This window comes from Sphingomonas paeninsulae (assembly GCF_003660165.1).
Classification (GTDB): domain Bacteria; phylum Pseudomonadota; class Alphaproteobacteria; order Sphingomonadales; family Sphingomonadaceae; genus Sphingomonas_O; species Sphingomonas_O paeninsulae.
Map to the genome: position 1 here is coordinate 2311274 of NZ_CP032829.1, position 230686 is coordinate 2541959.

Annotated in this window: 213 protein-coding genes, 6 tRNA genes and 14 pseudogenes; 113 read left to right on the top strand and 120 right to left on the bottom strand. The window is 58.6% G+C overall.

Annotated elements, in window-relative coordinates; all coding sequences use genetic code 11:
• The first annotated feature begins 370 nt into the window (after nt 1-370).
• The 7 genes and pseudogenes from D3Y57_RS16770 to D3Y57_RS16805 all read left to right on the top strand — a co-directional run bounded on the left by D3Y57_RS16770 (nt 371) and on the right by D3Y57_RS16805 (nt 6829).
• Nucleotides 371-1053 (top strand): annotated as a pseudogene (locus D3Y57_RS16770) (recombinase family protein).
• A 764-nt stretch (nt 1054-1817) separates the two neighbouring features.
• Nucleotides 1818-2054: a hypothetical protein gene (locus D3Y57_RS16775; RefSeq protein WP_162987171.1), complete on the top strand. Its 237-nt coding sequence runs from the start codon at nt 1818-1820 to the stop codon at nt 2052-2054.
• A 228-nt stretch (nt 2055-2282) separates the two neighbouring features.
• A complete protein-coding gene (locus D3Y57_RS16780; protein ID WP_121154435.1) occupies nt 2283-4334 on the top strand; it encodes a hypothetical protein in 2052 nt (683 codons plus the stop codon).
• 45 nt (nt 4335-4379) lie between these two features.
• Nucleotides 4380-4688, top strand: a complete 309-nt coding sequence (locus D3Y57_RS16785) for a helix-turn-helix domain-containing protein (protein WP_162987172.1) — start codon at nt 4380-4382, stop codon at nt 4686-4688.
• 132 nt (nt 4689-4820) lie between these two features.
• On the top strand, nt 4821-5141 hold the full coding sequence (locus D3Y57_RS16790) for a hypothetical protein (RefSeq protein ID WP_121154439.1): 321 nt from the start codon (nt 4821-4823) through the stop codon (nt 5139-5141).
• Nucleotides 5142-5188: 47 nt separating this feature from the next.
• Nucleotides 5189-5704 (top strand): hypothetical protein, encoded by a 516-nt coding sequence (locus D3Y57_RS16795; protein ID WP_162987173.1) that lies wholly within the window; start codon nt 5189-5191, stop codon nt 5702-5704.
• A 549-nt stretch (nt 5705-6253) separates the two neighbouring features.
• The gene (locus D3Y57_RS16805) at nt 6254-6829 is read left to right on the top strand and encodes a hypothetical protein (protein WP_121154445.1); all 576 of its coding nucleotides are present in this window, start codon (nt 6254-6256) and stop codon (nt 6827-6829) included.
• Between the two features lie 864 nt (nt 6830-7693).
• Here the strand turns inward: D3Y57_RS16805 and D3Y57_RS16815 are convergent.
• The 6 genes from D3Y57_RS16815 to D3Y57_RS16835 all read right to left on the bottom strand — a co-directional run bounded on the left by D3Y57_RS16815 (nt 7694) and on the right by D3Y57_RS16835 (nt 11594).
• Nucleotides 7694-8650 carry a site-specific integrase gene (locus tag D3Y57_RS16815; protein ID WP_121154449.1) on the bottom strand — a complete coding sequence of 319 codons (957 nt, stop codon included), beginning with the start codon at nt 8648-8650 and terminating at the stop codon, nt 7694-7696.
• Complete coding sequence (locus D3Y57_RS16820) at nt 8650-9216, bottom strand: DUF6538 domain-containing protein (protein ID WP_162987174.1); 567 nt, start codon at nt 9214-9216, stop codon at nt 8650-8652. The genes D3Y57_RS16815 and D3Y57_RS16820 overlap by 1 nt, the downstream gene beginning before the upstream one ends.
• 91 nt (nt 9217-9307) lie before the next feature.
• Nucleotides 9308-9383: transfer RNA gene (locus D3Y57_RS16825), tRNA-Thr, on the bottom strand.
• 27 nt (nt 9384-9410) lie between these two features.
• Complete coding sequence (locus D3Y57_RS21430) at nt 9411-9857, bottom strand: hypothetical protein (RefSeq protein ID WP_347400396.1); 447 nt, start codon at nt 9855-9857, stop codon at nt 9411-9413.
• Nucleotides 9818-10276: a hypothetical protein gene (locus D3Y57_RS21435; protein ID WP_347400397.1), complete on the bottom strand. Its 459-nt coding sequence runs from the start codon at nt 10274-10276 to the stop codon at nt 9818-9820. The genes D3Y57_RS21430 and D3Y57_RS21435 overlap by 40 nt, the downstream gene beginning before the upstream one ends.
• A gap of 4 nt (nt 10277-10280) precedes the next feature.
• Nucleotides 10281-11594 (bottom strand): replication-associated recombination protein A, encoded by a 1314-nt coding sequence (locus D3Y57_RS16835; RefSeq protein WP_121154453.1) that lies wholly within the window; start codon nt 11592-11594, stop codon nt 10281-10283.
• 166 nt (nt 11595-11760) lie between these two features.
• On the opposite strand from D3Y57_RS16835, the gene D3Y57_RS16840 reads away from it, so the two are divergent.
• A complete protein-coding gene (locus tag D3Y57_RS16840; RefSeq protein ID WP_121156096.1) occupies nt 11761-12288 on the top strand; it encodes a PadR family transcriptional regulator in 528 nt (175 codons plus the stop codon).
• Nucleotides 12288-12611: a DUF2218 domain-containing protein gene (locus D3Y57_RS16845; protein WP_121156098.1), complete on the top strand. Its 324-nt coding sequence runs from the start codon at nt 12288-12290 to the stop codon at nt 12609-12611. The genes D3Y57_RS16840 and D3Y57_RS16845 overlap by 1 nt, the downstream gene beginning before the upstream one ends.
• Before the next feature lie 139 nt (nt 12612-12750).
• Here D3Y57_RS16845 and D3Y57_RS16850 read toward each other — a convergent pair whose 3' ends face one another.
• The 22 genes and pseudogenes from D3Y57_RS16850 to D3Y57_RS16950 form a co-directional block, all read right to left on the bottom strand.
• Nucleotides 12751-13932: a glycosyltransferase family 4 protein gene (locus D3Y57_RS16850; protein ID WP_121154455.1), complete on the bottom strand. Its 1182-nt coding sequence runs from the start codon at nt 13930-13932 to the stop codon at nt 12751-12753.
• A 51-nt stretch (nt 13933-13983) separates the two neighbouring features.
• On the bottom strand, nt 13984-14676 hold the full coding sequence (locus tag D3Y57_RS16855) for an endonuclease/exonuclease/phosphatase family protein (protein ID WP_121154456.1): 693 nt from the start codon (nt 14674-14676) through the stop codon (nt 13984-13986).
• Nucleotides 14677-14724: 48 nt separating this feature from the next.
• Nucleotides 14725-15501, bottom strand: a complete 777-nt coding sequence (locus tag D3Y57_RS16860; RefSeq protein WP_121156100.1) for a sulfite exporter TauE/SafE family protein — start codon at nt 15499-15501, stop codon at nt 14725-14727.
• A gap of 178 nt (nt 15502-15679) precedes the next feature.
• Complete coding sequence (gene rpoC, locus D3Y57_RS16865) at nt 15680-19945, bottom strand: DNA-directed RNA polymerase subunit beta' (RefSeq protein ID WP_121154458.1); 4266 nt, start codon at nt 19943-19945, stop codon at nt 15680-15682.
• A gap of 102 nt (nt 19946-20047) precedes the next feature.
• Entirely contained in the window at nt 20048-21385 is a 1338-nt protein-coding gene (locus D3Y57_RS21665; RefSeq protein ID WP_430739011.1) for a DNA-directed RNA polymerase subunit beta, read from the bottom strand.
• Nucleotides 21274-24198, bottom strand: coding sequence for a DNA-directed RNA polymerase subunit beta (gene rpoB / locus D3Y57_RS16870; protein WP_430739012.1), 2925 nt, complete (start codon nt 24196-24198; stop codon nt 21274-21276). Before rpoB ends, D3Y57_RS21665 begins: the two co-directional genes overlap by 112 nt.
• A 494-nt stretch (nt 24199-24692) precedes the next feature.
• The gene (locus D3Y57_RS16875; protein ID WP_121154460.1) at nt 24693-25376 is read right to left on the bottom strand and encodes a 5'-methylthioadenosine/S-adenosylhomocysteine nucleosidase; all 684 of its coding nucleotides are present in this window, start codon (nt 25374-25376) and stop codon (nt 24693-24695) included.
• A complete protein-coding gene (gene yfiB, locus D3Y57_RS16880; protein ID WP_239025904.1) occupies nt 25376-25876 on the bottom strand; it encodes an outer membrane lipoprotein YfiB in 501 nt (166 codons plus the stop codon). Before yfiB ends, D3Y57_RS16875 begins: the two co-directional genes overlap by 1 nt.
• Nucleotides 25873-26580: a GGDEF domain-containing protein gene (locus D3Y57_RS16885; protein WP_121154464.1), complete on the bottom strand. Its 708-nt coding sequence runs from the start codon at nt 26578-26580 to the stop codon at nt 25873-25875. The genes yfiB and D3Y57_RS16885 overlap by 4 nt, the downstream gene beginning before the upstream one ends.
• 59 nt (nt 26581-26639) lie before the next feature.
• The gene (locus tag D3Y57_RS16890; protein WP_162987175.1) at nt 26640-27068 is read right to left on the bottom strand and encodes a CHASE sensor domain-containing protein; all 429 of its coding nucleotides are present in this window, start codon (nt 27066-27068) and stop codon (nt 26640-26642) included.
• 26 nt (nt 27069-27094) lie between these two features.
• On the bottom strand, nt 27095-27655 hold the full coding sequence (gene yfiR, locus D3Y57_RS16895) for a regulatory sequestration protein YfiR (protein ID WP_121154468.1): 561 nt from the start codon (nt 27653-27655) through the stop codon (nt 27095-27097).
• Between the two features lie 155 nt (nt 27656-27810).
• Nucleotides 27811-28182, bottom strand: coding sequence for a 50S ribosomal protein L7/L12 (rplL, locus tag D3Y57_RS16900; RefSeq protein WP_121154470.1), 372 nt, complete (start codon nt 28180-28182; stop codon nt 27811-27813).
• Between the two features lie 46 nt (nt 28183-28228).
• Nucleotides 28229-28744: a 50S ribosomal protein L10 gene (rplJ, locus tag D3Y57_RS16905; RefSeq protein WP_121154472.1), complete on the bottom strand. Its 516-nt coding sequence runs from the start codon at nt 28742-28744 to the stop codon at nt 28229-28231.
• 420 nt (nt 28745-29164) lie between these two features.
• On the bottom strand, nt 29165-31537 hold the full coding sequence (locus D3Y57_RS16910) for a TonB-dependent receptor (RefSeq protein WP_239025905.1): 2373 nt from the start codon (nt 31535-31537) through the stop codon (nt 29165-29167).
• Nucleotides 31538-31649: 112 nt separating this feature from the next.
• Complete coding sequence (locus D3Y57_RS16915; protein ID WP_121154476.1) at nt 31650-32036, bottom strand: winged helix-turn-helix domain-containing protein; 387 nt, start codon at nt 32034-32036, stop codon at nt 31650-31652.
• A 125-nt stretch (nt 32037-32161) separates the two neighbouring features.
• The gene (gene rplA, locus D3Y57_RS16920; RefSeq protein WP_121154478.1) at nt 32162-32854 is read right to left on the bottom strand and encodes a 50S ribosomal protein L1; all 693 of its coding nucleotides are present in this window, start codon (nt 32852-32854) and stop codon (nt 32162-32164) included.
• 4 nt (nt 32855-32858) lie between these two features.
• Nucleotides 32859-33290, bottom strand: a complete 432-nt coding sequence (gene rplK / locus D3Y57_RS16925; RefSeq protein ID WP_121154480.1) for a 50S ribosomal protein L11 — start codon at nt 33288-33290, stop codon at nt 32859-32861.
• Nucleotides 33291-33372: 82 nt separating this feature from the next.
• The gene (gene nusG, locus D3Y57_RS16930; RefSeq protein WP_121154482.1) at nt 33373-33909 is read right to left on the bottom strand and encodes a transcription termination/antitermination protein NusG; all 537 of its coding nucleotides are present in this window, start codon (nt 33907-33909) and stop codon (nt 33373-33375) included.
• Nucleotides 33910-33918: 9 nt separating this feature from the next.
• Complete coding sequence (gene secE / locus D3Y57_RS16935; RefSeq protein WP_121154484.1) at nt 33919-34116, bottom strand: preprotein translocase subunit SecE; 198 nt, start codon at nt 34114-34116, stop codon at nt 33919-33921.
• A 172-nt stretch (nt 34117-34288) separates the two neighbouring features.
• Nucleotides 34289-34364, bottom strand: a tRNA-Trp gene (locus D3Y57_RS16940).
• Between the two features lie 92 nt (nt 34365-34456).
• Entirely contained in the window at nt 34457-36802 is a 2346-nt protein-coding gene (locus tag D3Y57_RS16945) for a putative bifunctional diguanylate cyclase/phosphodiesterase (RefSeq protein ID WP_121154486.1), read from the bottom strand.
• Nucleotides 36803-36904: 102 nt separating this feature from the next.
• Nucleotides 36905-38634, bottom strand: a pseudogene (locus D3Y57_RS16950) (fatty acyl-AMP ligase).
• Nucleotides 38635-38794: 160 nt separating this feature from the next.
• Here D3Y57_RS16950 and D3Y57_RS16955 point away from each other — a divergent pair.
• The 5 genes and pseudogenes from D3Y57_RS16955 to D3Y57_RS21440 all read left to right on the top strand — a co-directional run.
• The gene (locus D3Y57_RS16955) at nt 38795-39397 is read left to right on the top strand and encodes a regulatory protein RecX (RefSeq protein WP_239025906.1); all 603 of its coding nucleotides are present in this window, start codon (nt 38795-38797) and stop codon (nt 39395-39397) included.
• The gene (locus tag D3Y57_RS16960) at nt 39384-39959 is read left to right on the top strand and encodes a cold shock domain-containing protein (protein WP_121154488.1); all 576 of its coding nucleotides are present in this window, start codon (nt 39384-39386) and stop codon (nt 39957-39959) included. Before D3Y57_RS16955 ends, D3Y57_RS16960 begins: the two co-directional genes overlap by 14 nt.
• On the top strand, nt 39959-40420 hold the full coding sequence (locus tag D3Y57_RS16965; RefSeq protein WP_121154490.1) for a DUF192 domain-containing protein: 462 nt from the start codon (nt 39959-39961) through the stop codon (nt 40418-40420). Before D3Y57_RS16960 ends, D3Y57_RS16965 begins: the two co-directional genes overlap by 1 nt.
• A 39-nt stretch (nt 40421-40459) precedes the next feature.
• A complete protein-coding gene (locus D3Y57_RS16970) occupies nt 40460-40855 on the top strand; it encodes an NADH:ubiquinone oxidoreductase subunit NDUFA12 (protein WP_121154492.1) in 396 nt (131 codons plus the stop codon).
• Nucleotides 40856-41109: 254 nt separating this feature from the next.
• Nucleotides 41110-41277 (top strand): annotated as a pseudogene (locus tag D3Y57_RS21440) (DUF2155 domain-containing protein); the annotation flags it as partial.
• Nucleotides 41278-41312: 35 nt separating this feature from the next.
• Here the strand turns inward: D3Y57_RS21440 and aat are convergent.
• From aat to aroQ, 6 genes are read right to left on the bottom strand one after another with little or no spacing between them, the layout of a single operon-like run.
• Nucleotides 41313-42041 carry a leucyl/phenylalanyl-tRNA--protein transferase gene (gene aat / locus D3Y57_RS16980; RefSeq protein WP_162987242.1) on the bottom strand — a complete coding sequence of 243 codons (729 nt, stop codon included), beginning with the start codon at nt 42039-42041 and terminating at the stop codon, nt 41313-41315.
• A gap of 8 nt (nt 42042-42049) precedes the next feature.
• Nucleotides 42050-42790, bottom strand: a complete 741-nt coding sequence (locus D3Y57_RS16985) for a ParA family protein (RefSeq protein WP_121154496.1) — start codon at nt 42788-42790, stop codon at nt 42050-42052.
• Between the two features lie 38 nt (nt 42791-42828).
• Nucleotides 42829-43173, bottom strand: a complete 345-nt coding sequence (arsC, locus tag D3Y57_RS16990; protein ID WP_121154498.1) for an arsenate reductase (glutaredoxin) — start codon at nt 43171-43173, stop codon at nt 42829-42831.
• Nucleotides 43170-44537: an acetyl-CoA carboxylase biotin carboxylase subunit gene (accC, locus tag D3Y57_RS16995; RefSeq protein ID WP_121154500.1), complete on the bottom strand. Its 1368-nt coding sequence runs from the start codon at nt 44535-44537 to the stop codon at nt 43170-43172. Before accC ends, arsC begins: the two co-directional genes overlap by 4 nt.
• Nucleotides 44537-45001, bottom strand: coding sequence for an acetyl-CoA carboxylase biotin carboxyl carrier protein (gene accB / locus D3Y57_RS17000; RefSeq protein WP_205590079.1), 465 nt, complete (start codon nt 44999-45001; stop codon nt 44537-44539). Before accB ends, accC begins: the two co-directional genes overlap by 1 nt.
• A gap of 30 nt (nt 45002-45031) precedes the next feature.
• Entirely contained in the window at nt 45032-45463 is a 432-nt protein-coding gene (aroQ, locus tag D3Y57_RS17005; RefSeq protein WP_121156104.1) for a type II 3-dehydroquinate dehydratase, read from the bottom strand.
• Nucleotides 45464-45552: 89 nt separating this feature from the next.
• On the opposite strand from aroQ, the gene thiS reads away from it, so the two are divergent.
• Complete coding sequence (thiS, locus tag D3Y57_RS17010) at nt 45553-46560, top strand: sulfur carrier protein ThiS (protein WP_121154502.1); 1008 nt, start codon at nt 45553-45555, stop codon at nt 46558-46560.
• A gap of 66 nt (nt 46561-46626) precedes the next feature.
• Nucleotides 46627-46809 carry a CsbD family protein gene (locus D3Y57_RS17015; protein ID WP_121154504.1) on the top strand — a complete coding sequence of 61 codons (183 nt, stop codon included), beginning with the start codon at nt 46627-46629 and terminating at the stop codon, nt 46807-46809.
• A 58-nt stretch (nt 46810-46867) separates the two neighbouring features.
• On the opposite strand, the gene D3Y57_RS17020 is transcribed toward D3Y57_RS17015, so the two are convergent.
• Entirely contained in the window at nt 46868-48520 is a 1653-nt protein-coding gene (locus tag D3Y57_RS17020; RefSeq protein ID WP_239025907.1) for a thiamine pyrophosphate-binding protein, read from the bottom strand.
• Nucleotides 48521-48658: 138 nt separating this feature from the next.
• Here D3Y57_RS17020 and D3Y57_RS17025 point away from each other — a divergent pair, with 138 nt between their 5' ends.
• From D3Y57_RS17025 to D3Y57_RS17095, 15 genes are all read left to right on the top strand, one after another.
• Nucleotides 48659-49366 carry a CoA transferase subunit A gene (locus tag D3Y57_RS17025; protein ID WP_121156106.1) on the top strand — a complete coding sequence of 236 codons (708 nt, stop codon included), beginning with the start codon at nt 48659-48661 and terminating at the stop codon, nt 49364-49366.
• Nucleotides 49366-50001 (top strand): 3-oxoacid CoA-transferase subunit B, encoded by a 636-nt coding sequence (locus tag D3Y57_RS17030; RefSeq protein WP_121154508.1) that lies wholly within the window; start codon nt 49366-49368, stop codon nt 49999-50001. The genes D3Y57_RS17025 and D3Y57_RS17030 overlap by 1 nt, the downstream gene beginning before the upstream one ends.
• A gap of 20 nt (nt 50002-50021) precedes the next feature.
• Entirely contained in the window at nt 50022-50885 is an 864-nt protein-coding gene (locus D3Y57_RS17035; protein WP_121156108.1) for an alpha/beta hydrolase, read from the top strand.
• A gap of 63 nt (nt 50886-50948) precedes the next feature.
• Nucleotides 50949-51677, top strand: a complete 729-nt coding sequence (locus D3Y57_RS17040; protein ID WP_121154510.1) for a hypothetical protein — start codon at nt 50949-50951, stop codon at nt 51675-51677.
• 56 nt (nt 51678-51733) lie between these two features.
• A complete protein-coding gene (gene leuC / locus D3Y57_RS17045) occupies nt 51734-53176 on the top strand; it encodes a 3-isopropylmalate dehydratase large subunit (protein ID WP_121154512.1) in 1443 nt (480 codons plus the stop codon).
• Nucleotides 53173-54009 carry an N-acyl homoserine lactonase family protein gene (locus D3Y57_RS17050; protein ID WP_121154514.1) on the top strand — a complete coding sequence of 279 codons (837 nt, stop codon included), beginning with the start codon at nt 53173-53175 and terminating at the stop codon, nt 54007-54009. The genes leuC and D3Y57_RS17050 overlap by 4 nt, the downstream gene beginning before the upstream one ends.
• Nucleotides 54009-54599, top strand: coding sequence for a 3-isopropylmalate dehydratase small subunit (leuD, locus tag D3Y57_RS17055; protein WP_121154516.1), 591 nt, complete (start codon nt 54009-54011; stop codon nt 54597-54599). Before D3Y57_RS17050 ends, leuD begins: the two co-directional genes overlap by 1 nt.
• A 2-nt stretch (nt 54600-54601) precedes the next feature.
• Entirely contained in the window at nt 54602-55603 is a 1002-nt protein-coding gene (locus tag D3Y57_RS17060; RefSeq protein ID WP_205590157.1) for an NADPH:quinone oxidoreductase family protein, read from the top strand.
• A 63-nt stretch (nt 55604-55666) separates the two neighbouring features.
• The gene (locus D3Y57_RS17065) at nt 55667-55990 is read left to right on the top strand and encodes a DUF1476 domain-containing protein (protein WP_121154518.1); all 324 of its coding nucleotides are present in this window, start codon (nt 55667-55669) and stop codon (nt 55988-55990) included.
• A complete protein-coding gene (locus D3Y57_RS17070) occupies nt 55990-56223 on the top strand; it encodes a BolA/IbaG family iron-sulfur metabolism protein (RefSeq protein WP_121154520.1) in 234 nt (77 codons plus the stop codon). Before D3Y57_RS17065 ends, D3Y57_RS17070 begins: the two co-directional genes overlap by 1 nt.
• Before the next feature lie 10 nt (nt 56224-56233).
• Nucleotides 56234-56557 carry a Grx4 family monothiol glutaredoxin gene (grxD, locus tag D3Y57_RS17075; RefSeq protein WP_121154522.1) on the top strand — a complete coding sequence of 108 codons (324 nt, stop codon included), beginning with the start codon at nt 56234-56236 and terminating at the stop codon, nt 56555-56557.
• Between the two features lie 303 nt (nt 56558-56860).
• The gene (locus D3Y57_RS17080; RefSeq protein ID WP_239025908.1) at nt 56861-57733 is read left to right on the top strand and encodes an MBL fold metallo-hydrolase; all 873 of its coding nucleotides are present in this window, start codon (nt 56861-56863) and stop codon (nt 57731-57733) included.
• The gene (locus tag D3Y57_RS17085; protein ID WP_121154524.1) at nt 57726-58406 is read left to right on the top strand and encodes a DUF4230 domain-containing protein; all 681 of its coding nucleotides are present in this window, start codon (nt 57726-57728) and stop codon (nt 58404-58406) included. The genes D3Y57_RS17080 and D3Y57_RS17085 overlap by 8 nt, the downstream gene beginning before the upstream one ends.
• A gap of 61 nt (nt 58407-58467) precedes the next feature.
• Nucleotides 58468-59454 (top strand): quinolinate synthase NadA, encoded by a 987-nt coding sequence (gene nadA, locus D3Y57_RS17090; RefSeq protein ID WP_121154526.1) that lies wholly within the window; start codon nt 58468-58470, stop codon nt 59452-59454.
• Between the two features lie 138 nt (nt 59455-59592).
• A complete protein-coding gene (locus tag D3Y57_RS17095) occupies nt 59593-59913 on the top strand; it encodes a hypothetical protein (RefSeq protein WP_121156114.1) in 321 nt (106 codons plus the stop codon).
• 1 nt (nt 59914) lies between these two features.
• Here the strand turns inward: D3Y57_RS17095 and D3Y57_RS17100 are convergent, their stop codons facing one another.
• Nucleotides 59915-60655, bottom strand: a complete 741-nt coding sequence (locus D3Y57_RS17100; RefSeq protein WP_121154528.1) for an energy transducer TonB — start codon at nt 60653-60655, stop codon at nt 59915-59917.
• 58 nt (nt 60656-60713) lie between these two features.
• Between D3Y57_RS17100 and nadC the strand changes: the two genes are divergently transcribed.
• The gene (gene nadC / locus D3Y57_RS17105; RefSeq protein WP_121154530.1) at nt 60714-61568 is read left to right on the top strand and encodes a carboxylating nicotinate-nucleotide diphosphorylase; all 855 of its coding nucleotides are present in this window, start codon (nt 60714-60716) and stop codon (nt 61566-61568) included.
• 46 nt (nt 61569-61614) lie between these two features.
• Nucleotides 61615-62265, top strand: a complete 651-nt coding sequence (locus D3Y57_RS17110) for a ribonuclease T2 family protein (protein ID WP_239025909.1) — start codon at nt 61615-61617, stop codon at nt 62263-62265.
• Nucleotides 62266-62267: 2 nt separating this feature from the next.
• Here the strand turns inward: D3Y57_RS17110 and D3Y57_RS17115 are convergent, their stop codons facing one another.
• The 10 genes and pseudogenes from D3Y57_RS17115 to aroA form a co-directional block, all read right to left on the bottom strand.
• Complete coding sequence (locus tag D3Y57_RS17115) at nt 62268-62693, bottom strand: DUF4112 domain-containing protein (protein WP_239025910.1); 426 nt, start codon at nt 62691-62693, stop codon at nt 62268-62270.
• 63 nt (nt 62694-62756) lie between these two features.
• Entirely contained in the window at nt 62757-64235 is a 1479-nt protein-coding gene (locus tag D3Y57_RS17120; protein WP_121154534.1) for an ABC transporter substrate-binding protein, read from the bottom strand.
• 288 nt (nt 64236-64523) lie between these two features.
• Nucleotides 64524-65018, bottom strand: a complete 495-nt coding sequence (locus D3Y57_RS17130; protein WP_121154538.1) for a hypothetical protein — start codon at nt 65016-65018, stop codon at nt 64524-64526.
• A gap of 77 nt (nt 65019-65095) precedes the next feature.
• Complete coding sequence (locus D3Y57_RS17135; RefSeq protein WP_121154540.1) at nt 65096-66103, bottom strand: hypothetical protein; 1008 nt, start codon at nt 66101-66103, stop codon at nt 65096-65098.
• A gap of 420 nt (nt 66104-66523) precedes the next feature.
• Nucleotides 66524-66610 (bottom strand) — tRNA-Leu (locus tag D3Y57_RS17140).
• Between the two features lie 180 nt (nt 66611-66790).
• Nucleotides 66791-67069, bottom strand: coding sequence for an integration host factor subunit beta (locus D3Y57_RS17145; RefSeq protein ID WP_121156118.1), 279 nt, complete (start codon nt 67067-67069; stop codon nt 66791-66793).
• A 127-nt stretch (nt 67070-67196) separates the two neighbouring features.
• A complete protein-coding gene (gene rpsA / locus D3Y57_RS17150; protein ID WP_121154542.1) occupies nt 67197-68906 on the bottom strand; it encodes a 30S ribosomal protein S1 in 1710 nt (569 codons plus the stop codon).
• A 170-nt stretch (nt 68907-69076) separates the two neighbouring features.
• Nucleotides 69077-69700: a (d)CMP kinase gene (gene cmk, locus D3Y57_RS17155; RefSeq protein WP_121154544.1), complete on the bottom strand. Its 624-nt coding sequence runs from the start codon at nt 69698-69700 to the stop codon at nt 69077-69079.
• Complete coding sequence (locus D3Y57_RS17160) at nt 69697-69948, bottom strand: CBU_0592 family membrane protein (RefSeq protein ID WP_121154546.1); 252 nt, start codon at nt 69946-69948, stop codon at nt 69697-69699. Before D3Y57_RS17160 ends, cmk begins: the two co-directional genes overlap by 4 nt.
• Nucleotides 69945-71260: pseudogene (gene aroA / locus D3Y57_RS17165) on the bottom strand (3-phosphoshikimate 1-carboxyvinyltransferase). Before aroA ends, D3Y57_RS17160 begins: the two are co-directional and overlap by 4 nt.
• A gap of 97 nt (nt 71261-71357) precedes the next feature.
• Between aroA and D3Y57_RS17170 the strand changes: the two are divergent.
• The 4 genes from D3Y57_RS17170 (at nt 71358) to D3Y57_RS21670 (ending at nt 72889) form a co-directional block, all read left to right on the top strand.
• Entirely contained in the window at nt 71358-71678 is a 321-nt protein-coding gene (locus tag D3Y57_RS17170; RefSeq protein WP_121154548.1) for an FYDLN acid domain-containing protein, read from the top strand.
• 59 nt (nt 71679-71737) lie between these two features.
• Nucleotides 71738-71813 (top strand) — tRNA-Ala (locus D3Y57_RS17175).
• A 187-nt stretch (nt 71814-72000) separates the two neighbouring features.
• Nucleotides 72001-72348 carry a hypothetical protein gene (locus D3Y57_RS20260; RefSeq protein ID WP_162987176.1) on the top strand — a complete coding sequence of 116 codons (348 nt, stop codon included), beginning with the start codon at nt 72001-72003 and terminating at the stop codon, nt 72346-72348.
• A gap of 430 nt (nt 72349-72778) precedes the next feature.
• On the top strand, nt 72779-72889 hold the full coding sequence (locus D3Y57_RS21670; protein WP_430739049.1) for an SEC-C metal-binding domain-containing protein: 111 nt from the start codon (nt 72779-72781) through the stop codon (nt 72887-72889).
• A gap of 105 nt (nt 72890-72994) precedes the next feature.
• Here the strand turns inward: D3Y57_RS21670 and D3Y57_RS17185 are convergent, their stop codons facing one another.
• Entirely contained in the window at nt 72995-73261 is a 267-nt protein-coding gene (locus tag D3Y57_RS17185; RefSeq protein ID WP_121154552.1) for a recombinase-like helix-turn-helix domain-containing protein, read from the bottom strand.
• A 3-nt stretch (nt 73262-73264) separates the two neighbouring features.
• Complete coding sequence (locus tag D3Y57_RS17190) at nt 73265-73537, bottom strand: hypothetical protein (protein ID WP_121154554.1); 273 nt, start codon at nt 73535-73537, stop codon at nt 73265-73267.
• Nucleotides 73538-73822: 285 nt separating this feature from the next.
• On the opposite strand from D3Y57_RS17190, the gene D3Y57_RS17195 reads away from it, so the two are divergent.
• Nucleotides 73823-74434 (top strand): alpha/beta fold hydrolase, encoded by a 612-nt coding sequence (locus D3Y57_RS17195; RefSeq protein ID WP_121154556.1) that lies wholly within the window; start codon nt 73823-73825, stop codon nt 74432-74434.
• Here the strand turns inward: D3Y57_RS17195 and D3Y57_RS17200 are convergent.
• The 6 genes and pseudogenes from D3Y57_RS17200 to D3Y57_RS17225 all read right to left on the bottom strand — a co-directional run bounded on the left by D3Y57_RS17200 (nt 74369) and on the right by D3Y57_RS17225 (nt 79946).
• Nucleotides 74369-75352 (bottom strand): diacylglycerol/lipid kinase family protein, encoded by a 984-nt coding sequence (locus D3Y57_RS17200; RefSeq protein WP_121154558.1) that lies wholly within the window; start codon nt 75350-75352, stop codon nt 74369-74371. The genes D3Y57_RS17195 and D3Y57_RS17200 overlap by 66 nt on opposite strands.
• A gap of 117 nt (nt 75353-75469) precedes the next feature.
• On the bottom strand, nt 75470-76282 hold the full coding sequence (locus D3Y57_RS17205) for a metallophosphoesterase family protein (protein WP_121154560.1): 813 nt from the start codon (nt 76280-76282) through the stop codon (nt 75470-75472).
• Between the two features lie 179 nt (nt 76283-76461).
• On the bottom strand, nt 76462-76995 hold the full coding sequence (locus D3Y57_RS17210) for a PEPxxWA-CTERM sorting domain-containing protein (RefSeq protein WP_121154562.1): 534 nt from the start codon (nt 76993-76995) through the stop codon (nt 76462-76464).
• Nucleotides 76996-77159: 164 nt separating this feature from the next.
• On the bottom strand, nt 77160-77834 hold the full coding sequence (locus D3Y57_RS17215) for a spermine/spermidine synthase domain-containing protein (RefSeq protein WP_121154564.1): 675 nt from the start codon (nt 77832-77834) through the stop codon (nt 77160-77162).
• A gap of 61 nt (nt 77835-77895) precedes the next feature.
• Nucleotides 77896-78348: a c-type cytochrome gene (locus tag D3Y57_RS17220; protein ID WP_239025911.1), complete on the bottom strand. Its 453-nt coding sequence runs from the start codon at nt 78346-78348 to the stop codon at nt 77896-77898.
• A 330-nt stretch (nt 78349-78678) separates the two neighbouring features.
• Nucleotides 78679-79946, bottom strand: a pseudogene (locus D3Y57_RS17225) (MFS transporter).
• 84 nt (nt 79947-80030) lie between these two features.
• On the opposite strand from D3Y57_RS17225, the gene pgsA reads away from it, so the two are divergent.
• Genes pgsA through D3Y57_RS17240 form a run of 3 tightly spaced genes read left to right on the top strand, consistent with a single transcriptional unit; the run spans nt 80031 to nt 81276 of the window.
• On the top strand, nt 80031-80582 hold the full coding sequence (gene pgsA / locus D3Y57_RS17230) for a CDP-diacylglycerol--glycerol-3-phosphate 3-phosphatidyltransferase (protein ID WP_121156120.1): 552 nt from the start codon (nt 80031-80033) through the stop codon (nt 80580-80582).
• 2 nt (nt 80583-80584) lie between these two features.
• On the top strand, nt 80585-80839 hold the full coding sequence (locus tag D3Y57_RS17235; protein ID WP_162987177.1) for a MoaD/ThiS family protein: 255 nt from the start codon (nt 80585-80587) through the stop codon (nt 80837-80839).
• On the top strand, nt 80836-81276 hold the full coding sequence (locus D3Y57_RS17240) for a molybdenum cofactor biosynthesis protein MoaE (RefSeq protein WP_121154570.1): 441 nt from the start codon (nt 80836-80838) through the stop codon (nt 81274-81276). Before D3Y57_RS17235 ends, D3Y57_RS17240 begins: the two co-directional genes overlap by 4 nt.
• On the opposite strand, the gene D3Y57_RS17245 is transcribed toward D3Y57_RS17240, so the two are convergent.
• Nucleotides 81273-82040 carry a sulfite exporter TauE/SafE family protein gene (locus D3Y57_RS17245; protein ID WP_121156122.1) on the bottom strand — a complete coding sequence of 256 codons (768 nt, stop codon included), beginning with the start codon at nt 82038-82040 and terminating at the stop codon, nt 81273-81275. The genes D3Y57_RS17240 and D3Y57_RS17245 overlap by 4 nt on opposite strands.
• Nucleotides 82041-82164: 124 nt before the next feature.
• Here D3Y57_RS17245 and epsC point away from each other — a divergent pair, with 124 nt between their 5' ends.
• Together epsC and D3Y57_RS17255 are read left to right on the top strand one after the other, a co-directional pair.
• Complete coding sequence (epsC, locus tag D3Y57_RS17250) at nt 82165-82848, top strand: serine O-acetyltransferase EpsC (RefSeq protein ID WP_121154572.1); 684 nt, start codon at nt 82165-82167, stop codon at nt 82846-82848.
• Nucleotides 82848-83183 carry a DUF2794 domain-containing protein gene (locus D3Y57_RS17255; protein WP_121154574.1) on the top strand — a complete coding sequence of 112 codons (336 nt, stop codon included), beginning with the start codon at nt 82848-82850 and terminating at the stop codon, nt 83181-83183. Before epsC ends, D3Y57_RS17255 begins: the two co-directional genes overlap by 1 nt.
• Here D3Y57_RS17255 and D3Y57_RS17260 read toward each other — a convergent pair.
• The 5 genes from D3Y57_RS17260 to D3Y57_RS17280 all read right to left on the bottom strand — a co-directional run bounded on the left by D3Y57_RS17260 (nt 83173) and on the right by D3Y57_RS17280 (nt 87620).
• A complete protein-coding gene (locus D3Y57_RS17260) occupies nt 83173-84237 on the bottom strand; it encodes a hypothetical protein (protein ID WP_121154576.1) in 1065 nt (354 codons plus the stop codon). The genes D3Y57_RS17255 and D3Y57_RS17260 overlap by 11 nt on opposite strands.
• 145 nt (nt 84238-84382) lie before the next feature.
• Complete coding sequence (locus tag D3Y57_RS20265; RefSeq protein WP_162987178.1) at nt 84383-84691, bottom strand: hypothetical protein; 309 nt, start codon at nt 84689-84691, stop codon at nt 84383-84385.
• 192 nt (nt 84692-84883) lie between these two features.
• Complete coding sequence (gene phoB / locus D3Y57_RS17270; protein WP_121154580.1) at nt 84884-85582, bottom strand: phosphate regulon transcriptional regulator PhoB; 699 nt, start codon at nt 85580-85582, stop codon at nt 84884-84886.
• Nucleotides 85582-86274, bottom strand: coding sequence for a phosphate signaling complex protein PhoU (gene phoU / locus D3Y57_RS17275; RefSeq protein ID WP_121154582.1), 693 nt, complete (start codon nt 86272-86274; stop codon nt 85582-85584). Before phoU ends, phoB begins: the two co-directional genes overlap by 1 nt.
• Before the next feature lie 113 nt (nt 86275-86387).
• The gene (locus D3Y57_RS17280; RefSeq protein ID WP_121154584.1) at nt 86388-87620 is read right to left on the bottom strand and encodes a sensor histidine kinase; all 1233 of its coding nucleotides are present in this window, start codon (nt 87618-87620) and stop codon (nt 86388-86390) included.
• Nucleotides 87621-87743: 123 nt separating this feature from the next.
• On the opposite strand from D3Y57_RS17280, the gene D3Y57_RS17285 reads away from it, so the two are divergent.
• The 4 genes from D3Y57_RS17285 to D3Y57_RS17300 are packed head-to-tail and all read left to right on the top strand — an operon-like array spanning nt 87744 to nt 90246.
• Nucleotides 87744-88130, top strand: coding sequence for a hypothetical protein (locus D3Y57_RS17285; RefSeq protein WP_121154586.1), 387 nt, complete (start codon nt 87744-87746; stop codon nt 88128-88130).
• 9 nt (nt 88131-88139) lie between these two features.
• A complete protein-coding gene (locus D3Y57_RS17290; RefSeq protein WP_121154588.1) occupies nt 88140-88400 on the top strand; it encodes an HPr-rel-A system PqqD family peptide chaperone in 261 nt (86 codons plus the stop codon).
• A complete protein-coding gene (locus D3Y57_RS17295) occupies nt 88397-89251 on the top strand; it encodes an HprK-related kinase A (protein WP_121154590.1) in 855 nt (284 codons plus the stop codon). The genes D3Y57_RS17290 and D3Y57_RS17295 overlap by 4 nt, the downstream gene beginning before the upstream one ends.
• Nucleotides 89248-90246, top strand: coding sequence for a nucleotidyltransferase domain-containing protein (locus D3Y57_RS17300; protein ID WP_121154592.1), 999 nt, complete (start codon nt 89248-89250; stop codon nt 90244-90246). The genes D3Y57_RS17295 and D3Y57_RS17300 overlap by 4 nt, the downstream gene beginning before the upstream one ends.
• Here D3Y57_RS17300 and D3Y57_RS17305 read toward each other — a convergent pair whose 3' ends face one another.
• Both D3Y57_RS17305 and D3Y57_RS17310 read right to left on the bottom strand, forming a co-directional pair.
• Nucleotides 90247-90606, bottom strand: a complete 360-nt coding sequence (locus D3Y57_RS17305; protein ID WP_121154594.1) for a VanZ family protein — start codon at nt 90604-90606, stop codon at nt 90247-90249.
• On the bottom strand, nt 90603-91277 hold the full coding sequence (locus tag D3Y57_RS17310; RefSeq protein WP_121154596.1) for an HAD-IA family hydrolase: 675 nt from the start codon (nt 91275-91277) through the stop codon (nt 90603-90605). Before D3Y57_RS17310 ends, D3Y57_RS17305 begins: the two co-directional genes overlap by 4 nt.
• Before the next feature lie 78 nt (nt 91278-91355).
• On the opposite strand from D3Y57_RS17310, the gene glmU reads away from it, so the two are divergent.
• The 5 genes and pseudogenes from glmU to phaR all read left to right on the top strand — a co-directional run bounded on the left by glmU (nt 91356) and on the right by phaR (nt 98031).
• On the top strand, nt 91356-92705 hold the full coding sequence (glmU, locus tag D3Y57_RS17315) for a bifunctional UDP-N-acetylglucosamine diphosphorylase/glucosamine-1-phosphate N-acetyltransferase GlmU (RefSeq protein WP_121156125.1): 1350 nt from the start codon (nt 91356-91358) through the stop codon (nt 92703-92705).
• A gap of 1 nt (nt 92706) precedes the next feature.
• Nucleotides 92707-94530 carry a glutamine--fructose-6-phosphate transaminase (isomerizing) gene (glmS, locus tag D3Y57_RS17320; RefSeq protein WP_121154598.1) on the top strand — a complete coding sequence of 608 codons (1824 nt, stop codon included), beginning with the start codon at nt 92707-92709 and terminating at the stop codon, nt 94528-94530.
• A 69-nt stretch (nt 94531-94599) separates the two neighbouring features.
• Nucleotides 94600-96201 (top strand): MFS transporter, encoded by a 1602-nt coding sequence (locus D3Y57_RS17325; RefSeq protein ID WP_239025912.1) that lies wholly within the window; start codon nt 94600-94602, stop codon nt 96199-96201.
• Between the two features lie 28 nt (nt 96202-96229).
• A pseudogene (locus tag D3Y57_RS17330) lies at nt 96230-97266 on the top strand (alanine racemase).
• 186 nt (nt 97267-97452) lie between these two features.
• Nucleotides 97453-98031, top strand: coding sequence for a polyhydroxyalkanoate synthesis repressor PhaR (phaR, locus tag D3Y57_RS17335; protein ID WP_121154602.1), 579 nt, complete (start codon nt 97453-97455; stop codon nt 98029-98031).
• A 17-nt stretch (nt 98032-98048) separates the two neighbouring features.
• Here the strand turns inward: phaR and D3Y57_RS17340 are convergent, their stop codons facing one another.
• From D3Y57_RS17340 to D3Y57_RS17370, 7 genes are all read right to left on the bottom strand, one after another.
• Nucleotides 98049-98858, bottom strand: coding sequence for a class I SAM-dependent methyltransferase (locus tag D3Y57_RS17340; protein ID WP_121154604.1), 810 nt, complete (start codon nt 98856-98858; stop codon nt 98049-98051).
• Nucleotides 98859-98920: 62 nt separating this feature from the next.
• Nucleotides 98921-100423, bottom strand: a complete 1503-nt coding sequence (locus tag D3Y57_RS17345; protein ID WP_121154606.1) for a TadA family conjugal transfer-associated ATPase — start codon at nt 100421-100423, stop codon at nt 98921-98923.
• A gap of 252 nt (nt 100424-100675) precedes the next feature.
• Complete coding sequence (locus D3Y57_RS17350) at nt 100676-100942, bottom strand: ATP synthase F1 subunit epsilon (RefSeq protein WP_121154608.1); 267 nt, start codon at nt 100940-100942, stop codon at nt 100676-100678.
• Nucleotides 100943-100944: 2 nt separating this feature from the next.
• Nucleotides 100945-102369, bottom strand: coding sequence for a F0F1 ATP synthase subunit beta (gene atpD, locus D3Y57_RS17355; RefSeq protein WP_121156127.1), 1425 nt, complete (start codon nt 102367-102369; stop codon nt 100945-100947).
• A 130-nt stretch (nt 102370-102499) separates the two neighbouring features.
• On the bottom strand, nt 102500-103381 hold the full coding sequence (locus tag D3Y57_RS17360) for a F0F1 ATP synthase subunit gamma (RefSeq protein WP_121154610.1): 882 nt from the start codon (nt 103379-103381) through the stop codon (nt 102500-102502).
• Complete coding sequence (gene atpA, locus D3Y57_RS17365) at nt 103382-104911, bottom strand: F0F1 ATP synthase subunit alpha (RefSeq protein ID WP_121154612.1); 1530 nt, start codon at nt 104909-104911, stop codon at nt 103382-103384.
• Nucleotides 104912-104919: 8 nt separating this feature from the next.
• On the bottom strand, nt 104920-105474 hold the full coding sequence (locus D3Y57_RS17370; RefSeq protein ID WP_121154614.1) for a F0F1 ATP synthase subunit delta: 555 nt from the start codon (nt 105472-105474) through the stop codon (nt 104920-104922).
• Between the two features lie 143 nt (nt 105475-105617).
• Here D3Y57_RS17370 and D3Y57_RS17375 point away from each other — a divergent pair, with 143 nt between their 5' ends.
• Nucleotides 105618-106286: a dienelactone hydrolase family protein gene (locus tag D3Y57_RS17375; RefSeq protein WP_121154616.1), complete on the top strand. Its 669-nt coding sequence runs from the start codon at nt 105618-105620 to the stop codon at nt 106284-106286.
• A gap of 70 nt (nt 106287-106356) precedes the next feature.
• On the top strand, nt 106357-107385 hold the full coding sequence (gene ada, locus D3Y57_RS17380) for a bifunctional DNA-binding transcriptional regulator/O6-methylguanine-DNA methyltransferase Ada (protein ID WP_121154618.1): 1029 nt from the start codon (nt 106357-106359) through the stop codon (nt 107383-107385).
• On the opposite strand, the gene D3Y57_RS17385 is transcribed toward ada, so the two are convergent.
• From D3Y57_RS17385 to D3Y57_RS17395, 3 genes and pseudogenes are all read right to left on the bottom strand, one after another.
• A complete protein-coding gene (locus D3Y57_RS17385) occupies nt 107375-108892 on the bottom strand; it encodes a S1C family serine protease (protein WP_162987179.1) in 1518 nt (505 codons plus the stop codon). The two genes, ada and D3Y57_RS17385, sit on opposite strands and share 11 nt — an antisense overlap.
• A 13-nt stretch (nt 108893-108905) precedes the next feature.
• Nucleotides 108906-111073: pseudogene (locus tag D3Y57_RS17390) on the bottom strand (primosomal protein N').
• A 104-nt stretch (nt 111074-111177) separates the two neighbouring features.
• The gene (locus D3Y57_RS17395; protein ID WP_121154622.1) at nt 111178-111519 is read right to left on the bottom strand and encodes a hypothetical protein; all 342 of its coding nucleotides are present in this window, start codon (nt 111517-111519) and stop codon (nt 111178-111180) included.
• A 153-nt stretch (nt 111520-111672) separates the two neighbouring features.
• Between D3Y57_RS17395 and fsa the strand changes: the two genes are divergently transcribed.
• The 7 genes from fsa to phhA all read left to right on the top strand — a co-directional run bounded on the left by fsa (nt 111673) and on the right by phhA (nt 118956).
• Entirely contained in the window at nt 111673-112326 is a 654-nt protein-coding gene (gene fsa / locus D3Y57_RS17400) for a fructose-6-phosphate aldolase (protein ID WP_121154624.1), read from the top strand.
• 27 nt (nt 112327-112353) lie between these two features.
• Nucleotides 112354-113205 (top strand): tyrosine recombinase XerC, encoded by an 852-nt coding sequence (locus D3Y57_RS17405; protein ID WP_121154626.1) that lies wholly within the window; start codon nt 112354-112356, stop codon nt 113203-113205.
• A 127-nt stretch (nt 113206-113332) separates the two neighbouring features.
• Nucleotides 113333-113539: a ParD-like family protein gene (locus D3Y57_RS17410; RefSeq protein ID WP_121154628.1), complete on the top strand. Its 207-nt coding sequence runs from the start codon at nt 113333-113335 to the stop codon at nt 113537-113539.
• Nucleotide 113540: 1 nt separating this feature from the next.
• A complete protein-coding gene (map, locus tag D3Y57_RS17415) occupies nt 113541-114320 on the top strand; it encodes a type I methionyl aminopeptidase (RefSeq protein ID WP_121154631.1) in 780 nt (259 codons plus the stop codon).
• Between the two features lie 94 nt (nt 114321-114414).
• Nucleotides 114415-116061, top strand: coding sequence for a DNA repair protein RecN (recN, locus tag D3Y57_RS17420; protein ID WP_121154633.1), 1647 nt, complete (start codon nt 114415-114417; stop codon nt 116059-116061).
• 26 nt (nt 116062-116087) lie between these two features.
• Entirely contained in the window at nt 116088-118085 is a 1998-nt protein-coding gene (ligA, locus tag D3Y57_RS17425; RefSeq protein WP_121156129.1) for an NAD-dependent DNA ligase LigA, read from the top strand.
• A gap of 16 nt (nt 118086-118101) precedes the next feature.
• Complete coding sequence (gene phhA, locus D3Y57_RS17430) at nt 118102-118956, top strand: phenylalanine 4-monooxygenase (RefSeq protein WP_121156131.1); 855 nt, start codon at nt 118102-118104, stop codon at nt 118954-118956.
• Here the strand turns inward: phhA and D3Y57_RS17435 are convergent.
• Genes D3Y57_RS17435 through D3Y57_RS17445 form a run of 3 tightly spaced genes read right to left on the bottom strand, consistent with a single transcriptional unit; the run spans nt 118934 to nt 121897 of the window.
• Nucleotides 118934-119818: a 50S ribosomal protein L11 methyltransferase gene (locus D3Y57_RS17435; protein WP_121154635.1), complete on the bottom strand. Its 885-nt coding sequence runs from the start codon at nt 119816-119818 to the stop codon at nt 118934-118936. The two genes, phhA and D3Y57_RS17435, sit on opposite strands and share 23 nt — an antisense overlap.
• Nucleotides 119808-120497 carry an SDR family NAD(P)-dependent oxidoreductase gene (locus D3Y57_RS17440; RefSeq protein WP_121154637.1) on the bottom strand — a complete coding sequence of 230 codons (690 nt, stop codon included), beginning with the start codon at nt 120495-120497 and terminating at the stop codon, nt 119808-119810. The genes D3Y57_RS17435 and D3Y57_RS17440 overlap by 11 nt, the downstream gene beginning before the upstream one ends.
• Before the next feature lie 47 nt (nt 120498-120544).
• Entirely contained in the window at nt 120545-121897 is a 1353-nt protein-coding gene (locus D3Y57_RS17445) for a methyl-accepting chemotaxis protein (protein ID WP_121154639.1), read from the bottom strand.
• 136 nt (nt 121898-122033) lie between these two features.
• On the opposite strand from D3Y57_RS17445, the gene sdhC reads away from it, so the two are divergent.
• The 16 genes from sdhC (at nt 122034) to D3Y57_RS17525 (ending at nt 138511) form a co-directional block, all read left to right on the top strand.
• Nucleotides 122034-122429, top strand: a complete 396-nt coding sequence (gene sdhC, locus D3Y57_RS17450; protein WP_121156132.1) for a succinate dehydrogenase, cytochrome b556 subunit — start codon at nt 122034-122036, stop codon at nt 122427-122429.
• Nucleotides 122429-122815 (top strand): succinate dehydrogenase, hydrophobic membrane anchor protein, encoded by a 387-nt coding sequence (gene sdhD, locus D3Y57_RS17455; protein ID WP_121154641.1) that lies wholly within the window; start codon nt 122429-122431, stop codon nt 122813-122815. Before sdhC ends, sdhD begins: the two co-directional genes overlap by 1 nt.
• On the top strand, nt 122815-124602 hold the full coding sequence (sdhA, locus tag D3Y57_RS17460) for a succinate dehydrogenase flavoprotein subunit (protein WP_121154643.1): 1788 nt from the start codon (nt 122815-122817) through the stop codon (nt 124600-124602). The genes sdhD and sdhA overlap by 1 nt, the downstream gene beginning before the upstream one ends.
• Before the next feature lie 49 nt (nt 124603-124651).
• A complete protein-coding gene (locus D3Y57_RS17465) occupies nt 124652-125401 on the top strand; it encodes a glycosyltransferase family protein (RefSeq protein WP_121156134.1) in 750 nt (249 codons plus the stop codon).
• Nucleotides 125398-125790, top strand: a complete 393-nt coding sequence (locus tag D3Y57_RS17470) for a hypothetical protein (RefSeq protein WP_121154645.1) — start codon at nt 125398-125400, stop codon at nt 125788-125790. Before D3Y57_RS17465 ends, D3Y57_RS17470 begins: the two co-directional genes overlap by 4 nt.
• Nucleotides 125787-126548 carry a hypothetical protein gene (locus D3Y57_RS17475; protein WP_121154647.1) on the top strand — a complete coding sequence of 254 codons (762 nt, stop codon included), beginning with the start codon at nt 125787-125789 and terminating at the stop codon, nt 126546-126548. The genes D3Y57_RS17470 and D3Y57_RS17475 overlap by 4 nt, the downstream gene beginning before the upstream one ends.
• Nucleotides 126542-127912, top strand: coding sequence for a lipopolysaccharide biosynthesis protein (locus tag D3Y57_RS17480; protein WP_121154649.1), 1371 nt, complete (start codon nt 126542-126544; stop codon nt 127910-127912). Before D3Y57_RS17475 ends, D3Y57_RS17480 begins: the two co-directional genes overlap by 7 nt.
• Complete coding sequence (locus tag D3Y57_RS17485; protein ID WP_121154652.1) at nt 127905-128690, top strand: succinate dehydrogenase iron-sulfur subunit; 786 nt, start codon at nt 127905-127907, stop codon at nt 128688-128690. The genes D3Y57_RS17480 and D3Y57_RS17485 overlap by 8 nt, the downstream gene beginning before the upstream one ends.
• Before the next feature lie 7 nt (nt 128691-128697).
• Nucleotides 128698-129162, top strand: coding sequence for a PaaI family thioesterase (locus D3Y57_RS17490; protein ID WP_239025913.1), 465 nt, complete (start codon nt 128698-128700; stop codon nt 129160-129162).
• Nucleotides 129159-130268 (top strand): cell division protein ZapE, encoded by a 1110-nt coding sequence (zapE, locus tag D3Y57_RS17495; RefSeq protein WP_121154654.1) that lies wholly within the window; start codon nt 129159-129161, stop codon nt 130266-130268. Before D3Y57_RS17490 ends, zapE begins: the two co-directional genes overlap by 4 nt.
• A 136-nt stretch (nt 130269-130404) precedes the next feature.
• Complete coding sequence (mdh, locus tag D3Y57_RS17500; protein WP_121154656.1) at nt 130405-131367, top strand: malate dehydrogenase; 963 nt, start codon at nt 130405-130407, stop codon at nt 131365-131367.
• Between the two features lie 9 nt (nt 131368-131376).
• Nucleotides 131377-132261, top strand: a complete 885-nt coding sequence (sucD, locus tag D3Y57_RS17505) for a succinate--CoA ligase subunit alpha (RefSeq protein ID WP_121154658.1) — start codon at nt 131377-131379, stop codon at nt 132259-132261.
• 56 nt (nt 132262-132317) lie between these two features.
• Nucleotides 132318-135125: a 2-oxoglutarate dehydrogenase E1 component gene (locus D3Y57_RS17510; protein ID WP_121154660.1), complete on the top strand. Its 2808-nt coding sequence runs from the start codon at nt 132318-132320 to the stop codon at nt 135123-135125.
• Nucleotides 135126-135127: 2 nt separating this feature from the next.
• A complete protein-coding gene (gene odhB / locus D3Y57_RS17515) occupies nt 135128-136348 on the top strand; it encodes a 2-oxoglutarate dehydrogenase complex dihydrolipoyllysine-residue succinyltransferase (protein ID WP_121154662.1) in 1221 nt (406 codons plus the stop codon).
• Between the two features lie 138 nt (nt 136349-136486).
• The gene (lpdA, locus tag D3Y57_RS17520; protein WP_121154664.1) at nt 136487-137881 is read left to right on the top strand and encodes a dihydrolipoyl dehydrogenase; all 1395 of its coding nucleotides are present in this window, start codon (nt 136487-136489) and stop codon (nt 137879-137881) included.
• Nucleotides 137882-137884: 3 nt separating this feature from the next.
• Complete coding sequence (locus tag D3Y57_RS17525; protein ID WP_121154666.1) at nt 137885-138511, top strand: trimeric intracellular cation channel family protein; 627 nt, start codon at nt 137885-137887, stop codon at nt 138509-138511.
• Here D3Y57_RS17525 and D3Y57_RS17530 read toward each other — a convergent pair.
• The 4 genes from D3Y57_RS17530 to D3Y57_RS17545 form a co-directional block, all read right to left on the bottom strand.
• A complete protein-coding gene (locus tag D3Y57_RS17530; protein ID WP_121154668.1) occupies nt 138508-139065 on the bottom strand; it encodes a GNAT family N-acetyltransferase in 558 nt (185 codons plus the stop codon). The genes D3Y57_RS17525 and D3Y57_RS17530 overlap by 4 nt on opposite strands.
• On the bottom strand, nt 139062-140915 hold the full coding sequence (gene sppA, locus D3Y57_RS17535; RefSeq protein WP_121154670.1) for a signal peptide peptidase SppA: 1854 nt from the start codon (nt 140913-140915) through the stop codon (nt 139062-139064). The genes D3Y57_RS17530 and sppA overlap by 4 nt, the downstream gene beginning before the upstream one ends.
• Nucleotides 140916-140996: 81 nt before the next feature.
• Nucleotides 140997-142595, bottom strand: coding sequence for a ShlB/FhaC/HecB family hemolysin secretion/activation protein (locus tag D3Y57_RS17540; RefSeq protein WP_121154672.1), 1599 nt, complete (start codon nt 142593-142595; stop codon nt 140997-140999).
• A gap of 110 nt (nt 142596-142705) precedes the next feature.
• Nucleotides 142706-144025: a hypothetical protein gene (locus D3Y57_RS17545; protein WP_162987180.1), complete on the bottom strand. Its 1320-nt coding sequence runs from the start codon at nt 144023-144025 to the stop codon at nt 142706-142708.
• A 425-nt stretch (nt 144026-144450) separates the two neighbouring features.
• Here D3Y57_RS17545 and groES point away from each other — a divergent pair, with 425 nt between their 5' ends.
• Complete coding sequence (gene groES, locus D3Y57_RS17550; RefSeq protein WP_121154676.1) at nt 144451-144738, top strand: co-chaperone GroES; 288 nt, start codon at nt 144451-144453, stop codon at nt 144736-144738.
• A 49-nt stretch (nt 144739-144787) separates the two neighbouring features.
• Entirely contained in the window at nt 144788-146434 is a 1647-nt protein-coding gene (gene groL, locus D3Y57_RS17555) for a chaperonin GroEL (RefSeq protein ID WP_121154678.1), read from the top strand.
• Between the two features lie 191 nt (nt 146435-146625).
• On the opposite strand, the gene D3Y57_RS17560 is transcribed toward groL, so the two are convergent.
• Together D3Y57_RS17560 and D3Y57_RS17565 are read right to left on the bottom strand one after the other, a co-directional pair.
• Nucleotides 146626-146880, bottom strand: coding sequence for a hypothetical protein (locus D3Y57_RS17560; RefSeq protein ID WP_121154680.1), 255 nt, complete (start codon nt 146878-146880; stop codon nt 146626-146628).
• A 36-nt stretch (nt 146881-146916) separates the two neighbouring features.
• Nucleotides 146917-147225 (bottom strand): hypothetical protein, encoded by a 309-nt coding sequence (locus D3Y57_RS17565; RefSeq protein ID WP_121154682.1) that lies wholly within the window; start codon nt 147223-147225, stop codon nt 146917-146919.
• Between the two features lie 161 nt (nt 147226-147386).
• Between D3Y57_RS17565 and D3Y57_RS17570 the strand changes: the two genes are divergently transcribed.
• From D3Y57_RS17570 to D3Y57_RS17590, 5 genes are all read left to right on the top strand, one after another.
• A complete protein-coding gene (locus tag D3Y57_RS17570) occupies nt 147387-148337 on the top strand; it encodes an ArsR/SmtB family transcription factor (RefSeq protein WP_121154684.1) in 951 nt (316 codons plus the stop codon).
• A complete protein-coding gene (gene metF / locus D3Y57_RS17575) occupies nt 148334-149275 on the top strand; it encodes a methylenetetrahydrofolate reductase (protein ID WP_121154686.1) in 942 nt (313 codons plus the stop codon). Before D3Y57_RS17570 ends, metF begins: the two co-directional genes overlap by 4 nt.
• Nucleotides 149272-150318 carry a homocysteine S-methyltransferase family protein gene (locus D3Y57_RS17580; protein WP_121154688.1) on the top strand — a complete coding sequence of 349 codons (1047 nt, stop codon included), beginning with the start codon at nt 149272-149274 and terminating at the stop codon, nt 150316-150318. Before metF ends, D3Y57_RS17580 begins: the two co-directional genes overlap by 4 nt.
• A gap of 170 nt (nt 150319-150488) precedes the next feature.
• Nucleotides 150489-153086: a methionine synthase gene (metH, locus tag D3Y57_RS17585; RefSeq protein WP_121154690.1), complete on the top strand. Its 2598-nt coding sequence runs from the start codon at nt 150489-150491 to the stop codon at nt 153084-153086.
• The gene (locus D3Y57_RS17590) at nt 153087-154103 is read left to right on the top strand and encodes a polysaccharide lyase domain-containing protein (RefSeq protein WP_239025914.1); all 1017 of its coding nucleotides are present in this window, start codon (nt 153087-153089) and stop codon (nt 154101-154103) included.
• Here the strand turns inward: D3Y57_RS17590 and D3Y57_RS17595 are convergent.
• Complete coding sequence (locus D3Y57_RS17595; RefSeq protein ID WP_121154692.1) at nt 154100-155758, bottom strand: alkaline phosphatase family protein; 1659 nt, start codon at nt 155756-155758, stop codon at nt 154100-154102. The two genes, D3Y57_RS17590 and D3Y57_RS17595, sit on opposite strands and share 4 nt — an antisense overlap.
• 62 nt (nt 155759-155820) lie before the next feature.
• Here D3Y57_RS17595 and D3Y57_RS17600 point away from each other — a divergent pair, with 62 nt between their 5' ends.
• Nucleotides 155821-157848 (top strand): protein-disulfide reductase DsbD family protein, encoded by a 2028-nt coding sequence (locus D3Y57_RS17600; RefSeq protein WP_121154694.1) that lies wholly within the window; start codon nt 155821-155823, stop codon nt 157846-157848.
• Here D3Y57_RS17600 and D3Y57_RS17605 read toward each other — a convergent pair.
• Nucleotides 157838-159532: an amidohydrolase gene (locus D3Y57_RS17605; protein ID WP_121154696.1), complete on the bottom strand. Its 1695-nt coding sequence runs from the start codon at nt 159530-159532 to the stop codon at nt 157838-157840. The genes D3Y57_RS17600 and D3Y57_RS17605 overlap by 11 nt on opposite strands.
• 118 nt (nt 159533-159650) lie before the next feature.
• Between D3Y57_RS17605 and D3Y57_RS17610 the strand changes: the two genes are divergently transcribed.
• Nucleotides 159651-160700 carry a sensor histidine kinase gene (locus D3Y57_RS17610; protein WP_239025915.1) on the top strand — a complete coding sequence of 350 codons (1050 nt, stop codon included), beginning with the start codon at nt 159651-159653 and terminating at the stop codon, nt 160698-160700.
• Nucleotides 160701-160702: 2 nt separating this feature from the next.
• Here D3Y57_RS17610 and D3Y57_RS17615 read toward each other — a convergent pair whose 3' ends face one another.
• A complete protein-coding gene (locus D3Y57_RS17615; RefSeq protein ID WP_347400398.1) occupies nt 160703-161155 on the bottom strand; it encodes a response regulator in 453 nt (150 codons plus the stop codon).
• A gap of 50 nt (nt 161156-161205) precedes the next feature.
• On the bottom strand, nt 161206-162111 hold the full coding sequence (locus D3Y57_RS17620) for an NAD(P)-dependent oxidoreductase (RefSeq protein WP_121154700.1): 906 nt from the start codon (nt 162109-162111) through the stop codon (nt 161206-161208).
• 23 nt (nt 162112-162134) lie between these two features.
• Here D3Y57_RS17620 and D3Y57_RS17625 point away from each other — a divergent pair.
• Together D3Y57_RS17625 and D3Y57_RS17630 are read left to right on the top strand one after the other, a co-directional pair.
• A pseudogene (locus D3Y57_RS17625) lies at nt 162135-163375 on the top strand (threonine ammonia-lyase).
• A gap of 72 nt (nt 163376-163447) precedes the next feature.
• The gene (locus D3Y57_RS17630) at nt 163448-164245 is read left to right on the top strand and encodes an arginyltransferase (RefSeq protein ID WP_121156142.1); all 798 of its coding nucleotides are present in this window, start codon (nt 163448-163450) and stop codon (nt 164243-164245) included.
• Nucleotides 164246-164287: 42 nt separating this feature from the next.
• On the opposite strand, the gene hspQ is transcribed toward D3Y57_RS17630, so the two are convergent.
• On the bottom strand, nt 164288-164656 hold the full coding sequence (gene hspQ / locus D3Y57_RS17635; RefSeq protein ID WP_121154702.1) for a heat shock protein HspQ: 369 nt from the start codon (nt 164654-164656) through the stop codon (nt 164288-164290).
• Nucleotides 164657-164828: 172 nt separating this feature from the next.
• Here hspQ and D3Y57_RS17640 point away from each other — a divergent pair.
• From D3Y57_RS17640 to D3Y57_RS17655, 4 genes are all read left to right on the top strand, one after another.
• Nucleotides 164829-164918 (top strand) — tRNA-Ser (locus D3Y57_RS17640).
• Nucleotides 164919-165084: 166 nt separating this feature from the next.
• Nucleotides 165085-166392: a tyrosine-type recombinase/integrase gene (locus D3Y57_RS17645; RefSeq protein ID WP_121154704.1), complete on the top strand. Its 1308-nt coding sequence runs from the start codon at nt 165085-165087 to the stop codon at nt 166390-166392.
• Nucleotides 166393-166542: 150 nt separating this feature from the next.
• The gene (locus D3Y57_RS17650) at nt 166543-166794 is read left to right on the top strand and encodes a helix-turn-helix domain-containing protein (protein WP_121156144.1); all 252 of its coding nucleotides are present in this window, start codon (nt 166543-166545) and stop codon (nt 166792-166794) included.
• Nucleotides 166794-168101 (top strand): type II toxin-antitoxin system HipA family toxin, encoded by a 1308-nt coding sequence (locus D3Y57_RS17655; RefSeq protein ID WP_121154706.1) that lies wholly within the window; start codon nt 166794-166796, stop codon nt 168099-168101. The genes D3Y57_RS17650 and D3Y57_RS17655 overlap by 1 nt, the downstream gene beginning before the upstream one ends.
• Nucleotides 168102-168199: 98 nt before the next feature.
• Here D3Y57_RS17655 and D3Y57_RS17660 read toward each other — a convergent pair whose 3' ends face one another.
• Nucleotides 168200-168586, bottom strand: coding sequence for a hypothetical protein (locus D3Y57_RS17660; protein WP_121154708.1), 387 nt, complete (start codon nt 168584-168586; stop codon nt 168200-168202).
• A 456-nt stretch (nt 168587-169042) separates the two neighbouring features.
• Here D3Y57_RS17660 and D3Y57_RS21675 point away from each other — a divergent pair, with 456 nt between their 5' ends.
• On the top strand, nt 169043-169417 hold the full coding sequence (locus D3Y57_RS21675; protein ID WP_121154710.1) for a lysozyme inhibitor LprI family protein: 375 nt from the start codon (nt 169043-169045) through the stop codon (nt 169415-169417).
• 672 nt (nt 169418-170089) lie between these two features.
• Here D3Y57_RS21675 and D3Y57_RS17670 read toward each other — a convergent pair.
• Nucleotides 170090-170896: a transcriptional regulator domain-containing protein gene (locus D3Y57_RS17670; protein ID WP_121154712.1), complete on the bottom strand. Its 807-nt coding sequence runs from the start codon at nt 170894-170896 to the stop codon at nt 170090-170092.
• A gap of 240 nt (nt 170897-171136) precedes the next feature.
• Here D3Y57_RS17670 and D3Y57_RS20270 point away from each other — a divergent pair, with 240 nt between their 5' ends.
• The gene (locus D3Y57_RS20270; RefSeq protein WP_162987183.1) at nt 171137-171919 is read left to right on the top strand and encodes a helix-turn-helix transcriptional regulator; all 783 of its coding nucleotides are present in this window, start codon (nt 171137-171139) and stop codon (nt 171917-171919) included.
• A 70-nt stretch (nt 171920-171989) separates the two neighbouring features.
• Complete coding sequence (locus D3Y57_RS17685; RefSeq protein WP_121156148.1) at nt 171990-172601, top strand: acyl-homoserine-lactone synthase; 612 nt, start codon at nt 171990-171992, stop codon at nt 172599-172601.
• Between the two features lie 75 nt (nt 172602-172676).
• On the opposite strand, the gene D3Y57_RS17690 is transcribed toward D3Y57_RS17685, so the two are convergent.
• From D3Y57_RS17690 to D3Y57_RS17705, 4 genes are all read right to left on the bottom strand, one after another.
• Nucleotides 172677-173570, bottom strand: coding sequence for an STN domain-containing protein (locus tag D3Y57_RS17690; protein WP_121154716.1), 894 nt, complete (start codon nt 173568-173570; stop codon nt 172677-172679).
• Nucleotides 173571-173662: 92 nt separating this feature from the next.
• Nucleotides 173663-174616 carry a FecR family protein gene (locus tag D3Y57_RS17695; protein ID WP_121154719.1) on the bottom strand — a complete coding sequence of 318 codons (954 nt, stop codon included), beginning with the start codon at nt 174614-174616 and terminating at the stop codon, nt 173663-173665.
• On the bottom strand, nt 174616-175239 hold the full coding sequence (locus D3Y57_RS17700; RefSeq protein WP_239025917.1) for an RNA polymerase sigma factor: 624 nt from the start codon (nt 175237-175239) through the stop codon (nt 174616-174618). Before D3Y57_RS17700 ends, D3Y57_RS17695 begins: the two co-directional genes overlap by 1 nt.
• A gap of 270 nt (nt 175240-175509) precedes the next feature.
• On the bottom strand, nt 175510-175971 hold the full coding sequence (locus tag D3Y57_RS17705) for a hypothetical protein (RefSeq protein WP_121154721.1): 462 nt from the start codon (nt 175969-175971) through the stop codon (nt 175510-175512).
• Between the two features lie 774 nt (nt 175972-176745).
• On the opposite strand from D3Y57_RS17705, the pseudogene D3Y57_RS21015 reads away from it, so the two are divergent.
• Nucleotides 176746-177159, top strand: a pseudogene (locus D3Y57_RS21015) (ArdC-like ssDNA-binding domain-containing protein); the annotation flags it as partial.
• A gap of 52 nt (nt 177160-177211) precedes the next feature.
• Here D3Y57_RS21015 and D3Y57_RS21020 read toward each other — a convergent pair.
• From D3Y57_RS21020 to D3Y57_RS17760, 8 genes and pseudogenes are all read right to left on the bottom strand, one after another.
• Nucleotides 177212-178009, bottom strand: coding sequence for a hypothetical protein (locus tag D3Y57_RS21020; protein WP_162987184.1), 798 nt, complete (start codon nt 178007-178009; stop codon nt 177212-177214).
• 119 nt (nt 178010-178128) lie between these two features.
• Nucleotides 178129-178686 (bottom strand): PRC-barrel domain-containing protein, encoded by a 558-nt coding sequence (locus D3Y57_RS17720; protein WP_121154725.1) that lies wholly within the window; start codon nt 178684-178686, stop codon nt 178129-178131.
• 524 nt (nt 178687-179210) lie between these two features.
• Nucleotides 179211-179831: a general stress protein gene (locus D3Y57_RS17725; RefSeq protein WP_121154727.1), complete on the bottom strand. Its 621-nt coding sequence runs from the start codon at nt 179829-179831 to the stop codon at nt 179211-179213.
• A 23-nt stretch (nt 179832-179854) separates the two neighbouring features.
• Nucleotides 179855-180160, bottom strand: coding sequence for a hypothetical protein (locus D3Y57_RS17730; RefSeq protein ID WP_121154729.1), 306 nt, complete (start codon nt 180158-180160; stop codon nt 179855-179857).
• A gap of 578 nt (nt 180161-180738) precedes the next feature.
• On the bottom strand, nt 180739-181275 hold the full coding sequence (locus D3Y57_RS21215; RefSeq protein WP_121154733.1) for a carbohydrate porin: 537 nt from the start codon (nt 181273-181275) through the stop codon (nt 180739-180741).
• A gap of 20 nt (nt 181276-181295) precedes the next feature.
• Nucleotides 181296-181970, bottom strand: a pseudogene (locus D3Y57_RS21220) (carbohydrate porin); the annotation flags it as partial.
• Nucleotides 181971-182005: 35 nt separating this feature from the next.
• The gene (locus D3Y57_RS17750) at nt 182006-183013 is read right to left on the bottom strand and encodes a magnesium transporter CorA family protein (RefSeq protein ID WP_121154737.1); all 1008 of its coding nucleotides are present in this window, start codon (nt 183011-183013) and stop codon (nt 182006-182008) included.
• A 602-nt stretch (nt 183014-183615) separates the two neighbouring features.
• A complete protein-coding gene (locus tag D3Y57_RS17760) occupies nt 183616-183804 on the bottom strand; it encodes a hypothetical protein (protein WP_121154739.1) in 189 nt (62 codons plus the stop codon).
• A gap of 305 nt (nt 183805-184109) precedes the next feature.
• Between D3Y57_RS17760 and D3Y57_RS17765 the strand changes: the two genes are divergently transcribed.
• The 8 genes and pseudogenes from D3Y57_RS17765 to D3Y57_RS17805 all read left to right on the top strand — a co-directional run bounded on the left by D3Y57_RS17765 (nt 184110) and on the right by D3Y57_RS17805 (nt 191689).
• Nucleotides 184110-184538, top strand: a complete 429-nt coding sequence (locus D3Y57_RS17765) for a hypothetical protein (protein ID WP_162987186.1) — start codon at nt 184110-184112, stop codon at nt 184536-184538.
• A 38-nt stretch (nt 184539-184576) separates the two neighbouring features.
• Nucleotides 184577-186756: pseudogene (locus D3Y57_RS17770) on the top strand (catalase).
• Between the two features lie 80 nt (nt 186757-186836).
• Nucleotides 186837-187975: pseudogene (locus D3Y57_RS17775) on the top strand (DUF2252 family protein).
• A 7-nt stretch (nt 187976-187982) separates the two neighbouring features.
• The gene (locus D3Y57_RS17785) at nt 187983-189416 is read left to right on the top strand and encodes a phospholipase D-like domain-containing protein (protein WP_239025918.1); all 1434 of its coding nucleotides are present in this window, start codon (nt 187983-187985) and stop codon (nt 189414-189416) included.
• Between the two features lie 133 nt (nt 189417-189549).
• Complete coding sequence (gene gntA, locus D3Y57_RS17790; RefSeq protein WP_121154747.1) at nt 189550-190272, top strand: guanitoxin biosynthesis heme-dependent pre-guanitoxin N-hydroxylase GntA; 723 nt, start codon at nt 189550-189552, stop codon at nt 190270-190272.
• Nucleotides 190262-190852: a DUF1989 domain-containing protein gene (locus D3Y57_RS17795; RefSeq protein WP_121154749.1), complete on the top strand. Its 591-nt coding sequence runs from the start codon at nt 190262-190264 to the stop codon at nt 190850-190852. The genes gntA and D3Y57_RS17795 overlap by 11 nt, the downstream gene beginning before the upstream one ends.
• A gap of 88 nt (nt 190853-190940) precedes the next feature.
• Entirely contained in the window at nt 190941-191159 is a 219-nt protein-coding gene (locus tag D3Y57_RS17800) for a hypothetical protein (RefSeq protein WP_121154751.1), read from the top strand.
• Between the two features lie 20 nt (nt 191160-191179).
• Entirely contained in the window at nt 191180-191689 is a 510-nt protein-coding gene (locus tag D3Y57_RS17805; RefSeq protein ID WP_121154753.1) for an ankyrin repeat domain-containing protein, read from the top strand.
• 742 nt (nt 191690-192431) lie between these two features.
• On the opposite strand, the gene D3Y57_RS17815 is transcribed toward D3Y57_RS17805, so the two are convergent.
• Complete coding sequence (locus D3Y57_RS17815; protein WP_121154755.1) at nt 192432-193172, bottom strand: Crp/Fnr family transcriptional regulator; 741 nt, start codon at nt 193170-193172, stop codon at nt 192432-192434.
• Between the two features lie 112 nt (nt 193173-193284).
• Here D3Y57_RS17815 and D3Y57_RS17820 point away from each other — a divergent pair.
• Nucleotides 193285-194513 (top strand): IS3 family transposase gene (locus D3Y57_RS17820; RefSeq protein WP_205590142.1). Its coding sequence is split into 2 segments (ribosomal slippage): nt 193285-193617 and nt 193620-194513, totalling 1227 coding nucleotides; the frame shifts between segments, so codons are not numbered across the junction.
• A gap of 132 nt (nt 194514-194645) precedes the next feature.
• On the opposite strand, the gene D3Y57_RS17825 is transcribed toward D3Y57_RS17820, so the two are convergent.
• The 5 genes from D3Y57_RS17825 to D3Y57_RS17850 all read right to left on the bottom strand — a co-directional run bounded on the left by D3Y57_RS17825 (nt 194646) and on the right by D3Y57_RS17850 (nt 199172).
• On the bottom strand, nt 194646-195035 hold the full coding sequence (locus D3Y57_RS17825; RefSeq protein ID WP_121154757.1) for a response regulator: 390 nt from the start codon (nt 195033-195035) through the stop codon (nt 194646-194648).
• A gap of 987 nt (nt 195036-196022) precedes the next feature.
• Nucleotides 196023-196532, bottom strand: coding sequence for a hemerythrin domain-containing protein (locus tag D3Y57_RS17835; RefSeq protein WP_121154762.1), 510 nt, complete (start codon nt 196530-196532; stop codon nt 196023-196025).
• Nucleotides 196533-196698: 166 nt separating this feature from the next.
• Nucleotides 196699-196929, bottom strand: coding sequence for a hypothetical protein (locus D3Y57_RS17840; RefSeq protein ID WP_121154764.1), 231 nt, complete (start codon nt 196927-196929; stop codon nt 196699-196701).
• Nucleotides 196930-197142: 213 nt separating this feature from the next.
• Nucleotides 197143-198510: a sensor histidine kinase gene (locus D3Y57_RS17845; protein WP_239025919.1), complete on the bottom strand. Its 1368-nt coding sequence runs from the start codon at nt 198508-198510 to the stop codon at nt 197143-197145.
• Nucleotides 198510-199172: a response regulator gene (locus tag D3Y57_RS17850; protein ID WP_121154769.1), complete on the bottom strand. Its 663-nt coding sequence runs from the start codon at nt 199170-199172 to the stop codon at nt 198510-198512. Before D3Y57_RS17850 ends, D3Y57_RS17845 begins: the two co-directional genes overlap by 1 nt.
• Nucleotides 199173-199298: 126 nt before the next feature.
• Between D3Y57_RS17850 and D3Y57_RS17855 the strand changes: the two genes are divergently transcribed.
• On the top strand, nt 199299-199847 hold the full coding sequence (locus D3Y57_RS17855; protein WP_162987188.1) for a hypothetical protein: 549 nt from the start codon (nt 199299-199301) through the stop codon (nt 199845-199847).
• Nucleotides 199848-200164: 317 nt separating this feature from the next.
• Here D3Y57_RS17855 and D3Y57_RS17860 read toward each other — a convergent pair whose 3' ends face one another.
• Together D3Y57_RS17860 and D3Y57_RS17865 are read right to left on the bottom strand one after the other, a co-directional pair.
• Nucleotides 200165-201388, bottom strand: coding sequence for a tyrosine-type recombinase/integrase (locus D3Y57_RS17860; RefSeq protein ID WP_121154773.1), 1224 nt, complete (start codon nt 201386-201388; stop codon nt 200165-200167).
• 164 nt (nt 201389-201552) lie between these two features.
• Nucleotides 201553-201627, bottom strand: a tRNA-Glu gene (locus D3Y57_RS17865).
• Between the two features lie 260 nt (nt 201628-201887).
• On the opposite strand from D3Y57_RS17865, the gene D3Y57_RS17870 reads away from it, so the two are divergent.
• Entirely contained in the window at nt 201888-205205 is a 3318-nt protein-coding gene (locus D3Y57_RS17870) for a trifunctional glycoside hydrolase family 18/polysaccharide deacetylase/glycosyltransferase family 2 protein (protein WP_121156156.1), read from the top strand.
• On the opposite strand, the gene D3Y57_RS20280 is transcribed toward D3Y57_RS17870, so the two are convergent.
• Entirely contained in the window at nt 205195-205683 is a 489-nt protein-coding gene (locus D3Y57_RS20280) for a hypothetical protein (RefSeq protein ID WP_162987189.1), read from the bottom strand. The genes D3Y57_RS17870 and D3Y57_RS20280 overlap by 11 nt on opposite strands.
• Nucleotides 205684-206837: 1154 nt before the next feature.
• Here D3Y57_RS20280 and D3Y57_RS17880 point away from each other — a divergent pair.
• On the top strand, nt 206838-207578 hold the full coding sequence (locus D3Y57_RS17880) for a PAS domain-containing protein (protein WP_162987190.1): 741 nt from the start codon (nt 206838-206840) through the stop codon (nt 207576-207578).
• Between the two features lie 88 nt (nt 207579-207666).
• Nucleotides 207667-208554, top strand: a pseudogene (locus tag D3Y57_RS17885) (IS630 family transposase).
• A 40-nt stretch (nt 208555-208594) separates the two neighbouring features.
• Here the strand turns inward: D3Y57_RS17885 and D3Y57_RS17890 are convergent.
• Complete coding sequence (locus tag D3Y57_RS17890) at nt 208595-209968, bottom strand: class II 3-deoxy-7-phosphoheptulonate synthase (RefSeq protein WP_121154779.1); 1374 nt, start codon at nt 209966-209968, stop codon at nt 208595-208597.
• Nucleotides 209969-210011: 43 nt separating this feature from the next.
• Nucleotides 210012-210941, bottom strand: coding sequence for a tetratricopeptide repeat protein (locus D3Y57_RS17895; RefSeq protein WP_121154782.1), 930 nt, complete (start codon nt 210939-210941; stop codon nt 210012-210014).
• A 158-nt stretch (nt 210942-211099) separates the two neighbouring features.
• Here D3Y57_RS17895 and D3Y57_RS17900 point away from each other — a divergent pair, with 158 nt between their 5' ends.
• The 4 genes from D3Y57_RS17900 (at nt 211100) to D3Y57_RS17915 (ending at nt 217310) form a co-directional block, all read left to right on the top strand.
• Nucleotides 211100-213634 carry a cyclic nucleotide-binding domain-containing protein gene (locus D3Y57_RS17900; protein ID WP_121154784.1) on the top strand — a complete coding sequence of 845 codons (2535 nt, stop codon included), beginning with the start codon at nt 211100-211102 and terminating at the stop codon, nt 213632-213634.
• On the top strand, nt 213634-214509 hold the full coding sequence (locus D3Y57_RS17905) for a hypothetical protein (RefSeq protein ID WP_121154787.1): 876 nt from the start codon (nt 213634-213636) through the stop codon (nt 214507-214509). Before D3Y57_RS17900 ends, D3Y57_RS17905 begins: the two co-directional genes overlap by 1 nt.
• A gap of 10 nt (nt 214510-214519) precedes the next feature.
• Nucleotides 214520-216343, top strand: a complete 1824-nt coding sequence (locus D3Y57_RS17910) for a cytochrome c3 family protein (RefSeq protein WP_121154789.1) — start codon at nt 214520-214522, stop codon at nt 216341-216343.
• Nucleotides 216344-216455: 112 nt separating this feature from the next.
• Nucleotides 216456-217310, top strand: a complete 855-nt coding sequence (locus D3Y57_RS17915) for a phosphodiesterase (RefSeq protein ID WP_121156158.1) — start codon at nt 216456-216458, stop codon at nt 217308-217310.
• Between the two features lie 437 nt (nt 217311-217747).
• Here the strand turns inward: D3Y57_RS17915 and D3Y57_RS21680 are convergent, their stop codons facing one another.
• From D3Y57_RS21680 to D3Y57_RS17950, 9 genes and pseudogenes are all read right to left on the bottom strand, one after another.
• Nucleotides 217748-217900 (bottom strand): glutathione S-transferase N-terminal domain-containing protein, encoded by a 153-nt coding sequence (locus D3Y57_RS21680; RefSeq protein ID WP_430739050.1) that lies wholly within the window; start codon nt 217898-217900, stop codon nt 217748-217750.
• A gap of 154 nt (nt 217901-218054) precedes the next feature.
• On the bottom strand, nt 218055-222023 hold the full coding sequence (locus D3Y57_RS17925; protein WP_121154791.1) for a hypothetical protein: 3969 nt from the start codon (nt 222021-222023) through the stop codon (nt 218055-218057).
• A pseudogene (locus D3Y57_RS17930) lies at nt 222023-223965 on the bottom strand (hypothetical protein). Before D3Y57_RS17930 ends, D3Y57_RS17925 begins: the two are co-directional and overlap by 1 nt.
• Nucleotides 223966-224026: 61 nt before the next feature.
• Nucleotides 224027-225970, bottom strand: coding sequence for a heme-binding protein (locus D3Y57_RS17935; protein WP_121154794.1), 1944 nt, complete (start codon nt 225968-225970; stop codon nt 224027-224029).
• Entirely contained in the window at nt 225967-226425 is a 459-nt protein-coding gene (locus tag D3Y57_RS21445; RefSeq protein WP_347400399.1) for a hypothetical protein, read from the bottom strand. Before D3Y57_RS21445 ends, D3Y57_RS17935 begins: the two co-directional genes overlap by 4 nt.
• A complete protein-coding gene (locus tag D3Y57_RS21450; RefSeq protein WP_347400400.1) occupies nt 226422-226985 on the bottom strand; it encodes a hypothetical protein in 564 nt (187 codons plus the stop codon). Before D3Y57_RS21450 ends, D3Y57_RS21445 begins: the two co-directional genes overlap by 4 nt.
• The gene (locus D3Y57_RS21455) at nt 226955-227368 is read right to left on the bottom strand and encodes a hypothetical protein (protein ID WP_347400401.1); all 414 of its coding nucleotides are present in this window, start codon (nt 227366-227368) and stop codon (nt 226955-226957) included. Before D3Y57_RS21455 ends, D3Y57_RS21450 begins: the two co-directional genes overlap by 31 nt.
• 164 nt (nt 227369-227532) lie before the next feature.
• The gene (locus D3Y57_RS17945; protein WP_121154796.1) at nt 227533-228966 is read right to left on the bottom strand and encodes an aldehyde dehydrogenase family protein; all 1434 of its coding nucleotides are present in this window, start codon (nt 228964-228966) and stop codon (nt 227533-227535) included.
• 29 nt (nt 228967-228995) lie between these two features.
• On the bottom strand, nt 228996-230642 hold the full coding sequence (locus tag D3Y57_RS17950) for an acetolactate synthase large subunit (RefSeq protein WP_121154799.1): 1647 nt from the start codon (nt 230640-230642) through the stop codon (nt 228996-228998).
• Nucleotides 230643-230686: the final 44 nt, after the last annotated feature.

A 230686-nucleotide genomic window follows, 5' to 3' on the forward strand; every position in this document is an offset into this window, starting at 1 on the left:
TAGGTTTTCGCTGACGAACGCCGGGTCCGTTAAGTCTCGGAGCGGCTGGACAATGGCGTTTTGCTTACGACCTGAAAATGATAGAGATATGCGAGACGGCAACTCCGACAAATCCTGAGCGCCATTTACTCCGTAGAGGGGTGACCTGACCCCTTTGCCGGAAACGGAGGACTACCCCGCCCGTTGGCAATGGCTCGTAACTTGTAAGTTCCGCGCTATAGATCATAACATAGGTTGACAGCCTATTTTGGCCAGCTTATGAGCCGGGTTATCGCCAACCCCTAACTTGTGAGCCGCCATCATGTCCCATCGTATTGCCTACCTCCGCGTGTCCACCGGGGACCAAAGCATTGAAGCTCAGCGCAGCACCATGGGCGGGGAGTTCGATAAGACCTATGAGGACATCGGGGTTAGCGGCCTCATCATGGCAGCGGACCGCCCGGGCTTCGCTAAGCTATTGGAGCAGGTCCGCAGGGGGATACCGTTTGCGTCTATGCAGTGGACCGGCTGGGCCGTGACGCGCTTGATGTGCAGTCCACGGTTCGCCGGTTGATCGATGCTGGGGTAACAGTGGACATCCATGGCCTTGGCCTCATTGGCCGGGGGGCGGGGGAGATTGTCTTAGCGGTACTCGCTCAGGTCGCAGACATGGAACGCCGTAACATTGCCCAACGGACGGGCGATGGCAGGGCAAAGGCGCGTAGCTCATTGGCTGAGACAGGCAAGACGCATAGGGGCAAGGAAAGCCTTGGCCGTCCTAAGACTAATGACGGGGCAGCGGTCGCCGCATGGCGTGGTGAGCAAGGGGCCAGCATTAAAGACACCGCTGCCCACTTCAAGATTTCCCCAGCCAGTGTGAAGCGTTACTGTGCAGAGGCAGTTGAGAAACAAAAACAGCAGGCGGTGAGCGACAAAAAGCAGGCGAGTTTCGAGACATTTATGGTGCGTGACGAGCAACAGACACAGGCAGCTGAACAGTATTTGGCTCGACAGAGGGCTAAGTTTGAGTTTGCTCTGGAAGGGGGAGAGAAGCCCCCTCAGCTACTTCCCTAATAGCGCAGGTGGCTCATTAGATACGTTATGAGCCACCCAACACTCAGATTGGAATACTATTCAGCATTTTCAGTAGCTTACGTGCTATTTCACTTTGATACCGTAAACCCATAGGAACCATTTGTTCTATCGGTGCACACTACGACCGGCCAATGGCCTATATCAGCAGGGCTAGGCCCACATACACTCACAGGGTGCGCAAGCATCCATGATCCTCAGACGGCGCAAGCCAGAGGGACGTATCCCGCAAGGGGTATCGGGGATCACCGGACAAACTCTCACCCAGACTTCTCAACGACTAATCATCATGAGGTACAGGACGAGTGCGGCTACTAACTCATATCTATTTGAGGAGGGACCCGGACATCCTCTACCCACCTTCTAACCATACTATCATCATGATATAGTAGTATAGGATAGAGTAGATTATAACCTTGGTATAACAGGGGTATCCCCATTGTATCACAATTAAACAATTATCTCTCATTCGATTGGTTCAGCATGGCGTGGCCCTATGGCTTCCGCAAGATGCTGCCTGTTTGTGAACGGCGCATAAGCAATTAGCTCTTTACCGTGCTGAGCCATTCTAACGAGAGAAAAGATTATACTCGATGTATGACACTAAACCCTATCAGTGGGATGGGTATAGTATATCTTATAGTAGTAATGATCCTTATTTAATTACAGACAAATGATAATTGTTGCTTGACCGCAACAATTGGTATCGGCCATGGCTGCACTTCCACCAACGGAAGGCAAACACCATGACCCTTACACTTCGTCAGTCGGTTACTAACTACTTGGCCGTTTCAATGATCTCTGGGGATGCCTTCGGCAAAGCTGCGGTCAATGACCGTATGCTGTACACGGACCTGTGCAATGGCCGGGTTTTACGCTCCGCACTTCACGACCGCGTATTGCAGTACATGACCGACAACGAGCCAGCCGCCCCAGTCGTAAATCTATTTGCCAATGATGGCCCAATCTCTCAACTCAATTAGGAGCCGCATGGCTACCGGATACGATAACCGACAAGTTACACGGCAATCCTTTGCCTTTAATCCTACGGCCCCGTCGCAGAGCGCAACGCAAGCGACGGGTAGCCACAGGGGAGCCGAGATAGTCGGTGGGCAGTCCGAAGGGCGGGCCATTACCGCTGGCATGGAAAGCAACCCCGGGACCTAGCGACCGGGCTAGGCCAGTATTTCGGTCAGCTTGTCGAACCCTACGTGCAGCGTAAGCAGCAAGAGAAGTTCTTTGAGGGCTACACCAAGGCCCAGAGCGGCATTGCCCTTACCGAGATAAGCCACCCAGACAGCGTGACCTCCAAAGTGTTTGGTCCAAGCGGCTTCGCTCAGGGCGCTCAGTTCTACACGGCTCAAGCCGCTGTCAGTACGTGGCAGTCCACCCAGCTTACGGACATGGACACCTTGAAGCGGATGAACCCGCAGGAACTAGCGGCCCATGTCGCCAGCAGTTCGGGTAAGGCCATGACCGGGGACCCCTTCGCAGACCAACAGATACAAAAGGGCTTGCTGGAAGCATCCGCCCCATTGCTCAACACCATCGCCAAAGAGCGGTATGGATGGCAGCAGCAGGAAGCGGTGGACGCCCAGCATACGGCTGTCATGTCCGGGGGAGCCACCCTCCAAACCATTGCGGCCTCACAGGCGCGATTGGAAAGCGGAGGGACCGATGATGGCGTAGCCGCCTCTCAAGCGATGGCGTCCTTTAGCGGTATGCTTGGCCAGCCTCACGGCATGGACGATACGAATTATCACAAGTTCCTTGTCGGCACCGCCCGCGATCTAATGCAGTCCGGTAACGGCTATGCGATTGAGGTTATGCGGCGAAGCCCTGCCTATTCCCGGCTAAACCCGGATGAGGTGGACAAGCTGGACGAACAATATTTGAAGTTCGGCAATCGGGCTAATGGCCTTGCGGCTTCTACCCCAGCGTTTGTTGAGCGGCTGATCCGCCATGACATGCGGGTCCATGGTGGTGACGCCGTAGAGGGCAGCTTTACCAGCCCCTTGGAGGCAGCGGCGGACCTTGCGGCCATCAATGGGGACATCAAACGCAGCACGGGCTTTAATGTGGATGTCTTTGACGCCAAGGATGAACGTTCGGCTGGCATGACCGTCACTGACATGGCCATAGCCGCTTGGAACAAGAAGCGGGACCGGGCTTGGGAACAGGCTAACCGGGATGAGGAGCGCGCATACAAGCGCAATGAGGCGGACCGCGAGGAACACGCCAAGGCGCTAGTTGCGGTTACTGCATGGACAGCGGGCAACCCCGTCCAAGCCGTTATGGCTGGGGTGAACAAGGACTTGATCGAGGCTCAGGCCAATAACGATTGGGTCGGCGGGAACCTCACCAACATAGTGCGGACCTTCCAAGGCGGGTACGTCTCGGATGCGGTCAAGAACGCTGCCCGGGCAGGGGTCGAAGCCTCAGCCGGGGAACAGTACAGCAAAGACTTTGAACGGGTTTATCAGCAATGGCATGGCCTTTACGCTGCCAAACCCGCCGCCGCTCTTGCTTACTATGGCTCCTATCACGCGGTCATGCAGAAATATGACAGCTTAGTCCGTCAGCATACCGACCCCATTGTTGCGTTCTCCAAAACCTTTGGGGACGCTGCCCAGTATGGCACCGCTGATGTATCCCCAGAGCGGCGCAAGGAGGTGGTATCCAGCATGTCCGCTGTGCTTAGTTCCCAGCGCGGGTACTTCTTTGATGTGGGCGGGGTGGCGAACCTAGGCACCCTTGGCGAAAGCATCGTCAAGCGCGTGGCCCTAAGCCATGTTGCCACAGCCGGTAACAATTCCGGGCAGACGACTGAAACCCTGATGAAAGAGGCCGTTGGCGCTGCCAAGGCATCCGGGGAATACGAACGCTATGGGCAGTTTGCTTGGACCAATAAGGCTGGCACCGCTCCGCTTGGGCAGATGCTTGGCCTACAGGACCGGGACGCCGCAGCGGTGTTCACCAAGGTGTATAACGAGCATCTTGCCCAGCTTGGCATTGCTGCCAACACGGACCCCCAGACGCTCCTGCGCTACGACAACAATGGCCACCCGGCCATGGTCGCGGTCGTTGAAGGCAGGCGGGGCATCGAGCGCATGGCCATAACCTATGAACAACTGGCGACAGCGGCTCACGATTATGTGTCCAAGCGCACCGGCAGGCCATCGGACAGGGCGGACCCCAAGACCGCCAAATACCTCCGCAGCCATCCCCTAGACCGGGCTGTCTATAATTTACTCAACGACTAATCAACGGGGCAGCGATCGGGCTGCCCCTGCCTTAAGGATATGACCATGGCTTACGCGCTGACCGTGAAAACACTCGCTGAGAAGTGGGGATGCAGCATGTCATTCGTCTATTCGGAAATCGACAAGGGAAGGCTTACAGTGATGCGCCTTGGTCCCAAGCTAATCCGCATCCGTCCCGATGATGTCGAAGCCTACGAGGCGGCAGCATTGGTGACAGCCGACATTTTCCCGGAGCCGTTAGCCACCCCCCACACCATCGCGGGGAATGAGCGGGTACTGCAATGCCTGAAAGACATGCGGACCACGGCAAGGCTTTTACGCGCCGTTCGGGGAACTACGCCCAGCCCCACATAACCACGGGGGACATCTATATCCTTCATTGGAACGATATGACCTTGGCGACCCACGGGGCTGCCGGGATGAAACCCCTGTATTCCACAACCCGTCCGCGAGCTATTCGCGCGTGGCCCAGCCATAGGAAATGTCTTGGCGATCTACGAAATTGACGATGAAGTTTTGAACAGCGAAGCTGCCGCTGGATATTTTGAACGTGCGGACAAGCGGGCTCTCATGGGCCTCCGGGCAACATGCGAAATCCTGGGCCTTCCGCTCCCCGATTATGCCCTACGCAGGAAGCCCGGGCGGACCCCCGCTGGGGATGTCATGCGCGCATATGCGGTGGACCATCCTGTTCCCCGCCCCCTGACGCTGGCACCCCGCAAGGAGGACGCCATTCCAGAACGGATTGCAGCCGTTCGCGCCGCCAATGCTGCACGCCTCAACCGCGCCGCCACCCTCTCCGTTTAATTCCCCTTCCCCGTCTGAGCATCCCGCTCAGCTTACTAGGATCACTAATGAACACAGTTACCGCCTCCCCCGTCCGTGTGGCCCTTATGGCCGACGTGGCTGGGTTGAGGGCTTCCCGTGCTATTGCCGTCGATGATACCGCTACCTTCGCCCGTCTATCGGGTGCAGCCAAGGAAACCCTCCGGCTTGCCTCCGCTATAAGCTCCGCTCAGGATGCTTTGACGGCCTACGCCATTGCGGAAGCGCGGGCGGACTTGGACAAGCTCTTTAGTAAGTTTGGGGATATTACCGTCACGGTTACGACCCCAGCGGGTGAGCAACCTAACGCCATCCAATCCCGCTACACCATCGTCTATGATGCACGGGCCTACCACGCGAATACTCGCCAATCGGACTTTGCTAAACGTACGGTCAACGGCTTCGGGGCGCTGGACAGGGAGGCCATGGCTTACCTCGTCACACGCAAGCCCGAGGCTATCCCCTCCATCATCATGGACCTTGCCCCGGAAACCCGGAAGCAGCTTTTGATCGGTACTTTGCGGCAATGCGCCGGGGGCACCTAACAGGGCCGGTGGCAGCCTAATGACTGCCACCATTCACACCCTCAAGAGCCTCCGCCGCAACGCCCCACAGCAAGACTTGCACACTGAGGCGCTACGGCTCCCCGTCGCTCCACCATATAAGTTCCAGACGCCTTACAACCCGGCTGCCTATCCCAGTGATGCCCTAACGGCTTTGCGGGTACAGGCTGGGTCATTGGCGGATGCGGCGGTTGAGGAGGCCAAGTGGTCTGCAATCGGGCTTTGGCTGTCTTGCATTCCGGCCCCATCTCAACTGACAAACCCGTTAGAGGTAGCTCAGGCCACATACCGCTTTTGCCGGGAAGCGCGGCGCATGGCTGCCAATTGGCCGTCACTGTCAGGCCGTCCCTATTCATCCCTGTTGCACGGTTATTCGGCGGCCACGGTAGAGGCAGCTTGGGATGTCTGTGCTGAGACGTTGAAAGATTGGGAACGGTCCCGCAGCCCCCGGTTTGCTGGGGCTATCCGCCGCGTATCCAACTATCTCCGGTCCGTGTTTCCCACTAAGTCCGTATTGGCGGCGGTCCGGGTATGACCGCCTTGACCCATCGCCAGCGGGTGAAAATCAATGCTGCCCTCGCGATCATCCACGGCAATGGCCATGATGCCAGCGGGGTATCCAGACAGGCTAAAGCCTCCGCAGTTAACGGCGTGAGTTTGCAACAGGGATATGAGGCTGCGCTAAACAGCTTCATCCAAAGCAATCCGGCAATGGGCAATGAGATTGTCCGCACCATCGCGGTAATCGGTGCCAGCGACGATGCCACGGTTAACAGCTACCATCATGCCCTGACGGAATATAACGCTACGGGTAGCATTGTAGCAATGTCGGCGATGCTCCCCACAATGGCCCGTGATAGCGTGGCCCTCGCCATTCGAAATGGTGAAATCACGCAAGAGGATGTCGCAAACGGTGGCTTGGAAACCGCGCTGGGCTTCGCGCCCTCGGATGCCATGACCGCTGCCGCGATGACCCCGGCTGCGGCCCCCGCTCAGGCCGCTCAGGCTGCCCCCAGAGTCCGCAAGCGGCCCCGGTGGCACCTGCCCCCCGAATTGCCGGGCAGGCGTCCCCTGCCAACAATTACAACAAGACCGGGGAGGCGCTGAAATCATGGATTGGCCTTCCGCTGGCATACGTCGTCGCTCAGGAAGCCGCTGACCTCTGAAGTTGCACTGCTATTGCTGTTCTTGCTGTAGTGGCAATTTTTACAAACCACGGTCCGGGGCTGCACTATTGCAACAGACGGCCGCACTTGATGACCTTTTCAAACATACCTATCTAGTATCGGTCTAAAAGGTGCTTACTAAAACGGATAATTGCCCATGCATGTCGAAGGTGTTTCCATATATGACACGGAACATGTAGCCGGGCTATCCCCGGAATGTTCATTGGTCCTTGGGAACAGGCTCAACATGTAAGGGCCGCGTTCGCAATCGTTACTCCCGATGGCTCAACTCCCATAAACGTGCGGGTTAGTCGTACTACGGTCTTCAATCATGGGGGCGATGGTTTGCGAATTGTTGATACGGGGCACAACATCGACGTAAGTAGTTTTCATGCTATTGGTAATGCAGGGGATGGGATTGTAGTGGACAAACCCGCAGTGATGGAACGGTCAAGTGGGCCAAACCGCAAGGAGCGACGCACTGCCTTGGCCAAAGCCCGTAAAAATAAAGGATAATTGGGTGGTTGTACGGATTAACAATTCCGATACGTCTCACAACGGACGCGATGGCGTTAATGTTGACCTATCATCCGATACTGAAATTAATAATCATCATTCTTACGGCAACGGGCGGGACGGCATACACTTACATGAGGGTAAGAACCAGCTACCAAAAGGTAGACGGCGCTCGGGATGGGTTCCAGAGATTTTGTCTGGTCTTTTCGTTCAAGCAGTTGGGGGCGTGCTTGCTGTTCTCATTGTTGGTTATCTAGTCGCCAAACACTATTGGCCTATATAGTTTCTCTTAAAAACCTTGCCTGCCCTCAGTCCCGTCAACAGCAAAGCAGGGCATCTTGTCGATTGCCTCGGCCATGGCCTTGATAGGTACGCTGCCGTAGGTCTGCCCGACAGATTTAGGGGCATGACCTGTGATTGCGTCCGATGTCCGTTCTAGCATGTTGGATGCAATTGCCTGTGTCTTGAACAGATGCCGCCAGCCATGATTAGGTTTCACGGCGCGGTCGGTAATGCCGACCTCAGTACGGACCCAAGTGGCCAGCCTCTCTCCTACCTTTTTGAAGTGCCGGTTATCGGTGGACTGTACCCGCTGGCGGGCGGGATCATAAAATAACGGCCCGTCCTTTTCAGCTATCGCAAGAAACCCCTGCTTGATCAAGTGAGGGTGAATAGGCACGATCCTAGCGTTTCCATCCTTAACCGTCCCAGCCTCCGGAGTTATTCTTATGGCCCAAATACCGTCTATCTGTGTCACGTCTTGCCCGCGAAGCTGGCTCATTTCACCTACTCGGGCACCCGTGTAGGCGCACAACCAAGGTATCCAGCGCCGGGCTAATTTGTTCTGTTCGCTCAGCCGGGTAGCCGATGGCAGTAGGCTGGCTGTCAAAATAGCCTTGGCCTCCGCTGCCGTGAAATCCGAGTTTCTAAGATTAGGCTTTCTCGGGACGCGAACTACAACGGAGTTGGCCACGTTGTTGGGTATCAATCGTTCTTCTTTTGCCCAGCGCAGGATCGAGCTAAGTATGCCGATACGCTTCTTGACCGTCTGGGGGTCACGAAGTCTGCCCCTGTTGGTCGTCTCAGCAGCTAGAGCGTTCCGCCAATCCCGGACATTATCCTCAGTCACGCGGGCCGCGTCGTCATGGCCCAGGAATGTCTTGAAATCTTTCACGCTGGCGTGGCCTTCCGTCGCAACAACGGCCTTCAAACCCTGAGCTTTTGCGTAGGCATCATAGATTGCCATCAAGGATACGGCCTTGACGGCTGGGCTTTGGGGTCGGGGGCTGTGGGAGCATCGCTGGCAGCGTTCTTCCACAATTCCGCTGTCTCTGCCCGCAAAACTCTGAGCGCGTCCTCCACGAGTCGCCTAGAGTAGATTTCGTCGTCCCGTATGAACTTCATAGCCCGAAGCTCCGGGGACATTTGCTCGGTGGAGCCCGATAGCCGTCCTTCTAGAAACGCGATCATTGGCTCCAATTTTTCGCGCTTGTCCTCACGGCGGGAGTTGTCCGCATCCAGTTGGGCAATCCCGTTTAGCTCCCGCTCAGTGATCCAATCCGCTGGATTGCTGATGCGGGGAGCGGGGGCGGGGGCGTGAACGATCGACCGCGCCTCGGCAAAGACGCGATCTGTTTCGATCGTATGGGCCGGGATTAACCGCTTGGCTGTCTCGCGGTCCTTGGTTTTCAGAGATATTTTGAACTCCGACCTTGGGTTGCCATTGGCCGTAAGCAACTTGCCCCGAATATCATCAGGCACGGAGCGGCGGAAATAGTAGGTTGCGCCGACTTGATCTAGATAGGTGCACATGGTCATTCCCCTGTTACGATTGTAACAGTCACCCGTCAAAAAAGCCCTGTTTTCTGGGAGTTTCCGCCCTTTGTAGAGGGTTAGGAAGCTATGGTGCCGGCTGCAAGGTTCGAACTCGCGACCCCCTGATTACAAATCAGGTGCTCTACCAACTGAGCTAAGCCGGCGCACGACGTGCGTTGGCCTCCTTTGCGTCAGCGGACGCCGAACGTCCACCCCTCGGTTGCTGCAACCGCATTTAAACCTGGTGGATTCCACAATTTCGGGTCTTCTGCGACGGCTCGGAGCCATGCGGAGGTCAGAATCGCGTCAGTTGCGTGGTCTGTATAGCGTGTAAGCGGCTCGTGTGGTTCGCTTCCGATGTTGATCAATGCCGAATCGAGCGAAGCCGCATCGCGCATTTTCGTGCGCCCTTTCGGCAGGCCAGCGGCAATCGCGGCCACGCTGGTATAAATCTCCGCTATGACCGATCCAGTTGCAGGAACAGGGTCGAAGGGCCAGATGGGGAAGCGGGTGCCCAGCCTGTGGAGCATTCGCATCCCGGTCAGGCTGGACTTCCCAACCTGCGCGGCTCCCACCAGATTGAAGTTGCTATAGGGGTTCAGTCCCTGTTCGCGTTGTGCGATTTCAGCCTTGCGCAACCGTCCGGACGTTCCTGAAAACAGATCACCGGTTCGTCCCCGTGAGGACGAAAATGCCGTGATGCCTCTGTATGATCAACGAAGGTTGATGCACCCAGATTGCCATCACTGGCCGCAATCCGATCGACCATTGCCCAAAGCGAACGTGCGTCGGGTGGACTTTCGTCCCAGCCCGGAAAATAGGCGCCGCAGTCTGCAAACGCGAACGCTGCGCTCAGGTCCAGGCCGACGAGAGTGTTGCCCGGCAATTCGTTTATCAGCCAATCTAGGACGTCTTCGCGCGACCAGATATGGGCCGGACGCAGCAGGACAGGGGCTGTGATGCCGTTCGAACAAATTGCGGCGGCAATGCCAGGCTGCCGTGCCCCAACTGCTCCCGACCAGTCGATCGCTACGTAATGCGCAAACCGAGGCTTCAATCTCTCATTGCTCACGCTCACTTCGCAGCCGGTCCCAATGGGCTATCCGTTCGGCGATCTTGGCCTCGAAACCGCGCGGGGAGGGGGTGTAATATTCCTGCGCGCTCAATCCGTCGGGCCAATAGTTCGCGCCTGAAAAGCCATCCACCGTATCCGGGTCGTACGCATAGCCTTTGCCATAACCCAACGTCTTCATCAGTTTTGTCGGCGCATTGACGATATTCATCGGCGGCATCAGCGACCCGGTATCCTTCGCACTTCGCCACGCCGCTTTCTGTGCTTGATATGCCGCATTCGATTTCGGCGCGGTTGCCAGATAGAGACAAGCCTGCACGATCGCCAGCTCACCCTCGGGCGAGCCTAGAAAGTCATAAGCATCCTTTGCAGCAAGACACTGGATCAGTGCTTGTGGATCGGCCAGTCCAACGTCCTCGCTGGCAAAGCGCACAAGGCGGCGCAGGACGTAAAGCGGTTCTTCGCCAGCCACCAGCATCCGCGCAAGATAGTAAAGCGCGGCTTGTGGATCGGACCCGCGCAACGATTTATGTAATGCCGAAATCAGGTTGTAATGCCCCTCGCGATCCTTGTCATAGATCGGCATCCGGCGGTGGAGCAGAGCCGAAAGTGCTGCCGGATCGAGTGGGTCGGCAATGTTCACCGAAAACAATGTTTCCGCCTGATTGAGCAGAAACCGCCCGTCGCCATCGGCGCTCGCGATCAATGCTGTGCGCGCGTCGGTAGTCAGGGGAATGGCGCGGTCCTCGACCTGTTCCGCCCGCCTTAGCAATTCCTCCAGCGCGGCAGCATCAAGCCGGTGCAGTACCAGCACCTGTGCGCGGCTGAGCAAAGCGGCGTTTAGCTCGAAGCTGGGGTTCTCGGTCGTAGCACCGACCAATGTAATTGTGCCGTCCTCGACGTAGGGCAGGAAACCGTCCTGTTGCGCGCGATTGAACCGGTGGATCTCGTCAACGAACAGCAACGTGCGCTGCCCAAGTCTTGCGGCATCCTTCGCGCCAGCAAAGACGCGTTTCAGGTCTGCAACGCCTGAAAAGACGGCAGAAATACTTTCGAACCGCAATCCGACCGCATCGGCTAACAGCCGCGCGATCGTCGTTTTGCCAGTGCCCGGCGGCCCCCACAGAATCATCGATGCCAGCTTGCCGGCGGTAACCATCCTGCCAATCGCGCCATCGGGGCCGGTCAGATGATCCTGCCCAACGACTTCGCCGAGGTTCGTCGGGCGCAACCGGTCTGCAAGGGGGCCGCCGCCTGTGTCTGCGTCTTTGGTCGGAATCTCGGATGCGAACAGGTCAGTCATCGCCCCAAGATAGGGTGTCTACGAAAAAATCCCACTGGCCTCTTGCAACAATCAAGATATATCTTAGATATGGTTTGTGATTACAGAAAAGGAATCAAAATTGTTTCACATACATAAAGAGCGCGGCCATCATGGCGCGCATGGACGTTTTGCCATTTGGGGCCACATGGGCCGCGGCGGTCCAGATCGCGGCTTCGGGCGCGGTTTTGGTGGTGGCGAAAGAGGCGGTGGTCGTCGTCGCGTATTCGATTCAGGTGAGCTTCGGCTTGTCCTGCTCAAACTGATTGAAGAACAGCCCCGCCACGGTTACGACCTCATCCGTGAAATTGAGGATCGTACCGGCGGTGCCTATGCACCGAGCCCCGGTGTCATCTACCCGACGCTGACATTGCTCGACGATATGGGTCTGATTGCACAGGCAACCAGCGAAGGTGCGAAAAAGCAGTTTGCGATTACCGAAGTCGGTGCCGCCGAACTGCTGGCAAAAGCCGATGAAGTCAAAGCGCTGTTCCAGCGTCTTGCCGAACTTGGAGCGATGCGGGAAAAAACCGATGGCGCTACGATCCGGCGCGCAATGGGCAATTTGCGGATGGTGCTCGGTAATCGACTTTCGGCTGATGACGTGACGACCGACACATTGCATGATGTCGCGGCGCTGCTCGATGAAGTCGCGCAAAAGATCGAGCGTCTATGATGACAACCTCCAGCACGGCGCAGGTGCCGACCGCCAGTGGTAGCCGTTATCTGCAACAGCTCTGCAAACATTGGGCGCACAATCTGGAGGTCGATTTCACGCCGGAAGCAGGCACAGTCAAATTCCCGCGGGATGCGCGGGGAGCCGACTGGCCTGCCGACGGTCTGGTGACGATGATCGCACATCCCAATACATTGGAATGCCGGATCGATGCGAGTTCAGACGATCAGCTTGAAGGTCTGAAGGGGGCTTTGTCCCGCCATCTGGATCGCTTTGCCTTTCGTGAAGCGCCTCTGACGTTCGACTGGATCGACGCCGTTTGAAGAGACTAACGAAAATTGAACGAACTTATCTTTCCGAGCAGGCGGAAATCCAGAGCCGCCCGTGCCGGACACTGCATCTGTGGAGTCCGGTCACCACGGCGGAGCGAAAGCGGCAACAATCCCGCGCGACTCCTGCCTATTAAGGCACTGGACTACGGCGCGGGGGGCCACCGCCCCCCTGTCGCTGCCGCACGATCCGCAAATATGTGCTGGCAAGCGCACCGTTTATCGCATCCCAGCTATACCGATCTGCCGCTTTGGCACCGGCTTGACCGGCGGCGGCACGCTGGTGCGGGTCGGTGATGTAATTCTCCAGCGCGTCGGCAAAGCCTGATATCGCGCCGGGCCTCACGAGCCTACCGGTTAAACCTTCGCTTACCAGGCTCTCGCTGCCCGTCGCGATGGCGGCGACGACGGGCAAGCCGCACGCCATCGCCTCTAGCGTCACGTTGCCGAAAGTCTCAGTCACGCTTGGGTTGAACAGCATATCCATCGAAGCGACGGCGCGGCCCAGATCCGGCCCCGCCTGAAACCCGGCGAACACAGCATTTGGCAATCGTCGTTCGAACCATTCGCGCGCTGGCCCCTCACCGACGACAAGAATACGGTGGCGTACGCCGCGCCGCTCCAGTTCGTCGATCGTGTCAGCGAACACGTCGAGCCCCTTTTCCATGACAAGCCGTCCGACAAAGCCGATTGCCACGTCGCTGTCGGCGAGGCCAAGCCCCCGCCGCCATTCCATGCTGCGTTTTTCGGGCGCGAAAATCTCCCGATCAACACCGCGTGACCAGATGCCGACGTCATAGTTCATCCGTTGTTCGCGAAGCAGTTGCGCCATAGAATCCGAGGGCGCGACAATCGCGTCGCAGCGCCGGTAGAAACGTCGCAGCAATGCGGTGACGGTCGGTTCCAGAAATGCCAGTCCGTAATAGCGCGGGTAGGTCTCGAACCGGGTATGCACCGAAGCAATAACCGGCAGCTTGTTGCGTCGCGCGAAGGACACTGCGCTGTGGCCCAGAATTTCGGGTGCCGATACGTGGATCAGGTTCGGTTTGAACCGATGCAGATCGCGTCTGGCCTGCGGCGACAGCATCAACGGTATTCGATATTCCGCACGACCGGGTATGGGCAGGGCAGGGATGCCCACCAGATCACCAGTCGCTGGAAAAGCCGGGTTTTCGACCACCGGCGCATAAACGCGAACCTCCGCGCCCCGTTTCAGCAAATATCCGACAAGCCTGTTCAGCGCCTGGTTGGCCCCGTCCCGGACGTAATTATAATTGCCGCTAAACAATGCGATCCGAAGTTCTGAAACGTCCATGGTCGCCCGATACAATGCTGCACGCCGAAAAGCCAAATCGGTTTGTGTGCGCTAGGCGGTTTCGACCCGCGCCCAGATCGGCAGGTGATCACTGGCATGGCGCGCACGGACGCTATGATGCACGCCGCAACCTGAGAAATGCAGCGATGGATCGGCCATAATCCTGTCGAGCCGGGCCACCGGACGTTGCGCGTGAAAGCTCTTGCCCGTTGGCGCGAACCGATAATGCCGCCCGAAGTCATGCAAGCACCCACTTTCGCGTCGCCATTCGTTCAGGTCACCCATCAGGATCGTCGGCAGAGGATGACGTTCGTCCAGTGCGGCAACGATCGCGCGGGCCTGTTTGCGCCGCCACAGGCCCGACAGGTCAAGGTGCATGGTTACCACCCGTAACCGGATGCCATTTATACGAATCTCGGCCAAGACCGCCCCTCGGGGTTCCAGCGTGGGCAGGTCGATCCGCGCGTGTGTCAGGATTTCGGTCCCCTTGCGGACCAGAATGGCGTTACCGTGCCAGCCGATGCTGTCGGGCCGCGCTCCCACCGGAACCGCCACATAGTCGCTATAGTCGGCGATCATCTGGATAGGCAGGGCCGAAACGCGGTCGCCGAACCGTCGGTCGGCTTCCTGTAAACCCACGATATCGGCGTCGATCTCTGTCAGCACATCAAGGATGCGCTCGGGCCGACGTAACCGGTCCAGACCAACGCTTTTGTGAATATTATAACTCGCAACCTTGATCATCGGGGCTTGCTTAGACGAACCTCCGCGCCGGTAAATGCCCGACATGTCTCAAGTGAGTAATTTTACGCCAACGATGAGCAGCACTAACGCCAGAACCGGTCGCAAGACCCAGTCGGGAGCACGGCTGCCCAGCATGCTACCCAGAATTACTCCGGGGATAGATCCGATGAGAAGCGAACCAAGCAAGCTGAAATTGACCGACCCTATATACCAGTGACCAAGGCCCGCGATCAGCGTGAGCGGAACAGCGTGAGCGATGTCGCTGCCCGCGATCCGATTGATCGGCGCGGTCGGATAGAGAATGAGCAGCGCGGTTACCCCAAGCGCACCCGCGCCGACTGACGATATCGAAACCAGCACGCCCAGTGCGACCCCGAGAAGGACGGTCCATCGCATGGTATCGCGATTCGATATGCCCTCGAGCCGCGGTCCGGCCCACGCCAGAATGCGTGGGCGGAACAGGATGGCAAACGCCGTCGCTACCAATGCAGCGCCCAGAACAGCAGTTATCACGCCCGCGGTTTTTGGCCCCGGTGTCCCTTCATAGGCGAGGACCAGCAAGGTGAGGATGGTGGCAGGGACGCTGCCTGAGGCCAGTCGCCTGACGATCTGCCAGTCGACAGTGCCACGCCTGCCGTGAACCACCGTGCCGACTGTTTTGGTCACCGAAGCATAAAGCAAATCGGTGCCAACGGCGGTCGCCGGGTGGAAATTGAATAGCAGCACCAGCAACGGTGTCATTAGCGACCCGCCACCGACACCGGTCAGCCCGACGAGAATTCCGACAAAGAAGCCCGCGAGCGAATAGAACGGATTATAGTCCAGTGTGCCGTCCTTCCGATTGCGCGCCCTGATTAACAGCCGATGCGAGAAGAGGAAACAAGTGTTGCTTTGGGCGAGCAAAGGCAAACCGCGCTGGTAAAACAAAACCCCCTTCTCCGAGTAGGAGAAGGGGGTTTGTTAGTGTCTAAACTTGAACCCGGTTTACGAGTTCAGCCGAACCTTACGAGTTCAGATAATCACCGGCGTCAGCATCGGTGCCTGTGCCTGAGGTAACGACCTCAGCCAAAGCATCGCTACCCGTGTCAGCCTGGACCGGCTGACGAAGTTCGGCAGCGTGTTCTTCCGCGGCCGTTTTCGGTGCGATAAGCGAAGCCTGCCAGTCGCGCTGCTGCACGCGCAGTGCGGCATCACGACTGGTCGCAGCGATCCGCATACGGTTCATACCCGCACCAGTACCCGCCGGGATCAGACGACCCACGATGACGTTTTCCTTCAGGCCGGTCAGCGTGTCCTTCTTACCCTGAACCGAAGCTTCAGTCAGAACGCGCGTCGTTTCCTGGAACGATGCCGCCGAGATGAAGCTGCGTGTCTGCAGCGACGCCTTGGTGATGCCGAGCAGGATAGGCTTACCCTGAGCGGTTGGAGCGCCAGCAGGAAGCTTCTCGTTGATTTCGTCCATTTCGGTGCGATCGACCTGCTCACCAACCAACAGGGTGGTGTCGCCGGAGAACGTGATTTCAACCTTCTGCAACATCTGACGAACAATCGTTTCGATGTGCTTATCGTTGATCTTCACACCCTGAAGTCGATAAACTTCCTGGATTTCGGCAACCAGATATTCTGCCAGTGGCTCGATGCCGAGCACTTCCAGAATGTCATGCGGATCGGGTGAACCGCCGATAAGGTTGTCGCCGCGCTTGACGTAATCGCCTTCCTGAACGTCGATAACCTTCGACTTCGGGATCAGATAGTCGACGACCTCGCCGCCATCCTCCGGCTGAATGCCGATCTTGCGCTTGGCCTTGTAATCCTTGCCGAAAACGACACGGCCACTGACCTTTGCGATGATCGCATTTTCCTTTGGCTTACGCGCTTCGAACAACTCGGCAACACGCGGCAGACCACCGGTGATGTCGCGCGTCTTGGCAGCTTCGCGGCTGACACGGGCGAGAACGTCACCACCGAATACAGTGGCTCCATCATCGACCGAAAGGGTCGCACCGATCGCCAGCATGTAGCGTGCAGCATCGGCAGCATCTTCACCGAGCAGGGTCAGGCGCGGGCGCAGATCCTCCTTGGTGCGGCCCTGACGATATTCCGTCACGACCTTGTTGGTGATGCCGGTTGCTTCATCGACCTGCTCGACCATCGTCTGACCTTCGATCAGATCCTGATACTTCACGATACCGCCAGTTTCCGTAATCACCGGCATGGTGAAGGGATCCCATTCGACCAGACGATCGCCCTGCTTCACCTGGGCACCGTCATCGAACAACAGGTACGCACCATAAGGAATACGGTGGACAGCGCGCTCGCGGCCCTCAGAATCCACGATGGCGATTTCACCTTGACGCGAGAGCGAAACGCGACGTCCGGCCTTGTCCTTGATGATCCGCAGGTCGCGGTATTCAAAGCTGCCGTCCGACAGTGCATCGACGCTGGACTGCTCATTCAACTGAGCAGCACCACCGATGTGGAAAGTACGCATCGTCAGCTGTGTGCCAGGCTCACCGATCGACTGTGCAGCGATAACGCCGACAGCTTCACCGATGTTGACCGGCGTACCGCGAGCCAGATCGCGACCGTAGCAAGCGCCACAGACGCCACCCTTTGACTCGCAGATCAGTGGCGAACGGATCTTGACCGCCTGCGTACCGATGGCCTCGATCGTCAGGATCATCGGCTCGTCGAGCAACGTGCCCGACAAGATCGCGACTTCGTTGGTCTTGATATCGATGATATCTTCGGCCGTGGTGCGACCGAGAATACGCTCGCCCAGCGACGCGATAACCGAACCGCCCTGAACGATCGCCTTCATTTCAAGCGCGCGTTCCGTACCGCAATCCAGTTCGACGATAACGCAATCCTGCGACACATCGACCAGACGACGAGTCAGGTAACCCGAGTTCGCCGTCTTCAACGCCGTATCCGCAAGACCCTTACGGGCGCCGTGGGTGGAGTTGAAATACTCGAGGACGGTCAGACCTTCCTTAAAGTTCGAGATGATCGGCGTTTCGATGATCTCGCCCGATGGTTTGGCCATCAGGCCACGCATACCGGCAAGCTGCTTGATCTGCGCCTGCGAACCACGAGCACCTGAATGCGCCATCATGTAGATGGAGTTGATCGGAAGTTCGCGACCGTCTTCACCGATTTTCACAGCGCGGATTTCGGCCATCATGGCGTTCGCCACCTGGTCGCCGCAACGGCTCCACGCATCGATCACCTTGTTGTACTTTTCCTGCTGCGTGATCAGACCGTCCTGATACTGCTGCTCGAAATCCTTCACGATGCCGCGCGTCTCATCGACCGTGGCGATCTTCGATTCAGGGATGATCATATCGTCCTTACCGAACGAAATGCCTGCCTGGAACGCGTGACGGAAGCCCAGCGACATGATCGCGTCGGCAAACAGCACAGTCTCTTTCTGGCCCGCATGGCGATAGACGATATCGATGACGTCGCCGATTTCCTTCTTGGTCAGCAAACGGTTGACGACGTCGAAGGGAACCTTGTGGTTCTTCGGCAGCGTCTCACCCAGCAACATACGGCCTGGTGTGGTCTCGTACCGCTTGAGGTAGATTTTGCCATCTTCGTCAGTCTGCGGAACGCGGCTGATCACCTTGGTGTGCAACGTCACGGCCTTGGCGTGCAACGCGGCATGAACCTCTGGCATATCACCGAGCATCATGCCCTGGCCGGGCTCGTTTTCCTTGAGCATCGACAGATAATACAGGCCGAGGACCATATCCTGCGAAGGAACGATGATCGGCTTGCCGTTTGCTGGCGACAGGATGTTGTTCGTGGACATCATCAGGACGCGTGCCTCGAGCTGGGCTTCCAGCGAGAGGGGAACGTGAACGGCCATCTGATCGCCATCGAAATCGGCGTTGAAAGCGGAGCAAACCAGCGGGTGAAGCTGGATAGCCTTACCTTCGATCAGGACCGGTTCGAACGCCTGAATGCCAAGACGGTGAAGCGTTGGTGCACGGTTCAGCATCACGGGATGTTCGCGGATGACTTCATCCAGAATGTCCCAGACTTCCTTGCGCTCTTTCTCGACCCATTTCTTGGCCTGCTTCAGAGTCATCGAAAGACCCTTGGCATCAAGACGTGCGTAGATGAACGGCTTGAACAGTTCGAGCGCCATCTTCTTTGGCAGACCGCACTGATGAAGCTTTAATTCAGGACCGGTTACGATGACCGAACGACCCGAATAATCGACGCGCTTACCGAGAAGGTTCTGACGGAAGCGACCCTGCTTACCCTTCAGCATGTCGGACAGCGACTTCAGAGGACGCTTGTTGGCACCCGTGATGGTGCGACCACGACGTCCGTTATCGAACAGCGCATCGACCGATTCCTGCAACATCCGCTTTTCATTGCGGACGATGATGTCAGGCGCACGCAGCTCCATCAGGCGCTTCAGACGGTTGTTACGGTTGATAACGCGACGATACAGATCGTTCAGATCGGACGTCGCGAAACGGCCGCCGTCGAGCGGCACCAGCGGGCGCAGTTCGGGCGGAATGACCGGCACGACTTCAAGGATCATCCATTCAGGACGGTTGCCTGAATCGATGAAGCTCTCGACGACCTTCAGACGCTTGATGATTTTCTTGGGCTTCAGTTCCGACTTGGTGACGGCCAGCTCGTCGAGCAGATCCTTGCGTTCACCGACGAGGTCGAGTTCCTCGAGCATACGACGCACGGCTTCGGCACCGATACCGGCACTGAACGCATCTTCGCCATATTGGTCCTGCGCTTCGAGAAGCTCGTCCTCGGTCAGCAGAGAGAACTTCTCGAGTGGAGTCAGGCCTGGTTCGATAACGATATACGCTTCGAAATACAGAACGCGCTCAAGCTGCTTCAGCTGCATATCGAGCAACAGGCCGATGCGCGAAGGCAGCGACTTCAGGAACCAGATGTGCGCGACAGGTGCCGCCAGTTCAATATGGCCCATCCGCTCGCGGCGAACCTTCGAAACCGTAACTTCGACACCGCACTTTTCGCAGACGATGCCCTTGTACTTCATGCGCTTGTACTTGCCACACAGGCACTCGTAATCCTTGATTGGACCAAAGATACGCGCACAGAACAGACCGTCGCGCTCTGGCTTGAACGTGCGGTAGTTGATGGTTTCCGGCTTCTTGATCTCACCAAACGACCACGAACGAATGCGTTCGGGTGAAGCGATACCGATCTGAATCTGGTCGAATGTTTCCGGCTTGGCGACCGGATTGGCGAAATTGGTCAGTTCGTTCATGGGTACGGACCCTTCCTTGAATTTCTTGCCCTCTCTCGCAGCGGCGAAAGAGGCGATACTCAGGCTCCCTCCCACACTGGGGAGGAAGCCTGAGTGGAGACGTTACTTGGCAGCGATGGCTGTCATATCGTCCTCGGGGAGAACGTCGGCGCTGTTCAGCTCCACATTCAGACCCAGTGAACGCATTTCCTTGACCAGCACGTTGAAGCTTTCGGGAATGCCGGCCTCGAACGTGTCGTCACCCTTGACGATCGCCTCGTAAACCTTGGTGCGGCCGACAACGTCATCGGACTTCACTGTCAGCATTTCCTGCAACGTGTAGGCGGCACCGTAAGCCTGAAGCGCCCAGACTTCCATTTCACCGAAGCGCTGTCCACCGAACTGCGCTTTACCACCCAGCGGCTGCTGAGTGACGAGCGAGTACGGCCCAATCGAACGTGCGTGGATCTTGTCATCCACCAGATGGTGCAGCTTGAGCATATAGATATACCCAACCGTGACCTTGCGATCGAACATGTCGCCGGTACGTCCGTCGAACAGTTCGGACTGACCCGACGTATCGAGACCCGCCAGCGTCAGCATATCGGAAACGTCAGCTTCACGTGCACCATCGAACACCGGCGTCGCCATCGGCACACCGTTCTTCAACAGACCCGCCATCTCGACGATTTCGTCATCCGTCCGCTCACTGATTTCGGCATGATATTTCGCACCGTAAACAGTCTTCAGTCGTTCGCGAACCGCGTCTGGAGCCTTGCCCGCCTTTGGATCGGGATTGGCTTCACGCCATGCTTCCAGTTCCTCGGTGATCTGACGACCAAGACCGCGTGCGGCCCAGCCAAGATGCGTTTCGAAGATTTGTCCGACGTTCATGCGCGAAGGCACGCCGAGCGGGTTCAGCACGATATCGACCTGCGTTCCGTCGGCGAGGAAAGGCATATCCTCGTTCGGAAGAATGCGGCTGATAACGCCCTTGTTACCGTGACGTCCGGCCATTTTGTCGCCCGGCTGCAGCTTACGCTTCACCGCCACGAACACCTTGACCATCTTCAGAACGCCTGGTGGCAGTTCATCACCACGCTCCAGCTTCTCGACGCGATCTTCGTACTTCGCGTTGATGAGGCCGACAGCGTCGTCATACTGACCCTTGACCGCTTCCAGATCGATCTGGCGCGCGTCATCTTCGACGGCGAACTTCCACCAGTCATACTTTTCGACAGTCTCAAGCAGGGCAGCATCGATTTCGATACCCTTCTTGACGCCCTTTGGTGCAGCAGTCGCGGTCTGGCCGAGCAGCATTTCGCGCAGACGCGACCAGCTTGCCCGGTTCAGGATCGTGCGCTCATCGTCACGATCCTTGCCCAAACGATCTTTTTCCTCTGCCTGAATGGCGCGGGTACGATCGTCGATGTCGATGCCGTGACGGTTGAACACGCGCACTTCGACCACCGTACCGGCAACACCGGGGGCAGGCGGAGCGACGTATCGCGCACGTCCGAAGCCTTCTCACCAAAGATCGCGCGGAGGAGCTTTTCCTCTGGCGTCATTGGCGATTCACCCTTGGGAGTGATCTTACCGGCAAGGATATCGCCCGGCTCGACTTCGGCACCGATGTACACGATGCCCGCTTCGTCGAGGTTGCGAAGTGCTTCCTCTCCGACGTTCGGAATATCACGAGTGATATCCTCTGGCCCAAGCTTGGTATCGCGCGCCATCACTTCGAATTCTTCGATGTGGATCGACGTGAAAATGTCGTCCTTCACGATGCGCTCGGAGATCAGGATCGAATCTTCGTAATTATAACCATTCCACGGCATGAACGCGACGAGCACGTTGCGGCCCAGAGCCAGTTCACCGAGTTCGGTCGATGGACCATCGGCAATGATCTGACCCTTGTCGATCGCGTCGCCTACTTTCACCAGCGGACGCTGGTTGATGCAGGTGTTCTGGTTCGAACGCTGGAATTTCTGCAACGTATAGATGTCGACGCCCGAATGGCCGCTGTCGATCTCGCCGGTTGCCCGGATGACGATGCGGGTAGCATCAACCTGATCGACCACGCCCTGACGCTTGGCACCGATGGCGGCACCGGAATCACGCGCAACGGTTTCTTCCATGCCGGTACCGACGAATGGAGCTTCTGCCCGTACCAGTGGTACGGCCTGACGCTGCATGTTCGATCCCATGAGTGCACGGTTGGCGTCATCGTTTTCCAGGAATGGAATGAGCGATGCTGCGACCGAAACAAGCTGCTTGGGGCTGACGTCCATCAGGGTGATGATGTCGCGCGGCGCCATCAGGAATTCACCTGCCTGGCGTGACGAAACGATGTCCTCAACAAAGCCCTTGTTACCATCGAGCTCGGCGTTTGCCTGCGCGATGGTGTGCTTCACTTCTTCCATCGCCGACAGATACACAACGTCATCGGTGACTTTGTGATCTACAACCTTGCGGTACGGCGTTTCGATAAACCCGTACTTGTTTACGCGGCTGAACGAAGCGAGCGAGTTGATCAGTCCGATGTTTGGACCTTCCGGCGTCTCGATCGGGCAGATACGACCATAATGCGTCGGGTGAACGTCGCGGACTTCGAAACCGGCGCGCTCGCGGGTCAGACCGCCTGGTCCGAGTGCCGAAACGCGACGCTTGTGCGTCACTTCGGACAGCGGATTGGTCTGATCCATGAACTGCGAAAGCTGTGACGAACCGAAGAATTCACGCACGGCAGCAACCGCTGGCTTCGCGTTGATCAGGTCGTTCGGCATCACCGTCGACACATCGACCGACGACATACGCTCCTTAACGGCGCGCTCCATGCGGAGCAGACCGACGCGATACTGGTTTTCCAGCAATTCGCCGACCGAACGGACACGACGGTTACCGAGGTTATCGATATCGTCGATGTCGCCCTTGCCGTCCTTCAGGCCAACCAGCGTCTTCACGACGGCGAGGATGTCCTCGATCCGCAAAGTCGTGTGATCGTCCGGAGCATCGAGCTCAAGGCGCATATTCAGTTTCACGCGACCGACGGCGCTGAGGTCGTAGCGGTCGGGATCGAAGAACAGGCCAGAGAACAGCGATTCAGCCGTCTCGCGCGTTGGCGGTTCACCAGGACGCATGACGCGGTAAATGTCGCTGAGGGCGTGGTCGCGATCTTCGGCCTTGTCGGCTTTCAGAGTGTTCCGCATCCACGGACCGGTGTTGACGTGATCGATGTCGAGCGTGTCGATCTGATCAATGCCTGCCTTGTCGAGCAGTTCGAGGTTCTCGGCCGACACTTCGTCGCCAGCTTCGATGTAGATTTCGCCGGTCGCTTCGTTGATCAGGTCGATCGCCGAATAACGTCCGAAGATTTCTTCCGTCGGGATCAGCAACGCTTCAAGGCCATCCTTGGCAGCCTTGGTCGCGGCGCGTGGCGAGACCTTCTGGCCGGCCGGGAAAACGACTTCGCCGGTCTTGCCGTCGATAACGTCGAACGTCGGCTTCTGCCCACGCCAGTTTTCCGAAACGTAGGGGACTTTCCAGCCACCATCGCCACGAACGTAAGTGACCGTGTTGTAGAATTCGGCGAGGATTTCTTCCGAAGTCAGGCCAAGCGCGAACAACAGCGCCGTAACCGGCAGCTTGCGCTTGCGATCGATACGAACGTTGACGATGTCCTTGGCGTCAAATTCGAAATCTAACCACGAACCGCGATATGGAATCACGCGGGCAGCAAACAGATACTTGCCCGACGAATGCGTCTTGCCGCGATCGTGATCGAACAGGACGCCCGGCGAACGGTGCATCTGGCTGACGATAACGCGCTCGGTGCCGTTGATGACGAACGTACCATTCTGCGTCATCAGGGGCATGTCGCCCATGTAAACGTCCTGCTCCTTGATATCGAGCACCGAACGGGTATCGGTATCGGTGTCAACTTCGAACACGATCAGGCGCAGCGTAACGCGCATCGGCGCGGCATAGGTAATCCCGCGCTGGCGGCATTCTTCGGTGTCGTATTTAGGATCTTCGAGTTCGTAATGAACGAAGTCCAGTTCGGCCGTTCCAGCGAAATCGCGGATCGGGAAAACGCTGCGAAGCGTCTTTTCAAGGCCGGAAACATAACCCGTGGCAGGGTCGGAACGCAGGAACTGTTCGTACGATTCGCGCTGTACTTCGATCAGATTCGGCATCTGAACCACTTCGTGGATGTTGCCGAAAACCTTGCGAATGCGCTTCTTCGTCGCCGAAGTACCGAGTTGCGTCGCCATAAATTATAACGTCCTTGCTTCAGGGGTCTGACGACCCCCACGAAAAAAAGTGCGTGTTTCCAAAGGGAAACCGCACGCTTGAGCGTTGAAACCTTGACCATACCCCCAATTCGTCGCGGCACCTACGCAAAGCACCGTGTCCCGAGGGTGGGAAGGACGACCGCCATCACGCACGGATGCGTGGGTGGAAGCCGGGAATGTCGTGTGAGACTGCATATAGGGGGTAGGGGTAGAGAAGGGAAGGGGATTTTGTTTGGGGGAGCAGATCATGATGACATGAATTGAAACGGCTTCGCTGAGCCTGTCGAAGGGTTGTTCTGCTTTTGTCTGCGAGAAGAAGAGCGCCCTTCGACGGACTCAGCGAAGCGGTTCTTTTTTATCTTCGCAATCGCCATTTTTCGGAATCGAAGAAATGAGGAAGAACGGCAGTCTCTGCCGCGTCCAAGTTCGACGTTGATACGGAGCGTGAGCGAATAAGGCCGCTTGATCCATTTCTAGTTCAATAGCCCTATAGCCCGCTCCAACGCCGCCGCAGCGAGTCCCGCCGCCTTCGCCAAATTAGCATTAAAATCGCCCGCGCTCTCTCCATTCGCGTCATCGGTCGTCGCCTTGATCGCCGCCCACGGCAATCCAAGCTGCCCCGCCGCTTGAGCCACTGCTCCGGTTTCCATATCGACCAGATCGCCAGCAAGCCGGTCGCGAAGACCTGCACTATGGTCAGGACATTCGACAAACGCATCGCCACTCACGATCCGCGCGCTTGGCAACCTGGCATCGGGCAGCGGCTCAGCCGAGAAATGCACAACCTCAGCGGGACCGATCGGCCAGCTTCCCGCCGTATAATGCACGAATCCACCTGGTCGCTGCGCCCCGTAGTCGCCGTGAACCGCTTCGGTAATCACGAAACACTCGCCCGCAATCCCGCTGAGTTTCCCTGCCGTCCCAACCACCAGCAGCAGATCGACCCCATAACGCAGCGCCAGCATGGTCGCGGCGACCGCGGCATTGACCTTACCGATACCCGAACACACCACCACTATCTCGCGTGCACCCAGCGTCAGCCGCTCGATCGATAACTCGCCGACCCGCTCAACAGCATAGCTCCGGCCAGCGACAAAAGCCTCTGCCTCCGCCGCGACTCCCGCGATGATCCCGATCTTCGGAAAACGCAGCGTCATCAGTCCTGCGGGCCGACGATGATGACCACGCGGCGGTTCTCGCGGCGGCCCGTCGCGGTTGCGTTGCTTTCTACCGGAGCCTGTGTGCCCAGCCCGACGACGCTCAGGTCTTCAGATCGTATCCCGCCCGCTATCAGGGCGTCGGCAACGACGTGAGCACGCTTGCTCGACAGGGTAAGATTATAGGCAGCGTTACCAGTCGAATCCGCGTGACCCTCTGCGCTCAGCTTCAAAAGTCCGACCGATTTCAACGCGCTCGCGATGTTGGCGATGGCACTTTGTTCTTTTGGGCCGATATTGCTGTCGCTACTGCCGAACAACAATTTGTCCGATACGCTCAATTCCCAGCCGCGCGTGGTTTCCTCAAACCCCTGTGCGCGCAACGTCGCAACCTGTTGCTGTGTCCAGGGCGAGGTTGGCCGCTGAATCGTCTGGCAACCTGCCAACAAAAGGGCTGCACCCAATGTGACCCAGAATAATGGAAAGCGTCGCCGCATCATAATACCCCTTCTGCTGACGGGTCGCGGGCCCGCCTTGAATGTTTTTCCCGGTACATCGCCTTGTCCGCTTTGCGGAGCAATTCGGCGGCGCTTGTCCCGTCGACGGGAAACACTGCCGCGCCGCAACTCACGCCCAGTAACAACTCGTCGCCCGTCGGCAGTGTTATCGGATTCAACAACTGGACGTGCAGGGCATCCATGAAATAGTCCGCACTGCCCATGTCGCTTGGCGCGCCCAACAGCACGGCGAATTCGTCGCCCCCAAGTCGGCCCGCCGCATCACCGGAACGCAGGCAGGCTTTCAACGAAACGGCCAGTGTTTGCAGCACGACGTCGCCCGCCGCATGGCCATGTCCATCATTGATCGCCTTGAACTGGTCGGCATCCAGATACAGCACGGCAAAACTCTGATCGTGGGCCGCGGCGTCATTTGCCATCGCGGTTAATCGCCGTTCGAACGATGCACGATTCAACAGGTTCGTCAGCGCATCATGTTCCGCAATGTGAGTCAGAGATTCATTTTCGAACCGCAAATGCGTCTGCCTCTGCTCCAGTTCGTCCAGCAGCGCATTGAAATCGCCGCTAAGCGAAGCAACTTCCGCAATCGAAGCGGTCGGAGCGCGCAGCGACATTTCACGGTTTGACCGGACCGCGTGCGCGACCGATGCAATACCGCCCAATTGTTTGATAATCAGCTTTTGCACGCGCCGGGTCAGGAAAAACGTCCCCAATCCCGTGACTAACAGGCAGGCCAGTGAACTTATCAGCCCGCGATCAGATATCTGCCGATCACACTCGCATCGCCTGTGACCCGGACGGAGCCAATCCGCTGGCCCTCGCGCATGATCGTTTCGGTCCTTGTCCCAGGTACGATCTGGGCCTGTATCCACGGGGCCACCATCCAGCTTTGGTCGCGCGGAGAGGAGACGCTGACGAAATTCCGAAGGCTGCTGTCCTCGACGACGATCAAGCCCACACCCGGCGTCGCCGCCAGCGGTTGCAATGCCTCTTGAGCCGCTGCCGCATCGTTAAAGACCAGAGCGGGGGCAACGCTATAGCTCGCGGTTTTTGCGATCAGCGAAAGATTCTCTCCGGCAAATGCGGTCATCGTCGCAAAACCGACAAGCAGGACGCTGAGCCCCGCCATGCCGACTGCAAACAACGTGACGCGAAGGTGAACCCGAGTCAGCATTTTTTGCAGGGTGTTCGCGCGCGGCCTCATTCCGACACGATCGGCTGAGGGTTTGTCAAAGAGGCTTTGTGCCGTGAGAGTCGTAGAACACGTGGATCGACACGAACCAGACTCCGGCTGATTGCGTCGATATTGATGTTGAACGAAATCGTTTCCGCCGCATAGCGAAGGCAGAACATCGCACCCATCCGGCAAGCGGGATCGGCATCGGTGATCGACAGGATTGCGCGACCTCGCACTGTCGAAAAAATTTGCGCCTGCGCGGGTGGCGATACGCGCGTGAGGTAGATTACGTTGCAATCGGCCGGAATGATTCCCGCGGCAACGCGATGAACCTCGACCGTCGATCCGGTATGCTGTTCAAGCTGGGGCAGGGCGTCGCTCATCGGGGATGTACCCATGATACAGAGCGTCGTTTTCGGCAGGGCGTCGGGCCAGCGGGCATAGCTGATGATGCCCGATACGATTTTCGCTGTGGTCCGCGCGCGTTCGGCGGGACTTCCTGAAACCGGAGTTCCGATCGGAATGGTTGAACCGCCATCCGCAGCGAGCGCCAGACTCAGCATTAAAACCGGAATCATTGGCATTTATATCGCCTGTGAAATCGCCGGTCGGTCCAGGCGCCCAAAAAAGCCATTTTACGGCGCAGACCGCCAGGTGCAAGCGTCGCTCTGGCTCCGAAATGAAAAGGGCGGCGGTCCATTTCCGAACCGCCGCCCAATTCGCGTTAGTGAGCCGAAGCTTACTTCAGTTCAACCGTACCGCCGGCTGCTTCGATCTGAGCCTTCAGCTTGGTTGCTTCTTCCTTGTTGACGCCTTCCTTGATGGCCTTTGGAGCCGACTCAACGAGCGTCTTCGCTTCGGTCAGGCCAAGACCTGTGATCGCGCGAACTTCCTTAATGACGTTGATCTTCTTGCCACCGTCGCCGGTCAGGATCACGTCGAATTCGGTCTGCTCTTCAACAGCAGGACCGGCAGCCGCAGCTGGACCAGCAGCAGCAACAGGAGCAGCAGCCGAAACGCCCCATTTCTCTTCAAGCAGCTTCGAAAGTTCAGCAGCTTCGATAACGGTCAGAGCCGACAGGTCGTCGACGATTTTGTTCAGATCAGCCATGTTATATTCCTTCGTGAATTAAATGTAGTTAAGCAAAACCAAAGACTTAAGCGGCTTCCTTCTCGGCATATGCCGAGATGACGCGGGCAAGCTGCCCGGCCGGTGCCTGAATGATCTGGACGATCTTGGTCGCAGGTGCCTGAATAAGGCCCACGATCTTGCCGCGCAGTGCATCCAGTGAAGGCAGACTTGCGAGTGCCTTTACGCCATCGATGTCGAGAACAGTTGCGCCCATCGCGCCGCCAACGATTTCGAACTTGTCGTTCGTCTTCGCGAATTCCACTGCAACCTTGGCGGCTGCAACGGGGTCGGTCGATGTGGCGAATGCCGTCGGGCCGGTCAGCAGATCGCTGAGCGACGCATAAGGCGTTCCCTCGATCGCAAGTTTGGCGAGCTTGTTCTTCGTGACTTTGTAGCTGGCCCCGGCTTCACGCATCTTCGTCCGCAGATCGGTCGACTGGCCGACTGTCATCCCGAGATTCCGGGTGACGACGACCACGCCCATCGTGGCGAGGCTTGCGTTCAGTTCGGCGACCAGATCCTGTTTTTCAGCACGATCCATGCTAGTCTCCTGCGTTTCAACTCCGCCAACGTGACGAAGCTGTGGTGAGCCGCAAAAGGTCTGGGATGGCCCATGAAGGGCGTCCGGGCCTGTTGCGGCCCGTCCTATGGGGTCTGGTTACCCGCCTGCTTGGTCGAAACCAGCAGGATGAAACTGTTCCCCGTCTCGGTAGGAAATTAAGTCGGGGCAAACCCCCAACACCCACTGTCTCGGACGGACGCCTGTGAGCGAACTCACAAGCGAAGACCGGTGCCCATAGCGGGATTGAGCCGGAGGTCAAGGTGGGGTCGTAGCTGCCCTCCGAAAAACCCGCTTCCCTGAGCTTGTCGAAGGGCTGCCCTTCTCACTTGCTCAAGGGTCAGCAGGACAACCCTTCGACAAGCTCAGGGAAGCGGAGTGTGGTTGGGTTCAGCGGCGACTCTACTGCCGCGCCCGGAACGTCACTCCGATCGAACGCGGATCGCTCGGCGTCCCCAAAATCAATCCCGAATTGCCCGCCTGTATCGTCAAATTCTGGATATAGTTCGAATTGAACAGATTGCGCGCGAAGACGGCAACTTCCCACCCCTTATCCGACCGGTAGCCGATGCTGGCGTTGGTCACATTATAGCCCTTGATCCAGGTGTATCTGGAATCACTGGGGTCGCCATAATAGCCGCTCCTGAAGTTTGAATCGACGTGCAGGACAAAGCTCCGCGACGCCGAAACCGGCAGCGCATAAACCCCGCCAATGGTTGCAACGACGCGCGACAGGCCGGACAGCCGCTGACCCGTCAGGCTGCACGCGGTCGTGGCTGCCGTCTGTAACTCGAGCGGGCAGGGGCCAGCCGGATAATTCGCATACTTCCCATCGGCATAGGCAACCGAAGCCCGCAACGACAGGTCGCGCGTAATCAGCGCCGTCGCATCGCCTTCGACGCCTTTGACCGTAACCTTTGGAATATTGGACAGATATCCGCGCAAAGCGGCAGTCTGAGTGGGGCCGGTATCTACGATGGTGGCCTGAAAATCACGAACCTCGGTGTAGAAACCCGCCATGTTCAGGATCAGTCGCTGGCCGAACAGTCGAGACTTCAGGCCGACTTCATAGGTCGTGTTTTTTTCAGGCGCGACGACGGCTCTCGATAATGCCGGATTGTTCAGCGCATCCAGCGGCAGACCCGACATATTGATGCCGCCTGATTTGAATCCGCGCGCATAGCTTGCATATCCCATGATGTTGTCGGTCGCCTGCCATGACAGATTGGCCCTGCCCGACACATTATCCTCACTGTTGCGCGCGGAATATGTTTGTGGACGCAGGATCGATAGCTTTGCCGCCAGCAGGGCAGCGTTGGTCGTTGCCAGTCCGCCGAAAACGAAGGTCGAATAATCGCCTTCCTTCTTCTCATAAGTATAGCGCAAGCCCCCGGTCGCCGTCAGACGTGGGGTGATATGATAGTTCAACTCGCCAAAAGCCGCGTAACTGTTGGTCAGGAAGCGGGTGCGCCCATCGGTGCCAAATCCATCGAGCAGATTGGCCGGGACCGGCGTGTTGTTGGCACCTGTGGTCGGCCCGATCAGCCAATATGCTGCTGCCGGTCCGTAAATGCTGATCGGTTCGCCGGTGATCTTCTGGTTGAAATAATATAATCCGGCTACATAGGTCAGCGGGTGATCGCCGTTCGACGCGATCCGTAATTCCTGGCTATACTGGTCCTGTCGCGACGGAATATGCTGGGTGATCTGGATCGGAATTCCCGTGTAATCGCGGTCGTTGGCCGCATCCCAGTTCCAGAACCGCCACGCGCTGACCGACGTGATGGTTGCCTGTCCGATGTTCCAGTCAGCAATTGCCGAAACGCCGCCCTCGCTGGTCCGCACCCCCAGCGCTGCGTCGATGTCCGTCACCCGATCATAGGGGTTCGTGCTCGGCGGCGTGTAGTTATAGTGCGCGGCCAACGCAGCATATTGACGCGCTGCGGGGCGCAAACTCTGCCCGACGCGCAGATAGACCTGGGTGCAGCATTCGCTGCTGAAATTGGTGAGATCGGCGGTCAGGCGCAGCTTGAACGTCGCCGATGGAACGATGAGCAACTGTCCCCTTATCGCCTGATTGCTGAGCGTGTTCTGATCGCTGCCTGTACGAACATTGTCGATAACGCCATCGCGGCGGGTACTTAAACCCGACAGACGAAATGCCACGACATCCCCGAATAATGGTCCTGATACCGAAGCCTTTGCCTGCACGAGGTTTTTGCTGCCGATGGACACCTCCTCATTCGCTTCGGGCGTAAAACTTGGCAGTCGTGTCGAAATGCTGATCGCACCCGCAGTTGTATTCTTGCCGAACAACGTCCCTTGTGGACCCCGTAAAACCTCGATCTGTTCGATGTCGCTGAAATCGAAGGCCGCTGTGGCCGGACGCGCATGATAGACCTGATCGACGTAGAACCCGACTCCCGGCTCCAGCCCGTCATTCGATTGGCTGACCGCGACGACATTGCTGCCAAGCCCTCGGATCGTGAACGCAGTATTGCGTGGGTTGGCCGAACTATAACTGACCGTGGGGACCAACTGGCTCAACTGCTGCGTGTTTACGGTGTAGGATCGGTCGAGCAGCGCTCCACTGACCACCGAAAGCGCAATCGGGACCGACTGCGCATCCTCGATACGGCGGCGAGCGGTGACTGTGATGGCATTCAGGTCCGAAGCGGACTCGGAGCCGTCTTCCGGAGCAGCAAAGGCTGGAAATACGGCCGCAGTGGAAATGACGAGAGCGGCCGCCATGGACGGCAGAGTGAAACGACGCATGAAAACCCCTTTTCGCGCGGGCTATCGTATCTGCCCGACTCTATATCGCATCGTATATAGAGATCGTCCGCGTCAGGGATAGCGGTTCATCCAATCACAAAAACCTTTGTTCTCAGATGTCTCCAGTCGCTTTTGCGGCCAGCGGTTCATTTCTGACCAATTCCGCGAGCACTCGGTAGCACTCACCATCCAGCGACCGCGCGCTCTGTTCCTCCAACTGACGATAAGCGGCCAGCACAGTCCGCCCCGTCTCGGTCAATCGAGCACCCCGCTGTCGCCCGCCACCTGTCAGCGTCTCAACCAGCCTGTCGGTAAAACACCGGTTCATCTCATCCACCAGAATCCACGTCCGCCGGTAACTCATTCCCAAGGTGCGCCCCGCCGCTGAGATAGACCCATCCCGTTCGATCGCATCCAGCAGGTCCGCCTTGCCCGGCCCCAAGGCAAACGCTTCGCCGCACACCAGTTGGAGCTTTAGTTTCAAGGGGCCGACGCGCATCTATTTCGCCTGTTCTCGTAGAGCAATTAGATCACCGTACACGGTCAGAACCGTAGTCGTCCGCTCAAAAGAAAAGGGCCGGGGATTGCGCCCCGACCCTTAATTTTTTTGTAAGTCGCTTTGGCTTAGGCTGTGACTTCCGCCACATCGACCTTGATGCCGGGGCCCATCGTCGAGCTGAGGGCAACCTTCTGGAGGTACTTGCCCTTGGCACCCGATGGCTTCGCCTTCGTCACTGCATCGAGCAGCGCATCGAAATTCTTGCGCAGGTCGGCAGCGGTGAAACTGGCCTTGCCGATGCCCGAATGGATGATGCCGGCCTTCTCGACGCGATACTCAACCTGTCCGCCCTTGGCAGCCTTAACGGCTTCACCGACGTTCATCGTCACGGTGCCGAGCTTCGGGTTAGGCATCATGCCCTTTGGCCCGAGGATCTTACCAAGGCGACCGACGAGGCCCATCATGTCCGGCGTTGCAATGCAGCGGTCGAAATCAACCTTTCCGCCCTGAACGATTTCCAGTAGGTCTTCGGCACCGACAACGTCAGCGCCAGCAGCAGTTGCTTCATCAGCCTTCGCACCGCGTGCGAACACGCCGACGCGGACGGTCTTGCCCGTGCCGCTTGGCAGAGTGACAACGCCGCGAACCATCTGGTCTGCGTGACGCGGATCAACGCCGAGTGCGAGTGCAACTTCGATCGTTTCGTCGAACTTCGAAGTCGCGTTCGACTTTGCGAGAGCGATTGCTTCGTCGATGCCGTGCAGTTTCTCACGATCAACAGCAGCGAACGTCTTTGCTTTCTTGGTCAGCTTTGCCATGTTTTTAGCCCTCCACCACTTCGAGGCCCATTGCGCGGGCGGAGCCTTCGATGATCCGCGTGGCGGCTTCGATGTCGTTGGCGTTCAAATCTTTCATCTTGGTCTGTGCGATCTCGGTCAGCTTCGAACGAGCGATCGACCCGGCGCTGATCTTGCCCGGCTCTTTCGAACCCGACTTCAGATTGGCAGCCTTCTTGATCAAGTAGCTTGCAGGAGCAGTCTTTGTTGCGAACGAAAAGCTGCGATCTGCATAGACGGTGATCACGGTCGGGATCGGCATGCCTTTTTCGACATCGCCGGTCGACGCGTTGAACGCCTTGCAGAATTCCATGATGTTAACGCCACGCTGTCCGAGCGCAGGCCCGATTGGCGGCGATGGATTTGCAGCGCCCGCGGGCACCTGCAATTTGATATATCCGGTAATCTTTTTAGCCACTTGGTCACCCTTTCTCAGGTTTAGCGGTTCATGCGGCGGCCTGAATGGTCGCCTCCCGCATCGATATAGAAAATATTGCTACCTACTTGCTGCGCTCGACTTGCTCGAACTCCAGTTCGACCGGGGTAGCCCGGCCAAATATCGAAACCGAAACCTTGACGCGGCTGCGGTCGAAATCCAGTTCCTCGACGATGCCGTTGAAGCTCGCGAAGGGACCATCCAGAACCTTAACCGAGTCGCCGATTTCGTAATCGACCTTGATCTTGGTTTTCGGTGCGGCGGCCGCTTCTTCACGAGTGTTCAGAATGCGCGCGGCCTCGGCTTCAGAAATCGGCTGGGGCTTACCCATCGCCCCAAGGAAACCGGTGACCTTCGGCGTGTTCTTCACGAGGTGATAAACATCGTCGTTCATGCTGAGCTTTGCCAGCACATAGCCGGGGAAGAATTTCTTCTCCGACTGGATCTTCTTGCCACGACGGACTTCGGTCACGGTTTCGGTCGGAACCTCGACGGATTCGACCAGAGCCTCCAGGCCGAGGCGCGTCGCGTCGGCCATGATCGCGTCGCGAACTTTGTTCTCAAAGCCCGAATAGGCGTGGATGATATACCAGCGCGACATTCTAATCCTTTAGTCCAGGAGCTTCAGCAGTTGCTGGACGATCGCGGAGAATGCGCTGTCCAGCCCCAGGAAGAAAAGGCCAAGCACCGTGGTCATGATCACGACCATAAGTGTCGTCATCATCGTTTCGCGCGTGGTCGGCCATACGACTTTCGCCGTTTCTGCCCGAACCTGCCGGATGAATTCACCTGGTGAAACGCGTGCCACGTTGTCTAGCCTTCAAAAAACTCAAATCACGTCACCGGACAGCAACCCGGTCCCGGCTGCCCGGTTGGGGAGAGTCGCCGATGATTGCGAAGCAGCGCGCTTAGCGCCACCGAAACATTCTTGCAACCTTAGCGGCCAAGAAGAGCGCCTGAAACGCTAATAGCAAGCGAACTGGCAGGAGTGAGGGGATTCGAACCCATGACCCTCGGTTTTGGAGACCGATGCTCTACCAACTGAGCTACACTCCTGTACGCTCGGAGGGGCGCCTTTAGCCTTAGCGACGCGCGGGTGCAATCCTGTTAGAGGTCCAATCTGTTAGAAGCTCGGCCGGGTCAAAAGATCAGGCAACCGCGCGGTCGACGTCGAACAGTCGTCGCGCTTCGGGAGCAGGCATGGGCCGTCCGAATAAATAACCCTGGATCTTGCGGCAGCCAAGTTTGCGGACGGTTGCGAGTTCCTGTTCTGTTTCAACGCCCTCGGCAGTGGTTGCCATTCCAAGACTGTCGGCCATCGCGACGACTGCGCGGATGATCGCCAGCGCCTCAGGCGCATTTTTCGAGGCACCCTGAACAAAGCTGCGATCGATCTTGATCGTGTTGAACTTGGTCTTCGAAAGATAGCCAAGCGAAGAATAACCGGTCCCAAAATCGTCGAGCGCAAGCCGAACGCCAAGGGCCAGCAACTGATCGAGCACCGCCACGGCTCCAGTACCTTCGCGCATAAACACGCTTTCGGTCACTTCCAGCTCGAGGCGGTGTGCATGCAGGCGACTGTGCGAAAGTGCGGAGATTACCGACGTCACAAACCCTGGATGGCCAAGTTGTTCAGCCGACACGTTGACCGCGACCCGGATATGGTCGGGCCAGCGCATCGCTTCCTGGCAGGCAGTGCGCAACACCCACTCGCCGATCGGCCCGATCAGGCGCGCGTCCTCAGCAACCGGCACGAAGCGCGCCGGACTGACATTGCCAAGTTCAGGGTTATTCCAGCGCAGCAAGGCTTCAAAACTTTCGATCGTGCCCCCTTCGGCGCTGACGACCGGCTGATAATGGACGGTAAATTCATTGCGCTCGAGCGCTTTGCGCAGCGCAATTTCGAGCACGCGCCGTTCTTCGGCATGAACATGGAGTTGCGGTTCATAAGTATTGTGCGAGCCGCCGCCCTGATCCTTCGAACGATAAAGCGCGAGATCGGCCGAGCGGATCAGCATTTCGACGGTGCGCCCATCACGCGGGCCAACTGCGGTGCCGACGCTCGCCCCGATATACAGGGTGTGCTGGTCAACCTCATAGGGCTTGGACAGCGTTTCGATGATTTCACGCGCGATGCGGTTGAGCCGTGCGGGGTCGCTGGCGTCGCGCACGACGACACCGAATTCGTCGCCACCCAGTCGTCCGCACAATTCCTTTTCGGTCATCATACCACGGAGCCGTTCGGCTACGCGGGTTAGCAAGCGGTCGCCGATCGGATGGCCCAGCGTATCGTTGATCGCCTTAAAGCGGTCGAGATCGATCATCATGAAGGCACATTTACTGCGCCAGCGATCAGCCTCCGACATTGCCTCACCCAGCGCTTCGGTAACCTGCAATCGGTTGGGGAGGCCCGTCAGCGTGTCAAAACGCGCCATATGGTTGATCTTGTCGGCAGAGCGGCGCTGCGCGGTTACGTCGGACCCAACGCCCCGGAACCCGAGGAACGATCCGCGCTCGTCGAAACGCGGTGAAGCTGATAGTTCCCACCAGTGAATTTCGCCTCCGATAGTAACGGGCAGGATGAGATCGGAAAAACTTTCCCGCATCTTCAGCCGCTCTGCTAGTTCACGCAGGCCTGCCGAAAAATTACCGGCCTCCCATGCCGCACCAGCAAGAATCTGGAGCAAGGGCTTGGTGTCCAGCATCTCGGTATCCATACCGAGCGCGAATGCAAATCGCGGCGAAACATGGGTGAGACATTTCGATGCGTCGGTTTGCCACATCCAGTCGCCGCCCGAATCATCGAACTCGCGCAGCAACAGGCTGACGACTTCATTCTTCTCGGCAAGCGCCAGTCCAGCAGAGGCATGAATGATAAACGTCCGGCCAGCGCTGAGGCAGGCAAGTGTCATTAATGTACCGAATACTGCCGCGACATACGCAACCCACGTCAGGCCGATGCTCCACATTCCGAGCGCAAGACAGGTCGTCATCACAACGATGTAAAAGCCGGTCGCAAGCGGCAGGACCGACAGCCCGAATGCGGTGGCGGCAACCAGAGTCGTACAGACTGCCCACATCAGCAACAGGTCGGCAGGACTGCAATATCGGCTGAATAGCAGCGGTGCCGCACCCCAACTGACCGCGACAAGGGTCGACCATAAGGTCTCGCGATGAAGTTCGCTCTGGGTGGCGGTCTGCACCTGCCATTTACGATTGCGAAGCTGACCATGCGCCATCAACAGCGCGACGGTGCTACACAGCCCACCCCATCCATAAAGGAGGAGGGAAGGCGCATGTCCACGGAACATCCCGATCAGAACCGCAATTCCTAACAGGCTGATCGCGAGTCGCAACGGCGCCAGTCGCCGCGTAACGTTGACCTGAGCGGCGCGCACGCGGCCCCAATCAAATTCGTTCGGCTCAGTAAGGCCGAGGACGGTACGCCAGTCGGGAACGACGGGCGCGGTGGACGAGGGGTTGGTTCTGCTCACGCCTCATTGATAGCGCTGACTCGTTAGCGTTCAGTAACCATCGCGTTCATAAATGGGGGCTAGGCGAAAAATAAACCATGTATTGCAGGATGATCGAGAAGCTTAAGCGGCAAGAGCGTAGGGTTGGATTTCGCCCGAAAGGTACAGATTGCGCGCTTTTGCCCGGCTCAATTTTCCCGAGCTGGTGCGGGGCAGCGTACGTGGTGGCACCAATTCGATAACGCAGTTCATACCTGTAATCGAACGCACTTTTTCCCGAATGGCATCACGCAAACGGGTGCGTTCCGCATCGTCGGTCGTGCGACACTGAACCAAAACGGCAGGGGTTTCCTCGCCGCCGGGGTAGTGATGGCGAACGCGGCGATGTCACCGGACTTGAAGCCGGGCAATTGTTCGACCGCCCATTCAATGTCCTGCGGCCAATGATTCTTGCCGTTGATGATGATCATGTCCTTGGCGCGGCCGACAATATAGACATAGCCGTCAGACAAATATCCCATGTCGCCGGTGTCGAGCCAGCCATCATGCATACACGCCGCAGTTGAGACGTCGTCACGGTAATAGCCAGTCATGATGGATGGGCCGCTTGCCCATAGTTTGCCGATGGCGCGCTCGGGCAGGACGATGCCGTCTTCCTCACGGATTTCAACCTTCATGTCGCGCACGGGCTTGCCGCAATTGACGATGGCGCGAAAACGCTGCGGGCGCCCCTTGTCCTCGTCATGTCCCGAAAGTTCGGTTTCCTCGACCAGTTCGACCACAATCCCTTCGCCCGGCGGCATGATCGACACGGCCAGCGTTGCTTCGGCCAAACCATAGCTTGGCAGGAAGGCACTTGCCTGAAACCCGGCGTCGGCGAAGGCATCGACGAATGCCTGCATTACATCGGGGCGAATCATGTCAGCACCGTTGCCGGCAACCCGCCAGCGTGACAGGTCGAACCGGTCCGAAGCCTTGGTTTGTGACGACATCCGCCGCGAACAAATATCATAGCCGAACGTGGGCGAGTAACTGAGTGTTGTGCCCGGATTGCGACTGATAAGGTCGAGCCATGCCAGTGGGCGGCGGGCAAAATCCTCTGTCTTCAGATAATCGGCTGAAACCTGATTGGCGACCGGCGACAGCAGGCAACCGACGAGTCCCATGTCGTGATACCATGGCAGCCACGACACGCAGCGGTCTTCTGGCTGAAGATTCATCCCATGCGCATGAGCCGCAAGATTGTTGAGCAACGCGGCGTGCGTGACTGCGACGCCATGCGGAAAGCGCGTCGATCCGCTCGAATATTGGAGGTACGCAATGTCCTGAGTGTTGGCCACGGGAAGATCGACCGCAGGTGCAGGGCGGGCGGAGAAGCTTTCCCAGTCCAGCGCGGTTGTTTTCGCCAGTTTAGCTGCGTCTGCGGCCATCGAACCCAGTTCGACGGGGTGAAACAGCAATAGCGGATCGGAGCTTTTTATTTGCACCGCAAGTTGATCGACATAGGCATCCCGCCCGCCGAAGGAAGTCGGCAATGGCAACGGGATGGGCCATGCGCCCGCATAGACGCAGCCGAAAAACAGCGCGGCAAAGTCGCGGCCTGTCTCGGCGATCAGGGCTACGCGATCACCCGGGGCTACACCCTGAGCGATCAGGCGATAAGCCATAGCCAGCGCATCTTCGCGTAGGTCTGAATAAGGATAGGGATGCGCAAGCTTGCCGCGCGGATCGTGGAAATTCAGACCTCGCTGACCCTGCGCCGCGTAATCGAGCGCCTCGCCCAGCGTCGCAAAATCAGAGAATCGGCGCGGTTGCTCATCGCTCGAGGCGGTTGGCGCCAGTGCGTCCGGCAATGTCTTGTCTTCAGCGGCGTCAAGCACCCGATTACTCCGTGTTCGATCCGTACGCCATAATCATCGGCGGCAGATTCATCTTCGTTTAACGCAAACCCTGCGTTCTAAATCCGTCCTGACTGTGGCACAAACGTGGCGCATGAAGCCGCACAAGCGTTCTGTGACCCGATCGCCGCTCGATGCCGAGGCATTGAACCGCTTCGCCCTGGCCTATGTCGGGCGCTATGCGACGACGCGCGCAAAGCTGGCAACCTATCTTTCGCGCAAAATTCGCGAGCGTGGCTGGTCAGGTGACGAGTCGCCGCCGATCGAGGCGGTCGTGGCGCGATTTGTCGAAGCTGGATACGTCGATGACGCCGTTTTTGCAGCGGCGCGAAGCGGTACGCTGACCCGGCGGGGCTTCGGATCGCGACGTATCGGACAGGCGCTTTCAGCCGATGGGATCGACCGCGACCTTGCGGCATCGTTCGACCATGATGAACAAGCCGCCTTTGTTGCGGCTGAAACTTTTGCCAGACGCCGCAGAATCGGGCCCTTCTCCCAAGTTGTCGCCGACGACGCAGCCCGTCGCAAGGCGCTGTCTGCAATGGTGCGGGAGGGCATGGCTTTGCCCTCGCGCGGCGTTTTGTCGATGCGTTGCCCGGCGAAATCCCGGATCGGGAAGATCGTTGAACCTCAACAACATATTCTGGTCGAATTAGGCTACATCCGTGTTACGATGTCCGCCGCAACCCCGGGGGCTGAGGTGCATGAGTGCTTTTGAGAGAGACAGTGCCGGTGATTTTGCGGCACTGAACGACGACGATGTAACAGGTGCACCATCAGGTGATCGCTTTCAGGGCGTCGTTAAATGGTTTGATGCCACGCGCGGGTTCGGTTTTGTTGAGACCGGTGTCGGCGATATTCTCGTCCACTTTTCGCTATTGCGCGACCACGGTCGCCGCATGCTGCCAGAGGGGGCTGGCGTCGTTTGCCTTGCAGTATCAGGAGTGCGTGGCCTTCAGGCGACGCGGATTCTTGAAATAGATTTGTCGACGGCCATTGGTCCCGATGCCGATCTGCTGGCGGCGAGTCGGCTGCAGCGACCCGACCCTCATGCTCTGATCGAGATGGCGGGCGATTTCGAACCCGTTGTCGTCAAATGGTTTAATCGACTGAAAGGCTATGGTTTCGTCGTGCGGCCGGGCCAGCCAGGGGACATTTTCATTCATATGGAAACGTTGCGCAGGGCTGGGCTTGTCGAGGTTGAACCCGATCAGCCCTTGCGCGTTCGTATCGCGACGGGTGACAAGGGGCCGTTGGCAGTCGAAGTGGAACCGGTTTGATGCGTGGTAAAGTTTTATTCGCAACCCTGATCGCACTCGCGGTTTCAACTGGCGGCGATGCTCGAACGGCAACAACGCGAGTCGCAAAAGTTGCGATAATCCCGCTGGTAATAAAGTCGGCACATGGCATGAATCGGTTTAAAGTCGAGGTCGCCCACACGTCGGAGGAACAAGAGCGCGGCCTAATGTTTCGCCCACATATTGCTCCCGATGGTGGAATGATCTTTCCGATGAACCCAGCGCGTATGGCCAGCTTCTGGATGAAAAACACGGTATCGTCGCTCGATATCGTGTTTATCAGGCCTGACCGGACGATCGCGCGGATTGCTGCAAACGCCGTTCCCTATTCGCTCGAGCCTATCGATTCGGGCGAGCCTGTGTCGGCGGTCCTCGAAATCGCGGGCGGGAGAGCGGCTGAATTGGGTATTTCCGCAAACGATAAGGTGAGTTGGGCTCACTAGCCGTTGCGCCCGCGCGCTCTCGCGCCTAATCGGCAAATCATGGGCATTCTCGGCAAGATATTCACCTGGTGGGATGGCGCGACCATCGGCACGTCGATCGCGCTAAGGAGCGCAAAGCGCGTTGGCGAGGATGGCCTCGGCAATATTTATTACACGGGTAAAGCGCTTCCCGACGGTCGTTTGCGCCGTTCGGTGATCTATGTCGGGGCGAACGACGCCAGCAGGGTGCCGCCCGAATGGCACGCCTGGCTTCATCACAGCATTGATGATTTGCCCGACGACAGCTTACCGCCGGTTCGCCGCTGGGAAAAAGAGGGGAAGGCCAATCTGACCGGAACCGCCGATGCTTATCGCCCAGCCGGAGCGCTCGAAAAGGGCGGTAAACGTGCAGCAGCAACGGGCGATTACGAAGCATGGAGCCCCGACGCGGCATGAATCGCTGGGCGGTCGGCGGAATTCTTGCGGTTGTCGGTCTCGCGGCGGCTGCGCCTGCGATTCAGAATGTTGTCGAGGGACCAACAAGTGGCCCTCCGATCGCTGCTGACAATCTGAGTGTTCAGGCTCCGCTGGTCCCTCACGTGGCCCCCAAGCCGTCTCCCGCTGAAATTCGCGCCGCAACACCGATGGCGGAACGAGTCGCGACGATCGGCATATTGAACAAGCGGAACGGCCTGTCCCGCGATCTGAAGATGCGCCCCGGCGATGCCGTCCACATCGGCGACGCTGTTGTGCGCCTGAAAGCGTGCGACCAGACGGAGCCTTGGGAAAAAGACCAGCTTACCGGCGCATTCGTCCAGTTGATCGTTCACGGTGCCGACGACAAATGGCGCAAAGTTTTCTCGGGCTGGCTTTTCAAAGAATCGCCGTCGCTGAACGTCGTCCAGCATCCGATCTACGATGTGTGGGTCAAGGCCTGTACGATGCGCCATCCCGACGTTGGTCCGAATACGGTGGTGCTTTCGGGTGAAGGCGCGGGCGAGGGTGGAAAATCGAAAGCGCGGAAATCCGCACCTGCCGACAAGCCTGCTGAGGAACCAGATCCAGTCCCTCCGATCGCAGCGCCCAGTAACGCCATATAAGCGTCGCGGCTAATCTCCACTGCGCCAAGCGAGTGGAGATGGTCAGTCATGAACTGGCAGTCGAGCAGCCTGAACCCGCCGATTTTCAATCGTGCGACAAGATGCGCTAGCGCGACCTTTGAGGCATCGGTCGCGCGACTGACCATCGATTCGCCAAAGAATGCATTGCCGAGCGATATCCCGTACAGACCGCCGACAAGTTTACCATCTAACCATGTTTCGATCGAATGTGCGTGTCCCGCCGTGTGCAATTCGTCCACGGCATGGGCTATTTGGTGGTTGATCCATGTCTCGGGTCGGTTGCCTACGGACTCCGCACAGAGTTCGACAATCTCCCCAAATGCCTGATTGGCCGTCGTTTTGAAGCGTTCCGACAGCAACGTCTTCTTCAGTGACCGCGAGAGATGAAATCCGTCGAGCGGCAGCACCGCCCGCTCCTTCGGCTCAACCCAATAGACCGACGGCGCATCGGCACTGTCGGCCATCGGAAACACGCCAACCGAATAGGCACGCAAAAGTAGTTGTGGATCGAGCGGCGGAATCCGCTTTGTCACCGGTCCTTTACACGCGCCAGTTTGCGCTCGATGCCCGTCCATAACGACGCAAATGCCTCACCTGCGGGCGAACGCGCGGCATAGCTTCCGATGGGCGCGCGGTGAACGGTCATCTGCTCGACGGCGCTTGCCATTGGGATCACCGGCCAGTCGGGATTGTCCTCGATTGCCTCGCGGTGAAGCGCGCGCCTGCGGTCGACCATCGAAAATACCGGAAGGATTGGCGCATGGCCGCCGTTCTCACGGTCCAGATAGGCAATTACGTCGTCCAGCGCGCGGCGCGAGAGAGGAGAGGGGATGACCGGCACGAGGATCAAATCAGCTGCGCGCATTACCTGCTCGCTGGTTTCGGTCAGGCCCGGCGGGCAGTCGAGGATGATGCGGTCATAGGTTTTCTCGAGTCCCTCCAGCAGTTTGGCGAGCCGCTTTCGCTTGCCGAGGGAAAAGAAGAAATGATCCAGACTGCGTAGCGATGTATCGGCGGGCAACAAATCGAGCCGCTCGATCGCCGTTGGCGAAATCAGCGCGGCCGGCGCCAGATCCTTTGCAAAGACAGCTTGAGCGGCATCCTTGCCGCGACTGTCGCCGCCAAGCAGCCAACTGGAGGCCGCCTGTGGGTCGAGATCCCAGAGCAATGTCCTGCGTGACGATTGAGTGGCGGACGACCAGGCCAGATTGACTGACATCGTGGTTTTGCCCACTCCGCCTTTCAGACTGTAAATCGCAATTGTCGCCATCCGCACATCCTAGCGCGCGGACAGCGGTTTAGCGAGTGCTAGAGAATTTCCTGCACCAGATCCTGTGGACGGCACAGGCGCACACCCTTACTGGTTTCGACCAGTGGACGTTCGATCAGGGCCGGGTTAGCCGCCATCGCATCCAGGATCGTGTCATCATCGGCATCGAGCAAGCCTAGCTCTTCGGCATTGGTCCCACGAACCCGAAGCCCCTGGCGCGGTGTGATACTGGCTCGAGCATAAAGCCCGGCCAACCGTTCGCGCGAAGGCGGCGTTTTCAGATATTCAATGACCTCGACTTCAACACCTGTAGTTTCTTGCAGGATCGCCAGTGTCTTGCGTGATGTCCCACACGCAGGATTGTGAAAAATCGTCGCCTTCACTTGATGCTTTCAGTCGCTGCGTCGGTCGCCAGCCATTCCTCGAGCCATTTGATCGAATAATCGCCGTTCTGGATGTCACGTTGTTGCAAAAGCGCCTGATGCAGCGGAATCGTGGTTTTCACACCCTCGATCACCGTCTCCTCCAGCGCACGCCGCAGCCGCATGATACAGCCTTCGCGGGTGCGGCCATAGACGATCAGCTTGGCGATCATGCTGTCATAATAAGGCGGTATTTTATAGCCAGCATACAGTCCACTATCCATACGGACGTGCATTCCGCCCGCCGCGTGATAGGCCTTTACCAGCCCTGGCGACGGCGCAAATGTGCGTGGGTCTTCGGCGTTGATCCGGCACTCGATTGCATGACCCGAAAACACGATTTCGTCCTGCGTGACCGACAGCGGTAGGCCCTCGGCAATACGGATCTGTTCGCGCACAAGGTCGACGCCCGTGATCATCTCGGTCACGGGATGCTCGACCTGAAGGCGGGTGTTCATTTCGATGAAATAGAACTCACCGTCTTCCCACAGAAACTCGATCGTTCCCGCGCCGCGATAGCCCATGTCGGCCATTGCTTTCGACACGATACCACCCATGCGCATCCGTTCGGCCGTCGTGATGACGGGCGAGGGAGCTTCCTCAAGCACTTTCTGGTGGCGGCGCTGCAACGAACAATCGCGCTCGCCAAGGTGGATTGCGTTGCCTTTGCCATCGCCGAACACCTGAAATTCGATGTGGCGCGGATTGCCGAGGTATTTCTCGATATAGACCGTGGCGTCGCCGAACGCTGCTTTGGCTTCGGTGCCCGCTTGGCTCATTAGCGTTTCGAGGTCTTCCTCGCGCGTGACGACTTTCATGCCGCGACCACCGCCGCCGCTCGCCGCTTTGACGATGACCGGATAGCCGATTTCAGCCGCAATCTTTCGCGCTTCTACCGGGTCAGAAACTGCGCCGTCGGACCCCGGAACCAGCGGCATACCAAGAGCGCCAGCGGTTCGTTTGGCTTCAACCTTGTCGCCCATCGTCCGGATATGTTCAGGCTTCGGCCCAACGAAGATAATGCCGTGTTCTTCGACAATATCGGCAAAGCGCGCGTTTTCGCTGAGGAAGCCATAGCCCGGATGGATCGCGTCCGCGCCCGAAATTTCTGCGGCAGAGATGATCGCGGGAACGTTCAGATAGCTGTCGGTTGCCGATGGCGGTCCGATGCAGATCGCCTCATCAGCAAGCCGTACGTGCATCGCATCGCTGTCTGCGGTGGAGTGCACCGCAACCGTCTTGATGCCCATTTCATGGCAAGCACGGTGGATACGCAGCGCAATTTCGCCCCGGTTTGCGATCAGCAGTTTTTCGATTGCCGCCATTATTCGATAACAATCAGGGGTTGGTCATATTCGACAGGCTGGCCGTTCTGGACGCAGACGCGCGATACCTTGCCGGATTTCGTCGCCAGAATCGGGTTCATCACCTTCATAGCTTCGATGATGACAAGCGTCTGGCCTTCGCTGACGGTGTCGCCAACGCCGGCAAATGGTTTTGCACCGGGTTCGGACGACAGGTAAACTGTGCCGACCATTGGTGATTTGATCGCATTGGCATTGTCAGAGGCCCCGGGAGCCTCGGCAACCGCTGGAACCGCCAAAGGCGCAACGGCGGTTGCCGCAGCAGCAGGAGCCGCCTGCGCTGCAACAGTAACCGTGCGGGCAACACGAATGCGCCGTTCGCCATCCTGAACTTCGATTTCAGTAAGCTTGTTTTCATCGAGCAGCTCGGCGAGCTGACGGACTAGCGCGGCGTCGACCTGCATCGCGCTGGATTTATCGGTCATGAGACCCCCTGTTGATTTTCCTGCCAAATGTCAGAGCTTGGCCGCCGCGTCCAGCGCCAGCAGATAAGAATGCGCACCAAACCCGGCAATACTACCCTTTGCGGCCATACCGACAAAGCTCTTATGGCGAAATGTTTCCCTCGTATGCGGATTCGAAAGATGCACCTCGATTACCGGTACTGTTATCGCCTTGATCGCATCGTACAACGCCACCGACGTATGCGTGAGCGCGCCTGCGTTCAGCAACACAGCCTTCGCATTCGTTGCTGCGGCTTCGTGCAGCCAGTCCACCAGATGCCCTTCGTGGCTCGACTGGCGAAAATCAATTTCCAAACCCAGCCCGCGAGCCCGCTTGTCGAGCATACCGGCAATGTCATCGAGCGTGTCTGAACCGTAAATCTCCGGCTCTCGCGTGCCGAGCATATTCAGATTTGGGCCGTTCAGAACGAATATCGTCGGCAAGGTATCGGACCTCGTTTGGTCGCTGGCGGTTGTCGCGAGCGAGAGCACCCCCCTATATGCGTGTCATCCAACACACGCAAAGGCAGGCAATGACCGCAGACGGCACGATCAGTATCCGCGTCAATGGTGAACACCGCAGGGTTTTTTCTGACATTAGTTTTGCAGACCTCGCGAACGAACTTGGCCTCGATCCATTGCGGGTCGCGGTGGAGCGCAATCTGGAAATCGTGCCGCGTTCGACGCTGGCTGATGTGAAGGTCGAGGATGGTGACGAAATCGAGATCGTGCACTTCGTTGGCGGTGGCGATCATGATGCACCTGGCGACTTGGCCGATAGCTGGACGGTCGCGGGGCGAACCTTCAATTCGCGACTGATCATCGGCACCGGCAAATATAAGGACTACGCGCAAAACGCTGCTGCCGTCGCTGCTTCGGGTGCGGAGATCGTGACCGTGGCGGTGCGGCGGGTGAATATTTCGGACCGCAATGCGCCGATGCTGACCGACTTTATCGACCCGAAAAAGATTACCTACCTGCCCAACACCGCAGGCTGCTTCACGGCCGACGACGCCATCCGCACGCTGCGGCTGGCGCGCGAGGCTGGCGGTTGGGATCTGGTGAAGCTTGAAGTTCTGGGTGAGGCCAAGACCCTTTATCCCGACATGATCGAAACGCTGCGCGCGACGGAGGTTCTTGTGAAGGAGGGCTTTCTGCCGATGGTTTATTGTTCCGACGATCCGATCATGGCGAAGCGGTTAGAGGAGGCGGGTGCTGTCGCGATTATGCCTTTGGGTGCGCCGATTGGGTCGGGACTGGGGTTGCAGAATCAGGTGATGATCCGGTTGATCGTTGAGGGTGCGAATGTGCCGGTGCTGGTCGATGCCGGTGTAGGAACGGCGTCCGATGCGGCGGTCGCGATGGAACTGGGTTGCGATGGCGTCTTGATGAACACCGCGATTGCCGAGGCTAAAAATCCGGCGATGATGGCTGCGGCTATGAAGGCTGCCACGCAGGCGGGACGAATGGCCTATCTTGCCGGGCGGATGGGCAAGCGGCGTTATGCGGACCCGTCGTCGCCACTCGCAGGACTTATTTAGGGAACCCGATCGGAGGACCATCGTTATAATTCTGGAGCATCTAATTACTTCAGAAGGAGAATTTTGATGGGTGAATTTACAGATAAGGTCAAAGGCCACGCCAACGAAATCGCTGGTAAAGCCAAGCGCGCCATTGGCGAAGCAACCGATAATGAGAAGCTGGTAGCGGAAGGCGATGCGCAGGAAGCCAAGGGCGATCTGCAAAAAGGCATCGGTGCCGTGAAGGGTGCGTTCAACGACAAGATCTAAGCTGCTTGTTGCTTGAGCGATTGGGCCGCCTCGGGGAACCGGGGCGGCCCATTTCGTTTTAGCGATTTCGCAAAGCCGTAATCGTCGTTCCCGCCGAAATCCGTTCGACATCGGTTTTCAAATGTAACAGCCGAACTCCGGTCTGGGACAGTGCGCGATCGAGTGCGGGAGCAAAGTCGGCTGTTGCTTCTACAGTTTCGGCCCAGCCACCATAAGCGCGTGCCAGTGCCGCAAAATCGGGGTTTTTTAGCGACGTTCCGCTCAATCTGGTTGGATATTCGCGCTCCTGGTGCATCCTAATGGTGCCGTAAGCACCGTTATCGATGACTAACACGAGCATATCGCAGCCATATTGCACGGCTGTCGCCAATTCCTGACCGTTCATCATGAAATCGCCATCGCCCGCCAAGGCAACAACCTTGCGTGTCGGATGTCGCAAACCTGCGGCGACGGCTGCGGGCACGCCGTATCCCATTGCCCCAGCGGTAGGTGCCAACTGACAGCTTGGTCCGGCATAGTGCCAATATCGGTGCCACCAGCTCGAAAAATTACCGGCTCCGTTGCAGATGAAGGTGTCGGTCGGCAGGCGTTCGCGCATCGCGGCGACGCACTGGCCGAGGTCGAGCGGCGTATCGAACGACAAGGGAGTCGCCCAGGCCAACCATTCGGCATGAGCATCCGTCCCGTCGATGAATTCCAGTATATCCTGTTCCCACAAAGCCGCCCCTTCCGAAAATTCACGCATATCGGCGCAAATGCTGAGATCGGTTCGGTAAACCCGCCCCAGTTCATTAGGGTCAGGGTGGACATGGACCAGTATTTGCCCCGGATGGTCGGGCGTAATCAACGTGTAGCCATCGGTTGTCGCTTCACCGAGTCTCGCGCCCACGGCAATCACCAGATCGGCCGCCTTTACGCGCTCGACCAGCTTGGGATTTGGCCCATAGCCCAGGTTCCCCGCATAGACCGGGCAGTCATTGGCAATCGCATCCTGCCGCCTGAAAGCCGTCGCCACCGGAAGTCCAATGCTCGCCGCAAATTCAGCAAAATAATGTGCTGAGGCAGCGTCCCACCCGGCACCGCCGACGATCGCGATCGGGTCGCAGGCGTCTTTGAGCAATGCCATCAATGCGCCCATCGCTTCTGAACACACTGGCTGAACGACCGGCAAAACGCGTGGACGATCCACCGCTTCGATAACATCGCGCAACATATCCTCGGGCAGAGCTAGCACCACCGGCCCCGGACGTCCTGACATCGCCACGGCATAGGCCCGCGCAATATATTCGGGAATGCGCGCCGCGTCGTCGATTCGGCTGGCCCATTTGCACAGCGGCGCGAACATCGCGGTGAAATCGACTTCCTGAAACCCCTCCCGATCGCGGTCGCCGCGTGCAACGTCGCCGATAAACAGGATCATCGGCTGCGAATCCTGCATCGCGACATGAACGCCGATGCTGGCATTGGTCGCACCGGGACCGCGTGTCACGAAGGCGACGCCGGGTCGCCCGGTCATTGTTCCGTCGGCGCAGGCCATGAATCCGACGCCCCCTTCCTGACGACAGATCACGGTCTGAATTTCGGGAGTGTCATGAAGGGCATCGAGTACCGCGAGAAACGATTCTCCGGGTACGGTGAATATGCGATCGCAACCTTGCAACAGCAACTGATCGACCAGAATGCGTCCACCTGTACGTAAAGATTGGCTCACAAAAACTCCGTGTTTCATGACTGCGTGACAGGCTGCACTTCTCTCACGGCCGATGCAATGACGACAAGCCGGTCCGTCCAGCATTGCCCCATGAAATTACAGCGTTTAAGCGCGGTTCAACTGGAGGATCGGCATAATATGAAGAAGCTTTATCCCGACGCGAAATCAGCGCTCGAAGGTTTGCTGCACGACGGTATGATGATCTGTTGCGGCGGTTTCGGCCTCTCTGGAATGCCCGAACGCCTGATCGATGCGCTTGAGGCCTCGGGGGTCAAGGATCTGACCATTGCTGCGAACAATGCGGGCGTCGATGGCGTGGGCCTCGGCAAGCTGTTGCGCTCGCGTCAGGTAAAGAAAATGATCTCCTCCTATGTGGGTGAGAACAAGGAATTCGAACGCCAGTATCTGAGCGGCGAACTCGAAGTGGAATTCTGCCCGCAGGGTACGTTGGCTGAGCGTTGCCGGGCAGGGGGCGCTGGCATCCCCGGTTTCTACACCAAGACCGGCGTCGGCACGCTGGTGGCGGAGGGCAAGGAAGTGAAGAATTTTGACGGCGAGGATTATATCCTCGAACGCGGGATCGTCGCGGATCTGTCGATCATCAAGGGCTGGAAAGCCGATGAAGCGGGTAATCTCATCTTTCGCAAGACCGCCCGCAATTTCAACCAGCCAATGGCAACTGCCAGCCACAACACGGTTGCCGAAGTCGAAGAGATCGTGCCGGTCGGGAGCCTCGACCCCGATAGCATCCATGTCCCCGGCATTTATATTAAACGCCTGATCTGTGGCGCGCCTTATGAAAAGCGGATCGAGTTCCGAACCGTCCGCGAAAGGGAGTCCGCATAATGGCATGGACCCGCGATGAGATGGCCGCGCGCGCGGCTCGTGAACTAAAGGACGGTTATTACGTCAATCTCGGCATCGGTATTCCGACGTTGGTTGCGAACCATATTCCGGCGGGCGTCGAAGTGACGCTCCAGTCCGAAAACGGGATGCTCGGTATCGGGCCGTTTCCCTATGACGAGGACGTCGATGCCGATTTGATCAATGCGGGCAAGCAAACGATCAGCGAACTGCCGTCATCGTCCTACTTCAGCTCGTCGGACAGCTTTGCCATGATCCGTGGCGGGCATATCGACCTGACAGTGCTGGGCGCGATGGAAGTTGCCGAGAATGGCGACATCGCCAACTGGATGATTCCCGGCAAGATGATCAAGGGCATGGGCGGCGCGATGGATCTGGTCGCGGGCGTCAAGAAAATCATCGTCGTCATGGAGCACAACGCCAAGGACGGCAGTGCGAAGTTCATTCCGGCGTGCACCCTGCCGCTGACCGGCAAGAATGTCGTCGACATGATAATCACCGACCTCGCCGTGTTCGCGAGGCTCGATCATGACAGCCCATTCAAATTGATTGAGATGGCGCCGGGCGTGACTGCTGACGAGATCGACGCAAAAACCACGGCCCAGTTCGTTCGGTGAAACTGCCCCGGTTGGTCGTCATGGCGGTCGCTTCCCTGCTGTCCGCCTGTTCGCCTCCAGGTATGCTGAATGCCCTTGACCGCGGTTATGGGTCTTCGGGAGCAGGGCGCGTTGCGTCGGCGGTTGCTTTTGGGACGCACGGGCAAACTCTCGACGTCTGGCGTCCTGTCGATAACGTAACCACGCTGCGTCCGGTGGTGATCTTTTGGTATGGCGGCGGCTGGGTTAATGGCACGCGTCAGGACTATGGTTTTGCGGCGCGTGCTTTTGCTTCCAAGGGGTTCGTGGTCGTCGTTCCCGACTATCGCAAAGTTCCAGACATACATTTTCCGGCCATGCTTCAGGATGGAGCGGAGGCAGTCCGCTGGACGCGTGACAATGTTGCCAAATTCGGTGGTGATCCTGCCCGAATCGCATTCGCGGGACATTCGGCGGGTGCCTATACGGTTGCGATGCTGACGCTCGATAGGCGCTGGTTGAAAGCGGAAGGCGTTGATCCACGCATCGTGAAAGCGGCGGTCGGCCTTTGCGGTCCCTATGACTTTTACCCTTTCACGGGCCGGGCGATCGAGGCGATGAGCCTGTGGCCGCGTCCGATGGAGACTCAGCCGATCAATTTCGTGCGTCCCGATGCGCCACCCATGTTGTTGGTGACGGCCACCAAAGACACTCAGGTTCGCCCACGTAACGCAATCAACCTGGCGGCTGCTTTGAAAAAAGTCGGCGCTCCGGTGGTCCTTCGTGATTACCAGGGACTCACGCACGAGCAAGTCGTGATGGCACTTTCGCGTCCGTTTCGCGGAAAGGGACCGGTGCTGGCCGATAGCGTTGCATTCATTCAGGGGGCGCTCTCTCGGTCGGTATCGCCAGAGCCTGCAAAATAAGTTATACTTCGCCGACTGGTTAACAGGCCAGCAGGTCGCATCATTTCTTTCCGGAGAGTATTGATGGCGACTGTTCTCGTTTCCCGACCGCTTACCGCAGAACGATGGTTCTACCTTGGCATGGCCGGGACGATATTGATCGTGGTCTTTGCCGGCTTCGCGCCCAGTTTTTATCTTCGTGGTGTGATCGCACCGCGCATTGAAATGCATCCGATGACCCCCCTGGTGATCGCGCACGGGCTGCTGTTCACGAGCTGGGTGCTATTATTTGCCACGCAGGTCGGCCTTATTTCGGCCGATCGTCGCGATTTGCATCGGATCCTTGGCAAGGCTGGCTTTGTTCTCGTCATATTGATGCCGATCGTCGGTGCACTTGCCGCGCTGAATGGCGTTGCGCGTCATGCGGGACCGCCGCAATTTGCGCCGCTTGCGTGGCTCGCAGTCCCGCTGCTGGATGTGCCGGTGTTTACCACGCTGATCGCGGCCGCTCTTTATCATCGCCGCTCGGCGCAGAAGCATAAACGATTGATGCTCATTGCGACGATCGGGATGCTGATGCCGGCGATGGGCAGACTGTTATTGCCCATTCCGTTTCCCGCAGTGATTGCGGCGACGTATGGCATCATGCTCGGCGCGCTCATCGTCTGGGATATCAAGTCACAGGGGAAGATTCACGTGGCAACGCGCTGGGGTGGATCGTTTCTGATCGCATCATGGATATTCCGGCTGTCGATCATGCAAACCGCCACCTGGCTCGCTTTCGCGGGTTGGGCGCAGAGCTTTGTCGTCTGACGGGCATAGTGTGTGGTCATCTAGCAAAACGCAGAACTCCACGCTAACGGAACGGCATGGCCAGCAGACCCCGCACGCTTTACGAAAAAATCTGGGACGATCACGTTGTCGAACGTCGTCCCGATGGCACTTGCCTGATCTATATCGACCGCCACCTTGTGCATGAGGTGACGAGTCCGCAGGCATTCGAGGGGCTCCGACTTGCCGGGCGACCGGTGCGTCGCCCCGACCTGACACTGGCGGTGCCCGACCATAATCTGCCGACGACGCCGCGCGTTGGGGCGGACGGCAAACGGTTGCCGATCGCCGATCCTGAAAGCGCGCTGCAACTCGCCACGCTTGAGGCCAATGTGGCCGAATTCGGTGTTCCCTATATCGACGCGGTTGCCGCGGCTCAGGGCATTGTTCACGTCGTCGGTCCCGAACAGGGCTTTACGCTGCCGGGCACCACGCTTGTCTGCGGGGACAGCCATACGGCTGCTCACGGGGCGCTGGGGGCGTTGGCATTCGGTATCGGTACCAGCGAAGTCGAACACGTCCTCGCGACGCAAACGCTGCAACTGTCACCGTCGAAAACGATGGAAGTGCGCGTCGATGGCACGCTGGGCTTTGGCATTAGCGCCAAGGATGTCGTGCTGGCGATCATCGGCAAGATCGGCGCTGCTGGCGGCACCGGCTATGTCATTGAATTTACGGGTTCGGTCATTCGTGATCTGAGCATCGAAGGTCGCCTGACCGTTAGTAACATGGCGATAGAAGGCGGCGCGCGTTCGGGCCTGATCGCACCCGATGAAAAGACATATGCCTATTTAAAGGGCCGTCCGATGGCGCCGCAGGGGGCCGATTGGGATGCTGCGCTTGCCTATTGGAAGACGCTGCCGACCGATGCGGGCGCGACTTACGACCGGACGATCATCCTCGATGCAGCGGACATCGTGCCGAATGTGACATGGGGCACCAGTCCCGAAGACGTCGTGGCGATCAACGGCATCGTTCCCGACCCGATGAGCTTTGCTGATCCGGGCAAGCAGGAGGCCGCCGCGAAATCGCTGGCCTATATGGGGCTGACCGCCGGGATGCCGATGTCCGACGTCACGGTGCAGAACATCTTTATCGGCAGTTGCACGAACAGCCGGATCGAAGACTTGCGCGCCGCCGCCGCCGTGCTGAAGGGCCATCACAAGGCCGACAGCGTAAAATGGGCGATCGTCGTGCCGGGGTCTGGGCTGGTGAAGCGTCAGGCCGAGGACGAGGGGCTGGACAAAATCTTTATCGATGCTGGCATGGAATGGCGGGAACCGGGTTGTTCGGCCTGTCTCGGGATGAACCCGGACAAGGTTCCGCCGGGCGAACGCTGCGCATCGACCAGCAACCGTAACTTCGTTGGCCGACAGGGACCGGGCGCGCGTACGCATCTGGTGTCACCGGCAATGGCGGCTGCGGCTGCGATAACGGGGCGTCTGACCGATGTTCGCGATTTGATGGAGAGTGCAGTTTGACGCGTTTTGCAAAACTGATCGCGGTCGCCGCCGGGTTGCTTTCCGCAACGTCGGCGATTGCTGCTCCTGCCACCGCCGACAAGCTGTGGCGGCTCGATTGCGGGACGGTGCATGTGAATGTGCTGAACGCGTTTTCCGACACGCAATCCTATCCGGGGCAGGCGCGTGATCTCGCCGCGAGTTGCTATCTGATCAAGCATGGCGCGACTTATATGCTGTGGGATACTGGCCTGCCGCTTGCCATGAAAGGCGCGCCGGACGACAGGACGAAGCCAATGAGCCCGACGCTGCGCCTGTCCATTACCGAACAACTGGCGACGATCGGCGTGAAGCCTGAGCAAGTGACGATGGTCGGTATTAGCCATTATCATTTCGATCACACTGGTCAGGCTGCGGACTTCGCGAAGGCAAAGCTGTTTATTGGGCAAGGCGATTATGACGCGCTGAAACAGGGCGGTAGTGGTGCCGATGCCAGGCCGCTGGCACCGTGGTTCGGTGGCGGGTCACCGATCGAGGGCGTTTCGGGCGACAAGGATTTGTTCGGTGACGGTAGCGTTACGATGATCGACCTGCCGGGGCATACGCCGGGCCATCACGGGCTGCTCATCAACCTTGCCAAAACCGGGCCGGTTTTGCTGTCGGGCGACGTCGCGCATTTCCATGAAAATCTCGACAGCAATGGCGTGCCGGGCTTCAATACGAGCCGCGCCGAATCGCTGGCATCGATGGACCGATTCCGCAAACTTGCTGCCTCGCTGAAGGCAATTCCGGTAATCCAGCACGATTCACGCGACATCGCAAAGCTGCCCGCCTTTCCAGCGGCAGCCGACTGATGGAATCCGTCACGACAATCGACGGCCTCGCCTATCCGTTCGGCCGGAAGAACGTAGACACCGACGTCATTATCCCGGCGAAGTGGCTAAAGACAGTCACTCGTTCCGGCCTTGGCAAAGGTGCATTCGAAACTGTCCGTGCCGAAACGGGCAATGTGTTCGACGATCCCGAATATGCCGGGGCACCGATCATCATCGCTGGTGATAATTTCGGTTGCGGATCGAGCCGCGAGCACGCCGCATGGGCGTTGAACGATATGGGCGTGAAAGCGGTTATAGCACCGTCCTTCTCCGACATTTTCTCAGGCAATGCTTATAAGAACGGCATCCTGGCGGTCGTCCTGCCCCAAGCTGCAATCGACCGCCTGATGGAGGTCGCAAAAACCGACCCGATCCATATCGATCTGGAAGCGCAGTCGGTTACGACGCGATTTCAGGATCGCTTCGTATTCAAGATTGATTCGTTTCGGAAGCAATGTTTGCTCAATGGCACCGATGAGATCGGATTGACTCTGGTATCGTCGGGAAAAATCGCGAAATATGAGGATATTGCGGACGGCGTCAGGCCGTGGCTGCGCCGAAAGGGTTAAACGTGAAAGCCTTGTTGTCGTTGAGTGCCGGTGGTCCCGAAACTCTGGTGATGAGCGAGGTTCCCGAACCTGTTGCCGGTCCCGGCGAACTGCTGGTGGCGGTAAAGGCCTGCGCGATAAATTATCCCGATGTGCTGATTATCGAAGACAAGTATCAGATAAAACCGGAGCGCCCATTTGCCCCCGGCACTGAAATTGGTGGCGTGGTTGAGGCGGTGGGCGAGGGCGTCACGGGCTATGCCATCGGCGACCGTGTAATCTCGGTTACCGGTCATGGTGGTCTTGTCGAAAAAATCGCCATCGCTGCAACGTCCGCCTATAAATTGCCCAAGGAACGCAGCTTCGAAGAAGGCGCGGCCTTCATGCTGACCTATGCGACATCGATACATGCACTGGTCGACCGCGGCAGGTTGAAAGAGGGGGAAACCCTCCTCGTTCTCGGTGCTGCGGGCGGGGTAGGACTGGCCGCCGTCGAACTGGGCCGCGCGTTCGGTGCCCGCGTGATCGCCGCCGTTTCGAGCGAAGAAAAAGCCGCTGCTGCCCGAAAAGCCGGTGCGCATGACGCGATCATTTATGGCCGCGGGCCGTTCGACAAGGATCAGTCGAAAGCGCTCGCTGAACAGTTCAAGGCCGTTATCGGCAAAGACGGCGCGGATGTTATCTATGACGCGGTGGGCGGCGATTATTGTGAGCCTGCCCTCCGCTCGATCGCATGGGAAGGACGCTATCTGGTCATCGGCTTTCCTGCGGGCATCCCGCGACTGCCGCTGAATCTGACACTCCTGAAAAGTTGCGACGTTTGCGGAGTTTTCTGGGGAGCGTTTGCAAAACGTAATCCGGCCGCTCATGACGCCCATATGACGCGCCTTTTCCGGCTTTGGGCGGCGGGTGAGATTGCTCCGGTCGTGAGTGCGGTCCTGCCGTTCGAACAGGGTGGAGAGGCCATTGCCCGTATGGCGCGGCGCGAAGCGATCGGAAAACTGGTCGTTAAGGTAGCGGACTGACATTGCACCTGCGCGTCGCTCTGCCTATCTCTGCCTTCACACTGAACTGCGACGAGGGCCGCCATGACAACATTCGACGATCGCGAACGCGCGTTTGAAACTAAATTCGCACGCGATGAGGACATGGCATTCCGCATAACCGCCCGCCGCAATCGCCTCCTCGGCGTATGGGCTGCCGAATTGATGAATCTTACCCCCGAAGAAACAGGCTCTTATGCGACAAGCGTCGTCCAGGCTGATTTTGAAGAATCAGGGGACGAAGATGTCGTGCGCAAACTGCTCGGAGATATGCTGGCAGCGGGCGTTGAGATTGACGATGCGAGCATCCGTGAGGCTTTGACGAGCAAAACTATCGAAGCGCGTCGCCAACTGATGACGGCCGAATAATGCCGATGGCAGCCGCTGATATCGAATCGATGATCGTTGCAGCGATTCCCGATGCTGCGGTAGAAATTACCGATCTGGCGGGTGACGGCGACCATTATGCGGCGCGGGTCATCTCGGCCAGTTTCGTGGGAATGCCACGCATCAAGCAGCATCAGGCGGTTTATTCCGCGCTGGGTGGGCGTATGGGCGGCGTCCTTCACGCACTTCAACTGACCACAGCAATTCCCGAATGAGGAAATCATAATGACCGACGACAGCCAGGCACGCATCGCCCAACTTGTAAAAGAAAACGAAGTCCTGCTCTTTATGAAGGGCACTCCATTGTTCCCGCAGTGCGGATTTTCGAGCAAAGCTATCTCGATCCTCGATCATCTCGGCGTTGATTATGGCACCGTGGATGTGTTGCAGGATCAGGGCATTCGTCAGGGCATCAAACAGTTCAGCGATTGGCCGACCATCCCCCAACTGTATGTGAAGGGTGAATTCGTCGGCGGTAGCGATATTATGATGGAAATGTACGAAGCGGGCGAGTTGCACACTTTGTTTGCAAAGGGCGCTGCTGCCTGAGCGGAGCTTTCCGACTTAAGCAGCTATTTGGTTGGAAAGGCCGGGTCTGATTTGAAGGTCCGGGTGAGGACGGGCCGGTTCGCGAGACTAGTGTAGCGAAACCGACCCGTCACTCATTTCGGTGGGGGACACCACCTATAGGGACACAAACCTATATGCAGCGTCCGTGCCAGTTTTAAGAAAGCACGCAAGCCCGCCCCATACGATAGCTAACAGAAATTAACCTTGGTGCGATGTGTCAAGAAATCCGACACATTCGAGGGGTAAACGTCAAGGATTGCGAACCTGCGCCGCAGTCGCCACATGATGTTCATGGAAATTCAGGCCACCGACATCGCACAAACCCTTAGCACTTTGGTCCGTCGCGTTCTTGCGGCGAATCCATCGCCATTTACGTACACGGGTACTCAGACTTACGTCGTCGGTACCGGCGACGTGGCGATCATCGATCCCGGCCCGGCAGATCCAGACCATATCGCGGGTATTCTGGCGGCGACCGCAGGGCAGCGGATAACGGCGATCGTCTGTACGCATACTCATCGGGACCACAGCCCCGGTGCCAAGCCGCTGGCTGAAGCGTCGGGGGCTCCGATCATCGGGTGCGCCCCATTGATGCTGGAGGACAGCGGCCCCCGCGCCGATGCGTCTTTCGATCCGAACTATGTCCCCGATCGTGTGCTGTCCGATGGTGAACGGCTGTCAGGCGTTGGCTGGACGCTCGAAGCGGTTGCGACGCCCGGCCATACCTCCAATCATCTTTGCTATGCCCTGATCGAAGAAGGTGCGCTGTTCACCGGCGATCACATTATGGGATGGTCTACCACCGTCGTGTCGCCCCCAGACGGCGACATGGCCGATTATATGGCGAGCCTCGACAAGCTCATCGCCCGAACCGACGCCATTTATTACCCTGCACACGGCGAACCAGTTACGAACCCCCAGCGCTTTGCCCGCAGCCTTGCTGGGCATCGCAAGCAGCGGGAAGGCCAGATCCTTCGCCTCGTCCGGGACGGGGTTGGCGTGATCGAGGACATGGTCCCGCGTATGTATTCGGGGATCGACAAGCAGTTGTATCCGGCAGCGGGAAGGTCGGTGCTTGCGCACCTGATCGATCTTGAAAACCGGGGCAAGGCAGTGCGTGATGGCGTCGCATGGCGAGTAGAAGCCATTGCCTAAGCCTCTGGTTTTCATTGTTATCCTCGCTGTTTTGGCCTTTGGCGGATACGTCGGTTACGAAAAATATGTCGAGCGTTATACTGTTGAGCGCGACGACACGCTTGTCCTGTCCAAAGTAGTCACTGCGACATTTGCAAAGGGTAGTTCGCTGAAAGTGGGCACATTGTCCGGGACGGTTCAGGCCGCCGCGACGGATGTGCGCGGCTTTGGCCTGCTTAATTCGGATCAGGTCATCAAGGCGCCGTATTCGGTCGATTATTTTGTCGATCTGTCGCGCCTTTCACTTCAGAATTACATCTGGAACCCGAAGTCCCGTACGCTGTCGATCCGTGTGCCTGAGGTAACTGTCGCTCCCGCAAACGTCGATGAATCGAAAATGATGGTGCGTCGCCGGGGTCTGTTCATCACTTCGGCCGCGTTCGATGCGATGAGCCGGATTTCCTCTACTCAGGCCGTCAAAGTCGCGCAGGCTGCTGCTTCCAACCCTGAAAATCTGGGCAAAGCCCGCGACAATGCTCGCGTTGCTCTTGCGGCGCTCCTCCGTGCGCCCCTGAACGCCGCGGGAATTGCCGATGTTAACATCGTCGTTCACTTTCCGACCGATGGCGATCGCTCCAACCAGCGCTGGGACGAAAGCCGATCGCTCGCTCGGGTGCTGGAAGATGCACGATGAGGCTTTCCGAACCTCGCACGACCGACTAAATCGACCCCCTGACCACAGGATCGCACCGTCAATGAACGCAATTACCGGAACTCTCGCTGGCCTCGACCTTCGTGCCGAGATCGATCGTCTGCGCAAGGAGAAGAACGCCGTTATTCTGGCGCACTATTACCAGCGCCCAGAGTTACAGGATCTTGCCGATTTCGTTGGCGACAGCCTCGACCTAAGCCGAAAGGCGCAGGCGACCGATGCCGACGTCATTGCATTTTGCGGCGTGCGTTTCATGGCCGAAACCGCGAAAATCCTGTCGCCGGACAAGATCGTTGTCTTGCCCGATATGGACGCCGGTTGCAGTCTGGAGGATTCCTGCCCGCCCGCTGCCTTCGCTGCCTTTCGCGCGGCGCATCCCGATCACATCGCGCTAACGTACATCAACTGCTCGGCTGAAGTGAAAGGGCTGTCGGACATTATCGTCACCAGTTCGTCCGCCGAAAAAATCCTGTCGCAGATACCGAAGGATCAGAAGATCATCTTCGGCCCCGACAAGCATTTGGGCGGCTATCTCGCGCGCAAAACGGGTCGTGAAATGCTGCTCTGGCCCGGCGTGTGTATCGTGCATGAGGCATTCAGCGAAACCGAATTGCTGAAATTGAAGGCCCAACACCCCGCTGCGCCGATCGCCGCTCACCCGGAATGTCCGGCGCATATTGTCGAACATGCGGACTATGTGGGATCGACCAGTGGTATATTGGATTACGCCAAGTCCATGCCCGGCGACACGCTGATCGTCGCGACCGAGCCGCATATCATGCACCAGATGGAACTGGCGCTGCCGCATAAGCACTTCATCGGTGCGCCGGGAGCTGACGGGAACTGCAACTGCAATATCTGTCCTTATATGGCGCTCAACACGATGGAGAAACTCTACATCGCGCTCCGCGATCTGGAACCACGCATCGAGATGGAAGAAGGGTTACGGCTGCGCGCCAAAAAGTCGCTGGATCGGATGCTGGACATGGCTGGCGGGACGGTGGGGCAAGGTGATCTCGGGCGGCCATAGCATCCCGAGCGTATACTTGACGACGATCACCCATTGCGGAAGATTGGGGAAGCGATAAGCTGAGAATGTCCGCCGGATGCAACTTTCGGGTTGTTCCGGACGTTCCGTCACCGTCATATGTTGGCTCAGGGATTTAATATGCGCAAAATCATTCTCACACTCGCCGCTCTCGCCGTATCGGTGCCTGCCGCGGTTGTTATGCCAATTGGCCCCGGCGCAAACGTCGCAGAAGCAAGTTCCAAGACTTATCGCGGTCGTGATGGCCGCTATTACAAGCGCACCAAGCGCTGCCGTCATTCGAGTGGCACGACCGGCCTTGTCGCTGGTGGCGTCGGCGGTGCGGTTTTGGGCAACGCAGTCGGCGGCGGCTTGCTGGGTACGATTGCTGGCGCCGGTGCTGGTGCTCTCGGTGGACGTGCAATCGACCGCACGATGACTGCAAAGAAGCGCTGCCGTTAATTTATCTGTCTCCATTGCTGGGTTGTTCGTCTCTTCGAACGGCCCAGCTATGATTCTCCACAATAGTAGACTCAACCGGATGGCCGCGCGCGTCGCGTGACGGGGAATAGCGGAAACGCTCTTCGATCAATCGGCAGGTCGTTCGATCCAGTTCCAGACTTCCCGATGAATGTGTGACCGAGCAACTGGTCACGCGGCCTTTTGTCGTAACGGTATATTCAACGGAAACCGTGCCTCCCACGCCTGCTTCAACGGCGTCGCGCGGAAAATCCGAATCCTTGATACGTCCGCTGCGATGTTCGGGAGGGGTGTCGCCACCGTCGCCGTTGCCGTCGCCATTTCCATTGCCCCCGCCGCCAGTGCCTGATCCTGCGATGGAGGATGCTCCCTGTGAGCTTGCTGCTCCGACACCGGGCGTTTTGGCTACCGCAATCGGCGGCGGTATGACGCGCAACACAGGGGGCGGCGCAACGATCTCGGTCGGGGTGGCGCGCAGTGCGGGTGCACCCGACGCGCCGTTCTTGTGCGAATGCTTGGGCGGAGGTGGTTTTTTTCTCGGCGCAACAGGCGTTTCCGGCATGATATTGAAGACGTTGAGTTCTCGCACCGCGCGTTCAGACGGACGATACCCAAAGCCTGCTAGCAGCGCATAACCAAGAAGCGCGGTGATCGCCCCTGAACCAATCGCGGCAACAATGCGCGGCTTTAGGTGTGTATCGTTCGATCGTTGCAGTGCCAGCATGATAATACAGCGCTTAGCGGGATTGCGAGTTCCCCGGTTCGCACGCTAAGCCGCGCTCATGCAATCAAAAGCCCTGCAACTGGACCGTTTCGACCTTGACGCTTTCGTCGCTGCCGTTCTGGCCGAGGATTTAGGCGATCATGGCGACATCACCGCTGCCGCCGTCATACCCGTCGATGCGCGGTTTTCAGGGGTCATGGACAGCCGCGACGCGATTACCGTGGCGGGATTGCCGCTTGCCGAAGCATTCTTCCGCTCGCTCGATCCCGACGTCGAAATCGAGATATTGGTGGGAGAGGGGACGCAAGTCTCCGCTGGCACCGAACTCATGCGATTATCGGGCAACGCCCGCGCGTTGCTGACCGCCGAACGCTCTGCGCTGAACACCATCCAACACCTGTCGGGTATCGCAACTATGACGCGCACCTATGTCGATGCGATCGCGGGAACGGGGTGCATCTTGCTGGACACTCGGAAAACTATTCCCGGCCTGCGCGTGCTGGAGAAATATGCGACGCGCATGGGCGGTGCAACCAATCACCGGATGCGTCTGGACGATGCCGCGATGATTAAGGACAATCACGTTGCCGTTGCCGGGTCGGTTGGAGAAGCCACCCGGCGCGCCGTCGCAGTGGGTATCTCGCGTGTGATCGTGGAGGTCGATCGCATCGATCAGATTGCTGAAGCGCTCGAAGCCGGTGCAACCCACCTGCTGCTCGACAATATGGACCCCGCAACGCTGCGTGAGGCCGTTAAACTCATCGCTGGCCGTGTGCTCACTGAAGCATCGGGCGGCGTTCGACTCGACACGATCCGCGCGATTGCGGAAACAGGAGTAACCTATGTTTCGGTTGGACGGCTCACGCAAAGTGCACCTGCGGCGGATATCGGCCTGGACTTCGTGCTGGCTTAGTATCGCCCTCCCGGCGTTCGCTCACGCGCAGGCGATCAGCTGTGCCGTGCCCGCAAACGTGCCGCGTCCACACGCCGATACGCCCGACATCCGCAATCCACGTCGCGTCCTGCCGATTGCCAGCTATACGCTCGCGCTCAGCTGGTCGCCGCAGTTCTGCAAGGAAAGCGGCGCGCGTGACTCTTCGGCAATGCAGTGCGGGGGTGCTGGAGCGGGCGGTAACCGCTTCGGCTTCACGCTACATGGTCTGTGGCCCGATGGTTCTGGCAAGGAATGGCCGCAATATTGCAGCGCCGTTCCGATCCTGTCGGAAACAACCATCCGCGCCAATCTGTGCGCCACGCCTTCCGCCCAGTTGCTACAGCACGAATACGCCAAGCACGGCAGTTGTGTGACTGGCAGCCCGGACGATTATTTTAGGCGGTCGACACGGCTTTACGCTGCCATTCGCTATCCCGACATGGATCGGCTTTCCCGCCAGCGAAAGCTGACAGTCGCTTCGTTTACGACCGCATTCGCGCGTGCCAACCGTGGCCTAAACGTTGGGGCAGTCCGCGTAACGACCACCAGGGAAGGCTGGCTCGACGAAATCTGGCTCTGCCTCGACACCGGCTTTCGTTATGAACGATGCACGCAGGGCGGTGGTGCCCGTCCGGGTACTCCACTCAGGATATGGCGTGGATCCTCGGCGCGATAATATTAGCCATCGATGATTGCGGTGCCGGGATGATGCCGGTCGAGGTGCTTCTTGATGATTTTCAGGTTGCGCGTATTCGATCGGAAGAAAAAGTCCGGCACCGCCCCGATAAACGGGATTGCGCCTAACAAGGCGTTCAGGCCGACGTTGCCGGCCATTCGGACGTAAGCGTTCTTTGGCATCCCCAGGTTGCGGGCTTCCCACACCATGTACGCGCCCATAGCCGCTCCTACGATGTCGCCGCCGACGGGGATGAGGTCGAGGATGAAGTCCAGCCCGAACCGCTGTTTGGTGCCGGGAACCACGAACAACCCCTCCAGCAATCGTTCCATCGCCTCGATCCGTTTGCGGACGGAGGCAGGGTCGCTGCCACCGACGCCGATCTTGCGGCTCAGGGTTTCAAAATCGGGCATTTTCGCATTGACCATATTCGTCTCCAGACGACACATATGGGGAGAGAACGCACCGATACCAAACAACACAGGTAATGGTTAGTTCCGCTGCAGTCGGAGTTCGGCGAGCGGATGGACGGCAAAGCTGTTTTCGTGAAAGCCGGTTAGTGCAAAATCGACCAGAGACCAGCGCACGGGCCATGCCAGCGGGATATATGCCGCGCCTTCGGCCGCCGCTGCGTCCGCGGTCGCGATCTCAATCGACCGGTGGACAAGATCGGGAGCGATGCGCGATGCCTTCAGCGCCGCGTCCGCCGTCGCGGCACATGGCAGCCCCGCCCCGCATCCCGTCCGCGTCAGGTACCAGTTCGCGCTGGCATTAGGAGCAACCTCGTCGATCAGCCGCAAATCGGCATTGGAGGCATCATGGTCAACGCGAACCGCGTCGAGCCCGACTGCGCGCCAGTCCGCGGTGATCCGAGCGAACAGTATTTTCATGCCCGGCCCCTTTGGCAGAGCAATGCGCAGAGGTGCGGGCGTGCCATGAGTCGCAACCCACGCCGTAATCCGGCGACGAGCCTCTGCTTGCCGATCAGTCAGCGCCGCCGCGCTCCAGCTCGGCGAAACGGGGGGCTGTGCACTGTCCAGTTGCGCGGGCAACAGCCGATCAATCGCCCGCCAGCGCGCAATGCCGAAACCTGCCACCAGCGTGTCTCGGTCGATCGCCATCGAGAGTGCCGCCCGCATACCGGCATCCTGCATCATGGCGATCTCTGGCACGACCGCCAGTCCAAACAGCCCTTCTGCGGGATCGAACCGTATCATGCCGGAACGAAGCTGTGCTGCCTGTGCGATCGGCCAGTCTCCCAGTGTTCCACCGGTCACGAACCCGCCTCGCTGCGCCATGAACCGGGCAACCGCGATCCCGGCCCGTTCGCCGCGCATTACGACCTTGGCGATCGGGGGCGGTGTTACCACGTCGGTTTCCGGATCGTTGTCATCCTTCACCGAGTGCAGGATAATCGCATCGTGTTCGTTGTCGGCCATCACCCACGGTCCGGTTCCTGAACCGCGATTACGGATCGCGAGTTCGGGTTGTGCCAGCAGTTCCAGCAGGTTCGGTCGTGGAGCCTTCAGCCTGATTTCGACGACGTGGTCGGTCATCCCGACCACAGTATCAATGGCGGCCAGCAGCGGCTTCAGGGCATTGTGACTTCCGGGCGCGATCGCGCGGTTCAGGCTGGCCGCGACCTCGCTCCCGGTCACCTCTCCGCCGTTGGCCCAGCGCAGTCGCCGCAAACGAAAGATGGCGCTCAGCCCATCTTTGGTGAAGGTCCAGCTTTCGGCCAGAGCTGGCTCAACCTGACCATTGGCATCGAAAGCGACCAGTCCCTGACGGGTGGTACGGATCAGTTCGGCATCCGGACCGGTCAATAATGTCCGATCGGGGTCGGCGATGCGGGGTGCGGTGCCGATAACGCTGGCAACCAGCACATCGTCAGCCCCGCGCCGCCCACATCCATTGAGCGTCAGGCAGGCAATCAGGAGGGCGGCGTGAATCGTGCGTTTGGCGATCATGACGAAAGACTATCAGAACGAGCCGACGTCCGTAACTCAAAGCGTGCTGAGATTGCCGGGCTGATCGGATCAACGCCCGCTGACAGTTTGCCGGACGGGGCAACGCGTGATGCCGAAAAAAGCCTAGATCAATTTGGTGCGGACGGCGGGACTTAAGATTGCCCTAAAAACTTTGAAAAACTGCCAATTTTGGCATCTCGTTTCGTCTCCGATACCGTCAACGATACCGTCAGGTGTCGTTTTACGTAACTGGGAATGCAAAACTGATTTTTGAGTGAGAATTAACTATCAATGCGGTTCTCGCCCCTCGTTATCTTCGAGGTTAGTAATTTTCCCGAAGTCGGGATGATTTGAAAAAGAAGTTCTCACTTCAAGTGATACCGGTGCGCGATCCGTCGTTGCTCGTCGCGCTTCGGCAACGGCAATTTTGTGACGCACCTCCAAAGTGCGCCGTAGCACTGCAGGGATCTGTCCAGTTCTAAGTGCTATTAATACGATCACGGCCACTACGACGGCTTGGCCTAATCGCGGCAAAATTGTGACCGTTAGAAGCGGTATCTTGGACAAAAATGGTGGCGGTGCCGTTGCTAACATTACGAGAGCGACCACGGCGATACCCACACTTCCAAAAATTAATAGGAGGGCGTCCATAGCTGCCCCGATCTCACGCTCGAGGTCATCGACGGCGCTGACTGAACGCCCACTCGCAGTCATGCTGCCGATCAAAAGTGAAATAGTCGGAAGAATGCTGGCAGATACGAGACCCAAAAACGTTACCAGCATTCGCCCAGACTCGCCTAAAATCACCCCCGGCGAGAGCGCTGCTCCACAGGCCAGTCCGGCGGTCAAAAGCGCCTTCTCTATCCTCCGAAGTTGCAATCGATTTTCCCGTTAACTGCCCATTCTTTCAGCGCGTTCACAATCTGTTCCATAGCATCTGCGGGATCAAGAAGCGAGCCGATACTTGCGATGGTTCGTTGGGTAGACAGTTTCACGATTCCGCCCTTTTCACTTCCATCGCCGCGCATACCGATATCTGCCGGGTCGATGTTTCGAAGCGCCTCGTTGATGGTAGCACGCGAAATCGGCTTTTTCTTGTGTTTTGCCTTGATTACTACGCGGAAGAAACCTTCAATCCACCCGTCGTTTGGCACTTCGGCACGAAGGCTTTTTATTGCTTCGACACCCCAGCCGAGTGTGCGGAGTACGTCGAAGACTGTGGAGCCTTCTTCGCGTTCCTGCGCTGCTTCTCGCTCGACAATTCGGCTTGCTCGTTCTGTAGGGTCGTGTGGCTCATTGCCACGATTGGGTACGGCTGAAACAGTCAGTTCCGAAGACTCGGAAAGCTCTTTTCCATCTCCCGTCAAAAAACGACTATTGAGAATTATAGCCTTTCCCTGATCAAGCTCCCCTGCGTTCTGTAATAGCGACGTCAGGTAACGCTCCAGCGTTCTACCTCGTACTTGCTGTCCCTCGATCATTCCGACGTGATTGCCGATGACCGCAAAGTACAGGGCGCCTTTGAGAACTCGAGCTTTGTCGCCGATATTTAGATTGTGAAGAACAAATTCTGCTGTATCGTCCTCGAGCGATTGCATCACCGCTTGGACATCAGAGCCCTCTTGGAGATGAATCACTTGTCCTGCAAAGACAGGTCCATCCCAAGAATCAGGATTCGATAGTTTATTTAGGATCACAAAACTTTGATCCTGATCGAGATCTAGAATACGCAATTTGGCGTTTTCCCCAACAACCACGCCTTCACGTTTCCTGCGAAGGATATCGACGATCATCGATTTGAGATCAAATCCTTCCCAAAGATCTTCTGTCTTTAAGTGTCGATATTGAATTGTGTATTTCTTCGACATTTAGCCCCCCTAATGTGTGGTGTACCATGCATGGCCTTAAAGGAATGTCGAGAGCATTTCGTGACGGTCGCAATACCTTGGTAAAATGACGGTCTTTGGTGCGGCCTGTCCTTTTAGTAATTCGCTTCAAATGATGAGTGCCGCAACAGGCAAAACAACCAAATTTGTCCACTTAATATGAGTGGTGCGCAGCTTGGGACACGAACCCAAACTCCACTCAAATCGTTGGCACGAAAAATTATCTAACGATTCAAATTGCTTGACCGGATAGGGTAATTTCCTCCGGTGACGGTATCGAGATGTCTTATCTGATCGATACCGTCATAAAATACCGTCAATGGTCAGCGGCACTGCTTTTGGAGGTTTTTAAGCTGTTGATATTAGTTGGTTTATTTTTTCGTATTTCCGTAAAACTGTAACTGGTGCGGACGGCGGGACTTGAACCCGCACTTCCATAAGGAAAGCAGATTTTAAGTCTGCTGCGTCTACCGATTTCGCCACGTCCGCACAGGCGGGAAAATAGCTGCCCGCGTGGGCGGACAAAAGGGGCGGACTAGCCCCGCGTCAAGCCCTGTTTGAAATGTATTTGCTATAGGGAGCAGCGGCGACAGATTGGCGAACGATATCGCCAGCCTAATGTCGGCCGATGGAAAGCGTCAGAAGAACGAAAGCGACCGAATAAAATACTCAGACGTTCAAACGTGCGCGCATTTCTTTACCGGGTTTGAAATATGGTACGCTCTTGGCGGCGATATCGACCGCATCGCCCGTTCGTGGATTGCGACCGACACGTTCGGTGCGTGCGCGACTGGAGAAGGCTCCGAAGCCGCGGAGTTCGACACGGCCGCCTTTGGCAAGCTGCGCGGAAATCTCATCGAAAAAACATGAGACAATCTTCTCGACATCGCGCGCGGCGAGGTCGGGATGCTCTGTCGTCAACAGTTCAACGAGTTCAGAACGGATCACGACACTATCTCCATGCATCGCCGAAAGTGGCGACTTGATTTACATCAATAGCATCGGGAAACCGTTTTCTCAACCAGTTCCCGGACGTTAATTTCGCCTACGAAATCAACGTCCGGGATTGATAGTCTTACTTCTTGTCTTCGCGAGCCTTCAAAGCTTCGCCAAGGATGTCGCCCAGCGATGCACCCGAATCGGATGAACCGTACTGCGCAACAGCCTGCTTCTCTTCAGCCATCTGCATGGCTTTGACCGAGAAGTTTGGCTTTTTCGAACGGTCGAACCCGATGATCATCGCATCGAACTTCTGGCCGGCCTGGAAACGCTCTGGACGCTGCTCGTCGCGATCGCGACCAAGGTCGGTACGCTTGATGAAGCCAGTGACGCCATCGTCGCCGGCCTGCACTTCGAGTCCGCCATCGCGAACTTCGAGGACAGTCACGGTGATGACCGCATTCTTGGCCAGACCCGAAGCAGCAGCGGTGCTGCCAACAGCAGGAGCGCCCTTTTCGAGCTGCTTCATGCCGAGCGAGATACGCTCCTTTTCAGCATCAATGTCGAGCACGATGGCCGAAACCGTCTCACCCTTGCGATGCAGGTTGAGCGCGTCTTCGCCCGAAATGCCCCATGCGATGTCGGACATGTGGACCATGCCGTCGACGTCGCCATCCAGGCCGATGAACAGGCCGAATTCGGTGGCATTCTTGACTTCGCCTTCGACGGTCGAACCAACTGGATGGTCGGCAGCGAATGCTTCCCAAGGGTTCGAGATCGCCTGCTTGAGGCCAAGCGAAACGCGACGCTTTTCGCTGTCGACTTCGAGGACGACAACATCGACTTCCTGTGAGGTTGATACGATCTTGCCGGGATGGACGTTCTTCTTGGTCCAGCTCATTTCCGAAACATGGACGAGGCCTTCGATGCCAGCTTCCAGTTCGACGAATGCGCCATATTCGGTGATGTTCGTCACGCGTCCGGTCAGCTTGGCGCCGATCGGATACTTGGCTTCTGCACCTTCCCATGGATCGCTCTCGAGCTGCTTCATGCCGAGCGAGATACGCTGCGTGTCCTTGTTGATCCGAACGATCTGGACTTTCACCGTGTCACCGATGTTGATCATTTCCGAAGGATGCTGGACGCGCTTGTAGCTCATGTCGGTCACGTGAAGCAGGCCGTCGATGCCGCCAAGGTCAACGAACGCACCGTAATCGGTGATGTTCTTGACGACGCCGTCGATGATCTGGCCCTCGGCCAACGTCGAGATGAGACCGGTGCGGGCTTCGGCACGGGTTTCTTCGAGGATGGCACGACGCGAAACGACGATGTTGCCGCGCTTGCGATCCATTTTCAGGATCTGGAAAGGCTGTGGAATGTCCATCAGCGGGGTGACATCGCGCACCGGGCGGATGTCGACCTGGCTGCCGGGCAGGAAGGCGACGGCACCGCTCAGGTCGACAGTGAAGCCGCCCTTGACGCGACCGAAGATAACACCCTCGACGCGAGCCGACTTGGTGAATTCCTGTTCCAGCGTGTCCCATGCCGCTTCACGACGGGCACGGTCACGTGACAGCATCGCTTCGCCGTACATGTTCTCGACGCGGTCGACATAGACTTCGACGATATCGCCGACATTCAATTCTGCTTTTTGACCGGGAGCGGCAAATTCGCTCAACCGGACGCGGCCTTCGGACTTCAATCCGACGTCGATGACGGCCATGTCATTTTCAATTCCGGTAACGGTGCCCTTGACCACTTTACCTTCGAAGCCGCCATCGGCACCGAGTGTTTCTTCAAGAAGGGCCGCGAAATCGTCGCGGGTAGGATGTGCCATAGTGGCCATAAATGTGGTATTCCTAAGGTAGTAATTTCCGGCCAGCCGGTTGGATCCGGCGGTCTTTGACCAGAGGTGCCGCACAGGCCGAACGCCTTATGCCGCATCCGCTTTGGCGATGTTGGTGGGAGCGGGGGCAATGAATAGTGCGAGGGCCGGGGATAACCGGGGTACGCGCGCTAAGGTTTGACCTGAGCTTCCACCAGGGAAATCGCCTGACGAACGGCGTCGCCTATAGTCAGATTCGTCGTGTCGAGCAAGTCGGCGTCGGGTGCCTGTATCAGGGGAGCGACAGACCGTCCCGAATCGCGCGCGTCGCGTGCTTCGATGTCGTGAAGAACATGATCCAGCATCACATGGACGCCGCGTTTGGTAAGCTCGGCAAAACGTCGTTCAGCGCGAACGGCGGGGGAGGCGGTGACGAACAGCTTGGCGTCGGCTTCGGGGGCGATGACAGTCCCGATATCGCGTCCATCAAGCACCGCGCCGCCGGGTTGGCGGGCAAAGGCGCGCTGGCGTTCGAGCAGGGCTGCGCGGACGTCTTTATGGGCAGATACTGCGGAGGCGGCTCGAGAGGCGGCTTCGCTGCGGATCTCAGGGTCATCAAGCATCGCCGTGCTGAAATCGCAGGCCTTTACGGCATCGGCGTGATTTTCAGGGTTTCCGCCATGCCGCAGCACCGCAATGCCGACCGCCCGATAAAGCAAGCCGGTGTCAAGGTGCGGCAAGCCATAATGCTCTGCAAGCGCGCGCCCGATTGTGCCTTTGCCCGAAGCCGCTGGTCCATCGACTGCGATAATCATGTTTTACGCCGAACGCGGATGGCATTGATTAAGCCGACCAGCGCAATGCACGCCCACGATATTTCGAGAAACGCCGCAGCGAAATTGGGGTGCACCCAAAGCGAATATAGCAACAGGGCCGCGCCCGTCAGATTGAGCGCGTTGAACAAAACCTTGTCCATGTTCTTTGCCGCATTCGCATACATGAAGGCGACAATGAAAATCAGGCTGCCACAGACGCCGATGATGTCTGCGCCGTCGAGTTTCATGACGCCGCCAATCCGGCAAGCATTGTTTCAAAGCCCGGAAAGCTTGTCGCGACCGGTTCGATATCGTCGATAGTGACGGGCCTGATCGACACCAGCCCTGCGACGGCCATGCTCATCGCGATCCGATGATCGAGTCGCGCCGCAACCGTCGCGTCTCCGTTCAGCATTTCGCCACCTGTGCCGTCGATGATCAGGCCATCGGGAAGCTCTTCAACCCGAGCGCCAATCGCCGTAAGCGCCTGAGCCATAACAGTAATCCGATCCGATTCTTTGACGCGCAACTCTTCTAACCCGCGCATTATCGTTCGTCCGTTCGCCAGTGCGGCGGCCACAAAGAGTATCGGATATTCGTCAATCATGCTCGGCGCATCTTCGGGCGGAACCTCGATCCCGCGCAATGACGAATGCGTGACGATCAGATCCTCAACGATCTCGCCCCGACATTTCGCCGGTTTTCCGAAAGGATGTCCGCGCCCATCGCCCGCAATACTCTAACCAACCCGTTCCGCGTCGAATTCATGCCGACATTGCGAATCGCGACTGTCGATTCCGGCACCAGCAACGCCGCGACGATGAAAAACGCTGCGGAAGACGGGTCACCCGGTACCGTCAGCTTTTGCGGTTTGAGCTCCGCCTCGCCCCTAAGTGAAATAGTGCGGACGCCGTCGCTGTCCGTCTCGACAGTCAGGTCTGCCCCAAAGCCGATCAGCATTCGCTCGCTGTGATTACGCGTCGGCACTGGCTCGATCACCCGCGTTATTCCCGGCGTGTTGAGACCTGCCAGCAAAACCGCTGACTTCACCTGAGCTGAAGCAACCGGCAGTCGATATTCGATAGGAACCGCAGGGCATATTCCCCGCACCATCAGCGGCAGCCGCCCGCCCGGACTCGCGGTGATGTCCGCTCCTAATGTAGATAGAGGTTCGATTACGCGCCCCATCGGCCGCTTGCTGAGCGAGGCGTCGCCGGTGAACGTCACGGTGATCGGGTGACTGGCGACCAATCCCATCAGCAAGCGCGTCGAAGTGCCGGAATTGCCCATCTCGAGCGCCGTCTCGGGCTGGAGCAAGCCACCGACGCCGACGCCATAAACGTGCCAGCGCTCGCCACGCTTTTCGATATGCGCACCCATCGCTCGCATCGCAGCGGCGGTGGCCAGCACATCCTCGCCCTCCAGCAATCCTTCGATCACCGATTCGCCCACGGCCAATGCAGAAAACATCAGTGCGCGATGCGATATCGATTTATCGCCGGGAACCGTGATTGCCCCGGTCAGCGGGCCACTCAGCGAAAAACTACGGGGTGTCGGCATGCCCGTGGCTTTGACAGTGCGGTTTCGCTATGGCAAGGGCGACGCCGTCTTGCGGAACACCCGCGAATATCATTTTTTCCGGAGCTAATCGAAGCCCATGGTTAAGCCTGAATGGGGCACGAAGCGCACTTGCCCAAAGTGTGGCACGCGCTTTTACGATCTCACCAAAGAAGACCCGGTTACGTGCATCAGCTGCGCTAACGAATGGGTGCCTGAATCGATTCTGAAATCGAAACAGCCTTTGCCATTCGACGCGATCAAGAAGGATGGTGACTCCAAGGACGATTCGGACCTTGGCGACAGCGATCTGGACCTCGACGTCGATGAGGATGCTGAGAAGTCGCCTGATGACGAAGTTGATCTTGGCGGTGACGACGATCTCGGTGTCGATACCGGCAAAGGCGAAGTCGACGTTTAAATAATACCAGACTTGTCTTGCATAGACGCGCGGCCTGTCATATGCCGCGCGTCCCTGATGGGGCCTTAGCTCAGCTGGGAGAGCGCTACACTGGCAGTGTAGAGGTCAGCGGTTCGATCCCGCTAGGCTCCACCAATATACCCGTCGAAACTGGCGGTTTGCGTCGTTTATTAGAAACGGTCGTGCCCGGTTCCCACAATCGTTCCCTCATCAGCTAAGCGCCTGGTATCGATTGGCGGCGGACGTGGGCGGGCGCTAATCGATCAGATGCGGGCCAAATAAAAGTTATGATTTGTTGGGTCGTGGGCCGCTATGGGGGCGCATGACGATCATTCTCATTGGCATGAACGATCAGTACGCCGTGCAGGTTTCTGATCGCCGGACATCTTTTGACCAGCAAATCCATGCTGAAGAATATGCGAAAAGTTTCTCGTTGGTTTTACCGGGCTTCAGGCTGATGCTTGGCTTCACTGGAATTGCGCATATCGGGAGTTCACCGACTCACGACTATTTGATGACGAAGTTGTGCGAGATTGGTCGAACTGAACACCAGCCCATGCCTTTGATTGAACGCGTGGCTAGCTCACTGAGCCACAGGTTCACGACATTTGGACATGAAGCGTTTGCCTCCGGCAAATCGTCGGCTCACGATTACCGTTGTTGGGTATAATCACAGCAACGATCCGCCAAGCGGCATTTCCGCTCAGATTTTAAATACGCGGTCCGAAACCGGTCAGTTTGAGACTATCTTCCAAAATGCAGGAAGCCCGATCTTACCGCCCTCGTCTGGAGAATCGGGGGCGTGGATGGGTGGATTTGGCAATGGCGCGGCTCTCGATCACAGCTATATCGAAAACGTCCGGACTGCCTTGAGGAAACGTGCGCCTGCGTCTGCAGTTGCTGGGAGGTTCGAAAAGTTAATTCGCCGCATGTCTGATGACCCACGTAGTGGCGTCACAATTGGAAAGCAGCTTGATCATATTTGGATTTACGCTGATCCATCTCGACCGATTCAGAGGAGCAGGTCTAGTAACGTCATCAGACCTGAGCAAACAATGCCCGGAAACGTATTTATTGGTCCGGGCGGGCAGGTTACGGGCATGAGGGGCTTAACCATCGCGTCAGATGGACCGATACCCCAAGTGCATCGCAACCAGCCCTGTCCATGTGGCTCGGGGAAGAAATACCGCGAATGTCATCGACAGCCTTGAACCGTCGGTCTCCTACCCGACACTCTTTATTTTGCGCTATTATAGATTGAATGCGCGCTAGACCCACGCTCCCGCCGCCGCCCGATGCATATCGACTTCGCTGCGCTAGGTTGTCAGGCGCAGCAACAGGTTTCGGACGGACGAAGGGTGCCAACGGGCGTTGCTTGGCGTAAGGATGCCCTGCGCGTTCAATGCGTCCGCAAGCTTGGGCAGCGTCGTGATACCCTCCGCGCGCAGTCGGGCGATGACGGGCCGCAACCGGCTTGTATGGGTGTCCGCCCTTGCCTTCAAAGCCGCGATGCCCGCCTCTGATCCCTTACCCGCGCGACGGAGTGAATCGGCCCCATTCGGATTGCTAGGCCGCTTGCCCATCGCTCACCCCACGTCCTTACGCATTGCATCGATCATCGTCCGCCAAACGCTAGCCGCGTCATCTTGATGTGCCAACTCTGAATGCTCAGGGTTATAGGCGTGGAAAATCTCCCCGCCCGCTTCCTTCATGTTGTCGCTGGGCTCGTGCAGCGCAGTGATCATGGCGGCGACCTTCGGCACATAGGTTTGCCAAATCGGCGCGCCTTCATGCTCTGAATCCTCATTGATACCCTTAAGGGCGCAAAGTGCGCGTGCTGCGCGTTCGAACGGTCTCATGCCGCCATCGTCGTCTGAGTGAGAAAGCGGGTCAAGCGCCGCACAAAATAACGGCTCTCTACGTTATGTCGCACCTGTTCACGTGACTCCAGGTTGGTAGAGTGGCCCAACAAATTCGCGCAACGCGGCGTGAAGTTCTGCCCAAGGGTGCGTGTCTCGGAAGCGTCCGCACATGCAGGAAGGTTGTCAAAGCGGCGGGAGGTTGTCGAGCGCCTTAGTTACGCGCACGCGGGCGATCTCGAGCGTTTCAGCCATCATGACCAACAGCCGTGAAAGAGCGATACTATTTCGCAGTATTTTGCAAGTCAGGGTTTTGCTGTGCTGCAACCGGAGTTTCGCGGATCATCGGGTTATGGAGACGCTTGGTTTCAACGGAACGGGTTTCAATCGTGGCGGATCGCAATTGGCGACGTAAATGATGCGGGGCGCTGGCTGGTCAAGCAGGGTATTGCCGATCCTGCCCGGCTTGCAGTCGTCGGCTGGTCATATGGCGGTTATGCGGCCTTGCAGTCTGCAGTGATAGCGCCCGATCTTTTTAAAGCAGTCGTGGCAATTGCGCCAGTCACTGATTTAGCAATGTTGAAACGTGAAGCGGCTGGTTGGACGGACCAGAATCTTTTGCAGGAGTTCATTGGATCGGGCGCTAACATTATTGCTGGATCACCGGCACCAAACGCTGAGAAGATCAAAGTGCCAGTATTGCTGATCCACGGCACAATGGATGCCAACGTTGAATATTCAGAGTCGGTATTCATGGCGTCTCGGCTGAGGGCGGCTGGCGGTAAAGTCGATTTGATTATCTTTAAAGGACTTGATCACCAGCTTGAAGACTCAGATGCCCGGGCCACACTTTTGACTGCCAGCGTCGGCTTCATTTCGGCCACTTGGAAAAAATGATTGGGAAAGCCTATTTAATTGCGCATTTCTCAGGGGCACCACCACATCGATAGCTCGTGCAGCGATGCTCACGGTTACGGGTGTGCGAGCCAGTAATTCTCCGTCGATCGAGATGTGGTGATGAGGCCGGGTATCCAGCTTTAACGATTTGCCTCGGAAGTCCTGTGTGTGGGCGTCACGCGACCGTAGTTTGAAGAACTTTGCGTACCAGTCCAACGCCAGTCTGGCGCGGTTGCGGCCTGTGACCGCCTGAATGACGATGTCGCCGCTATCGACGTCGGTGTTCTCAGTAAGCTCGACGCCCCCATGAAATCGTCCATTGAAGATGCGGACTTCGGTTGCCCACATCCGATATTCCTGCGTGCCGTCGTCGATTATCAGGCGGAAAGGCCGGAAGCTGAGAAAACACCACACGGCCCAGATCAGATAACCTAGTCGGCCGAGATATTTTTTTAGACTATGGGGAACGCTCTCACCGATCATCGGTGATAGGCCAAGGGCGGCTGCGTTGACGAAATAGTCGTTGTCGATCAGGCCGAGGTCGATCCGTCGACGCTGTCCTGTCGCGATCGCCTTTATGGCTCCATCGAGATCCAGCGGCAGCCCAAGCGTGCGGGCAAAGCTGTTGGCGGTGCCCAAAGGCAGGACGGCAAATACGCAGTCCTTTCCGACAAGATCATCGACAGTGCCCGACAGCGACCCGTCTCCACCGCCCACGATGACCATCGGCGCGCCGTCACGCACGGCCTGACGCACGACGTCGGTCAGTTTTTCAGGATCATGAACTGCATGGGCGGCGAGCAGGGTTACACCGGCGGCTTGCAGTTTTTCCTTTGCCTGTTCGAACAGCGCCTCGCCCCTTCGAGAATGGGCGTTGACGATCAAAACAGCTTCGCGCGGCACAGATTTTATTATCATGCTGATACAACTCACCAACGACCGGCCGTGTCCGGTGCGACAAACCGCTAAGCTGGATCAGTCCTGAAGGACACCTTTGATAGCCACAGATCGAACTTCCGGCGGTTTTACTGTCGGCTAACCGTCGCTGCCCAACCGATAGCGTCTTTCGTTACCATCGACGAAGCTTGCTCCGTCCCATGGAACGACTTTCAGTGTCAGCTCATTCGGGCGGTCGATTTGCAGGCAGTTGAAACTCTGCGGTTCGTCGTTCCGAAGCCGAACCGATGTGGCCGTTCCCGCCTGAACCACGAGGATGGGACCAGTCTTTTCGACCATTTTTCCGGGCGCTTCGGCATAAGTCTGGTGAAAATGCCCGGCCAGGGCAACGTGTACACCCGCTTCGCTGGCTCCCTTCACTGCGTCTTCATGCCGTCCGACCGCCTCGCTCAACTCGCCGCCTTTGCCAATTGGCATGGAAAACAACGGATGATGCGTAACGAGAATTCGCATCTTGTTTGCCGACACCGCGCCGAAGCGCTCATGTATCATTGCAATCTGGTCGTGGTTTATCCGGCCGTCGCGGATGGTCAGTGAACGGGCGGTATTGATCCCCAGAACGGCAACACGATCGTTCTCAAACCAGGGGCACAGATCATTGTCGATATATTTTTTATACCGGTCGAGCGGGGCCACGAAACGGCTGACCACGTCATAAAGCGGGATATCGTGGTTGCCGGGTATCGCCAGCACCTTCAGCCCCGCCGCCTTCAGCCGATTGAGATAGGCGGATGCCGCCCGAAATTCGGTGACTCGTGCACGCTGCGTGAAGTCGCCGCTGATAATCACAAGATCGGGCCGATGCTTTTGCAGCCACGCTTCGGTCGCCGCTACGATCTTGTCGTCATGCGCGCCAAAATGAATGTCGGAAAGATGGGCAATGCACGTCACTTGCAGGCCGCGCCTAAGATGATCCGTGGTGACAGGTCCATGACATCAGAACCCGTCTGTCCTTTGTAAGTTGCAGCGATAAAGGCCGAAAACATGAAAATGATCGTGTATGTTGCCGACTAAAAATAGCCACCAGCATTGAAGCTGGCGGCCATTCATTGTGCGCCCGGTTTGAGAGATCAGGCGTAGGAAACGCTTGTCGTCCGACGACGATAGCGCAATCCGGCACCCGCCATGCCGAAACCGAGGATCATCATTGCCCAGATGCCGGGTTCCGGTGCGGCGCTGACCAGCGATGAAATCGTCAGAACGCTGTTACCGGAAACAAGGCCGGAAAGATTGAACGTGCCGGTCGAGAAAACAGGGTTTTCCGGAGTTCCTGAAAACAGGTTCGGACCAACCAACTGAGTAAAGCCAAGCGTGGCGCTGTTCACGTTAAGCGTGGCAACAATCCCGGTGCCAAAACTAATCGATGCAACGCCGGGAGTGCCGCCGAAGGTTCCGGCGACATTGGCGAAGCTGATCTGATCGCCGAAATCATTTCCACCGAGGATGACCGAACTGAACGACGTCGGGGTGGGGTTGGAATCGAGAACAAACGACGCATCTCTCGAACCTGTCAGCGTGAATGACAGCGGGACGGCAGCAGCGGGTAAGGCCGCCGCCGTTGCCGCCATAGCCACACCAGCCAAGGCAATGTTTCTCATTTTCATGTCGTTACTCCAATGAAACGAACGCCTTACGGGATGTTCGACGCGCGCGTGGAGTTACGCGCCGTGGTTAACAATGGTTGCCGCTCGCTAACCAGATTTTGGGTTCATCCCAAATCGGGACACATTCTACGGTGCCGATTTCGTGCGGATAATGATCCTGAAGCTTAGTTTTTGCTGGCAAACCAGATAACGTGTCGTGGTCCAGCACCATTGCTCCGCGCTCGCACGATAACCTCGTCAGTTTTGAATCCTGATTGACCAAGCCGTCGTGAAAATGCTGCGTCGGACGCTGCCGACCAAATCGCCAGCACACCGTCGGCTTTCAGCGCGCGTTTCGATGCCGCCAGTCCGGCCATTGAATAAAGCCGGTCGTTTTCGTTGCGGGTCAGACCATCGGGGCCGTTGTCGACGTCGAGTAGGATTGCGTCATAAGCCGCCGGTTCGGCAGCGATTACTGCTGCGACATCATCGAAAACGATTTCCACCCTTGGATCGTCGAGGCAACCTGCCATCATTTCAGCCATCGGCCCCCGCGCCCAGTCGATGATCTCTGGAACCAGCTCGGCCATCGTGATCTGTGCGTCGGCATCCAGCACCGCCAGTGCAGCGCGCAGCGTGAAGCCCATGCCATAGCCACCGATCAGCAGCCGTAATTTCTTGCGCGCTCCGAGCCGTTCACACGTCATGACGGCCAGCGCTTCTTCGGACCCACTCATCCGGCTGCTCATCAATTCATTGCGGTCGAGAACGATCATGTAATCGCGGCCGCGTCGGAATAGGCGCAACTCCTCTCCTCCGCCGGGGACTTTGGCGCTTCCAAGCAGTTCGCGAGGCGTCATGTCAGGCTGCTCCGAAGTGAGGGCGCCGGAAAGAGCGCCGACGCGCTGTGCCAGCTTCTAATCAATTTGCTTTCAGATAAGCGATAATGTCTGCGCGTTTTTGTGGATCGCTAATGCCTGCGAAACCCATTGTGGTTCCGGGGATGACACGACGCGGCGATTCAAGAAATTCGAACAGCTTTGCTTCGCTCCACACGATACCGCTCGCCTTGTTTGCCGGCGAATAACGAAATCCTTCGACGCTCCCGGCCTTTCGTCCAACGACGGCGTGGAGCGACGGTCCCATCCGATTTACCCCGGCGTCTATGACATGACAGGCTTTGCACTGGGCGAAGGACGCTGCGCCAGCGCCGGGATCGCCCTTGAAATCGGCAAATTTCGCACCGCTCAGCGTGTCCACTGCATTTGCTGCAGGTGTGTCGCTCGAGACATTGGCCTCGCTTGTGGAGTTTTGCGAGCAGGCGGTGAGCAGGCCAGCGGCGATTAGACATTTCAGGGTAGTTTGCCGGTGCATCGCGTCCTCCATTTTCATCCTGAAGGGTCATACAGCGATAGGCGCGCCCTGCAATCGTCCCGACTTCGGACAGTATGAACTTGGCCTCGAATGTCTGTGGTAATTGTGGTTAGCAAAGCGTTAACCTTCGTCCATGTCCCATACTTCAGCCATTACCGAACGGCCAAGGAGGCATCCTTTTCGCGCCAAGCTACCGGTTTATCGGCCGCCAAAGGCTGTGCCGGTTCCCATGAGCGACTGGCAGTTATTCGTGATGACTTTTATCGCGGGCTTTATGGCCTTTTACGGCTTTCTGTCCTGATCGGTGTCAGTTGCCAGCCTTAACCCGCTTCAGTCGCAGGCAAGGTGAAGCTTCCATGCTAACCATGCCGAAAGCACGCACATTGCGGCGGTAAGCAAAAATTGATCGACCGCCGAAACACCAAGCGCGCTTAGTCCGACCGATAGCGCAGACCCAATGACCATCGCGCCTGAGTTAACGAGATTGTTCGCGGCGACGGTCCGCGCTGTTTCGCTTTTCGGTACGGTCGTCGTCAGGAATGCATAGAGAGGAACCACGAACATTCCGCCTGCAATGGCAATGCCGAGCAGGCAGGCGATCAGCGCTGGTGCACCGGGATGCTCGGCAAAACCGATGAGCGAGTGCATCGGTGCGCTGCTCCCTTCTTCCCAGTTTTTGGCGACGAAATGAAAGGCGAGCACGAACAGCCCCATTACGATCACCGAGCCGGGTGCATAACGGGCGGAAACTTCGCTTTTCAACAGGCGATTGATGACGATCGATCCGATTGCGATCCCGACCGAGAATATTGCCAGAAACAGGCTCGCCACGCTTTTGTCGGCATTCAGCACGTTTTTAACCAACGGCGGAAACTGAATGAACAGAACAGCGCCGATCGCCCAGAAAAAGCTTATGGCAACGATTGCAAGGAACAGCCGGCGGATATGCAGCGTGCCATATACGAGCCGATAGGAGGCGCGAAAGATGTTGTAATCAATGGGGTCGGGTGTTCCGACCGGCGGGGCAGGGGGACTTCGCGCCCTGCGAACCAGCCAAGGATCGCGACGATCACGACACCCGCTGCGGCGGTGTGTGCGCCGATCAATCCGGCGACGATCGTGCCCGCCAGCACCGCGACATAAGTGCCTGCTTCGACAAGTCCGGTGCCGCCGAGAACTTCGTCAGCCTGCAAATGTTGCGGCATCAAGGCATATTTTATCGGCCCGAAGAAGGTCGAATGGATTCCCATCGCAAATAGGGCGACGAGCATCACGGGGATATTGGCGAGGAACAGGCCGGTCGCGCCGACCAGCATGATCCCGATTTCGGCGGACTTAATGATGCGGATCAGCTTTGCCTTGTCATTGGCATCGGCAAGCTGACCTGCGAGCGCCGACAACAGGAAAAACGGAATGATAAAGATCGCCGTCGCCAGCGCGCTGAACTGTTCCTCCTGCTTTGGATCGGAGAAAACATTGTAAACGACGAACAGGACCATGGCCGTTTTGAAAAGATTGTCGTTGAACGCACCCAGTGCCTGAGTAACGAACAACGGCAAAAATCGACGACGTCCCAGGAGGTGGACGGTATTCTGGATCAAGGGTAATCGGCCCGCCGTTTCTGTTGATTGGCCATTACCCAGCTTTGCGCGCCGCGCCAAACGCTATAACAGATGAATGCTATGTTGACGCTCCCGAACCTTTTGACCCTGTCGCGAATCGTGACGCTGCCGCTGCTCGTGTGGCTGCTTTGGTTTCCACATTGGCAATTGGGTTATGCGCTCGGTTTCGCGCTCTACTGCCTGATGGGCATCACCGATTATTTCGACGGCTATCTGGCGCGCGCGCAGGGGGCGGTGTCCAAACTGGGCCAGTTCCTCGACCCGATTGCTGATAAGATCATGATCGCATCGGTGATCCTCATTCTGGTCGGCACCGGCGATATCGCAGGTTGGCACAAGATTGCCGCGTTGGTGATTCTGTTGAGAGAGATTGCGGTTTCGGGCCTGCGTGAATTTCTTGCCGAGGTTCGGGTATCGGTGCCGGTGTCGCAACTGGCGAAGTGGAAAACGACGCTGCAACTGGTTTCACTTGGCGCGCTGATCCTTGCAGGTGCGTTGCCGCTGATGTTGTGGATCAAGACGCTGGGTCTTGTTTCGTTATGGGCGGCGGCGGTCCTGACGGTCATTACCGGCTGGGATTATCTGCGGGTCGGCATCCGGCACATGGATTGACCGTGGCGAAGGTGCTTTATTTCGCGCGGTTCCGGGAGGCCATCGGCATAGGCGAAGAGGAAATCGACCTTTTGCCGAGCGACACCAGCCTTGCGGCTCTTTGCGAAAGACTGTGCGAACGGGGCGGTGGCTATGCGGTTGCCTTCGACGATATGACCAAGGTGCGCGGTGCGATCGATCTGGAGATGGCTGCGCTGGATTCGCCACTGGGTTCGGCACAGGAAATCGCGTTTTTCCCACCGGTAACGGGCGGATGATCCATGTTCGCATCGAAACCGAAGCATTCGATGCCGGGGCCGAACTCGATAAGCTGAGCGGGTTGGGGATTGGGGCGATCGCGAGTTTTATCGGGGTTGTCCGGGCTGATGGTGGGCTAACTTCGCTAACGCTGGATCATTATCCGGTAATGACGGAACGGGCGCTGCATCGGCTTGCCGAACAGGCGACCGAGCGCTGGGATTTGTCGGCAGCCACAATCATCCATCGCGTCGGAACGATGGCGCCGGGCGAACGCATCGTGTTCGTTGGAACATCCGCAATGCACAGAGCGGCGGCTTTGGACGGCTGCGCGTTCCTGATCGACGCTCTGAAGACCCGCGCACCATTCTGGAAGCGAGAGAGTTTTGGAGACGGGCGCAGCAATTGGGTCGAAGCAAAACAGTCCGACGATCAAGCCACCGCGCGCTGGGACTAAACCAGCGCCCGGTACAGGCTGAACAGGCTTGTCGCGATCAGCACCACGCCGACCATACGTAGCAGCAGCATCGTCGGAAACCGTTTCGCGAGCAGCGCGCCCAGTGGCGCAGCCGCGACGCCGCCGATCAGCAACCCCATCGTCGCCACGGTGAACGCTTCGAAGCCGAGCCCGATGATGAAAGTTATCGACACGGTGACGGTCAGGAAGAATTCGGCGGTGTTGACCGTTCCAATGGTCCGTCGCGGTTCGGTGCCCTGTATCAACAGGTTCGATGTGACGACCGGACCCCATCCGCCTCCGCCAGCCGCGTCCAGAAAACCACCGATCAGTCCCAAAGGTGCAATGAATCGCGGCTTTTTGCGCTGGGTGGGGATGCCGAACGACCGCGCGAACAGCATTATGCCGATGATCGACAGATAGGCCATGACAAATGGCCGCGTGATCGACGCGTCCAAATGCACCAGTATGTAAGCACCCCCAATACCGCCAATGACGCCGGGAATGACAAGCCGGCTGAACAACGACCAGTCGATATTACGGTGGAAAGCATGGCTCAACCCCGACGCCGCTGTGGTGAACATCTCGACCAGATGCACTCCGGCAGACGCGCGTGCCGGTGCCAGCCCCAGAACGCTGACGAGCAATGTGTTCGAAATCACCCCGAAAGCCATGCCCAGTGCACCGTCGATAAGTTGCGCTGCAAAGCCGACTGCGATGAAAGGCAACAGAGCCTCGAGATAGGCGGGCGTGATAAAGTCCATCCGATTGCTGTGGAATGAAGCGCCAACGCGAACAAGCGGTATTTTGGTAATCACCACCGAAGCAATTGTTGTAACGCGCGCCGCAGTTCCTAAATGACGGTCTGAGCAGCAAAGGGGCCTCAGGATGGTCGACAAACTCGTTAGCTATCTGGAGTCGATAAAATCACGCGATCCCGCGGCGCGTTCGCGCTGGGAAGTGCTTCTTTATCCCGGCGTATGGGCCGTCGGATTCCACCGGGTTGCCCACTGGCTTTTCCGTGGAGAGTTGTATTTCGCTGCACGGGTGGTGAACCATCTCGGGCGGCTGTTCACAGCGATCGATATTCATCCCGGCGCGAAAATCGGACGCAATCTGTTTATCGACCACGGCTTTACCGTAATCGGTGAAACGACGGAGATCGGTGATAATGTCACGATCTATCAGTGTGTTACGCTGGGCGGCACGAACCCGGCCAACGGTATTCCCGGCAAGCGCCACCCAACGATTTCCGACAATGTCATCATCGGATCGGGCGCGCAGGTTCTGGGACCGATCAACGTGGGCGTCCGTGCGCGGATCGGAGCGAATTCGGTCGTTACCAAAGACGTAGCAGAGGGTGCGACGATGGTCGGCATCCCGGCGCGCGCGACACTGGTCGAGGCTGGCGAGTATCAAAAGGGCTTTATGCCTTATGGGACGCCTTGCAGCGAGCGGTTCGATCCTGCGACCCAGCAGCTCGAAATATTAAAGTGCGAGGTTGAGGCGTTGCGCACGAAACTCGCGACCCTCATCGAAGGGTCGGAGAGCGATCGGCGTAACCGCGCTTAATGGGAACGGTCGGTCCCTTTCCACATAGCCCTTTGCAGGTCGGCTTCGAACGGGCCGAATTGTCGCGCATTCTCGACCTTTACGGGCGGATGGTCGCCGCGGGCCATTGGCGCGACTATGCTATGGATCTTGGCCGCGACGCTGCCATATTTTCCGCATTCCGCCGCACCGCCGAAAACCCCGAGTTCCGCATCGAAAAACGCCCGGCCTTACGCAACCGACAGGGTCAGTGGACGCTTTTCGGTCAGGGGGGCGTGGTCTTGCGCCGGGGTCATGAACTCGGCCCCGTACTCGCGCCGGTCGAACGGCGGCTGATGAAGCTGGTCAGCGAATAACCGGGCTGACGACCGGCATCCGGTCGCGCAAAGTTTCGGGCAGTAACGGTAGAACCTGCCTGCGCATCGTCTGCCAGAATGCGGAAAGCATGAGCAGGCTCGACCCGATAACAATGATAGCCAGCGCAAAACTGACGCCCGATGATCCGATTTTCGACACCAGAAATATCGCAGCCGCCAACACATATGCGAGGGCAGACACCAGGATCGCGCGCCGGTCGACGATGAGCGCCACGACCGCCAGCGCCGCGTAAATCACGATGGCGATAACTGCGAGCAGCGCGGCATTGCCGCCTGTCATGCCGAGGTTTATGCCCATCAGGACAAAGATCGGATGCACGATCATAGGAGAGGCAGCGAGATGGAGCCAGAAGGCGACATCAGTTTTGCGTGTCTTGCGTTCGCGATCGGCCATGTCCCAGCTCATTGCATAAGCGAAGATCGCCAGCCCACCGGCAAGGACGAGGATCAGCATCCATTGGCCGATATTCGGATAAGCTGCGGCGGCAATTAGCGTGAACGCCAGCCGCGCGATAGCCGCTACTCCGGCGGCGACCGCGATCGGCACCATGAACCGCCGCCAGTGAAGCCAGCTTGCCCCAACGACAAGTGCAGCGGCGACTGATTGCGCGATCAGGAAACTGCGTGAAGACGATGCAAATAAGCCCCAGTCATTGATCCCCAGCGAAGTCAGGATCGCAAACATCCCGAACGCATATATTCCGCCTACGAATGCCAGAAAAAATATGATGCTTGGGAAAGCCATTCGCCGTTGCCGGGTGAAAAACTCCGCCATGCCCCACGCCGCACCCGCCACGGCCAAACCCGCGAGCGGACGCGATATCGACGCACCGAGCCAGCCCGCGCCAACGAGCACGAGAATACCCGCAATGGCGACGAAAATATCGTTGAAGCTGGTGATCAGGCGGAATTGCTCTTCGTCTGCCGTCGGCGTCTGACGCATTCCCGAAACATGCGCTCTCAACGCGTCTGCGGCTTCTTTAGAAAGCGTGCCAGCAGTGACCGCGGATTCCAGTTCGTTCTCGCTATACAAAAGACGGCTCCTACGGTTCGACCGGATTATGCCGCATGATAGTTACCAAACTCAACCCTGTCGGGTTGCTTCGCTGGATGGCTTCAGAAGCACGAATGGCGCCGGCCTTTCGACCAAGCGCCACTCTGAAATTTAAATCGCCTGTTTATTTGTGGCGACGATGATGAGCTGGCTTTCCGCCCTTCGTATCGGATTCGCGAGCCGAACTCTGGGTACATCCATCGGTCACTGTCCGCGAACAGCGTGGATAGCTGGCCTGTGGCGCAGGAGCGGCTGGCGCAGCCATAGGGGCCATTGTGGCGCCCTGTGGTGGTGCGGCGGGCGGGGGTGCCATCGTAGAGTCTGGTTCGGCCGGTGCGCTCATCGTCCCTGCGTCGGCCGGGGGCGGAGGTGCCATCTGAGCTACGGCTGCACTTCCCATCATCAAGGCGGCTACAAATACTAGGCTTTTCATGGGTATTCTCCATTCGATCCCTTGCGACGCGAAAGAGATCGCGCCGCTTCACGGCCAAGCTGCAAAAACGAAGGCCACGGCAATCAAATGTTTCAGATCGAAAAACGTTGCATGGCAGCGAAACGATCTTGCCCCCTCGACCTTGCCCCCCGACCTTGCCCCCGACCTTGAAAGCCGTCATCTGGACAAGGGTTAGAGCCGCCCCTCCGAATCAAGAGCATAGCCTGCCGAACGGACCGTCCTGATGATGTCGGGCCGCCCCCCATCGTTGATCGCTTTGCGAAGGCGACGGATATGCACGTCGACCGTCCGTGGCTCGATATCGCTGTCGTGGCCCCATACCGAATCGAGCAATCGTTCGCGAGAGAATACCCAGCCTGGATGCTCGAGGAAGTGTTTGAGCAGGCGAAATTCGGTCGGCCCTAAGGGAACCATCGAACCCGAACGCTTCACCTTATGGCCGACCGTGTCCATTTCGATATCGGCATAGATCAGTGCCTCGCCAGCCAGTCCGGGGCGCACGCGGCGCAGAACCGCACCAACGCGCGCGACCAGTTCACGCGGCGAGAATGGTTTGGTTACATAATCGTCCGCGCCGGTTTCCAGCCCGCGAACCCGGTCTTCCTCCTCGCCGCGTGCCGTCAGCATGATGATCGGCACATTGGCGGTTTCGGTCATACGACGCAGGCGACGACAGACTTCCAGTCCAGAGATCCCCTCCACCATCCAGTCGAGCAGCACGATGTCGGGCGGCGTTTCCTGTGCCAGCAGCAATGCTTCCTCACCGTCGGGTGTCTGCACCACATCGAAATCTTCGCGTTTGAAATGATAGACGAGCAACTCGGCCAGAGCGGCATCGTCTTCGACCAATAACATTTTGGCGCGGCCCATTATTCGGTCCCATAGGCTGGTTCGCCGCGCTCACGCTCGGCCATGTAATTCCCTGTCGCGGCGAAATAGACCATCTCCGCGACATTGGTCGCATGGTCGCCGATCCGTTCGATATTCTTTGCGACGAACAACAGGTGTGCGGCGCTGGTGATCGTGGGCGGATTTTCCATCATGTAAGTGACGAGCGTGCGGAAAATCGAGTTGTAGAAATCATCGACCTCACGATCGCGCTCACAAACCCGCAATGCTGCTTCGGCATCGCGCGCAGCAAATGCATCGAGGACGTCATGGACCATTCCACTGGCGATACTCGCCATCGCGGGCAGGACCGATACAGCCTCGATCTTGCGATGTTCCTTCAACGTGTTGACGCGCTTGGCGATGTTCTTGGCATAATCGCCGATGCGTTCGATCACGCCAGCGATCTTCAGGGCTGCAACGACCTCGCGCAGATCGTCGGCCATCGGAGCACGCAACCCGATGATGCGAACCGCAAGTTTTTCGACCTGTGTTTCCAGCAGGTCGATCTTGGCATCGTCCGCGACGACCGTCGCCGCCAGCTTGGTATCGCCGCGAACGAGTGCCGCCATCGCTTTTTCGATTGCGGCCTCGGCCCGGCCACCCATCTCTGAAATGAGTCCGCGAAGCTCGCCGATTTCCAGGTCGAAAGCCTTGATCGTGTGTTCAGCCAATTACGCCATCCCTCAACATTGCCGTTCCGCGAGCCTTTGGTCGTAATGTCTTCACATTACCGCCATCTCCGCTTCCAGTCGCATCGATAGCACCGCTTCAGTCAACTAATGTTTCAGTTTTGTGATGGTTTTGTGACAGTCGACGATGGCGCAGGCGGCAGTAATATCGACACTGTTGTTCCGACGCCCATTTTGCTGACGATTTCCAGTCGGCCGCGATGGCGCTCGACAATGTGCTTTACGATCGCAAGACCCAACCCGGTTCCACCCAGAGATCGGCTGCGCCCTGAATCCACGCGATAAAACCGCTCCGTCAGGCGCGGCAGATGTTCGGGTAATATGCCCTCACCCTGATCCGTGACCGATAGCCGGATCAACGGACCCTCATGCGTGAGCGAAAGTGTGACGGGCGCGCGACCATATTTGTACGCATTGCCGATTAAATTGTGCAGAACCTGACTTATTTGTGCCCGATCAGCGGAAATATCGGGAATATCGTCATCGAGTTTTAGGATAAGATCGGCACGCCGCGCACCGGCTTCGTCACGCAGTTCGCCGGCAACTTCCTCGATCAGTGTGGGCAACTCAACGGCTGTCTCAGGAAGCTGATACTTTTCCGCCTCAATGCGACTGAGCGAAATCAGATCGTCGATAAGGCGCTGCATCCGCCGCGCTTCCTTGAACATGACCCCCAGAAAACGCCCTCGCACTTCGGCGTCGCTGCCTGCTTTCTCGTCGTCCAGCGTTTCGATGAAGCCGAGGATGGCCGCAAGCGGTGTGCGCAATTCATGGCTGGCATTGGCGACGAAATCGACCCGCGCACGTTCAGCGGCATGGCTTGTCGTGCGGTCGATCAAATGGATAACCCGCTCTACCGAACCGGCGCCCAAGCCGGCTGTCGCCACGCGCATTTGCACGCGCTGGTCACGGCCACCCAGACCAACGAGTTCGACCGACCCATCGGGCGCGTCGGGGGCCAGCCTTTCGGCGGCGGCGGGATGGCGGATCGCCACACGCAGGTCTTCATCGACGATATGGGCACCAAGCAATGTTCGGGCTGCTGCATTCGCAATCCGCACGCGACCGTCGGTGGCGACCAGCACAGGTTCGCCGATCGCTTCGACCAGACGCGCTTCGGCATCGTGGATGGTTTCCGGCTCCAGCCGCGAAATGTTCATGGGAGCGATTTCGGCGCGGCCGATCGTCAGGATCAAAAGCGTTCCGACTCCGGCAAGGACCGCTGTGACAAATGCGGAAAGGTTCGGCCCGGCAAGCTGAACACCCAGCGCGATCGCGGCCGTGACGATCAGGGCAATGACGATGCGGGTTGTGCTCACAGAATTCATGGACCCCCTAATAGTCGGCGATTGCTACAGTCGTAAGGAACATTACGCAGCCGCGTTAACTATCGACCGTCGCCAGACCAAAGTTTTCTGTTTATAACAAAATATCGGGGTAAGGATCAGGCGATGGACAACACAGATCAAAGGGCAGCAACGCGACGGGCGGTCTTGCGGCTCGGTGCGGTCGGCGCAACTGCGATCGTGACCATTCGGCCAGCTCTTGCGCAAAGTGCGGCGTCGGTCCTCAACTGCGAAATTCCCGTACCCGATTCCGCCGGACGCGGGAAATATGTTGCAGCCGATGGCTCTTTGGTTCGCGCGGGAACGGCGGGTTCGTTCGCGCCTCCCGCTCGTCCGTTGAAGGGGGAAGATGTAAAGGCGGCCTTGGGCGGACGGTCGCTGCCGGGCGTCGATCCGCAAGCGAGCCGCGCCTACACCAATTATATCCGGCGGCTTCAACATGGGCAAAGCGGCTTTACTTGCTACGCCTCGCTCCAGATGCCGGGTCGTTGACGCCCATCGATGCGCTATCGCGCCGATCCGTCAGCCCTGTTGCGGGTCGTTGCACTCGATAGCCTGACCGCAATTTACCACCGCCGATCGGGGCAAACTCACCTTGTCGCAGAGCCGGTGCCAGAGATTCTGGCTGTATTGGGCAGCGGCGATGCCGACCTCTCCAAACTCATTAAGCGACTGGAGTTGGATGATATTCCCGACATTCGCTCTGCTCTCATCGAGCGGCTGGACGAGATGATCGCCATCGGTCTCGTATCGGTATCATGAGGCACAGTTTCGATGTGCAGGTCGGACCGATCGGATTCCGCATTGGCTCCGCATGGAGTCAACCCATTGAAACAATGGAGTTTCTGTACGCGGGATACCCAAGAGCGCCAGTCCCCGACTACACTGTGCGCCTCGAACCGCCCCGACCATGGCGTCGGTTGATCCGACCATCGGTTTCCATTCAGGGCGATCACGTCCTCCCCGAAGCAGCACCGTTGCCGCTGGCTCAGGCGCTGCTCGCCGCCGAGATGGGCATGAATCTGCAAGTCGCTCTCGGGGAGCGGCGGTTCCTGCTACTCCATGCGGCCTGCGTCGAACGCGACGGTCGTGCGCTTATCCTCACTGGTGAATCCGGCTCGGGAAAGTCCACGATGTCAGCGCTCCTCGGTGCCAGCGGCTGGCGCTTCATGGGGGACGAGTTCGTCCTGATCGAGCCGGCAACAGGGCTGGCCCATCCATTCCCACGACCGGTCAGCCTGAAGAACGAAAGCATAGCGGCGCTCACCGCGATCTTGCCCGACGTGCGTTTCGGCCCCCTTTTGCGCGGAACACCGAAGGGCGACGTCCGCCATTTGCGTCCCGATCTCGCGGCGATCGCAAATATGGCCGCCACCGCAATACCGGCACTCATCCTGTTCCCCTGTTTTGGCCCGCCGCGCGAAATACGGGAGGTCGCGGCGAGCGAGGCGTTTGTCCGACTGACGCAGGCGTCGACCAATTATGTTGCGCTGGGCGAAAGCGGGTTCACCGCGCTGACCCGGCTGGTCACGACTTTGCCGGCTCGCGCGATCGACTATCCTGATACTGCGACCGGTATTGCCCAGATCGAAGAACTTTGGAGCGGGTTGTGAAGGGCGTAGCCCTGCTGGTCGCCGCCCTCGCCAAGCCTGAAACCGTGCTGGCTCTCGACGCGCCGGGCTGGACTGACTTGCTGTCGATTGCAAAGGCCGAGCGGCTGGCCGGAAGCCTTGCCCATGGGCTCGACGGTCTCGTGATGCCGGACGCCGCGCGCAGGGTTTTGACCGCAGCGCGCGCCAACGCCGAAACGGGGAGAACTCATGCGCTGTGGGAGGCTGAGATGGCCCGCACGGCGCTTGCCAAGCTGGGTGTGCCCATTGTGTTGCTGAAAGGCGCGGCGTTCGTTGCTGCCGGCCTGGACGCCGGGCAGGGCAGGTTGATCGGCGATCTCGATATACTGGTGCCGCGCGAACAACTGGATGGTGTGGAGGCTGCGCTCCTGTCGGCGGGTTGGGAGTGGGTTAAGGCTGACCCGTATGACGACGACTATTACCGGCGCTGGATGCACGAATTGCCGCCGCTGATCCACCGTGACCGCGACCGGATGATCGACGTTCATCACACAATCCTGCCGTTGACGTCGCGGCCAAAACCCGACGCAGCTGCGATGATTGCCGACAGTGTTGCGCTGGAAAATGGGTTAAGGATATTGGCTCCCGAGGATATGGTGGTTCACGCAGCTGCTCATCTGTTTGCCGATGGGGATCTGGCAGGTGGCCTCCGCAATCTGTGGGATATCGACCGGCTGGTCCGGGAGTTCGAGGGTGATGGTTTTCATGATCGCCTGTTGGCGCGGGCAAACCTGCATGGGCTTAAACCGGAAACAGAACGCGCGCTCCGACTAAGCGCAAAACTGTTCGAAACGCCGATTCCACCAGAACTCTCACGCTTGGCCGACCGGCTCTACCTCAACCGGTTGATGGCGCGGGATGGATGGGGCCGTGAGACCCGCCCGCTTCTAAGGCTGGCATTTTATATCCGGTCCCACTGGCTCAGGATGCCGCCGATGATGCTCGCGAAACACCTTTGGACGAAGTGGCGAAAGTGATCAGATCAGTGTGGGCCGTCGCTGCCAGCGCACAAGCGCAACGATCGTTAGAACGACGATGATTGAGCCAGTGTCCGCGAGCCAGTCGAAAATGTCGCAGTCACGGTGAAGCGCGGGAATCGACTGCGCGACTTCGATCAGAGCGCCAAGGAACGACAGCCGTTCAGCAATTCGGGTCAGCCGAGCCTTCGGATAGGCAATCGCGGCCAGAAAGGAGATCACGGCAAATGCCAGCATGTGTTCGAATTTGTCACCGAACTGGTCGAGGTAAATCTTGGGCGGCTTCGGCAGTGTCGCCATCACCACGGCGAACGTAATCGCAATCCACAAAACGATGCGTTCGAACATAGCTTTGCTCATGAACCGATCCTCACCAGGGTCGGGATCAACTCGTCATAGTGGTCGATCACCGCGTCGGCATCGAGTTCGCCGACCGGCTGCATCAGAAAACCAAAGCTGCACGCGACATTGGCGACGCCCGCGTTCTTTGCGGCCATGATGTCGAAGGTCGAGTCGCCGATAAACGCGGTGCGCCCGCCTCCACATCGAGCGATCATTTCGATGATGGGATCGGCGGCTGGCTTGGCACGACCCGGCCCCATCGTATCGCCGCCGATCACAGTCACAAACCGGTCAAGCAAGCCGAGTTCGGACAGAAGTTTCACCGCGAAACGCTCCAATTTGTTGGTCACGATCGCGACCTTCACGCCCAGACCGTCGAGTGTATCAAGCGCCGCCATCGCTCCCGGAAACGGTTCGCTATGTGCAGAAATATTGGCTTCGTAATAGGTCAGCAGCAGGTGAAAGAGGCGCTCAAGTTCATCGGGCTCGCATCCTCCGGTCGCCGCCATGCCCTGCTGAAGCATGTGTTTGGCACCGCCGCCGATCATCGGTTTGACCTGCTCGACCGTGAGCAACGGACGGCCAGCATCTGCCAGCGCATGATTGACCGCCGCCGTCAGATCCATCGAAGTATCGAGAAATGTGCCGTCGAGATCGAAGCCGACGATTGCGAATGGAAATTCGTTCATGCGCCGCCCATGCCCCGAGCATACTGGAACTGGCAAGGGTCGCGCGGTAAGGCGAGTTTTCTGACCGCGGGAGTGTTCATGTCTGAAATCGCTGTGATCGTGCTCGCCGCCGGGCAGGGCACCCGAATGAAATCCGATCTGCATAAGGTTTTGCACCCGATCGCGGGGCGGCCGATGCTGCTGCATCTGCTGGCCAGCGCCGCGGCTCTCGCCCCTGCGCGGACGGTCATTGTGGCGGGCGCGCGGCGCGAACAGATCGAAGCCGCCGTCGCTGGCACCGATGTTCGCGTGGCGATACAGGCCGAGCAGCTTGGGACCGGTCATGCGGTTTTACAGACGGCAAGCGCACTCGACGGGTTCAGCGGCGATATCCTGATCCTTTACGGCGATGTCCCTCTCGTAACGACGGCCACGATGCAGGCTATGTTGGACCGCTTGCGTGAAGGGGATCATCCGGTTGCGGTCGTGCTGGGTTTTCGCCCACCAAACGCTGGTGTCTATGGTCGCATTGTCAGCGATGACGGGCGGACGATCCGCAAGATGGTCGAATATAAGGATGCCAGCGACGACGAACGCGCGCTGAACTTGTGCAACTCGGGGCTGATGGCAGTACGCTCCGATGACTTGTTCGCGTTGCTCGCGCGTGTTGGAAGCGACAATGCGGCCGGTGAATATTACCTTCCCGATATCGTCATGTTGGCGCGGGGCGACGGCGGCATCAGTGCCGTGATCGAAACCGCTGCCGAGGAAGTCGCCGGGGTCAACAGTCGCGCTGAACTGGCGGTTGTAGAGGCTGACTGGCAGAGCAAGCGGCGCACGGCAGCAATGGCAGGCGGCGCGACCCTGATCGCACCTGAGACCGTTTGGTTTGCCTGGGACACAGCGATTGGCCGTGACGTGGTCATCGAACCGAACGTCGTGTTCGGTCCCGGCGTCAATGTGGCGGATGGCGTCACCATCCGGGCATTTTGCCATATTGAGGGCGCAACCATTGCTTCGGGAGCAGAAGTCGGCCCCTACGCGCGTCTTCGTCCAGGTGCTGTGCTCGGCGAAAAGTCGAAGATCGGCAATTTCGTCGAGGTCAAGAAATCGACGCTCGGCAGGGGCGCAAAGGTCAATCACCTTAGCTATATCGGGGATGCGGAGATCGGCGCAGGCGCGAATATCGGCGCGGGCACGATCACCTGCAATTATGATGGGTTCTTCAAGAGCAAAACCGTGATCGGCGCCGGCGCATTCATCGGGTCGAATTCGGCTCTGGTTGCGCCCGTAACGATCGGGGCAGGTGCTATCGTGGGGGCCGGTTCGGTAATTACCCGCGATGTCGCCGACGACGCGCTTGCTTTGGCACGTGGCGTGCAGGACACAAAGCCCGGTTGGGCGGCGAAATTTCGAGCCGTAATGACAGCGAAAAAGGCAGCCAAATAATATGTGCGGAATTATCGGAATTGTCGGAAGTGCGCCGGTTGCGGATCGCCTTGTCGCCGGACTGCGCCGGATGGAATATCGTGGTTATGATTCGGCGGGCATTTGTACCGTTGATCACGGCGCACTGATCCGGCGCCGCGCCCCCGGCAAACTCGACAATCTGGTTCGTGTGCTTGCCGAAGATCCGGCACCGGGACTGACCGGCATTGCCCATACTCGCTGGGCCACGCATGGCGCGCCAACTGCCAATAACGCTCATCCGCACGCCACGGACGAGGTTGCGCTGGTTCACAACGGCATCATCGAAAACTTCAAGGCGCTGCGTGAAGCTCTGACGGCGCGCGGTCGCGTATTTCAGAGTGAAACCGACAGCGAAGTTGTTGCCCATCTGGTCAGCGAAGGCGTCGAAGCGGGCCTGTCTCCGCAGGATGCGGTGAAAGCTGCACTTCCCCAATTGCGCGGCGCATTTGCGCTCGCCATCGCGTTTCGCCAGCACCCGGATATGTTGATCGGCGCGCGCCTCGGTTCGCCGCTGGTCGTGGGCTATGGTGACGGTGAAACTTACCTCGGTTCGGATGCGCTCGCACTGGCACCATTGACGCAGCGTATTTCTTACCTGGAGGAGGGCGATTGGGTCGTCGTCACTCGCGACGGTGCCGAAGTGTTCGACAAGGATAATCTGCCCGTAAAGCGTGCCATCACGATTTCCGGGGCAAGCTCACTGTCGATCGACAAGGGCAATTATCGCCACTTCATGTTGAAGGAAATCTACGAACAGCCGATTGTCGTCGCTCAGACATTGCGTTCGTACCTGCGCCCGCTTGAGGAACAGGTCGCATTGCCGCAGATGGATTTCGATCTTTCCGCGATCGAACGCGTTGTCATCGTCGCGTGCGGCACGGCATCCTATGTGGGAATGATCGGCAAATACTGGATCGAATCGATGGCTCGTCTGCCGGTGGAAGTCGATGTCGCATCCGAGTTTCGGTATCGCGATCCCGTCCTGACCGGAAAAGTTCTGGGCGTAGTCGTTTCGCAGTCGGGTGAAACCGCCGATACCCTGGCGGCGCTGCGTCATATGAAGGCGAGCGGTGTGACGACTGCCGGTATTATCAACGTGCCAACTTCGTCGATGGCGCGCGAAGTCGATCTCTTGTTACCAACCCATGCCGGTCCTGAAATCGGTGTGGCATCGACCAAGGCATTCACCTGCCAGCTTGCCGTGATGGCGGCGCTGGCGGTCAATCTGGCGCGTGCGAAGGGCAAGCTGTCCGCCAGTGAAGAGCGCGACATTGTGCATAACCTGACGGAAGCGCCCGCCGCGATCAATGCTGCGCTGATGCGGGACGAGGCGATTCAGGGCATGGCACATGTCATCGCTGCCGCCCGCGATGTTCTGTATCTGGGACGTGGGCCTGAGTTTCCGATGGCGCTCGAAGGCGCTCTAAAGCTTAAGGAAATCAGCTACATCCATGCCGAGGGTTACGCGTCGGGCGAGATGAAGCACGGCCCGATCGCGCTGATCGACGATCAGGTTCCGCTGATCGTTCTGGCACCTGCCGGGCCGCTGTTCGAAAAGACCGTCTCCAACATGCACGAGGCGATGGCGCGCGGGGCAAAGGTTGTGCTGATTTCGGATGCCGAGGGTCTTGCAGAGGCAGGAGACGATGCGATGGCGACGATCGAAATGCCAAAGGTTCATCCGTTGATCGCACCGCTGGTCTATGCTGTGCCAGTCCAATTGCTCGCTTATCACGTCGCCGTTCTGAAGGGCACCGACGTCGATCAGCCGCGGAATCTGGCAAAGTCCGTTACTGTCGAGTGACTTAAGTCCTGCTTGCTCCAGCGCGCGCACCCTCTATGAATGCCTGCAAAATATAGGGGGAGAGCGGCATTGGCCGGAACGCATACCGTTGAAGTCCAGACCATCGATATCAAGCGAGATCGGCTGGTCATCCTTGCGTCCTCGCTCGGCACGGTCTTCGAATGGTATGATTTTTTCGTTTACGGTACGCTCGCCGGGCTAATCGGAAAGCTGTTCTTTCCCGGAGCATCGCCCAGCGCGGGTTTTCTGCTGGCGCTGGCGACGTTCGGTGCCGGGTTCGGCGTCCGGCCGATCGGGGCCGTCGTTTTTGGCGTGTTGGGCGACCGGCTCGGTCGGAAATACACGTTCCTGATCACGATTACATTGATGGGTCTTGCGACCGGCGCGATCGGTTTTCTGCCGACCTATGCTCAGGCGGGGATCATCGCGCCGGTGTTATTGGTCGGAATGCGCCTGTTGCAGGGGCTGGCGCTCGGTGGTGAATATGGCGGCGCGGCGGTCTATGTCGCGGAACATGCGCCCGCGCATCGCCGCGGTTTTTACACGAGCTTCATTCAGGCCAGCGTGATCGGTGGTTTCCTGCTGAGCCTTGCCGTCGTTCTGGCGTCCGGCGCGTTCGTTGACCCTGCTCAATGGGAAGCATGGGGCTGGCGCATCCCATTCCTGTTCTCATTCCTGCTGCTCGCCGTATCATTGTGGATTCGGCTTAAGTTGAAGGAAAGCCCGGTTTTTGCGGCGATGAAAGCCGCAGGCACAACCGCAAAAAACCCATTGCGCGAAGCGTTCGACAGCAGTGCCAAGGTCCGTCGCGTACTCGCCGTGATGATCGGCGTCGCAGCCGGCCTGACCGTGGTCTGGTACACGGCCCAGTTTCAAGCGCTGTATTTCCTGCAAAATGCCTTGCGGATGGACGATACTGCGGCGCGCATCGTAATCGGTATCGCCGCTTGTTTCAGCCTTGTCTGGTTTGTGCTGTTCGGATGGCTGTCGGATAAAATCGGACGCAAGAAGATCATCCTGACCGGTTATGCGCTGACCGTCGTCCTGATGTTCCCACTGTTTCACTGGATGGCAAATCTCGCTAATCCCGGCTTGAGCGCAGCAATGGAACGGTCGCCCGTCGTCGTGACCGGAAGTGATTGTAGTTACGACCCATTTGCTACCAAAGGACAAGCAACGGCTTGCGGCAAATTGCTCGATGCGCTGTCCAAAAAGGGCGTTGCCTACACAAAGGTGGAAGGTGCACGAGGGGCAGCACCCGATGTCACTATTGGTGGCACGCGGGTCGATGTTTCCGATCCAGTGCTTCTCGACGCTGCGCTGAAGGCGAAGGGCTATCCACTCGACAAAACGGTGCCGCCGTTTCGCAAGGCTGCGCTGTTGGTGCTGGTCGTCACCATCATCGGGTTCCTGTCGGGCATGACCTATGGCCCAGTCGCGGCCTATCTGGTGGAACTGTTCCCTGCGCGCACACGCTACACGTCGCTGTCGATTCCCTATCACATAGGAACGGGATATTTTGGGGGGTTCTTACCGTTTATCAGCCAATATATGGTTGCGCGATCGGGCGATCCTTTTGCCGGCGTCTGGTACACCGTCATCGTCGTGGCGCTCGCTTTTGTCATTCTTGCGTTCGGATTGCCTGAAACTTCGGGGAAAGAACTGGACTGAACGGCCGCAAACTATATCGCGTGCGTCGATGACTGCTGCTCCTTCTTCTCCGTTACGCCTGTCGCTCGATGGTGCCGCTCTTGTCGCGAACTGGCGCTGGCTCGCCGAACGGAGCGGCGCAGCGGCGTGCGGCGCTGCGATCAAAGCTGACGGTTATGGGCTGGGCGCGCGGGGCGTTTTCGATCGACTGAGCAATGCTGGGTGTTGCGATTTTTTCGTCGCGACCTGGGCGGAGGCAGCTGCGCTGGGCTCGTTCGCTGACGGTATTGCCCTGTCGGTACTTCATGGCGTTCGATTGGAGGACATGGCGGTTGCGATCGATAGCCGGGCACATCCTGTTCTGAACACACGGGATCAGGTACTACGGTGGCGTTCCACCGGATTGCCTTGCGATGTGATGATCGACACCGGGATGAACCGCCTTGGCCTGTCGGAATGCGATGTGGCAGATGGTTTGCTCGACGGACTGCTGATCGAAACGCTGATGAGCCACTTCGCCTGCGCCGATGAGGACTCGGCGATGAACGGTCAACAGCTGGCGAGCTTTGTCGCGCTGACTGGCAAAACTTCGGCGAAGCGAATGAGCATTGCCAATTCCGCCGGCATTCTTGTCGGTAAATCTGCCAACTTCGACCTGACACGACCGGGGCTGGCAATCTACGGCGGTATCCCTCGTGCCGAAGCCGAAGGGCATATTGCTCAGGTTGTTTACCTTCAGGTGCAGATCATTCAACGTCGGCTGGTGCGTGCAGGTGAGCCGGTCGGTTATGGCGCAACATTCATTGCGGAAAAAGACACTGAAATCGCGATCCTGAACTTGGGTTATGCAGACGGTTATCTGCGCAGTTTCGCCCTCGGGGGGCGGCCGGGCAGGGGCGTTTCCCCGTCGCGGGAAGAGTGTCGATGGACCTGATCGCGATCTGCGTCGATGCAGAACGGGCTTTGGGCGAAGGCGATTGGGTAACGATCGACTATAATTTGCCAAGTGCAAGCGTAATCTCAGGCCTGTCGCAATATGAACTCCTGACGGGTCTCGGTAAGCGATTTGACCGCATCTGGTTGTAAGTTGCGGAAATTAATATGTGTTCATCGGCTTCAGAGTGGTCCGAACCGACTGCAGTGCAGCGACAGACATAGTTTCAGTGACCCTTGGCAATGTTGCGAAATGCTGCGCGTCAAACGCCGTCCTGTTGTTGCAGTGCGTCATCATAAGATGCTAGGCTTAGGCGATTTTATAATGGGGATCGCGCGATGGCTAAAAAACCGGAATTGAATGCCGATGGCGAGCCTGCTGCGGTTATCATCAAGAAATATGCTAACCGTCGTCTCTATAATACCGAAAGCTCAAGCTATATCACTTTGGAGCACCTCGCCAAGCTGACTCGTGAAGGTCGCGAATTCAAGGTTCTCGATGCCAAGAGTGACGAGGACATTACCCACAGTGTTCTGACCCAGATCATTATGGATGAAGAAAGCCGGGGCGAGACGATGCTGCCGTCCAGTTTTCTCCGCCAGCTTATTTCGATGTACGGTGATTCGATGCAGTCGATGGTGCCGCAATATCTAGAAGCATCGATGGTGGCATTCCGGCGTAACCAAACGCAATTCCATGATGCACTGAAAGGCGCTTTTACGGCTGGACCGTTTGCCGAGTTGACCAAGCGCAACATGGCAATGTTCGAAGCTGCCGCGAGTGCTTTCAAGCCAGGATCGGAAAGCGCCGAAACTCCATCCGCATCCGAGCCGACGGCTGATCCGTCCAAGGACGACGAGATTGCGGCACTGAAAGCACAACTTGCTAGCCTTCAGGCAAAAGCTGCCAAGGGCTGATCGCTAGAGAACGCTGATTATTTGCGCGGTTTGATAAAGCGCAGTGTCATCCGATCGCTTTCGCCGATCGCTGCAAAGCGCGCACGATCAGCATCGCCCTCGGCAAAGCTCGGCGGCAACGTCCACACACCTTTTGGATAGTCGTGCGTGTCGCGGGGATTGGCATTGATCTCGCTTGCTCCAGCGAACTGAAACCCTGCCTTTGCTGCCAGTGCCCGTACGGTGGATACTTTCAGGTAACCGCTTGCAGCCTCGCGCGCGATGTCCATGTTTTCGGGGAGTCGGTGATCCTCAACCCCAAGTATCCCGCCGGGTTTCAGCATGGTAAAAATCTCCTGAAATGCAGTTTCTGCTGCACCGGGTTTGCCCATCCAATTATGGATGTTGCGAAACGTCAGTACCGCATCGACTGAGTTAGGGGCGATTTTCGGCTCAGTTGGTGTCGACGGAAAACGCGCACGGATGACTTTTCCATATGTCGCTAGATCGGTAGCGAGCTTCTTTGCGATCATGTCGTCATATTTTCCGGCAGGCGAAGCGACTGTCAGCCTGCCGCCCCCCGCGTTTACATAGGGCGTCAGAATTTCGGTGTACCAACCTCCGAACGGCCACAACTCGACAATCTTGTCACCGGGTTTGATGCCAAAGAAAGCCAGTGTTTCCGCCGGATGGCGATACTGATCGCGGGCCTCGTTAGCCGGCGTCCGTGTCGGCGCTGCGACAGCCGCGTCGATCGCTGCACGGCTCGTGAGATCGGGTTTGGCTTGTGTAGCGACGGGCAGGGCAACGACGGCGAACGCGGAAATCGCGAACAAATAGGGGCGCATGGACTGTCCTCAGCTGATTAGGGCTGTGGTTAGTCTGGTCTTGAAGGGCCGGTAGCGCAACCTTAGAGGCACGCCTCCAAATATGGCTGGTCGAAGCCGTATTGTTTGGCCTTTTCCAGCGTGTAGGGACGCAGACCCATAGCACGGTACTCGCCAATGATCTTACCGTCGGCGTCCTCGTCAAGATATTCGAATTTGAATAATTGCTGGGTGACGATCACCGGGCCTTCCATGCCGATCACTTCGGTTACGTCGGTAACGCGGCGCGAACCGTCGCGGAGACGTTTGACTTGAATGATGAGGTCGACCGAATCGGCGATCTGGCGCGAAATAGCTTCCTTGGGCATTTTGATGTCGCCCATCATGACCATGTTTTCCATACGGGCGATGGCTTCGCGCGGGGAGTTGCTGTGCAGCGTACACATCGAACCATCATGGCCGGTGTTCATGGCCGCGAGCATGTCGAAACATTCCTGACCACGAATTTCGCCGAGGATGATGCGATCCGGGCGCATACGCAGGGCGTTGATGACAAGGTCGCGAATGGTAATCGCGCCCTGACCCTCAAGGTTGGCGGGGCGGGTTTCGAGTGGCAGCCAATGTGGCTGTTGCAGGCGAAGTTCGGCCGCGTCCTCAATCGTCAGAACGCGCTCGCCGGGGTCGATCATTTTCGACAATGCGTTGAGCATCGTCGTCTTACCCGAACCTGTACCGCCGGAAATCACGATGTTGAAGCGACAGGCACCCGCAATTTTTAGCGCGGTTGCCATTTTATCCGACATTGATCCGCCCTTTGCCATCATGTCCAGAGTGATAGGCTTTGCGGAAAACTTACGAATCGAAATCGCGGTACCGCGTAGGGACAGCGGCGGCACGATGACGTTGACGCGTGATCCATCGGCAAGACGGGCATCGGCGAGAGGCGTTGTTTGATCGACGCGGCGGCCGACCGAGTTACAAATCCGCTGTGCGATTTGGAATAGATGTTCCTCGTCGCGGAACTGGATTGGGGCAATCATCAGCTTGCCCTTCTTTTCGATGTAGGTCTGATCGGGGCCGTTCACCATGATGTCGGTGATCAGCGGATCGTTGAGCAATTCTTCCAAAGGCCCAAGTCCGAGTAACTCATCGACCAGTACCTTTTCCAGGGCGAATTGTTCGCGGCGGTTGAGGGTGTATTTCAGTTCGGCGAGAACTTCTCCGATGATAGGGCGGAATTCCTCGGCCAGCTCTTCTTTGTTGAGTGTGGCAGCCGCTTCGGGATCGATGCGTTCGAGGAGGCGCGGGAGTACCTGTTCCTTGATCTTGTGAACGCTGGCTTCGAATCCTTCGGCCTTTGGCACCACTTCGGCGTCGTTGGTCTGGCGATCATTGAGACGCGACATCGCGTCGGCGTTGCGATCGTTCGAACGCGGTTTGGGTTCTTCGGGTGCGGTTTCGATGGGCGGAAATTGCGCGCCGCCCTCTGGGCCGCTGGAGCCTTGCATGGGGCGTGCGACTCCGAACGCTGGGCGATTGCCACCCGTTGTACCGGTTATCCCACCACGTCGTCCGAAAGCGCTCATATAATACCCTGAACCAGTCGAGTGCATGCCAATGAAGGCATGATCAATAAGGGTGAATAGGGCGGAAACCTTTTAGATTGGCTTAATATGCGAGAGAGGGGGCCGCATCGGAGATGGGAACAATGGCAGAATCAAAACCGCTTCCCCGAGTCTGTCGAAGATCGGCCTGCCTTTCCGTGTGACGGAAGCAGGGCAGTCCTTCGACAGCCTCGGGGAAGCGGTAATAACGTCGGCATTTCGCCGGGATAGGTTTTAGGCGAGCAGCGTCGCGTGTTCGGCGAGGACGGTAAGCCCGGCATCGCTCACTTCGGCGAAACCGCCAGCAACGGTGATCCGCTGGCTGATGGTCGTGGGGTTTGAATAAATCCGAATCTCGCCATCGCGGATCGTGGTCATCACCGGCGCATGGCCGTGGAGGATGCCCATATCGCCTTCGCTCCCCGGAATAACGATCATGTGTGCGTCCGCACTCAGGACCGCGCGTTCCGGGGTTACCAGTTCGAAGTGGATGTCAGCCATTTTTAGGCTTCTTCCGCCAGCTTTTTAGCCTTGGCAACGGCTTCGTCAATGCCGCCGACCATGTAGAACGCTGCTTCCGGAAGGTGATCATATTCGCCTTCGACGACGGCCTTGAATGATTTGACCGTGTCTTCGACCTGCACGAACTTGCCACTGATGCCGGTGAAGACTTCGGCGACGTGGAAAGGCTGGCTGAGGAACTTCTGGATCTTGCGCGCGCGGCTGACGGTCAGGCGATCGTCTTCCGAAAGCTCGTCCATGCCGAGAATGGCGATGATGTCCTGCAGCGACTTATACTTCTGCAGGGTTTCCTGAACGGCGCGGGCGGTGTCGTAATGCTCCTGACCGACAACGGCAGGTGTCAGAACGCGCGATGTCGAATCGAGCGGATCGACTGCTGGATAGATGCCCAGCTCCGAAATCGCGCGGTTCAGCGTGGTCGTCGCATCAAGATGCGCGAACGATGTTGCAGGGGCTGGATCGGTGAGATCGTCGGCGGGAACGTAGATCGCCTGAACCGACGTAATCGAACCCTTGTTGGTCGACGTGATGCGCTCCTGAAGGGCGCCCATGTCGGTCGACAGCGTTGGCTGATAACCCACGGCCGAAGGGATACGACCCAGAAGTGCGGACACTTCCGAACCGGCCTGCGTGAAGCGGAAGATGTTGTCGACGAAGAACAGGACGTCCTGTCCTTCCTGATCGCGGAAATATTCAGCGATGGTCAGACCTGACAGAGCGACGCGGGCACGTGCTCCTGGTGGCTCGTTCATCTGGCCGAACACCAGCGCAACCTTCGAACCTTCTGGCGTTGGATTGCCATCGGCATCCTTGGCAATAACGCCCGCGTCGAGGAACTCGTGATAAAGATCGTTACCCTCGCGGGTACGCTCACCCACACCGGCGAACACGGACACGCCGCCGTGGCCCTTTGCGATGTTGTTGATCAGTTCCTGGATGAGAACCGTCTTGCCGACGCCTGCGCCGCCAAACAGGCCGATCTTACCGCCGCGCGCATATGGAGCGAGGAGATCGATGACCTTGATGCCGGTGACGAGAATGCTGCTCTCCGTCGACTGATCGACGAACAGGGGGGCAAGTGCGTGAATTGGTGCGGTTTGCGTTGCGCCGATGGGGCCACGCTCATCGATTGGTTCACCGATGACGTTCATGATGCGACCGAGGGTCATTGGACCGACGGGCATACGGATCTGCGAGCCAGTGTCGGTGACGCGCTGACCACGGGTCAAACCTTCGGTTGCTTCCATCGCGATGGTGCGGACCGTGTTCTCACCGAGATGTTGCGCGACTTCGAGAACGACGCGGACGCCGTTGTTGTCGGTTTCGAGCGCCGAGAGAATGGCAGGAAGCTGATCTTCGAACGTTACGTCGACGACGGCACCGATGATCTGCGAGATGCGGCCGATGTTATTCGAAGTCTGAACCGGTGCCGATACAGTCGCGTCGGCCGCGGGGTTTTGGCCGCGCGCGGCTTGGCGGGCTTTTTGGTCGTGGGGGCTGCGGTTGCCATCTTTAAGTCCTTGCCTTCGGTTCGGTTTAGAGCGCTTCAGCGCCAGCAATAATCTCAATAAGTTCAGTCGTGATCGCGGCTTGACGTGTGCGGTTATACAGCACGGTCAAACGGTTGATCATGTCGCCAGCGTTGCGCGTCGCATTGTCCATTGCGGTCATGCGGCTGCCCTGTTCGGAGGCGGCATTTTCAAGCAGCGCACGGAAAATCTGGATCGCGATGTTGCGCGGCAGAAGTTCGGCGAGCAGACCTTCTTCGTCGGGTTCGTATTCGACCGCAGCAGCGCCAACTGGAGCGACAGCTTCGGTCGATGCAGCGAGCGGCACCGGAATGATCTGGATACCTGTCGGGAACTGCACGAGTGCCGACTGGAACTTTGCAAAGAACAGATGTGCGACATCGAATTCGCCGGCTTCGTAGCGGGCAATCAGATCTTCTGCGACGACCTGTGCATCGGAAAAAGCCACATATTTAATGTGACCCATTTCCTGATCGTGCGCGATCTGGGTGGGCAGGAAGCGCTTTAAGACGCGACCCTTTTTACCGGCTAGATAGTAGCGCACGGTCTTGCCCGTAGCTTCCAGCTCTTCGCCCTTCTTGCGCGCCGCACGAACGATGTTCGTGTTGAACGCGCCAGCGAGGCCCCGCTCCGACGTTGCGACGACGATCAGGTGAACCTGATCCTTGCCGGTGCCCGCGAGCAATTTTGGCGACGATGCGCTGACCGTTACCTTCGACGCCAGCGAAGCCATCACGGCTTCGAGGCGCTCGGCATACGGACGACCGGCAACCGCTGCTTCCTGCGCGCGGCGCAGTTTGGCAGCGGCGACCATCTTCATCGCCTTGGTGATCTTCTGGGTCGATTTGACCGAGCCGATCCGCATTTTTAGGGCTTTAAGGCTGGCCATTTATGCAAACGTCTTTGCGAACGCATCGAGAGCAGCCTTCAGACCGTTCTTCGCATCGTCGCCAAGATCCTTGGTGTCGCGGATCGTTTTCAACACGCCAGCATGGTTGGCGCGCAGGTCGGCGATCATGGCTTCTTCGAAACGGGTCACGGCGTTAACCGGAATGTTGTCGAGATAGCCGTTAACGCCAGCGAAGATAGACGCGGTCTGCTCTTCGAATGGCATTGGCGCGAACTGTTTTTGCTTCAATAGTTCGGTCAAACGCGCACCGCGATTGAGCAGCTTCTGAGTCGAAGCATCGAGATCAGAACCAAACTGAGCGAATGCCGCCATTTCGCGATACTGCGCCAGTTCCAGCTTAATCGACCCGGAAACCTTTTTCATCGCCTTGGTCTGCGCCGCAGAACCAACGCGCGAAACCGACAGACCCACGTTGATCGCGGGACGGATGCCCTGGAAGAATAGATCGGTTTCAAGGAAGATCTGACCGTCGGTGATCGAAATCACGTTGGTCGGGATGTAGGCAGAAACGTCGCCAGCCTGAGTTTCGATGATCGGCAATGCGGTCAGCGAACCGTTGCCATTGGCATCGTTCAGCTTTGCAGCGCGCTCAAGCAAACGGCTGTGGAGATAGAACACGTCGCCGGGATAAGCTTCGCGGCCCGGAGGACGACGCAGCAGGAGCGACATCTGACGGTAAGCGACGGCCTGCTTAGAAAGATCGTCATAAACGATCAGTGCGTGCATCCCGTTGTCGCGGAAATATTCGCCCATCGCGCAGCCGGTGTAGGGTGCGAGGAACTGAAGCGGGGCTGGTTCCGAAGCGGTTGCGGCAACAACGATGGTATATTCCATCGCGCCGTTTTCTTCGAGAGCGCGGACGATCTGGGCGACCGTCGAACGCTTCTGACCGATGGCAACATAGATGCAGAACAGCTTCTGCGAATCGTCGGTGCCCTTATGACCTTCCTTTTGGTTGATGAAGGTGTCGATCGCGACGGCGGTTTTGCCGGTCTGACGATCGCCGATGATCAGTTCGCGCTGGCCGCGGCCAACGGGAACGAGCGCATCCAGAGCCTTGAGGCCGGTCTGCACTGGCTCATGCACCGACTTACGCGGGATGATGCCGGGTGCTTTCACTTCAACGCGGCTGCGCTTTTCGAAAACGATTGGCCCCTTGCCGTCGATCGGGTTGCCGAGGCCATCGACGACGCGGCCGAGAAGACCCTTGCCGACAGGAACGTCAACGATCGTGCCGGTGCGCTTTACAACGTCACCCTCTTTGATCTCGGCATCGGAGCCGAAAATCACGACGCCGACGTTATCAGCTTCGAGGTTGAGGGCCATGCCCTGCACGCCATTGGCAAAGGCGACCATTTCACCGGCCTGGACGTTATCGAGACCGTGAATACGGGCGATACCATCGCCGACGGAAAGAACCTGACCGGTTTCGGAAACTTCGGCTTCGGTGCCAAAGGACGAAATCTGGTCCTTGATTACGCGGGAGATTTCAGCGGCGCGGATATCCATTGTCGTAGTCAGCCTTTCATCGCGTGCGCGAGAGTGTTCAGTCGTGTGCGGATCGAACCGTCGATCATCTGGCTACCGATCTTTACGATCAGGCCTCCAAGAATCGCCGGGTCGGTTTTAAGATTTACAGCCACGTCGCGGCCGATGCGGGCCTTCAACTTGGCTTTCAGCGCGGTGACCTGCTTTGCATCCAGCGGGTGAGCGGTTGTCACGTCAGCGGTGGCTTCGCCGCGGAAGTTGGCCGCCAGTTCGCGGAATGCCGTGATGACCGATGCTGCCTTGTTAAGGCGGCGATTGGTCGCAAGGACACCCAGAAAGTTGGTCGTCAACGGATCGAGCCGAAGCTCTCCGGCAACAGCCTTGATCGCCGCTGTCGCGCCCTGACGGGACACAAGCGGGCTGGAAACGAGACGTCGCAGGTCGTCTGACTGGGCGAGGGCCGAATCGAGCGTCGTCAGGCTGGCTTCAACCGCCTCGATGCTCTTTCCCTCGCGCGCGAGTCCGAACAGTGCGCTGGCATAGCGCCCTGCGAGGCTAGCTTGAATGGCGCCGGAATTCTCCACGCGTGACAGTCCCCTGAGTAATATTTAAGTCGACTGGATTGGGCGGCAAAGCTCCCGATAGCCGACGGCGCGCGCCTAGCATCGCTATTGCTGCGACGCAAGGTGGGAGGCTAAGGTTTGGCGAAACCAAAAGAGTATAGACGATGCCTTTCGAGAAAATGACCATGTCCGACGGCGCGGAAATAGAAGTGTATCGGGCAACTCCCGCTGGCGAGCGGCGTGGCGGCCTTGTTCTGATTCAGGAGATTTTCGGGGTCACTGAACATATTCAGGAACTGTGTGACGGATATGCGGCGGACGGTTACGAAGTGCTGGCTCCCGCACTCTACGACCGCGAGCATCCGGGCTTTCGCGCGAGCTATGATGGGCCGGGATTGGAGCGGGCGATAGAACTAGCGCGCAAACTGCATCCATTCGAGCTTTCGATGGAGGATACCAAGACCTGCGTCGATGCGCTGAAAGCAAAGGGACCGGTTTTTATCACGGGATATTGTTACGGCGGCTCGGTGGCGTTTCTGGCAGCGTGTCGGATCGAGGGAATCGCAGCGTCATCGGGATATTATGGTAGCCTGATTAAGAACTACCCGACCGAACATCCCAGATGCCCGACGATATTACACTTCGGACGATTCGATACCGGCATCCCGATTACCGATGTCGATGCGGTCGAGGAAGCGCAGCCCGATGTGACGGTTTATGTGTACGAGGCGGGGCACGGGTTCAATTCGGACCGCCGCAAGGATTATCATGACCAGAGTGCGGTTTTGGCGCGGGAAAGGACGTTGGCGCTGTTCAGACAGAATGGCGGGTGATGTTTGCGCGATGATGTTTGACCGCAAGCAACGGGATGCGGCGAATGGACTGTCGTCGTATCGTTGAGCCATGAACAATATCGACACGGATAAAGCGTGGGCTGCTTTCCTGGCGCGGGACCGTTTGTTTGACGGACAGTTCGTCGGCGCGGTCAAAACGACAGGCATTTATTGTAAGCCAAGTTGCGCCGCACGGCATCCACTCAGACAGAATATGGCGTTCTATGCTGATGGAGCAGCAGCGCGGGCTGCAGGATTTCGAGCTTGCCTGCGGTGTCGGCCCGACGAGATCGGACGCGACCGGGAAGCCGTGGCGAAGGCGCTCGCGATTATCGAGGCTGCAGAGGAAATTGTAGGGCTGGAAGCGTTGGCGTTCGCGGTTGGCTATGCTCCGCACCATTTTCACCGGCTGTTCAAGCGAGATACCGGGGTTACACCTGCCGCTTATGCGCGCGGTTTGCGGGCGAAACGCGCCGAGATTGCACTGGAAGGAGATGGGTCCGTGACTGAAGCGCTGTATGATGCGGGGTATCAGAGTCCAAGCCGCTTTTACGCCGCGGCTCCTGACCGGCTCGGTATGACGCCGTCGGCCTGGAAAAGGGGCGGTGCGGGTGTGGTGATTCGTTATGCCATTGTGGAAACCACGCTGGGATCGATGATGTTGGCCGCGACCGACCGGGGGATTTGCCGCCTCTCGTTCGATGAGGATGAAACAGAGTTGCGTCTTCGGTTTCCTAACGCGACCATCGAGGCTGGCGGAGAGGCGATGGCCGAACTGGTGGACGGGGCAGTCGCTGCGGTTGCCGACCCGGCGCATTTGCCCGATTTGCCGCTCGATATTGCGGGGACGGTGTTCCAGCAGGCGGTGTGGCGCGAACTGGCGCGGATTCCTGCGGGCCAGACGCTGAGCTATGCTGCGCTCGCGGCGAAGGCTGGCAATCCGAAAGCAGTGCGCGCAGCGGGGACGGCTTGCGGGGCCAATCAGGTTTCCGTGTTGATACCCTGCCACCGGGCGTTGCGGACAGATGGGACGCTGGGCGGATATGCCTATGGACTGGAGCGGAAGATCGAACTGCTGAAGCGCGAGGCTAAGGCTTAGGGCCAGCTCGGCAATCGAACACGAGCCGCTCGTTTGGCGTCGTGGGCAGCGTCTGGCGGATGGCGGTCTGCATATCGCTGACCGATTGGCGCGCTGCCGGGTCGGTTTCGCAGCCGTTTGCCGGATAGCGTGCGCGGATCGCTCGGGCGGCGTCCATCGCGTCGGCGGCCATCAAATAGCGTTCGACGATGTAGCGGCGTTTCGCTGGGTCGAACGTTTGCACAGTTATCGTCGGTTCGGTGTTCGGCACGAATGCCCGGCTCCACGTTCCGGCATTCGCACCATATTGAGTCTTGCCATTGACGCAGCCGTTATCCTGCCAGTCAAGCGGAACGTCATCGGTTTTTGAAACGGTTACGCGGCTGCGATCGGGGACCAGTGTGCAGATGTTTTGGCCGGCTGCGCTGACGGCGGTGTCGGCGACCTTTATGACGACGGGGTGATTGGTGGCGTAGCGGTCCTCGACGTCGCTGAACTTTGGTCTGCCGAGAAAGACGATGACCGAGGCGAGGATGAGCGCGACGCCGATAATGGCGGCGATGATCGCCAGCCTGTTATGCTTTTCCATTTGGCTGACCCCGGCACCGGCAAGCGCGAGTGCGCCGAACACGAGCAGGACCGCCGCGATTGCCATTCCGTTTTCGCGCTCTCCGGAAATCTGATCGCGGATGGTCAGTTTTTCCTGAGCGGCCTTGGCTGCGTCGGCGGCACCGCGCCGCGCTTCGAGGGCGGCGGCATCTTCGTCGGATTTTGTAAGGGCGGCATCGCGGGCTCCGGCTTCGCTTTCCGAAAGGCAGGGAGTGGCGACGAGTGCTGCCGCAACGCCTGCTTTTTGTAGGAAAGGCGCGAGTTCGCGGACGGATATTGCGAAGGCGAATGTCGAATCGATGCCTTCGCTTAGCGAGAGGAAACTGTTGATACCGACCACGCGACCGCAGGCGTCGACCAGAGGGCCACCGGAGTTGCCGCGTCCGATTGCCGCATCATGGAGTACGGTATCGAACCGTGCATTCGACCGGCGTCCGGCGACGTGGCCGAGTGATTTTACCGGAGATTGCGGTGTAACGACGGTATCCATGCTGCCCGCCAGCGCGCGATCGACGCCATAAGGATAGCCGATCGCGGCAACTGAAGCGCCGTCGGGCATAATGCCCGAATAAAGCGTCGCCGGTGGGATGCGACCAGTGCCGATATCGACGACAGCCAGGTCGAGGTCGGCGCGATAGGCGACCACCTTTCCTTCGTAACGGCGAGTGCCTTCGGATGGGACGATGCCGACGAAACCGTCGCCCTTTACGGCGCTTTCGACAACATGGGCGTTGGTGAGGATCTGGTTGGGCGTGACGGCGACGCCGCTGCCCATGCCGACTTCGCTGCCCTCTTCACCGCCGGAAACGACCACGACGCGGACCACGCTGCGTGAAACCGCGTCGATGTCGCGATTGTCCTGCGCCAGCGCGGGGATGGCGACGCACAGCAACAGCAATCCGAACCACCGACGAATCATGAAAACCACCCCATCAAACGAAACTATATGGATCGACATCGACCGCAACCCGAACGCCGCGCGGCCATTCGAGCGCGCCGAGCCATGCACGGATAACGTCCTGCACGTCCAGAGCGCGACGGGCGTGGACCAATAAACGCATCCTGTGACGCCCGCGCAGCATGGCGAGCGGAGCGGGGGCAGGGCCATAAACCTCCATACCGTCCACCGATGGTGCAGTTTTGGCGATGTTTTGGGCGGTTTTGGTAGCTTCACGCAGGTCTTCGGACGAAACGATGATGGCGGCCATGCGCCCGAATGGCGGCGCGTTGGCTTCGCGGCGGGAGGCAGTTTCCGCTGCGTAAAAGGCATTCGCATCACCCGACACCAGAGCGCGGATGACGGGGGCGTTGGGTTCGTGAGTCTGGACGAAGACGCGGCCCGGTTTGGTGCCACGGCCCGCGCGGCCAGAGACTTGTGAAATCTGCTGAAAGCTGCGTTCGGCGGCGCGCAGGTCGCCACCCTGAAGGCCAAGGTCGGCGTCGATCACGCCAACGAGGGTAAGGTTGGGGAAGTGATAGCCCTTTGTCACGAGTTGCGTGCCGATAACGATGTCGATTTCGCCGGCTTCCATGCGCCCCACAAACTCGGCGGCTTTTGCCGGGGACCAGAGCGTGTCGGAGGTAACGATGGCGCGGCGAGCCTGTGGGAAAAGTTCGGCGACTTCATCGGCGATGCGTTCCACGCCGGGGCCGACCGCGACGAGCGAATCCTCGGCCTTACATTCGGGGCATAGCTTTGGCGGGACCATGATATGACCGCAATGATGGCACTGGAGCCGCCGGACGAGGCGATGTTCGACCATCCATGCCGTGCAGTTCGGGCACTGGAAGCGGTGGCCGCAGGTTCGGCAAAGGGTGAGCGGCGCATAGCCACGGCGATTGAGGAACAGCAGCGACTGTTCGCCGCGTTCCAGCACTTCGGTCATCGCCTTTACCAACGTGGGCGCGATCCAGCGGCCACGCAAGGGAGGGTCTTTCAGCAGGTCGATCTCTATGATCTCCGGCATCTGGGCCGCGCCGTAGCGACCGGGGAGTTTCAGTTCGCGATAATGGCCGAGCGCGACCTGTGCCTGAGTCTCGATGGCGGGGGTGGCGGTGGCGAGAATGACGGGGCACCCCTCAAACCGCGCGCGCATCACAGCGACGTCGCGCGCGTGATAATGGACGCCTTCTTCCTGTTTGAAGCTGGTTTCATGAGCTTCATCGACGACGATCAACGCGAGGTCGGGATAGGGGAGGAACAGTGCGGATCGCGCGCCGACGGTGACTTTGGCTTCACCGCTGGCGATTGCGCGCCATGCCCGACGGCGTTGTGATTGGCGCAGGCCGGAATGCCATGCGACGGGCTGATGACCGAAGCGGCCTTCGAATCGGCGGAGGAAGGGTTCGGTGAGCGCGATTTCCGGAAGCAGGACGAGTGACTGGCGGCCAGAACGGAGGGCGGCGACGATGGCTTCGAAATAGACCTCAGTTTTGCCCGAACCGGTGACGCCGTCTAGCAGAATCGGGGCAAATTCGCGGGCTTCGGTGGCCGTTACCAGATCGTCGGCTGCTGCGGTTTGTTCGGCTGAAAGCTCAGGAGGCGCGAAGTCTGGATCGGGAAGCGGGTAGGCGTCGTCAATGCTGACTTCGACGGCTTCGATCGCTCCGATTTTGACGAGGCCACGGATAACGGCGTCCGACACATCGCCGATCATCGCGAGTTCGCGGACCAACCCCTGTCGTTCACCGATGCGTTCCAATGCTTGCGCGCGTTGGGGCGTGAGGCGGTCGGGGATGTTGCCGGTTGCGCGATATTCGATGACAGAGCGGCGATCGTCGAGGGCGGATGCGCTTGCCAATGCCATCTTTAGAACGGCAGCGGGCGGGGCGAGATAATAGCTCGCCGTCCATTCGATCAGGCGCATCAGAGGCGCGGACAGCGGGGGCAGATCGTACACCGATACAAGATTGCGCAGGCGGTTGTCGCCGACCTCTGCGTCCGAGGGCATCCGATCGGGTTCCCAGACGACCCCGGCCAGTTGGCGTGGCCCGAGGGGGCGAGGACGATGCTGCCGGGAACGACCTCCATCCCGCGCGGGACACGGTAATCGAGTGGCCCGAGCGCAGAGTTCAGCAGGAGGACGCGGGCGCGGGACATTGGTCCCCCTTAGACGTATTTCGGGGAACGGCGGAACCGCTCCCCGACATTTGGGTCATTATTATGTCGCCGCTTCCCACTGGAGAGCAGAGATGAAGTCAGCCCTAGAGGTGGATGCCGTTGCGACCGCGCACATTGTTGCGCTTGTCATGGTTGATGTTCCGATTGGCGTTTGCCTGCATCCGATGGATACGCGCCTTTTCGGATTTGGTGAGACGGCCGCCATGACGGGCGCGGGATCGTGATTCTTCGCGGGCGATGCGATGCTGCTGGGCAGTCAGGCGATCGCGCTCGGCGCGGCTGAGTTTGCCCGAACGCTTGCCGGCGTCGATACGACGCTCCTGATTGACCTGGCGGACATTAACCGGGGTGATTGCGGCATAGGCGACTGCCACGTCACCAATCGCAACGCCTGTCAGTGCGAGCGCGATAAGAAATTTCTTCATTGAGTACGTCCTTGATTAATACAGCCCTGTGAGCAGCGTTTCGATAACGCACGACGACCAAATAGGCTGCGCGCCGTAACGATATGGCGATTCCATCTGTCGCCGCGCGCTGGATTTTGGCATGGGTCATCGGAACCGAAGGACAGTTGAACCATGAAATTTTTTGCCGATACCGCCGACACCAAAGACATTGCCGAACTCTTTGCGATGGGTTTGCTTGATGGCGTCACAACCAATCCGTCACTGATTGCGAAATCAGGCCGTAAGTTCGTCGAAGTCGTGAAGGAAATCTGCGGGATCGTCGATGGTCCGGTTTCCGCCGAAGTTGTTGCAACCGACCATGCGGATATGATGCGCGAAGCCGAAGTCCTTCGCAAAATTGCCGATAACGTCTGCATCAAGGTGCCGTTGACGATCGACGGGCTGAAGACCTGCAAGGCGCTGAGCAATGACGGTACGATGGTCAATGTGACGTTGTGCTTTTCGGCGAACCAGGCGTTGCTGGCGGCAAAGGCCGGAGCGAGCTTTATTTCGCCGTTCGTCGGGCGGCTGGACGACATCGGTTATGACGGCATGGAACTGATCAGCGACGTTCGTCTGATCTATGACAATTATGCGTTTTCGACCGAAATTCTCGTCGCCAGCGTTCGCCATCCGGTTCATGTTCTGAAAGCCGCACGCATCGGTGCCGATGTGATGACCGCGCCGCCTGCCGTTATCAAGGCGCTGTTCAATCATCCGCTGACCGACAAGGGTCTGGCCGGGTTCGCTGCCGATTGGGCCAAGACCGGACAATCTATCGTTTGATGGCTGGCGTCTGATGGCGATAGTCTGATGAATGCGGTGCTGGCTTATGCCGAGCACCTGTCGCGCGACCGTCGCCGGTCGCCGCACACCGTCCGCGCCTATGTCTCGACCGCCGAACGGCTGGTCGAGCATCTGGGCGCGGCACGGGTGCCGACTTCGGCGGAACTGCGTGCCTATCTGGCGGAGCGGCGGGTCGATGGCATCGGCAACGCGAGCGCCGCGCGAGAACTGTCGGCGATCCGCAATTTCCTGACGTTTGTGGGCGGCGAGGGAGCCGCTCCCAAGCTGAAAGGGCCGCGTGTCAAAAAGGGCGTGCCGCGTCCGATCTCGCCCGATGAAGTCGTGGCTTTGGCCGAGGATGTGGCCGAACAGTCTGTCGAAGCATGGATTTCGGCGCGCGATTGGGCGGTGCTGATGCTGCTATATGGCGCGGGGCTGCGGATCGGTGAGGCGGTCGGTTTGACGGGGGCGGTGTTGCCGCTGGGCGCTGTGCTGACCGTGACGGGTAAGCGCGACAAGACGCGGATGGTGCCGTTGATTGCGCCGGTGCGTGATGCCGTTGAGGCTTATGCGACGCTTAGCCCGTGGCCGATTTCAAAGGATGAGCCGCTGTTCCGGGGCGCGCGGGGCGGCCCATTGAAGCCCGAGATTATCAGGCGTGCGGTGCAGGGTGCGCGCGGGCGGCTGGGGCTGGCTTCTCGGACGACGCCCCACGCTTTGCGACATAGTTTTGCCACGCATCTGCTGGGACGTGGGGCGGATTTACGATCGTTGCAGGCGTTGCTCGGGCACGCGAGCCTGTCATCGACGCAAATATATACTTCGGTCGATGCGGCGCATTTGCTGGACGTTTACCGGAATGCGCATCCGCATGGGTGAAGGGACGTTTCGATCGGCCGGGCACGTGGAGATCGAGCGGGGTCGCGCATTTCTCCCAACATTCGATTGACCAAAGAGTATGCGAATCATATATGGTTCGTATGTTCATTAGCTCTAGTAGATATTCATGGGCATCGTAAAAATCGACGATGACCTGCATGAGGAAGCCCGCCGGGCCAGTACGGTGATGTGCCGATCCATCAATGCACAGGCCGAATTCTGGATGAAGATCGGTATGATGGCGGAAGCCAATCCGACCCTGTCCTTCAACGATATCGTTAAGATGCAGTTGGCGACGGCGCATGTGCGTGTGGCAGAGGTAGCGTTCGCCTGACATGGTAAAGACCTCAGACGAACTGGCGCTCATGCGCGTTTCAGGCAAGCTGCTGGCGTCCGTTTTCGAGATGCTGGACGGGCAGGACTTTGCCGGCATGTCGACATTACAGGTCAACGATCTGGTCGACCGCTTCATCACCGTGGACCTTGCCGCCCGTCCGGCGAGCAAGGGGCAATATGGCTTTAAATATGTCCTGAACTGTTCGATCAATCATGTCGTTTGCCACGGTGTGCCTCACGACCGGGAGATCATCCGTGACGGCGATATCATCAACCTCGACATCACGCTCGAAAAGAACGGCTTCATCGCGGATTCAAGCAAGACCTATATGGTCGGCAATGCCCCGCCTGCCGCAAAGCGACTCGTGCGGGTCGCGCAGGAGGCGATGTGGAAAGGTATAAAACAGGTGCGGCCCGGAGCGCATCTGGGGGACATCGGCTTTGCGATCGAACGGCACGCCAAAAGTAACGGCTATTCGGTCGTTCGGGAATATTGCGGGCATGGCATTGGTCGCGAAATGCACGAGGAACCGCAGGTGCTGAATTTCGGTCGGCCGGGAACGGGCTTGAAGCTGCGCGAAGGCATGGTCTTCACCATCGAGCCGATGGTGAATCAGGGCACTCGCAAGGTCTCGACCGAGAGCGATGGATGGACGGTCGTGACCAACGACCGAAAGCTTTCCGCCCAATTTGAGCATACCGTCGCGGTCACGAGCGATGGCGTCGATGTCCTGACTCTGCGCCGCGATGAGAAGCCGATGCTGGAACGCAGAGTGTGATGATCGGTTGTCGCTCTTGATGCGATAACCGACTTTAACGGACGCATAAACAACAGGGCTTCGCTCACCAACCAAATCCCGGTAACAGGGCAACGTGCTCCTCTCCCTATCCATCCGCGACGTTGTCCTAATCGAGGCTCTGGACCTCGAATTCCGGCCCGGCCTCGTCGTCATCACCGGCGAAACCGGCGCGGGGAAATCGATCCTGCTCGACGCGCTTGGCCTTGCGCTTGGTGATCGCGCAGCCAGTGGCCTCGTCCGTCAGGGTGCAGCACAGGCGAGCGTCGCCGCGACCTTTGAACATGATGTTGAGGCCGCTAAAATACTGATAGATAACGATATATTATGCGATGCCAGCGAGCCGCTGATCGTTCGCCGCACGTTGAAATGGGACGGAAAAAGCCGTGCCTTCGTTAACGATCAGCCGGTGTCGGGCGCTTTGCTTCGCGAATTCGGGTCCAGACTGGTTGAAATCCACGGCCAGCATGATGATCGCGGGCTGCTTGCGCCGACCGGCCACCGCGCCTTGCTCGACATTTTCGGACGGATCGACCTCGGTCAGATCGGCCAGTCCTTTGCCGCGATGCGTGCCGCCGATATCGCGCTGGAAACCGCGAAGACCGCATTGGACGACGCCACGCGCGACCGTGACTGGCTGACGCACACCGTTGCCGAACTCGATGAATTTGCCCCCGAGGAGGGTGAGGAAGAGGAACTCGCCGACCGCCGCGCCAATATGCAGCGCGGCGAACGCCTGTCGGGCGAACTCGAAGATATCATGGCACTGGTCGAAGGGGCCGATGGCGCACTTCCCAAATTGCGCGCCGCCGCCCGCGCACTCGACCGCGTCGCCCGTGAACATACGACGCTGGCCGAAGCACTGGCCGCCATCGACCGCGCCATTATCGAAGGCGCGGTTGCCGATGAACAGTTGCAGCGCGCCGCCAGCCTCCACGTCTTCGACCCGGCCCAGCTCGAAGCCGATGAAACCCGTCTGTTCGATCTGCGCGCGCTGGCCCGCAAACACCGCGTGACGCCTGACGCTCTTGCCACCTTTGCAACGGAGTTACGCGCCAAACTTAACGCAATCGAAGAGGGCGGGGCTGGGATTGACCGTCTGATCGCGCAGGCCGCCGCCGCCCGCACCGCTTATCGCGCCGCCGCCGATGTTTTGACCAAGGCCCGTACCGCCGCTGCGCTTCGGCTCGACAAGGCGGTGGCGAACGAGCTTGCGCCGCTGAAGCTCGACGCCGCGCGTTTCCGCACCGCCGTCGCCCCCGGCAACGACAGTGAACAGGGGGCGGATCGTGTGGAATTTGAAATCTCGACCAACCCCGGCGCGCCATTTGCGCCCCTGACAAAGATTGCCAGCGGCGGCGAATTGTCGCGTTTCATCCTCGCGCTAAAGGTCGCGCTTGCCGAAGAAGGCGGGGCGGGAACGATGATCTTCGACGAAATCGACCGGGGTGTCGGCGGTGCGGTCGCTTCGGCCATCGGCGAACGTTTGGCGCGACTGGCCGATACGCGACAGGTGTTGGTCGTTACGCACAGTCCACAGGTTGCCGCGCGCGGTGGTGAACATCTGCTGATCGCCAAGAACAGCGACGGGTTAGTGACGCGCACTAACCTGCGCACGCTCGATGCCGAAGCGCGACAGGAGGAAATCGCACGGATGTTGTCGGGAAATCATGTCACCGAAGAAGCCCGCGCGCAGGCCGCCCGACTGGTGGAGGCTGCGTGACCGACGCCGAAGCCGCCAACGAACTGATGCGCCTCGCCCGCCAGATCGCTCATCATTCGCGCGCCTATCACACCGACGACGCGCCAGAGATCAGCGATGCCGAATATGATGCGCTGATTTGCCGCAATACCGATCTGGAAACCCAATTTCCGCACCTCGTCCGTGCCGACACGCCATCCAAAATCGTGGGGGCTGCGCCATCGGCTCATTTGTCCAAAGTCACCCACGCAAAGCCCATGCTGTCGCTCGACAATGCCTTCACCGACGAAGACGTTGCCGAATTCATCGCCCGCGTCCGACGCTTTCTCAGCTTGTCGGAAGGGACGCCCGTCAGCGTCACCGCAGAACCCAAAATCGACGGATTAAGCTGCTCGTTACGCTATGAAAACGGCGTTTTGGTGCAAGCGGCGACCCGTGGCGACGGGATTACGGGCGAAAACGTGACCGCGAATGTGGCGACGATTTCCGACATTCCGCAGAATTTGCCCGCAGGCGTGCCCGAGGTTTTTGAAGTGCGCGGCGAAGTCTATATGGCGAAGGCGGATTTTATCGAGCTGAATGAACGGCTTGCGGGGGAGCGCGTGTTCGCCAACCCACGCAATGCCGCCGCGGGATCGCTGCGCCAGAAAGACCCCGAAGTCACCCGCGCTCGCCCGCTGAAGTTTCTGGCTTACGGCTGGGGAGACACGTCCGCGCTGCCGGGTGTCACTCAACACGCTGTAATGATGGCAATAAAATCATGGGGCTTTCCCGTTAGCCCCGATCTGATCCTTGCTGCCAGTGTGCAGGAAATGCTTGCCCAGTTCCGCAAGATCGAAAGTTTTCGCGCCGACCTCCCCTTCGACATCGATGGCGTCGTCTATAAAATCGATCGTCTGGATTGGCAGGCGCGATTGGGTTTTGTCGCCAAGGCTCCTCGTTGGGCCATCGCCCATAAATTCCCGGCAGAGCGCGCCCAGACCACTTTGCTCGCCATCGATATTCAGGTCGGGCGGACTGGCAAACTCACGCCGGTAGCGCGCCTTGAACCCGTCACCGTCGGCGGCGTCGTCGTGACAAATGCGACCCTCCACAACGCCGACGAAATCGGCCGCCTCGGCGTCCGCCCCGGCGACCGTGTCACCGTCCAGCGGGCGGGCGATGTCATTCCACAAATTCTCGAAAACCTGACGCCCGAAGCCGTCCGCCCCGACTATGTATTCCCCTCTGTCTGTCCCCAGTGCCAGTCCGACGCGGTGCGTGAGGATGACGAGGTCGATATTCGCTGCACCGGTGGTCTGATCTGCCCGGCCCAGCGAATCGAGCGACTGAAACATTTCGTCTCACGCGGCGCGCTCGACATCGACGGGCTGGGTGAAAAAACGATCATTGAGTTCTTCGCTGACGACCTGATCCACAGTCCTGCCGACATTTTTCGCCTGAAATCACACCGTCAGGCGATTCTGACGCGGGCTGGGTGGAAGGAAACATCGGTTGCCAACCTCATCAACGCAATCGAAGCGCGCCGCACCCCCGATCCCGCGCGCTTTCTGTTCGGCCTCGGCATCAGGCACGTCGGCGTCGTCACCGCAAAGGATCTGGTGCGAGCGTTTGGAACCGTCGAACGCGTTGCCGAAGTCGCCCAGCACGCTGATGCGCTCACCGAACTCAGCGCAATCGAAGGTATCGGCCCTGTCGTCGCACAGGCGCTGGTCGATTTCTTTCACGAAGAACACAATCGTGAAGCATGGGCCGACCTGCTCAGCGAAGTCAGTCCGCTCGCCTATGTTTCCAACGTCCGCGAATCAGCTCTGACCGGCAAGACGATTGTATTCACTGGATCGCTCGAAACCCTGTCCCGCGACGAAGCCAAGGCGCAGGCCGAGGCGCTGGGAGCGAAAACGGCAGGCTCTGTTTCGGCGAAAACCGACCTGGTCGTGGCCGGACCGGGTGCTGGATCGAAGCTGAAAAAGGCGGCCGACCTGAACATCGAAGTGATCGACGAAGCTGCGTGGGCGTCGATTGTTGCGGCGGCTGCTGTCTGATCATATCTGTAAGATCATGACGGAAACCCCGACCAACGACTTCACTATCCCGCAGAACTGGAGCCGATATACGGCGGCAGAACATGCAGTATGGGACACGCTTTTTGCGCGGCAGGTGGCGATGTTGCCGAGCCGGGCTTCCGATGCTTTTTTGCGGGGGGTGGACGTTCTGCGGCTGTCGAAGCCGGGCATTCCCGATTTCGTGGAACTGTCCGAACGCTTAATGGCGGCGACTGGATGGCGCCTCGTTGCCGTGCCGGGTCTTGTTCCTGATGCGGTGTTTTTCGACCATCTTGCCAATCGGACGTTCGTTGCGGGAAATTTTATCAGGCGGGCGGATCAGCTCGATTACCTTGAGGAACCCGATGTTTTTCACGATGTCTTCGGTCATGTACCGATGCTCGCCGATCCGGTTTTTGCCGATTATATGGCGGCCTATGGTCGTGGCGGACAGCGGGCCGGGTCGCTCGGTGCCCTGAAACGGCTGGCGCGGCTTTACTGGTACACGGTCGAGTTCGGGTTGATCGAGGAAGCGGGAGCTTTGCGGATTTATGGTTCCGGGATCGTTTCAAGCCGTGGCGAATCCATTTTCGCGCTTGATGATCCAAGTCCCAACCGGATCGGCTTCGATCTGAAACGAGTGATGCAGACGGAATATCGGATCGACGATTATCAGCAGAGCTACTTCGTCATCCCGAGCTTCGATGAACTATTACGGCTGACCGTCGAAACCGATTTCGCGCCGCTTTATGCCGCGCTTGAAGGGGAGGCTGATCTGACGCCTGCCGACCTGACCGCGAACGATCGGATCATCACGCGGGGAACACAGGCTTACGCGACGGGCAAGCTCAGCGTCGCGCTACCATCCTGAGTACCGGCCACTCGCCGCCGCTAGCCTCCGCTAGCCGCATCCCCTGGCGGCGATAAGCGCGCGCGACTGCCGCTGCCTGCGTGTCGAGCAATCCGGCCAGCACAAGCGTGCCGCGCTGGGCCACGCTCGCGGCAATCCACGGTGCCATGTCGATTAGCGGCTGAGCCAGAATGTTCGCGATCACCAGATCATAGGGCGCACGGGCGACGAGATCACGGTGAGACAGGCCGTCAGCAACGACCAGATGCAATCGCCCGACACCGTTCAGCACGGCATTTTCGCGAACTACCGCAATCGATACGGGGTCGATGTCGGATGCTGTAGCCTGTGCCAGCGGCCAGAGTTTCATTGCGGCAAAGGCTAGCAATCCGGTCCCGGTGCCGAGGTCGAGGACATTGCGATAGACTGCACCACGCCGCTTCATCGCGTCGAGCATGGACAGGCAACCTGACGTGGTCGCGTGCTGGCCGGTGCCGAACGCCAGTCCTGCCGGGATTACGAAGTCGATCTTTCCACGGCGGGCAGGGTGGTCGGGTGTGCGGACATAAAAGCGCCCGGCCTCCAATGGTTCGAAACCCGACTGGCTAAGAGTGACCCAATCCTCGGTCGGCAGCGGATGGGCGCGGGGTTCCTTTGCTCGGGCGCTAGGCACGAGAGCGGCTACCCGGCGCAGCACATCGCGCGATGGCTTGCCCTCGAAATAGGCATCGATCTGCCAGTCGTCGGGGCGGGCGGGGTCCGGCTCTGTCGCAACGATTACCGGCGCCGGGTCCAGATCGGCAAGCTCGGGAATATCATCGGCAAATTGCTCGGCCTCTGCACGATTGCAGTTCAGCGTCATCTTCCAGCTTTCAGCGGACATAGCTGGCTCCATTTATGTCGAGGATCGCGCCGGTCATCGATGGCGGCGCAGTGAGGGCGGCAAAGGCGACAACCTCTGCAACTTCAGCAGGGTCGGCAACGCGACCGAGGGGAATGTCGGCGAGCAGTTTATCGCCGCCCCGACTGGACAGGTAATCATCTGCCATGCCGGTCATGGTGAAGCCCGGACAAATGGCGAAGGCAAGAATGTTCCGGGCAGCGTAGCCCCGTGCGATTGTCTTTGTCATGGCGACCATGCCCGCTTTCGATGCTGCATAATGCCAATGGTCAGGGCTGTCCCCGCGATATGCCGCACGACTGGCGACATTGACGATGCGGCCACCCTTGTTGGTCAGAAAATGCTGGACGGCAAACCGACAGAGTTCGGCGCTGGCAGTCAGATTGACTTGCATGGTTCTGTTCCACGACGCGGACCACTCCGCATCGGGCAGGTCGATCGGTGAGGCTTCAAAAACGCCCGCATTGTTGATGAGAACATCGATCCGGCCATCGAGTCGTTCGATCGCGTTGGCCCAGATATTCGCTGGGGTCATTGGGTCTGCCAGATCACCATCTGCGCTGCCTGTCCCAACGAATGTCACGTCTTCTGTACCGAGTCGTGCGGCGATGGCGGCACCGATGCCGCGTGTCGCGCCCGTGAGGAGAATATGAACGGTCATGCGCCCACATATCGCAAAAACGACAGGGGACCAGTGGCGGACTCGTCCTAAGCGACCATCTTCACATAGTCGCCTGCCGCATTCTGAAGTGAAGCGAGTTTGGCGTTCACCGTGTCGAACCCGACTTCCAGCGCGTCGATTTCTGTCGCGACGGTTACGGTGTCGGCTCGGATCGCTGCGATCGTCGTGGACATGGTGTCGGCTGCCAGCGCCGTTTCATCGACAGCGGCGGTGATCATCGTGACGGTCTGCGCCTGAACTTCCATTGCCTGACGAATGCGGACGGCGGATGCCTGAACTTCGGTCACGGTTTCGCGAATCGAGCTGTTGGTGGCGACGGTGGACTGGGTTGCCGACTGGATGGCGGAAATCTTGGCGGCAATATCGTCGGTGGCACGCGCGGTCTGGTTTGCGAGGTTCTTGACCTCTTGAGCGACCACCGCGAACCCGCGTCCGGCATCGCCCGCGCGGGCGGCTTCGATCGTGGCGTTGAGCGCGAGCAGGTTGGTCTGTCCGGCCACATCGCGAATCAGACCGAGGATCGATTCGATTGACTTGGCGGTTTCAGAGAGCGCTTCGGATACTTTAACGGCCTCGCCGGCCTGAGCCGAAGCGCGGGTTGCGACTTCGGCGGCGATTTCCACCTCGTTACGCGCATCCTCGATCGCGCGAATCAGGCCGGCTGCCGTGTGAGCAGCATCGCGCATCGCAACGGCGGACTGTTCGGCGGCTGCGGCAACTTCGGACGCCTTACCCAGCATACCACGCGTTGCGCAGGACGCGCCCGAAGCCTGAGCGCGGAGATGGGTGCCGAGGTCTGAGGTTTCCGCAACGCCCGCCGCGATCCGCGTGTGGAACAGATCGGCACGGGCACCATTGTCTTCATCTACCTGACGCGCTTTCAAAAGGCTGATGGCAGTCGATATGATATCTGCCTCGATTGCCGAAACCCGAACGATCGCTCTCGCTCCGGCACGCATCGCGTCAAGGTTATCCGCCGACGTCTCGCAGAGGATCTCCAGTGCCTTTTCGTGTGACATCTCGAACGACGAAAGGATCAGGCTTATGTCTTTTCCGGCCAGAAAAGCGCGTTTTGCATGGTTGCAGGCGACATCTGCCCACGCCTGTTCGGTGGGATGATTGTATTTGAGAAAGGTATAACGCCGACCCTCTTCAAGGTTTACCGGCGATTGTGTCGATCGTGACGTTCGATTTTCGTGATAGTGATTCCAATAGGCCAGCGCGATTTCATCGATGTGATGTTCGATCGCCTTCGACAGAATGGCACAATCGGTTGCAAGTCTGCCGTCGCGATCGAAATGTTTCAGGCGTTCTGTGATCGGGATAATGTCGCTGTTCAGAGCTTCGACATTGGTGCTTGATGTGCGCGCATTGGTCATGAACCATGTTTTATGGTGGCAATGGTAAACGGACAGTTAGTTTTATCCTGTGTTGCGCATCCTGTTGCATCGCAATTTGTATGGTTTATGGACACCGCAGCACCGCACCGGAGCCAACACCACACCGGGGAAGTTTATGAGCCGCAATACAGCGCGACCTTTGTCGCCGCATCTGTCGATCTGGAAATGGGGACCGCATATGACGGTCTCGATCCTGACGCGCGTCACGGGCGTTGGTCTTGCGACCGTCGGGGTGACCGGGTTTGTTTGGTGGCTGGCCGCGCTGGCCAGCGGACCTGAGGCTTATGCGAGCTTCATGAACTGCGCTAAATCACCGCTGATGCTGATTTTCCCGATCGGTTTGAGCCTGGCATTCTTTTTCCATATGTTGGCGGGACTTCGCCATTTTGTGATGGATACGGGGTCGGGTTTCGAACTGAAGACAAACCGCAACTCGTCGATCGCAGTGATGGTCGGCGCAGTCGTGCTGACTCTTTTGATGTGGGCTTATATCTTGTTGGGAACACGCTGATGGGACAGGGCACCGAACTCGGCCGGGTCCGCGGTCTTGGCTCTGCAAAACATGGCGCGGGTCATTGGTGGCTCCAGCGCCTGACCGCATTCGGCAACCTTGTGCTGATCCTGTGGCTGATCATATCGCTGCTGCGCCTGCCGAACCTTGACTATGCGACTGTGCATAGCTGGCTACAGTCGCCACTGGCGGCCGTGCCAATGGCTTTCATTGCGATCAACACCTTCTGGCATTTCCGCCTTGGGTTGCAGGTCGTGATCGAAGATTACCAGCACGACGCGAGCCGCATTGTCGCAATGGCGCTGCTCCACCTCTGGACATTTGGAAGCGCGGGCCTCGCGCTGTTTTCCATCCTTAAAATCGCACTTTCCGGGACGCCGAACTGATGGCCGAAGCCTATAAGATCATTGACCATAGCTATGATGCCGTGGTTGTCGGAGCCGGCGGATCGGGCCTGCGCGCGACTATGGGTTGCGCCGAAGCCGGTCTTCGCACCGCTTGCATCACCAAAGTTTTCCCGACGCGCAGCCACACGGTTGCGGCGCAGGGTGGCATCGCGGCCAGCCTTGGCAACATGGGGCCGGATCACTGGACCTGGCATATGTACGATACCGTAAAGGGGTCGGACTGGCTGGGCGATCAGGATGCGATCGAGTATCTCGTGCGTGAAGCGCCGCAGGCGGTTTATGAACTGGAGCACGCTGGCGTGCCATTCAGCCGCACGAGCGAAGGCAAAATCTATCAGCGTCCGTTCGGCGGCATGATGCAGAACATGGGGGAGGGGCCACCGGCTCAGCGCACCTGCGCGGCCGCGGATCGCACCGGTCACGCCATGTTGCACGCTTTGTATCAGCAGAGCCTGAAGTATGATGCAGACTTCTACATTGAATATTTCGCGCTCGATCTGATCATGGAGAACGGTGCGTGCCGAGGTGTCATCGCCATGTGCATGGAGGATGGTAGCATCCACCGTTTCCGTTCGCATAGTGTCGTGCTGGCGACCGGTGGTTATGGCAAATGCTGGTTCTCGGCAACGAGCGCGCACACTTGCACTGGCGACGGCGGCGGCATGGTCCTGCGCGCAGGGCTTCCGATGCAGGACATGGAGTTTGTCCAGTTTCACCCGACCGGCATCTATGGCGCGGGTGTGTTGATCACCGAAGGTGCTCGCGGCGAGGGTGGTTATCTGACTAATTCCGAGGGCGAGCGTTTCATGGAACGCTATGCACCGTCGGCCAAGGATCTGGCGTCGCGCGACGTGGTTTCACGTTCGATGGCAGCCGAAATACGCGAAGGTCGTGGCGTCGGTCCTCATAAGGATCACATCTACCTTCATCTCGATCATATCGCTCCAGAAGTCCTGGCGGAGCGGCTGCCCGGCATCACCGAGACGGGCAAGATTTTCGCAAACGTCGACCTAACGCGCCAGCCTTTGCCTGTTACGCCGACAGTGCATTACAATATGGGTGGTATCCCCTGTAACTATCACGGCGAAGTCGTTACGTTGAAGGATGGCAATCCCGATTCCGTCGTGCCTGGCCTGTTCGCAATCGGCGAAGCGGCCTGCGTTTCGGTTCACGGTGCCAACCGCCTCGGGTCGAACAGCCTGATCGATCTGGTCGTGTTTGGCCGCGCAACTGGCCACCGCATCGCCGAGATCGTCAAGCCCGATACCAAGCATGCTCCGCTGCCCAAGGGTTCGGAAGAAATGGCTCTCGGCCGTGTCGACAAGTTCCGCAACGCGAATGGCGGTTCATCGACTGCTGAAATCCGTCTGGATATGCAGCGCACGATGCAAAAGCACGCCGCCGTGTTCCGCGACACAGAGTTGCTGGATGAGGGCAAGATCCTGATCGATAAGGTCGCCGCACGCATCGACGATGTTCGCGTCACCGACCGCTCGATGATCTGGAACACAGATCTGATCGAGACGCTTGAGCTCGACAATATGCTGCCACAGGCGGTGGTGACGATGCACGGCGCAAGTAATCGCCACGAGTCACGCGGCGCACACATGCATGAGACTTATCCCGACCGGAACGATGCCGAATGGATGAAACACACGCTGATGTGGACGCAGGGCAAAGGCGTGAAGATCGATTACCGTCCGGTGCATGATTATACGCTGACCGACGATATCGACTATATCAAACCGAAGGCGCGCGTTTATTGATTTCGGCCTGGCGGCTTAAAGCGCCGTGCGGCGAAGGTCCGGGGGCAGTTTGACTATCGGTATAACGGCAGTCGTGCTTGCCGGTGAGCGCCCCGGTGGCGACGCGCTGGCAACGTCGTTCGGCGTTGCGGCCAAGGCGATGATCCCCGTCAGCGGCGTGCCGATGGTTGCGCGCGTGGTTGTTGCGTTAGAGAGTCATTCTGACATCGCCCGGGTTGTCGTCGTCGGCGGCGATGTGCTGGCTTCGGTATGGGCGGGTGCTGAGCTGGCGGGTCGGACGATTGCAGAAACTGTCAGTGTGCTCGTTGATCGTGGGCAGTTTCCCTTGTTGATAACAACGGCGGACCACGCGCTGCTGGATGCCGCGATGATAGAAAGTTTTATCGTCGGAGCCCGCGGGCACGATCTTGCCGTGGGTGTGGTCGAACAGAAGGTTTTGCTCACCGCTTATCCGATGAGCAAACGGACCTGGCTGCGATTTCGGGGCGGTGCATATTCGGGAGCCAATCTGTTCTGGATCGGCAGCGCGAAGGTCGCGCCGGTGCTCGAAATTTGGGCGGCGATCGAGCAGCGGCGTAAACGGGGGCGGGCATTGTTGTCGGCGTTCGGGCCGATTGTCCTCCTCGGAACGGCGCTGCGATTGCTGACGATACAGGGTGCGCTGGCGCGGATCGGCAAGCGGTTCGGACTGTCGGCGGCGGCGGTTGTTATGCCTCAGGCAGAGGCTTGTATCGACGTGGACAATGTGGCGGACCATAAGTTGGTCGAGGCGATATTGGCGGCGCGGGACGTTTTGTGAGAATTGGTTTTCTGTTCAATCATGATGCCGCGCATCAGGTTGCGCATAGTATCGGAATCATGATTGCCTACGCCAAGTGCAATCCGGGACATACGGTAATTGCGCTGGTTTCTCCTGCGCTGCTGAGTATTGTACGGAAACGGACAAATAGTGCTCGGGTCGAGTTGGTGACTTTTGGAGCTGGCCCTGTTGCTCGCGCAATGGGGCCGATTTTCGACCGGATTGCGCCGTTTTCACGGAGGGCGGCTCTGTCGGCCAATCTGGAGTTGATTGCCGGCCTGGACGCTCTGGTCGCGACCGAGCGGACGTGTTTATGGGCAAAACGCAAGCTGGGCGCGCGCGCTCCGGCGTTTATCTATATCCCGCACGGTGCGGGGGATCGGGGGTGACGTATCACCCGGATCTGGCGCAGTTCGATCTGTTGCTGGTGCCCGGTAGGAAATGGGTCGAGGCCGCGTCGAGGGAGCATCTTGTTCACGCGGGCAACGCGATCGAGATAATTGGCTATCCAAAATTCGACTTTTTGGCGGAAAATTCCCCGTCGCGGTCGGTTTTTGCCAATAAAAAGCCAGTTTTTGTCTATAATCCACACTTCGATCCGAATTTATCGTCATGGTATGATTTCGGGCCGAAGCTCATCGACTGGTTTGCGGGTCACCCCGAATTCAACCTGATTGTCGCGCCGCACGTCATGCTGTTTCGGAAAAAATTCCACTGGTCGCTGGAGTATCGAACCGGACGGTTCCGCCCGGAAATCCCCTCATCAGCCAGCGCGTCGAACATCCTTGTTGATGTCGACAGCCCGCGCTTGTTCGATATGAGCTATATGCGTGCTTCCGATGCCTATATCGGCGATGCGAGCAGCCAGATTTACGAATTTATGAACAACCCGCGCCCCGCATTTTTCATTGATGCCCGTCACACGGCATGGTCGGGCGACCCACGCTATCATCACTGGCAAGCGGGGCCAGTCGCTACGTCCCTTAACGAACTGACTGCGCGATTGCCCGATTATCAGGCGGTGGGCGCAGAGTTCGCACCTGCCCAGCGCGCGCTGTTTGCCGAGACGTTCGACCCGTCGCCGATCCCGGCCAGCGAGCGCGGTGCGGCGGCGATTGCGGCCTTTATGGCGCAGCGCCGATGCTGAAGCAGGTCGTCCAGAACATGGGATTGCTGCTGGGAGGGAAAGCCGTCGCGGGCCTCATCAGCCTGATTTATCTTGTCATCGTCACTCGCACGCTGGGGCCGCATGATTATGGCGTGCTGGTGCTGGTCAACGGCTATGTCGTGGCGGTCGGCGGGGTTATCGCATTTTCCGGCTGGCATACGGTCGTGCGCTATGGTGCGCAGGCGTTGGCCGACGGGGATCATGCGCGGCTGACCCGGCTGGTCCGATTCATGGCGTTGGTCGAAATCGCCTGCGCGTTACTGGCGATGGGGGTGGCCGTTGCGGGTGTTCCCTATGCAGCCGCGCGGTTCGGATGGTCGCCCGAAATTATCCCGATCGCGCGCTGGTACGCGCTGGCGGTCCTGTCGAATGTCGTCACGACACCTTATGGCGTGCTGCAATTGGCGGGACGGTTCGACCGGCTGGGCGTTCAGGCCACTCTTTCCCCGATAATTCGTCTGGTCGGCACGTTGATCGTCTGGCTGTCGGGTGGCGGGCTGACCGGGTTTCTGATCGTCTGGCTCGCGGGGTCGGTGTGCGAGGGATTGTCGGTGTGGGTTCTTGCCGCGCCGATATTCCGGACGATGCTTGGTCGCACAAAGGTTCCGGCGGGAATCGATGGCGTAAAGAATGAGAATGCCGGGATTATCCGATTCCTTGTAACCACGAATGCCGATCTGACGCTCCGCGACCTTGCTCCCAAACTGGTGCCGCTCGTTATCGGAGCGACATTGGGCGCAGCGGCGGCGGGAATATATTCGCTGGCGCAGCGTGCGGCGGTCGTGTTGCAACAGCCCGCGACGCAATTGGCGCAGGCTTCTTTCCCGATTATCGCGCGCCTGATTGCAGCGGGCGATCGTGTCGAAGCGAAGCGGCTGACGTGGCGAACGTCGGGTCTGGCGCTGGCCGCCGCGGCGCCGTTTGTGGTGGTTTTCGCCTTTTTCGCAAAACAAATCCTCGAACTGTTGGGCGGTAAAGGATTTGAATCCGGGGCTTTTCTACTGGTCCTGCTCGCCATCGGGCGCGGCGCGCAACTCGGTTCCGTGCCATTTTCCTCTGCGTTGATCGCATTGGGACGCACCGGCCAGTCGATCATGGTCAATATTATTGCGAATATCGGCCTGTTGCCGCTGCTTGTGCTGTTGCTTTACCGTTACAATATAAATGGTGCGGGCTGGCATGGACTGGTTTTAGGTCTGACGATGCTGATTGTGCTTGCACTCGTTTTCCGGGCTGGCAAAGACGATCCGCACTCGGTAGTGCCAGCGACATTATCCGAAACCGACCCGAAAACCGACATGGTCGCCATATCTGCAACGCGACAGGGAACCCTTGATGGCTGAATTTGCTCTCCCCAAGAACAGTAAGATTAAAGCCAAGGGTAAGGCGCATAAGGCGGCTGCCGGTGCGAAGAACATCAAGAATTTCAAAATCTATCGCTACGATCCCGATAGCGGTGAAAATCCGCGCTATGACAATTTTGAGGTCGATCTCGATACTTGCGGGCCGATGGTCCTCGACGCACTGATCAAGATGAAGGGCGAGCAGGATTCGTCGCTCACCTTCCGTCGGTCGTGCCGTGAGGGGATTTGCGGTTCGTGTTCGATGAATATCGACGGCACGAACACGCTGGCCTGTACTAAGGCGATCGAGGATGTGAAGGGCGAAGTGCGGATTACGCCATTGCCGCACATGGACGTCATCAAGGATCTGGTCCCCGATTTCACGCATTTCTATGCACAATATGCGTCGATCGAGCCGTGGCTGAAAACCAAGACGCCGACGCCATCGGGTGTCGAGCGCCTGCAATCTCCCGAAGATCGTTCGAAGCTGGACGGCCTGTATGAGTGCATTCTGTGCGCATGTTGTTCGACGGCATGCCCAAGTTATTGGTGGAACAGCGACAAGTTCCTGGGGCCGGCGATTCTGTTACAGGCTTATCGCTGGCTGGCCGACAGCCGTGACGAGATGACGGGTGAGCGACTGGACGAGCTGGAAGATCCCTTCCGCCTGTATCGCTGCCACACGATCATGAACTGTTCGAATGTCTGCCCCAAGGGGTTGAGCCCGGCGAAGGCAATTGCCGAGGTCAAGAAAATGGTGGTCGAACGCGCTGTCTGATCCAGTCGTGCCAGATGATGTGACTGATCCGTCGCCGTTTATCCACGTTCCCGATCCAGCCAATCCCGGCTGGATGACGTGGGATCTTGCCGACCAATGCCGGTTCAATGCGTTGTTGGGCAAGATGATTGTTCAGCGCGATGGCGACATTGCGCGGGCGCGGATTTTTCCCGAACGTATCCACACGAATTTGCTCGATGGCGTTCACGGCGGGGTAACTCTGGCGTTTGCCGACATCGCATTGTTCGTTGGTGCGGCGTTGCTGGTTCAGGCCGATTCGGCTGGCGGCGTAACGCTGGACCTGTCGATGCAGTTTATCGGAGCGGGCAAAGCCGGTGAACCACTGGACGCCGATGTCGAACTGCTTCGCGAAACGGGGCGGCTGGTGTTTCTGCGCGGCCTCATTTTTCAGGACCACGGAAAAGTCGCCGCTTTTTCAGGTACGCTGTGCAAAGCCACCATTAGAAAATGAATGTTGCCGATCGCTATGCCGAATTGGTCGCAGCGGGTGAGCTTCGTCCCGATCAGACGCAGGCCGATGCGGCTCAACGGCTTCACCAGTTGCAGATCGAACTGGAAGCAGTAGCCCCACGGGGCAGTAAATTCTGGCGATTGGGCAAAGCCAAGTCGTCGGTACCCAAGGGTATTTACCTGTGGGGCGGGGTTGGGCGCGGCAAGTCGATGCTGATGGACCTGTTTTACGACAGCCTGAAAATCAACCGAAAGCGCCGCGTTCATTTTCATGAGTTCATGATCGAGGTTCATGCACGGCTGAGGGTTGAGCGCGAGAAAGAAGCGGGCGATCCGATAGCGCCTGTGGTTGCGGCCCTGGCCGATGAGGCGCGGTGTCTGGCTTTCGACGAAATGGTCGTCAACAATTCGGCCGACGCGATGATTATGTCGCGGCTGTTTACCGGGCTGATCGAAACGGGCGTCACGATTGTGACCACGTCGAACCGCGCGCCGTCCGATCTGTACAAGGACGGCCTGAACCGTGAGCATTTCCTGCCGTTCATCGCGCTGATCGAACGACGGCTGGACGTATTGCCTCTGAACGGCCCTACCGATTACCGGATGGAACGTCTGGCGGGTGTGAAGACGTGGCATGTGCCCAACGGGCCGGTGGCGACGGCGGCGGTCCGGCAGGCTTTTTTCCAGCTAACCGATTTTGCGCCCGAAGATGCGCTGCATGTGCCGAGCGCAGAACTGGAGCTGGGGGGCGGGCGAATGCTGCACGTTCCCAAGAGTTTGAAGGGCGTTGCTGTATTTTCGTTCAAGCGCCTGTGTGGCGAGGCACGCGGGGCTTCGGATTATCTGGCGGTGGCGCGGCATTATCATAGCGTCATTGTTGTCGGCATTCCAAAGCTGGGGCCGGAAAACCGCAATGAGGCTGCGCGGTTCGTGACGCTGATCGATTCGCTGTACGAGCATAAGGTGAAATTGATCGCCACTGCGGATGCCACGCCCGACGCGCTTTATACCAAGGGCGATGGGCGGTTCGAATTCGATCGCACCGTCAGCAGGCTGATGGAAATGCAGTCGGCGGCGTATCTTGCCGAGGGGCATGGCCCCGCCTGAGCGGCCAATGTCGCTATTGCGAACCGTTAGCAAAGATAATCTGCGCGCTAGGGAAATCCACGGTTGCGGCGGCGCGTCAAGGCGCGTAACCGCGACCCCAATTTCCGGATAAGTAACAGGGAAGGCTTTGGCCCAGATGGCACGCAAGAAAATCGCACTGATCGGCGCAGGGAATATTGGCGGCACGCTCGCGCATCTCGCCGCTTCGAAGGAATTGGGCGATATCGTCCTGTTCGACGTCGCAGAGGGTATTCCGCAGGGCAAGGCGCTCGATCTGGCGCAATGCGCGCCGGTCGAAGGGTTCGATGTCAACCTTAAGGGCAGCAACGACTACGCCGACATTGCTGGCGCAGACGTCATCATCGTCACCGCCGGAGTCGCGCGCAAGCCCGGCATGAGCCGTGACGACCTGCTCGGCATCAACCTGAAGGTCATGAAGGCCGTGGGTGAGGGCATCGCCGCCAACGCGCCAAATGCTTTCGTGATCTGCATCACCAACCCGCTCGACGCGATGGTCTGGGCGTTGCGTGAATTTTCCAAGCTGCCGCACCACATGGTCGTTGGCATGGCTGGCGTGCTCGATTCGGCGCGCTTCCGTCACTTCCTCGCCGATGAGTTCAAGGTCAGCGTTCAGGACGTTACCGCGTTCGTGCTGGGCGGACATGGCGACACGATGGTGCCGGTGGTCGAATATTCGACGGTTGCGGGCATCCCCATTCCCGATCTGATCGAAATGGGCTGGTCCACCAAGGAGCGCATCGACGCCATCGTCGCACGCACCCGTGCCGGTGGCGGCGAGATCGTCGGCCTGCTCAAGACCGGTTCGGCTTTCTATGCTCCGGCGACGAGCGGCATCGAAATGGCCGAAGCCTATCTGAAGGACAAGAAGCGCGTTCTGCCAGCAGCTGTGCACCTGTCGGGCCAGTATGGCGTCGATGGCCTGTATGTCGGCGTCCCCTGCGTTATCGGCGCGGGTGGTGTCGAAAAGGTCGTAGAGATCAAGCTGAACGCCGAAGCCCAAGCAAATTTCACCGTGTCGGTCGATGCGGTCAAGGAACTGTTGGTTGCCTGTAAGGCAATCGACGGTTCGCTGAATTAAAGGACTGATATGAGCATTCTGATCGACAAGAATACCAAGGTTATCACGCAGGGGATGACGGGTAACACCGGCACATTCCATACCGAACAGGCGCTGGTTTATGGCACGCAGATGGTCGGTGGCGTAACGCCGGGTAAAGGTGGCACGACGCATATCGGCCTGCCGAACTTCAACACCGTGCACGAAGCGGTTGCGGCCACGGGTGCGACGGCTTCGGTTGTGTACGTTCCACCTCCGTTCGCTGCGGATTCGATCCTCGAGGCGATCGACGCCGAAGTGCCGCTGATCGTTTGCATCACAGAGGGCATTCCGGTGCTCGACATGGTCAAGGTAAAGCGTGCGCTTTCGGGTTCGAAATCGCGGCTGATCGGGCCGAACTGCCCCGGCGTGCTGACCCCGAACCAGTGCAAGATCGGCATCATGCCCGGCTCGATCTTTTCCGCAGGAACGGTCGGCGTTGTGAGCCGTTCAGGTACCCTTACCTATGAAGCGGTGTTCCAGACGACGAACGAAGGCCTTGGCCAGACGACTGCCGTGGGTATCGGCGGCGATCCGGTGAATGGCACGAACTTCATCGACATGCTGGAATTGTTCTTGGCCGACGACGCGACCCAGTCGATCATCATGATCGGCGAAATCGGTGGTTCGGCCGAAGAAGACGCAGCGCAGTTCCTGATCGACGAAGCCAAGCGCGGTCGTAAAAAGCCGATGGTTGGGTTCATTGCCGGACTGACCGCGCCTCCGGGACGCCGGATGGGCCATGCAGGTGCCATCGTGTCGGGCGGCAAGGGCGGCGCGGAAGACAAGATCGCTGCCATGGAAGCAGCCGGGATTCGCGTTTCGCCGTCACCGTCGGAACTTGGTGTCACGTTGAAGGCATTGCTGAACGGGTAATCGTTGGCCGCGCCACTTGATGGTGGTCGGGGCCGGATGGATTCGAGGAAGCAGATATGGGTATCGAGAACGAAATGTTCACTGCCGAACACGAAGCCGGTCCCAGTTGGGCGCGGCCGAACTGGCCGCCGCTGGAAAGCGATGACCTGACGGCGGCGCTCGACCCGACGCAGATGGCGGTCATGGTCAGGGCTGCGGCGAAAAAGGCCGGTGCGCCACTTGATGAGTCGGCGGTAGCGCGAGCCGCCTCCGACGCGATCAAGGCAATGGTGATGATCCGGACGTTCCGGGTTCGCGGGCATCTGGCCGCGAACCTCGATCCGCTCGGCCTGGCACCGCGCCCTGTGCGGGAAGACCTGACACCCGAATATCATGGCTTTGCGGCTGCGGATCTCGACCGGCCGATCTGGCTCGACGGGGTGCTGGGGCTGCAAAAGGCGACCCCGAACGAAATCCTCGCGATCTTGCGCGCAAATTACTGCGGCAAGGTCGGCCTTGAATATATGCACATCACGGACGTGGAGGAGCGCGAGTTCCTGCAGGATCGGATGGAGGGTAAAGACAAGGCAATCACCTTCAGCCCCGAAGGCAAAACCGCGATCCTCGCCAAGGTGATCGAGGCTGAGCAGTGGGAAAAGTTCCTCGGCAAGAAATACGTCGGCACGAAGCGTTTCGGGCTCGACGGCGGCGAAGCGATGATCCCCGCGCTTGAAAGCGTGATCAAGTACGGCGGCCAGTTCGGTGTACGTGAGATTGTGATCGGCATGGCCCATCGCGGTCGCCTCAATGTTCTTTCGAACGTGATGGGCAAGCCGTACAAGGTTATCTTCCACGAATTTTCGGGCGGCTCGGCCAACCCCGATGATGTGGGCGGTTCGGGTGATGTGAAATATCACCTTGGCACCAGCACCGATCGCGAATTCGACGGCATCAAGGTTCATATGAGTCTTGTCCCCAATCCATCGCATCTTGAGGCCGCCGACCCGGTCGTGCTTGGCAAGACGCGTGCGATTCAGACCGATCGTGACGATCTGGAAGACCATATCGAGGTGTTGCCTGTGCTGTTGCACGGCGACGCCGCATTTGCCGGACAAGGCGTGATCTGGGAATGCCTCGGCTTTTCGGGCGTGCGTGGTTACAATACCGGTGGCTGTGTCCACTTCATCATTAACAACCAGATCGGCTTTACGACCAGCCCGCAATTCGCGCGGTCGTCACCCTATCCGTCGGACGTCGCAAAGGGCGTTCAGGCACCGATCTTTCATGTCAACGGCGATGATCCCGAAGCAGTGACTTTTGCCTGCAAAATGGCGATTGAATTCCGCCAGCGTTTTCATCGCGATATCGTGATCGACATGTGGTGCTATCGCCGCTTTGGTCACAATGAAGGTGACGAGCCGGGATTTACCCAGCCGCTGATGTACAAAACGATCAAGACCCATCCTCCGGTCAGCGAAGTGTTCGGCGCACGGTTGCAGGAAGAAGGCGTGATCGACGCGAACTGGATTCCCGACCATATCGCGACGTTTACCGAAATGCTGGAAGGCGAATTTGCCAGCGCGGCGGATTATAAAGCCAATCAGGCCGACTGGTTCGGCGGTCGCTGGGCCGGGCTGCACAAGCCGACTGATTCCGAAACCGCACGCCGTAATGTCGAGACTGGGATCGAGAAGAAACTGCTGGAGGGCCTTGGTCGCACGCTGACCACGGTTCCGGCCGATTTGACAATTCACCCGACACTAAACCGCATTCTGGATGCAAAGCGGGCGATGTTCACCAGCGGCGCTGGATTCGACTGGGCAACTGGCGAGGCATTGGCTTTCGGGTCGATCCTGTCGGAAGGCTATGGCGTTCGTTTGTCGGGTCAGGATTCGGGGCGCGGCACGTTCAGCCAACGTCACTCGGTCTGGGTCGATCAGACCGACGAGCATAAATACGTGCCGCTGTGGAATGTCCCGCATGGTCGTTTCGAAGTGCTGGATTCCACGCTGAGTGAATTCGGCGTGCTTGGGTTCGAATATGGTTATGCCAGCGCAGACCCGAAAACTCTGGTTCTTTGGGAAGCGCAGTTTGGCGATTTCGCCAATGGTGCGCAGGTCATCATCGACCAGTTTATTGCGAGCGGCGAGGCCAAATGGCTTCGTGCGAACGGTCTGGTCATGCTGTTACCGCATGGTTTCGAAGGACAGGGGCCGGAACATAGTTCGGCGCGTCTGGAGCGTTTCCTTCAGCTTTGTGCCGACGACAACATCCAGGTCGCTAACTGCACGACGCCCGCCAACTATTTTCACATTTTGCGTCGTCAGATGCACCGGCCGTTCCGTAAACCGCTGATCATCATGACGCCGAAGTCGCTGCTCCGTCACAAGAGCGCGGTTTCGAAGGCAGAGGATTTCCTGGGCAGCAGCCACTTCAGGCGGATTTTGTCCGATCCGAAAGCGCCCGTGGATGCTGATGTAAAGCGGGCAGTTCTGTGCACTGGCAAAGTTGCTTACGATCTGTTCGACGCGCGCGATGCGGCGGGCGATGCCAACACAGCGATTATCCGGATCGAACAGATTTATCCGTTCCCGGGTGAGGCTCTGGCGGCTCGACTGAAGCGCATGACCAACCTCGAAGAAGTAGTCTGGGCGCAGGAAGAACCAAAGAACAACGGTGCGTGGTTCTTTGTCGAACCCTATATCGAGGAAGCGCTGACGGCAGCGGATATCGGTATTGCACGGCCGCGTTATGCCGGGCGCAAATCTTCGGCTTCGCCAGCAACCGGCCTCGCCAAGCGTCACGTTGCAGAGCAGGCGGCGCTCGTCGCCGACGCGCTCGGCCATAGTGTGCGCGATGAAATCAGACGTCAGCGGAAAGGCTGAAAATGTCCACCGAAGTTACTGTCCCCGTCCTCGGGGAATCGATTACCGAAGCGACACTTGGTGAATGGCTGAAAAAGCCCGGCGATGCGGTGAAAGCCGATGAGCCGATCGCGAGCCTGGAAACCGACAAGGTGTCGATCGAAGTCCCGTCACCTGTTGCCGGCGTAATGGGGCAGCAGGTCGTGAAGGTCGGTGACACGGTCAATGTCGGTGCGGTGATTGCATCGATCGAAGCTGGGGGTGCGGTGAGTGCTCCAACTTCTGCAGCAGTTTCCGCGACTGCTGGTCAGCAGGCTCCTGCGGCCGAAAGGACTGGCGATGGCTTGTCGCCAACGCTGTCCCCTTCGGTGCGGCGTCTGGTGCTTGAAAAAGGCGTCGATCCTTCGACTATCAAGGGGTCCGGCAAGGATGGCCGCCTGACACGAGACGATGTTCTCGGCGCTCCCGCAGCGGCTCCGAAGTCAGAGCCATCCCCCGCTGCTGCGTCTGTAACAGCGGCTGCTCCGATTGCTGTGACTGGCGAGCGTGGCGAAGAGCGCGTGCGGATTACGCGCCTGCGTCAGACTGTCGCGCGACGCCTGAAGGAAGCGCAGAATACTGCGGCTTTGCTGACCACGTTCAACGATGTCGATATGACGGCAGTCATTGAAGCGCGGACAAAATATAAAGACCTGTTCGAGAAAAAACATGGCGTCCGTTTGGGCTTCATGGGCTTTTTCGTGAAGGCGGCGTGTCAGGCGTTGCGGGATATTCCCAACGTCAATGCGCAGATCGATGGCGACGAAATCGTCTATCACGACTATGCCGACATTTCGGTTGCGGTCAGCGCGCCCAATGGTCTTGTCGTTCCGGTGATCCGCGACGCGCAAGAAATGTCGGTCGCTCAGATCGAAAAGACCATCGGTGATTTCGGTGCCCGCGCAAAAGCTGGCACGTTGACGATGGACGACATGAAGGGCGGCACGTTCACGATTTCGAACGGTGGCGTATTCGGTTCGCTGATGTCGACGCCGATCATCAATCCGCCGCAGTCGGCGGTGCTGGGGCTTCACCGGATCGAGGATCGCGCGGTTGTCCGCGACGGTCAGGTCGTGGTGCGCCCGATGATGTATCTTGCACTCAGCTACGATCACCGATTGATCGACGGGCGTGAGGCGGTGACTTTCCTCGTCGCACTGAAGAATGCGATCGAAGATCCAACGCGATTGCTGATCGACCTTTAGGGCGCGATGAGTTCGAGTTAATACCGCTTCCTGAGCCTGTCGAAGAGTTGCCCTTCAGTTTCAAGTCAAGTTAGGACCACCCTTCGACAGGCTCAGGAAGCGTGAGTTTTAGGTCTTTACGTCCCAAGGAGCCGGTAAATGGCTGACTATGATTATGACGTCCTCGTTATCGGATCGGGTCCGGGCGGCTATGTTGCTGCGATCCGTGCGGCGCAACTTGGTCTGAAGACCGCCTGTGCCGAAGGTCGTGAAACTCTGGGCGGGACGTGTCTCAACGTCGGCTGTATCCCTTCGAAAGCGCTGTTGCATTCGTCGGAAATTTTCGAGGAAGCGTATTCGGGTGCGCTCGCCAAGTTCGGCATTAACATCACGGGTGCGACGCTCGACTTGAACCAGATGCACGCTGAAAAGGCGCTTGCGGTCAAGGAGTTGACCGGCGGCATCGCGTTTCTGTTCAAGAAGAATAAGGTTGATTGGTTGAAGGGCAATGCCACTTTCACCGGGACCGATACGGTTGAGGTTGCCGGTAAGGCTCACCGTGCGAAAAACATCATCATTGCGACCGGGTCTTCGGTAACGCCATTGCCGGGTGTGGCGGTCGATCAGGAAATCGTCGTGGATTCGACGGGTGCGTTGGCGCTGGCGAAGGTGCCTGAGCACATGGTCGTCATTGGCGGCGGCGTGATCGGGCTGGAGCTTGGTTCGGTCTGGCGGCGTCTTGGTGCGCAGGTGACGGTTGTCGAGTTCGTCGATCAGATTTTGCCGGGCTTCGATGGCGAGGTCCGCAAGGAGTCGGCCAAGCTGTTCAAGAAACAGGGCTTCGACATTCGCACTTCTACCAAGGTGACTGGCGTTACGGTTGCCGATGGGAAGGCGACTGTGACCATCGAACCGGCGGCGGGTGGCGCTTCTGAAACGATTGTTGCCGATGCTGTTCTGGTGTCGATTGGGCGTCGTCCGAACACCGATGGGCTTGGGCTGGATAAGGCGGGCTTGGCGGTCAATGCGCGCGGGCAGATCGAGACTGGGCATCGATTCGAGACTTCGGTGCCGGGCATCTGGGCTATCGGTGACGTTATTCCGGGGCCAATGCTGGCGCACAAAGCCGAGGATGAAGGCATTGCGTGTGCCGAGAATATCGCAGGGCTGACCGGCATCGTGAATCACGATGTGATCCCGAGCGTGGTTTATACGATGCCCGAGATCGCGGGCGTTGGGCTGACCGAGGAAGCGGCAGCCGCAAGAGGCGAGATCAAGGTCGGCAAGTTCCCGATGATGGCAAACAGTCGGGCCAAGACGAACCGCGACACCGACGGGTTTGTGAAGGTCATTGCGGATGCGAAGTCGGACCGCGTGCTGGGCGTGTGGATCGTTGCGAGCCTTGCCGGAACGATGATTGCGGAAGCCGTGCTGGGGATGGAATTCGGCGCCACGTCGGAAGATATTGCCTATACTTGCCACGCGCATCCGACTCATTCCGAAGCTTTGAAAGAGGCAGCGATGGCGGTGCAGGGCAAACCGATCCATATGTAATCGATGCCGAGTGAAATCACTGCCGAACTTACGCCCCTGATCGGATGGCTGGACCTGTTCGGTCTTGGTGTGTTTGCGATGTCGGGTGCGCTGGCGGCGGCGCGGGCGCGGCAGACTTTGGTGACGTTTGCGTTCTTTGCGCTGGTGACCGGAGTCGGTGGCGGGACCGTGCGTGATTTGTTGATCGGCGCGCCGGTTTTCTGGGTGCATAACTGGCGTGTGGCGGCGGTCTGCATGGGGGCGGCGCTGTTGATATGGTCGACTCCGCACTGGTTCTGGCGTGGTCGTGCGATCGACTGGTTCGATGCGGTTGGGCTGGCGGTCTATGCGGTGTTCGGTGCTGCCAAGTCGATCGGGCTCGGCGTTCCCGCGCTGCCCGCAATCATGATGGGCGTGATTACCGCGTGCGTCGGCGGGATTATCCGCGACGTGCTGGCTGGTGAGCCGTCGATCCTGTTGCGCCCGGAGCTTTATGTGACCGCAGCGGCGCTGGCGGCAGGATCGTTCGTGGGGCTGGTGCTGTTGGGCGTGCCACTGTTCGTGGCAGCCGTGATCGGTGCGCTGGCGGGATTTACGTTACGCGCACTGGCGATCGTGCGCGGCCTGTCGATTCCCGCCTATCGGGGTTAGCCGCGCACGACTCCTACTGCGCTGAACAAAACGGGTTCATCCGGCGGAGTGTTGGGTTCGGTTAGCGAACGTTGCCACAGGCCGACGTCGATCCACTGACCGTTCTTGAAAGTGATCTCGCGATAAACACCGGCGCGGCGGAAACCGATTGTCTCGTGAAGCTGGATGAGTTTGTCGTTCGGCATTGTAAGGGTGCTGATTGCCTGCGTGAAGTTCTGCTGTGTCAGCGTGGCGAGCAATGACTGGTACAGATTGCGGCGCAGGCTCTGGCTTTCCAGCTCGCCACTCACGTAACAGGCGGTTTCCACGGCAAATCGGTATGCCGAACCAGCGCGGAAGGGTTTGGCAAAGGCATAGCCTAACACCAACCCGCTCTCGTCATCCACGCCCACGATCCACGGGTACAGATCGCCGGCTTCCGTAATGCGGTCGCGCATTTCTTCGGATTTTGGCGGGCTGGATTCGAACGAAACGGCATTCGTAACGACATAGGGTGCGTAGATTGCAACTATGGCAGCGGCGTCGTCAGGTGTGGCGGCGCGAAGGGTTATCATGTGGTTATCCAGGTCATAATAAGGTCGATGAGACGGGGTTGCGAAGCCGGAGCGGCGACGGTCGGGCATTCGAGACAGCGCACCTGAATCGTCGCGCCGGTCGCCAGCGCGCGCGCGTCGGTGATCGCGCCTGTCAGCGCCGCCATCCGTTGACGCGCCATCGTGGAAAGCAGGTCGGTCGGCTGGCTAGTGTCGTCGTCGTTGCCGCGATACGCCTGAGCAAGTGTTTCGGTGAAGGTCAGTGGCTTTTCGAGCCAGATCGCATGAGCGGCCGCCGGATCAAGTTTGGCACGACGTGCGGCTTCGGCAATGGCATCGTCGATGCCGCCGAACGCATCGATCAGGTTGATCTGGCGCGCAGTTCCGCCGTCCCATACGCGACCCTGTGCGATTTCGTTGACGCGGGCAGGGGGCAGGTGCCGCGCCGCGCTGACCAGCGTGATAAACCGGCCGTAGGTGCTTTCGATACTGCGCTGGATAATCGTGTCGAAGGCGGGGTTCGTGCCACCGAGTATGTCGGGCTGGCCGGTCAGGGGCGTGGTTTTGACGCCGTCGGTGGTCAGGCCGACCTTGGCAAGCACACCCTCAAATGTTGGGATAATGCCGAATACGCCGATCGAGCCGGTGATTGTCATGGGCTCGGCGAACACTTTGTCGGCGATCGTCGTGACCCAGTAACCACCGGAAGCGGCAACATTGCCCATTGAAACGATAATCGGAATGCCGCGCGCCTTTGCAGGGATCAATGCCGAGCGGATGCGATCGGAGGCGAGTGCCGAGCCACCAGGCGAATCAACGCGCAGGACGATCGCCTTGAACCGGTCGGCGGCCAGCGCCTGATCGATCAGTTTTGCAATTGTGTCGCCACCGGCACTTCCCGCACTGGCATCGCCATCGACGATGTTACCGGCGACGGTTACCACCGCGATGCTGCCATCGCCGGTTTTTTGAGGATTGGCGGCGATCCATGCGGGTAGATCGACGCGCGCAAAGTTCATGTTCTTTTTGCCGGTGCCGACGATGGCGGCAACGGCGCGCGTAAAGCTGGCCCGGTCACCGAGCTTGTCGACGATGCCAGCCGCCAGTGCCGATTGGGCAAGGTCGCCGCTTGTCGTTGCGGCTACGGGATCGGCGACATAGGCGGCAATCTTTGCAGTTGGCCGTGCGCGCTGGACATTTGTGGTCCAGCCTTCCCAAAGGATTTTCAGCAGAGCTTCGTTTTCGGCCTTCGCTTCCGGCGACTGGTCGGTCCGGGTATAGGGTTCGACGAACGATTTATATTTGCCGACACGATAAACGTGTGCGTTGACGCCGAGCTTGTCGATCAGTCCTTTGTAGTAAATCCGCGATCCGCCCGGACCTGCGAAAAGCGCCAGTCCCATAGGATCGAGCCAGATCTGCGAAGCATGGGCCGCGAGCAGGTAACTGCTATCCTGATATCCGGTCGCGAATGCCAGCACGGGCTTTTTGGCAGCGCGAACCTTATCAAGCGCCTCACCGACGTCGGTCAGCGCAACTTGCCCGCCTCCTGTAAATCCATCGAGGTCGAGGACAACGGCCTTTATCCGATCATCGGTAGCAGCAGTGTCGATAGCGTGAACTAGATCGCGAAGCCGAAACTCGCGCGGCCCGGCAGCGGCCCCGATCAAGCTGGACGGACTGACGCTCTGGGGTTGTTCGACAATGCTGCCCTTAAGCTGGAGGAGCAGCGCGCCGCTCCCGACGCTTGCCACATTTGGACGCACTGAGAGTGCCGCGTAAATTAGCCCAAAAAATAAGAGCATGAACAACAGCACGAGCGCATCTTTCACGCCCACCAGCAATTTCCACGCGCCGCGTACCAGTGTCATCGCAAAATGCTCTCGCTGTTTCGCGTTTGCGCTAGCGACTGGCCTACACCCTGTAAATGCGCGCCGACAAAGAACCGCTTACTATATCGCCAGTTTCCATTCGACCGACACACGCCAGTTATCAGTCAATCCAGGATAGGGACGTGAAATGGACTTTGCCCCCTCTAGCCCGATTTCGGCCTTTGTGGTGTACCTCAACCGCGTCCCAACGCCCGCCGAAGCCAGCCCATAGGAAGCACCCGTATAAGGACCGCGATCGAGTATCGAAACGCGTGCGCCGTCGGTGAAAACATAAAGCTCTGTGTTCTCAAGCTTCTTCGCGATCTTTGGCAGGACGGCCAGTTCGACCGAACCCGCAATACCCCGGTCGGCGCTCAGGATACCGGCATCGAATGCGCGGCCAAAGTCTGCCCCGCCAACGGCAAAGCGTTCGGCTGCAGGAAGGCGGTCGCTCGTGTATTGGCCGCTTGCCCAGACGCGCGCGATCACGACCTTGCCGATTTTCTGTCCGATGGCGGCTGCTAGGTTGGCTTTAGTGAAAACACGGTCGGCGAAGGGGGCATCGACGTGTGACCCTAAAATCCCGAGACCCCGACTGATCGTTCCCGAAAATTCGATCGAGCGTTTTTCACTTCGCTGCGAACCGCTGGCGCTAATCCGTGCGGCACGAGTCCGTTCGGATGCTATCAGGCTGCCGAATGCCGCGTTGTCGCTGTTGATACCGTCGATGCCTGCCGAAAGGAAGAGGTCGCGTTTATAGCCCCGGATCAGCGGATAGCTGACCGTAACCCCCGCCGTCTTTGCGGAACCTTCGATCGGAATCGAGCGTGGGCGCGTCTTCAGATAGCCTAAGTTGGCGGAGACGGTGACGCCCTCATAACCGACAGGGATCTGATATCCGGCCCCGGCATAAAGGAAATCGCGGAAGTTTGAGGAGGCTGCTCCGCTCAGGCTGAATTGGTCGCCGTCGGTCAACGCTTCGAAAAGCTTTGCGCTACCCTCAAACTGTCCCTGACCCAGCAACTGCGTGCCGCGATTGCTATAGCCGAAGTCGAACTTCGTGCGCTTTTGATGCGGCGTGATCGTCAGCGAGATCGCGCCGGTGTCGCCTGTTGATAATGCAGACAAGTCGTATGTCAGTCCCGGCAAGTCGCGCATCAATGAAATTTGACGTTCGAAGTACGTGCGTGACAGGGGACGTATCCCGATCAGGTTTTCGGTCATGCGCCGAACGCGGGGATGGGCTCGTTTTTTCGGATCGACGATCGCTGTTGCCGCGACATAACCCTCTATAACATCGACATGTACCTGACCTTCGGCAAAGTCCTGTGCGCCGATCGCAACCGTATAGAGCGCGATATCGCTTTTGGCATAGGCCGCTGAAAGCGCCGCTGCGAGGGCAGTCAGCGTCGGTTTGTCGGCGGGACGGCCAAGGAATGGCTTTGCAGCATCGGCAACGCGCGCCGGCACTTTTTCGCCGCGAAAACTGATGCCCCGGATCGCAGTGGTCGGGCTGGTGGCGGTGACGACCACACCGCCGCGCTGAGGATTTGATTTCTGGTCAGGCAGATCGGGCTGAACCGCCCGGTCGATCCGGCCGCGATCGATGATGAGTGGCGTCGTAGAGGCGCTGACGCCGGGAGCCGCCGCGGCGGCCCACAGGATGAATACGAACGACATTATTGTCCCCCTGGGTTGTCCCCTGGATTTTGATTTTTCGAACTAAAGGCATCGGGTTAAAGGCGTCGGGTCGTGAACGGGCGGGCCGGATTTACCGGCCCGCCGCTTCATCAATGACCTGTAAGGCCGCCCAACAATCCGTGGACGACCCCGGTTGCAGTATTCGCGACGCCGCCCACTGTGCCGGTGACGCCGTTCAATGTGCTTCCCAGCGGATTGGTGGCTGCGACTCCGCCGCCTGCGCCGCCGGTCAATCCTCCGGTCAGGCCTGCGACCGTACCACCAAGACCACCGGTCACGCCCGCGACGGTGCCACCGAGACCACCGGTCGCCGTGCCGCCGGTCAATCCTCCGGTGAGGCCCGCGACTGTACCACCAAGACCACCGGTCACGCCCGCGACCACGCCACCAACACCGCCGGTCGCCGTACCGCCGGTCAATCCTCCGGTGAGGCCCGCGACTGTACCACCAAGGCCACTGGTCACGCCCGCGACCACGCCACCAACACCGCCGGTCGCCGTACCGCCGGTCAATCCTCCGGTGAGGCCCGCGACTGTACCACCAAGGCCACTGGTCACGCCCGCGACCACGCCGCCAACACCGCCGGTCGCTGCGCCGCCGGTCAATGCGCCGGTCAGCCCCTTGACCGTGCCACCAAGGCCACCAGTCAGGCCAGCGACCGCGCCACCCACACCGCCGGTCGCTGTGCCGCCGGTCAATCCTCCGGTCAGGCCCGCGAGCGTGCTACCAAGGACTCCAGCGCCCGGTTTGGTAATGTCGAGGATTGCCAGGTGATTGCCGGAAAGAGCACCTGCCGTCACGAGTTGTCCGGTTATTGGCGTCTTTGACAGCAAGTTCACGCCGATCAGAGACTGTCCATCGGATACGCCAATCAACTGATTGTTGGCGATGCCGAGCGATACCAGTTGGCCAAGGCTATTGGTGGCTCCACCGGCAAGAATGGTCTGGCCGTTGCCGATATCCACAAGCGTCTGGCCCGTTTTGGTCAGGACGCGCGTGACGATGCCGGTAACGGGCGTTGTGACGGGAACGATGTCGTTGACGGTTTGCACCACCGGATTGCTCGCGGCAGTGGTACCGAGAACGACATTACCTGCCAGGACCAGCACCTGGCCGACGACACCCAGTGACGAGCCGGTCTGCGTTCCGCCGCTCGAAGAGCCGCCAGAAGTTCCACCACTCGAAGTGCCACCGGAAGTTCCGCCTGAAGTGCCGCCGCTTGAGGTTCCACCTGACGTGCCGCCGCTGCTCGAAGTACCACCGGAGGTTCCACCTGACGTGCCACCGCTGCTCGAAGTGCCACCGGAAGTTCCACCACTCGAAGTGCCGCCCGAAGAGCCGCCATCACCCCCAGGCGGGGGGGCTGTTCGCCAACACTGGCGACGCGGTAAGAACTGCTTCCCGAACAAGCGACCAGAATCGAGCAGGATGTCAGAATGACTCCGAGAACGGCGATTTTGTATTTGCGATTGTTGTGCATGTTCAATCTCCTAAATTAGAACTTTTGGCAAAATTTAATTGCTGAGGTCTAATTAAGTCACAGTTTCCTTCATATATCCATTAACAGTTTGGTTAATATTATATTTATCGGATTTGTTAATTATAGAACTGAAATCTATTAGTGAATCTTAGTGGAGATGTGTAATTTGTGTATTATGTGTATTAATAGTTTTACTTCAAAATTTAATAATCTGTGAATAGGCCCGTGGGCGGTATCCGGAGCCTTGACGATGCCAATCCGCATACACATATGTGCGCTGCTGGCACTCGATCTCGTTGAGTGCTAACGCAAAGGTTCACGCTCCTGATTGGAGCCAAGACAAGGGTGACATCCATGAACTTTCGACCCCTGCACGATCGCGTGCTCGTTCGCCGCATCGAAGCCGAAGCAAAGACAGCTGGCGGGATTATCATTCCGGAAACAGCCAAGGAAAAGCCACAGGAAGGCGAAGTCGTCTCCGCTGGTTCGGGCACGAAGGCTGAAGACGGCACGGTTACGCCGCTGGACGTTAAGGCCGGCGACAAGATCCTGTTCGGCAAGTGGTCGGGCACAGAGGTCAAGCTGAACGGCGAAGACCTGCTCATCATGAAAGAAAGCGACATTCTCGGGATCGTTGGCTGAACGCCACTGATTTCGAAGACCGTCTGACAATTCTGAAGGAACAATAATCATGGCAGCTAAAGACGTAAAATTCGGCCGCGACGCTCGTGAGCGCATTCTGCGCGGCGTTGACATCCTTGCCGATGCCGTAAAAGTCACGCTGGGGCCAAAGGGCCGCAACGTCGTGATCGACAAGAGCTTCGGCGCTCCCCGTATCACCAAGGACGGCGTTACCGTCGCCAAGGAAATCGAACTTAAGGACAAGTTCGAGAACATGGGCGCGCAGATGATCCGCGAAGTCGCTTCGAAGACGAACGACCTTGCAGGCGACGGCACGACCACTGCCACCGTTCTTGCTCAGTCGATCGTTCGCGAAGGCATGAAGTCGGTTGCAGCCGGCATGAACCCAATGGACTTGAAGCGCGGCATCGACATTGCTGTCACCGCCGTCGTTGAAGACCTGAAAAAGCGTTCGGTTCCTGTTAAGGGCACCAAGGAAATCGCTCAGGTCGGTATCATTTCGGCAAACGGCGACACCGTCGTTGGCGAAAAGATTGCCGAAGCGATGGAAAAGGTCGGCAAGGAAGGCGTCATCACTGTCGAAGAGGCCAAGGGTCTCGATTTCGAACTCGATGTCGTCGAAGGTATGCAGTTCGATCGCGGCTATCTGTCGCCTTACTTCATCACCAACCCAGAGAAGATGTCGGTCGAACTGAACGACCCTTACATCCTCATCCATGAAAAGAAGCTGTCGAACCTGCAGGCGATGCTCCCAATTCTGGAAGCTGTCGTTCAGTCGGGCCGTCCGCTCCTGATCATCGCTGAAGACATTGAGGGTGAGGCTCTGGCTACGCTCGTCGTGAACAAGCTTCGCGGTGGCCTGAAGGTTGCAGCCGTCAAGGCTCCAGGCTTTGGCGATCGTCGCAAGGCAATGCTGGAAGACATCGCGATCCTGACGAAGGGCGAGATGATTTCCGAAGACCTCGGCATCAAGCTTGAAACCGTCACGATTGAAATGCTCGGCCAGGCCAAGCGCGTCACGATCGACAAGGACAACACCATCATCGTCGATGGTGCCGGTGACGAAGCAGCGATTAAGGGCCGCGTCGAAGCGATCCGCCAGCAGATCGAGAACACCACCAGCGATTATGACAAGGAAAAGCTCCAGGAGCGTCTTGCCAAGCTTGCTGGCGGCGTTGCGGTCATCAAGGTCGGTGGTGCTTCGGAAGTCGAAGTCAAGGAGCGCAAGGATCGCGTCGACGACGCTCTCCACGCTACCCGCGCTGCTGTCGAAGAAGGCATCGTCCCCGGTGGCGGTACTGCGCTGCTTTACGCAACGCACGCCCTCGCTGGAATGAAGGGTGCCAATGACGATCAGACTCGCGGTATCGACATCATCCGCAAGGCCCTGCAGGCTCCCCTTCGCCAGATCGCCCAGAATTCGGGTTGGGACGGCGCCGTGGTTGCAGGCAAGCTGATGGAAAGCAACGACGTCACGCTGGGCTTCAATGCTCAGACCGAGGTTTACGAAAACCTGGTTGCTGCCGGCGTTATCGATCCTACTAAGGTTGTCCGTGCAGCGTTGCAGGATGCTGCATCGGTTGCCGGTCTGCTGATCACGACCGAAGCTGCTGTTTCGGAACTGCCAGACGACAAGCCAGCTATGGGCGGAATGCCAGGCGGCGGCATGGGCGGAATGGGCGGCATGGATTTCTGATTTCGGACCCGGGCCAGCGATGCTGGCCCGGATACGAAATCAGAACGGACGGCGGGGCGGCAACGTCTTCGTTGGCCGATCCAGACCGACGACGAGTGCGGGCTTTTGCCCGCACTGTTCAAGCTACAAGATGGGTCGGGGGGAAACCTCCGGCCTTTTCTTTGTGGAGTTGGTGGTGGGGATTTCCGACCTTAAGGTTTTGAAATACTCTCATTTCTAACCATCGGCGCGACTGCGTTTTTGTCCAGCATTGTCGCCGCATCGTTCAGTGCCTGTGCTTCGCTTCGCGTGACACCGCCGACGGTGTTGCCATTAGGCGATCCGCACCCGGAGAGGGCGATCAAGGCGAGCAGGGCAAGTGTACGCATCGCGTCATAGTGCCGCGCAGGACGTTTTTGCGCCAGACAGAAAAAAGGGCCGCCCCGCTCCCCGGGACGACCCTCCATTCATTTGACTTCAAATCATTTGGTAAGGTGAGACCCTTACTTCTTGATCGTGTTACCTGCGTCGACCATCGCGTTGCCGGCAGCAGCGCGCATTTTGTCAGCAGCCGAACCAGCCTTGTCGGCAGCGGCCTGTGCAGTGTTCTGAGCATTGTCGAGCGTCGATGCCGCCGAAGCCATTGCATTATTGGTCGCTGTGTCGACGGTGTTCACCGCAGCAGCAGCAGTCGCATTCGCGTCGGCAGCCAATGAGTTGGCAGCTTCGGCAGTGTCATTCTTAGCTTTGTGGCTGCAGGCAGCAACGCTGACGGCGGCAGCGAGGACGGCGACGAGTGTAAATTTCTTCATGGGATACTCCCCTAGTTATTATGAAACCTGCCGGTACGACAGCCCCCGTTGCGGTGCCGTTCCGGAGGCGCTGAATTATCCCTGTGATTCGGGCTTGGCAAGACGGGTCAGTCACCTGCTTTCGATTGACCACATATAAAGAATTCTTTATATGACTTTTCATGATCGAAGTTATCGACATTTTCCGTGCGCTTGCGGACCCGACCCGATTGCGGATCATTGCCTTGTTGAGAACGATGGAACTGTCGGTTGGGGAGATGGCGCAAGTGCTGGAGCAAAGCCAGCCTCGTGTATCACGTCATGTTCGAATTCTTTGCGATGCAGGACTGGCGACGCGACGGCGCGAGGGGAGCTGGGTTTTCCTTGCCCCCGCACCGTCGGCACTCGCGGTGCCGCTGTTCGGGTTGCTGGATGTGGCGACGGCTGGGCAGGGCGATCATCAACAGCGCGCTGATGTGGCTCGTCTGGCAGCGGTTCGCGCCGATCGGACAGCGGCGGCCTCGCGATATTTCGCACAGCACGCCGATCATTGGGACGCGATCCGTTCGCTTCATGTGGCGGAGAGCGCAGTGGAGGCGCGGATGCATGCCGTGCTGGGTGACAATATCGGCAGGCTTGTGGATATCGGCACTGGCACTGGACGGATGATTGAGCTGTTTGGCAGTAAAGCGGCGCATACCGTCGGCATTGATCGCAGCCCCGAGATGTTGCGACTTGCCCGTTCCAAGCTGAGTGAAAGCGGTGCCGAAAAATGGGAGCTGCGCCAGGGCGATCTGACTGCGCTCCCGCTCGAGGACAGTAGCGCGGACACTGTTATCCTGCATCAGGTATTGCATTATATTCCCACACCCGAAGCTGCTCTGGCAGAGGTTGGCCGTCTGCTCGCGCCGGGTGGACGGCTGTTGATTGTCGACTTCGCAAGCCATGACCGCGAGGAGTTGCGCGTGCAGGATGCCCATGCGCGCCTTGGGTTTTCGGACCGACAAATGGGTTTGTGGTTTGTGGCGGCGGGCCTGTCGCTCGACCGGACGGAAACGCTGGATGGCGGCGAACTAACGGTGAAACTCTGGCTGGCGACACGACCCGCCTTGATGAAAGCGATTGCGGCATGACCCTTACTCTGAACCAACTCGAGGAAGCGCGCCGCGCGCTCGATGCGCCGCTGTTTGCTGACCTTGCGGGCGATGCGAATGTGTCTTTCGAGTTTTTCCCGCCAAAGACCGAAAAGATGAACGAGACGCTGTGGGAAGCTGTACGTTCGCTCGAGCCGCTGGCCCCACGTTTCGTGTCGGTGACTTATGGCGCGGGCGGATCGACGCGCGAACGGACGCACGCCACCGTCGCGCGCATCGTCCGTGAAACCAGCGTTCCGGCAGCCGCGCACTTGACCTGTGTGGATGCGAGTCGCGATGAAATCGACGAAGTTGCCCGCGAGTATTGGGCGGCTGGCGTTCGCCATATCGTTGCCCTGCGCGGCGATCCCTCGGTGGCGGGTTCGGCTTTTGTTGCCCACCCGCAAGGGTATGCGAGTGCTGCCGATCTTGTGACAGGTTTGAAGAAAATCGCACCCTTTGAAATTTCGGTTGCAGCCTATCCCGAAACCCACCCCGAGGCGATCAGCAGCGCATCCGATCTCGACAATCTGAAGCGCAAGATCGACGCAGGGGCCGACCGTGCGATTACGCAATTCTTTTTCTCGCCCGAAGCGTTCTTTCGCTTTCGCGACCGCGCGCGGGCGGTGGGTATTACGGCTGACATCGTTCCCGGTATTTTGCCAGTTTCCAGCGTTGCACAGACCCGCAAGATCGCTGGCGTGTGCGGGACCGCCATCCCGCCGTGGATGGATCGGCTGTTCGAAGGACTGGATGCACACCCCGGCGCGCGCCAGTTGGTGGCAGCGACCGTTGCCGCTGAACTATGCCGCAAGCTTTACGCCGGCGGGGTACGCGACTTTCATTTCTACACATTGAACCGTGCCGAGCTGAGCTATGCGATCTGTCATCTGCTCGGCATCCGGCCCCACAAGCAAGCTCAGGAGCAAGCGGCATGACTGCGCGCGAGGAATTATTAGCAGCAGCGGCCAAGCGCATCCTCATCACGGATGGCGCGTTCGGGACGGAAATCCAGAATTACCGACTGGACGAGGCTGCGTATCGTGGCTCGCTTGACCTGACGAAGGATCAGAAGGGCAATAACGACATATTGGCGCTCAGCCGCCCACAGGTCATCGATGCGATCACGCGCGATTATCTGAACGCGGGATCGGACATCGTTTCGACCAACACGTTCAGCGCGAACCTGATCAGTCAGGCCGATTATGGTGCCGAACATCTGGTGCGCGATATTAACCTTGCTTCTGCAAGTATCGCCCGGAAAGCTGCCGATGATTTTCAGGCACGTGATGGGCGCAGGCGGTTTGTCGCGGGTGCTATCGGGCCGACGAACAAGACATTGTCGCTGTCGCCTGACGTCAACGATCCGGGCTTTCGCGAGATTAGCTTCGACTATTTGAAGGACGTTTACCGCGAACAGATCGACGCGCTGCTGGATGGTGGTGTGGACTTCATCCTGATCGAAACGATTTTCGACACGCTGAACGCCAAGGCCGGAATCATGGCGGTGATCGAAGCGGGCATCGCGCGCGGGGTCGATGTGCCGTTGATGGTGTCGATGACGCTGACCGATTTGTCGGGGCGTAACTTGTCGGGCCACACGGTCGAAGCATTTTGGCACGCGGTTCGTCATGCCAAGCCGGTGACGATCGGGCTGAACTGTTCGTTCGGCGCGCAGCAATTGCGGCCTCATGTGAAGTCGCTGAGCGCCATCGCCGATACGCTGATCATGGTCTATCCGAATGCCGGACTGCCCAATGATTTGGGGCAGTATGACGAACTGCCCGAACAGACCGCTGCGCTGGTGCGCGAATGGGCTGATGCGGGGCAGGTCAATATTCTCGGCGGATGCTGCGGATCGACACCGGCGCATATTGCGGCGATGGCAAAGACGGTGCGTGGGCTTCCGGGGCGTGCACTGCCGGTGCCGCCAGTGGTTACGCGACTGGCCGGGCTGGAGCCGATGATTTTGGCGGCTTGAAAATAAGAAACCCGCTTCCCTGAGCCTGTCGAAAAGTTGTCCTGCTTCAACCTTGAAGGACACCCTTCGACAGGCTCAGGGAAGCGGGTTTTACTGAAACCTCACTCTGAACTATTTTACCTCCCTCTCCCGACCCTCTTCCCGTTTTGGGGAGAGGGGGAAAAGAAAACATGACGCAAACCACCTCGGCCTCCTCCACTTTCGTCAACATTGGCGAACGCACCAACGTCACCGGTTCGGCGGCGTTCAAAAAGATGATTATGGCGGGCGATTACGCCAAGGCCGTGGAAGTCGCGCGCCAGCAGGTCGAGAATGGCGCGCAGGTCATCGATATCAACATGGACGAAGGGCTGCTCGATTCCGAGTTCGCCATGACGACGTTCCTTAAACTTATCTCCGCCGAACCCGATATCGCGCGGGTGCCGTTCATGGTCGACAGTTCGAAATGGTCGGTGATCGAGGCCGGACTGAAGTGCGTTTCGGGTAAGCCCATCGTCAATTCAATCAGCATGAAAGAGGGCGAGGAACAGTTCCTGATCCATGCGCGCAAGGTCATGGCTTACGGCGCCGCCGTCGTCGTCATGGCTTTCGACGAAGTGGGGCAGGCCGACACACAGGCGCGCAAGGTCGAGATTTGCGGGCGGGCGTATGACCTGCTGATCGGCATCGGCTTCCCGCCCGAGGACATCATCTTCGATCCCAACATCTTCGCCATCGCGACGGGGATCGAGGAGCATAACAATTACGCGGTCGACTTCATCGAGGCCTGTAAGGAAATCCGCGTCCGTTGTCCGCACGCCCATATCTCTGGCGGGCTGTCGAACCTGAGCTTTTCGTTCCGTGGCAACGAACCCGTGCGTCGCGCGATGCACAGTATCTTTTTATATTATGCGATTCCCGCCGGGCTCGACATGGCGATCGTCAACGCGGGGCAACTCGACGTTTACGACACGATCGACCCTGAATTGCGCGATGCCTGTGAAGACGTGATCCTGAACCGTCGTGAGGACGGAACCGAGCGGCTGGTCGAACTGGCCGAGAAGTATCGCGGCACTGACGCGGTCGCCGAAAAGGCGGCCGAGGAATGGCGCGGCTGGCCGGTGACCAAGCGGCTGGAGCACGCGTTGGTCAAGGGCATCGACATGTATGTCGTCGATGATACGGAGGAATGCCGTCAGGCGTTCGCGCGGCCGATCGAGGTTATCGAAGGGCCGTTGATGGACGGCATGAACGTCGTCGGCGACCTGTTCGGCAGCGGCAAGATGTTCCTGCCCCAGGTCGTGAAATCGGCGCGTGTGATGAAGAAGGCGGTTGCGCATCTGATCCCGTTTATCGAGGCGGCGAAGGAGCCTGGCACGCGTGCCAAGGGGCGGATCATCATGGCGACGGTCAAGGGCGATGTGCACGATATCGGCAAGAATATCGTCGGCGTTGTGCTTCAGTGTAACGGGTATGAAGTCATCGACCTTGGCGTGATGGTGCCGTGGACGAAGATATTGGAAGCGGCGAATGAGAACGATGCCGACATGATTGGCCTGTCGGGGCTGATCACGCCGTCGCTGGATGAGATGGTCACGATGGCCGAAGAGATGCAGCGCGCGGGCTTCACCATGCCGCTGCTGATCGGTGGCGCGACGACTTCGAAAGTTCACACCGCGATCCGTATTGCGCCTGCTTATGACGGGCCGGTGATCCATGTCCTCGATGCGAGCCGGGCGGTTGGTGTGGCTTCGACCTTGTTGTCGGATACCCAGCGCGATCCGTTCGTGGCGCAGACGCGGGCCGATTATGATGCTGTGCGGATTGCGCGTGAAGGCAAAGGGCAAAATGCCTTACTGCCGATTGCCGACGCGCGCGCCAATGCGTTTCCGGCCGATTTCAGCAGCCCGGTGCCAGCGCCGTTGCAGCCGGGGGTTCATTCGTTTCAGGATTGGCCGCTGGAGGATCTGCGTGAGATCATCGACTGGACGCCGTTTTTTCGCGCGTGGGAACTGGCCGGGAATTATCCGGCGATCCTGACCGATGAGGTTGTTGGCGAGAGTGCGACGGCGCTGTTTGCCGATGCACAGGCGATGCTCGACCAGATCATTTCAGAGAAATGGCTGACGGCGAAGGGTGTTGCGGGACTATGGCAATGTCGCCGTGATGGCGATGATGTTGTAATCGACAATGGACCGCGCATTCCGTTCCTGCGCCAGCAAATTGCAAAACGTGAGGGGCGTCCGAACATGTGTCTGTCGGACTTCGTGAATCCGGACGGCGACTGGATTGGTGGGTTCGCGGTGACAGCCGGACACGGAATTGAGCCGCATTTGGCTCGATTTAAGGCAAATCACGACGATTATAGCGACATTTTGCTCAAAGCTTTGGCGGATCGGCTGGCCGAAGCGTTCGCCGAGCGACTGCATCAGCATGTTCGCACGACGTTGTGGGGCTATGCACCGGGCGAGCAGCTTACCAACGAAGCACTGATCAAGGAACAGTATCGCGGTATCCGTCCTGCTCCGGGTTATCCGGCGTGTCCTGACCACAGCGGCAAGCCCGTGCTGTTCGAATTGCTCAATGCGACCAATGCGACCGGGATTACGATGACGGAATCGTTCGCGATGATGCCGACGGCGGCGGTTTCGGGTTATTATTTCGCGCACCCCGACAGTCAGTATTTCGGCGTGGCGCGGATCGGTGAGGACCAGTTGGCGGATTATACGGTGCGGCGCGGAGTCGATGCCGATGTTGCGCGGCGCTGGTTGCGTCCCAATCTGGATTGATTGGCGACGACTTTCGGCCTGTCCTACACCGGCGATTTCTGGCAGCCCGCTTTTCGAAACGGAGCAAGAAATCCTATGGTCGATCGCTTGAAATTCGCGAACCTGATGTTGCTGGCAGTCATCGCGCTGGCGGCTCCCGCAGCGGCGGCGGGAACGGGGCCGTTTTCAACCAGCAATGGGCGGACGTTCTTTCGGCTGGATGATGCGGTGAAGGGGCTGGGCGGCAGCGGCGGCACTATCGTCGTCGCACCCGGGACTTACCACGAATGCGCGGTTTTCGACGGTGGTGCGCTGAACATCCGGGCCGAAACACCGGGCAGCGCGATCTTCGATGGTACGGCGTGCGAGGGCAAAGCGGCGCTCGTCCTGCGCGGACTGAGCGCGGAAATCGATGGTCTGGTGTTTCAGAACATCCGCGTCCCCGATCAGAACGGATCGGGCATTCGCCTGGAAAAAGGCGACCTTCACGTCACGCGCACGACGTTTCGCAATTCCGAACAGGGCATATTGAGCGCCGACGATGCGGGTGGATCGATCGTGATCGACCATTCGACGTTTTCGGGACTGGGCGGTTGCCCCGATGGGCGGTGTTCGCATTCGATTTATATCGGTGACTATGGATCGCTCACCGTCAGCCGTGTGCGTTTCGAGCGGGGCACGGGCGGGCATTACGTCAAAAGCCGGGCGGCACGGGTCAGCGTCACGGACTCCAGCTTTGACGATTCGAACGGCAAGGCGACGAACTATATGATCGACTTGCCCGAAGGCGCGGTCGGCACCATTGCCCGCAACATTTTCGTGCAGGGCAAGGACAAGGAAAATCATTCGGCCTTCATTGCGGTCGCAGCCGAACATCGCAGCCATCCGTCGGCTGGCCTGAGCATCGAAGGCAATGACGCGTCGCAAGCGCCGGCCGTGACGTGGCCCAGCGTGTTCGTGGCCGACTGGAGCCACGAACCGCTGAAACTGGGTGCGAACAAGCTGTCGTCGCGCATCAAACCGTTCGAGACGCGTTAAGGGCAGTTGGTTCCGCTCGCGCTGAGGTTGATACACTGCCCATCGACCATAGGCGTCGGAACCTTGGCGAGAGCAGCGAGGGTTGGCGCGATATCGACGGTTTCGACGGGGGTTGCGCGTGTTTCGGCAGTTGCGCCCGGCCACCAGAACAGGATCGGCACTTGTCGGTCATGGTCCCACGGCGAGCCATGTCCGGCCACTGTATCGCCGGGACCGCGCGGGATGCCGAAGCTGGTTCGTGCAGCATAGGCCACCGCAATATCGCCTGACCGATCGGGGTCGTAGCTTTCATGATAACGCTGGACCATCGTGAGTTTATCCGGCGTGGTGTGGGGTGGAACGGTGGCGGCCTCGACCTCCTTGCGGGTAAATACCTCGCGCACTTCGGGTTGTTGTTTTAGCCAGGCGATGGTCGCGTCGCTGACTTTGGCACGAAGCGCGGCATCCGGGCCGACGTTGATATAAAGTTGCTGGGCATCGTTGCCGACGATCGGTTCATAGGCGATGCCAAGTTGTGCTGCGATTGCCTTGTTCAGGCGGCCGACCAATGCACTATCGTCGATGCGGGTTGCGGCCGGGTCATGTTCAACTTCGCGTTCGGCGGCATCGGTTGCGCCGTGATCGGCGGTCAGGACCACGACGAACGGAACTCCGGTGTGTTGCAAGCCGTCGAGCAATCGGCCGATGGATGCGTCGAGTGCGGCCTGCTGGACGCACATTTCCGCGCCGCCATTGCCATAGCGATGTCCGACGTAATCGGTCGCGGACAGACTAATTGCGAGAACGTCGGTTGCTGGGCCGCGCCCCAGATTATGCCGCGCGATCAAATCCCGCGCGAAATCAACCACAGTTGAGTCGAATAACGGAGAGGCGCGGAGGTTTTCCTGAAAGTCGGTGGTTGTCAGGAAGTCTGGACTTTCCTCGACGTGTGACGCGATTTCGGGCGGGACTTTTCCTGACAGATCGATGTTGCCGAAGCGGTGAGGTTTCTGGAGTGCTGTGCATTGTGAAGAAGCAACGGGCCACAAGGGCGGGGGCGTCTTTTTCCAGTTTTCGAACAGTGCTTTGTCGAATGCTCGCACGGGTTCGGTGGTTGCAGGCGTTGCGGGGCCTGCAAATTCGGATGTCGTGAAGCCGGTGCCATCGACCCACCAATAAACGCCATCTGGGTGTTTGCCGCCCATCGTGATTGCCGCGCGGTCCTTGCCCGATACTGCATAGGATCGCGAACCCGGCTGCGCTGCTTTCACCCAGTCGCCGAACGTTGTGACGCGCATATTCTGTGGGCCGCGTGCGTTGGCATCGGATGATCCGGGTGCCAGAACGCAATAGACATTCGATCCGGTCTTCACATCGAACCAGCTATTGGCGACGATGCCTGTTCCAGAGGGGTGACGACCGGTCAGGATGGTCGAATGGCCGGGGCAGGTTTCGGTCGCAGCATGGCTTTGATAACCGACGGGGAACGCGACGCCGCTGGATATGGTTTTCAGGCCGTGGACGTAAGTTGGGCGGTAACGCTGGAACAGTTCGGACGAGAATTGATCGACCGAGATTGCGACGATCAGCTTTGGCTTAACCGGAGGGGCAGATTGGGCTTGCGCTGTCGATGTTACAAGCGTCAGTGCAAGCGCGCCAAACAAGTACCGGGCCAAAGCGTCTCTCCGTATGAAATTATGAGTCGTCAGCGTATTGCCGCGCGTCCATGGAGTCCCGCATGAAGGCTATATATTTCTGGCTCGTGACATTGGTGGCGATTGCGTTGGTTCCGCAGGCTGTGGCCCAACCGACGCATATTCAGCCCCGCCTTGTTTCAGAGGTCATGGAACCGGTGGCGGGATCGACGATTACGATCGCGGTCGAGATGCGGACCGACAAGGGCTGGCACGGGTATTGGAAGAATCCCGGTGAAGCGGGCCTTGCGCCGCGCTTTGCGTGGGATTTGCCGAAGGGGGCCAGCGTTGGCGCTCCCGCGTTTCCGGTACCCCACGCGCTGACTATTGCTGGTCTGACGAACTATGTGTTCGAGGCTGACCATGCGCTGTTGTTTCCACTGAAAATTCCGGCTGGGATCGCGGCAGGCACGATTTTGCCGATACGGGTGAAAGCTGATTGGCTGGCATGTACCGATCAGGTTTGTGTTCCCGAACGTGGCGAGTTTTCTCTCGATCTGCAGGTCGGAGCCGGGGCGGTGACGAACGGCCCGCAATTCGACGGCTGGCGGGCAAAGCTGCCGACGCCACTTGGTTCTGTAGTCACATTCGCGCGACGTGGAGATCGGGTGCGCCTTGCCATTCCTTATCCCGCGACTGCGGACGTTGCGGACGCGCATTTCTTTCCGAACGACAATGGTGTGATTGTCGATGCTGCGCCGCAGTTGTTCAGCCGGTCGGGTGAAGTCCTGATCGCCAGCCTTTCGGCGACCAAGGGTGGGATGGGCATTCCGGCTGGCGTCTTGTCGATCGGTGGACGCGGGTTTGAGATTGTGCCGCAGGCAGGCGCAGTTCCGGCGGATGGAACGCCGCTGAACGAACAGGGGGGGAATGGGTCGTTGACGACGATCCTGCTGTCCATCGGTGGAGCTTTGCTCGGCGGACTGATCCTGAACATTATGCCGTGTGTATTTCCGATCCTGAGTTTGAAGGCGCTGTCGCTTGCCAAGGCGGGTGGGGATGCCAATCCCGAACAAGAACGTGCGGCGCGACGTGACGCGCTGTCCTATACGGCAAGCGCGGTTGCGGTTTGTGTGGCGCTTGGCGGCGCGATCCTTGTGTTGCGAGCCGGCGGAAGTGCCGTCGGCTGGGCATTCCAGTTGCAAGATCCGCGCGTCATCATCGTGTTGCTGTTGTTGGTCGTCGCGATTGCGTTGAACCTTGCGGGGCTGTTCGAACTGCCTGCGATAGGAGGCGGAATTGCTGCGCAGGGCAATGGTTTTGTGACGGGTGCGCTGGCGGCGTTCATTGCGACCCCGTGCACTGGTCCGTTCATGGGCGCGGCACTGGGGGCGGCACTGGTCCTGCCGCCTGCTGCTGCCATGGCGGTGTTTGCCGGACTGGGACTGGGGCTGGCGCTGCCGTTTCTGGCGCTTGGGTTTTTCCCGGTGCTGCGGCGGATGTTGCCGAAGCCGGGTGCATGGATGGCGACTTTGCGGCGCATCTTGAGCGTGCCGATGTTCCTGACGGCGCTGGGGCTGGCGTGGCTGCTTGGGCGACAGGCGGGGGTCGATGCGCTTGTGCGGGGACTTGGACTGGCGCTGTTTGCTGCGCTCGGTTTCTGGTGGACGGGATTGCGACAGGCTCGTGGAAAAGGTGGCCTAGCGATCGGTGCCGTGATGGCGGTTGTTGCCGGGGCGATCGGCGTGGCTGTGGTGCCGCAATCCGCTCCGGCTTCGGCCGCGACCGTCGATGCGCTAAAATCCGAGCCATTTAGTGAGGCACGACTGGCGGCGTTACAGGCCGAGGGGCGACCGGTGTTCGTGTATTTCACCGCGGACTGGTGTCTGACCTGCAAGGTGAATGAACGGATCGCAATCGACCGGCCAGAGGTGGCGGCTGCATTCGGTAAAGCGAAGGTAGCGACGTTGGTCGGCGATTGGACACGCAGCGATCCGACGATCGGGCGGTTTCTGAACGCGCAGGGGCGGTCGGGTGTGCCGCTTTATCTGTACTACCTCCCCGGCAACGCGAAGCCCGAAGTCCTGCCACAAGTGCTGACTCCGGGGACGCTGATCGCACTTACTTCCTGAAGACGCGCTTTCCGCCGATCCATGTTTCGGCGACCTTTGTGGCGCGCACTGATGCTGGTGGCCCGTCTAGCGGATCGTGATCGACCAGAATGAAGTCGGCGCGGAAGCCGGGAGCGAGCCGCCCAACACGATCCTCTGCAAAGGCGGCATAGGCAGCGCCGGTGGTGAACGCCGCGAGCGCCTGTTCGCGAGTGATGATTTCCTGTGGCTGCCAGCCGCCGAAGGGTTGACCGTCAGCGCCTTCACGGCTGATCGCCGCGGCGATGCCGGGGAAGGGGTTAGGACTTTCGACGGGCGTGTCCGAGCCGAAAGCGAGATGCGCACCGTTGGCCAGCATGGATTTCCATGCATAGGCACCGGGCAAGCGAGCGGCACCAAGGCGTGCTTCGGCCATTGTCCGGTCGCTCGTCTGGTGGACGGGCTGCATAGAGGCGACAATGCCATTTTTGCCAAAGCGTGGCAGATCGACAGGGTCCACAATCTGCGCGTGTTCGATCCGCCAGCGCCTGTCGCCTTTGTAGGTCGGGGCGAGGTCTTCGATCGCGGTCAGGACTTCATCGTTGGCACGATCGCCGATGGCGTGGATGGCGACCTGAAACCCGTCCATCGCGGCGCGGCTCATCAGATTCTTCATCTTGGCGTCATCCATGAAGCACAAACCACTATCGCCGGGTTTGTCGGCATAGGGTTTTTTCAGGCAAGCTCCGCGCGATCCGAGCGCACCGTCAGCATAGAATTTGACGCCTACCATGCGCAGATGATCGGCATAGAGCCATGATGTCGGTTCACCCGCTGCGATCGTCAGCGTGGGTTCGATACCGAAAGCATAGGAATAGATGCGGACGGCCAGCCGTCCGGTGTCGCCTGCGCGCCGGTATGTGTTCCAATCGTCGAGAGTCGTGCCCATGTCGGCGATGCCGGTGATGCCAAAGCCGAGCAGAATGTCCTGAGCCTTTGCAAAAGCAAGGTCGCGGTCTTTGGAAGTGGGTGCGGGGATTGCTTTGGCAATGAGAGCGGTGGCCGCATCGACGAACACGCCGGTCGGTTTGCCCGCAACAGATTCGATCCGTCCGCCTGCCGGTGCCTTTGTCGTAGCGGTAACGCCCGCTGCGCTCATCGCTGCGGTGTTGGCCCAGCCGGCATGACCATCGACGCGCGACAGCCAGATTGGGCGGTCACCGGCGAGGCCGTTCAGGTCGGCGGCGGTTGGAAAACGTCCGAGTTGCCATTTCTCCTGATTCCAGCCCCCACCGAGTATCCAGTGACGGTCGGGATGGGCGGCGGCGTAGGCGGTGATCTTTGCCTTCGCCTGATCGAGCGATGTGGTGTCGGACAGGTCGAGCGTAAGCGCGCTGAAACCCAGTTCCATGACATGGCCGTGCGCGTCGATCATGCCGGGCAGCAGCGTTTGTCCCTTGCCATCAAGCTTCCAATCGGGCCGCTCTGGAGCTTTGTCGCCCCGCTGGACCAGCTTGCCGACCTTGCCATCCGGGGTCACGGTCAGGCCAGTGAACCTGATGATTTTGCCCTGTGCATCGAGTGTTACGCCGTTGACATTGTCCACCCAGCCGTCGGCAAGCGCAGGTGTGGCGACTATGATCGCAAGTGCCAGGCAATGCCGAAAACGAAGCCGTGGAGGGAGAAATCTGGCGCATTGTGCGCGGCGGTTTATGGTGCGGGTCATAAGCCCATGTTGCCAGAAGGTTTTGCGCGAGGACAGGGGATGCTAGGTTGGACTGGACACTTTTTGCCGCGCAACCGTTATCTAAATGAACATTATACTATCAATCTAGGAATCGCGTTTGCCTGTTTTTGCCAGTGAGAATGTTGACACGACGGACCTTGTAGCCACGCGCGACGCGCTCCGGGACAGCAATGCGCGATTTCGCACACTTGCCGACGCGATGCCGCAGATGGTCTGGTCAACGCTGCCTGACGGGTTCCACGATTATTATAATTCGCAGTGGTATAATTTCACTGGTGTTCCAACCGGATCAACCGATGGCAAGGGCTGGGAGGGCGTGTTTCATCCCGATGATCGGCCAGAGGCGTGGAAGCGCTGGAACCATAGCCTTGCTACCGGGGAACCATATGAGGTCGAATATCGTCTCCGCCATCGCAGCGGGAATTATCGCTGGACGATCGGACGAGCGTTACCGATCCGGGATGGGGAAGGGAAAATTATACGTTGGATGGGCACCTGCACCGATATCGATAATGCGAAACGCAATGCTGAGCAGAACGAAATACTAAGCCGCGAGCTTAGCCACCGCATCAAAAATATATTTGCCGTTATCGGTGGACTGGTCGGGCTGTCGGTCCGTCGTCACCCTGAAGCCAAAGCTTATGGGCGCGAACTTCAGGCCCGCATTGCGGCGTTAGCCAGGGCTCACGAATTTGTCAGGCCACACAGCGAACAGTCCGCACCCTATATTGCGGCGTCCACCCTGCACGCGATGTTGCACGACCTTTTTGCGGCTTACCCTGCGCTTAACGAGGGACGGCTGACGATCTCGGGCGATGATGTCGCAATAGACGACCGCGGTGCAACGCCGGTCGCCCTCGTATTCCATGAGCTGGCGACCAACGCGGCGAAATATGGCGCGTTGTCGGTTGCGGACGGCGCAGTCGCCGTTGCGTCGTCAGTTAATGACGATGCAGTAAGCGTTGTCTGGATCGAGCGTAACGGCCCTGAAATTGCCGGACCACCCGAACGCACGGGATTTGGGTCGCAATTGGCCGAACTCAGTATCGTACAACAACTGGGAGGCACGATAAAACAGACTTGGGATCGAGTTGGGCTGACCGTTCATATAACGGTACCCGCTGGGCGACTTACCCGGACAGAATAAGGTCAGGCGAAAAGCCGCAAGCTCGATGGGGGGATGGCGGCAACGTCGCCAACTTTCCGGCGGAGAGCATATTCTACCGCTGCTGCAACCACCTCAAGATCCGTCGGCTTAGTTAACACGCCGATGGTTCCTGCCACGCCATTTCCAAGCACGCGTGGGTTGGCGGTAATGAACAATACCGACGCGTTATGCTGACCGCTCAGTCGCTTGCCGATTTCTGGACCAGTAAGCCCGTCGCGCAAGTTCAAATCGACCAGCGCCAGATCGGGCTTCAGCATACCCAGATCGAGAGCCGTCGCCATATCGGGTGCGATACCGACCGAAACGTAACCCAGATCCTCAAGAATAGCTTCGAGCTCCATTGCGACGAGCATCTCGTCTTCAACAATGAGGATACGGGCAGGCATGGTGGTCTTTGTCTCTTTTCGAACAATGAAGTTATATTTAAGCAACAATGAGCGCTCGCTAAGGTTCCCTAATATACTCGATTGCGGCCCGTGCGATGTTATTTTTTCAGCCGACGAACCAGCGCGCTCGTGTCCTGACGTCCGCCGCCGAGCGCCTGAACTTCGGCGAAGAACTGATCCATGAGTGCCGCCACGGGAAGTGTCGCACCGTTGGCGCGTGCTTCGTCGAGTGCGAGGCCGAGGTCTTTGCGCATCCAATCGACGGCAAATCCGAAGTCGAACTCGTCCTTCACCATCGTGGCCCAGCGGTTCGTCATCTGCCAACTGCCTGCGGCTCCGCCCGATATGGATTCAAATACCCGGTCGAGGTCTAGGTCCGCAGCCTGCGCAAACCGCATTGCTTCACTGAGCGATTGAATTGTGCCTGCAAACGCAATCTGATTGCACATTTTTGTGGTTTGGCCCGCACCGGCCCGTCCGACGTGGACGATGCGGCTCGAGTAATGCTCCATGACCGGGGTAGCTGCGGCCAGCGCCTTGTCGGAGCCGCCACACATCAACGTCAGCGTGCCGTTGACCGCACCGACCTGTCCGCCCGTCACAGGGGCATCGACGCTGAGGATGCCGAGATCCTTTGCCTCCACCGCAAGCTGGCGAGCGATCTTTGCTGAAACGGTCGTATGATCGATAAATACAGCGCCCTTTGCCATCGCCTTGAACGCGCCGTCGCGTCCAAGTGTAATCGACGCCAGGTCGTCATCGTTGCCGACGCAGCTCAGTACAGCTTCCGCCCCTATGGCCGCTTCTGCCGGGCTATCGACCGCGTGACCGCCGTGTTTGCCGACCCACGCATCCGCCTTTGCGCGGGTGCGGTTATAGACTGTCAGGTCGTGTCCCGCGACCGCGAGATGCCGTGCAAGCTGGCCGCCCATGACGCCGAGCCCGATGAATGCCAGCTTTGCCATGTCGAATCCTCTAGATCGCGAGTTTGCGTGGCAACCCATATCGGCTAGGGGGCGTCCCTGAAATGGCCACTGCAACAAAAACTTCCGCCCCCGTCGTAACCCTAGCCGATATCCGCGCCGCTGCTGCGCGGATTGGTAACAAGGTCGTGCGAACGCCCACGCTACACAGCCAGACACTGTCGAAGCTGACCGGGGCCACAGTCTATCTGAAGTTTGAAAATCTTCAGTTTACCGCTGCTTACAAAGAACGCGGTGCTTTGAATAAATTGCTGATTCTGGGGGATCGCGCGAAAGAAACGGGCGTTATCGCGGCTTCGGCAGGCAATCATGCGCAGGGTCTTGCCTATCATGGCGCGCGACTGGGTGTACCGGTAACGATCGTTATGCCTGTTACGACGCCGACGACTAAGGTCATGCAGACGCAGGGTCATGGCGCGACTGTGATCCTGTTCGGCGAGACGTTCGACGCGGCTTATGCTCATGCGCGCGAGCTTGAGGTGGAACGTGGGCTGACCTTTGTCCATCCGTTCGACGATGTGGATATCATCGCGGGACAGGGCACCATCGCGCTCGAAATGCTGGCCGATGCGCCTGAAATCGACCTGATGTGCGTGCCCATCGGCGGTGGCGGATTGCTTTCCGGCGTTGGTACTGCGGCAAAGGCATTGAAGCCCAATATGCAGGTCATCGGCGTTCAGGCCGAACTGTATCCGTCGATGTACGCTTTGTTGAACAATCTCGATATGCCGAGCGAAGGCGACACGCTGGCCGAAGGTATTGCCGTCAAATATCCGGGCGAGATCACGCGTGAGATCGTTAAGGCGATTGCCGACGATATCGTGCTGGTGGGCGAACGGCATCTGGAAAAGGCGGTGGCGCTGCTTCTCGAGATCGAAAAGACAGTGGTCGAGGGCGCGGGGGCGGCTGGGCTGGCGGCATTGCTGGCGCATCCCGAACTGTTTGCCGGAAAGACTGTCGGCATTGTTTTGTGCGGCGGCAATATCGATACGCGTCTGCTGGCGAACGTGCTGTTGCGCGATCTTGCGCGGTCGGGTCGGCTCGCCCGGCTGCGCATCCGGCTGCAGGATCGTCCGGGGCTCTCTACAACGTTGCCCGCATATTTGACGAGCAGTCGGTCAACATTATCGAGATTTATCACCAGCGGGTGTTCACGACCCTTCCTGCGAAGGGGCTGATCACCGATATCGAGTGCGAAACCCGCGATCGTGCGCACCTCGATCGCCTGATCTCGGCATTGCGCGACGGTGGTGGTTACGAAGTGAGTCTCGTCGAACTGGCCTGACCCACTTTTGCACATACATTTTGATGGTAAACGCTCTTTTCATAAGTGCGGACGCGCTTCATAACTGTTTTTGTGACCGCGCCCTTTCGCTTTCCCCGATTTTTCGTAACGACGCCATCGGCTTGTCCGTATTTGCCGGGACGAACGGAGCGCAAGGTTTTTACCGAGCTGACAGGCCCTGACGCAGGCGAACTGAACGACGCGCTTGGCCGCATCGGATTTCGCCGAAGTCAGGGCGTGGCATACCGACCATCATGCCTCGATTGTTCGGCCTGTGTATCGGTGCGTGTGCTTGCGGCGGAATTCGTGCCCAGTACGACGCAAAAGCGCTTGATCAAGCGCAACGCCGATCTCGAGGTTTCGGTTTGCCGTCCGTGGTCAACTGAAGAACAGTTCGAGCTGCTGCGTAATTATTTGTCGGCGCGCCATCCAGAAGGCGGAATGGCCGATATGGACGACCTCGATTATGCAGATATGGTCGAGCTGTCGCCGGTGGACAGCTATGTCGTCGAATACCGCGAGCCGACGGTCGAGGGTCGAGCAGGCCGCCTTGTCGGTGCGTGCCTGATCGATCGGCAGGGTGATGGGTTGTCGCTGATCTACAGCTTCTTCGACGCCAGCGAAGGCGCTCGACCGGGGCTAGGGACTTATATCATCCTCGACCATATCAAACGTGCTTCCGCAGCCGACTTGCCCCATGTCTATCTCGGCTATTGGGTCGCGGGTTCGAAGCGCATGGAATATAAAGTGCGTTTCCGCCCGATGGAGCGGCTCGGCCCCACGGGATGGCGGCGTCTGCGCGACGAAGAGGTTGCGGTGTCCCTGGCGGGCGTTGGTGAACTCGGTGCACCGCACGTGAAGAAGATCTAGCGCCACCAGTTGGGTGGCAACGGCAGTTCTAGTGGCGGTGGCTTAGTGCCGGTGCGTCGGCTTCAACCGATAGCGGTGTCCGTCCAGAATATCGAACAATCCTGAAATCGCCGGATGATCGACCGGTTCTTCGCTGTCGTCCACGACCAGATTCTGCTGGCTGACATAAGCGACATAAGTCCCTTCGGCATTTTCAGCGAGCAGATGGTAATATGGCTGATCTTTCGACGGGCGGATTGCCTCTGGGATCGAGGCATACCAGTCTTCGCTGTTGGCAAATACCGGATCGACGTCGAAAATCACGCCCCGAAATTCGAAATGACGGTGCTTCACAACCTCCCCGATGTCGAAACGCGCGTGCGAAACGGGGGGCAGGGGGTGTTTTCCGAATATGGGAGACGCGATTTGCATAGCTTCAATTTAGGGCTTCGTCGCGTGATGACAAGCAGATGTGTTGATAGCGTGGTTTGCTTATATTTTTGCAGACCCTCACGGAGCCTTGGCAAGCCCGCAACGCTTCGCTAAGGCCCGCGTTCGATTTCGCCAATGGCGGGTGTGTAACGCCCTCGCGATTGTCCTCTGCGGAGAGGTGGCTGAGTGGTCGAAAGCACCGCACTCGAAATGCGGCGTGCCCGTGAGGGTACCCAGGGTTCGAATCCCTGCCTCTCCGCCAATCGACCCTCCGCAGCAGTCCATAACCTTCCACTGGGATTGACATTATCCCCGGAAAACCGTGAGTTTGACGCTTCAAGCCGTTTGCAGTCGTCCGCTACCTTCCACTCCTTGATGGGGTATAAAATGGGGTATCGTTCACTGAAAATGGGGTATCGGAGGGTATCGTGCTCAGCGACGTCGAAATCAGGACCACCAAGCCAAAACTTAAGCCGTTTAAATTGGCTGACAGCAATCAGCTATATCTCGTCATCACGCCCAACGGCTCCAAACTCTGGCGAATGAAATACGTCTTCGACGGTAAGGAAAAAACGCAATCGTTTGGGCCATATCCGCTCATCGGCCTGTCCGCGGCGCGGCAAATGCGCGACGAAGCCCGCAGACTGCTGCTTGATGGCATTGATCCTGCTGCCGCCAAGCGGCAGCAGGTGCAGGCGTCGATTGAAAGTTCCCGGCTGACATTTGCTGTTGTCGCGGCGGAATGGTTTGAACTCAATCGTGGCAAGTGGGCCGTCAGACATGGCAATGATGTGCTGCGCAGCTTGAAGCGCGACGCATTTCCACACATCGGAAAAATTCCGATCTGCGAACTGACTCCGCCCAAAATCGTCGAGACGTTACGCCTGGTCGAAGATCGCGAGGCGATCGAGACCGCCAAGCGGCTCAGGCAGCGGATCTCCGGGGTATTCGGCTATGCCATTGCCGCGGGATATGTCGACAGAGACCCTTCGGAAAAGGTCGATGCTGCCCTAAAGCCGTTACCTCGAAAGGGTCATCAGCCCGCCATCACCGACCTGGCAACGCTCACGAAAATGTTAAGCGATGTGGAGGATGAATATGCCCGTGGCATCACGCGCCTGGCCGTCCGCTTCATTGCACTGACTGCGGTGCGACCCGGCGAGTTGCGCGGCGCGTGTTGGGATGAGTTCGAAAACTTGGATGGCGACAAGCCGCTCTGGCGTATTCCCGCCGAGCGCATGAAGGGCAGTCTCGAACGGAAAGTCGAAGTCGGTGGTGACCATCTGGTCCCCTTGGCCCACCAGAGCGTGGCGATCCTGAACGTGGCCCGCAAACTTCTGGGAAGTCGTCACCTTGTGTTCCCCAACGACCGAGACGTAAACAGGCCGATGAGCGAGAATGCGATCGGATATCTGATCAATCGGGCAGGATATCGAGGACGTCATGTGCCCCACGGGTTTCGCGCGTCTTTCTCCACAATCATGAACGAGTGGGCAAATCGGGATGGCGCACCCGGAGACAGAGATGTCATCGATTTGATGCTGGCTCATGTCCCGCGAAACAAGGTCGAGGTCGCTTATAATCGTGCTGGTTATATGCCGCGCCGTCGCGAACTTGCTCAAGTCTGGGCCGACAAATTGACGGCGGGATTGGTTCCGCCAGAAGCGGTAGCACACCGCCCTTCACAACCACTGAGCACGGGAAGAAGCAGGCGCGTCCGAAGACCATTTTCTTAATATCGCTTTCGTCGGCCCTGCCGCCGAGTGGCCTTATACGCTAATTCGAATAAGTCTGAATTATACGCTTTGGAGTATATATTAGAAATATACGCCAATTAGTATATTGCTATGTTATATCAATTAGCGTATAGCGGTGCAGGAGGCACCATGACCCAACTTGCGCGCACCCCTAAACAAATTGGTGAGATACTGCGGCGAACGCGCAATCTTGCGGGAATGAGCCAAGGGGAATTGGCGGGCCGCGCTGGACTGCGCCAAGCGACAATTTCCCAAATTGAAAGCGGCAGAACCGCAACAAAAATAGGAACAATCTGCGATATTCTGGGAGCTCTCGATCTTGAGCTGGAAGTGCGGCCAAGATCGAAAGGGTCACCCCAGGACATCGAGGATATTTTTTGATGGCGCGCAAGTCGGTCAACACGCCACTTACCATTTACCTGAACAATCGCCTTGTCGGACGGCTGACCAAGCAATCAAGTGGCGCCATCGATTTTACTTACGATCCAACATGGCTCGCGTGGGACAACGCCCTGCAGATATCACTTTCGCTGCCGCTCCGAGAAGCGCGCTTCATTGGTGCACCAGTCGTCGCCGTGTTCGATAACCTGCTGCCCGATTCCAGAGCGATCCGCGCGCGCGTTGCCGAGCGCGTCGGCGCACAGGGCACCGATGCGTTCAGCCTGCTGTCGGAAATCGGGCGCGATTGTATCGGGGCGCTACAATTCATGCCCGACGGCATTGAACCTGACGCAACGGGGCCAGTTCACGGTACGCCCGTTAACGATGGGGAAATCGAGGCAATCCTCACCAATCTTGCACGTGCACCGCTGGGGCTCGATACCGATGACGACTTTCGGATTTCGGTGGCAGGTGCTCAGGAAAAAACAGCGCTGCTGCGTCATGGCGGGTTCTGGATAAAGCCTTCGGGGACAACACCGACAACGCATTTGTTCAAGCCACAGATTGGGCAGCTTCCTAATGGGATAGATCTTTCCAACAGCGTCGAAAACGAATTCTATTGTATCCAGCTCATGACCGCGTTCGGCCTGCAGGCGAACGAGGTGGAGATCCAAACCTTCGGCGCTACCAAGACCCTTGTCATCAGGCGTTTCGATCGCCTCGCCACGCGCGATGGCCGCATCTTGCGGCTGCCACAGGAGGACATGTGTCAGGCGTTGTCGGTTCCGCCGACCAACAAATATGAAAACGATGGCGGTCCGGGCATAAAGGGGATCATCGAACTCCTCAGAGGCAGCGACGATCCTCAAGGCGATCAGCTTGCATTCTTCAAAAGCCAGATCATTTTCTGGCTGATCGGTGCGACCGACGGACATGCCAAGAATTTCAGTGTTTTTCTTACGCCCGGAGGCCGATTTCGGCTGACACCGTTTTATGATGTCCTGACGGCGCAACCGAGCCTTGACGGTGGCCAGATCAGGCGCAACCAGATGAAGCTGGCAATGGCCGTCGGCAACAGCCGGAAATACCGGATATTCGATGTTCACGGACGTCATTTCAGCGAGACTGGCAAAGCAGCCGGCATGCCCAATCAGCTTGTCAATCAAGCGATTTCGGAGATTGAACAAACGGCTGCAGGGGCATTCGATAAGGTTGAAACAATGTTGTCTGCAGATTTTCCGCAAGCGATTCATGCTTCGGTCAAAACAGCCGCTATGGCCCGGCTCACCCAACTTGACACACGGTAAAGTACCGACCGCCAGCTTCACCTTCCTCCATTCATCGGATCATCGCCTCAACAGCGATCCAACTGCCGGTCATAAATCTTGAAAAGTCTCGATCCTCGTCAACCTCCTGATCCAAAGAACTTTGGGGCGTTCACGCGAGTCAGCCACTTGACCATGAGGTCAATGCCTAGCGCGGTCATGGACACTGTCGGAAATCTGTCATCGCCGAGACTTGATCGAACATACCCGTGTTCAGCAAGCGAAGCGATATAGCGAACCGCGGTTGTTTCGGGAACGAGTGACCCCCTGCAGACACTTTTCACGCTTATCTTTTCAACATTCCCGCTCCGTGAGTAAATATCCAGCAACAGATTCCATGCGGGATTGGCAAAAAGCGGATTGTTGAAAATCTCGTCACGATCACGGCGTGCGCCGCAAATATTGGCAGCAAGATTACGAAGGTCTACCGATTTGCCAGATGCACTCTCTGATACTGCTATTTGCATATTTAGGCCCCACAAGCTCCAGGCTGTAAATTCACTTATCTTGTTTGTCAGTGCACCTCATTCTTTAAGAAACGACGAGCTCCCTCACATACTTTTAGCGGTCTCCCACTCGAAAAGCGCCGTGGCAGCAACATCTCCCTGGCCAACGGATCCAAGGAAATCAGCTTCCGGTTCATGTAGCCATATGGCTCGACGAAGGCCACACAGCGCCCGGAAACCAACGGTATGACGCGCAAAGCATTGGCGTCTGGTCTAGGCAGTTCGATCCGCGCTCGGCGTACCTGCTGATCTGTTGAACGTTGGCCGATGCGGGGCAAGGTCAACAGGTTTCGACGGAGCTCGTTAGCAAGCAGATGGTCGCCGATCGCTTGATTTTCAACTTTCAAGGCAGGGGGAGGGACGCTATTCGCCCTGAACCAAATCAATAACTCTGAGGAGATCCCTGTGAAACGAAAGATGCAGTTTGTCGTGTTAGCCGCGATTTATGGCGCGGCGGTCTCCTCCGCATGTCCGGCTTTCGGCCAGACGCAGTCTGCGATGAATTCATCTGCTGCCCAAAGCGCAAAAAAGGCGGATCAAGCGCTTAACGCGCAATATAGAATGACGGCCGGTAAAATCTCTGTGCCGACGCGCCTTCTCCTCCGTGACGCCCAAAGAAGCTGGATCAGTTTCCGCGATCAGGAGTGCAGGTTCGCATCCGCGGGCGCCAAGGGTGGCTCTGCATACCCGATGATTTATTCAGGATGCTTGAAACGTCTGACTGAAGAACGAACTCGTCAACTGAAGTCACATGCTCAGTGCGAAGAAGGCGATCTGTCCTGCTCTCGCTAGGGCGCCGCGTTCGACAAAAATATGATCGATTGCGTTCATCAATTTGATCTCTGTGCGCACTCATTGTGCTGTTGGATCGGTCACCGCCACGTTTGCAATAACGCTTCCTGGGAGAGGGTGACCGATTCAATACCCTTTTGTGTAACAGCATCGAAGGGAAGACATTCATGTTTCTCCAGACGATGAAATCCCAAAGGTGCTACCGATTCCCACATCTAGGGCCGACACCTGCGCCGATGACCATGGATCTCATTGATCGGAGGCAAATGAGCCAAGCGCAAAGGCGTGCCCGGCGACAGCGTTACCCTGTGGTTGCTGTTCGTCTGTCTTTTCGTCGCCAACCAATCCTTATTGGTCGTACTGGGTAACATCTGCGGCCTCGGCCGTCATCTTGGCTTGGCGCGGCCGTCCTTTGCATGGCAAACCACCGGGCGGCCAATGCCGACCAGTTGACCCAACGCTTTCAACCAGGGGGAGCTCCGGATTTTCCGCAATAATCGGCGATTGTTGTTTGTACGGGCGGTCTGCTCGATGCGCATCGTAAGGGATCCACTCGCTTCGACCGCATTTACCCGACTGGGCTGCAGACCGCACAGCACGAAATCACGTGGCACTGCTCGTCAATTTGCGCACGCCAGGTCGGTCGCTGCGCATCGATTTTGGTAATTGGTGTCACCCATTTCCACGCTGGATTGGGTCAGCTCCAGCGAACCAACGAGCAACGTCTGCGTCCACTTGCTGGCCGCGGGCCCGGGCAATCAGGCGCTGCACCCGCCGACGGGCGGCACCACTGTGGGTACGCCAGCGGCGATCCGAGGTCAGCGCTGGATAGAAATGAAGGGCGATGTCCCGGGCGGTCGCGCCTGTTGCGATGGCATCGGCGGTGCGCAGCTCCAGGATCCATCGATTGGCGCGCCGCTCACGAGGATATGCTGACGCCAAAAATGCCTGCCGCTGGACCAATTCGGTAAGCCGCTGCAGCGTTTCGGCAGGCGCTCGCGCCGAGATCAGGCCATCGATCCGGTAAGCCAGCAGCGCTGGGCTTCCAACCACGCTTCCGGTGGCGATATCGAGCCGGATCCCATGCGTGCCATCGCTGATCAGCACATGCTCCCCTATCGTCGTGCCTACGCGCAACTTCGCCAGCGAAGCCAGTTTCCGGAGATCGAAGGCATCGCGCGGGCCTGGATCGCGGTCGAGGACATCGGCCGTGAGCACGGTCGGGTCGATCGCGCCCGACCAGAGTGGTCGTGCCTGCTTTGCGTCGAGCCTTGGATCTTCATAGTCAATGAGGCCGAAACTCTCCGGCGTTCGCCATGGGGCATGGCCCGCTCTCTTGCTGCGTCCCGACCACGCATCGCGATAGCGTGACGAGCGGCGTAACCATTCCCAGGCGAAGGCGGATCGGGGCATTGGGACCAGATGGGCATAATCCTGAGCCCGGCTCCAGTCAGGCAGACCGGGCTGGCCCGTATCCATCGGCTAGAGGCCGTCAAGCGGCTCGACCGCATCGTCACTGAACAAGCAAGGCGATCTAAACAATCTGGACATGATCACTCCAAACTGAAGCGAATTCCTCTTTATATTTGGAATATAGTTTGGTTATTTGTCAATTGCTTGCTTTGGTGTAACCCGCCGCCACCGCGCGGCGTTAACTTTCATGGTGCCGGGCCCGGCTTGAGAACCGCGCGGTCCGGTCCAAGGGGACGGCGACGGACTGTGGCTCAGGGACGCAGCGCCGGGCGACCGAAGAACACGATGCGCTCACCCGAACTCGCCCAGTCGTATATCGACGCTTTTGCCGCGGCACGGAATTTCGAAGAACTTCAGGACATATTGGCCCGAGCATGTGTCGCAGCCGGGTTCCGCTATTACGCTTTGACCCAGCACGCCGATTTCAAGCCGGGCCGTTCGAAACTTCTGCGCATGCACAATTATCCCGCGGGCTATGCCTTCTGGTTCGATGCGCGTCGCCTCGGCAAGAACGACCCGGTCCACCGCGCCAGCCAACTCCGGACGTCGGGGTTTAGATGGAGCGAGATCGCAGGCCTGATCGACTTCACCGCCGACGACGAACTGGTCTTCGCGCAGGCGCGTGCTTGCGGCATCGGCGACGGCTTTACCGTGCCCGGCAATGTCACCGGTGAGTTGTCGGGGTCGATCTCGTTTGCCATGGGGGTCGGCGAGGTCATCGATGACGACGCGATCCAGTTCGCGCGCCTCATCAGCACCTATGCCTTTGATCGGGCGCGGGTTCTCAGCGGCACGAGACCGTTTCGCCAGCATGCACCGATCACGTTGCGGCAACGCGCCTGTCTGCTGTGGTCCAGCAAGGGTAAGACAGATGAACAGACGGCCTCGATCATGGGGATCAGCCGCAACACAGTGCTGGGTCATATGCGTGCCGTCCGCGATACCTATGATTCACCAAGTCGGCTTTACGTGGTGGTGGTCGCGCTCTTCGAGGGTACGATCTGCTTCAGTGACATTCTGGACGCTTGATAGCTATATGTAGCTATACCCCGCATCAAACCGGCATGCTCGATTGAGCGCTCCATCAATGGAGGCAATCATGCTGGTAACCGTCAGTGAAACCAACCACATCCACGAGAGCGACGTGCTGCGCGCCATGTTCGAGGCGCGCAAGCACGTGTTCATCGATCTGCTCAAATGGCCACTTCCCGTAGTTGCCGAGCGCTATGAGATTGATCAGTTCGACGATCGCCACGCGGTCTATCTGATCATCACCGATGAGCAGGGTCATCATATGGGATCGGCCCGTTTGCTGGACTCGACGCGCCCGGGCATCCTCAACACCTTGTTCGCCGACCTCTGCGACTTCGACATGCCGATCGGCCCCGATGTCTATGAAATCACGCGTTTCTGCCTGTCTCGCGGTTTGCGCGCACGCGACCGCCGCTTCGTTCGTGACCGGCTGGTCACCGCAATCGCGCATTATGCGCTGGCCAACGGCATCACCACCTACACAGGCGTCGCCGAGTGGGGCTGGATGCAGCAGATCCTGAGCTTTGGCTGGCAGTGCCGACCGCTTGGCTTTCCCAAGGACCGCGAGGGCGCGACGCTTGGCGCGCTACGCATCGACATCGCAGCCGATACGATTAATCGGCTTGTCGCCGCCGGCATTTCGGATGGAACCGAGATGCCAATCCGGCAGGCGGCGTGAGGTGGGCGCCCCCGCCATGGCAGCGTGCGGACATGCTGCAGTCGACCCGCATTTGGAAATGCTTGGGAATGAGGGCTATTCGGCGGCCAGCATGATACCGCCGTTCGACCAGCGCTTTCCGGCAAGCTGGCTGATCTGGTAATCGCCGAAATCACCGTCCGCGCTCGCCGACCTGAGCCGCGTTTCGAATCCCTCGAAGCGGTTGCGAAAGCGGAAGTTGACCACGCCCGCAACGGCGTCGGCACCATAGATGGCCGAGGCACCGTCGGTCAGAAGCTCGATCCGCTCGATCGCGCTCGAGGGAAGCAGCGAGATGTCGCTGAACGAACCATTCGCCCCGGCAAGTGCGGGCCGCACGCCATCGAACAGAACGAGTGTCGAGGTGTCTCCCAGCCCGCGCAGGTTGATCCCGGTCCCGAAGCTGCCATTGTCGGGCGCGCCGTTAAGGTCGGACACACCCTGGCTCGCCTCGGCCTGACCGCCACCATAATTCTGCGCGATGGTCTGCAGGATGTCGGTAACCGACGAGCGGCCGCTTTTATCGAGGGCTTCGCGCGTGACCACGACGATCGGCGATCCGACGGGCGCGCTGCCACGGATACGCGTACCCGTCACGACCAGCTCCTGGTTGTCTCCGGGCGCTTCGCCACGTTCGCGCGGCAGATCAGGCTTTATGACAAAAGCGCGGTTGATGATTTCGGCGTGTAGCCCCGAGGCGCGCAGCAGCGACTGGATCGCCTGCTCCGGGAGCGCGTTGCCGGTGAGCCGTCGGCTCTTCTTGCCCGCGACCAGCGGGTCGGCAAAGATCACCTCGCGACCCGACGCGACGCCGAAGGCACGCAGCGCCATGCCCAGATCCTGCGCGCCGATGTCAAAATGATGGTGCGCCTGTGCGCTGGCGCTGGCCGGGATCGTCAGTACCATGATCGCCGTGATGGCCATCAGGCTGGTGTTGTGAGTGAAACGCATCGGTCGGTCCCCCTTCGGACGCGGGCCTGTTGCCCGTCCGAGATGGCTGACGATGTGTTTTCAAACTCCCCTACGAATTTATTGGCACGGCTTCAGCGGCCCCCAGACAGAAGGATGCCTCGATCGGATTCGGACAGCCTCAGGTCGAGCGCAGCGGCAAGTTTTTCCGCCAGCGCGCGCGCGTCGCGCACGTCGAAGACGCCACTTATCCGACGGCCGGTGGTGACATCGGGGGCAAGGACGATGCGCACGCTGGCGTGACGATTGGCAAGAGCGATGACACGACCGAGTGGTACGCCATTGAAACTCAGGCGCGAAACCGGCCACGCAGCATCGCTGACGTGCGTCGGTACTGCGTGCATGCCGTGCGAGGACGCATCGAGCGTTTGCCCGGCGCGCATGGTGACCGGGGCGCTGGGGTGATCGGAGGGAGTCTCCACGGTCGTCGTCACGTCGACCACGCCGCTGATGAGTACGATATGTGTCCCCGTGCGCGTCTGGCTGACGTCGAACACGGTTCCGTGCGCGGTCACCTTCTGCCCGTCGGCCAAAACGACGAAGCGGCGCGCCGGGTCGTGTGCAACGATGAACCGCGCGCGACCGCGCGTCAGTGTCACCCGGCGCTCGCGGTCGGTGAGATCGACCGCGATTGCGCTGTCGGCGTCGAGAAGCACGATCGACATGTCAGCAAGACGGAACGCGCGCACCGCAGATCCGGCTGATGTTGCGAGGGCCACGGGCAGTTGCTTGGCGTCCCCCCACGGGCGCCATACGATCGTGCCGACGGCGACGAGCGCAACGAGCGCCGCCAGCGCGTGCTGCCGGCGAAAGGCGCTTTGCAACTTCACGGGCGAGGCTGCCTGCCGCGATGCGCGATGGCGCGTGTTGCGCGCGATGTCCCAGTGACGCTCGGTCTGGGCAAATGCGGCGGCGTGGCGCGGATCAGCGTCCCGCCAGGCCACGAAGGCTGCACGATGACGCGCGCCATCAGGGCGGTTCAGCCGCGCCCACCAGACGTCGGCCTCGTCGTCGATACGGGTGCCCATCAGCGCTGACCGCAGCGACGGCGGATGAGCTTCAATGCTGCGCTGATGTGTTTTTCGACACCTTTCACGCTCAGTCCCATGCGTTGCCCGATCTCGCTGTAATCGAGACCGTCTATGCGATGCAAAAGAAACACGTCGCGCGTCTTGGGTTTCATCCGTCGGATGGCGTCATCGACGCGGGCCAGCATGTCCCGCGCTTCGAGCTGGGCATGCGGATCGGGCCCGGCAACGGGATAGGCATCGATATCGTCATGAAGCGCGGGTGGCGCGCGCACGGCGCTACGTGCCGAATCGCGCAGGAGATTGCGGCCTATTCGCGACAGATAGGCTGCCGGGTTTTCGGGAGTTCCGCCTGAGCGGCTGATGCCGATCAGACGCCGGAAGCTGTCCTGTACATAGTCGAGAACGTCTTCGGGCTTTGCCCGACGGTTGAAATAGCCGGCAAGACGCGGTGCATCGCTGCGATAGAGGGCATCGAAATCACACGGCGCAGGGCTCCGCCCGTTCCAGTCCTCGGGCGGCAGCGGATCGCCTACGCTGTGTCCTCGTGTCCGTCCTTCGCCATCCATCGCCGACGCTCCGCGCGCCGGTGCATGTCGATTGTCGAGCCGACGCCGGGACATGCGACCGCGCCCGGAAAAAAGATCAAGGGCGTATGCCCACCACCGGCGGCAACCCGACGGGGTCACGCCTGTGTTCTTCTGCCTCGAGCGGAGTTCTCAAGCTCCGGCGCCTCGTCAACCGTGGCGCGCTGGCGAGTCTAAACGTGCGGAATCGCGATGCAAGTCCCGATTTCGGGCTGCGCCGACCGACACGAAGGCGCTGCTTGCTATCCCGTGGCTCCTTCGTTTCTCGACTGTTCCGAACGTCTGGTGGACGGGAAGGAAGCCCGTTCAGGGGTTTGAGCGCGTGTCGACCCAGCCGCTGCTGGTCAGCACGAGCGTGGTCCTGCCTTCGGCGCCATCGGCGGCGGTCGTCTTTGCAAGGATCGGGAAGGCGGCGATCATCGACGGCAGCGTCGCCCAGTCGGCCTTGTCCTTCAGCCTGTAGCGATAGCGCACCGATGACACCGTCGTCCCCATGACCGGGCTCGGCTCGGTAAATCGCGTGATGGCATCGACCTGCGGGGTTCCGTAGCAGAACTGGTCGCCCAGGGGACCAAAGACGGCGTTCGGTTGTGCATCGGGATGCCGAAGCGCCTTTTGACCCATGGCGGTCAGGTCGTAGATCCTGACCGCGAGCGTCTGTCGGGTCGGCGGCCCGGTGAACTTTGGCCTGGTGATGTCGATCGTTCCCGTTTTTGTATTCAGCAACCCGGCGGATGCGAACAGATCGAACGGCGCGGTGTTCGTCATGAACAGCGACCTGGCCGAGCGATCGGCGGGGAGCGCGACATACGCCGGAAAGGCTGCGACATCCTTCTCGTGACCGACGGGCCTGAGCGCGCCGAACGAGGAGGGCGCATCGATGCAAAAGGGATGCGTGTCGAGATAGCCATCGATCGCCCTGGTGAAATTGGCGTTGTCCGCCTATTTGGGATCGCTGCACGCGCCGAGCAGCACCAGTGCGGCACAGACCCACAGCGCCAGACGTCGTCGGGTGTTTTTCGGGTGCGCAGTCATCGGCGTCTTGTGTCTGTCCTGTCTTTCGGTTCCGATTCTAGGGCGGTGGCGGGCGTGGCTCAAGCAGGGCGAGGACATCGGAACTCCGTTTCGCCGCGGAGCGGAGTCGGTTGATCGCATCATGAAAGCCCTTGGGCGCCCCGTCGCGCGTGCGACGACCGCGCTCTAGGCTGCGTCTTCCAGCGCACCCCCGAGCCCCTACCGGGTCTCGGCCGTCGGTAACGATCGCTGGCGCGAAAGGGGCCGGCGTGCCGGCCCGGCAATGAGGCGGCGTGGCCCGCGCCGCCGCGCTGTTTGTGGGGCCTCTCCCGGGACGCGGGATGGGCGGCCCTCCCGGCTAGGCCCGCGCGGGGCCCGCCGCAACCCGGCCCTGTGGGCCGGGTCCTCCACTTACGTTGCGGCCCGTTGGGTGCGGCCGTCCCCTTTTGCGCAGGCCTGTCCGGTCGTCTTTGCCGCCCACCCCCGTCCGGGGTGGCCTTGGCGGAATTGGTGAAAGGAGCAGGTCTTATGCCACGTTATTCGAAGTCTGGCCCATGCGGACAGCGGGGAGGGGGCGGCGCTGACGCGCCGCGCGTCTCCATCTACGCCGAGGTCACCGACCGCATCATTGCCGAACTCGAAGCCGGGCGTATCCCATGGGTGCAGCCGTGGTCGAATGCCGCTGCGCGCCCCGACCTTCCGGCCAATGCCGTTACGGGCCGCGCCTATTCGGGGATCAACATTCTCTGCCTGTGGGGTGCGGTCATCAAGCACGGTTTTGCGGCGCAGCGCTGGCTGACCTTTGCACAGGCGCGGAACGCTGGCGGCATGGTCCGCAAGGGCGAACATGGCACACAGGTGGTTTTCGCCAATCGCTTTATGCCCAAGGGCGACGGGGCAGGGGGAAACGGGAACGGAGGCAACGGGAGCGGCGGCGCGGCAAACGCAGACGTGACACCCGGCAGCGAGAACGGCAGCAAGGCCATCCCGTTCCTCAAACGCTTTCTGCAAGAGCCTCATCCCAGCGATCTTGTGGAACTGCTGCGGTCCCGCGCCTGCCAAGACGCTCTGCCTCCGCGGCAAGAGCGAGAAAACGCGTACGGCGCGCTTCGACTTTGCTGGCAAAAACCACGGTAGCGGGCTTGAGGTGAGCGAGAAGTGACACCCCTGCTCCAATTAGCGGTTCGGCTGCGCGGCCGACTTCAATGAACGCAACATCCGCAATGGTTCGCTGGCTTAATGGGTCGTAGGTCCGCAAGGTGGCGATCCTCCCATCAGCGATTTCGATACGGACCGGCAGATCGGAGTCTGCTGGGAAAATGTCTATCACCTCTCCCCGAACAGCGATCTCCCCGGGCTCGTCGATCCGATCGTCAACGAAATACCCGATGTCGAACAACTGATCCGACAGCGCGGCTACGTCGATCTCATCGCCAAGAGCTAGGCGCGGCGGTGCGGCATTGAAGTCCGCTGGTCCTGGGTACAGACGCGCAGTCGCCTCCGCGGCAACAACGCATGCCAACGGAGTATCTTCCTTGTTTCCTATAATCAGGCGTAGCCGGCGTAACGCCGCAACGCGGCGCCCTGCATTGGCGGGGCTCGCAGGAGTATCGTCCCCGGGCAACGCGTCACTCGACGGAATGAAGATCACGGGATCTCGCGTGATCGCAGCGACAGCCGCCGCCATTGCCTCGGCCTCGCGTTCATCATCGGCGACATAGAGGATCAACCCTCCGGCCATGGCTTCGGCTATGCGGGTTGCGACGCGCGCCTGAGGCGTACTTTGGTTCATGTTCTCAAAATCCCTTACTCAGCAAATGCCATGAGCTGCCCGGTCGTTGGTCGGTATGCTTTGTTAATCGTGCCGGCAGCGACAACCTGACACGTTCGTGAAAATGCACTGCTTACGGGTTACGCTGCGGCTGCCTTAGCTAAAGGCAATAGACTTAAAGCGTCGGGATCGAGGTCGGTTTCAACAGTGTCATGCACGATCCTGGCTTGAGTCCAGGGCAGCTGATGGAGAGTCTCGCCCAATCCGCCGACACCGCCAGCACTGATGATCAGGTATTCAAGCTGGCCGGATTCACACGCAGCCATTGCCTCGACCGCCAGCGCGAGGCGATTGCCGTCCTTGCCAATAACGGGCATGCCACCCAGCGCGGTGGCTGAAAAAAGCGTAGCGCTTGTCTCGCGCTTGCTTATTGCGATAGCCGCCTTGGCTGTGTCCTCGACGCGCGCCTGGTGGCCAAGCCATCGCCAAATTCCGAGAAGGTCGACCAGCATCAGAAAAGCGTTCGACCAGAGCAATTGGGTTTGCCCGCTCAGAACCGCGACTGTTGTCCATGCGACTGCGCCGACCGTAAAGATGACAAACCCCCAGCCAGTCACCCGCGCTCCCAGATTGGAAGCTGTCATCAGTGCCGCGGAGCAAGTCGCTACAAGCGCGATCCATCCTGCTACATTTTCCATAAGGACAACCTATCTGAGTGATTCCAAAATCTTATGCAGCAAGTGCTGCAAGAGACGAGCGATTGTCGGCTTGGCTAATACGGGAGTGGAGCGCCGTAAGGATGGCAGCTGTTGAACAGCTAACGAGATTGGTGCAAACATGGATCAAGCGTATGTCTGGCCGGTTGGCCAATCTTTCCAGTTAATTGCCGCTCTGCCCGATGCCCGCGAAGATCGATAGTGGCGATGCTGGTGATCCGATCAGAGGTCCTCTGACTGCTTCACCCCGCTTGCATCCTGCTCGCGAACACTCTTCCATTCGCCAAATGTCACGATGGAGCACTGAACGCCGGTTCAGCGAATGGGCCACAGAATATATAAATCGATCGTTGGCAACATCCATTGTCCAAGTAAGCCAACAGCACAGTTGCAACGCGACCGCAAAACTGTGCCACAACCCGTCGCAGCCGATCCATCGTGTCTATGTATCAGGCGATGAGCGCCGACGCCTCTCTTGCCAGAAAGGCGCCAGCTGCTTGTCGAAGTTAGATGCGCGTCGATCCGCTGTAGGTCACCCTCTCGCGTTCAATTTCTTCGGTCGTGTAGGCAGGCGCTGTCTCGTCGAAGCTGCTCCACCCGCCATTTCGGTATGCAGCGCCGCGTGTTGCGACATCCACCGATTTGTTACGGTGAAGGATAGCTTCGGCTTCCGCAGCCTGCGCATCTTCGACCTTGGCGCTCACCAGGCTTCCCCCGCGACGGACACCTTCTGAATATACATGTGCCTCTTCGTCAGTGTGGCCCGCATTCTTGAGGGCGCCAACGATACTACCCGTCGCTGCGCCACCAGCTGCACCGATGCCGGCGCCCACGGCAGTTGCCGCAAGCCAGCCTGCAGCGACGATCGGGCCCAGACCTGGAATCGCCAGCAAGCCGAGGCCGGCAAGCAGGCCCCCTACGCCACCAACTGCAGCACCTGTCGAAGTGCCGCGGCTCACGTCACCATGATCGTTCACGCCATTATGGTCGTGCCCGCCATGCTCGCCGTGTGCGTTATTGGCGACGATGCTGATATGATCATGTGGAACGCCCAGACTTTCGAGTTCGCGCACGGCATTGGTTGCGTCCGAATAATTATCGAACAGTCGTGTAACGGTCTTTGACATAAATCTTCTCCTGAATGTGGCTGTTAGCGAACAGTGACGTTGCCCTTGTAATCCAGGCCAATATTGACCTTGGCGCCTGCCTTCATCGCCGTGCCTTGCCAGACACCATTCTCATTTTTTGTAAGCGCGCTCACATCTGTATAGCCAGCCTTGGCGATGCGGCCTTGTGCTTGCGCTTCAGTAAAGGAGTTGCGACCCTTAGCGGCTGCTGCTGTCGTATGTGCATTGCTATTCTTGGTTGCAGGGTTATGCGAGGTGGTATCTGCCTGTGCATAAGCGCCGGACGATAAAACGCATGCGGCGGCGGCCGCGATCAGATAATTTCTCATAAATGAATTCTCCTCTTCCGCAGCAATGAACGTATCGGTTGGATAATGTATCCTCGAAATATACTGGTGGCGTTTAGTCGGGGCGACCCACGCCTACCCTTTGAGGGAAAGCTTATAATTGCCGTTTTCGATAGGAGCATTTATGCGGAATGTTCGACGGTCATCAGGTGCCTACGCATGATCATCAACTTTTCAGTTTTCGGATGGGCAGCATTTTTGTTACTGGCGGGGTGTACAAGTACCGGCTCCGTCGGCCTGGCAGAGGGTCAGGGCCAGGCACTCAGCAGCGCCAACTTTGTCCTCGCCAAACCCTCAATCTTCCTTTCCGAAAAAAGCGCGCGAGTGTCGGGGACAGTTTGCCGAAAGCCTAATCGAGCGCTTATCTCACCATCGCACGTCGAAATCGATCATCTGAGAGCAGATCATAGCTTGATCGACAGGACACTGGTGTATCTCCCCCCGCTGCCACGGCGCGCAGACCAGCGCTGCGGTAATTATTCGGGAACGACGTCTTCCATTGTCGCGCCCGATGATGTGATCCGTGTCTGCATCGCGCGCGGCAGCAAGGCTTGTCCAGCTTAATGTGCGACGGGTAAGTCATCCCTGACGCGCTCGATGACATTCCGGGTCAAAGTAAAGTTGAACCTGACGCCGACGACCAGCGCATCGGCGATCGTGCTGCTGCCAAAAGGGTGGTGCACGAACTGGATGTCGGGTTGGATCGCTAACCAGTCCGTGGCAGCGTAGCGGTAGCTGGCCTCGATCGTCGTTTCGGATCCTGTGTGGCCAATGCTCGGAATTAGCGGATCATTCGGATCGACAATGGCATGATTGAGTGCGATCCCAACCTGGTCGGATGCTCTGGTCTTGAACAGTCCCGTGTAGACCAGGCCGCCACCAAGATAGCCCGAGACGGATTGTACAGCGGGATCCGCCAAACCGGCGCGCATCCAGCCACTCAAACCCCGTTCCTCAGCACCCTGGAGGATCTGCCCTTCGAGCGTAGCGTATGCGCCACGACTGCGTTGTTCGCGGACGGGGTCGCCATTGACGTCGAAACGATGAAGACCATCGAAAAAGGCGGTGTACCCCAGGTACCAACCTCGATGCGTAATCCGCTTTCAAACCGGTGCTCGATTTGTGCAATCAGGAGCAAGCCGTCTTCGCCCGAGAGCCGGATGGCAAATTTACCAGGACGATCTGGATTGCCTGCCGTCCCATCAAATATGCCAGCCCGGACGGTGAACTTCGGGCTTGGCCGGTAATAAGCGGTTACCGCAAGAGCAGTGGTCGGAAATATAGAAGGGCCATTCCGTCCTGAGTGCGACAACTCAGGTCCGACGCCGTCCGAGCTGTTGAGAAAGAGCGCAGCTGTTTCCTGTGTGTCGAAATCGGTATTCAGATCGATCAGGCCCGCTTTCCACCCCCTGCTGGAATCGACATAGTCGTGTGCAAGCCATGCCTCATACAGGCGGACAGCGCCTGTCGCCTCGATGTCATCCACGCCTTGCACATCGCCAACGTTGGTGAGGCTATAGCGCGTCCCGTTGACATATTGGAGGCTGATCAGCCCGGTTAGGCCATCATGGCCTTGCTGCGCAACGTCGTAGCCTGCCGACAGCGCAGCCTTGGTGAGAATTTTCCCACCATGTGCGATGCCGCCCTCTGGGTTTGCCAGCCCGTCGACGTTAAGCACACCCGTAAAGCTCCATGGGCCGGCCTCGGCGAATGTTGGGGGCGGTGGGGCAGGGGGCTGCGCCGGCGGTGACTGGGACTGGGCAAATGCATGCGACGACGGCAGCAGCAACATCAGGGAGCAAAGCAGCGGGCGACTGACAATGCCGCTCAGATCCACTTGCGCCGCCGGGCAAAAAGCAGGGCAAACGCGCTTGTCAGGACAACCGTGCCGATGATCACCGCAAAGGTGATATTGCCGCCTTCAAACACGGTTGCTTTTACATTCATCCCGAAAATACCCGCTATGGCACCGGTATAGCCAAGAATGGCTGTCAGGATTGTGAGGACCTTCACCAGTGCATTGGTCTGAATGCCGTTGCGCGAGGAAAACAGGTCGAAGCTGCCGTTGATAAGATCGCGCACATGCTCGACCTCGTCGACCGCGCGCTCGAAACGGTTTGTGAGTGTCAGATAATGCGGCGCGCTTTCAGAGTTCGCAATTAGCGACAGGTCTGGCCGCGAAAGTCCATAAAAAAGAACGCGATTGCAAACGAGCAGCTCCCGAATACGTGAAGTCCGCCGCCTGAGCGTGACAATACGCCCAAGCAGAGATTTGGACGTGGTTTCCCGCAGTACCCGCTCGTCGAGCTTGTCGACGTCGGCAGTAATGCTCGTCACGCCCTCGAAGTAATCCGCTAGCGACCAGTCGAGTAACGATGCCGCCAAGCCTGCAGGGGACATCCGTCCGATCAGTGTCTCGCCCTGGTCCTGTTCGTGAAAGCGATGGATAAACCCTATGTCGCTTTGATGAAAGGTAACTAGCCATGTTTCACCGATTATGAACATAACCCGGCACGCCGGTGCTGCCTCCGCCAGCCCAGCGGCGTGATCGTCAGAATGCATCTCTTCGCTCGTCGAGGGCGCGGTGCTGACGTTGAAGCGGATATACTCGCCGAAGTTTTGAGGCGAATTGCCCGCGTCAGAAGGATCCTTGTTAAATATCTCTTGCAGTTTCACGCCCAGGCTATCGCCCGCTTGACTGAGTGCATTTCGATCGCCTTCAGAGATATCTACCCAGATTAGTTTGTGTTCGGTAATTGCGACCGAGGCGATTTGGGCAAACGAAATGGTTTCATCGCGACCATCGGCATCATAGAGAAATATCTCAGCAGGCATGCGGCGCGTTCCATGTTCTACTAACTACTAGGTTAAGCTGGCTCCGCGAAGTTCGTTTTCAGGTCATTCGCGGCAGTATGACCTATCCACGCGGACTATTTCTCCACGCGAACTATTTCGCCGCAGATTTCCTGGCCATATGGTGGCTGACGGCGCACCCTCCGACGGCGCCTGCGACTGCATGATGATGTGTATAGTGGCCGGCAACGCCGCCGAGGACAGCGCCCTTGATACATCCTGCGGCATCAGCCCATGGCGCGGATGCAATGAAGAGAGTTGCTGCTATGAGAGAAAGTGGAAGTCTACGCACGATGTTCTCCTCAACTGTAGCTCCCGATTTCAAACTAGCAGGAGGAATGTCGCGGTCAATCGACAGCAGCGAGGTATATAGGTTTCGTGTCATGTCGATGCGGCATTGTGGGATTTGGAACGACAGCCGCCTATGCCAAGGCACTGGGTTTGCAAAAAGGCCGTCAAAGCACTTACCCAGGCAACCAAGGAAAACTACGGCAGCGATGAATACTCGACCAAGCTCGCCGAAACGAGCGTGAACATCGAGGCCAAGGACGGTCAAGCACCGCAGGATATTGGGAGCCCGAGAGCTATTCGGCCGTCGGGCTCCCGGCATTTGCAGCGGCAATCACTTGCCTTAATTGCCGGACAAGGCTGGGGCTGGAAAGATGCTGGGAAGCAAAATCATAGCCTTCTTTCGTTAAGGCGACCTGGATTTCAGAGACCATTTTGAATTTGCCTTTCCGGGCGAGCTCGAATGCGCGCTCGACCACACCCATTGAAACGTCTTTTCTCTGCTGTGTGATCGCCAGTCTCCAAGGTCCCTGCGGGAAATTACACCAAGCTATGCACGTTCCTACCGATGTTAACGGCCATACGGTTTCAGCGCAAAGAGCGGGCTGATCGGAGAAACATTCAACCGCAGCCTGGCGTGCTGCAAATGACTGAAGCACTCAAGTTTGTATGCCGATTCCCAAGATTTATTCTGCCGACGATATAATTATTGCCCAACTTCCCAGCGGCCACGGGCCCAAACCATCGGTTCCGCAGTTATGTATCCTGTAGCGGGGTTGGGGGCCATAATTTGATGCAGACAGTGAGCTTTTACGACACTCTGTTCGAACCATGGCACCGCGCAATACGGTTAAGCGGCCTGATGAGGGACGCCGCTCAAGTCGTAAACGTCCGCAGCCGGCTGATCGCAGAAGCTGCAGCAAACCCATCGAAAGGCGACTACGCCGAATTGGGTCTAATGATTCCTGAGAAAGCCACGGCGTTTTCCAAAGCGGCCATAGCGTTGTCTGCCGAGATGTCAGTTTTCCAAGCGAGCCTCATGGGCTCATGGACTGAGATGATGGGGTTCGGCCTTCGGGCGCGCCTGCCCACATCCGCTGAGGCGCACCAGATGGCCATCCGCACCTCGGCTGCATTGGCGTGCGCATCGAATGTCGGAGACAAAGCGTTGATCCCTATTGCCAAGGCAGCACGGGCGAACGCCAGACGGCTGAAATAATTCACGGTTGTAAGAACGCACGAAACAGGATGAAGAAGATGGTGAGCAAAAGCAGCAAGGGCGACGCGGGCAAGGTCAAAGGCGAGACCGCCAAGAAGGTGCAAAAAGTACCGGCCGGTGCCGATCTGCCGACGAGTTATGCCGAGCCGCAAGGGTCGGGCGGCGAGACGCACCAGAGCACGTCCGATGCTGCTTATACGATGACGAGCGAGCAGGGTATCCCAGTCGGTGACGCTCAGAACAGCCTGAAAGCGGGGCCTCGCGGGCCGACGTTGCTCGAAGACTTCCACCTGCGCGAAAAGATCTTCCGCTTCGATCACGAGCGTATTCCCGAACGTGTCGTCCATGCGCGTGGTTACGGTGCGCACGGCGTCTTTGAACTGACGGACTCGCTGTCCGATATTACTCGCGCCGACGTGCTTGGCACGGTTGGTCAGCAGACCGAAGTTTTCGTGCGCTTCTCCACCGTATTGGGAAACAAGGGATCGCCCGACCTTGCCCGCGACGTGCGCGGGTTTTCGGTCAAGTTTTATACCAGGCAGGGCAACTGGGACATCGTCGGCAACAACATTCCGGTGTTCTTCATCCAGGATGCGATCAAATTCCCCGATCTAATTCATGCGGGCAAGCAGGAACCCGACCGTGCATTCCCTCAGGCGCAGACCGCGCATGATAACTTTTGGGACTTCATCAGCCTGAGCCCGGAAAGCTGGCACATGGTCATGTGGATCATGTCCGACCGCACGATACCGCGCTCTTTCCGGACGATCGAAGGCTTTGGCGTCCACAGCTTCCGTCTGCTCGATGACGACGGCAATTCGACCTTCGTCAAGTTCCACTGGAAACCCAAGCAGGGGCTACAGTCGGTGCTGTGGAACGAAGCGGTGAAAATCAACGGTGCCGATCCCGACTTCCACCGCCGCGACCTGTGGGAAGCGATCGACAGCGGTGATTTCCCCGAATGGGAGCTCGGCGTTCAGTTGTTCGATCAGGAAACGGCGGACAAACTGGATTTCGATCACCTCGATTCAACCAAGTTCATCCGCGAGGAAGATGTGCCGCTGCGCATTATCGGCAAGATGACGCTGAACCGGAACGTCGATAACTTCTTTGCCAATACCGAGCAGGTCGCGTTCTGCACGCAGAACGTGCCCCCTGGTATCGACTTCAGCGACGATCCGTTGCTGCACGGTCGTAACTTTTCGTATCTCGACACGCAGCTGAAGCGTCTCGGTGGACCGAACTTTACCCATATTCCGGTCAACGCCCCGCGCGTGCCCGTGATGAATTTCAATCAAGACGGTCATATGAACATGGCCAACCCGAAGGGCCGCGTGAACTACGAGCCGAACAGCTGGGGTGACGATGCAGGGCCGCGCGAGAACCCGATACTGGGCACCAAAAGCTTTGCTGCACCGATCGAGGCCGTAAAGGCCCGGGTCCGTTCAGAGACGTTTTCGGATCACTATAGCCAGGCACGGATGTTCTATCGTAGCCAGCTGCCGATCGAACAGAAGCACATCGGCGATGCTCTGGTCTTTGAACTGAGCAAGGTCGTCCGTGTCGATATTCGTGCACGTGCGGTGTCGCACCTCCTGAACATCGATGACGGTCTGGCCGCAACTGTCGCCGATGGTCTTGGCATGGCGCTGCCACCTGCCGCACAAGCGGCAAAACCAACGCTAGACGTGCCGCCATCGGAAAAGCTCAGCATCGTCGCCAATGGTCCGAACAGTTTCAAGGGTCGCAAGATGGGCCTGTTCCTCACCGACGGCTCGGAGGCTGCGCTGTTCAATGCACTGACCAGCGCCTTGGAGGCCGAAGGCGCAACCTGGGAAGTGATCGCGCCGAAAATTGGCGGGGTCACGCTCGATGATGGAACGGCAGTTGCTGCCCGCCACAAGATCGATGGCGGTCCTTCCGTACTCTTCGATGCTGTGGCCATCTTGCCCTCTGCCGATGGTGCCGCGATGCTTGCCAACGACGCTGCGTCCAAGGATTTCGTGGCGGACGCATTCGGCCACTGCAAGTTCATCGGCTATAGTGCAGGTGCACAGGCGTTGTTCGCGGAATCCCGGGTGCCCCCGAACTGGATGAAGGCTTCGTCGCCTTGGTCAAGACCAAGGACGCAAAGGCGCTTGTGGCAACGTGCCGCCAATTGCGGTTCTGGCCGCGCGAGATGACGGTCGATCTGGATGCGGCATCGGTGAAAGCGTAATGGGCAGCGCACCGCCCCACAAGAATATCACCATGTCTGCCGATCGCAAGAAAACACTGGAATCTGCCCGCACCATGAAAATGGCGCGGTCGGCCCATGCCTATGTTCGTGGCAACACGATTAAGTTCTATGAGTGGCTGGCGTTATCTCCCGTGGCAGCGCGGTTGCCGCAGGGACCCGCGATCTGGATCTGCGGCGATTGCCATCTGGGGAACCTCGGGCCCTTGTCGGACGGGGCGGGCGGTATCGAAATCCAGATACGTGATCTCGATCAGACCGTCATCGGCAATCCGGCCCATGATCTGATCCGGCTTGGCCTCTCGCTGGCAACGGCCGCCCGCGGGTCAGACCTGCCGGGGGTAACAACGGCGCGTATGATCGAGGAAATGGTCAGCGGATATGAGCATGCGCTTGCCGACCGGGGCGAGGGAGAAGCGGGTGCCGAACCCGATGTCGTCCGCAGCGTCAAGCGACAGGCGTTCAACCGCCGCTGGCGTGATCTCGCGCGGGAACGGATCGATGACGCTGAACCAACGATACCGTTGGGCAAGAAGTTTTGGCCGCTGGAGTCCGACGAGCGCGCCGCCATCGCCGGCTTGCTGGCCGATCCCGACATCAAGCGGCAGTTGCTGTCGCTCGACTACAAGGACAAGGCACGGGAAATCAAACTCGTGGACGCCGCCTATTGGATGAAAGGATGCAGTTCACTTGGCCTGCTCCGCTACGCGGGAATCATAGAGATCCGGGGTGCCAAGGGTCGTTCGGGATATGCGCTGATCGACATCAAGGAAGCCACAAGCCCCGCCGCTCCGATCGCCGCTGGCGCTACCATGCCCGAAGACCCGGCTGAACGTGTCCTGGCAGGCGCGAGGGCACTCTCGCCGCATCTCGGTGACCGCATGATCGCAGCCCGATTGCTGGATCGCCCAGTCTTTATTCGCGAACTCGCCCCCAGGATCTGAAGCTCGAGATCGAACAGTTCACCCATTCGGAGGCGGTCAAGGCGGCGCGCTATCTCGCCTACGTCGTCGGCAAGGCTCATGCCCGCCAGATGGACGGAGCCGCACGAGCCGCATGGCGCAAGATCCTGCTCGATCATCGGTCGGCAGCCATCGACGCGCCGTCGTGGCTTTGGGAAAGCGTGGTCGATCTTTCGGGCAGTCACGAGTCCGGTTATCTCGAACATTGTCGACGGTACGCGCTGGCTCAAGCGGCATGACCCGCAATTGAGCCAGACTGGCGCCGTATGGCGGACCGAGCATGCCACGCGGGCGTCAATCATCGTGGACGCCTGTGATTATTTCCGGATCGCTCGTACGGCCATGCTCAAAGCGCGGCAACGCATCATGCTCGTGGGCTGGGATTTTGACGCGCGAATCACGCTGACCGAAGAGCGCTGTGAGGACGGTGGTCCGGAAACTGTTGGTGAATTCATTTACTGGCTCGTTGAGCGCAATCCCAAGCTGGAGGTGTACCTGCTGCGTTGGGACACAGGCGCTCTTGGCGCACTGTTTCGGGGCACTACGGTGCTCACCGTCGTGAAATGGATGCGGCACCCGCGTATTCACACCAAGCTCGACGGTCACCACCCGACCGGCGGCTCTCACCACCAGAAAATCATGGTGATCGACGACTGCTTTGCGTTTTGTGGGGGCATCGACATGACTGGCAACCGCTGGGACACGCGCGAACACCTTGATGACGAGGCCGGACGGGTGGGACCGGGCGGCAAACCATATAAGCCATGGCACGACGCGACGAGCGCTTTGCAGGGACCCGTGGCGGCAGCACTTGGCGACCTTTGCCGGGATCGCTGGCAAAGGGCCGGGTGTGCTGCGCTGTTGCCGATCGAAAGTGAACACGACTGCTGGCCCGACAACTTGAACGCCGACTTCACCGACATCGACATCAGCATCTCACGGACAGTTCCTGAAATGGCCGACCAGCGGGCCGTTACCGAGATCGAGCAACTGTATGTTGCTCAGATCGCGCGTGCCAAACACATGATTTATGCGGAAAGCCAGTATTTTGCTTCGAGGCGCATAGCCGAGGCGATTGCGGCAAGGCTCGGCGAGGACGACTGCCCCGAAATCGTCATCATCAACCCGATGACAGCTGAAGGATGGCTGCAGCCCGTCGCCATGGACAGTGCCCGTGCACGGCTGCTGGAGGCGCTACGCCGCCGGGATCGAAACGCGCGCCTGCGCATGTATCATCCGCTTACCGAGGGTGGGCAGCAGATCTACGTTCATGCCAAGATCCTGATCATCGATGATCAGATTCTCCGGATCGGCTCGTCCAATTTCAATAACCGTTCGATGCGTCTCGACACGGAATGCGACATCACCATCGACGCCACCGTCGGACACAACACCGATCGGGTCGCCGTCATTTCCAGCGTGCGCGATGGGCTTATCGCCGAGCATCTCGGCATCGAAGCCGGAGCAGTAACGCGCCACTTGCAAGACCACGGATCGCTTTTTGCCGTGATCGATACCCTCAATAAACAAGGACGGTTGAAGCCGTTTGAACAACCTGATCTTTCAGCTGTCGAGAAATGGCTGGCAGACAACGAGGTTCTCGACCCCGAAGGCCCTGCTCAGATGTTCGAGGTCCGTGATCGCGGCGGCTTATTCCGGAACATGTTCGGTCGACATTAGGCTTTTCTCTGACGGTCCAGTGTTGGTCGGACGATCACCGGCGTTGGTTCCGCGACACTCATTGATTGCCGGGCAGAACCATCCACATCTGCGCCTCTGGAAATATTCAGGCTCTGGCGCGTTACGCCGTACAATGAATGATAAAAATGGGGAGCCGATACTCGATTCGCCATTTGCCGAGCATCATCCGCTCATCGAACAATTTCATGCCGCCATTGCCGACCAGGACTTTCCGTGTGTCGGAGCAAAATCTGCGTTGGCCCGTCATCAGATCAAGGCCGTAGTGGCGCGCTCTATCACAAGCGCACGGAACGACATGGAAGTGCACACGGCGCTTATGGCATTCGTTGCCAACTATCGCCGCGAAGACAAACTTTTCCAGAGCCTTGCTGTGATCTTTGAAGGTCCACTCACGCTGGATGAATCCTTGTTTGAAGCAAACATGTGGGACCGGATCCAGTCGGTTGCCAACAAGGATGCCTGGCTTGGGCAAAATCACGACACACGGGTCAGTGCCGATCCCGATAATCCTCATTTTTCGCTGAGCTTTGGTGGTGAAGCGTTTTTCGTTGTTGGTTTGCACCCCAGTGCCAGTCGCCCCGCGCGCCGTTTTGTGACGCCAGTGATGGTGTTCAATCTGCACGACCAGTTCGAACGCCTTCGAGCCGAGGGACGCTATGAAAAACTTCGCGGTGCCATTCTGGATCGCGATCTGGCGATGGCGGGCTCGATCAATCCGATGTTGTCGCGCCATGGCGACGTCAGTGAAGCACGCCAATATAGCGGACGTGCCGTCGCAAGCGAGTGGCGTTGCCCCTTCGTCGATCCACGAAAGGAGGAGCGTGATGCGGCCTGAATTGGTCAGAATCGCACCTCGGACCGGTACAGCGTTCACGATGAAGGCCGGCCAAACGTTGACGGTTATCGATCCAGAAGGCGAACAAGTCGCCGATTTACTATGCTTCAATGCCAACGACGTCGCTGAAGTGCTCTCTTCAGGCCGGACCCTCGATTATGCGAGCCGAATTTACCTGACGACGGGTGACCCGCTGTATTCGAACCGCAGCAACGTAATGCTGGAGATCGTCGAGGATGTGGTCGGTCGGCACGATTTCCTGCTGACACCCTGTTCGAAAGACACGTTCAGGATCATCTACGGCGACACCGATCCGCACCAGGGCTGCTTTGGCAATCTTGCCCAGGCGCTCGCGCCCTACGACATCAAGCCCGACGCGATTCCCGTCGCCTTCAATTGCTTTATGAACGTGCCGATCGACGGCACAACTGGCGCGATCAGCGTTCTGCCGCCGCTCAGCAAGCCGGGTGACTACATGAAGTTCAGGGCACGCATGGACCTGATAGTAGGTTTGACGGCGTGCTCGGCGCTTCAATCGAACAATGGTCGCCTCAAGCTGATCGAGTGTCGGGTCGAATGACTCGACAGCATCAACTTAATCCGATCTGGATGGTTGAGGATTGAACAAGCCGGTCGCTTCCGCCCGAAGCGACATTCAAGGGCATACGATGCGTAGACTCGTCACTCTCTCGATAGCCACCGCAGCAATCCTGTCGATGCCAGCAGTGGTGCAGGCCAAGGGATGCATCAAAGGCGCTGTCGTGGGCGGAGTTGCCGGGCACTATGCCGGTCATCATGCTGTCGCAGGTGCAGTCGGCGGATGTGCACTTGGACATCATATGGCGAAAAAGTCTGGGGCACGAAAAGTGGCGCAGGCGCGAAGATAGTTGGTGAAGGGGAGTCTTATATGACCGATGCAGCACTGCCGCCGCTTCCCTCAGGCGAACGAATCCAGGAATTGTTGTTTGAAGCGGCACGGCGTGGGCGTGACGACATGATCGATGCCCTGGTGCAGGCCGGGGGCGACATCGAGGGTTTCAACTCCCAAGGCCACACTCCGCTTATACTGGCGAGCTATAACGGAAATGCTTCGACCACTGCCATTCTTATCGATAAGGGAGCCTCAGTCGATACGCCCGATCTGGGTCGAGGCAACACCGCGCTGATGGGGTGCGTGTTTAAAGGATACGACGAAATCGCAGCGCTGCTGATCAATGCAGGGGCTGATGTTAACAAGCGAAATGCGGCCGATCAGACAGCCATCATGCTTGCCGCAATGTTCGCGCGCGATGCGATTGTTGATTTGCTGTTGGGCGCAGGCGCTAATCCGGCACTGGTGGACGCGGTCGGCAACAGCGCCGCTAGCGTTGCCGCTGCGCAAAACAATTTTATCATGGCGAACCGTCTCGCCTCCTAGACGCGGCAATCCGCCGCTGACACGCTAGCAGTGTTATGGGCCTGCCATCATCGAGCTGACGCCATGAAACTGAGGCCGTTCCACGGCGTTCGGACAGACGATCACCTGCTTGGCAACGGTGTTCGAAGACAAGGCGATACCATCGTTGATCAGCTCCGCGCTGCTAGAGCGGGTTCGCCAACAGCATGAAAAAGTCTCTCAGTCGCAAGTTGTCGAAGCTTCTGACCTAGCGACGACGACGCCCGCGATAGTCGAGATGCCGTGTCGATGAGGATAATTTCGGCAAGCGCTGAATCCGACAGGGAGATTTCAAAGACCGAGTTTCTCGAGGGCTGCAGTGAGCTCGGCATCCAACGCCGTGTCATCTTTGGGAGAAAGTTGATTAAGTGCGGTCTGAATGCGCTGCTGGGCTACCTTTAGGGCCTTGTGGCGCACCTTACGCGTAGCATCGGTTCGCCAGGACTAGCTTTCGCCCAACAATGCTGCTCATTTAGCGTCTTCAGTCGCGAGGATGGCCAAGGCGAGACGAAGACCGTCGCGTCGTCCGTGCTCATAATCTTCAGAAAACACTGCCTCCAGAGTAACGGTTGATTGTTTTTACGAGACCCGACCATGTCTGTACCTAGACGCCCCTCGGTCTCACCCAATTTACCGCGTGGCAATCCAACAGCAAAGCGTATCGCGCGCGACCGTTAATCAACAGCGGAAAGGAAGTTGCAAACATGGCGCAACCGTGCCGCAGCTAAATTTTTTGATTGTGTCGCAAGCCTTTTCCGAACGGACCTAGCAGCCTGCGGTATTCCTTTTCGGAGGTGCCGTACGCGCTGCCGGCAAGCCGCTCCAGACCCTCCCGGTCAACCACAGTCGTCCGTCCCCTGGAACTGGCGATAACACCTTGTTCCTCAATCTCATTCAACGCGACGGTCACGCCAGGCCTGCGTACGCCGAGCATGATCGCCAGCATTTCATGAGTAATCGGCAGCTCGTCACCGATGACGCGATCATGGCACATCAACAGCCACCGCGCCAAACGGCGTGGAATGCCGAAATGGGCGTTCACAGCTGCCGTGTTACCAGCCTGTATTGCAGCCACCTGGGCATAGTTGCAAACTATCGTCGCCAATGCAGGTCGGTGGTTCATTGCGCTAGCAAGGTCGTGCGTCGCAATGCGCAACGCCCTCGTGCCGTCCAGCTGCATATAAACGCGACACGGTGTTTGATTGACGCCCAGCGCAATCGAAGGTGCCGACATCCCTTCATGACCAAAGACGCCGATTTCGGACTCGCTGCCGTCTTCGAACATGTTGACGACCGAGGCGATGCCATCCTCCAGGAAGTATGCATAGGGGATCGGCGTTTCCGGCTCAGCCAGCACCTCACGGTGGCTGAGCGGCACCCGGGTTAGATAAGGCTGCAACCCTTCAGCGGTGGATGTATCCAAACTCGCAAGGAGCAAATTGGTCGTTGGAAAGATCGAACTCATTGCTTTCGCCTAATAAGGAGCGAAAGCACAGAGCCACTTCCAGTGAAGTGGCCCCCTAAATGACCTGACAGGGCCTCGCTCTTATATAAGAGTGAGGCATATGACTGACAGTATGACCAGGCGTTACAATGATGGCGAGGTCCTCTCCGGTGTTCAGCGCCGGAGGCGTTGGACACCGGAGGAAAAGGTCCGGATCGTCGAGGAGACGTATCTGCCGGGGATGAGCGTGTCGCTCGTCGCCCGCCAGCACGGCATCAGCGGCAGCCAGATCTTCACCTGGCGCAGGTTGATGAACCAGGGCGCGCTGACTGCCGCAGCAGCTGGCGAGGAAGTGGTGCCGGCGTCCGAGTATCGTGCACTCGAGGCGCAGGTGCGCGAACTGCACCGGCTGCTCGGCAAGAAGGCCATGGAGAATGAGTTGCTCCGCGAGGCCGTGTCCCGGGCCGCAGGCCCAAAAAAACTGCTGTTGCGCTCGACCTCGTTGCCGGGGGATGGACGGTGAGTGCGGTCGCAGAAGCGATCGGGATCGCCCGCCCACACCTTTCCGCAGTCCGTAATCGACCTCCTCCGCGGCCACGAGGACGACCACCGCTGCCGGATGCCGAACTGGTCGCCGAAATCCGCGCGCTCGTCGCCGATCTGCCTACTTACGGCTATCGCCGTGTTCATGCTCTGTTGCGTCGGCAAGCCGAGAAGACCGGGCGCGAAGCGCCCAATCCCAAGCGCGTTTATCGCGTCATGAAGGTGCACGGGCTGCTGCTCCAGCGAGACGGCGAACGCCGTGAGGAACGGCGTCACGACGGCCGGGTCGCCGTTGATCTGCGTAACACGCGCTGGTGCTCCGACGGGCTGGAGATCACTTGCGACAATGGCGAGAAGGTACGCGTGGCGTTCGCACTCGACTGCTGCGACCGCGAGGCGATGGGACACGTGGCGACGACGGGCGGCATCACCGCCGAGGACGTTCAGGACTTGATGGTCGTCACCGTCGAGCATCGCTATGGACGGGTGAATCGCGTGCCCGAGCCGATCGAGTGGCTCACCGATAACGGCAGCTGCTACACCGCCCGCGATACGCGTGCCTTCGCCCGAGGCATTGGACTGATCCCGCGCACGACCCCGGTCAGCAGTCCGCAATCGAACGGCATGGCAGAAGCATTTGTCCGCACTCTCAAGCGCGACTATGTCCGCGTGAACCCTCGGCCTGATGCGCAAAGCGTTATCGATCAACTGCCCGGTTGGTTCGCCCATTATAACGAGGTGCATCCGCACCGCGCTTTGCGCTATCGATCACCACGCGAGTTCATCGCACAAACCTGCGAGGCTCTGTCAGGCCTTTAGGGGGCAACAACATCCAGTCGCAGGAGCGCCATGTGGGGCAAGCGATTATGTACGGTACATTACTTTGCCTGTCGGAGTCGGTGCGTTAACGCACAATTCGCTCTTGAACAGCAATTAGCGGGTACGCCCTGGTCAGACCTGGATTCCTGCCATCGCGCGTAACGTCTGGCCTTTCAGCCCGGTGTCGTACGGCTTTGCAAAGAACTGAGCACCATCAGGCATTTGCGCTTTCGTTGGAGCCAGCTGGCCCGAAACGATGATGTGCTGGAGGTGCGGCCAGCGCGCCTTTGTATGCTGTGCCAGGACCATGCCGTCCATTGAGCCCGGCATTTGTATGTCAGTGAAAACGATACCGATCTGCGAATGAAGGGCGAGAAGCTCGAGCGCCTGATCCGCACCATCAGCATCGAATACTACGAGATTTTCCAGCTCTACCAGATCTACAGCGGCCATTCGGAGTAGCGCGTCGTCCTCAACAACAAGAACCTCTAATATTTTTGCGTGATTGTAATGACCTGGCATGCTTGCTCCCGAATGTACCTGAGGATCGCATTCAGGAAGTGACAGGTGCCACCATCAAGAAGTCGCGTCGCCGCACCGGGCAGTACCAGGCTATAAACGTACCGAGTCTGAAATGTATCCAGTTGTTCGCGTCGCAAAGAATCAACCGCGGGCACGGGCACTAAGCCCACAAAGTAGAGTTTGCTCTGAGTTTGATCAGCGGCGTACGTTACCGCACAGATGGCAAGGATCATACTCGAGAAAAAGACTTGATTTAGTTTCAACTACGTAACGAGATGGTTGATGACGGAAAGTGATTAAGACTATCTTGCGTGTTATTCGAAAGAAATGGCGGGGGCGCACGGTTTCAACAGGTAGGTGCCTCGCGGCTGCCTACTGGGCACTTGCACTTTCTCTTCATCACCAATCTCTTGACCGCGATGAGATTGACCGTTTGATTGCCTGAACAATCGACCATCATCCAACGCGCGTTTCAGCTGGCGCGACTTGCACAGGCTGCTCATGCCGGACTCGCCGGGAAGTATGTCCGTCAGGTGCAGCATAGGTGTCTCGAACGGCTGGGCAGCCGGGCTATGCTACCGCAATATGAAAGGGCGTCTCCGAACACAGGGCAAGCCGGCCCCGTCTCCGCCGCTGAAACATACCCAAAATCCGCCAGCTATCAACCACGGTGCCGGAGCCGTTCGGATTTCTGCCATTCAAAAACTTTGACTTAATCTGCTTCACTTACCCTTCCGAAGTTTTTCCCGCGCCGTGTCATCGAGATAGATGGTGCCATAAAGCGAGGCTTGCGCGGGCATCCGCGCGAGCAGTTGTTCGCCTGGGATGCCGTCCGAAAACTCGGCATGGTACGCGTTAGCGGGATCGAGGCCGCGCGGCTTTGCTCGCTGTCGATGACGAGCGTGCGCAGATGGAACCGGCGGAGGAAGCCCGCAGACCCGCCGCCGACGATGATAACACCGAAGAAGCGCACGCGAGCAATCGCGATCAGATTGTCGTCGACGTGAGCGTGGTCAGTTCGGGCTTGGGCAGACCGCTAGTCTTGTAGGTTGCGACCAGCTCGGTCTTGCGCGCCAGAAGTTGTTCGCCGAGCGCGTCCATGTCGAGTCCGGCCTTGCGGGCTTGGGCGAACATGCCCTCCATGCGCTGCTCTTCCTCGCCGACGTGATGCTCGATCTGCTCGGAGAGCACCTTGACCTTGGCGTCGTAGTATTCGTCATCGGGCGAGGCGGCCTCGATCTCGGCGATCAACACCTTGGCGCCGTCATGCTCGACATAGGCTTCCTTCAGCAGGTCTTCCTCGACATTGCCTTCGCAGGCTGGATAAAAAATCTCTTCCTCGATCTTGGCATGCACGGTCAGCTCCAGGCAAATCTGCAGCGCGAGCTTCTGCTTCTTGGTTGAGCCACTCGCGCTTTCGAACTGTTCAAAAAGGCCTTCGACCGTGCGGTGGTCGGCTTTGAGAAGGGCAATTGCGTCCTGTTTGGTGTCGGCCATGGTGAAACTCCCTCTTGTTTAACAAAGAACACGGCAAGGTCGACTTGCGTTCCCGCTCTCTGCCTGTTGCGAGTCGTTAGCGCCCGCAGCAATCTGGCTCGCGGCGGCGGTGGGCCAGATTTACGTCCAGAGCGCCATGGGAAGCGATCGAGCGATGCCGATGGCTCTAGAGTGTTCGGTCAGCCGCGGCCGGCCAGTCGCCCGGTTCGAGCACGGCGACATCCGCATAGCTTGCGGCGCTCAGCGATAGCGTCAGGGCAGCGCTGTTGAAGGCAATCCGCTCCCGATGTACTGCGCGCAGAAGTTCGTTGATGCCGCCAGCGTCGCTGGTCGCAATGACGACATAGCTAACCGTGCTGCTGCCGCATTCGATCTTTACTGTTCGCGAGCGATGCACCCATGCGAATGTATGAGCGCTTCATCCGTACTTTTGCGCAATGGTAGAGGCAATTTTCCTGCATGCACCAGTGAATCGGCTTCGATGCTGTATGTGCCCACTATTGATTTTGGAGACTTTCCAAAAACTGGCCTGAATTCGATGAATGGACGGCCGCTATTTAAATGGCATCAGTGGGGTCGAACGGCACATGTTGTGCGCGCAACCGACGGTTCAAGGAGCCCCGCCGGGGAGGCCAAGGCTGACCGAGAGACCACCAAGGTCGCTCTGCCACAACACCAGCGATCCCCCATGCAATTCGGCCAATTCGCGGGCGATCGCAATCCCCAAGCCATTACCACCTGCACCAACGTCAAGGCGCTGCGGCGTGTTCAAGTCGGTGATGCGGTCGGGTGACATTCCTGCGCCGTCATCATCAATGGTGATCTCGATCGTCCGGTCGACGGCCTGTGCCCCGACGCGGACCGTCGTCTCGGCATGCTGCCATGCGTTGTCGAAAAGGTTCCCAAGCATTTCGTCGAGATCCTGGGAATCGCACTGCACCTCGAGCGTCGGATCGATGTCGATAATCGGCCTAATCAACCGATCACCATAGATCCGTGCGAGCGCGTCGCTTAGATCGCGCACGCGTGGAGCAAGTAAAAGGCGCGCCGTCATTCCACCGGCCTCTGACGCTCGTGCGCGCCCGAGGTGATGACGAATTTGCCCTTCCATGCGCTCAAGCTGTGAATGAAGTTGGTCATTGGTGTCGCCAGTTTTTTGAGCGAGATCGAGCTTCATGATGGCAAGCGGTGTCTTCAGTCCGTGCGCGAGATTGGCGACGTGCCCGCGCGCACGAACGAGCGCCTTTTCATTGGCGTCGATCAGCGCGTTTAATTCACCGACCAGCGGCAGCAACTCCGTCGGCTCTTCGACATGGATGTGACGGACCCGGCCGGCGCGGACGTCGGCGACGCGCTGGCGTAGCACCGACAATGGCCGCAGCCCGATGCGAAGCTGAACAACCAGCGCCACGGCCAGGAAGCCGCCCAGCAGGAACACCGAGAGCAGGAGCGGCACCATCGCCGCGCGAAGCGGCCGTTCGACGATGGCGCGCGGCCCCGCTGCCAACACGATTGCATCGCCCCTGAGCGTCGGCAGCGTGGCCATTCTGTAGTGGGTTGCGCGACCCTGCGCGTCGAAGCCGTCGAGCGGGCGCGGCCTTTCGCGTGTGTGTGGGTGATCGTCATCACCGCGACCGAACAACGGTCCGGCTCGACCCCGCGGCGGCGCGAGGTCGGCACCTTCAAGCGACGCCGAGCGTAGTCGTGATGCAGGGCCGATCACCTCCCAGCTCCAGCCAGAGCCGGGCCGGTCGAAAGGCGGGATGTCGATCGCCCTGGACGCATCGAGTGTGCCGTCTGGCCCGATCGCGCGCGAAACCAGGGTAATCTGCGCGTCGAGCCGTTCATCGAGCCCGTTCATGACGAACCGTTCGAGAATATGGCCGATCGCCAAACTCGCCAGCACAAGCGCCACGACGATGGTCACGGCGGCGGTGACGAGCAGCCGTCCTGACAGCGATTTCGGCAGAACCCGCATCACGCGTTTTCAGTCAGGCGATAACCCAGTCCGCGCACGGTCTCGATCATTGAGGCGCCGATCTTGCGACGGAGCCGACCGATGATCACTTCAAGCGAGTTCGAGTCGACATCGGCATCACCCTCGTAAACGCGTTCCAGCAGATCAAGCCGCTCGATCACCGCGTCCTTGCGCAATACCAGCGCCGACAGCACGCGCCATTCGAATGCAGTGAGCTTCAGCGGCAGGCCGTCGAGATGGAACTGGCCGGTGGCGGCGTCGAAGGCAAGGGGGCCGCACTGGATCACGCTGGCGGCATGCCCAGCGGCACGGCGCACCAGAGCCCGCAAGCGCATTACGAGTTCCTCGACCCGGAACGGCTTGAGCAGATAATCGTCGGCGCCTGCCTTAAAGCCGAGCACCTTGTCCGACCAGCCATCACGCGCGGTCAGGATGAGGACTGGCAGTGTGCGTCCACCGGCCCGCCAGTCGCCGAGCACCGAAAGCCCGTCTCGCTTCGGCAGGCCGAGATCGAGCACCGCGACATCATAGGACTCTGTTGCGCCGAGATGGCCGCCATCCTCGCCATTGTGCGCGACGTCCACCGCGAAGGACTCGGCGCGCAAGGCCCGCGCAATCGCATCCGCCAGCGCGGTATCGTTCTCGATCAGCAAAACACGCATCGGCTTCCTTCGTCATCCTTCATGCCTCGCTAGGCCTACGCCTTAAACCGAAACTGAACGGCGAGGTTCAGCGAGCGTCGGCATCGGCACGCTACGACCGGCCTTCAACTCATGAAGGAACCTGAAATGTCCGATACCGTAACATCCCCGACGCTGCGCCGTCGCCTCAAGATCGGCTCTGCTGCAATCGCTCTGTTGGCAATCGGTGGCGGAGCCGGGGCCTTTGCCGCTCACTCATTTCACCCGGCAATCGCCATGGCACCGACCCACGCCGTGACGATCAAGAGCCTCTCCGAAGACTCGGGCATCGTTACTGTCAAGGGCCGGGTTGCCGAACGTTATGGCAATCAGTTTGTTCTGGAGGATGGAACCGGCAAGACGCTGATCGACGCCGGACCTGTGGGTGAGCAAGCCTCGCTGGCACCGGTCGGTTCCATTGTCAGCGTGCAGGGCCGGTTCGACAACGGCGCTTTTCGACCCGCCTTTTTTGTGGATCCGTCAGGCAAGGTGGTCTCTCTTGGTCACGGTGGTCCAGGTCGCCACGGCCATGCCGGTCCCGGCGGCCCACGCGGTATTGACGGAGACCGAGGAGAGGGGCCGCACCATGGTCCCGTGCCAACCGCCAACATCCTGACCGCGAAAGCACCGGCGGCAACGAATACTGGTCAACGTTGAAGCGACAGGCGGCGCGCGCGTAAGCCGCGCCGTCGACCTCGGGCACGCATCATAGGTTCTATCGAACGACCGCTTCGGTGGTCGCCCAGGAAAATATGTACGTCTGTAAATTGGCGCACTGCTGCCCATCTGCTCGCCAGCGCGTGAACGGCCGGCTTCGGAAGGAGCAGCCGGTCCCGCGCTAGCTTCCGATTAACTTCAATGTTGTGGACCCGGCCGGTTGCGGTGATCGCTAGGAGGTGGCCATTATAGTGATGATGGCCGGACAACTCAGACTGGAAACGGCCAGCTGTCGAGGCCCGACGACCGATTCACCACTATTTGGCTTTGCCAAACTTGCCTTGCAGAACTGTGGCTCCATCGCGCAGGTGATCGAGATGATCCGACCAGTGCTGCATCATGCGCACCCGCTCATCCCAATATTCGCCCCGCGTATAGGCCCGGCGAACAGCGTTGCCCTCACAATGGGCAAGCTGGCGTTCGATCGCGTCAGGGTTCCAGATTCCCATTTCGTTGAGTTGCGTCGCCGCCATCGCCCTGAAACCGTGACCAGTCACTTCGTCCTGCGCATAGCCCATGCGTCGCAACGCCGCGTTGATCGTGTTCTCCGACATAGGCTTTTTGACGGATCGCAGTGAGGGAAAAAGGAAGTTGCTATAGGTGGCGTCATGCTCGATCAAACCGAGAATTGCCAAGGCCTGACGGGATAGCGGAATACTATGGGGCCGCCGCATCTTGGTCTTGTGCGCCGGGATCGTCCATAGCGCCTTGTCGAAGTCAAAGTCTTTCCATTCGGCAAAACGTAACTCGCCTGGTCGCACGAACACATGGGCCAAAAGGTTCAGCGCGATCCTTGTGGTGCCAAACCCCTGGAACGATTCGATGGCACGAAGCAGATCACCAGTTTCCTTGGGTGTAGTAATCGCTGCGCGATGGACAGGCTTTGGCGCGATCAGCGCACCGCGCAAATCGGCGGCAACGTCGCGTTCTGCGCGCGCCGTGGCGATCGCATAACGGAAGATCTGCGAGCAGGTGCTGCGGAGCGTCTTGGCTGTTTCGTAGCGCCCCTTGCTCTCCATCTTGCGCAGCATAATCAGCAGTTCATGGGCGGTGATCGAGGTGACGGGCCGCTTCCCAAGCGACTGGTTGATGAAATCAAGCAGCCAGCGCAGCTTCTTCATGGTTGCAGGTGCGCGGCCTTCGCGTTCTACTTTGATGAGCCATTCATCGGCCACTGATTTGAAGCTGTTGGACGCGGCCACAGTGGCGGCAATCCGTGCAAGTTTGTTTTGTTCAGCGGGGTCAAGGCCCTTGGCCAGCACCTTGCGGGCAGCATCGCGCTTTTCTCGTGCCTCAGCGAGGCCGGTGTCGGGCCATACGCCGAAGGAGAGCGTCTTTTGCTTGTCGAGATAACGATAGCTCATTTGCCAGCGGCGACCACCTGATGGCGTCACCATCAGAAACAGACCACCAGCATCGGCAAGCTTGTAAATTTTGTCGCGGCCTTTTGCCGCTTTAATCGCAACCACTGAAAGCGTCATGATGGTATCTCCAACCGGACGTCCAGCGAGCTACCATCAAATGTACCATCAAATTGTTGGTACCTTATGGTATTTCACCGGCTTGATTGCGATAACCATACCACGAAAAAACGGCAGAAAACAGCCACTTAAGACACCAATTGACACTGCCTGAGCGTGTGAATTGGTGACCCCTACGAGAATCGAACTCGTGTTTCAGCCGTGAGAGGGCCGCGTCCTAACCGCTAGACGAAGGGGCCGTCCGAGCGAGCCTGCGCCTTATGCGTCCTGTGGCAGGTGGTCAAGAATGGCGATCAAGAATCGAAGGCGCGATCCGGCATGAAGTTTTTGTCATGTCGGTGCCACGGCCACGCCACTCGACCTCATTCATTAAGGGGCGGTCGGGTCATCCGCTCCCAAGCGACCCGACACACTTGTGAGCGGCATTGGTGTAGTCCCGTTGCGCCGATGCCGCTCTTACCGCTTCTCAATCGACGCGAAGCCGGGCAAGGAACGAATGATGGAGCAACCCGTATTTTATGATGCCAGTGGGCGACGCCGGAAATGGTCGCTGCGCACTGTGGCCGTTTTGCTGGCTCTGATTGTCGTGGCGGCCATTGCCCTTGCCATCACGGTCGTTTCGGTTCCCGTACCACGAGGGATTACGCCGGTACGTGAACGAGGACAGCCGCGACCTATTCCCGAGCAAATCAGGCACTTACGTCGCCAAATCGGGAGCTGGCTGCCGAGCACGACGCCAGCCGCAAGCGCCGTCAATCAGATCACTGTCGGTTTTTACGTGCCCTGGGATCCGGATAGCAAAGCCTCTCTGGAGCGCCATGTCGCGCAATTGGATTGGCTCGTTCCTACGCTTGCCAGTTTCACTGATGCTGGCCGAACGATTCGCATGGATAGCGATCCCGGACTTGAGACGATTCTCGCGTCGGCATCGCGTCGGCCAAAAATTCTGCCGATGGTCCAGAACGCAGCAAATGATAAGTGGGACGGCGCGGGAATGGCGCAAGTTCTCCATGATCCGTTGCGAAGAGCGGCGATGCTACAGCGGGTCGAGGCATTGATCCTCCGTCAGCATGGTTCTGGTGTGGTTTTCGATTTCGAAGAATTACCGCACAGCGCGCAGGCTGATTATCTTCGCTTTCTGGGTGAAACGAAAAGGGCATTTGCGCAACGGGGCTGGCTGGTTACGCTGTGTGTCCCGCTCGATGATCCGGAATGGCGCCTGGATGCTTTTGCAAAGGTTGCCGATCGCCTGTTCTTGATGGACTATGACGAGCACTCGCCCGGGTATGAGGCCGGCCCGATCGCGTCGCAAATGTGGTTCGTCGATCGCCTGAAGAACGCCTTGCGTCAGGTGCCGCCGGAAAAAGCTATCGTCGCAATCGGCAATTATGCCTATGACTGGCATGACGGTACTGCCGACAACATGACCGACGAAGAAGCGTGGCTGGCCGCTAACGATAGTGAAGCCAAGGTCACTTTTGACAAGGTCAGCGGTAATTCGACGTTTTCATATGAAGAAAACGGATCGGTCCATACGATCTGGATGCTCGATGCCGCTAGCGCGTGGAATCAGTTACGCGTTGCCGACAGCGCTGGTGTCGCTGGTGTTGCGTTATGGCGCCTCGGTTCGGAAGATCCCGGTGTTTGGCCTGCGTTTGCTTCGTTTCAGATGGGTAAGCTTCCCGATCTCTCAACGATCCATCCCGTCGGCAACGTCGATGTGGAAGGCAATGGTGAGTTGTTGCGGATCGAGGCTGTTCCGCGCGACGGTGTTCGTGAGGTTTCCTTTGACAAGACCAACCTGATCCGAGACCAGAACTTCATTCATTTGCCGACGCCGTTCGTGGTGCGCAGATATGGGTATCAGCCGGGCAAAATTGCGCTGACGTTCGATGATGGCCCCGATGGAACATGGACGCCAAAGATACTCGATATTCTGGAAGCGAAGCACGTCCCAGCGACATTCTTCGTGATCGGGGAGAACGCTATATCGCATCCTGGACTGCTCAATCGCGAGCTTCGTGGCGGTAGCGAAATCGGTAACCACAGCTACACGCATCCGAATATGGCGCTGGTGTCGCCGATGGGAATTCGGCTGGAGCTCAACTTCACCCAACGGCTTGTCGAGGCGTACACGGGCAGGGCGATGCGTCTTTTCCGCGCCCCTTATTTCGGCGATGCTGAGCCAACGACGACGGACGAACTGATTCCGGCTTTGCTGGCGCAGGAGCGCGGCTATCTGAACGTTGGGCTTCACGTCGATCCGGGCGACTGGAAACGGCCTGGCGTCGATACGATCATAAACGAAACGATAGCTCAGGTGAGTGGTGGAAGTGCTGACAGGTCGGCGAGCATCATTCTTCTCCACGATGGTGGGGGCGATCGTAGTCAGACAGTCACGGCGCTGCCCGTGATCATCGATACCCTGCGGGCGAAGGGGTATAGTTTCGTGCCGCTTTCAACGCTCGCGGGCGTAACACCGCAAGCGATGATGCCGCAGGTGACAGGTATGGACCTGGTCGCGGTGAGAGCGGACGTTGGTGTGTTTCTGTTCGCGGCGGGATTCATGGCGACGGTTAAATGGCTGTTCTTCGTGGCGATCACGCTCGGCATCGCGCGGGCTGTCTTGATGGCCGGGCTGGCGATCAAGTCATATTATGACAAGAACGCACCCGTCGCGCCGCCTATCGACCCAGAGCGTTTCGTGTCGGTGCTCATCCCGGCGTTTAACGAAGGCAAGGTGATTGCGAGTTCAATACATCGTGTTTTGGCGAGTACCGATGTCCGGGTCGAGGTTATCGTTATCGATGACGGATCGACCGATGATACCTCTGCCGTGGTTACTCAGACATTCGCGGACGATCCGCGCGTTCGTCTGCTGACCCTAGCGAACAGTGGCAAGGCGCGCGCGCTCAATGAGGGAATGCAACTGGTCAATAGCGACTTCATCATTGCCCTGGATGCCGATACCCAGTTCGAAAAGGAGACCGTTGCGCGGTTGGCGCGGTGGTTTGCCGATCCCGAAATCGGTGCAGTGGCTGGCAATGCGAAAGTCGGTAACAAAGTCAATCTGGTAACACGCTGGCAAGCCGTGGAATATGTTACCGCACAAAATCTGGAACGCCGCGCGTTGACCCAGTTTGATGCCATCACCGTCGTGCCTGGTGCCGTGGGCGCTTGGCGGCGGCAGGCCCTCGATGCCGTCGGAGGTTATCCAGTGGACACGCTGGCCGAGGATCAGGATCTGACGATCGCGATTCAGCGTGCGGGCTGGCGCGTGGGTTACGATATCGAAGCCGTGGCGTGGACCGAGGCACCCGAAACCCTGCGCGCTCTCGCAAAACAGCGGTTTCGCTGGGCGTTTGGAACCTTGCAATGCCTGTGGAAGCATCGTGCGATCATGAAGGACCGCAAACCTGCCGGTCTTGCGCTGGTTGGGATACCACAAGCATGGATATTCCAGATTGGCTTTGCCATGATCAGCCCGATCATCGACCTCGCGCTGGTACTGAGTGCGATCAATACTGTGGTGAAGGTTCAGCAGCATGGCTGGGAACAGACCCAGTCTGATGTCCTTCGTATGGCAGTGTATTGGGTGGTTTTCACTGTGATCGATGTTCTTTGTGGCGGCGTGGCTTATTGGTTGGAAAAGCGCGAGACACGTTATCCTGCGCACCTGCTGGTGGCGCAGCGGTTCATTTATCGGCAGGTCATGTATTCGGTCGTTATCCGTGCCGTTGGAGCGGCGCTGAGCGGTCCCTGGGTGGGTTGGGGCAAACTGGAGCGGAGCGGACGAACGACGGCGGTCAAGACCTGACTGAGAGGAAATTTCCGGCGGTCAATGCATCATCGCCGGAGTAGGGTCTCCCCTGGAATGGACTGAGTGAGAGGCCAGTCTGGAGAAACTCGTTATCCTGTCGGCAAAGCCTGCGCGTTCGGTCAGAAGTGGATGCCGACGGCGGCGTTATAGGTGAGGGTGTGCTGTGGCATCCAAAGATCGCTCCGGTGCCGAGCGCCGGTGTATGGTCGCTCCTGATGCCTTTGCAGGCCCATCGCAAAGGCAACATCGTTCCCGCGACCGCCGATGCTGAGAATGCCCATTTCTTCGCTAGTAATATCGGCTGGAAAAGTCCTGCGATCGCCGCGTTGGATGCGGCGGCCGAGTACATTTCCTTGCGCAGGATAACGTTGTTGGCGTCGATCTCGCGTTTGGCACTGTAGGCCGTCAGATTTGCGAGATTGGGGTTTGTATAGGCTTTGGCAGCGTCGAGCGTGACGACCTGTCCTTGTGCCACCTGACCACTGTGGCGGTGTCACTGTTTGCGATGCCATTTGCGATACTGGAGATGTGGCGCGGTTCGGCGGTGCTTGCCATCTAAATTTCAGTACTTCCGGTTCGCGCCTCAACGTCAATCAGTCCGTTTAACATCCTGTTGGACCAGACCAATACTACTCGAGATAACGCCGTCGCGCACCGTAGTCGATGAAGCTTGTGCATTTGTTGCCAACTGGGAAGTTGCACCGATTGCCGCGTCCTGAGCATCATTGCGAACAACGCGTACAGAAAATTCTGCAGTATTATCAACGATATTAGCAGTGTCGGCTACAACATTGACGGTATTCGATGCAAGCCGCTACGGTAATATTGCCCAACGCAATATCAATTGCATCGACGCGCGCTGCGACTGCAATAGTCGCGGCGATATTTCTGTTAATCTGACGAGAAAGTGCACCCAGATCATAGCCAAGTTTACGATATTAGCATATCTTGATCATTTTGGAGGTTATTGCATTCATATTGACTTAATGCTGTGTGTCGAGTAAGTTTAAATCAAAATTTAGCATGGCGATGATATTTTCTTGATTGATTATGTTAATTGTCAGTTAAGTCAGTGATCTAATAATATCAACTATAAGATGTGATCAACCTGATGCTATAAAGTTTATTAACAATACAGACAATCGCATTTCTAACGAGCATATAATTATCATGTGATTGGATCTCGCAAATGTCACGTCGGATCAATCAAGCTAGTTGCCGAAATTTTGTAGTGACAGATTTTAAACTGATTTATATTCAATAATACGTAAATTACGCATATTGAAATTATTGGAATTGTTCTCACGCTATTTAAATCTTCTGGACAACTGTACGTAAATAGACATAATATTTTATTTGCTAAACATACTGTTTGATATGGCGTTATGTATTTTGTGATTATATAACAATCGACTAGAGAGTAAGATAATGAATGCGCCAACAAGGCATGATCCAACGGGGGGCTGGCCAGAGGGTGAATTGGCCACTGCGACTGATTTCGTAAGGCATTTTGGCCATTACGCGGCGAGTTCGCTTAGCAAACCAGTCTATATTGCGCAGCATGGTCGTGTAGGATGGGCGCTTCTGAGTGCCGCACAGATGACGCGATTGTCTGAAAGCGAATCGGAAATGACATCGCTGGACGCGCGGTTTGATATTATGATCGACAGTATTTCTACTATAGTGATCCTTGTCGATGCCGACTTCGGAATTACCCGCATGAACTGCGCTGGCCGTCGTCACTTTCAGGTTCCAGATGGGGGAGCGAACCCCGTAAACTTTCGAGACTTGCTCCACGTCAATAATCGCGACTTTATTGGCGATTTTTGCACCCGTGTCCTTAATTCGGGTGATAGCGAGACTTTTGAAATAGAATCGGCACGTTATCCCGGTCAGACGCTTCATTTTCAGATTTTGCCTTTTCCTTCGGGACTTGCGATTCTGGCCGATGTTGTCACTCAGGCAACGCGTATCCGTCAGTTTACTTCAGCCGCTGCTGCTGCTGAATTGGCAATAGATGCGACCGATTCTCTTGGACGCGGACGGGTCGATGTTCGTGGTACGATTACGACTGTGAATGACAATTTGGTTTCGTTGGCGAAAAGCACGGCCGACAAGATCATGGGCCTGCGTTTGCCAGCACTATTCGAGCAAGGGGCACGGACAGTTGTACGCGATGCTTTGGATGGAGTGCTGAGCTCTGGAAAAGCGTTTTCGCTACAGGCGCTAATGCTGGACGGAACAGGCAGCCCAATGCCTGTGACGATCGGCGTAGGTGTAGAGCGTGATGGCGGCTCGATTACCGGTGCCGCGTTTATGATAATGCCGAACCGGGCAGGCGGCGAAGCTATCGCCAGCGCACTCCGCTAGAGCGAAATCCGACCGGATAGAATCGCGGGGCTTTTCATGAGGCGAAAAATCTGATTCACCCTGTGTGCTGGACGGGAGGCCGGCGTGCGTGGCGAGATCCTTATCCGAAGACTTGCGGGCACGCGTAATCGCAGCGGTTGATGGCGGGCTGTCGCGACGGGCGGCAGCGGCACGGTTTGGTGTGGGAGCTGCAAGCGCGGTCCGCTGAGTCCGGGAATGGCGTGAGACAGGCGTCGCACGTGCCAAGCCGCAAGGCGGCGATCAGCGGTCCCATCGCATAGAAGCTTATCGCGATGGCATTCTGGCTGCGATCGAGAGCCAGGTGAACATGACGCTGGTCAAGTTGACGGAACTGCTGCGCGAGAAATATGGCGCAAGCTTTGCGGCAAGCAGGATCTGGCGCGTTCTTGATCGTCATGCCGTTACCGTCAAAAAAACGGCGCACGTCAGCGAGCAGGAGCGGCCCGACGTCGCCGCGCGGCGACACGCCTGGTTCGACGCCCGGCTGGATCTGGGCCCCGAGCATCTGGTTTTCATCGATGAGACGGGCCCCCTCCCGCACGGGCATTGGAAAACGGCGACCTTTACCGGCGCGCTGCGCTTAACTGGCATGACCGCTCCGAGGGTGCTGGACGGTCCCGTGACCGGCGAGTGGTTCCTGGCTTATATCGAACAGGTCCTCGTGCCAACGCTGCGGCCCAAGGACGTTGTCATCCTCGACAATCTGCCTGCTCATAAGGGGCTGGCAGCGCGCCTCGCGATCGAAGCCGTCGGTGCGCGGCTGCTCTTCCTCCCGCCTTATTCTCCAGATTTCAACCCGATCGAGAATGCTTTTTCCAAACTCAAATCCATCCTCCGGAAAACGGCCGCCCGTTCGGTTGCCGAGCTTTGGGATGCGATCCGTGATGCACTACCGCGCTTCACGCCGCAGGAATGCGCCAATTACTTCACTGCTGTCGGGTATGAACCAGAATGATCGGATTCTGCTCTAGGCCGCAATCCCGGACGGCGCGCGACTATGCTGCGACGCGCCGCCGTTCGGCCAGTTCCTGATTGAGCATCTCGGCCAGCAGGAACGCCAGTTCCAGACTCTGCCCGGCGTTCAAGCGCGGATCGCAATGTGTGTGATACCGGTCGCTCAAGCTTAATTCGGTGACATCAACCGCACCGCCGGTACATTCGGTGACATTCTGACCCGTCATTTCCACATGGATGCCGCCACCGAAGCTGCCCTCCGCGCGATGAACGGCAAAGAAGCCGCGAACTTCAGCCAGAATACGCTCAAATGGTCGTGTTTTGTAACCATTGGCCGCCTTAATGACGTTACCGTGCATTGGATCGCAACTCCACACGACCGGATGGCCTTCACGCATGACAGCACGGACGAGGGGTGGGAGCCCTGCCTCGATCTTGTCATGGCCGTAACGGGTGATGAGGGTCATACGTCCGGGGATGCGGCTGGGGTTCAGTGTGTCGAGCAGGCGCAAAAGAGCGTCGGGTTCGAGGCTGGGCCCGCACTTCATACCGATCGGGTTACCGATACCGCGCAGATATTCGACGTGAGCGCTACCGTCGAACCGGGTACGATCGCCGATCCACAGCATATGGGCGGATGTGTCGAACCAGTCGCCTGTCAGGCTGTCCTGCCGTGTAAGCGCGGTTTCATAGCCGAGGAGCAATGCTTCATGACTGGTGTAGAATTGCGTCGTCTTCAACTGAGGAACCGTATCGGGGTTGATCCCGCAGGCCGCCATGAAATCGAGCGCTTCACCGATACGGTCGGCAATATCGCGATACTGCTTGGTCCATGGACTGCGGCCCATGAAGTCGTGCGTCCATGCGTGCACCTGATGCAGGTTCGCATACCCGCCATTGCTGAAAGCGCGGAGCAGGTTGAGCGTGGCCGCCGACTGGTTGTAAGCCTGAATCATGCGTTGCGGATCAGGCGCACGACCAAGGGCTTCGAAGGAAATGTCGTTGACGATATCGCCTCGATAGCTTGGCAGCGATACGCCGTTCTGCTCCTCGAAGTCGCCCGAACGCGGTTTGGCGAACTGACCGGCCATCCGGCCAAGCTTCACGGTCGGCAGTTTCGACGCGAACGTCATTACGACCGCCATCTGAAGGATGACGCGGAACGTATCGCGGATGTTGTTGGGGTGAAACTCTGCGAAGGACTCAGCGCAATCGCCGCCCTGAAGCAGGAACGCTTTGCCCTCTGCCACCCGAGCGAGATCGGCAGTCAAATCACGCGCTTCACCGGCAAATACCAGTGGCGGAAAGTTTGACAGCGTGTCCGTGGCACGCGTGAACGCAGCCGCATCGGGATAAGTGGGCATCTGACGGGCTTCGTGCGCCTGCCAGCTTGTGGGGGTCCAGTTTGTAGCCATGATGGTCGGCGCTTTGGGCGAACGGGACCGAATTGGCAACAGTTTAGCTAGGGACACCCAGTTCTCTGGCCGCCGCATTCAGGCGTGCTGCGTCGTCCGGATTGGCGGCGATAGCCGATTTGAGCGCTGTGCTGGCCTTCATTGTCTGCCCGAGCGTGACATGGCTGCGCATCAGCATGATCCAGCCATCGACGTTTTTAGGGTTGGCAGTGAGCTTGGCAGCAAGGCTTTGCACCATGCCATCGACCATCGCATCCTGCTGTCCCTTCGGGATGCCCGATGCCGCGCGCATTTGTTCGGGAGTCGGGCCAGGAATTGCCGCTGTTGCCACGCTTGGCGCATTGTTTACGGGCGCGCTGACGGGCGCCGCCATCTTAACTGCCGAAAGCCGGGTCGCGACCTCGATTTTGTTCTTCGCACCGACATTGATGATCGCCTTGCGAACATCGGCGGCCCAAGGGGCGTCGGACGGCGAAGCGGCTAAAAGTGCCAGCCAATCGGCAATCGCGCCCTCATGGTCGCCCGCCATGTCCTTGCCGACCGCAAGATAATAGCGCGCTCGCGGATCGGTTGGATCGCGCGAAACGGCAGTTGCGAACGCGGCCTTTGCATCCGGGTCCACTGCACCCGGCCCAGCAAGTACCAGAGCTTCACCGAGCGACGACCAGTATTCGGCTTTTTCAGGGGCTAACTGAGTCGCACGCTTATAGGCGGTGGCACTTTCGGCAAAACGCTGGGTGTTGAAAAAGGCCCATCCAAGAGTTCGCCAGCCCTCCGCATCGGTTGGGTTGGCCTTCAATTTGGCCTCCAGTTGAGCAATCATTGTTGCGGCATCAGGCTGAGTGATGGCAACCGGGACCGGCGCGATTGTCCTGTGTTGCGTTCGCCAAATTGCTGTGCCGACTCCTGCCGCGGCGATAATAGCCGCGCCGATCAATAAAATTTTACTGCTCTTCGATCCCGCTGAAACCATGCTTGTTTATCCCGCCCAATTCGATAGCGCATTGCGGTCTAGCGAAATCGCGTGACGATGCTAGACAGGCTGCGGGGTGGCAGCCAAAAACAGTCGGATCGTTCGCCCGAGCAAGGCGCGCGGGTGGCTATCTACGTCGCTTGGGGGAGCTTTGATCCGTGTCTGACATTTTCCGGATCGCTATTGTCGGGTCGGGCCCGGCCGGGTTGAGCGCGGCATCGCGCGCGGCGCAGCTTGGTCTGTCGCATATCCTTCTCGAAAAGACGTCTCACCTTTCCGACACGATTTATAAATACCAAAAGGGCAAGCACGTCATGGCGACGCCCAGCCAACTCGTGTTGCGGTCCGACCTCGACTTCGCGGCGGGCAAGCGCGAGTTGGTGCTCGACACCTGGGATGTGCAGACCGAAAAGAACGGCGTCACCGTCCGTAAGGAAGCCGAGGTCAAGAAGATCGAAGGTACCGGTGATCCGATTGCAGGCAGCATTCAGAAGATTGTTGTCAGGGCACGGGATGGGACCAGTGAAACACGCGAAATTCAGCGTTATGCGCCGCCTTATCGCCTAACTCTGTCCGATGGCAGCGAAGTGATGGCGGACAGTGTCATTCTGGCGATCGGTACACAGGGTAACCCGAACCTGATGCGGGTGCCGGGTGGCGACCTGTCACACGTCCAGTATCAGCTCGACGATCCGGCCGAATATAATGATGAACATATTTTCGTCATTGGTGGCGGCGACGCTGGTATCGAAAACGCGCTTGGGCTGGCGGCTGATATCGCGCAGGGCAACAGTGTTTCGCTCGTCAATCGGTCCGCAGAGTTTTCGACGGCCAAGGATGCAAACGTGAAGGCCCTGATGGCGGCGCGCGATGCCGGACGAATTACGATCTATACTGAATGCAGCACTCAAACTGTGGCTGCCGGTGAAATTACGCTCGACACGCGCGACGGTGAGGTGAAATCACGCTGCGATCGGATTATCGCGCGTATGGGATCGGCACCTCCGCGCGCGTTCGTCGAAGAGTCGGGAATCGAATTCACAAGCGGCGATCGACTGGCTTTTCCAAAGCTTTCGCCAGTATTCGAAACGACGGCGCCGGGGATCTTTGTCATCGGTGCGCTGGCGGGATATCCGCTCATCAAGCACTGCATGAACCAGGGTCATGATGTGGTCGAATTCGTGAACGGCAACACGTCGCTGAAACCTGCCGACGAGCCTATTCTCGAAGCCAAGTTTCGTGATTTGCCGGGCAAGCGTTCGGTGGATGAGTGGCTGGAGTTGCTGCGTTCCAACGTGTCGATTCTGGAGGGGATGTCGCCGCTGCAAATGCGTGAATTCATGCTCGATTCGAACGCGCGGTTTTACCGTAAAGGTGACACGATCTTTTCACGCAACGATCCCGGTTCATCGCTATTCGCGATTGCGAGCGGGTCGGTGCTGGTTCAGGTTGATCCGACCAATCCCGGCATCACCGTGCCAATCGAAACCGGGTCGATCTTTGGTGAAGTCGGATTGATTTCGGGCCGGCGACGCGGTGCCACCATCGTTGCGGCCGAAGACGCGATTTGCGTCGAGGTTTCGCGAACAGCAGCGTTGAAATTGCAGTCCTCGGTACCTGCCGCTCGCCGCGCGATCACACGCATTTCGATCGAGCGTCAGTTGCTGCAGATGTTCGGATCCGGCCTGACTAAGGACGACGTAGCCGAGGTCGTCGAAACTGCCGAAGTGTTGCAGGTAAAGGCAGGGCAAAGCGTTATCACCGAAGGTGAGATGGGTGAGGACATTTTCGTAATCCGCACCGGGTCAATGGTTGTCGAGAAGAAGATCGGGGGAAAGCCGGTGTTCCTCTCCTACCTTCCCGCCGGGTCTTATGTCGGCGAAATGGCGCTGATCTCAGGTGGCAAGCGGACCGCAACGGTGAAAGCTGCGATCAAATCCGAAGTGATCCAGCTTCAGGGGGCTACGTTTCGCACGCTGCTCGGTAAAAAGCCGATGCTGCTCGAAAAGGCTCGTCGCGATATGGCCGCGCGACAGGACGTTAACGCGTTCATCGAAGCAAAGAAGGACAGCTTTTCCGGCGTCGTCGATATGTATTCAAGCGTTGCCACTTTCCTGGTTGAACAGGGGGTTGGCGAAGCAACTGACGTTTTGCTGATCGACGAAAATCTATGTGTCGGCTGTGACAATTGTGAGAAAGCCTGTGCGGATTCACACGAAGGCTTGTCGCGGCTCGATCGGGAGGCGGGGCGAACCTATGCGCACCTTCATGTCCCCACGTCGTGCCGACATTGCGAACACCCGCACTGTATGGCGGACTGCCCACCGAATGCTATTCATCGCGGACCTGACGGTGAGGTATTCATCGACGAAACCTGTATCGGTTGCGGAAATTGTCAGCGGAACTGCCCTTACGGCGTAATACGCATGGACGCGAAGCCGCCGAAGAAGCCGTCGCTGCTCAACTGGTTGTTGTTCGGTATGGGGCCGGGACCGGGCGAGCCTCCGAAAAAATGGTCCTACGCCAATGCCGATCCGTCGGTGGAAAAGGCGAAGAAGGCCATAAAATGCGATATGTGCTCGGGGATCGAAGGCGGCCCCGCTTGCGTGCGCGCTTGCCCGACCGGTGCTGCGATCCGTGTTGCACCCGAAGAGTTTTTGACGGTAGCGCGACTTGAACGGGGCGATGCCTGATGGCCACGCGCGTTTCAGTTCAAAACCGGGTGCGTGGCTCAGGTGTCCACGATGGTTTTCTACGACATAATGGCTTTTATTGGGCCAAAATTGCGGGCGTAATCTCGCTGATCGCGCTGCTGGTTTACATCGGTATCGATGTGAAGCCGCGCCCGAGCGGCGGGTCGTGGTATGGATATACCCTCGGCACGATTGGAGCTTTGCTCATTTTGTGGCTGACGATGCTCGGTGTGCGAAAGCGCGCGATGACCAGTGGACGCTGGTCGTTGAAAAGCTGGACGTCGGCGCATGTCTATCTCGGACTGAGCCTCATCGTAATTGCGACGCTGCACACCGGGTTTCAGTTCGGATGGAACATCCATACGCTGGCCTATGTGCTGATGATGATCGTTATCCTGTCGGGTCTGTTCGGCATCACGGTCTATTCGGTGTTACCGCGTTCGCTGTCCAACAATCGGAATGAGACGACTGAACCGCAGATGCTCGAAGGGCTGCGCGCGGTGGACCGCCAGTTGCATGAGGCGGCACAGCCGGTCGCGCAGCATTACGCCGAACTGGTACGAAGCTCGCTCGAGCAAGATCCGTTCGGCGGCGGCCTGTGGTCACGATTAAGTGGACGTTATCCGCGTTGTGCGACGCGTCTGGCGAAGGCCGAAATACGACGTGAGACGGTTCATATGCCTAAGCTTGGCGATGAACCGCTGGAGCGAATCGACGCGCTGCTAGAGAAAAAAGAGGCGATGCTTGCGCGTGTACGGCGGCATTTGCGGATTCGGGCGCTGCTCGAAATCTGGCTTTATATTCATGTGCCAATGACGTTTGCGCTCATCGCAGCTTTGACCGCGCACATTGTTTCCGTGTTTTTTTACTGGTGAGGGCGACTTCGTGACATTCATCGTCCGAACAGTTTCGCGGACGGCCGACGGGCGCGTCATCATTCGCCCAACGCTGGTCGATAAAGAAACGATCGGCATCGGGCGCGATGCAACGAACGATATCCATTTGGCCGATCTGGCGGTCGAACCTTTTCATGCTGCGTTTACCAGACTGCCGGGCGGACGTGTGCTTGCGCAGACGGTTGGCGGCCTTGGTTTCGCAGTCGATGGACGATCAACCAAGCGCGCGGAAATCGATGCCAACCGTGGTGCTGAATTGCGCTTTGGCGGTCACTTGCTCACGCTTGCGATGGAAGACGGCGTGGCGACGATTTCGGTCGAACGCACCGATGCCTTGTCTGACGCGACGGGTGAGAAGGACGAGCGAACCGTCTTTTCACTTGCTGGACTGCTGCCTGGAAAACGCCTGGGTGCGTGGACCTTTCTTATTTTGATCCTCGCCGCTTGCCTCGCGTGGCCGGTTTACTCTTGGGCAACGTGGCACGATGTCAAGACGCGACCTGTGGGCTTTCATGCCGACAAGATGTGGTCGTCGGGGCCATTGAGCCAAGCGCATCGTGCGCTCGAAAACAATTGCCAGTCCTGTCATGAGAAGGCGTTCGTATCTGTTGAGGACAATAAATGCGTTGCCTGTCACATCGGCATTCACGACCACGCCGATCCAAAGCGTCAGATTAATGCGATGGCGCCACCAAACTTTGGCAAGCGCGTGCAAAATGGGTTCAAATCAGTATTCGGTGTGCCAACGGGGCAACGCTGTGTCGATTGTCATACCGAACATCAGGGCGCCGGGCCGATGCCAGCGACTGCTCAGGCGTTTTGTACAGATTGCCATGCGACGTTGAAATCGCGTGTGACGGACACCAAACTGGCCGATGTCAGTGACTTTGGGACAGCACACCCGCAGTTCCGCCCGGCGATCGTGACCGACAGTTCGGGGGCAGCTCCTATCTTTCGCCGAGTTTCTCTGGATGCGAGCCCGATCCAGAGCAACGGCTTGAAATTCCCGCATGGGACACACTTATCCGCTACCAACGGAGTGGCACGTATGGCGCAGACGATGAAGTCCGAACAGGGCTGGGACAACGCGCTAGCGTGCAAGGACTGTCATAAACCCACGTCGGACGGAGTACGCTTTCAACCGGTCGAAATGGAGCGGGATTGCCAAATGTGCCACAGCCTTGCTTTTGATCGGATTGGGGGCACTGTCCGTACCCTTCGTCATGGTCAGCCGGCACAAGTAGTGGCCGATCTTCGCGCTTATTTCCGATCGACCGGTCCAGTGCGCCCAATTTCTTTGGGAGGGGTCGAGCGACGTCGCCCGGGAAATTATGCGGCGTCCCAAACCAGTGGCAATTATGCGAGCGGACTTCGCAACTATGGCGGCGGTGCCGACGCGGCAATCAGTGCGGTCTTCACGAAAGGAGGCGCTTGCTATGACTGCCACGTTGTAGACCGCACAGGCGATGCAAACTCGGCGGGCTGGCGTGTCCGTCCCGTCGTCCAGCCAACGCGGTTTCTTCAAAAAGGCTGGTTCAACCACGAAGCCCATAAAACCGATAAATGCGAAACCTGTCACAAGGCTGCGACGTCAGAGACGAACAGCCCAATCATGCTGCCCGGGATCACTACTTGCCGGGAATGCCACGGGGGCGAAAGCAGCCGTGCTGATGTGCCATCCAGTTGTGCCATGTGTCACAGCTATCACATCGACGCATCAGCACCGTGGCGGGCAAAGCGTGACGTTAGCCGGGCAAAGGGGCAGGGACGTTTCGTTGTACCGGCGGGATACCTTAAAGGGGCTGTACGTTGACCAACTGGCCGCTCCGCAACGACAATTTCGTGAACGAAACATTGACGCAGTGTCTGGGATGCGGCCATGTTGCCAGCAGATGGATGATATCGCCGAGGGGGTATCTGGCCAAATGCTGATCGCCCAAGTTACCGATATTCATCTGGGGTTCGACCCGGACAATCCGGCCGAATTCAACCGCAAGCGACTGGATCAAGTGCTGCGTCATCTGAACGAGATCAGGCCGCGCCCGGATATGCTTCTGGTAACGGGAGATATCGTCGATCGCGGTGACGCAGAAAGTTATCGTCGATTGAGCGTCGCATTGGGGCAGGTCAATTTCCCCGTCTGGCCCTGCTTGGGCAATCACGATCAGCGTGAAAATTTTGCCAAATGGTTTCCCGAGATTCCGTTTGTAGATGGCTTTTGCCAATATGAGGTGGAGGCAGGTCCGCTACGCTTGTTGGTGCTCGATACCCTTGATGAAGGGCGGCACGGCGGCGCGTTCTGTGAAGTTCGCGCGGCCTGGCTCAATGCCCGGCTTGCCGAGCAAACCGACCGCCCGACGGTAATCGTAATGCATCATCCTCCGGTGGAGGTCGGTATTGAATGGATGAACACCGATCCCGCCGAGCCGTGGGTCGATGTCTTTCGCCAGTGTATTAAGGGCAAAAGTCAGATCATTTCCGTGATCTGCGGACATCTGCATCGTGCAATAACCTGCCAGTGGGAGGGAACGACGATTGCGATTTGCCCCTCGACCGCACCACAGGTCGCTCTCGATCTGACGCCGATCGATGCGGAGGCTCCTGACAATCGCTCGATGATTATCGCCGATCCCCCGGCCTTTGCACTGCACTGGTGGAACGGAAGTCAGTTGGTGACCCATTTCGATAATGCGGATGAACACGTCATGCTGGCAAAATTCGACAAGGGAATGCAGCCGCTTGTAAGGAGTTTGATGAAAGAACGACCGGGGGCAGAGTAGTTGGCAAGCCCAACAGCGGTTTTTGTCGGCAGTGCTGCTCAGTCGGCCGCAGCAAAATGGGCTATCTGGTCTGCATGTGCCTTTAAGAGCGACGGGCGGCCGTGGCGCGTGCAACATAGTCACGACAAGCGGAATTGTCGCGAGCCCGTCGAACCGATCGACAAGGCGTAGCACATCCGCCATCAATATGTCGGCCACGGAGAAGGTTCCGGCCAGCCATTCGCATGTTTTCACGACTGGCTCCAAATGCTGCAGTAGGGCTTTAAGAAACGCGTCGAACTGTTTTGAGCCCGGCGATTCACCGATGTCACCAGAAAATTTGAGTAGGGTCGAGGGCGGGCTCGCCATTTCGACCGAATTGAGGGCCGCGAACAGCCATTCCAATGCTTCTTCCGTTCGTGCGGCTCGGCGGGCATCAGTGCGTCACCACGGTTACCTCAGTGGAGCAGGATCGCTCCACTCTCAAAAATCGAGATGTCTCCATCGGTCAACCATGGCACTTGGCCGAACGGCTGATGCGCAAAATGTGCGGCATTCCGATCACGAAATGGCACGCTCTCGACGCGATATGGCAATCCGGCTTCTTCCAGTGCCTAGCGCACGCGTATGTCCCGCACATGGCCGCGGGGCATCTTGGGAACCCAGTCGAAGGTGTGGAGGATCAGATCGACCAATTCGGAATTTCCTTCATTCTATGCGACTTATGGTAGCTTTCCAGCACCGCCGAAAGAAGCGTGAGGTTGCTTAGCTGCCCACCCAATCCGCCAAACTCGGTGCATCCACAACTTTATATGGCACTCCCTTCCGAGTCAGGAACAGTTTTTCCATTTCCTTGCGCGTGAAGGGGCGGCTGCCGACCCGGCCGAATACGGCGATCTGGTCGCCGGTTTCATCGACGGCGCGGTCGCGGTCCAGACCCTTTGACATGGCAAGGGCCGGTGAAGGCGTCTTTGCCCAGGCGATCAGTTCGGGCTTTGGCTGTGGTGAAAAGCCATAGAAGTTTGGCTGGCTTTCCGGGCTGGTCAGTTGGATGACTTTCATACCGTTCCGCCCGTCCGCGACATAAGCGAACAGCGAAGCATTGGTGGTGCCGACGATCACGTCGTGGACGTCGTTCATTCGACCGCCGAAAGTCTCTTTCATATATATCACGGGAGAGGCGGGCTTGGTGATATTGACGATTACCAGTCCCTCGGCACCGCCCGCGACATAAGCATAGGTCCTCGCGAGATAGATGCGTGATGCGTTGGCGAGCACGACATTGCCTGACGGAATGGCCACTGGCGTGGCGAGGTTCGTCACGTCGAACAGCTTCAACCCTTGCGCATCCGATACCCAGAGGTAGCGAAACTGGAGCGCCGTTGCGCGGGCGTCATCCAGCGGAATTGTCGCGGTCAGCTTTGGATGCAGCGGATCATCCAGGTCGATCACGACCAGTCCGATCTTTGCGGTGACATAGGCATAATGCCCCGCCAGTGTAACGTGCCGCGCGCCGCCAAGCACATTGCCGGGGTTCCACGTCACCGCACGCTTCAGAAAGTTGTTGCGAAACTCTCCGTCGCTCATCGTCGTGATGTCGGTGAGGATCAGACCTTCCACGCTATCGGTGATGACCGCATAGTTATAGATTGGGTGAAACGCCTGTTCTTGATTGAGTGTCCGCATCTCGGGGGTGTTGCGCAACGGGTTGATCGGCTGATCGGTTGGCAACGCCATGCAGGTGGCATTGGTCGAACTGATATGCGCGTTCTGGCCGAGTGGTGAGAATGGCGCGGCGACGATGGGATTGGAGAAGCCCTTGTTGCCAATAGAGGCGACGTCATAAACCCGAAAGCCGCCGCGTCCCTCCGACACATACATATATTCGCCACGCAGTTGCAGGCAGCCGACTGCATCACGAGTGCCTTGGGTAACGTTGCGGAATTGTTCGTGTGCCTGGGTTTCGCCGGACAGATTTTTGTCGAACGTCTTCCCCCGGGTCCAGTTGATCAGCTCGCGCTTGTTCTTTTCAACGTGGAGTTTGAAATAATCGGGATAGGCATAGCGTTGCAGATAGCTGCCGAGGACGGCTTGCGGTTCATCCCATTCGGTCACGCGGATCGCCTCGAACCCGCCTTCAAGGCCGGTCCAGGCATTCATTCCGACAAAGTTTACGAAGTTCGTGCCGAGCAACAACAACTGCGACATGATCGCATTATTGTCCTCATTCGCTGAAACGTGACAGTCCGAACAGGTCTTGGTCTCGGTGGTCCGAACAGTGTGCGGGAAGTGTGGTGCAAAGGCTTGGCTTGAAAACCCGATCGCGGAGATCGGTGGCTGCTGAATATAGATGCGCTCGCGGTTGAGATTGGTCGACGACAGCACCAGTGCAGAGGTCGATCGGACCGGCGCAATGATGTTGCCCTTGGTCGCCATGTGACGGCCGAGCTGGAACATGTCGTCGCGTGCCACCTGCGGATTATACGTCGCGAAATTGCGCGTTTCTTCGCCATCGTATTTGTGGCTGGATGTTTTCCAGTTCGCCTCGATTGGCAAATGGCACCCACCACAGGAGGTCGTCCAACTCAGGTGGCAAGTGAAACAGGCCATCTTGTCATCGCCATGCGCGCGGTCGGCGGGGGCGATGCCCGGCCCCCAACCTTGAGTGTCGCTGCCGCCCATCAATTTGGCCCGCGCAGATTTGATGTTGAAATCGGGAGAGGTGCGATCGACCGAATCCTTGGTCAGATGCACACGCCATTCAAGTTTCGGGTCGGTAATGGAGCGCTGCATCAGGACGCGGCGGCCGCTATCGTCAGTCATCCATTCGAAGCGGCGCTGGCCGTCGGGGTTACGGAGCAGCGTAAGGTTCCCGCCGGCGGGTCGCGCAGCCGGTCCGCTGGTCAACAATGTCGGGTAGGCATCTGCCGTGCCGTGGCAATCCTTGCACCCGATCTCGACCGCGTTGGCCACTTCACCATAAATCAGGCCGTTGCCGTGACTGTCCTGCGCGAAATGGCAGTCGGCGCATTGCAGTCCTTTTTCGGCATGGATGTCCATCAGATGGACTGATTTTCCCGGACTCGTGCCGATCGGAACGAACTTCGGTTCGCCGTTCTTGCGCCACTTCTCGGGGTCGTCATTTGCAACGATCTTGCCATTGGCATCGAGCAAATTTCCTTCTCGATCGCGCTTCAGGATTGCCCGGAAATTCCAGCCGTGGCCGTGATAATCGGCAAACTGTGTATCCTTCATCGTCGGGTTCAGGTCGTACACATTACGCAGGAAATCGAGATCGGCCCACGACCCGCGTACGGCGGCTCCTTCAGGATTTCGGTCGAGCACCTGACGCGCGAAATCGGCCTTTGGATAGTGCTGTTCCTTTGGCCACATCCGCGGGGCATCAGCTTCGTAATCCCACATCGTGTATCCGAGGAACGAGTTCAGGAAGATGTTGGGCTGGTGCATATGACAGCCCATGCACTGGCTGGTCGGGATTGCGCGGGTGAAGGCGTGTTCGACAGGATGGCCCTTTTCCTTCTGTCCCGGTTCGCGAGAGGCATCGCCGTGGACGGCATATTCGCCCGATCGTGACGCTGTTGCGTGATCGCCGTGCTCCACGGGTTCCAATCGATCCTTGATAGTTGGATCGACGGTGGCAGTCTGACCATCGCGGCCATATTTCGCCCAGATCGACGAATGGCGCGGCTCGCGGTCATTTGCATAAACGACATGGCAGGCGGTGCAGCCCGACTGGCGATAATCGCCCGGTTGATCGTTTGTCCCCATAAACCACATGAATGGGTCGTTGAGCCGGGTCTTGTGGATATTTAGCACCGGAATCGCGACGCGCAGGCCGGTGCCGGGGCCGCGATTGGACTGCTTCAGATCGGGCCGTCCGGGTTCTTCGAGCCGCTGGATGCTGCCCGTCGGATTAGGGAGGCCGATTTCTGCAAATTGCGTCGAAATATTCCGCCCGCCACGTTCGAAAACGCGAAAAATATCTCCTGGGGGAACCACCTGCCAGGTCGGTAGCGGATACAGCACAGGTAAAGCGCCACGAGCTTGCTGATCGGGGGTAACCGTGCCGTGTGGTTCGCCGGGTGACATGATTTTCGCAGGCTCGCCAGTACGCGTATAGGCTTCACCAAAGGCGTAGTTCTTGAACGGAATAATGCCGTTATTATAGGCCGCACCACCCCATAGCATCGCCCCAGACGCCATGATCGAGCGCTCTGCAGCTTCGATCGTTTCCTGATGACATGCGCCACAACTTTCGCGGACGACGCGGTAATCGGACGGATTGACGAAGCGAACGTACTCGGGCGCTTCCTTGTTTAACAGCGTATAGCTTTGCCGTGGATTGGCAGGTGAAGGCCAGTTCCACGCCTTTGGAAAGCGGGGCATGACGTGGGCACGGTTGCGGATCGCGACGTAGCGTGGGTCGTCGAACTTATCGGTCTTTTCGGCTTCGGGCAGCGTGGCGCTGGCGTCGCCGCCGTGGCAGTCAGTGCAACCAAGAACCACGGATTCGGACTTGTGCATCGACCATGCATCAGAGGCCGAATGGCACGATATGCAGCCAGCGCTTTTTGCCTTTGCCTCGTCCAGGGTCTGGGTCGGCGGAGCAGGGGGCGTGAAACTATAGTGAATTTCCTGCGGCTTTTCGGCGTTGCTTGCACGAAGCACCGATGCCGGGACCATTAACAAAAGCAGAATCGCGAGCCAGCGCATCAAAAACTCACGATCGTATTGAAGAGCATCGAATAAAAGCGATCGTCACGACGCGAACTGGCGAACAGATCCTTGAATCCAGCGCCCGGTTGCAGGACCGCACCTGACAGGCGAAACACGACATTCTGGATGGCTTTTGGCCGAAATATCGTCGCGATCGACACGTCGTAACCGATGGATTTCGGAATGCTGCCCTCCATCCTCAGTGCCTGCAGGGTTGCAGTATTGGCGAACCAAAGATGGTTGACGTTGGTCGATATCCGCAAGGTTGGCGTGACGTCGAAGTCGGCACCCGCGCCAATCAGGACGGTGCCGGGATTGTTGAAATTCGACTGCCCCTGTTCCTTGGATGAGCGCAAATCGTTCAGGACTCCATTGCGCGAACTGATCGAAACTGCGCGTCCGCCACCTGCGAACGGGATGCTTTGGCGTATCCAGTAGCTTGTATCGGCTCCTGCAAAGATCGGGTTTTCGAATATCGCGTCGAACCCGGTTTCCTTGTTATCATAGGGTTTGCTATCACCGCTGGCGTACAGGACGGACACCCGGATACGCGCCCAGTCGGTGTCAATGCTTGGTTCGGCAGCAAAGAAATAAGCGCGGATGTCGGCCGGCTGGGATGTGAAAAAGCTGTTCCGGTCCTGCCCGAACGCGCCATAGGCCTGCGCCGTCAGGTTGATGCGGCCTATATGACCATCAAGGGCGTAGCCGATGTAGCCCACATCATATTCACGACCACGCAAATCGCCGAGCAGCGCCGGTCGGACGGGAAAGCCGTTGTTGTCGATTTCGATCCGATTGCGTTCGCGGTTCATATTGTAGGTCAGCGATATTTGACTGGTCATACCGACAACCGGGAAATCCTGTCGGTATAGATTGGCGGCGACAACCCAATCGTGCCGGGGGAATCAACAATCGAATTCAGGCCAGAGTTGGTATCCTTTTCCAGTCGCCAGAACGCCGCCAGATTGAACTGAAACCGATTGTTGTCGCGATTGCCGAAGAACCGAATGCCAAGTTGGCTGTCGTTGAACAGGAACCCGCGAAAATCCGCCTGAAATGGCTGTATACCGACACGGATTGATTCAAAGTCATAACGGTCGGACGTGTTGCGAAGGTGATAGTCCACAAATGCTTCCTGAACGCCCAGGAAGTTGTCCCAGCGATGTGTGTGGACGCTCGGTCGCACGTCGAGCACGCGTCGTTCGGAGACGTCCACGTAATTCGTATTATAGGCGAGTGTTACCCGATATTCGATCTCTGGCGGCTTGAACGCAGTCGAACCCTTGATGAGCGAAAAGCCGGCGATGAACGTCTGCGATGCCAGGATCGACTGTCCGCGCCCGAACACATCGAGACTGCCGGGGCGCCCCGTCGTTTGCACACCAACGGGCGTCGGAAAGCTGCGCGGCTCGATCACGGTGTCCGAAACTCCGGTCAGTGCGAGGAACCAGTCGTCGTGTTTCAGACCAAGAAAGCGCGGGGTCAGGCAGCGCGGAATACCCGCGGCCTTTCGTCTTGCCTGTTCCTCCTCGGTGTTGAGGCAAACGGGGCGATCGCCCTTTAGAACGTTCTGGTGATAGGGGTCGCGGACCGAATGACAGACCGCCAGAAGGCTCGGGTACAGGCTGCCCTGTGGACACAGGGTTTGGATAAGCCGCCAGCGATCGGGGACGGGGAATTCGTTCGTCGGAAAGGCCTCGGGCGGCGGTGGGTGAATTGCCCCGATATTTTCCTGCGTTATTGGGTCCGGCAATGGCTTTTCGTGCCCTGGACGTCGCCGACCGTCGATCAGTGCGCCGTCTGCGGAGATTGAGGGTTCGGCTGCGGCAGGCGGCGTTGCGGGGGCGACCTGACCGGGTGCTGGCTGTGCACTGTCCTCATCCACGAAGCGCCGCAGTATCCGTTCGCGCACGGCATCGCTTGTCCCGTTGCGCGACATCGCATTAGCTTCGCCAGATATCATCGCGAGCACTGGTAGAAATGGTGCAATGATGGCCAACTCAGCGCCCCTCGCACACATTCTGCGTCGCGGTGTCGAGAAATGGCGCGAAGGGGCATGAGACGTAACGCAGCCGAACGCCGGGGCTGTTGGACAGGGCGATCAGAATCTGGTCGGCGCGAATTGCCGTGTCCGCGTTGCCGATGCCGGTTCCGATCCGAAGGCCGCCGTTCGACGTACCCAGAAATGAAATCATGTCATCCTGATCGATACCGTCGCCCGATACGCCCAGCCCGCCGACGAGTTGCGAGCCGCGATAGACAGGCACACCGCCAGGAAAGATCTGTATCCCGTTGGCGAGTTTGGACGAGTTCGTGATTTTGGTGCAGCGTTGCGGAGTATCGGTAGGCCCGCCGGCAACGAACGCTAGATGTTCGCCGAGGTTTTGCAAAATCAATGCCGATTGTAATCCGGTTGAAAACGGCCCGAATTGGCCGATCGGACGCGATAGCGGGCCATTCGGGCGCCCGAGTTCTCCATCGGGGAAATAGGGCCGCGCCAAATTGCCGATCGAACGAACTGCAAACGCGGTCTTGCCGGTAAGCGCCACGGGATCATTCAGGAAGGTGCGAGTTTTAGGTACGAAATCACGAACGTCCTGTGACGGGTCGGACAGTAAGTCTCCACCCGCGCTGGCGCTGGAAAAGAACATCGCCGTTCGCGCTTTTTGCAGGGAGACGTCAGTGCCGAAGATCGGCGCATCGGGCGAACGCACGATGCCAAGAACGGTCCCGCTAGTATCGACAAGGCTGATCGAAACCTGCGCTCTGCTATCCAGAGGCTGACGGATTTGGGCGCGTGCACGGCTCATCACGGTGAACGCTTCTTCGAGCAGAGCGCGCGCTTCGGCGAGTGTGATCGGAGCGCCGTCGGTCCCGCTTTGCACTGGAAAACGATCGACTCCCGTACCGTCTGTCAGAACGAAAGCGTCGCGGTTGGCAAACTCTGCGGTGGTGGAGGGGCGCATACCCGACGCCTCGGTTCCATAGGCGGTGCCGGCAATAATTGCTGCTGTGCTGTAGCCCCTGATCGCGAGCAGGCTGCCAGAGCCACTGATAGCAGCATAGCTCGGGGCGGCCCCAGTGCGCCGGAACCCGGCAGATGTCGCGTCGCTATACCGCAGCAATGTTCCGTCCACCGTGATGCGATCGGCGCGAATCGTTAGGGGAGCGTCGAACCCTGTGGTCCCGGCGAGCGCGATGAACTCTTCATCACTGTTATCGATATTGGTGATGTCGGGATCGGAACCATATTGACCATCGGACATGACTCCGATGCCACCGACCAGCACGCCGTTTTTATATAATGGAAAGCCGCCCGGATCTGCCGATAGCCCCAGAGGTGAGCGCTTCGGACCGATGAGAGCTGCCGATCCGGCAGTCCCGAAACGAGTCGACAAATCGGAACAGGGAAGCGAACTGAATTGCACGCCGAACAAAGGGCCGCTCTCTAGTCCGGGGGTCTGCGACGGTGCGGGCGGGAACTGTTCCTGCACGATTTCAGATGCTGTCCGCGTCGAGAAGGCGTTGCCGCCGCTCGATAAATAAGCGCCGGTGATGGCCTTTGCGATTGCTCCTGCTGCGGCGGGAATGGTCAAATTTTGCGCGTCGATATTCTGGCCGTTTGGTGCTGGGCCAGTTACCGCCGTTGGATTCGCGCCCGTCATGTTGAACACCGCGAGTACGTTGCCGACGCGATCGGTAACGGCAATAACGGCGGGTGCGGATCGCGCCTGTGCCTCCGATACTGCTCCCGCAAGCACTGTCTGAACATCCGCCACCGACAGCGATTCCTGTGCCGGAACTGTATATTGCGCGGTCGGCGGAGGGGATGCAGGGGGTGTCGCTGCGGGCGTCCCGTTGTTATCGGTCCCGCCGCCACCGCATGAGGCGAGGAGGAGCGAAGCGATGGCAATCGTGCTTGCCGTGCGCTTGAATATCTTCATCGCAGCGTCCTGATCGTGCGAACCGCGCTGCCCAAGGCCCGGCGGAATTCGAGAGGGCGATAATCGTTCGGATCTTTCACCGCAGCATAGGCTCGGTTGATATCACCCCGGATAGCCTGAGCAGACCCCGGCGGCACCTGGCCCGCGTTGACCATCGCGTTGAGCAAGGTATCGACCGCCATCACCGACTGGGTGCTGCCGGTGTAGTCGGTGAAGCGAGGCGAAATTGCTTCGCTCGAGATACTCTCGATGATCGCCATCGTTCGGGTGCGATCGAAAGTCGCCGAACCAAATGCCTCTGCCAACGCGCGGGCCGATGCCCGGAGCTTAGTACCGGCAGCGATTGCCGCTGCTCGGCTTTCGGTATTGGCATGGTGAAATGCCTTGCTGTCGGTATCGAACCGGGCGGCGAGGACAGGGGCGATCACGCGCGCGGCGGCGGACAGCATGATCATATTTTCGTCGTTGAAGGGGGCGTGCCGGGGGCGATGTTACGGCCAGGGTTGTCGAGTGCTGTCGGTTTGAAGGTTTCTGAGTCTTCGATCCGGCGGTGGCAACTGTGGCAATCGTAGAAATAGAATTCGGGGAATGCGCCCTCTGTCCCATATTGTGGGTTTGCGTAGAGCGAGAGTGCGCGGTCGAGGGCCATTGCCTGACCGACGGCCCAGACGCGCACATTGTTGGTGCGTCCCTTTCGCGCGGCATAGTCGGCGTCTTCGTTATGATGTTGTTGTAGCGTGGAAAACAGGTCGAGTTCGAAGCTGATGCGGGGATGTCCGGCCGCCATCATGCGATGACTGACGAACTGGCCGCCGTCGGCCGAACCAAAGTGGCAATCGAGGCATACTGCCGCTTTGACCTGAGGGCGATCGAGCGGGATCATCCCTTTTGCGACGTTAGCGGCGTGAGTTCCACCGACGGCGCGGTGGCTGGCGATCCATTCCGATGAGCCGCCGTGGCAAGCCTCGCAACCCACACCATCGCTCAGGCGAAATTGCGCACCGCGTTTGCCCATGGGAGGTGCATCTGCGTGACAGCCGAGGCATTCGCCTGCCGAAGTTGCGGGTCCGATACCGAGCCGCGCAGCAATTGCGCGCCCCGAGGTGCGGACAGGACGGCATAAGCGCGCGAATGGGCACCGGTTGGTGAGGACGGTTCCTGCCAGCGCAGTATTTCATCCTGCCGGACTATTTTGCCATCGGCTTCCTGCCGTCCGTGGCAGGTCGTTCCGCCACAGGATGCTACGCCGAGGTGGATGTTGTCTGCTGGAAGGGCGGCTTTAACAGTTCCGCCGACAAGGCCGAATGTCAGCGCGGATGCGGCCAGCGCCAGGCACAATCCTGCCGCCCAGAAAGCGGCCGCGCGGCGACGTATCGTTGCACTGAAAAATTGACGCACCCGCAAATACCCCCCGTCCGGCCCCGGGAGGGGTCGGTCGATACTTCACAATCTAGCGTTGCTACCCCTTGTCGTTCCGCAACTCTAACGAAGGAGTAGCCGCCGTGGCAAGGCAGAATTGGTATTCCCGACCAGTTCGTACATCGCCCCGAAACAACGTTTATCTAAGTCCGACGAATTACCAGATTTCGAATTTCGCTCATGTCTTCCATCGCAAATTTCACGCCTTCACGACCCAAACCAGAGTCCTTCACACCACCATAAGGCATGTTATCGACGCGGTAACTTGGTACGTCGTTGATGACGACACCGCCGACTTCGAGCCGATCCCAGGCATCGAGTGTCTTGAACAGGTCGCGCGTGAATATGCCTGCCTGCAATCCGAATTTGCTGTCGTTCACTTCTTCCAGCGCGTCATTGAAGTTGCTGAACTTTGAAAGCAAAGCGACCGGACCAAAAGCTTCTTCGCGATAAGCATTTGTATTCCGGGGTGTATTCTCTAGCAACGTCGCTTCGAGCATCGATCCGTCACGCGCCCCGCCGCACAGCAGCGTTGCACCTGCGGCGACCGCCTCCTGAATCCAGCCATCGAGCCGCGACGCTTCTTTCACGTCGATCATCGGACCGATGAAAGTGTTGCGGTCCTTCGGATCGCCTGAAACCAGTGTTTTGGTCCTGGCGACCAGCATGTCGCGGAACTTATCATACACGCTCTCGTGGATGATGATCCGCTGCACGCCGATGCACGACTGGCCCGACTGGTAAAATGCACCGAACACGATCCGCTCCAGCGCATCGTCCAGATTAGCGTCGTGATCGACAATGACGGCCGCGTTTCCGCCGAGTTCCAGCACGACCTTTTTCTTGCCGGCCTTCGCCTTCAGATCCCAGCCAACGCCCGGCGAGCCGGTGAAGCTCAACAGCTTCAGGCGATCATCGGTGGTGAACAGGTCCGCCCCGTCGCGATGCGCTGGCAGGATCGAAAATGCGCCCTTCGGTAAATCGGTTTCGGCAAGGATTTCGCCAATGATAAGCGCACCGAGCGGTGTCCGGCTCGCGGGCTTCATCACGAATGGGCAGCCCATCGCAATCGCAGGTGCAATCTTGTGCGCGGCAAGGTTCAGCGGAAAGTTGAACGGCGAAATGAAACTGCATGGGCCGATCGGAACGCGCTTCCAGATGCCCTGATACCCCTTTGCGCGGGCGGCGATGTCGAGCGGCTGAACTTCGCCCGTAATCCGCACCGATTCCTCGGCAGCAATGCGGAACGTGTCGATCAGACGGCCAACTTCGCCTTCACTGTCCTTGATCGGCTTGCCTGCCTCTACGCACAGAGCATAGGCCAGTTCGTCGAACCGTTCGGTAAACCGCGTCACGCAATGCATCAGCACCGCCTGCCGCTCATAGGCCGCAAGCCGTGCCATCGGCTCCGCAGCTTTGACAGCAGCGGCAATCCCCGCGTCGATCGTCGCTGCATCTGCCTGCGCGCACCGGAACGCGACCTTGCCGGTGAATTTGTCGGTTACCTCCAGGTCGGTATTCGGCTGCTTCGCCTCGTTCGCGAGGTAAAGAGGGTAAACATCTTTCAAAATTGGCATTTCAGTCTCCGCAAACCCCCAAGCGAACTTTAAACCGCTTTGGCCAGTTCCTTGATATCGTGGTTCAGAATCCGGTCATTGTCCGAATAGTCCACGGGGCAGTCGATAAGGTGCACACCCGGCGTCGCCATGGTGTGTTTCAGCAACTGGTCGAGATGCGCCGCGCTTTCAACGCGGTGCCCGAACGCGCCATAGCTTTCGGCGTATTTCACGAAATCGGGGTTGCCATAGGTCAGGCCCCAATCCTTGAAGCCCATGTTCGCCTGTTTCCACCGGATCATGCCATAGCTGTTGTCGTTCAGGATCAGCACGGTCAGGTTCAGTTTCAGACGAACAGCGGTTTCCATTTCCTGCGAATTCATCATGAACCCGCCATCGCCACAGATCGCCATGACCTTTCGATCCGGATAAACCATCGACGACATCATCGCGCTGGGCAGGCCGGCACCCATCGTCGCGAGCGCGTTATCGAGCAGCACGGTGTTTGGTTTGTAAGCGGTATAACCGCGTGCGAACCAGATTTTGTAAACGCCATTGTCGAGGCAAATGATGCCATCGTCGGGCATTGCGCCGCGGACCTGTTCCACCAGATGTGGTGGGTAGATCGGAAACCGCTGATCGCCCGAAAGGCTGGCGGTGTGGGCAACTTCAGCGGCGCGTGCTTTTAGCATCACCCCCGAATCCCACGCGGGGTTGACTGTGATCGTCTCTTTGATTTGCCAGATCGCATTGGCGATATCACCAATGACCTCGATCTGCGGGAAATAGACCGGATCGACTTCGGCGGATTTCGACGAGATGTGAATGACGTGCGGCCCACCCGGACGCATGAAGAACGGCGGCTTTTCAATCACGTCATGGCCGATGTTGACGATACAGTCCGAAGCCTCGACCGCGCGATGAACGAAGTCACCCGCACTAAGCGCCGCACAACCGACGAACTTTGGATGGCGTTCATCAATGACGCCCTTGCCAAGCTGCGTCGTCAGGAACGGGATGCCGGTTTTCTCGACCAGTTCGAGCAGCATTTTCGATGTCATGGTCCGGTTTGCACCCGCGCCGATCACCAGCACGGGAGCCTTTGCCGCCTGAATCTTTTCAACTGCCGCGGCAACTGCCTTTGGATCTGCGGATGGACGACGCGCGATACTGCGCGGGATGGGGATCGAATCCGTCTGCTCGTCGGCGATATCTTCTGGCAATTCCAGATGAACCGCGCCGGGCTTTTCCTCCTCGGCCAACCGCATCGCTTCGCGTACCCGGCTCGGGATATTGTCCGCGCTGGCGAGTTGGTGCGTATATTTGGTGATCGGCCCCATCATCGCGACAACATCGAGAATCTGGAAACGGCCCTGCTTTGACTTCTTGATCGGCTTTTGCCCGGTAATCATCATCATCGGCATTCCGCCAAGCTGGGCATAAGCACCGGCTGTTACGAAATTGGTCGCGCCCGGTCCGAGTGTCGCGAGACAAACTCCGGTTTTACCCGTGTGCCGACCGTAAGTCGCGGCCATAAAGCCCGCGCCCTGTTCATGGCGTGTCAGGATCAGTTTGATTTTGGTGGATCGCGAAAGTGAATCGAGGAAGTCGAGATTTTCCTCTCCGGGGACACCGAAAATATACTCGACACCCTCGTCTTCGAGGCACTGGATGAAAAGGTCAGAAGCCTTGGTCATGAGTCGCATATCCCCCGTTTAAATCTTAGCAGCGATCCGTGCGG

What these genes read in the sequence shown, in the direction of transcription:
- D3Y57_RS16775 (WP_162987171.1), top strand. Translation starts at nt 1,818, where the DNA reads ATGACCCTTACACTTCGTCAGTCGGTTACTAACTACTTGGCCGTTTCA.
- D3Y57_RS16785 (WP_162987172.1), top strand. Translation starts at nt 4,380, where the DNA reads ATGGCTTACGCGCTGACCGTGAAAACACTCGCTGAGAAGTGGGGATGC.
- D3Y57_RS16795 (WP_162987173.1), top strand. Translation starts at nt 5,189, where the DNA reads ATGAACACAGTTACCGCCTCCCCCGTCCGTGTGGCCCTTATGGCCGAC.
- D3Y57_RS16805 (WP_121154445.1), top strand. Translation starts at nt 6,254, where the DNA reads ATGACCGCCTTGACCCATCGCCAGCGGGTGAAAATCAATGCTGCCCTC.
- D3Y57_RS16815 (WP_121154449.1), bottom strand. Translation starts at nt 8,650, where the DNA reads ATGGCAATCTATGATGCCTACGCAAAAGCTCAGGGTTTGAAGGCCGTT.
- D3Y57_RS16820 (WP_162987174.1), bottom strand. Translation starts at nt 9,216, where the DNA reads ATGTGCACCTATCTAGATCAAGTCGGCGCAACCTACTATTTCCGCCGC.
- D3Y57_RS16835 (WP_121154453.1), bottom strand. Translation starts at nt 11,594, where the DNA reads ATGACTGACCTGTTCGCATCCGAGATTCCGACCAAAGACGCAGACACA.
- D3Y57_RS16840 (WP_121156096.1), top strand. Translation starts at nt 11,761, where the DNA reads ATGGGCCGCGGCGGTCCAGATCGCGGCTTCGGGCGCGGTTTTGGTGGT.
- D3Y57_RS16845 (WP_121156098.1), top strand. Translation starts at nt 12,288, where the DNA reads ATGACAACCTCCAGCACGGCGCAGGTGCCGACCGCCAGTGGTAGCCGT.
- D3Y57_RS16850 (WP_121154455.1), bottom strand. Translation starts at nt 13,932, where the DNA reads ATGGACGTTTCAGAACTTCGGATCGCATTGTTTAGCGGCAATTATAAT.
- D3Y57_RS16855 (WP_121154456.1), bottom strand. Translation starts at nt 14,676, where the DNA reads ATGATCAAGGTTGCGAGTTATAATATTCACAAAAGCGTTGGTCTGGAC.
- rpoC (WP_121154458.1), bottom strand. Translation starts at nt 19,945, where the DNA reads ATGAACGAACTGACCAATTTCGCCAATCCGGTCGCCAAGCCGGAAACA.
- rpoB (WP_430739012.1), bottom strand. Translation starts at nt 24,198, where the DNA reads ATGGCGACGCAACTCGGTACTTCGGCGACGAAGAAGCGCATTCGCAAG.
- D3Y57_RS16875 (WP_121154460.1), bottom strand. Translation starts at nt 25,376, where the DNA reads ATGACGCTGCGTTTTCCGAAGATCGGGATCATCGCGGGAGTCGCGGCG.
- yfiB (WP_239025904.1), bottom strand. Translation starts at nt 25,876, where the DNA reads ATGATGCGGCGACGCTTTCCATTATTCTGGGTCACATTGGGTGCAGCC.
- D3Y57_RS16890 (WP_162987175.1), bottom strand. Translation starts at nt 27,068, where the DNA reads ATGCTGACTCGGGTTCACCTTCGCGTCACGTTGTTTGCAGTCGGCATG.
- yfiR (WP_121154468.1), bottom strand. Translation starts at nt 27,655, where the DNA reads ATGCCAATGATTCCGGTTTTAATGCTGAGTCTGGCGCTCGCTGCGGAT.
- rplL (WP_121154470.1), bottom strand. Translation starts at nt 28,182, where the DNA reads ATGGCTGATCTGAACAAAATCGTCGACGACCTGTCGGCTCTGACCGTT.
- rplJ (WP_121154472.1), bottom strand. Translation starts at nt 28,744, where the DNA reads ATGGATCGTGCTGAAAAACAGGATCTGGTCGCCGAACTGAACGCAAGC.
- D3Y57_RS16910 (WP_239025905.1), bottom strand. Translation starts at nt 31,537, where the DNA reads ATGCGTCGTTTCACTCTGCCGTCCATGGCGGCCGCTCTCGTCATTTCC.
- D3Y57_RS16915 (WP_121154476.1), bottom strand. Translation starts at nt 32,036, where the DNA reads ATGCGCGTCGGCCCCTTGAAACTAAAGCTCCAACTGGTGTGCGGCGAA.
- rplA (WP_121154478.1), bottom strand. Translation starts at nt 32,854, where the DNA reads ATGGCAAAGCTGACCAAGAAAGCAAAGACGTTCGCTGCTGTTGATCGT.
- nusG (WP_121154482.1), bottom strand. Translation starts at nt 33,909, where the DNA reads ATGTCGCGCTGGTATATCATCCACGCCTATTCGGGCTTTGAGAACAAA.
- D3Y57_RS16960 (WP_121154488.1), top strand. Translation starts at nt 39,384, where the DNA reads ATGAGTGCTTTTGAGAGAGACAGTGCCGGTGATTTTGCGGCACTGAAC.
- D3Y57_RS16965 (WP_121154490.1), top strand. Translation starts at nt 39,959, where the DNA reads ATGCGTGGTAAAGTTTTATTCGCAACCCTGATCGCACTCGCGGTTTCA.
- D3Y57_RS16970 (WP_121154492.1), top strand. Translation starts at nt 40,460, where the DNA reads ATGGGCATTCTCGGCAAGATATTCACCTGGTGGGATGGCGCGACCATC.
- D3Y57_RS16985 (WP_121154496.1), bottom strand. Translation starts at nt 42,790, where the DNA reads ATGGCGACAATTGCGATTTACAGTCTGAAAGGCGGAGTGGGCAAAACC.
- accC (WP_121154500.1), bottom strand. Translation starts at nt 44,537, where the DNA reads ATGGCGGCAATCGAAAAACTGCTGATCGCAAACCGGGGCGAAATTGCG.
- accB (WP_205590079.1), bottom strand. Translation starts at nt 45,001, where the DNA reads ATGACCGATAAATCCAGCGCGATGCAGGTCGACGCCGCGCTAGTCCGT.
- thiS (WP_121154502.1), top strand. Translation starts at nt 45,553, where the DNA reads ATGACCGCAGACGGCACGATCAGTATCCGCGTCAATGGTGAACACCGC.
- D3Y57_RS17015 (WP_121154504.1), top strand. Translation starts at nt 46,627, where the DNA reads ATGGGTGAATTTACAGATAAGGTCAAAGGCCACGCCAACGAAATCGCT.
- D3Y57_RS17025 (WP_121156106.1), top strand. Translation starts at nt 48,659, where the DNA reads ATGAAGAAGCTTTATCCCGACGCGAAATCAGCGCTCGAAGGTTTGCTG.
- D3Y57_RS17030 (WP_121154508.1), top strand. Translation starts at nt 49,366, where the DNA reads ATGGCATGGACCCGCGATGAGATGGCCGCGCGCGCGGCTCGTGAACTA.
- D3Y57_RS17035 (WP_121156108.1), top strand. Translation starts at nt 50,022, where the DNA reads ATGGCGGTCGCTTCCCTGCTGTCCGCCTGTTCGCCTCCAGGTATGCTG.
- D3Y57_RS17040 (WP_121154510.1), top strand. Translation starts at nt 50,949, where the DNA reads ATGGCGACTGTTCTCGTTTCCCGACCGCTTACCGCAGAACGATGGTTC.
- leuC (WP_121154512.1), top strand. Translation starts at nt 51,734, where the DNA reads ATGGCCAGCAGACCCCGCACGCTTTACGAAAAAATCTGGGACGATCAC.
- leuD (WP_121154516.1), top strand. Translation starts at nt 54,009, where the DNA reads ATGGAATCCGTCACGACAATCGACGGCCTCGCCTATCCGTTCGGCCGG.
- D3Y57_RS17065 (WP_121154518.1), top strand. Translation starts at nt 55,667, where the DNA reads ATGACAACATTCGACGATCGCGAACGCGCGTTTGAAACTAAATTCGCA.
- D3Y57_RS17070 (WP_121154520.1), top strand. Translation starts at nt 55,990, where the DNA reads ATGCCGATGGCAGCCGCTGATATCGAATCGATGATCGTTGCAGCGATT.
- grxD (WP_121154522.1), top strand. Translation starts at nt 56,234, where the DNA reads ATGACCGACGACAGCCAGGCACGCATCGCCCAACTTGTAAAAGAAAAC.
- D3Y57_RS17080 (WP_239025908.1), top strand. Translation starts at nt 56,861, where the DNA reads ATGATGTTCATGGAAATTCAGGCCACCGACATCGCACAAACCCTTAGC.
- nadA (WP_121154526.1), top strand. Translation starts at nt 58,468, where the DNA reads ATGAACGCAATTACCGGAACTCTCGCTGGCCTCGACCTTCGTGCCGAG.
- D3Y57_RS17095 (WP_121156114.1), top strand. Translation starts at nt 59,593, where the DNA reads ATGCGCAAAATCATTCTCACACTCGCCGCTCTCGCCGTATCGGTGCCT.
- D3Y57_RS17100 (WP_121154528.1), bottom strand. Translation starts at nt 60,655, where the DNA reads ATGCTGGCACTGCAACGATCGAACGATACACACCTAAAGCCGCGCATT.
- nadC (WP_121154530.1), top strand. Translation starts at nt 60,714, where the DNA reads ATGCAATCAAAAGCCCTGCAACTGGACCGTTTCGACCTTGACGCTTTC.
- D3Y57_RS17115 (WP_239025910.1), bottom strand. Translation starts at nt 62,693, where the DNA reads ATGGTCAATGCGAAAATGCCCGATTTTGAAACCCTGAGCCGCAAGATC.
- D3Y57_RS17120 (WP_121154534.1), bottom strand. Translation starts at nt 64,235, where the DNA reads ATGATCGCCAAACGCACGATTCACGCCGCCCTCCTGATTGCCTGCCTG.
- D3Y57_RS17130 (WP_121154538.1), bottom strand. Translation starts at nt 65,018, where the DNA reads ATGCTGGTAACGTTTTTGGGTCTCGTATCTGCCAGCATTCTTCCGACT.
- D3Y57_RS17135 (WP_121154540.1), bottom strand. Translation starts at nt 66,103, where the DNA reads ATGTCGAAGAAATACACAATTCAATATCGACACTTAAAGACAGAAGAT.
- rpsA (WP_121154542.1), bottom strand. Translation starts at nt 68,906, where the DNA reads ATGGCCACTATGGCACATCCTACCCGCGACGATTTCGCGGCCCTTCTT.
- cmk (WP_121154544.1), bottom strand. Translation starts at nt 69,700, where the DNA reads ATGATTATCGCAGTCGATGGACCAGCGGCTTCGGGCAAAGGCACAATC.
- D3Y57_RS17160 (WP_121154546.1), bottom strand. Translation starts at nt 69,948, where the DNA reads ATGAAACTCGACGGCGCAGACATCATCGGCGTCTGTGGCAGCCTGATT.
- D3Y57_RS17170 (WP_121154548.1), top strand. Translation starts at nt 71,358, where the DNA reads ATGGTTAAGCCTGAATGGGGCACGAAGCGCACTTGCCCAAAGTGTGGC.
- D3Y57_RS20260 (WP_162987176.1), top strand. Translation starts at nt 72,001, where the DNA reads ATGACGATCATTCTCATTGGCATGAACGATCAGTACGCCGTGCAGGTT.
- D3Y57_RS21670 (WP_430739049.1), top strand. Translation starts at nt 72,779, where the DNA reads ATGAGGGGCTTAACCATCGCGTCAGATGGACCGATACCCCAAGTGCAT.
- D3Y57_RS17185 (WP_121154552.1), bottom strand. Translation starts at nt 73,261, where the DNA reads ATGGGCAAGCGGCCTAGCAATCCGAATGGGGCCGATTCACTCCGTCGC.
- D3Y57_RS17190 (WP_121154554.1), bottom strand. Translation starts at nt 73,537, where the DNA reads ATGAGACCGTTCGAACGCGCAGCACGCGCACTTTGCGCCCTTAAGGGT.
- D3Y57_RS17200 (WP_121154558.1), bottom strand. Translation starts at nt 75,352, where the DNA reads ATGATAATAAAATCTGTGCCGCGCGAAGCTGTTTTGATCGTCAACGCC.
- D3Y57_RS17210 (WP_121154562.1), bottom strand. Translation starts at nt 76,995, where the DNA reads ATGAAAATGAGAAACATTGCCTTGGCTGGTGTGGCTATGGCGGCAACG.
- D3Y57_RS17215 (WP_121154564.1), bottom strand. Translation starts at nt 77,834, where the DNA reads ATGACGCCTCGCGAACTGCTTGGAAGCGCCAAAGTCCCCGGCGGAGGA.
- D3Y57_RS17220 (WP_239025911.1), bottom strand. Translation starts at nt 78,348, where the DNA reads ATGCACCGGCAAACTACCCTGAAATGTCTAATCGCCGCTGGCCTGCTC.
- pgsA (WP_121156120.1), top strand. Translation starts at nt 80,031, where the DNA reads ATGTTGACGCTCCCGAACCTTTTGACCCTGTCGCGAATCGTGACGCTG.
- D3Y57_RS17240 (WP_121154570.1), top strand. Translation starts at nt 80,836, where the DNA reads ATGATCCATGTTCGCATCGAAACCGAAGCATTCGATGCCGGGGCCGAA.
- D3Y57_RS17245 (WP_121156122.1), bottom strand. Translation starts at nt 82,040, where the DNA reads ATGGACTTTATCACGCCCGCCTATCTCGAGGCTCTGTTGCCTTTCATC.
- epsC (WP_121154572.1), top strand. Translation starts at nt 82,165, where the DNA reads ATGGTCGACAAACTCGTTAGCTATCTGGAGTCGATAAAATCACGCGAT.
- D3Y57_RS17255 (WP_121154574.1), top strand. Translation starts at nt 82,848, where the DNA reads ATGGGAACGGTCGGTCCCTTTCCACATAGCCCTTTGCAGGTCGGCTTC.
- D3Y57_RS20265 (WP_162987178.1), bottom strand. Translation starts at nt 84,691, where the DNA reads ATGAAAAGCCTAGTATTTGTAGCCGCCTTGATGATGGGAAGTGCAGCC.
- phoB (WP_121154580.1), bottom strand. Translation starts at nt 85,582, where the DNA reads ATGGGCCGCGCCAAAATGTTATTGGTCGAAGACGATGCCGCTCTGGCC.
- D3Y57_RS17280 (WP_121154584.1), bottom strand. Translation starts at nt 87,620, where the DNA reads ATGAATTCTGTGAGCACAACCCGCATCGTCATTGCCCTGATCGTCACG.
- D3Y57_RS17285 (WP_121154586.1), top strand. Translation starts at nt 87,744, where the DNA reads ATGGACAACACAGATCAAAGGGCAGCAACGCGACGGGCGGTCTTGCGG.
- D3Y57_RS17290 (WP_121154588.1), top strand. Translation starts at nt 88,140, where the DNA reads ATGCGCTATCGCGCCGATCCGTCAGCCCTGTTGCGGGTCGTTGCACTC.
- D3Y57_RS17295 (WP_121154590.1), top strand. Translation starts at nt 88,397, where the DNA reads ATGAGGCACAGTTTCGATGTGCAGGTCGGACCGATCGGATTCCGCATT.
- D3Y57_RS17305 (WP_121154594.1), bottom strand. Translation starts at nt 90,606, where the DNA reads ATGAGCAAAGCTATGTTCGAACGCATCGTTTTGTGGATTGCGATTACG.
- D3Y57_RS17310 (WP_121154596.1), bottom strand. Translation starts at nt 91,277, where the DNA reads ATGAACGAATTTCCATTCGCAATCGTCGGCTTCGATCTCGACGGCACA.
- glmU (WP_121156125.1), top strand. Translation starts at nt 91,356, where the DNA reads ATGTCTGAAATCGCTGTGATCGTGCTCGCCGCCGGGCAGGGCACCCGA.
- glmS (WP_121154598.1), top strand. Translation starts at nt 92,707, where the DNA reads ATGTGCGGAATTATCGGAATTGTCGGAAGTGCGCCGGTTGCGGATCGC.
- phaR (WP_121154602.1), top strand. Translation starts at nt 97,453, where the DNA reads ATGGCTAAAAAACCGGAATTGAATGCCGATGGCGAGCCTGCTGCGGTT.
- D3Y57_RS17340 (WP_121154604.1), bottom strand. Translation starts at nt 98,858, where the DNA reads ATGCGCCCCTATTTGTTCGCGATTTCCGCGTTCGCCGTCGTTGCCCTG.
- D3Y57_RS17345 (WP_121154606.1), bottom strand. Translation starts at nt 100,423, where the DNA reads ATGAGCGCTTTCGGACGACGTGGTGGGATAACCGGTACAACGGGTGGC.
- D3Y57_RS17350 (WP_121154608.1), bottom strand. Translation starts at nt 100,942, where the DNA reads ATGGCTGACATCCACTTCGAACTGGTAACCCCGGAACGCGCGGTCCTG.
- D3Y57_RS17360 (WP_121154610.1), bottom strand. Translation starts at nt 103,381, where the DNA reads ATGGCCAGCCTTAAAGCCCTAAAAATGCGGATCGGCTCGGTCAAATCG.
- atpA (WP_121154612.1), bottom strand. Translation starts at nt 104,911, where the DNA reads ATGGATATCCGCGCCGCTGAAATCTCCCGCGTAATCAAGGACCAGATT.
- D3Y57_RS17375 (WP_121154616.1), top strand. Translation starts at nt 105,618, where the DNA reads ATGCCTTTCGAGAAAATGACCATGTCCGACGGCGCGGAAATAGAAGTG.
- ada (WP_121154618.1), top strand. Translation starts at nt 106,357, where the DNA reads ATGAACAATATCGACACGGATAAAGCGTGGGCTGCTTTCCTGGCGCGG.
- D3Y57_RS17385 (WP_162987179.1), bottom strand. Translation starts at nt 108,892, where the DNA reads ATGATTCGTCGGTGGTTCGGATTGCTGTTGCTGTGCGTCGCCATCCCC.
- D3Y57_RS17395 (WP_121154622.1), bottom strand. Translation starts at nt 111,519, where the DNA reads ATGAAGAAATTTCTTATCGCGCTCGCACTGACAGGCGTTGCGATTGGT.
- fsa (WP_121154624.1), top strand. Translation starts at nt 111,673, where the DNA reads ATGAAATTTTTTGCCGATACCGCCGACACCAAAGACATTGCCGAACTC.
- D3Y57_RS17405 (WP_121154626.1), top strand. Translation starts at nt 112,354, where the DNA reads ATGAATGCGGTGCTGGCTTATGCCGAGCACCTGTCGCGCGACCGTCGC.
- D3Y57_RS17410 (WP_121154628.1), top strand. Translation starts at nt 113,333, where the DNA reads ATGGGCATCGTAAAAATCGACGATGACCTGCATGAGGAAGCCCGCCGG.
- map (WP_121154631.1), top strand. Translation starts at nt 113,541, where the DNA reads ATGGTAAAGACCTCAGACGAACTGGCGCTCATGCGCGTTTCAGGCAAG.
- ligA (WP_121156129.1), top strand. Translation starts at nt 116,088, where the DNA reads ATGCGCCTCGCCCGCCAGATCGCTCATCATTCGCGCGCCTATCACACC.
- phhA (WP_121156131.1), top strand. Translation starts at nt 118,102, where the DNA reads ATGACGGAAACCCCGACCAACGACTTCACTATCCCGCAGAACTGGAGC.
- D3Y57_RS17435 (WP_121154635.1), bottom strand. Translation starts at nt 119,818, where the DNA reads ATGTCCGCTGAAAGCTGGAAGATGACGCTGAACTGCAATCGTGCAGAG.
- D3Y57_RS17440 (WP_121154637.1), bottom strand. Translation starts at nt 120,497, where the DNA reads ATGACCGTTCATATTCTCCTCACGGGCGCGACACGCGGCATCGGTGCC.
- D3Y57_RS17445 (WP_121154639.1), bottom strand. Translation starts at nt 121,897, where the DNA reads ATGACCAATGCGCGCACATCAAGCACCAATGTCGAAGCTCTGAACAGC.
- sdhC (WP_121156132.1), top strand. Translation starts at nt 122,034, where the DNA reads ATGAGCCGCAATACAGCGCGACCTTTGTCGCCGCATCTGTCGATCTGG.
- sdhD (WP_121154641.1), top strand. Translation starts at nt 122,429, where the DNA reads ATGGGACAGGGCACCGAACTCGGCCGGGTCCGCGGTCTTGGCTCTGCA.
- sdhA (WP_121154643.1), top strand. Translation starts at nt 122,815, where the DNA reads ATGGCCGAAGCCTATAAGATCATTGACCATAGCTATGATGCCGTGGTT.
- D3Y57_RS17480 (WP_121154649.1), top strand. Translation starts at nt 126,542, where the DNA reads ATGCTGAAGCAGGTCGTCCAGAACATGGGATTGCTGCTGGGAGGGAAA.
- D3Y57_RS17485 (WP_121154652.1), top strand. Translation starts at nt 127,905, where the DNA reads ATGGCTGAATTTGCTCTCCCCAAGAACAGTAAGATTAAAGCCAAGGGT.
- zapE (WP_121154654.1), top strand. Translation starts at nt 129,159, where the DNA reads ATGAATGTTGCCGATCGCTATGCCGAATTGGTCGCAGCGGGTGAGCTT.
- mdh (WP_121154656.1), top strand. Translation starts at nt 130,405, where the DNA reads ATGGCACGCAAGAAAATCGCACTGATCGGCGCAGGGAATATTGGCGGC.
- sucD (WP_121154658.1), top strand. Translation starts at nt 131,377, where the DNA reads ATGAGCATTCTGATCGACAAGAATACCAAGGTTATCACGCAGGGGATG.
- D3Y57_RS17510 (WP_121154660.1), top strand. Translation starts at nt 132,318, where the DNA reads ATGGGTATCGAGAACGAAATGTTCACTGCCGAACACGAAGCCGGTCCC.
- odhB (WP_121154662.1), top strand. Translation starts at nt 135,128, where the DNA reads ATGTCCACCGAAGTTACTGTCCCCGTCCTCGGGGAATCGATTACCGAA.
- lpdA (WP_121154664.1), top strand. Translation starts at nt 136,487, where the DNA reads ATGGCTGACTATGATTATGACGTCCTCGTTATCGGATCGGGTCCGGGC.
- D3Y57_RS17525 (WP_121154666.1), top strand. Translation starts at nt 137,885, where the DNA reads ATGCCGAGTGAAATCACTGCCGAACTTACGCCCCTGATCGGATGGCTG.
- D3Y57_RS17530 (WP_121154668.1), bottom strand. Translation starts at nt 139,065, where the DNA reads ATGATAACCCTTCGCGCCGCCACACCTGACGACGCCGCTGCCATAGTT.
- sppA (WP_121154670.1), bottom strand. Translation starts at nt 140,915, where the DNA reads ATGACACTGGTACGCGGCGCGTGGAAATTGCTGGTGGGCGTGAAAGAT.
- D3Y57_RS17540 (WP_121154672.1), bottom strand. Translation starts at nt 142,595, where the DNA reads ATGTCGTTCGTATTCATCCTGTGGGCCGCCGCGGCGGCTCCCGGCGTC.
- groES (WP_121154676.1), top strand. Translation starts at nt 144,451, where the DNA reads ATGAACTTTCGACCCCTGCACGATCGCGTGCTCGTTCGCCGCATCGAA.
- groL (WP_121154678.1), top strand. Translation starts at nt 144,788, where the DNA reads ATGGCAGCTAAAGACGTAAAATTCGGCCGCGACGCTCGTGAGCGCATT.
- D3Y57_RS17560 (WP_121154680.1), bottom strand. Translation starts at nt 146,880, where the DNA reads ATGGAGGGTCGTCCCGGGGAGCGGGGCGGCCCTTTTTTCTGTCTGGCG.
- D3Y57_RS17565 (WP_121154682.1), bottom strand. Translation starts at nt 147,225, where the DNA reads ATGAAGAAATTTACACTCGTCGCCGTCCTCGCTGCCGCCGTCAGCGTT.
- D3Y57_RS17570 (WP_121154684.1), top strand. Translation starts at nt 147,387, where the DNA reads ATGATCGAAGTTATCGACATTTTCCGTGCGCTTGCGGACCCGACCCGA.
- metF (WP_121154686.1), top strand. Translation starts at nt 148,334, where the DNA reads ATGACCCTTACTCTGAACCAACTCGAGGAAGCGCGCCGCGCGCTCGAT.
- D3Y57_RS17580 (WP_121154688.1), top strand. Translation starts at nt 149,272, where the DNA reads ATGACTGCGCGCGAGGAATTATTAGCAGCAGCGGCCAAGCGCATCCTC.
- metH (WP_121154690.1), top strand. Translation starts at nt 150,489, where the DNA reads ATGACGCAAACCACCTCGGCCTCCTCCACTTTCGTCAACATTGGCGAA.
- D3Y57_RS17600 (WP_121154694.1), top strand. Translation starts at nt 155,821, where the DNA reads ATGAAGGCTATATATTTCTGGCTCGTGACATTGGTGGCGATTGCGTTG.
- D3Y57_RS17605 (WP_121154696.1), bottom strand. Translation starts at nt 159,532, where the DNA reads ATGACCCGCACCATAAACCGCCGCGCACAATGCGCCAGATTTCTCCCT.
- D3Y57_RS17620 (WP_121154700.1), bottom strand. Translation starts at nt 162,111, where the DNA reads ATGGGTTGCCACGCAAACTCGCGATCTAGAGGATTCGACATGGCAAAG.
- hspQ (WP_121154702.1), bottom strand. Translation starts at nt 164,656, where the DNA reads ATGCAAATCGCGTCTCCCATATTCGGAAAACACCCCCTGCCCCCCGTT.
- D3Y57_RS17650 (WP_121156144.1), top strand. Translation starts at nt 166,543, where the DNA reads ATGACCCAACTTGCGCGCACCCCTAAACAAATTGGTGAGATACTGCGG.
- D3Y57_RS17655 (WP_121154706.1), top strand. Translation starts at nt 166,794, where the DNA reads ATGGCGCGCAAGTCGGTCAACACGCCACTTACCATTTACCTGAACAAT.
- D3Y57_RS17660 (WP_121154708.1), bottom strand. Translation starts at nt 168,586, where the DNA reads ATGCAAATAGCAGTATCAGAGAGTGCATCTGGCAAATCGGTAGACCTT.
- D3Y57_RS21675 (WP_121154710.1), top strand. Translation starts at nt 169,043, where the DNA reads ATGCAGTTTGTCGTGTTAGCCGCGATTTATGGCGCGGCGGTCTCCTCC.
- D3Y57_RS17670 (WP_121154712.1), bottom strand. Translation starts at nt 170,896, where the DNA reads ATGGATACGGGCCAGCCCGGTCTGCCTGACTGGAGCCGGGCTCAGGAT.
- D3Y57_RS17685 (WP_121156148.1), top strand. Translation starts at nt 171,990, where the DNA reads ATGCTGGTAACCGTCAGTGAAACCAACCACATCCACGAGAGCGACGTG.
- D3Y57_RS17690 (WP_121154716.1), bottom strand. Translation starts at nt 173,570, where the DNA reads ATGCGTTTCACTCACAACACCAGCCTGATGGCCATCACGGCGATCATG.
- D3Y57_RS17695 (WP_121154719.1), bottom strand. Translation starts at nt 174,616, where the DNA reads ATGGGCACCCGTATCGACGACGAGGCCGACGTCTGGTGGGCGCGGCTG.
- D3Y57_RS17700 (WP_239025917.1), bottom strand. Translation starts at nt 175,239, where the DNA reads ATGTCCCGGCGTCGGCTCGACAATCGACATGCACCGGCGCGCGGAGCG.
- D3Y57_RS17705 (WP_121154721.1), bottom strand. Translation starts at nt 175,971, where the DNA reads ATGACGAACACCGCGCCGTTCGATCTGTTCGCATCCGCCGGGTTGCTG.
- D3Y57_RS21020 (WP_162987184.1), bottom strand. Translation starts at nt 178,009, where the DNA reads ATGAACCAAAGTACGCCTCAGGCGCGCGTCGCAACCCGCATAGCCGAA.
- D3Y57_RS17720 (WP_121154725.1), bottom strand. Translation starts at nt 178,686, where the DNA reads ATGGAAAATGTAGCAGGATGGATCGCGCTTGTAGCGACTTGCTCCGCG.
- D3Y57_RS17725 (WP_121154727.1), bottom strand. Translation starts at nt 179,831, where the DNA reads ATGTCAAAGACCGTTACACGACTGTTCGATAATTATTCGGACGCAACC.
- D3Y57_RS17730 (WP_121154729.1), bottom strand. Translation starts at nt 180,160, where the DNA reads ATGAGAAATTATCTGATCGCGGCCGCCGCCGCATGCGTTTTATCGTCC.
- D3Y57_RS17750 (WP_121154737.1), bottom strand. Translation starts at nt 183,013, where the DNA reads ATGCCTGCTGAGATATTTCTCTATGATGCCGATGGTCGCGATGAAACC.
- D3Y57_RS17760 (WP_121154739.1), bottom strand. Translation starts at nt 183,804, where the DNA reads ATGGGTGTGGTCGAGCGCGCATTCGAGCTCGCCCGGAAAGGCAAATTC.
- gntA (WP_121154747.1), top strand. Translation starts at nt 189,550, where the DNA reads ATGAATGATAAAAATGGGGAGCCGATACTCGATTCGCCATTTGCCGAG.
- D3Y57_RS17795 (WP_121154749.1), top strand. Translation starts at nt 190,262, where the DNA reads ATGCGGCCTGAATTGGTCAGAATCGCACCTCGGACCGGTACAGCGTTC.
- D3Y57_RS17800 (WP_121154751.1), top strand. Translation starts at nt 190,941, where the DNA reads ATGCGTAGACTCGTCACTCTCTCGATAGCCACCGCAGCAATCCTGTCG.
- D3Y57_RS17805 (WP_121154753.1), top strand. Translation starts at nt 191,180, where the DNA reads ATGACCGATGCAGCACTGCCGCCGCTTCCCTCAGGCGAACGAATCCAG.
- D3Y57_RS17815 (WP_121154755.1), bottom strand. Translation starts at nt 193,172, where the DNA reads ATGAGTTCGATCTTTCCAACGACCAATTTGCTCCTTGCGAGTTTGGAT.
- D3Y57_RS17825 (WP_121154757.1), bottom strand. Translation starts at nt 195,035, where the DNA reads ATGCCAGGTCATTACAATCACGCAAAAATATTAGAGGTTCTTGTTGTT.
- D3Y57_RS17835 (WP_121154762.1), bottom strand. Translation starts at nt 196,532, where the DNA reads ATGGCCGACACCAAACAGGACGCAATTGCCCTTCTCAAAGCCGACCAC.
- D3Y57_RS17845 (WP_239025919.1), bottom strand. Translation starts at nt 198,510, where the DNA reads ATGCGGGTTCTGCCGAAATCGCTGTCAGGACGGCTGCTCGTCACCGCC.
- D3Y57_RS17850 (WP_121154769.1), bottom strand. Translation starts at nt 199,172, where the DNA reads ATGCGTGTTTTGCTGATCGAGAACGATACCGCGCTGGCGGATGCGATT.
- D3Y57_RS17855 (WP_162987188.1), top strand. Translation starts at nt 199,299, where the DNA reads ATGTCCGATACCGTAACATCCCCGACGCTGCGCCGTCGCCTCAAGATC.
- D3Y57_RS17860 (WP_121154773.1), bottom strand. Translation starts at nt 201,388, where the DNA reads ATGACGCTTTCAGTGGTTGCGATTAAAGCGGCAAAAGGCCGCGACAAA.
- D3Y57_RS17870 (WP_121156156.1), top strand. Translation starts at nt 201,888, where the DNA reads ATGGAGCAACCCGTATTTTATGATGCCAGTGGGCGACGCCGGAAATGG.
- D3Y57_RS17880 (WP_162987190.1), top strand. Translation starts at nt 206,838, where the DNA reads ATGACATCGCTGGACGCGCGGTTTGATATTATGATCGACAGTATTTCT.
- D3Y57_RS17890 (WP_121154779.1), bottom strand. Translation starts at nt 209,968, where the DNA reads ATGGCTACAAACTGGACCCCCACAAGCTGGCAGGCGCACGAAGCCCGT.
- D3Y57_RS17895 (WP_121154782.1), bottom strand. Translation starts at nt 210,941, where the DNA reads ATGGTTTCAGCGGGATCGAAGAGCAGTAAAATTTTATTGATCGGCGCG.
- D3Y57_RS17905 (WP_121154787.1), top strand. Translation starts at nt 213,634, where the DNA reads ATGGCCACGCGCGTTTCAGTTCAAAACCGGGTGCGTGGCTCAGGTGTC.
- D3Y57_RS17915 (WP_121156158.1), top strand. Translation starts at nt 216,456, where the DNA reads ATGCTGATCGCCCAAGTTACCGATATTCATCTGGGGTTCGACCCGGAC.
- D3Y57_RS17925 (WP_121154791.1), bottom strand. Translation starts at nt 222,023, where the DNA reads ATGCGCTGGCTCGCGATTCTGCTTTTGTTAATGGTCCCGGCATCGGTG.
- D3Y57_RS17935 (WP_121154794.1), bottom strand. Translation starts at nt 225,970, where the DNA reads ATGAAGATATTCAAGCGCACGGCAAGCACGATTGCCATCGCTTCGCTC.
- D3Y57_RS21445 (WP_347400399.1), bottom strand. Translation starts at nt 226,425, where the DNA reads ATGATCATGCTGTCCGCCGCCGCGCGCGTGATCGCCCCTGTCCTCGCC.
- D3Y57_RS21450 (WP_347400400.1), bottom strand. Translation starts at nt 226,985, where the DNA reads ATGGGCAAACGCGGTGCGCAATTTCGCCTGAGCGATGGTGTGGGTTGC.
- D3Y57_RS17945 (WP_121154796.1), bottom strand. Translation starts at nt 228,966, where the DNA reads ATGCCAATTTTGAAAGATGTTTACCCTCTTTACCTCGCGAACGAGGCG.
- D3Y57_RS17950 (WP_121154799.1), bottom strand. Translation starts at nt 230,642, where the DNA reads ATGACCAAGGCTTCTGACCTTTTCATCCAGTGCCTCGAAGACGAGGGT.